Source organism: Amycolatopsis balhimycina FH 1894 (genome assembly GCF_000384295.1).
GTDB lineage: Bacteria > Actinomycetota > Actinomycetes > Mycobacteriales > Pseudonocardiaceae > Amycolatopsis > Amycolatopsis balhimycina.
Genome location: NZ_KB913037.1, coordinates 9735820 through 9965102, shown reverse-complemented (window position 1 = coordinate 9965102; position 229283 = coordinate 9735820). Strand labels below are relative to the sequence as shown.

Genomic DNA, 229283 nt, shown 5'->3' with positions numbered 1-229283 from the left:
CAGCCAGCGCCCGGTCGAGTCGTTGTCGAAGTTGGTCTGCAGTGTCCCGTCCGAGGCGAGCTGGGCGGGGTACTTCACCCGGGCGATGGTGCGGAGGCTGGGTCCCCACGCACCGGTGTCGTTGAAGTACTGGCTGACGAACGCGGTGTCGTTCGTCTTCGCCAGGTACGTCGCCCAGGCGCCCATCGTCTTCCAGACGCCGTCCCAGTACCAGTTGGCGCCGACCTCGTCCCAGTTGTCCTGCTGGGAGATCCGCGCGGTGAGCAGCAGGTTCCGCGCGTCGTGGAAGTCGCCGGTCTCGAACTTGGCGGTCAGCTCGCCGGGGACGTCGTGGTTGAGGATCCAGTTGTAGTTGTCGGCGCCGGAGAACTGCGCCTTGCCGACCTGCATGATCAGGTTGTAGATCGTGCCCGCCTTGTAGGCGTTCGCCATCGCGGTGCCCGGGTTCGCCAGGCCGCCGGTGTTGGGCAGGGCCGTGTTCGGCAGGCTGAAGGTGTTCGTCTCGGCCAGCCGCGAGTTCCAGTACGCCGTCATCTGGCCGTACGCGGTGTCGTAGTTCGGCGCGTTCGAGGACAATGTCGAGCCGGTCGGCAGCGCGACGCCGCTGCCGAAGTTGTCCACGGCCACCACGAAGTCGTGGTTGCTGGTCTGCCCGGCCGCGACCGGGTCCAATGTGGACGCGGTCAGCCGGACGAGGCCCGGGCCCGAACCACCCGGCGGGACCGTCACCGGCGAGGAGCCGTTGTTCTTGATCGATACCCGCGTGTAGACGAGCATGACCGCGAAGCCGTTGATGGTGACCTTGTCGGCGAAGTTCTTGAGGGTGATCCCGACGTTCCCGGCGGTCCGGGACGTCGTCATCGCCGGCAGGTAGCCGTTGTCCTCGGTCCACTGCACCGACTGCGCGCCCGGGTTCCCGCCGTAGGTGTAGGCGCTGAACGAGTACATCCCGCCGCAGAGGCCGTTGTACGTCGTGTTCACGCCCCGGGCGAAGAACGAGCCGGACAGATAGCTGAAGACCGGCCAGTAGTTGCCGTCCCAGCCGATCGCGGTGGTGTTCTGGAACCCCTGGCCGTAGGGGTCGTTCGGCGTCTGGAAGTTCGTGCCGTACGACCGCGGCAGCCCGGAGTTCTTGCACGCGTTCGGCGCGAGGTTCGGGATGCCCTGGTAGGTGTCGGACGTGCCGGGGTCGTAGCCGGGCACGCGCCAGGCGCTCGCGCTCGAACACGGCAGCTGGACGAGCGCGTTGTTCGCCGGGGTGACGCACTTGCCCGAGCTGACCGCCACGACGTCGAACGTGTTCGTCCCGACCGATTGCAGCCGGAACTGCTGGTTGGTCTCCCCGTGGCAGGCGTACTGGATCACCGCCGCGTTGTCCGCGGTCGACGCGCCGTAGATGTCGACGCAGCTGCCGGAGGTGAAGGTGCCGATGGTGTAGGCGTCACCCGAGATCGGGGTGAACGTGAACGACTGGCCGGCACCGGAGGCGCAGGCCGTCTGGGTCAGCTGGACGGCACTGGTGCCGTTGGGCACGGTGGCGCAGCTGCCACTCGCCTGGTTGACCATCGTGCTGCTGAACGTGGCCGCGGCGTTCGCCGGGACCACCACGGCGAAGCCGGCCACCAGGAGGGCGGCGGTGAGTAATACCGGACGTCTCATCGGGGTCTCCGATCCGGAAGATTCAGAAGAGGAACGAGCCGTACGGGCCGGTGAAGATCGCGGTCTTCTGGCTCTGGCTGAAGTGCGTGTTCGGGTAGTCGTAGAACGACGCCGACATCGGCGTCCCGTCGGTCGAGGTGGAGTCCGGCAGGCCGAAGGCGTGGCCCAGCTCGTGCACCATGCCGCCGTACCAGCGGTTCATCGGGCCGTTGATCCCGGCCGCGCCGTCGGCGTCGTGCCGGCAGAGGATCACCCAGCCGTTGCCGCCACCGCCGCCCGCGCCCTGGCCCTCGGCGATGACTTCGCCGACGTTGATCCACCGGCTGTCCCCGTCCCGGACGTCGAACCGGCGCACCAGCTCCTGCTGCATGTTGAACACGGCCCACCAGTAGCGGTCGCCGCCGTTGGGCGTGTTCTCATACCAGCTCTTCACGTGCTCGCCGGTGACGACCTGGACGACGGGCTCGTTCAGCCGGAACGTCTTGCCCAGCTCCTGCCCGTAGTACCGCTGGGCCTCCCGCATCACGTTCGCGATGCCGTCCGGGTAGCGCTGGTCGAAGGACACGTCGGACGGCCGCAGCAGCCACACCCGCACGGTCTTCTCCGGCGGGACCTGCGGATCGCCACCGGACTGGTAGCCGGGCAGCCGCCAAGCGCTCGCGGTGGTGCAGGCCAGCTGGACGAGCGCGTTGTTCACCGGAGTGACGCACTTGCCCGAGCTGACCGCGACCAGGTTGAAAGCGCTTCCTGCGGGCTGAAGGCGGAACTGCTGGTTCGTCCCGGAGTGACAAGCGTACTGGATCACTGCGGCATTGTCCGAAGTGGACGCGCCGTAGATGTCCACGCAGTTGCCGGCGGTGAAAGTGCCGACGGCGTAGACGTCACCGGACACCGGGGTGAACCGGAACGACTGCCCGGCGCCGGAAGTGCAGCCCGTCTGGGTCAGCTGTACCGCGCTGTTCCCGTTGGGCACGGTCGCGCAGTTTCCGTTGCCCTGGTTGACCACCGTGCTGGTGAAGGCGGTCGCGGCCTGCGCGGTACCCACGGAGAGCAGACCGGCCACCAAACACAGCACCACGGCAGCGGCCAGCCTGAGCACGCCACGGTCGGGCCGAGATACCACAGGACACGTCATCGGGTCCTCGCAATCTTCGGTTGTGAGCGTTAACAGTTGACGGCCGGGTGCGCTCCCCAGTGCCGATCAGGGTGGGTGAAAGGGCTATTCGACGGTGGCGACCGGGATCCAGACCCGCATCGGACCGGGTTCCCGGTTGCCCCACAGGAAGTACGGGACGGCGGTCAGTTCGACCGGCTCGCCGGGCACACTGGTCCCGGCGCCGTAAAGCTCATCGGACGCCGGTGCCCGGACGCGGCCGAGCGCGGTGAGCGTCACCGGCACGTCCGGCAGCTGCCCGGCGGAAAGCTCGACGGCGGCGTCGATCCGCACGTCCTCCAGGACCACCCCGGACGGCAGGTCGGCCTGCTCCAGGCAGTAGACGAGCGGCCCGCGCGTCACCGCGACGCAGCCACGCACGGCGTCGATCCGCGGGTGCGGCCGGACGACCCGGGCGGGCATCGGCAGTTCGAGCGTCACCGTGGCCCCGGCCGCCCAGTCCCGCCGCACTTCCGCGTAGCCGTCGCGGACTTCGGCGGGGGCACCGTCGATCAGGGCGCCCTCGGCCCAGCCGGGGATGCGCAGGGAAAGCATGAGCGGCACCGGTGTGGTCACGGTCAGCTCGATCCGGCCGTCCCACGGGTATCCGGTGCGCGTCCCGACGCGGACGTCCACACCGTCCACAGTGGTCTGGATCGACCCGGCGGCGTACAGGTGCACCTGGAGCCCGCCGGGGTCGGTGGTCGCCACGTACCCGGACAGCGACGCGACGAGCCGGGCGAGGTTGGGCGGGCAGCACGCGCACGAATACCACGGCAGGCGCCGCGACGGCGCGTCCTCGTGCGAGCCGTCGTGGCCGGTCCGCAGGTGCAGCGGGTTGGCGTAGAAGAAGTGCGTGCCGTCCAGCGCGGTCGAGCCGGCGATCGCGTTGTACAGCGCGCGTTCCATCTCGTCGGCGTACCGGCCTTCGCCGGTCGCCAGCAGCAGCCGCCAGTTCCACTGGAAACTCGCGATCGCGGCGCAGGTCTCGCCGTACGCGCGGTCGGGCGGCAGCTCGTACGGGTCGCCGAAAGCTTCGTCGCGGTGGCGCGAGCCCTGGGCGCCGGTCAGGTACGTCTTCGCGCCGAACGCGTCGGCCCACAGCCGGCGGGCGGCGTCGAGCAGCGGCTCGTCGCGGGTCTCGACGGCGACGTCCACCACGCCGGCGAGCAGGTAGAGCTGCCGCACGACGTGCCCGGCGACCTCGTCTGCGTCCCGGACCGGCACGTGGTCCTGCAGGTACCGCGAGCCGAACCGCTCGCCGTCGAGCAGGCCGCGTCCCCGCAGGTCGAGGAAGCGCAGCGCCAGGTCGAGGTACGGCCGGTGCCCGGTCACCCGGTACAGCTCGACCAGCGCGGTTTCGATCTCCGGGTGCCCGTCGACGTCGTCCACGACCGCGAACCGCTCGACGATCAGGTCCGCGAAGCGCCGGGCGACCGTGACGAGCTGGGCACCGACCCCGGCCCGCGCGGCCGCGACGGCGGCCTGGATCAGGTGGCCCGCGCAGTACAGCTCGTGGCTCCAGTGCAGCTCCCGCCATTTCAGCTCGGGCCTGTCGACGGTGAAGTACGAGTTCAGGTAGCCGTCGTCCTCCTGGGCCTTGGCCACCAGCGCGGCGGTGGTGTCGAGGAACGCGCGCAGCTCGGCGTCATCGGGATTCCGGCCGAGCTGCCAGGCGGCGGCTTCCAGGGTCTTGTAGACATCGGAGTCGGCGAACCACATGTTGCGGCGGTCGCCGTCGACCTCGCCGGTGACGCGCCGGAGGTTGTCCAGCGCACCCGCGGCGTCGAGTTGCTCGACGCAGTGCTGCAGGGTCCGGCTCGCGTTGCGCTCCTGCCAGCCGCCCAGGAGACTTTCCGGCGCGAAGGTGACAGCACCGAGGAAGAGCGGACGCAGCGCCGACGTCGCGGCGGACGTGGGGTGGACGGGCCCGAGGATGCGTTCGGTCATCGAGTGCTCCTTCTCAGCCCTTGAGGGCTCCCGAGGTGAAGCCGCGGACGTAATATCGCTGCAGGACGAGGAAGACCGCCACGCACGGCAGGGCGGAGACCACCACGCCCGCTTGCAGGGCCCCGAAGTCGACCGAGCCGAGGCTGCCCGACTGGAGGTTGAACAGCGCGACCGGCAGGGTGAACTTCTCCCCGTCGGTGAGGAAGATCAGCGGCGCCACGAACTCGTTCCAGGCCGCGAGGAACGAGAACAGCGCGATGGTGACGACGCCGGGGAGCACGCCGCGCAGCAGTACCCGGCGCAGCGCGCCGCCGACCGAGCACCCGTCGATCAGCGCCGCCTCCTCGAGCTCGACCGGCAGCGCTTCGAAGGAGTTGCGCATCATGAACAGGCCGAACGGCAGCTGGAGCACGGCCATCACCAGGCCGAGACCGACCAGGGAGTTCTGCAGGCCCAGCCAGCCGAGCAGGATGTACAGCGGCACCAGGATCGTCGTGTACGGCACCATCAGGATGGCGAGGGTGACCAGGAACAGCAGGGTGCGCCCGGGGAAGGCCAGCCGGGCCATCGCGTAGCCGCCGAGCGTGGTCGCCACGACGGTGACGCTCACCGCGATCAGCGCGACCACGGTCGTGTTGACCAGGTAGGTGCCGAGGCCGCTGCCGTAGCCGGCGAGCCGCCGGTAGCTGTCGGTCCCGGAGTCGCCTGCCTCCCGTCCGGTCAGCGACGAATACAGCGTCCACAGCAACGGAAGCAGGAACAACACGGCCAGCGCCGCACTCGTCACGTGCAGGCCCGCGGCCCGGAGCCGGTTCACTTCCCCTCCCGGCGGATCAGCCGCAGCTGGGCGATGTTCAGGACGATCAGCACGGCGAGCGTGGCCACCGAGACGGCGGCCGCCCGGCCGAGGTCCTGGGACAGGAAGGCCTCGCGGTAGATGTCGATGACGACCGTGGCGGTGTCGTGCCGGCCGCCGGTGAGGATGAAGAACTGGTCGAACGCCAGCAGCGAGCCGGTCAGCGAAAGCACCATCGCGAGCGCGAGCGTGGGCCGCAGCAGCGGCAGCGTCACCCGCCAGAGGATCTGCCACCGGCCCGCGCCGTCGATGCGCGCGGCCTCGTACAGCGCGGGGTCGATGCCTTGCAGGCCGGTCATCAGGATGAGCGTGTAGAACCCGGCGAACCGCCAGGTGATCATCCCGACGGTCGAGCCGAGCGCGCTGCCGCCCGAACCGAGCCAGTCCACCCGGCCCAGCCCGAGGAAGTCCACGAGGTGGTTCAGCGCCGAGGAGTCGGTGTTGAACAGGCCGTAGAACAGCAGGCTGGTCGATGCGAGCCCGACCGCGCTGGGGAGGAAGAAGACGGTGCGGACGAACCCGGTGCCCGGGCGGTCGTGCTGCACCAGCAACGCCAGCCCGAAGGCCACGAGGCTGAGCACGACCGTGGTCACCAGCGTGTACTTGACCGTGAACCACACCGCGCGCAGGAACAGCGGGTCGCTCAGCGCGTCGTAGTTCTTGACGCCGTGGGGATAGGACGCGCCGACCAGTGGCCAGTGGCTGACCGACATCCACAGCATCAGCCCCAGCGGGACGACGAAGAAGACGGCGACCAGCACGGCCATCGGCGCGGCGTAGGCCATCCCGAGCCGCCGGCGACCCCGGGCGATCGAGCCGCGGCGGCGGGGTGCCGGCGCCCGTGTCACCGTCGGCGCCGGCGTCCGGGAGGGCAGCACAGACACCATGGTCAGCTGCCGCTGGAAAGCGACTCGGTGACCGCGGCGTTGTGCTGCTTCAGGATCGAGCCGACGTCGCCGCCGCCGAACACCGCGTCGATCACCGTCGCCGTCCAGGGACCGTTGGTGTCGTTGAACGTCTTGCCGAAGTTGACCGAGATCGGCGTCCGGCCCTGGCTCGCGAGCCGGTTGAACACGCCGAGCCGCGGATCCTGCTTGGCGTAGGTGTTGTCGGCCAGATCGGACCGGACGGTGATGTTCTTGCTCTTCGCCACGACGTCGACCTGGGCCTGGTCGGACAGCGTCCAGGAGATGAAGTCCCACGCGGCCGCCGTGTGCTGGCTGTTGCTGCCGATGCCCAGCACGTCCCCGCCGACGAACGACGAGCTGCCACCGGCCAGTCCCGGGATCGGAGCCACGCCGACCTGCAGGTCCGGCCCTTCCTTCATACCCTGCAGCGCGGTCGCGCCCATCGGCTGGATGCCGATCTTGCCGTCGAGGAACGACTGCGTCCAGGTGGGCCCGGACTCGTTCTTCGCCGACGCCGGCACGGCGCCGCCGGTGTAGAGCTGCCGCAGCAGGGAGTAGACCTGGGCGGCCTTGGGGTCGTCGAGCGTGGCCGCCGTGCCCTGCTCGTTGAGCACGGTGCCGCCGGAGGCCCAGATCATCGGCCAGCTGGTGAACAGCTGGCAGCCCGGGCAGGCGCCGCCGAAGAAGTAGCCCTTGACGTCGCCGCCGAGCGCGGCGATCTTGCGGGCGGCGTCGGCCATCTCGGACAGGGTGGCCGGTGGCTTGGCCGGGTCGAGACCGGCGCGGGTGAACAGGACCTTGTTGTAGAACATCGCCGACAGGTCGATGTCGTGCGGGACCGCGTAGTGCTTGCCATCGTGGGTGGCGGCCTTCATGTGCGCCGGGGCGAGGGCGCCGGTGAACGGCAGCTTGGTCACCCGCGCGGTCAGGTCCAGGAACAGGCCTTTGGCCGCGTAGTTGGGCGCGTAGACGACGTCGGCCGCCAGGAGGTCCGGGAGCTGCTTCGCGCCCGCGGCCGTGCCGACCTTCTGCTGGTAGGAGTCGGCCGGGAAGACCGTCAGCTTCACCTTGTTCCGGTGGCTCGCGTTGTAGGCGTCGATCAGCGTCTGGCTGAAGGTGGCCGTCGGCGACCGGGTCCACATGGTGATCGTGGTGCCGTCGTCCACGCTCGCGGTGTCCCCCGCCGCCGACGTGGCCGGGCCGCTCTGGCAGGCGGCGAGCACGAGCGCGCCGGCGACGGCGGCCGCGGCACGCCCCCACCGTGCCCTGGATCGGATGCGCGAAGTCATCGACTCTCCTCTCGGGAGGCCGCCTGCGGGGTGTCGAGGAACGCAACCCGGGGAAATTAGGAAACCGGTTGCCGACTCAAGCTAGGCGCTCGCTCACCAGCGAGTCAAGGGCTGTTTGCCGTAGTCCTACGGGGTTACGTTGGGTTGCCGACGACCACGGAGGTACTGTGCCAACCATGCCCCCGCGGAAACTTTCGGAAACTCCCGGAAACCTCGCCAAGCCGGCCACGATCAGCGAGGTCGCGCTGCTGGCCGGCGTCTCCGTCGGCACCGCGTCGAAGGCGCTCAACGGCCGCGGGTCGCTCCGCACGGAGACGCGGCAGCGGGTGCTGTCCGCCGCCGAGCAGCTGGGCTTCCAGCCCAACCGCGCCGCCGTGACACTGAACTCGGGCCGCACCTACACGGTCGGCATGATCACCACCGACACGATCGGCCGGTTCAGCATCCCGCTGATGATGGGCGCGGAGGACGCGCTGGGCGCCGGCGAGATGTCGGTCTTCCTCTGCGACGCCCGGGACGACCCGATCCGCGAGCAGTACTACCTGCGCACGCTGCTGTCCCGCCGGGTCGACGGGATCATCGTCACCGGCCGCCGGACCCAGGCGCGTCCGCCGATCGGCGCGGCGCTGCCGATCCCGGTGGTGTACGCGTTCATCAGCTCCGCCGACCCGCACGACTGTTCCGTCGTGCCGGACGAGGCGGGTGGCGCGCGCAAGGCCGTCGAGCACCTCCTGGCGACCGGACGCCGCCGCGTCGCCCACATCACCGGCCCCGAACATCACCACTCGGCGACGGTGCGCTCCTCAGCCGCCACCGAACGGCTCGCCGAGGACGGGCTCGGCCTGGCCGGCGCGCCGATGTTCGGCGAGTGGAGCGAGGCGTGGGGCCGGCAGGCGGTGCGGATGCTGCTGGGTGCCGGCGACCCCTTCGACGCGGTGTTCTGCGGCAGCGACCAGATAGCGCGCGGCGCGGCGGACGCGCTGCAGGCGGCCGGCCGTCGCGTCCCCGGCGACGTCGCCCTGGTGGGCTTCGACAACTGGGACGTGATGGCGCCGGCCTGTCAGCCGCCGCTGACGAGCGTCGACATGGAACTCGAGGCGCTCGGGCGGACGGCCGCCGACCTGCTGCTCGCCGCGATCAACGGCGAGCCCTCCCCCGGCAGGCACACCCGGCCGTGCCGGCTGGTGATCCGGGACTCGACCGCGTGAGTCAGCGCTGGGTCACCGCCGGGGCCACTGCTGGTTGGCACCGCCGCCGCAGGTCCAGAGGATGATCTTCGTGCCGTTCGCGGTGGCCGCGCCGCTCGCGTCCAGGCACAGCCCGGACACCGCGTTCGTGATGGTCCCGTCGGTGTTCGGCGTCCACTGCTGGTTGCGCTGGCCGTTGCAGTCCCAGACGACCACCGAGGTGCCGTTCGTGGTCCCGCTGTCGTAGGCGTCAAGGCACTTGGTGCCGTTGACGACGAGCTGCCCGCGCACCGGCACCCAGGTCTGGTTCGGGCCCGCCGCGCAGTCCCACAGCTGCGCCTGGATCCCGTTGGTGATGCCGTTGTCGTCGACGTCGACGCACCGTCCTGATTGGACACCGGCGAGCTGCACGCCGGTGCTGCCGGGCAGCGGCAGGACGGCGACGGCGGACAGCTGCGGCGGGGTACCGGAGAACGCCAGGGTGTTGGCGTTGCCCTTGCCGAGCGAGACGACGGCCGAGACGGTTTTCGTCGTCCCGCCGGTCGCCGGGAAGGTGAGGACGGTCGGCTGCTGGCCGTTGACGGCGAGGGTGGCCGTCTGCGCGGTGGTGGCGCTGTAGGAGAAGGTCGCGACCGCCAGACCGGTTGCGGCGGCGGTGATCCCGGTGAACCGGGAGCCGTTGGCCGGGTAGCTCGCCGACGCGGCGTCGGTGCCCTGGACGGTCAGCAGCACCGAGTCGCCGGCCGGGACGTTCACGCTGTAGCCGGTGGCGAAGTCACCGGCGTCGGTGGCGCCCCAGACGTTCCGGACGTGCGCCGAGGCCGGGGTCAGGCCGAGGTCGGCCCATCGCACGGTCATCGCCGCCGCCGACGACGTCCGGTTGAGCAGCACCACCGCGCGCTTCCCGGTTCCACTGAGGACCTTCGAGTAGACCTGGAGCCCGGTGGCGTCCTCGGCGACCTTGACGCCCTGCAGACCACGCGGGTCCTGGTCGACGGCGATGACTTCCCGGTTCGCCAGGATCGCCTTCGTCGCCGCGCTCATCGTCGCGAGGTTGTTGCCCGCGAGCAGCGGCGCGCCCGACACGGACCACAGGCTCATCTCGGTCCTGGCCTGCGCGTCGGTGAGACCGGGCATGCCGACGGTGAGCATGTCCGGGTCGTTGACGTACCCCGTGTGCTGCGAAACGGGGTGCTGCGCCTGGTCGAAGTTGGTCAGCACCTGGCCCAGGTTCGCCGTCTGCCCGAAGAAGATGATGTCGTTGCTGGTCCGCCACATCGCGCCGGTGCCGGCACCCCAGTTCCACGGGTTCTTCCTGCCCCAGTCGCAGATCGACAGGGTGAGCGCGCGCCCGGTCTGCGCGGTCGCGGCCTTGTTGGCGTCACTGATCGCCTGGTAGGTGCTCTTCGGGTCGAGGCCCTCGGCGTCGCCGCCGCACCAGTCGACCTTGACGAAGTCGAAGCCCCAGCGCTGGAACTGCAGCATGTCCTGCAGGTAGTGGCCTTCGCTGCCGCTCCCGGGGGCCGCGGGCCGCCCGGTCGGGAAGTAGTAGCCGCAGCCGTCGCGCCCGGCGTCGGTGTAGATGCCGGCCTTCAAGCCCTTACTGTGCAGGTAGTCCGCGATCGCCGACATCCCGCCGGGCCATTCGGCGGTGTCCACGGTGATGTTTCCGGAGCTGTCGCGAGTGCCCTGCCACCAGCCTTCGTCGATGTTGACGTAGCTGTACCCGGCGTCCTTGAGGCCGGCGGACACGAGCGCGTCGGCCTGCGCCTTGATCGTGGGGTAGTCGATCTTGGCGGCGAAGGTGTTCCACGACGCCCAGCCCATCGCCGGCGCCGGAACCGCCACGTCCGCGGCGGCCGTGCTCGCCGCGGCGACACCCACCCCCGGGACGATTCCGGCGATCAGCAGGAGCGCGGACAACCCGTGGCGCAGCTTCATGACATCGCTCCGACTTCGTCGTCGAAAATGTTAGCGCTAACATTCTGTGGTACGCCTGAATTGTTGACCCCACCGGCCCGGCCGTCAAGAGGCGAACGGCGGGACTTGCGGACTTAGCTTACTAGCATGCTAGCATCGGTTCGTGGGCGATGAAGACGTCAAGCAGTTCAACGTGTACCTGCCGATCGGGTTGATCCGGCAGGTCAAGCACCGAGCCATCGAGACGGAGCAGTCGCTCTCGGCGCTCGTCGCCGACGCGCTGCGCGTCTACCTCGCCGAAACGACCGCCGAAGAGGAGCACTGACATGACGACCGAGGGCATCGAGGCGCTGTACCTGGAGACCCACAACTGGGGCAAGGCGGCCAAGTTCTTCCAGGCGCTGGGGTACGAGCTCGAGTTCGCGACCGACCACAACTCCGGGCAGCTGCGCAACGGCGACGGCCCCTGGCTGTTCATCGCCGAGGTGCCGGAAAGCCAGGAGCCCCGCACGCAGATCGTGTTCAAGGTCCCCGACGCGGAGGCGTTCCAGGCCGGCGAAATCGTCGAGGTGGTCACCCCGTTCGAGGAAACCCATTACGGGACCAGGGAAATGACCGTCCGCGACCCGGACGGGCGGACGTGGACGCTGTCGGCGCCGGGGAAGCCCTGACGTGGCCGCGCCGGACAGCACGGCGGTGCGGACCGCCCTGTGGCGGGCCCTGCACGTCGAGGTCGATCCGCCGCCCCACGTGTTCGCCGACGAGTTCGGCCTGCGGCTGGCCGACCCGGGCGACGGCTGGCGGGACCGCGCCGACATGGACCCGGCCACCGCCGGCCGCTACCGGGCCGGCATGGTGGCCCGGGCCCGGTTCGTCGAGGACCTCGTCACCGAGCAGGCCGCTGATGGCGTCGGCCAGTACGTGATCCTCGGGGCCGGGCTGGACACTTTCGCCCAGCGCCGCCCGGAAATCGCCGCCCGCCTGCGGGTGTTCGAAGTGGACCAGCCGGGCCCGCAGGCCTGGAAACGCGCCCGCCTGGCCGAACTCGGCTGGGGGGTGCCGGACTGGCTGCACCTGGTCCCGGTCGACTTCGAGACGGCGTCGTGGTGGGACCGGCTCGCGGCCGCGGGCTTCGCCCCGGACGAACCGGCGGTCGTCGCCTCCACCGGCGTCAGCATGTATCTCACGAAGGAAGCGAACGCGGCCACCCTGCGCCGGATCGCCGGGTTCGCCCCGGGTTCCACACTGGCGATGACGTTCATGCTGCCGGCCGAGCTCCTCGACGAGGACGAACGCGCGCGGCACCGCGCCACCGCGAGCCGGGCGAAGGCGGCCGGGACGCCGTTCGTCAGCTCCTTCTCCTCCGGGGAAATGCTGGCCATGGCTCGCGAAGCCGGGTTCCGGAACGCCACGCACGTTTCCGGCGCGGAACTGAACGAGCGTTACTTCGCGGGTCGCGCCGACGGGCTCCGCGTCATCCCGGGTGAGGAATTCCTCGTCGCTACGGCTTAGGCAGCTGTCCGAGGTAGGCCCGCAGCATCGTCTTGACCGGCTCCAGGAGTTCGGGGGCGCCGTCGCCGCGGAACACCTCCTGGATCACCGCGTCCGCGGCGAGGAACGCCGTGCGGCACGCCACCGCGGCCGCGTAATCGTCGCGCAGGAGGTGCTGCGCGACGAGGACGCGGTGCACCCCGGTGGCCATCACGCGCTTGTGCGCGCGGTCGGCTTCCCGGGTTCCGTCGGTGAGCCCGCGGCCGAACCAGAGTGCGCGGAACCCGGGTTCCGCGCGGTAGAGCCCGGCGAAGGCGTCGACGAGCAGGCCGACGGGATCCGCCCACGCCTCCCCCGCCGCCTGCTCGGCGAACGAGTCCATGAGCTCTTCCAGGCGAGTGAGGTAGAGCTCGCCGAGTGCTTCGGTGATGGCGTCGCGGTCCGGCAGATATTGGTACAGCGCGCCCACCGAGACGCCGGCCTCGGCGGCGACGCGGGTCGTCGTCAGCGCTTCGACGCCGTCCTCGGCGAGCAGCCGGTCGGCGGCCGCGAGCACCTTGGCCAGCTTCTCCCGCGAACGCGCCTGGCGTGGCACCCGGCGCAGCCGGCTCTCCGTCATCCGCTCCCCAAACCTGAACGTGACTTTGATTCTGGTTTATTCTAGCCTCGGCGCATGACAGTCGCGAGTTCAACGCTCGACGAGGCACGGCGGTCGGTGGCGAGGGCCTGTCACGGCCTCGCGGGCGAAGGCCTGCTCATCGGCAGCGCGGGCAACGTGAGCGTCCGGGTGGGCGAGCACGTGGCGGTGACCGCGACCGGGGTCGTGCTGGGCCAGGCCACGGCCGACGACGTCATCGTCGTCGACCTGGACGGCGAAGTGGTCGCCGGCGAGCGGGTCCCGACCTCGGAACTCGAGCTGCACCTGGGGATCTACCGGCGCTACGGCGCGGGCGCGGTGGTGCACACCCACTCGCCGCAGGCGACCGCGGTGTCCCTGGTGCTCGACGAGCTGCCGTGCGTGCACTACCAGCAGCTGGCCCTCGGCGGTGCGATCCGGGTCGCGCCGTTCGCCGTCTTCGGGTCCTCCGAGCTGGCCGCGGAAACCCTCACGGCGCTCGAAGGCAAAGCCGCGGCACTGCTGGCCAACCACGGCGCGGTCACCCACGGCCCGACCCTCGAAGCCGCGGTCGACAACGCGCTGCTGCTGGAGTGGGCGTGCGGGCTGTACGTGCGGGCCGCGACGCTCGGCGCGCCGCGGGTCCTGGACCACGAGCAGCAGGACGCCGTCGTCGCCGCGGCCGTGCGCCGGGGGTACGGCCGATGACGCAGACGGTCGTCACCCTCGGGGCGCACGTGTTCGACGTGCAGGTCCGGCCGGTCGAAGCCATCCCGGAGGGCCAGGGCGCAGCCCTGGTCGAGCAGATCCGGTTCGGACCGGCGGGCACGGCCGCGGGCACCGCGGTCACGCTGGCCAAGCTGGGGGCGACGGTCCGCACCGCGGGCGCCGTCGGCGCCGACCCGATCGGCGACCTGCTGCTGGCGATGCTCGCCCGCCACGGCGTCGACACGACCCTGGTGCTGCGCCGCGAGGGCGTCCAGACGTCGGCTTCGGTGCTGCCGATCCGCCCCGACGGCAGCCGGCCCGCCTTCCACGTGCCGGGCGCGAACCTGACGTACGAGCCTTCGGACGCGCCCCTCGACGAGATCGCCGGCGCGACCCACTTGCACCTGGGCGGCCCCGAGCTGATGGGCGGCGAGAAAGCGGCGAAGATCCTCGCCCCGGCGCGCGCGGCCGGCGTGGTGACGTCGGCCGACCTCCTCGCCCCCGGAAACCCCGGGGTACTCGCCTGGCTCGCCCCGGCACTGTCCTTTCTGGACTATTTGCTGCCCAACGAAGACCAGGTGCTCGGACTGACCGGCGCCACCACGCTCGAAGACGGCGCCCGCGCGCTGCTGGAGCGGGGCGTCGGCTGCGTCGCGGTCACGCGGGAAGCGCGCGGCGCGTTGGTGGTGACGGCGGAGGAGACGATCGCGGTGCCCGCGTTCGCGGTCCCGGTGGTGGACACAACCGGCTGCGGGGACGCGTTTTCGGCGGGCTTCCTCCGCGGCATCGGGCTGGGCCGGTCCCTCCGGGACGCCGCCGTGCTCGGCTGCGCGGCCGCCGCCCTGGTGGCCCAGGGCCTCGGCAGCGACCACGGCGAGTTCGACCTCGCGGCGGCGGACGCCTTCGCCGCCGCCACGCCGGTCCTCGAGGTGACCTGAGCCGCCCGCAGCGTCATGAACGACTCTTTCCTGTCGTCCGGTGACAGGAAAGAGTCGTTCACGACATCAGGTGATCGGGTCGGGCGAGTCAGGCGCGGCCGAGGAGTTTCGAAGTCAGGCCCTTGCGGCGCAACGGCAACCGCCCGGCGACCGCGTCTTCCAGCAACGCCCCCACCGTCTCGCGGGCACACGTCTTGTTCGCGCCGATGCCGCCGGTCGGGCCGCGCTTGATCCAGCCCGCCACGTACGTCCCCGGGGCGACCCGGCCGGCCACGTTCGGGACCGTTCCCGTGTCCTCGTCGAACGGCAGGCCCGGCACCGGTGCCCCGCGGAAACCCGCCGCCCGGACGACCCGGCTCGCCGCGATCTCGACGTCACCCGCCGGCCCCGAAGCGGCCACTCCACGAACCTCGGTGTCGCCGCGGAAGGCGATCGGCGCCGAGTGGAAACGCAGGACCACGCGGCGGCGGCCGTCCGGGGGTGGAGCGGACCAGTCCACGCGCTCGCGCGGTACTCCCCGCAGCCACGCTGCCTTCTCCCCCGTCCAGTCGATCGCCGAGGCGATGCGCGGGTCGTGCGCGTCCACCACCAGGTCGCCGCGGGCGGCCAGCGCCAGCAGCTCCGGACGGGTGTAGGCCGCCGTCTCCGGACCGCGCCGGGCCAGCAGGACCACCTCGCGCACCTTGCTCGAGCGCAGCCGGGCCAGCGCACCCGGCGCGATCGGTGTCCCCGCCAAGGAATCCGGGTCGGCGGTGAGGATGCGGGCGATGTCGAGGGCGACGTTGCCGGCACCCACGACGACCACCCGCTCCGCCGAGAGGTCGACGGCGGCGACGTCCGGGTGGCCGTTGTACCAGCCGACGACGGTGGCGGCCGGGAGGCTGCCGGGCAGGTCCTCGCCCGGCAGTCCGAGCCGCCGGGCCTCCGTCGCCCCGACCGCGTGGATCACCGCGTCGTGCCGGTCGGCCAGTCCGGGACCGGCCGCAACGCCGAGCCGCAGCCGCAGCCGCGGGTGGTCGTGGAACCGGGCGAACGTCTCGGCGATCTTCTTCGTCGCCGGGTGATCGGGTGCGACGCCGTAGCGGATCAGGCCGCCGGCCACCGGCAGGCGGTCGATCAGCGTGACGCGCGCATTGGTGTGCAGCAACAGGTCTTCGACCGCGTACATGCCCGCCGGCCCGCTGCCGACGACGGCGACGTCCAGTGGCGCGAAGTCGCTCGGGAGGACCCGGGTGAACGACGGCGGCGCCCACTGGTGGAAGTTCGGCCCGACCGAAGCCAACACGTCCCGGCCCGCGTAGTACTCCGCGTTGATGTCCTCGTAGGCCCGCATCGGCCCGGTCAGGGCACCGGCCGGGAAGATCGCGTCGACCGGGCAGGCGTCGGCGCAGGCACCGCAGTCGATGCACGCGTCCGGGTCGACGTACAGCAGGTCGGTGTGCCCGAAGTCCGGCTCGTCCGGCGTCGGGTGGATGCAGTTGACCGGGCAGACGGACACACACGACGCGTCGGCGCAGCAGGTCTGGGTGATCGCGAAAGCCATCTCAGATCAGGTTCGCGCGCTGGTAGAACCACAGCGACGGCTTGGTGAGCAGCCCCGCGGAGTGCAGGAACTCCATCAGCCCGGAGCAGCTCGAGCGCAGCATCGACTTGTGGTGCTCGTTGGCCTTCGCCTCGCGCCGCGCCCGCTTGCCGTCGAGCCCGGCGTTCTCGTAGACCTCGGCGTTCACCATGCTCGTGACGATGAAGTACGACGCGATCGCGACGACCAGTGCGGTGAGCTGCCGCCGCAACCACCCGGCGCCGTCGAGCCGCGCGCGGGTCTCCTCGCGGGCGAACTTCATGTGCCGGGACTCCTCGACGACGTGGATGTTGTTGATGGTGCGCACGAACGGCACCACGCGCTCGTCGCGCATCCAGTCCCGCTGCATGACGTCGAGGACCTCTTCGGCGACGAGGATCGCCGCGTAGGCGGCCTCGCCGCTCGCGGTCGCCTTGAAGACCCGGCCCAGCTCGACGACGAACCGGCGCGGCCGGTACGCGGGCGCGCGCAGCTTCGCCGCGCCGCGGGCGAACATGATCGAGTGCCGGCATTCGTCGGCGATTTCGGTCAGCGCCCACTGGAACGCCGGGTCGGTGGGGTCCTTGGCGTAGAAGTCGCGCAGCACCATCTGCTGCAGGATCATTTCGAACCAGATCCCGGTGCTGGCCACCGACGCCGCCTCTTGGCGGGTCAGCTCTCGCTGCTGCTCGGGTGTCATGTCCGCCCAGTAGGCGGTGCCGTAGAGCGTGCTCCACTCCGGGCTCGCGCCGTGGTAACCGGTGTCGAGCGGCGTCTCCCAGTCGACCTCTTTGACCGGGTCGTAGGACAGCTGCTCCGAAGAGTCGAGCAGGCGCCGCGCCACCGTCTCCCGGTCCGCCACGCCCGGTTCGCCGATGCTCGTCATGACCGACCTCCGTGTCAGGTGTTACCGCAGTTCACTGTTACCAACCGTAACACATACTTGGTGACCCGTCCCGGGGCGATCGCCGCGTCCTGTCGTACCGTCCGGAGTGGACACGGCGAACAGGGGAGACGAATGCTCACGCACCGGACCGTCGAGGTCGGCGGGCTCCGCATGCACATCGCCGAGCAGGGCACCGGCCCGCTGGTGCTGCTGCTGCACGGCTGGCCGGAGACTTCGCACTCGTGGCGGCACCAGCTGGGCCCGCTGGCCGACGCCGGCTACCACGTCGTGGCGCCGGACCAGCGCGGCTACGGCCGCACCGGCAGTCCCGCCGACGCCGGCCAGTACACGCTGCTGCACCTCGTCGGCGACGTCGTCGGGCTGATCCACGCCCTCGGCGAACGGGAGGCGATCGTGGTCGGCCACGACTGGGGTGCCCCCGTCGCGTGGCACACCGCGCTGCTGCGCCCGGACGTGGTGCGCGGCGTCGCCGGCATCAGCGTGCCGCCGTCGGTCCGCGCGCCCGAACCGCCGCTGAGCCTGCTGCGCCGTCAGCTCGGCGACGGCTTCTACCAGATCTACTTCCAGCGGCCCGGCGTCGCCGAAGCGGAGTTCGGCGCCGACCTGCGCACGACGTTCCGCAAGCTGCTCGGCGGCACCGGCGGCGCTCCGGTCGTCCGGGACGGCGAAGGCTTCCTCGACCGGTTCACGGACCCGGAGCCGCTGCCGTCCTGGCTGAGCGACGAGGACATCGACGTCGCCGTGGAGTCGTTCGGCCGCTCCGGGTTCACCGGCGGGCTGAACTGGTACCGCAACATCGACCGCAACTGGGAGCTGCTGGCGGCGTGGCAGGGCAAGCCGATCACCCCGCCCGCCTTCTACCTCTGCGGCGACGGGGACATCACCCGCGCGTTCACCGACCCGAGCCGCATCCCGGAAGCGCGACCGACCTGCGTGGCGTCGTCGACGTCCCGGACGCCGGCCACTGGGTCCAGATGGAACGCCCCGATGAGGTCAACACCGCGCTGCTGGAGTTCTTCAAGCAGCTCTGAGTGTCAGCGCCGGGGGTCGATGTGGATCTTCGGTCCCGGGCCGCCGGCCCGCTCCCCGGCGAGCACGGCACCGACCTGGTCCAGGCCGACGGTCGCGGCGACGAGCGGGCGCGGGTCGACGGCCCCGCTGCCGTAGGCGGTGATGGTGTCGGCCAGCCCCGGGGACGCCGAGAGGACACCGACCGCGGTGACGTCCTTCAGCACCAGTTCGCGGCTGTCGAGGAGGCTGGGCCGGCCGGACAGTCCGATGTAGACGACCCGGCCGGCCGGTTCCACGAGGTCCACGGCGAGCGCGGGCAGGTCGGCGGCCCCGCCGGCGTCGACGACGGCGTCGAAGGGCAGGTCCGGGAGCGTCTCCCGGGTCCAGGCACCGGGGAAACCGAGGCCGCCGGCGAAGGCGAGAGAGCCGTCGTCGAGGCCCATCAGGTGCACTTCAGCACCCGCCGCGCGCAGGAAGAGGGCCGTCAGCAGCCCGATCGTCCCCGGCCCGAGGACGAGGGCGCGGTCTCCGGCGCCGACGCCGGCCGCCCGCGCCGCGCGCAACGCGTTGCCGCCCGGTTCGACCAGGGCGCCGAGCACGGCGTCGACCGCGTCGGGGAGCGCGTGCAGTGACCACGCGGGCACCGCGAGCCGCTCGGCCAGCGCGCCGTGCCGGCCGCCGCGGATCCCGACCTCCTGGCGTTGTTCGCAGGTGTGCTGGTGGCCCTTCCGGCACCGGCGGCACGTCCGGTCGCCGAGCATGGTGTCGCCCATGACCCGGCGGCCGAGCCAGCCGGGGTCCACGCCGTCGCCGACGGCGGAGACCGTGCCCGCCCATTCGTGGCCGAGCCGCATCGGGTACGCGGCGTGTCCCTGGTGCAGGTAGGTCATCGCGCCGGTGAAGAACTCGACGTCGGTGCCGCACACGCCGGCCCGCTCGACGTCGACGACGACCTCACCCGGGGCGGCCTCCGGCACGGGGACTTCCTGCACCGCGCCTTCCCGCGGCCCGGTGAGGACGAAGGCCCGCATCGTCGAAGACATGCTCGCATCCTCGCATCCCGCTGCTTTCCGAACAGTTGCTATTTTCTTGACACCTGTTCATCATCGACCGGATGGACGCCGACTGGACGACCGAGGCCCCCGCCAAGGACCGGCGGGTGCGCCGCTCGCGTGCCGCGCTGATGCGGGCCGCCGTCGGCCTCGTCGGCGACCGGGGCACCGCCGCCGTCCCCGTCTCCGACATCGCCGAGACCGCGGACGTCAGCCGGCAGGTGCTCTACCAGCAGTTCGGCGACCGCGACGCGCTGCTCCTCGAGGCCGCGCTGGACCTCGTGCGGCGGGAGCTGCTCAAGGGGCCGCTCGACGGGCTGTCCGGGGCGGGCCCCGGCGACGAACGGGCCTCGATGCTGGCACTCGCCCGGCACTTCGCGGCCCACCGGCGGTTCTACCGGGCCCTGCTCACCAGTTCGTCCGCGTTCGCGCTCAACCAGGCACTGACCGGCGTGTTCCTGCCGCACAACCGGGAGAGCATCGTCCGCCTGCTCGGCGACCGGCTCGGGCGCCAGGGCGTCGAGGACCTCGCCACCTTCCTGACCGGCGGGGCCGGCGCGCTCGTCAACACCTGGGTGATCGAAGGGCCCGAGCCCCTGGACCCGGAGGAGTTCACCGATCGGCTGATGGAGATCCGGTCGGTCGTCACGGACATGATCACGAAGGAGTCCCGCCGGTGAACCCGATCAGTCACCTCCTCGAACGCCTGCTGAAGCTGCCTACGCCGGGTACCCGGCACCTCGTCGTCCAGCGAGACCTGCGCGTCGCGATGCCCGACGGCGCCGAACTGCTCGCCGACCGGTGGGTGCCGCGCGCGGGCGGGGACGGGCTTCCGACGGCGCTGATGCGCAGTCCGTACGGCCGCAAGGGCCTGTTCGGCGCGCTCCTGGCCCGGCCACTGGCGGAACGCGGCTTCCAGGTGCTGGTGCAGAGCACCCGCGGCGGCTTCGGGTCCGGTGGCGTCTTCGACCCGCTGCGGCAGGAGCGGGAGGACGGCCTCGCGACGCTGGACTGGGTCGTGAAGCAGCCGTGGTTCGGCGACGCGATGGTGCTCCTCGGCCCCAGCTACCTCGGTTACGTGCAGTGGGCGGTGGCCGATCGCCTGCCACCGCAGGTGAAGGCGATCGTCCCGCAGGTCACGGAGTCCGGGCTGACGCTGGAGTTCCTGCGGGAGGACGGCCTTTCGCTGGAGACGCCGTTCGGCTGGGGCGTCCAGGTCGCGGTCCAGGAGCGGCGCTTCGCCCTTCTGCGCCAGCGCGGCCAGGCGAAGAAGCTGATCCAGGCGCTGAACACGCTGCCGCTCGCGCAGGCCGACGTCGTCGCCATCGGGCACCGCTCGGACTACATCCAGGACGTCCTCGCCCACCCGGCGGACCACCCGCGCTGGGCCGACATCGACCACCGCAAGCGGGTCGCCGACGTCACCGTCCCGGTCAGCTCGATCGCCGGCTGGTACGACATCTTCCTGCCCGGGCAGCTGCGCGACTTCCGGACGCTGCAGGACGCGGGACGGCGGCCGCGGCTCACGGTCGGGCCGTGGACCCACGCCGGCCGCTCCGACCTGCTCGAGAGCACGGGCCAGACGCTCCGGGAAACCCTCGAGTTCGGGCTCGCGCACGCCCGCGGCGAGGAACCGCCGGAGCGGGCGCCGGTCCGGCTGTTCGTCATGGGCGAGGAAGCCTGGCGCGACTTCGCTTCGTGGCCTCCGGAAGGCTATGCGCCGCAACGCTTTCACCTGCGTTCCGGCGGCACGCTGTCCCCTGACGCGCCCGGTGAGTCCGCGCCCGACCGCTATCGCTACGACCCGGCGGACCCGACCCCGGCGGCCGGTGGCGTGCGCATGGCCCCCGACGCCGGCCGGGCGGACAACGCGGCGCTGGAAGCCCGCGCCGACGTCCTCACCTACACCACGGCCGTGCTCGACGACGACGTGGAAGTCATCGGCGACGTGAGCGCGGAGATCTTCTTCCGCTCGAGCCTGCGGTTCGCCGACGTCTTCGTCCGGCTCTGCGACGTCGACCCGGAGGGCCGTTCGGTCAACGTCTGCGACGGCCTCACCAGCCTGCGGAACGCGGACGAGCCGGCCGCCGTCGCCGTGCGGCTTTGGCCGACCGCGCACCGGTTCCGGCGCGGCCACCGCATCCGGGTCCAGGTCTCCAGCGGCGCTTTCCCGCGCTACGCCCGCAACCCCGGCACCGGCGAACCCCACGCCACCGCGGTCACGCTGCGCGCCGCGGACCAGGAGGTGCACCACGACCCGGACCGACCGTCGGCAATCACCCTCCCGGTGCGCCGCTCCCCGGCCTGACCCGCGCGGCCAAAGCCGTGAATGGCACATTGAGGGACTCTACGTCTCTCAATGTGCCATTCACGGACTTGCGATGTCCGCGGGGTCCGGGAAGAGCAGGGCCGTTCCGTGGGCGCGCTTGAAGTAGAGGTGCGCGTCGTGTTCCCAGGTGATCGCGATGCCGCCGTGGAGCTGGATCATCTCCGCCACCGTGTGGGCGAACGCCTCGCCGCACACCACCTTTGCCGCCGAGACGGCCTCCGGGTCGCCGTCCACCAAAGCCGCGTACAGGGCGGAGCGGGCCGCTTCGACGTGGACGTGCACGTCGGCCATCCGATGCTTCAGTGCCTGGAACGACCCGATCGGGCGACCGAACTGACGGCGTTGTTTCGTGTACTCCACTGTCAGTTCCAGCGCGCGGGCCGCCGCGCCGACCTGTTCGGCGGCGACGGCGATCACCGCCGTGGCGCGCAGCTGCCGCAGCTGCTCGGTGAACCCGCCGAGGTCGAGCCGCCGCGCCGGCGTCGACGCGAAGTCCACGACGGCGAGCCGCCGCGTCGGGTCGAGGCTGGTGACGCGCTCCCGGCGGAGGCCTTCGACGGGCACTTCGTACAGGCCCGTCCCGTCCGGGGTGCGGGCCACGGCCAGGAGGACGTCCGCGATGTCGCCGTCCAGGACGTAGTGGGCGCATCCGTCGAGGCCCGCGGCCGACGCCGTCAAAGAAACCTGACCGTCCACATCGGACCAGGCCAGCGCGGCGAGCGTCGTTCCCGCGGCGATGCCCGGCAGCAGCCGCTCGCAGGCTTCGTCGTTCCCGGTGCGGAGCAAGGCTTCGCCGCAGAGGACCGCCGAACCCAGCATCGGCGCGGGGGTGAGGGTCCGGCCGAGCTCCGCGAGCACGACGCACACCTCGGCCAGACCGGCGCCCGCGCCGCCGTAGTGGTCCGGGATCGCGAGGGCGGCGACGCCGATCTGCTCGCACAGCGTCGACCACAGCTTGTCGTCGTACCCCAGGGGCGAGTCCATCGCCGCCCGCACCGCCTCGGGCCCGGACCGGCGCGTCAGCAGGGCCCGGACGGCGTCCCGCAGCGCCCGGCTTTCCTCGGTGTCCATCGGGTCCGTCATCGCAGGACCCGTGCCCGGTGGAACGAACCGGTCCCCCAGGCCCCGGCCAGGGCCCGCACCTTCGTCAGCCGCAGCCCGAGGTCGTGCTCGGCGGTGTAGCCGATGGCGCCGTGCACCTGCAGGGCGGTCCGCGCGGCGAGAGAGGCGGCGTCCCCGGCCATGACCTTCGCCGCCGAGACGTCGCGGGCGAAGGTCTCCCCGGCCAGTGCCGCGCCGTAGAGCAGCGGGCGGGCGAGTTCGAGCTGGGTGACGACGTCGGCGAGGAGGTGCTTGACCGCCTGGTACTCGCCGATGGCCCGGCCGTACTGGTGGCGCTGTTTCGCGTACGCCACCGAGGTGTCGAGGAGCCATTGCCCCGCGCCGAGGAGCTGGGCCGCGACGGCGAGGACACCGCGGTCGAACGCGGCCGGCGCCGCGGGCGGGCGGGCCGTGCCGGTGACCCGGAACAGCCGCCGCGCGGGGTCGATCGAGCGGACAGGCTCGGTCTCGGGGTCGGTGATCTCCCCGGCGGTCAGGTCGAAGACCACGCCGGCGACGTCGGCGTCCAGGGCGAGGGGCACTTCCGGTGGTGCGACGACCGTGGCGAGGAGGTCACCCTCGGCGAGCGCGGCCAGCCGGTCGCCGGTGAGCACCGAAGGCGCGACGACGGCCGTCTCGACCAGCGGTCCGGGCACGGCGTGGTAGCCGAGGGCTTCGAACGCGACCACGGCGTCGACCGGCGAACCGCCGAGGCCGCCGTGCTCCTCGGCGACCAGCAGGGCCGGGACGCCGAGTTCGGCGAGCCCGCGCCAGAGCTTGAGCCCGCGGCCGTGGTCCCCGGCCGCCCAGGCCCTGGCGGCCGCCGCGGTGTCCGCGCCGGCGAGGAAGTCGTGCAGGGACGCGGAGAACTGGCGCTGTTCCGGGGACAGCTGGAACTTCATCGGCGCTCCCTCGGGAGTTTCAGCAGCCGTTCGGCGATGGTGTTGCGCTGGATCTGGTCGGTGCCGCCGTAGATCGGGCCGGCGAGGGAGAACAGGTAGCCGTCCACCCAGCCGCGATCGGTCTCGCCTTCCGGACCGAGCACGTCCAGGGCGGTCTCGTGAAGTTCGACGTCCAGCTGCGACCAGAACAGCTTGTTGACACTCGACTCCGGGCCCAGCTCGCCGCCGTCGGCGAGGCGGCTCACCGTCCCGAACGTGTAGAGCTGGTAGGCCCGGGCCCCGATCCAGGCGTCCGCCACCCGGTCCTGTGTGGACAGTGGTTCGCCGTGCGAACGCCAGAGGCCGACCAGGCGGCCGGCCGCGGCGAGGAACCGGCCGGGACTGCGCAGCGACAGGCCACGCTCGTTGTTGGCGGTCGTCATCGCGACCCGCCAGCCTTGGCCGACCTCCCCGATCACGTCCGCGTCGGGCACGAACACGTCGTCGAAGAAGATCTCCGCGAACCCGGGTTCGCCGTCCAGCTGCGGGATCGGCCGGACGGTGACTCCCTCGGCCTTCAGATCGGCCATGAAGTACGTCAGGCCGTGGTGCCGTTGCGCGGAAGGGTCGGTGCGGAACAGGCCGAACGCGCGATCGGCGAAGGTCGCCCGCGAACTCCACGTCTTCTGCCCCGACAGCAGCCACCCGCCGTCGGTGCGGACCGCCGTGCTGCGCAACGCGGCGATGTCGCTGCCCGCCTCCGGCTCCGACCACGCCTGCGCCCACACCTGCTCACCGGTCGCCATCGGCGGCAGAATCCGGTCACGTTGCTCCTGCGTGCCGTGCGCGAACAACGTCGGCCCGAGCATGAAGATCCCGTTCTGGCTCACCCGGCCCGGCGCACCCGCCGCGTAGTACTCCTCTTCGAACAGCAGCCACTGCAGCATCGACGCGTCCCGGCCGTGGTACTCGCGCGGCCAGGAGACCACCGACCAGCGCGCTTTCGCCAGTTCGGCTTCCCACTCGCGGTGCGCCGCGAACCCCTCGGCGGTGTCCATCGACGGCAACGACCGGACATGCGAAGCGAGCCATTCCCGGGCCTCGTCACGGAAGGCGGCGGACGCCTCGTCGATGTCGAGGTCCATCACGCCCCCTTGTTCGCGTCACGCATCGACCGCGCCGACTGCCCACCCAGCGAGTCCGCCGAGGTCTCCGCGTTGTGCGCGTGCGCCAGATGGTGCAATCCGAACACCGAGTCCATCCCGGACCGCATCCCCATCAGGTCTTCGGCCTGGTTGACGGCCTTCTTCGCCAGCGCCAGCCCGAACGACGGCATCCCGCTGATCTTCCCGGCCAGTTCCAGGGTGTGCTGTTCCAGCTCGGCCCGGGGCACGATCCGGTTGATCATCCCCCATTCCTTCGCCTGCTGAACCGTGAACCGCTCCCCGGTGAACAGGACCTCCTTGGCCGCGCGCGGCCCGAGCACCCACGGGTGCGCGAAGTACTCCACCCCCGGGATCCCCATCCGCACCACCGGATCGGCGAAGAACGCGTCTTCCGAAGCGACGACGAGATCGCAGACCCAGGCGAGCATCAACCCGCCCGCGATGCAGGCACCCTGAATGCTCGCGATCATCGGCTTCGGGATCTCCCGCCAGCGGCGGCACATGCCCAGATACACTTCGGACTCGCGGGCGAACCGCTGATCACCACCCGCGCGGTCGGTGTGGTCCCACCACATCACCGCGCGCCGGTCGAAGGTGACGTCCACATCGCGCCCCGGCGTGCCGATGTCGTGCCCGGCGGAAAAGTGCTTGCCCGCCCCGGCCAGCACGATGACCTTGACCTCGGGATCGTTCACCGCGTCCGTGAAAGCGTCATCCAGGGCATAGGTCATCGCCGAGTTCTGGGCGTTGCGGTAGTCCGGGCGGTTCATCGTCACCACCGCGACCGGCCCGCGCCGCTCCGACCGGACCACCGGTTCACTCATGCCTTCTCCTCACTGAGCACGCGCTTCAGCACCTTGCCGGAAGCGTTGCGGGGCAGCTCGTCCAGGAACTCGACGTACCGCGGGGTCTTGTAGTTGGCGAGCCGCTCGCGGCAGAAGGCGAGAACCGTCTCTTCGGTCAGCCCCGCGCCGACGACGAAGGCCTTGCCGACCTCGCCGAGCCGCTCGTCCGGGACGCCGATGACGGCGGCGTCGCGGACGCCGTCCAGCTCGACGAGGGCGTGTTCGACCTCGGCCGGGTAGACGTTGAAGCCGCCGCTGATGTACATGTCCTTGAGCCGGTCGGTGATCGTCAGGTTGCCTTCGGCGTCGAGCTCGCCGACGTCGCCGGTGTGCAGCCAGCCGTCCTCGTCCACGGCCTTCGCGGTGGCTTCCGGGTCGTCGAGGTAGCCGAGCATCACGTTCGGCCCGCGGACCACGATCTCCCCCGGCGAGCCCTGGATCGCCACTTCGAAGCCCGCGGTCGCCCGGCCGGACGTCCGGGCCACCAGCTCGGCGTCGTCGCCCGGGCGGCACATCGTCACCACCACCGCTTCGGTGAGGCCGTAGCCGGTGAGGACGATTTCGAAGCCCAGCTCGGACCGCATCCGGCGCACGAGTGAGGCGGGCACCGTGGCCGCTCCCGTGACGGCCAGCCGCAACGACGAGAGGTCGCCCTTGCGCGGCTCGTGCAGCAGGGACTGGAAGACCGCCGGCGCGCCCGGCAGCACGGAGATCCGCTCCCGCTCGATCGTCTTCAGCGCCGCGCGGACGTCGAACACCGCCTGCGGGACGAGCGTCGCGCCGGTCAGCAAGCCCACCACGATGCCGGCCTTGTAGCCGAAGCTGTGGAAGAACGGGTTGATCACCAGATACCGGTCGTCGGCGGTGACCTGCCCGCAGTCCGCCCACGCCGTGGCGACGTCGACCACCTGGCGGTGGGCCGACAGTACGCCTTTGGAGCGGCCCGACGTCCCGGAGGTGAACAGGATGTCGCTCACGTCGTCCGGCCCGACTGCGTCCGCCCGCGCTTCGGCCTCCGCTTCCGGGACCTGCGTGGCCAGGGCCAGGAACTCGTCCCAGCCCAGGGTGCCCTCGACCGGCCGGTGGGGCTGTTCGAGGGACACCCGGACGACGATGCCGAGGTCCGGCAGCTCGGCCCCGGTCTCCCGGATCGCGGCGTGGCGGTCGGCACCGAGGAAGTCCGCGGCCACGACGAGGGCTCTGGCCCGGCCGCGGACCAGCAGGTCCACGGTCTCGGCGGCGGTGAACCGCGTGTTGACCGGGATCAGCGTCGCGCCCGCGTAAAGCGCGCCGAGCGCGGAGAGGACCCAGTGGTGGGTGTTGGGGAGGGTGATCGCGACCCGGTCACCCGGCCGGACGCCGCCCGCGGCGAACGCGCGGGCGACCGTCCGAACACGTTCCAGAAGCTGGTCGTACCCGAGTCGCACGGCGCCGTCGACCAGGGCTTCCGCGGAGCCGAACTTCGCGGCGGCATCCCGGACGACGGCCGGGATCGTGGTTTGTCCCACCATACCCTCCTCTGGACCGGCAAACTAGAACGTGTTCTCATTACCCTAGGTGCCGGACCGGCCCGGCAGCAAGGAGGCGTGCGTGGAACCGACGGGATTCCGCCGCGAGGTCGCGGACTGGCTCGCCGCCAACCTGACCGGCGAGTTCGCCCGCCTGCGCGGCCTGGGCGGCCCGGGGCGGGAACACGAGGAGTTCGACCTGCGCCTGGCCTGGGAACGCCACCTCGCCGCCGCGGGCTGGACCTGCGTCGGCTGGCCCCGCGAACACGGCGGCCGGGGACTGTCCCTGGACGACCAAGTTGTGTTCCACGAGGAGTACGCCGCCTCCGGCGCGCCCGCGCGGGTCAACCACATCGGCGAGCAGCTGCTCGGCCCCACGCTGATCGCCTTCGGCACGCCTGAGCAGCAGAAACGGTTCCTGCCGAAGATCGTCGACGTCGAGGAACTGTGGTGCCAGGGCTACTCCGAACCCGGCGCCGGCTCCGACCTCGCCGCCGTCTCCACGTCCGCGGTCCTGCGCGACGGCGAGTGGGTCGTCAACGGCCAGAAAATCTGGACCTCCCTCGCGCACGTCGCCGGCTGGTGCTTCGTGGTGGCCCGCACCGAACCCGGCTCGCAGCGCCACCACGGCCTGTCCTACCTGCTGGTGCCCCTGCGCCAGGACGGCGTCACCATCCGGCCCATCCAGCAGCTCACCGGCACCTCGGAGTTCAACGAAGTCTTCTTCGACGACGCCCGCACCCCCGCCGACCTGGTCGTCGGAGCACCCGGCGAGGGCTGGAAGATCGCGATGGCCACCCTGGGCTTCGAACGCGGCGTCTCCACCCTCGGCCAGCAGATCGGGTTCCGCCGCGAACTCGATGCCATCACCGCCGAAGCGAAACGGCTCGGCACCTACGACGACCCGCTGCTCCGGGCGGACCTCACCCGCGCCCGCATCGGCCTGCGCGTGTTGCGCGCCCACGCGTTACGCACTCTCGGCCGCCCCGCCGGACCAGAGGTCGCCGTCGGGAAGCTGCTGTGGGCCCAGTGGCATCGCGGACTCGGCGAACTCGCCATGCGCGCCCGCGGCGCCCGGTCGATGGTCGCCGACGGCGCCGAACTCGACGAATGGCAGCGGCTGTTCCTGTTCACCCGCGCCGACACCATCTACGGCGGCTCCGACGAAATCGAACGCAACATCATCGCCGAGCGCGTCCTCGGCCTACCCCGGGAGGCCCGCCCGTGATCCCGACCTACCCACCCGGCCATAACCTGCTCGCCGGCAAGGTCGTCGTGGTGACCGCCGCCGCGGGCACCGGAATCGGCTCCGCGGTGGCGAAACGCTGCCTCGAAGAAGGCGCCGATGTGGTCATCAGCGACTGGCACGAACGCCGCCTCACCGAGAAAGCGGCCGAACTGGCCGAGCTGGGCAAAGTCCACGCGCTGCCCTGCGACGTCACAAAGGAAGACCAGGTCCGAGCCCTCGTCGACGGCACGATCGAGCACTTCGGCCACCTCGACGTGATGATCAACAACGCCGGGCTCGGCGGCACCAAGTCCGTTCTCGACATGACCGACGACGAATGGTCACGCGTCCTCGACATCACCCTCACCGGCACATTCCGCTGCACCCGCGCGGCACTCAAGCAGTTCGTCGCCCAAGGCGGCGGCGGGGTGATCGTCAACAACGCCTCGGTGATCGGCTGGCGCGCCCAAGCCGGGCAAGCCCACTACGCCGCCGCGAAGGCCGGAGTCATGGCCCTGACGCGGTGTTCGGCGCTGGACGCGGCCGAGCACGGCGTCCGGATCAACGCCGTCGCCCCCAGCCTGGCGATGCATCCGTTCCTCGCCAAAGTCACCAGCGACGAACTCCTCGAAGACCTCACCAAGAGAGAAGCCTTCGGCCGCGCCGCCGAACCCTGGGAAGTCGCCAACGTCATGGTCTTCCTCGCCAGCGACTACTCCAGCTACCTCACCGGCGAAGTCGTCTCCGTCAGCAGCCAGCACCCCTAGGAGCCCTCGTGCCCGAAGCCTTCCTCCTCGACGCCGTCCGCACGCCCGTGGGACGGCGGGGCGGCGCGCTGTCCGGGTGGCACTCCGCCGACCTGGGCGCGCACGTCATCAAGGCGGTCGTCGAGCGCGCCGGCGTCGACCCGGACCTCGTCGACGACGTCATCTTCGGCTGCACCGACACCCTGGGTCCGCAGTCGGGCAACATCGCGCGCACCGCCTGGCTCGCCGCGGGGTTCCCCGACCACGTGCCCGGGGTGACCATCGACCGGCAGTGCGGCTCCAGCCAGCAAGCCGTCCACTTCGCCGCCCAGGCCGTGCTGTCCGGCACGCAGGACCTGGTGCTGGCCGGGGGCGTGCAGAACATGAGCCGCATCCCGATCAGCGCGGCGATGCTCGCCGGGCGCGAATACGGCTTCGACGACCCGTTCTCCGGGTCGAAAGGCTGGCAGGAGCGCTACGGCAGCGTCGAGGTCTCGCAGTTCCGCAGTGCGGACATGATCGCCGAGCACTGGGACATCAGCCGCGAAGCCATGGAGGAGTACGCGCTGCGCAGTCACCAGCGGGCCCTGTCCGCGATCGACGAAGGCCGGTTCGACGCGGAAATCGTGCCGGTCGAACAGTTCCGGCACGACGAGGGACCGCGCCGGGACACCAGCCTGGAGCGGATGCGGGGGCTCAAGCCGTTGAGCGAGGGCTCACGCCTGACGGCGGCGGTGGCCAGCCAGATCTCCGACGGCGCGAGCGCGGCCTTGCTGGCCTCGGAGGCGTTCGTGGACGAGCACGATCTCATCCCGCGGGCCCGTATCCACCACCTGTCGGTGCGTGCCGCGGACCCGGTGTGGATGCTGACCGGCCCGATCCCGGCGACCGCGCACGCGCTGCGGAACGCCGGCCTCACGATCGAGGACATCGACCTGTTCGAGGTCAACGAGGCGTTCGCCAGCGTCGTGCTCGCCTGGCTGGACGAAACCGGTGCGGACCCCGGCCGGGTCAACGTGAACGGGGGCGGAATCGCCCTCGGCCACCCGATCGGGGCCACCGGCACCAAGCTGCTGGCGACGCTCCTGCACGAACTGGAGCGCCGAGGCGGGCGTTACGGCCTGCAGACGATGTGCGAAGGCGGCGGGACCGCCAACGTCACCATCATCGAACGGCTCTGAACCGAACGGCCCTGATCAGCCGAGGGCACGCAGCTTCGGCAGGACGTCCTCGGAGAACTGGGCCAGGAAGCGTTCCTGGTCGTGGCCGGGACCGTGGAAGACCAGGTGGTTCAGGCCCGCGTCCAGGTACGGCTTGATCTGCGCCACGGCCTCGTCCGGGTCGGAGGCGACGATCCAGCGCTTGGCGACCTGCTCGATCGGCAGCTCGTCGGCCAGCCGCTCCATCTCCTCGGCCGAAGACACGGTGTGCTTCTGCTCCGCCGTCAGCGACAGCGGCGCCCAGAAGCGCGTGTTCTCCAGCGCCTTCTCGTGGTCGCGGTCGTAGGACATCTTGATCTCGATCGTCCGGTCGACGTCTTCGGCGTCACGCTCGGCCGCCGCCGCGCCCTCCTTGACCGCGGGCATCAGCTTCTCGGTGTAGAGGTCCATGCCCTTGCCCGAGGTGCAGATGAAACCCTCGCCCGAGCGTCCCGCGTACTTGGCGACCACCGGGCCGCCCGCCGCGATGTACACCGGCACCGGCTGCTCCGGCCGGTCGTAGATGCTCGCGTTGACCAGCTTGTAGTAGTCGCCCTCGAAGTCGACCTTGTCCTTGGTCCACAGCTCACGCATCAGCTTGATCGACTCACGCAGCCGCGCGAACCGCTCCTTGAACTCCGGCCACTCCCGCCCGGAGACGGCGATCTCGTTCAGCGCCTCCCCCGTGCCGACACCGAGGATCACCCGGCCGTTCGACAGCAGCGACATCGTCGCGAACGCCTGCGCGATCACCGCCGGGTTGTACCGGAACGTCGGCGTCAGCACGCTCGTGCCGATCTGCACCCGGCTGGTCCGCTCGGCCACCGCCGGCATCCAGGCCAGCGCCCACGGCGCGTGCCCGCCCTCGTGCCGCCACGGCAGGAAGTGATCCGACACCCACACCGAGTCGAGACCGGCCTCTTCCGCACGCACGGCGTACTCGACCAGGTCCCGCGGCCCGAACTGCTCCGCCGACGCCTTGTAACCGACCTTCAGCCGCACCCGCTCATCCTCCCGTTTCCGAGCCGAGGCGGCGAAGGATTTCACCTGCCTCGGCCACTGTGCCCGCGACGATCTCGGCCACCGTGGGCAGGTCGTGGATCATGCCCACCACCTGTCCCGACGCTAGCACTCCCGCGTCGGTGCGGCCTTCGACGAGCCCGGCGCGCAACAACATGGGAGTGTTGGCCGCCATGACCAGCTGACTCCACGTCAGGTCTTGGCCGTGTTTCATCGCCAGGCCTTCCCTGACCATCGCAACCGGGGACAGTCCGGTGATATTCCGGAACCGGAGCGCGTTGCGCGCGGCCTGCGCCAGGCCGCGGAGGCGGCCGGTGCGTTCGAGCTTCTCGACCAGGTCGGTGCGCAGGACGCGGTGGGGCAGGCCGTCCACCCGCTTGGTGACGACGGTGCCCGCCAGTCCCTGCTCGAGGTAGAGGCGCTTGACGTCGTCCGGGACCGTGCTCTCCTTGCTGAGCAGGAACCGGGTGCCCATCGCGACGCCTGCGGCACCGTAGGCCAGCGCGGCGGCGAGACCGCGGCCGTCGAAGAACCCACCGGCGGCGACGACCGGGATGTCGACGGCGTCCAGCACCGACGGGAGCAGCAGCGTGGTGGCCACTCCCCCGGTGTGCCCGCCGCCTTCGCCGCCCTGGACGATCACGGCGTCCGCGCCCCAGCCGGCGACCTTTTCCGCGTGCCGCGCGGCACCGACCGACGGGATCACGACGATGCCGTGGTCACGCAGTTTCGCGATCATCTCCTTGCGCGGCGCCAGCGCGAACGACGCCACCTTGACGCCTTCGCGGATCAGCAGGTCGACGCGGTCCCCGGCGTCGACGGCGTCCGCACGCAGGTTGACGCCGAACGGCTTCTCCGTGCGTTTCCTGACCTCGGCGATCGCGGCTTCCAGCTCACCGAACGTCATCGTCGCCGACGCGAGGATGCCGAGGGCGCCCGCTTCGGCGGTCGCCGAAACGAGCCGCGGGCCGGCGACCCAGCCCATCCCGGTCTGCACGACCGGGTGCTCGACGCCGGCGAGCCGGGTCAACGCCGTCTTCACGCCGGGACTTCCTTGTCCCGCAGGCTCTTCGGGTCGAGGACCTCCCGGATGAGCCGCAGCTCGTCCTCGTCCGGCTCACGGCTGGTTCCCACGGCCGACATGTCGACTTCGAAGGTGGTCGCGGCCGTGACCTCGCCGGGCGTGACGCCCGGGTGCAGCGACACCGCCCGCATCGCGTGGTCGGGCGTCGCGAAGTCGAACACGCCCAGGTTGGTGACGACCCGGTGGACGTCGTGGTACTTCTCCGCCGAGGGCCCGGCCTTGGCGGCGTTGTCGTAGCCGACCCCGGACACGACGTCCACGGTGTCCACGAACACGCGGGTGCTGTGCCGGGGGACCCAGTAGCTGGTGCGGTGGTTGATCGTGTTGCCCGGCGCGCCGCGGACGCCCAGGAGCTGCTTGGCCGGACGGCTGTGGTCGCCGATGGCCGAGATGTTCTGGTTGCCGTAGCGGTCGATCTGGTTGGCACCCATCACGACGTGCCGGCGTCCGTGCGGGACGATCGTGTCGAGCATCTTGCGGAACGGCTGCCAGCCCTCGACCACGCCGTCGGTGGTCATCAGGTACGCCTCGCCGTTGGACATCAGCAGGTCCGGCTCGAACGTCAGCCGCGCGAGCTTCGCGCCCAGCTGCGGGATGAGGCCCATCGGGCTGGCCACGATCTCGCCGTCGCCGCGGAACAGCTCGGCCACCGCCACCACGGCGATCTCGGCCCGGGTCGCACTCATGCGCACACCTCGCTGACGCTCGGTGCGCCCTGAGCGGAGAGCGCAGTGTTGAATGATTCGTTCGCAGGCTCACTCATGCCGCCTCCGCCTCGAACTTGTCCACTTCGGACAGATACTGCTCGTCGCCGCCGGACAGGAACCGGTCCACGAACCCCGGCCAGGCGTCCGGATCCTTCGCGCACGCCGCGTAGTGCCGCTGGAACCGCTCGTCCCGGCCATAATCCGGCACGGCCGTCGTGAAATGCGCACCCCGGGGCGCCGCCACGACTCCGTCCACATTGGCCCGGTTGAGCAGCAACGACTGCACCGGCCCACCCGCCGTCAGCTCCGCCGTCTCCACGACCTTCTCCACCGACACGAACCGTTTTGCCGCGGCGAGGCAGAACAGCTCGTCGAAGTACGGGTCCGGGCCGAGGTACTGGGCGTTGCCGCGGGCGTCGGCGCGGTTGAGGTGCACCAACGCGACGTCGAGGTGCTGGGCCGGGACCGCGACCAGCTCCTCGCCGTCGGCATAGGGCGAGCGGACGGTCCGCAGGTCCGGATTGGCGCGCATCACCTCCGAGCCCAGCCCGGCCCGTGTCGGGAGGAACGGAAGGCGTTGCGCCGCCGCGGAAAGCGCTGTGCCGAACATGCCTTCGTCATATTCGGTGACCTTGATGGCGCCGGTTTCGCGGGCGCGGCCGAACCACGGGTCGAACGGAATCGAATCCAGGGTGACGAACCCGAACACGACCCGGGACACCTTGCCCGCCGCGCACAGCAGGCCGACGTCGGGGCCGCCGTAGGAGACGATGGTGAGGTCCTTGACCGGGGTGCGCAGGATCGCCCGGACCAGGGCCATCGGCTTGCGCCGGGACCCCCAGCCGCCGATCCCGACGGTCATGCCGTCCCGGATCTCGGCCGCGACCTCGTCGGCGGTCGTGCGCTTATCGGCCATTCAAGAACTCCTCGCGGGCTTCGTCGGACGCGCCGAGCAGGTTCAGCTCGAAGGTGAACCCCTGCTCGAAGCGGTAGCTGCGGTGCACCGGCTGGATGTCGATGCCGTTCAAGGCCTCTTTCGCGGCCCGGATGACCCGCGGGTCCTTCGCCGCGATGTCCCGCGCGACGGCCATCGCCGCCTCGTCCAGCTCCGCGCGCGGCACCACCTGATACACCGAACCATGCGCGTGCAACTCGGCGGCGGTGATCTTCCGCGCGGTGAAGTACAAGGTGCGCATCAGATGCTGCGGCACCAACCGCGCCAGGTGCGTCGCCGCCCCGAGCGCACCCCGCTCCACCTCCGGGACACCGAAGGTGGCGTCGTCGGAGGCGATGATCACGTCGGCGTTGCCGACCAAACCGATCCCGCCACCGAGGCAGAAGCCGTGCACCGCCGCGACCACCGGCACTTCGCAGTCGTACACCGCGCCGAAAGCCGCGTAACAGCCCTTGTTCGCGCCGACCAAGGCGTCATAACCGGCGCTGCGCTGGATTTCCTTGATGTCCACCCCGGCGTTGAAACCCCGGCCTTCCGCGCGCAGCACCACCACGTGGACTTCCGGGGTGCGCCCGGCCTGCGTGATCGCCTCGGCCAGGTCGAACCAGCCCTGCACCGGCAGCGCGTTCACCGGCGGGAAGTCGACCGTGACGACCTCGACGTGCCCGTCGCGCTTGGTGAGAATGCCCATCAGCTCGCTCCGTAGACGGGTTCGGGCTCGGGCGCACGCTCGAGCAGCTCCTTGATCACCGGACCGAGTTCCGCCGGCGCCCACCGATCGCCCTTGTCTGCTTCCGGACCGTGCCGCCACGCCTGGGCCAGCGACACCTTCCCGCCCTCGACCTCGAACACCCGGCCGGTCACCTCCGCGGACTCTTCGCTGCCCAGCCAGACGACCAGCGGCGAGACGTTCTCCGGCGCCATCGCGTCGAACCCCTCGACCGGCCGGGCCATGGCCTCGGCGAACACGCCTTCGGTCATCCGGGTCCGCGCGGCCGGGGCGATCGCGTTGACCGTGACGCCGTAGCGGGCGAGTTCCGCCGCCGCCACCACGGTCAGCCCGGCGATCCCCGCCTTGGCGGCCGAATAGTTCCCCTGACCCACGCTGCCCAGCAACCCGGCACCCGAACTGGTGTTGATCACCCGCGCGCTCGGCGTCCGGCCCGCTTTGGCCTCGCCCCGCCAGTGCCCGGCCGCGTGCCGCAGGGGCGCGAAGTGGCCCTTCAAGTGCACGCGCACGACCGCGTCCCATTCGTCCTCGGCGAGGTTGACCAGCATCCGGTCCCGCACGAATCCCGCGTTGTTGACCAGCACGTCGAGCCGGCCGAAGTTCTCCAGCGCGGTGTCGATCAGAGTCTTGGCGCCGGCCCAGTCGGCGACGTCGGAGGTGTCCGCCACCGCTTTCCCGCCGAGCGCCTCGATCTCCGCGACGACCTGCGCGGCCGGACCATCGCCGGTCGCCGACCCGTCGAGGGCCACCCCGACGTCGTTGACCACGATCTGCGCGCCCTCCGCGGCGAAGGCCAGCGCGTGCGCCCGCCCGATACCCCGCCCGGCACCGGTCACCACGACCACCCGGCCCTGGCACAACCCGCTCATGACTGCTCCCGATGATTGACGTCCGCCGCCGCCAAGAACGCCGGCACCTCTCCCCCGCCGTGCACCCGCAAAGTCGCTCCCGAAACGTAAGAAGCCAGACCCGAGGCCAGGAACGCGGCACACGCCCCGACTTCTTCGGGCTCGGCCAACCGCCCCAGCGGGACGGTCTTCCCGACCGCCTCGACCGCGGCCTCACTCCCGTAGTGCAGCTGCGACTGCTCGGTCCGCACCATCCCGACGTCCAGGGCGTTGACCCGGACCTTGGGTGCCCACTCGACCGCAAGACTGGCGGTGAGATTGTCCAAGCCGGCCTTCGCCGCACCATAAGCCGCGGTTCCCGGTGAGGGACGCGTCCCGCTGACGCTCGAAATCATCACGATCGACCCGCCGGAGTCCTGACGCTGCATCACCGCGTTGGCGTGCTGCGCGACCAGCAAGGGCGCCAGCAGATTCAGCTGCACGATCTTCTCGTGCAACCGCGGCGATGCCTCTGCCGCCGACACGTACGGCGACCCACCGGCGTTGTTGACCACCACGTCGAGGCGCCCATGCCGCTCGACGATCCCCTCGACCAGAGCGGCCACCTGCGTCTCGTCGCGGACATCACACGCGACGAACTCCGCCTCCGTGGGCACCTCACGCCGCGCGCAGACCACGACCTGGGCACCCTGGGCGAGGAACACGTCGCTGATACCCCGGCCCACCCCGCGGACACCGCCGGTGACCAGCACCACGGCCCCGGACAGGCCCAGATCCGTCTTCACCAGCACACCACCTTCCCCGTCCAAAACTAGAACATGTTCTCGCTTTGGACAAGGTGGGGCCGCAAAGCGGCTACGGCTCGGTGGCGGGGAGCTCGTTCCGGGTGATGCGCAGGCCCGACGCGCGCAGCGCGGCCTGCATGGCGAACCGCGCGTCCGGGTTGTCGAGGCGGTCGCCGAAAGCCTGCTTCAGCTGGCGCACGCGGTAGCGGACCGTCTGCGGGTGCACCGAAAGGTCCACCGCGATCTTCTCGGAGTTGCCGCCGTTCTGCAGCCAGGACAGCAGGGTTTCGCCCAGCCGGCTGCGCGTCCGGTCCGGGAACTGCGCGAGCGGCGCCAGCTCTTGGCGGGCGACCTGCTCGGCCAGCGGCGAGTCGGACAGCAGCCACAGCTCGGTCAGGTGGTCCGTGCACCACGTGACCGGGGTGTCCGGGAGCGCGCCGTCCGCCACCAGCCGCAGGGCGGTTCTCGCCCAGCGCAACGAGTGCGCCGCTGCCCCGAGGTCCGTCGGCGGCCCGACCGCGACGCGCGTGCCGAGCCGGGTGAGGCTCCGCGCGTCCACCGGGGCGGGCAGCAGCAGGTGCGGTTGCGGCAGGTCGAGATCGGCCAGTACTTCGGGGCCCCACGAGGTGCTCACCGTCGCTTCGGCGGCGACCGCCACCACTTCGCGGGGCACGGGCCAGCCGGCCGCCGCCGCGAGCTCGGCGAGCACGGCTTCCGGGACCGTGCCCGGGCCGGTGAGCAGCCGGAGCAGCCGCCGCCGTAGTCCCGCCTTGGTGCCGTCGATCTCCGCGCGCGCTTCCCGGTAGCCCCGGCTCGACATCCGGGCGAGCTCGTCGGCGTAGCCGAACAACATTTCGGCCAGCTGGGCCATGACCGCGGACGAAAGCCGCTGCCGCCTTCCCAGCCGCATGATCCAGCGCCAGCCGACGCGGGTGCCGACCCGGTAGGCCAGTTGGAGGTCGTCGAGGGTCCGGCCCTCCCGCGCCTCGCCGGCCCCGAGCCGGCGGCACGTCTCGTACAGCCGGTCGCGCGAGGCCAGCGGATCCTCCACGAGGTCCACGAAAAGCTCGACAGCGCACTCGACGCCGCGCTTGGTCACCCGACCGTAGTCACCGGGCCGGGCATACACCGGGACCGCCCGCCACACCTCCTGGACGATCCCGTTCACCAGCGCCGGCAGGGCCGGGCGCATGAGCGTGGCCAGGTCTCTTCTCCGGAGTACTTCTTCACCGGCGTCCCGAGGAGCCGGGACGGCTTGCCGAGCACTTTCGCGGGACACCAGGGTTCCTCCATCGGGGGACGGCGACGGAGCGTGCTTTACCCGTCAGTAAAGCAACGGAGACCGTAGAGTACACCGCCATGAGCCGGCAGAGTCTTCCTGATCGATCCAGCGCTCGCCGCAGCCCGGCCGCCCGGCCCACCGACGACGACCTGCTCGACGCCGCACGGGCCGTGTTCGCCGAGAGGGGGTTCGCGCAGGCCACCATGGGGCTGATCGCGGACCGCGCCGATTCCACCAAGCCCACCCTCTACGCGCATTTCGGCGACAAGGCGGCCCTTTTCCGCGCCACCGTGAGCCGGGAGGTCGGGGCCTTGCGGGACTGGGTGATCCGCGCCCACGAATCGGCGGGCGGGCGCCCGCTGGAGGACCGCGTCCGGATCTCGGTGATGGCGATGTTCGGCTACGCCGGCGCCCACCCGGAGAGTTTCCGGCTGCTGTTCGACTCGGCCGTCGACGAGATGTCGAACGAGCGCCGCGCGCTGGCCGACACCATCGCGACGCACGTGGTCGCCCAGGTCCGGGACTACCTGCACACCCACGGCCGTCCGGCCGGGTCCGGTGCGGACCTGCTCGGGGCAATGATGGTGGGCCTGGTGGGGCGCGCGGCGATGCACGTCTCGCACTCCCCCGGCGTCGACCCGATCGCGGCGGGCGAACTGGCCACCGGGTTCGTCATGGCCGCGTTGCGCGGCCTCGACCCCGCACTGCTGGCCCGGCTCGAGGAAACGCAGCCGGCCGGGCAGTCGGCCACCTGAGCGTCCACACCGGACTGTTTGTCACCGCCTGAACAATTCCCGGCACGAATCGGAATCACCTCTTGCCGGGGATCGGCAAGCGCTGCGACGCTGCGATCACGACCAGCGGCGCTCCCGTTTCCGCCTCCGCGGAAAGCGCTTGCCGATGCCCGTTGTCATCACAAAGAGGTGTTGATCAACCATGATTCGCGTCCCCAGGAATCGTTTTCTTTCCGCCGCCGCCACAGTCGGCATCGCCGTCGCCGGGCTCACCGTGGCCGCCGCGCCGGTGGCTTCGGCCGCGCCGTGCACCGACATCGACGTGCCGGTGGCCCGCGGCACCTTCGAACCCGGCACGCTGGGCCTGATCGTCGGCGACCCGGTTTACCAGGCGATCCAGAACCGGCTGCAGCCGCGCTCGCTGAGCGGCTACCGCGTCGACTACCCGGCCGACCTCGGCGAGCCCGCGTCGGTGCAGAAGGGCAACACCGACCTGGTCAACCACCTGCGGTCGCAGGCTGCTTCCTGCCCGCAGCAACGGTTCGTCCTCGTCGGCTACTCCCAGGGCGCCAACGTCGTGGACAACTCGATCGGCATCAGCAGCGACGGCGCCATCGTCGGCGGCCCGATCGTCGCGACCATCCCGGCGGACCTGGCGCCCCGGATCGCCGCCATCCTGTTGTTCGGCAACCCGATCCGCGCGATCGGCCGTCAGGTCACCGGTACCTACCAGAGCCGCACCAAGGACTACTGCGCCTCGGGCGACCCGATCTGCCAGTCCGGCGGCACCGACATCCTGGCCCACCTGAGCTACGGCGGCCAAGCCAACGACGCCGCGGCCTTCGCCGCCGGCAAGGTCTGACGCCAAGTCCGTGAATGGCACATTGAGGGACGTAGAGTCCCTCAATGTGCCATTCACGGCATTCCTCAGCAGTTCGTCGGTGCGGTTTCGCCGTTGAACCGCTTCACGATCCATTGGTGGGCGTCGGAGTTCCCGGCGAGGACGCCGGTGACGTGGTCGGCGACGTAGGTGCTCCACTGCTCGCGGACCCCGGCCGCGCAGTACGTCCGGCGCAGCGTCTCCGCCTGCGGGGTGTTGACGATCTCGTCGGTGCTCGCGTGGTACTGGAAGACCGGCACCCGCGGCGGGTTCGAGCCCAGCTTGTTCTGCGCCAGCCTCGCCTGCCACTGCGGGGTGCCCAGCGGATCGGACGTCGTGAAGTCGCTGATCTTCTTGAACGAGTAGTTCAGCAGCAGTTCCAGCATGCACGCGTTCTTCTTCGCGTCGGCCAGCTGCTGACGGCCCGTGTCGTTGAGGAAGGAATCCAGCTTCAGGTCCGGGTACGCCGCGTCGAGCCCGATCGAGGAGAAGGCCAGGAACCCGAAGCCGACGTAGCCGTCGAGACCCTTGGCGACCTCGGTCAGGTCGGCGGGCACCCCGCCGGCGACGACGCCGACGACGTTCAGCTCAGGCGCATACGCAGGCTGCTTCTCCCCGGCCCACATCGATCCGCCGCCGCCCTGGGAGTACCCCTGGAAGATCACCTTGGCGCTCTTGGCCAGCTTGGCCGACGGGAGGTTCTGCGCCGCCCGCACCGAGTCGATCACGGCCGGCCCCATGGACTGCCCGGTGATGTAGGTGGGCACGGTCGTCGGCGAGTAGCCTTCGTAATCGGTCACCGCGACGGCGTAGCCGCTGGACAGCGAGTCGTTGATGGCGGGCTGGTCGTACAGCGTGCCGCGCTCCATCGCCTTGGACGCCGTGCACTTGAACGCCGGGCCCTGCGTCCCGACGGCGTAGCCGACGATCGGCGCCTTGGCCGGGTCGACGCCCTTCGGCACCAGGACGGTCCCGGTCACCGCGTCCGGACGGCCCTGCGCGTTGGTCGAGAGGTACATGACCTGCCAGGCGTCGGCGTTGGCGGCGTTCAGCAACGGCACCGACGGCCGCCAGCGGAGGACGTCACCGGGTTTCCCGGCGGGCAGCGGGGACGGCGGGGTGTAGAAGGAGTCGTCGAACGGGCCGGGCAGGATCGGTGCCGCCGCCGCGCCCGCGACCGGGCTCGCCGCCACCACCCCCAACGCCGCCAGGGAGACGCCCAGGAGCGCCGACAGCACGCGTCGCCAACGGACAGACTTCACCGCAACCTCCATCGGAGCAGGGACTTCCGCTCAGGCCGGGAGGCCGAGCGCGCCGGACAGGACCGGCCACGAGTTGTGGAGAGCGCGCTGCCAGTACGGCCAGCTGTGGGTGCCCGGCCCGTAGTAGTCGACCGTCGCCGGGACGTTCGCCTGCCGCAGCTTGTCGGTGAAACTCTGCGACGACAGCAGGGCCGACGTTTCCAGGACGTCGCCCTGCGCCCCGGCCGGGTCGAGCGGCCCGGCCTGCCCGCTGCCACAGGAGACGTAGAGCGCCGTGCCGCGCAGGTCCTCGACGTGGTCGGCCGGGTTGTGCGCGGACCACAGCGGCTTCATGGACCAGACGTCGCCCCAGAGGCTCACGATGTTGTAGGACCCGGTGCGGATCAGGATGCCGGCGATCCAGGCCGGGATGCCCAGGTAGAGCGTGTCCGGCACGCCACTGTAGGACGCCGCGGCGCCGAACATCCCCTTGTGCTGGAACGCGTACGCGAGGGCGCCGTAGCCCCCGATCGACAGCCCGGCGATCGCCCGGCGGGTACCGCCGCGGTACCCGCGTTCGACGATCTGGCGGACTTCGGCGGTGTGGAACGTGTCCCAGTCCGGCGTGTTGCTCAGGCCGAAGTTCCACCACTTCGTGTACATCCCGGCCGGCCCGTCGGTCGGCATCACGACGAGGGCGTCCTTGTTCGCGGTGAACGCCTTCACGTCGGTGAACTGGTCCCACGAGCGGTAGTCGACCGGCTCGCAGCAGCCGTGCAGCAGGAACAGCACCGGCCAGGTCCGCGTGGGCTGCGCGGTCCAGCCCGCCGGGACGATGAGCCGCACCATCCCGGTGGTGCCCAGGGCCGGCGAGTCGATCTTCAAGTCGACGGTCCGGGCGTCCAGCCAGGTCTCCTGGACGACCTTCGCGCCGTCGTCGGCCACGGCGGCGGGGCTCGCCTGGGCGGCGGTGAGGCCGCCGCCCAGCAGGACCACGACGGCCAGCATCAGCAGGATGGCTCGCATCGAAGTCTCCTTCACAGGGGGATGTTTCCGTGTTTCCTGGCCGGCAGGACCTGCCGTTTGGTGCGGAGCGTCCGCAGGGCCCGCGCGACCTGCAGGCGGGTTTGCGACGGGGTGACGACCTGGTCGACGTAGCCACGTTCGGCGGCCAGGTACGGGCCACCGTGGTGCTTGCGGTACTCCTCGGTGAGCCGTCGGCGGGCGGCCTCCCGCTCCTCGGGCGGCAGGGCGGCCAGCTCGCGCCGGTAGAGCACCTGCACCGCGCCTTCGGCGCCCATCACCGCGATTTCGGCGGTGGGCCAGGCCATCGCGACGTCGGCGCCGAGGTGTTTGGACCCCATCACCGCGTAGCCGCCGCCGTAGGCCTTGCGGACGACCACGGTCACCTTCGGCACCGTCGCTTCGGAATAGGCGTAGATCAGCTTGGCACCACGGCGGATGATCCCGCCGCGTTCCTGCCCGGTGCCCGGCAGGTAGCCGGGGACGTCGGCCAGGGTGAGCAGCGGGACGTTGAAGGCGTCGCAGAAGCGCACGAACCGGGCGGCCTTTTCGGACGCGTCGATGTCGAGCACGCCGGCCTGGTGCCGCGGCTGGTTCGCGACGACGCCGACCGTCCGGCCCTGAACCCGGGCGAAGGCACAGATCATGTTGGCCGCGAAGGCACTGTGCACCTCGGTGAACTCGCCGTCGTCGACCAGCCGGGCGATCAGCTCGGCCATGTCGTAGGTCTGGTTCGGCGAGTCGGGCACCAGCCGGTCGAGCTCGAGGTCGGCGGCCGTGACGTCGGGGCTGGTGTCGTCGGCGTACTCGGGCGCGGGGTCGAGGTTGTTCGAGGGCAGATACGCGAGCAGGGTCTGCACCCAGTCGATCGCGTCCTCCTCGTCGGCGGCCCGGTGGTGGGCGTTGCCCGCCACCTCGCTCTGCACGGCCGCGCCGCCGAGCTCCTCGGCGGTGACGAGCTCGCCGGTGACGGCGTGCACGACGTCCGGGCCGGTGACGAACATGTGCGCCGTTTCGTCGACCATCACGGTGAAGTCGGTCATCGCCGGGGCGTAGACCGCGCCGCCGGCGCACGGGCCCATGATCAGCGAGATCTGCGGGATGACGCCGGAGGCGTGGGCGGTGCGGCGGCCGAGCTCGGCGTAGTACGCCAGCGAGACGACGCCTTCCTGGATCCGGGCGCCACCGGAGTCGTTGATCCCGACGACCGGGCAGCCGATGGTCATGGCCAGGTCCATCACCTTGAGGACCTTTTCGCCGGAGACCTCCCCCATGCTGCCGCCGAAGACGCTGAAGTCCTGGGAGAACACGCAGATCTGGCGGCCGTCGACGGTGCCGTGCCCGGTGACCACGCCGTCGCCCCACGGGCGGTGGGCGTCCATCCCGAACTCGTCGCAGCGGTGCCGCGCGAACTGGTCGAGCTCCACGAAGGACCCGGGGTCCAGCAGCAGCCCGATGCGCTCGCGGGCGGTCAGCTTCCCCTTGGCGTGCTGCCGGTCGACGGCCCGCTTCTCGGCGATCCGGACGGCTTCGTCCTGCCGGGCGGCGAGGTCGGCGATCCGGAACGCCGTGGTCGGGGTCAGCTCGTCCATCACCGCACCACCGCCCCGAGCCGCTCGGCCAGCGCCACCGCGAGCGTCCGCACATGGGGTGGATCGATCATCGACACGTGGTCGCCGGGGACCCGCACCACTTCGAGCGCGCCGCAGAACTCGTCCCAGCCGAGGGTGTCGTCGGTGCGCAGGTACCGCGGGTCGAGCGTCGTGGTCAGCGGGTGCGGCTCCCCGGCCCGCAGCAGCAGGACGCGGCCGTCGTAACGGCCCGGTGCGTACCGCTCGGCGACCCGGGCGTCCACATAGGACTCGTACTGGTGGCGCAGGACGCCGGCGCCCATGTTCGGCACGTATTCGGTCAGTTTCTCCATGACCCACCGGATCTGGGCGTCCTCGTCCAGCCGCGCCAGCTCCTCGCGCGGCACCGAGAACGGCACCCCGTACGTCCGCGACACGTGGTCGGCGAACCGGTCGAAGCGTTCCAGCAGCAGCTCTTCCGCCGGGGTTCCGGTGTCCGGCAGCGGCAGGATCGTGTCGATCAGGACGACCAGCTCGACCCGCTCCCCCGCCGCAGTCAGCAGGCGCGCCGTCTCGTGCGCCAGGCAGCCGCCGAACGACCAGCCGCCCAGCCGGTACGGGCCGTGTGGCTGGATTTCGCGGATCAGTGCGAGGTACCGAGCCCCCTTGGCCTCGACGGTGTCCTCGTCGATCCGTTCGAACCCGTACACCGGCTGGCCTTCGGGCAGCAGCCGCACGAGCTCGCGGTAGACGCTCGTCGGCCCGCCGGCCGGGTGGAAGAGGAACAACGGCTCGGCGACGCCGTCGCGCAGCAGCCGCACCGGGCCGCCGCCGTGGCCTTCGAGCTCCGCGCGCAGCAGGTCGGCGATCGCGGCGACCGTCGGCATCGCGAACAGCCGCTCGACGGCGGGTACCGCTTCGAGCTCCTCGGCGAAGACCGACCACAGCCGCTGCGCCCGCTCCGGATCGCCGCCCGCGGCGAAGAAGTCGTCGTGCACGCCCGGCTCCGGCCCGCCCAGTTCGGCCTGCCAGCGCCGGGCCACCCAGCGTTCGGCCGGGTCTCGCGGCCCGGCGGTGACGGGCTCGCGCGACGCGGCGGATCCGAAGCCGGCCTGCTCGGCGAGGTGCCCGGCCAGCTCCGCCAGGCTGGCCCCGCGCAGGAGCAGCGGGATCGGCAGCGGCAGGCCGAAGTCGCGTTCCACCGCGCCGCGGGCCCGCATCGCCGACAGCGAGTCCAGGCCGAGCTGGGTGAGCGGCACGGTCCGGTCGACCTCGGCCAGGCCGAGCAGGTCCGCGACGAGCCCGGCCAGGTGGCCGGCGATCGCGGCCTGTGCGGCGTCCGGCGGGACGGCGCGCAGCGCGTCCAGACCGTCCCAAGTGGACGATTCGGTCCGCGGCGCGAAGAGCGCGAAGAACGGGCGGTCGGCCAGCCTCGGGAACAGCTCCAGCACGGTCGCGGAGTTCACCCGGGCCACGCCGGTCGAAGCGCGGTCGCGCGCCAGGACGTCGTCCAGGGCGCCCAGTGCCTCCTCGGTGCCGAGCGGGTCGAGCACCGGGTTGGCCGAGCCGGCCGCGGCACCGACCTCGCCCCACGCGCCCCAGCCGATCGTCGCCGCCGGGAGGCCCTGGGCCCGGCGCCACGCGACCAGGGCGTCGGCCCACGCGTTCGCGGTGGCGTACGCGGTCTGACCCGGCGACCCGAACAGCGCGGCCGCCGACGAGTAGACCAGCCACCAGTCGGGTTCGTGCCCGGCGGTCGCCTGGTGCAGCCGCCAGGCCCCGAGCGCCTTCGGCCGCCAGACGGCGTCGAGCGCGTCCGCGTCGAGGGTGATCGCGGCGCCGTCGGCCAGGACACCGGCAGCGTGCAACACCCCGCGAAGCGGCACACCTCCGTCGACGGCCGCCGCGACCAGCTGCTCCGCCGTGCCCGGCTCGGCGATGTCGCCGGGCACCACCCGGACGTCGGCGCCCAGGTCGCCGAGGCCGGGGTCGGCGGCGTGCCTGCCGTTCAGCACCAGCCGCGTCGCACCCCGTCCGATCAGCCACTTCGCCGCGGCGAGGCCCAGGCCGCCGAGCCCGCCGGTGATGACGTACGCGCCTTCGCGGACCGGCTCGCGCACCGGATCACCGAGCGCGGGGCGGACCAGCTGCCGGGTGTACCGGACGCCCTCGCGCCAGGCGACTTCGTCGTCCGGCCCGTCCGCGCGGACTTCGTCCCACAGCCGGGCCGCGTCGCCGTCGAAGTCGGCCTGGCTCACCCGGAGTTCGGGGTGTTCGAAGGCGAGCACCCGCACGAGCCCGCGCAGCGCCGCCGGGCCGGGGTCGCCCCGCTCGCCGGGCAGGACGCTCTGCGCCCCGGTGCCGACCAGCCACAACCGGGGCGGCACGGGCAGCTCGGCCAGTTCGGCGACGACGCCGGTCAGCGTCTCGACCAGCCGCGCGGCGCCCATCGGATCCGGCGCCGCGTCGCGGGCGAGCATCGCGAGCACCGCGGTCACTTCGCCGTCTCGCAGCAGCTTCGCCAGCTGCCGCCGGTCGCCGAGGCGGGCTGTCCGCACGTCGTCCCCGGCGCATTCGCCGTCGGTCAGCACGATCCAGCGGTGGGCCCGCGCCGGCGCGGCGGGCAGTTCGGCCGGCTGCCAGGCCGCCTCGAACAGCAGCCTCGCCGACGCCGTGCCGCGGAGCCGGCGGCAGTAGACGTCGCGGAACTCCACGAGGACGACGTCGTCGGCGTCGACCAGCTGGACACTGCCGAGCACGCCGTCCCCGGATTCGCCGAGCACCGCGTCCACCCGCACCCCGCGGCGCGGATCGCCGGCGACCACCACTTCGGCCACCGCGAGCGGCACGTAAAGGGCATCCGCTTCGCCGACGGCCGCGGCCAGCGCGTGCAGGCAGGCGTCGGCGAGCGCGGGGTGCAGCACGTAGGCGGGGTGGTCGGCTTCGGGCAGCGCGATCGACGCCGACGCGTGGCCCGGCACGGCGGTCACCCGGCGCAGGCCGCGGAAGGCCGGGCCGTAGGACTGGCCCAGGTCGGCCAGGGCCCGGTAGAGGTCGACCGGGTCGCCGCCGGCTTCCCCGAACGGCGGTGACGGCGTCCCGCCGGTGCCGATCCGCGCGGTGGCGTGCCGGACCCAGTCGCCGCGCGCGGACTTGGCGTGCACGCTGAACTCGGTGCCGGTGAGTCCGGTCGTCACCTCGGTGTGCTCGGCCAGCGGGAGCAGCTCGCGCAGTTCGAGGTCGAGGACGCGCCCATGGGGACCGGCCGCGGCCAGCGCCAGTTCGAGGAAGCCGGTCGCCGGGAACACGGGTTCGCCGCGCACGGTGTGGTCGGCCAGCCACGGCACCGCGGCGGTGCCGGCGTCCCCGCGCCACAGGTGGCCGCCTGGGTGTTCGATGTGCACGCCCAGCAGCGGATGGGCGCCGCCGGAGCGGACCGTGCGGCGCGGCCAGAACCGCCGGTGCCGCCAGACCGGGCCGGGCAGCTCGACCGGCGGTGTCCCGGGGCGAGCGGCCAGCACCCCGGAGTGGCCGCCGACGTGCAGCCGGGCGAGGCTGGTCAGGAACGCCGTCCGCTCGTCGATGCGGCGGCTCGCCGAGGCCAGACCGGTTTCGCCGGTGGTCTGCTCGATCGCGGCCAGCGCCACTGGGTGGGGTGAGATCTCGGCGAAGACGGTGTGGCCGTCGGCGGCCGCCGCCTCGAGCGCCTGGCTGAACCGCACCGGGCGGCGCAGGTTCGCCGCCCAGTACTCGACGTCGAACGCGGGCGTTTCCCGCGGATCGTCGAGAACGCTGCTGTAGCAAGGGATTTCGGGTTGCCCGGGGACGAGCCCGGCCAGCGCGGCGCGGAACCGCCCGAGCACGGGGTCGACGGCGGCGGAGTGCCCGGCCCCGCCGACCGGCAGCCGCCGGGCCAGCCTGCCGAGGTCTTCGGCGTAGGCGACCAGCGCCTCGACCCGGTCCGCGGGCCCGCTGACCGTGCACTGGGTGGGTGACGCGTACACCGCGACGGTGACTTCGGGGAACTCCGCGACCTCGGCCGGCGAAAGCTCGACGACGGCCATGGCACCGCCGCCACCCAGGTCGAGTTCGGCGAGCAGCCGCGCCCGCGCGGCCATGATCCGCAGGCCACCGGTGACGTCGAGCGCCCCGGCGACAACGGCGGCGGCGACTTCACCCATGGAATGCCCGAGCACCGCGGCCGGAGTGACGCCGTGCGCCCGCCACAGCGCGGCGAGGGCCAGCTGCATCCCGAACAAGGCGAGCTGGGTCGCGGCCAGGCCGGGGAGTTCGCCTTCGAGCGCCTCCCGGAGGGAAAACCCGGCGCCGTCGCGGAAGACGGGATCGAGCGCGTCGATCTCCGCCCGGAAGGCGGGCTCGAAGCGCGTCAGCAGACGCCCCATCCCGCTCCACTGCGAGCCATAACCGGAGAACACGAAGACGACGCCCGAACGCCCCAATGTGGCGTTGGGTGCATCCAGCGCACCCAACGCCACATTGGGGCGCTTGGCACCATCAGCCGGGCCGCTCGTGATTCCTCGGCCCGCGGCCAGCTCGCGCAACGCCGTGACCACTTCGTCCCGGCTCTCGCCGACCACCGCGCCGCGGACCGGCAGGTGTTCGCGCCGGTGGGCGAGCGTTGCCGCGACCGCGTCGAGCGGGACTTCCCCGTCCTCGAGCCAGTCCGCCAGCTCCGCGGCCCGCGCCCGCAGCACTTCGGCCGAGCGAGCCGAAAGCGCGAACACTTCCGGGCCGTCCAAACCGCCGCGGGGCGGGAACGCCGCCGCGGGCCACTCCTCCAGCACGACGTGCGCGTTGGTGCCGCCGAACCCGAACGCCGACACCCCGGCCCGGGCGGTCCCGGAATAGCGCGGCCAGTCCGTGCCCTCCGCGACCACCTTCAACCCGGTGAAGTCGATGTGCGGGTTCGGCGCCCGGAAGTGCAGGCTCGGCGGCACCCGCCGGTGCGTCATCGCCAGCACCACCTTGAGCAGCCCGGCGATCCCCGCCGCGCCTTCGAGGTGGCCCAGGTTGCTCTTCACCGAGCCGAGCAGCAACGGACGGCCCGGTTCGCGCTCCGCCCCGAGCACCGCGGCCAGCGCGCCCGCCTCCAGCGGATCACCCAGCGGCGTCCCGGTTCCGTGCGCCTCGACGTAGTCCACAGAGGACGGATCGACGCCCGCCACCGCGTACGCGTCACGCAGCAGGGCGGCCTGGGCGTCCGGGTTGGGTGCGGTCAGGCCGTTGGAGCGGCCGTCGGAGTTCACCGCGCTGCCGCGGATCACCGCCAGCACCCGGTCCCCCGCTCGCCGCGCCGCCCGCAGCGGCTTGAGCACCACCACCCCGCAGCCCTCGCCGCGGGCGATGCCGTCGGCGCCGGCGTCGAACGGCTTGCAACGGCCGTCCGCGGCCAGCACCCCGGCGCGGTGGAACCCGGCGGTGATCCCCGGCGACAGCAGCACGTTCACCCCGGCCGCGAGCGCGGTCTCGCTCTCGCCGCGGCGCAGGCTCTGCACCGCCTGGTGCACCGCGACCAGCGACGACGAACACGCCGTGTCGAGGGTGAGGCTGGGGCCACGCAGGTCGAGCAGGTACGACAGCCGGTTCGCGGCGATGCTCGCCGCGGCCCCGGTGCCCGACCAGACGTCGACCCCCGCAACGTCGGTCATCGTCAAGGAGCCGTACTCGGTGGCCGAGAGCCCGACGAACACGCCGGTCCGGCTGCCGCGCAGGCGGCCCGGCGGGATGCCGGCGTGCTCCAGCGCCGCCCAGACGACCTCAAGGAGGAGCCGCTGCTGCGGGTCCATCGCCTCGGCCTCGCGCGGGGTGATGCCGAAGAACTCCGCGTCGAACCCGGCGACGTCCGAGAGGAAGCCTCCGCGCGCGGGCACACCGGCGAGGTCTTCGGCCGGCGCGAATGTCTCCCAGCGGCCTTCGGGGACCTCGCCGATGCCGTCGCCGCCGGCGTCGAGGAACCGCCAGAACGCCTCCGGGGATTCGATCCCGCCCGGCAGGCGGCAGCCGAGGCCGACGACCGCGATCGGTTCCCCGTCCTCCCGCAGGGGTACGTACGCCGCCTCCGACTCCACAGTGGACAGATGGTCGGCGAGCGCGGTGATCGTCGGGTACCGCCAGACCAGCGTCGGCGCGAGCGGGCGGCCGACGAACCGGCCGAGGTCGGCGGCGAGGACCGTCGCGTCCCGTGAGGACAGTCCGGTTTCGTGCAGGGGCCGGTCGAGGTCGGCCTCGCCGATCCGCGCGGTCAGCCAGGCGCGGATCGCGGCGGCGTCCGGCGCGCTCATCCGAGCCGCCGCGCGGCGAGTGAGCCGTCCAGATAGGACTCCCGGCACCGGGCCCGGCTGATCTTGCCGCTCGAGGTGCGTGGCACCTCGCCGGGCGGCAGGAAGACGACGTCGTGCAGGCGCAGGCCGTGCCCGGCCGACACCGCCGCCCGCAGCGCCGCCGTCGCCGCGACGACGTCGGCTTCGGTGTCCTTGGCCCGTTCCAGGACGACGACCGCGGCTTCCCCGTCGCCGCTGTCGATCGCGAAGGCCGCGGCGGAATGCGGCCGGACCGCCGGGTGCGCCTCCACCGTCTGCTCGATGTCCTGCGGGTAGTGGTTGCGGCCGTCGACGACGACCAGGTCCTTCAGGCGGCCGGTCACGAACAGCTCGCCGTCGAAGAGCACGCCGAGGTCGCCGGTCGCGAGCCAGCCCTCGCCGGTGCCGGGGTCGCGCGGCGGCAGGTCGAAAGTGGCCGCCGACGCTTCGGCCCGTCCCCAGTAACCACGGCCGACGTTCGGGCCGCTGACCCGGATCTCGCCCACCGCACCGGCTTCGGCGAGTTCCCCGGTCGCGGGGTCGGCGATCCGCACGAGCTGGCCGACCGGGTGTCCACACGAGACGAGCGTCGTGGCGGAGACGCCGGGCCGGGCCGGCTCGGCGTGGCCGGCGGCGAGCCGGTCCCGGTCGAACGTGACCTGCCGGGGTGGCTTCCCGGCGTCCGTGACGGAAACCAGGACGGTGGCTTCGGCCAGACCGTAGGAGGACCGATGGACCTCCGGCGGCAGCCCGCACTCGGCGAAGGCGTCGTGGAACTTCGCGATCGTGGCCGGCAGCACCGGTTCGCTGCCGTTGATCAGCGAGACGACCCGGCTCAGCTCCAGGTAGTTCTTCTCGGCTTCGGTCACGCGTGACGCGCAGTAGGCGTAGGCGAAGTTGGGCGCCGCGCTGATCCCGCCCGGGCTGGCCGAGAGCGCCTGCAACCACCGCGCGGGGCGTTCGAGGAACGCCAGCGGGTCCATCAGCACCGAAGCCAGGCCGCCGGCCATCGGCGCGCCGATGCCCAGGATGAGCCCCATGTCGTGGAACAGCGGCAGCCAGCTCACCGTCGACGTCGTCCCGCTCTCGGCACCGTAGGCGGCACACGCCTGGCGGGCGTTGGCGAGCACGTTGCGGTGCGTCAGCACGACCCCGGCCGGCGAACGCGTGGAACCCGACGTGTACTGCAGGTACGCCGGGTCACCGGGATCCGGCGTGGGCCAGTCGGGCGTCCCGGGAGCGACCAGGGGCACGGTGTCGACGGCGACCACGGCCGGTGCCACGCCCGCACCGGCGAGGAACCCGGTGACCGGACCGGTTTCCGCGGCCGTGGTCAGCACGACGCGCGGGCCGCAGTCGGCGAGCGCCGCGGCCAGGCGGCCCTCGTGCCCCGGCAGGCCCGGGGCGAACAGCGGCACGGCGACCAGCCCGGCCCGGAGCGCGCCGAGGAACGCGACGGCGTAGTCGGCGGACTGCCCGGCCAGCACCGCCGCCCGGTCACCGGGACCGGCCAGTTCGGACAGTCGCGCGGCGACCGCGTCGACCCGCTGATCGAGTTCGCGCCACGTGAGCGTGACCGCCCGGCCGTCCGTGCCGGCCCGGTGGTCCAGGTAGGTCACCGCGACGCGGTCGCCGAGGCGGCGCGCCCAGTGGCCCAGCAGGGTCGCGAACGACTCGCCGCCGTCAGCTGCTTCGCCGGTGAGGGGAACCGGCTGGGAAATGGTTTCCATGGCTCCTCGCAGAGAGCGTTTGCCGGCGCAGTGGATAACCGCGCCGGTGCGGTTGTCAACGGGGCGAACTCGGATACTCATCGGGAAACGGATCAGGGGACCGCGCGTTTGTCATGGGGCGACGAAGAAACGGGACGCCGTTCCCGCAACACGCGGACGGCCAGCAGGGCACCGGCGAGCGTCAGCCCGGCGGCGGTGAGCAGACCGGCGGTGTAGCCGCCGGCCAGGGCCGCCCCGGGCGCCGTCCCCGCGTCGAGCCGCAGCCCGCGCACCGCGGTCAGCACGGCGCCGATCAGCGCCACGCCGAGCGCGCTGGAAAGTTCCCGGGACGCGGTGAGCAGCCCGGACGCCGCGCCGGAATTGCGTTCGGCGACGACGTCCAGCGCATGCGACGTCAGCGGGACGGTGAAGGCCGAACCCGCCCCGATCAGCACCATTCCCGGGACGCGCGGAAGCAGTTCCGGGATGTGGTTCACCGCGGCCAGGGCGAGCAGCCCGGCACCGACCACCGCCAGCCCGCCCGCGACTGTCCGATGTGGACCGAAGTGGGTCACGGACGGCGCGACCAGCGGCGTCGCGGCCATGACCGCCACCGCCACGAGAACGAGCGGCAGCCCGGCACCGACCGGACCGAGCCCGAGGAACTCCTGATGCAGCAGGGGCGTGAAGAAGAAGACGCCGGAAATCCCCAGTCCCCACAGCAGTTGCACGACGAGCGCGCCGAGGAACACCGCGTTCCCGGTCAGGGCGGCGGGCACCAGCCGGTCCGCGGCCCGCCGCTCACGGAGCGCGAACCCGGCACCGAGCACGGCGGCCGCGGCGAGCGACGGCAGCTCGCTCCCGGGCCACGGCCGGACCAGGGCCGCGGTGAGCAGGACCAGGCACGCCGTCACGGCGGCCATCGCGCCGAGGGGCGGCGCGCGGGTCGCGGCCGCGGTCTCGCCGGCCCGGGTGGCCACGGGCAGCAGGGCGAGCATCGCCGCCACGAACGGGAGGTTGACGAAGAAGATCCAGCCCCAGCCGAGGGAAGCGCTCAGCATCCCGCCGAGCGCCGGGCCGAGGGCCAGCGCGGCCGCGAGGCAGGCGGTCCACACCGCGGCGCCGAGCGTCCGGCCGCGGGCGTCGAGGTTCGTCCGAAGCAGGCTCAGCAGCGCGGGCACCAGGAACGCGGCCGCCGCGCCTTGCACCGCCCGGGCAGCGACCAGCAGCCCCACCGAACCGGCCAGCCCGCCCACGGCCGCGCCGGCGCCGAAGGCGAACAGGGCGGCCGGCAGCGTCCGGCGCCGGCCCCAGCGATCGACCAGCGCGCCCGCCACCAGCAGCAACCCGGCGAACGGCAGCATGTAGCCGAGCGCGACCCACTGCAGAGCCCCGAGGCCGAGGGCGAGGTCACGGGCGATCGACGGCGCGCCCGCGGCGACGATCGTGTTGTCCAGCGTCGTGACGAACGCCCCGAGCGCGATCAGCACCAGCGTCCCGGCCCGCGCGTTCACCGCGCACTCCTCTGCGCGTCCCGGTCGAAGTCCGTGAATGGCACATCGAGGGACTTCAAGTCCGTGAATGTGCCATTCACGGACTTCGGCGACCGGCCGGGGAACCACCAGTTCGCCGCGCCGAAGCGGGCCATCACCGCCGGGACGAGCACGCACCGGACGACGACCGCGTCCAGGAGCACGGCGACGGTCAGCCCGGCCCCCGCCTCCCGCACGACTCGGGCGTCGACGAAGGCGAACGACACGAACACCAGCGCCATGATCAGCGCGGCGGCGGTGATGGTGCGGCCGGTCGCCGCGACGCCGTCGACCACCGCCGCCCGCGTGTCACCATGGCGGCGCCACGCTTCCTGGATGCGGGCGATGAGGAAGACCTCGTAGTCCATCGACAGCCCGAACAACCCGGCGAACAGGAACACCGGCAGGTACGGCTCGATCGGGCCGCCGAAGGCGAAGACGACCGCGCCGGTCGTCGCGGCCGCGGTCAGCAGGTTCATCACCGCCGCGGTCAGCGGGATCAGCACGCTGCGGAACACCCAGGCCAGCAGCAGCACCGAAATGCCGACGACACCGGCGAAGAACAGCGGCAGCCGCGCGGTGATCGCCGCCGAGAAGTCGGCCCGGGCCGCGACGGCCCCGCCGACGTGCGCGTCCGGGCTGCCGACGACGGTGGCCATCACCCGCGTCGAGGCCAGCAGTTCGCCGGTGGCCGGATCGTCGGGCGCGGTCCTCGGGACCACCGTGAGCAGCCAGCGACCGCCGGGCAGCGCGGCGGCCGGGCCGACGTCGGCGCTCGCGAGCAGCGCCTCCCGGAGCATGCCCGGCGAACCGCCGGTCCCGACCACCAGCAGCGGGGCGTCCGCGCCCGGCCCGAAGCCCGCTTCCAGCAGTTCGGCGGCGGTCCGCGTGACGCTGCCGGGCGGGTCCGACGCGGCGTCCGGCACACCGAGCCGCAGCCCGGTCATCGGCAGCGCGAGCACGGCCACGACCAGCAGCGCGGTCACCGTGTACGGCCCGGGCCGGGCGGTCACCGACCGCGCGAGCCGGGCCCAGCGGCCGCCGCCCGAGCCGGGCCGGACGCGCATCCGGCGGGCGACCGGCCGCAGCAGCGCGGGAAGCAGCGTCAGCGCGGCGAACCCGGTCAGCAGCACCGATACGGCGGCGGCGACCGCGATCCCGTTCAGGAACGGCAGGCCGACGGTCAGCATCCCGGCCAGCGACACGCACACGGTGAGCCCGGCGAAGACCACGCTGCGGCCGGAGGTCGCGGCCGCGACGGCCAGCGCCGCCGCCGGTTCGGCGCCGTCCCGGCGGCCCTGCCGGTAGCGGCTGAGCACGAACAGCGCGTAGTCGACGCCGACGCCGAGCCCCAGCAGCGCGGCGATTTCGGTGCTGATCTTCGGGACGGTCATGACGTGCGACACCAGTGTCACGGCGGCCAGCGCGCAGCCGACCGAAACCGCGGCGGTGAGGACCGGGAGCAGCACGCAGGTCAGCGAGCCGAAGGTCACCAGCAGCACCAGGGCCGCGGCGAGCAGGCCGATCCCGGCGTTGCCCAGGTCCGGCGCGGCCGCCGTCATCGCGGCGAGCTCGCCGGACGCCCCGGCGGTGAGGCCGGCGGCGTCGCGGACGACGGCCGCGAACGCGTCGGCCGTGCCCTGCCCGAGGTCCGCGGCCGGCGCGTCGAACCGCACGGTGAGCACCGCGGTGGCCCGGTCGGCGGAAACCCGGCCGGGTGGCGGGGTGACCGCGACGACGTGCGGGATCGTCGCCAGCCGGGCGGCGAGCGCGTCGAGCCGGGCGCGACCGGCGCCGCTGTCGACCGGCCCGTCCGGCGTGCGGACGACGACCTGTTCCCCGGCGCCGGCCGCGCCGCTGCCGCGCAGCAGGTTCGCCGCCGCCGTGCTGTCCGCGGCGGGCAGGTCCACCGTGTCGCGGAAGGCCGCGCCGGCGTGCAGCGCCGCGAACCCGAGCCCGCCCAGCGCCACCAGCCACAGCGCGGCGACCACGCCGGCGCGGCGGAAGCACCACGAAACGAGCGTCGTCATCCGTCTCCTCCCGCGTGCCGGGTTGATCACGCTAACTCCGGGAAGGCGGGCGAAGATACCGTCCCGGTTCACAAATCGGGGTGCGGAAACCCGTGCCGCTGTGAGTGTTCCGGAGTTTGTCGGGCGCGTGACAAATGCCGGTGCGGCCATTGACCCGGGGGTGACAGAACCCGATCTCCGCGCAGGGGTGGCGGTTGCCAAGTCCGATCCCGTGTGAGTACATGACCTCCGCGCCGACGAAGGCGCGGCCTTTCCACGAGGTGCGGCGAAGGGGTTGTGTGCCATGACCCGGACGATCACGCAGGCGGCGGTCCCGCACCCGAGGGGCACCGGCCGCGCGCGGCAGCTGTGGTGCTCGCTGCCGACGGAGCTCGCGCCGCGGTTCCGGCCGCACGCCGACCAGCTCGCCCGGCGGATCCTCGAAGAGATTCAGCGGGCCGTGCCCGAGTACGCCAAGCCCCTCGAAGGCGAGTTCGGCAGGATGATCGTGCTGGCCATCGAGCAGGCGGTGCTCAGCTGCATCGACAGCATCGAAGAGCTGGCGTCCACTCAGGACAACTGGGCGAAACTGTTCGTGGAGGTCGGAAAGCGCGTTCACCACGACGGCGGCAGCCTCAACTCGCTGCAGGCCGCCTACCGCGCGGGCGGCCGGGCTGCGTGGCGTTACATCGCCGAACTGGGCCAGGCTCACCGTTTCCCGGCGGCGGTGCTCTGCGTCGGCGCGGAAGCCATTTTCGCTTACGTGGAAGAGATTTCGTCGTACTCGGTCGAGGGATACACACTGGCGCAGGCGATGGCGACGGGCACGCTCGACCGGCGGCGGCGCCGGTTGTTCGAACTGCTGCTCGCCGGCCCGCCGTCGTCCCCCGCGACACTCGCGACGATGGCCAAGGCCGCGCAGTGGACCATGCCGGAGTGGGTCACCGTCGTCGCCCTCGACCCGCGGACCGAGCAGCAACCGCCGCCGTCGCCGCAGGTCGCCGACGACGTGCTGGTCGACGTCGACGGCCCCGAACCCTGCCTGCTGACCCCGAACCCGGACCGCGACCTGCGCGGGCTCGAAGGCCGCCTGCCGGGCTGGCGCGCGGCGGTCGGCCCCCGCGTCCACCCGGCCGACGCGGCGACGTCGCTCCTGTGGGCCCGCCGCACGCTGGACCTGGTCCGCCGCGGCCTGGCCGGCGACGACCCGGTGACGCACACGGCCGACCACCTGGCAACGCACTGGCTGCTGGCCGACCGGTTCCTGCTGGACGAGCTGTCGGCGAAGGTGCTCGCTCCCTTCGAGACCTTGACGGTGAAGCAGCAGACCCGGCTGTCGGAGACGTTGCTGAGCTGGCTGGAGCACAACGGGAACACCCCGGACATCGCGCAGGCACTCGGCATCCACCCCCAGACGGTCCGCTACCGGGTGAGCCAGCTGACCGACCTGTTCGGCGACCGGCTGGCGGACCCGGCGAAGCGGCTGGAGATCCAGATGGCGCTGCGTGCCCACCGGCTGCTGGGCACCCGCCCGCCGGCCGGCGAACGCTGACAGCGCGCTCCGTCCGCCTACGTCCTGAATGACTCATTCAGGACCTCCCACGCCCTGAATGAGTCATTCAGGACACCACTGCCGCGGCTCCCGCGCGCTCGTGCCCCGGGAGCGGGCGTCCCTTGACCGTGCGTGCCCGCGAACCTAGAGTCTTCACGGGCTGTTAGCGCTAACAGCCGCTTGGAGGACTTCCCGATGACCGGATCCCTGCCCGAACCCACCCGGGAGTTCTTCGGCCGCGCCGGCGACGCGGACGTCCACCGGTACACCCTGGGCCGGCCCGGCGGGCTGACCGTCCGCGTCCTCGACTACGGCGGCGTGCTCCAGTCGCTGGAAGCGCCGGACCGCGACGGGCGGCCGGGCAATGTCGTCCTCGGCTTCCCCACCCTCGACGGGTACGTCGCCAACAACCGGCCTGACGCGGCGCGGGTCTTCCTGGGCGCGCTGATCGGCCGGTTCGCCAACCGGATCGCCGGCGGCACCTTCACCCTCGACGGCGTCCAGCACCGGCTGCCGGTGAACAACGGCAAGAACAGCCTGCACGGCGGCCCCGAAGGGTTCGACACGCGTGTCTGGTCGGCGGCCGGGTTCGCCGACGCCGACGGCGCCGGGCTGCGGCTCACCCTGGTCAGCCCGGACGGCGACCAGGGCTACCCCGGCCGGCTCACCACCGAGGTGACCTACCGCGTCGACAGCCGCGACCGGCTGCGCATCACCTACCGTGCGACCACCGACGCGCCGACCGTCGTCAACCTGACCAACCACACCTACTGGAACCTGGCCGGCGAAGGCTCCGGGGACGTCCACGAGCACTGGCTGGCGATCAACGCGAGCCGGTTCTGCCCGGCCGACGAGGGCCTGCTGCCGGCCGGCGACCCCGCGGCGGTAGAAGGTACGCCGTTCGACTTCCGCACCGCGACACCGATCGGCGCCCGGATCGGCGAGCCCGACCCCCAGCTGGTGATCGGGCAGGGCTACGACCACAACTGGGTGCTCGACGACGGCTCGCCGTTCGCCGCCCGGGCGTGGGACCCGGCGTCCGGGCGCCTGCTCACGATGTGGACGACCGAGCCGGGCCTGCAGTTCTATTCGGGCAACTACCTCACCGCGGACCTGGTCGGCACCGGTGGCCGGCCGTACCACCGCGGCGCCGGGTTCGCGCTCGAAGCCCAGCACTTCCCGGACTCCCCGAACCGCCCGGACTTCCCCGGCACGGTGCTCCGGCCGGGCGAGGTCTACCAGCAGGAGACGGTCTTCGAGCTGGCCACGGCGGACCACCCACCGGTGGCGTGAGCGACAACCCCGGGGCGGCCACCGGGCCGAACCACTACCGTCGCCGATCATGGGAGAGCTTTCCGCCGTCGCCGCCGACCTCGCGCCCACCGGCACGCTGCGCGCCGCCATCAACCTCGGCAACCCGGTGCTCGCGCACGGGACGCCGGCGGAGCCGGGCGGCGTCACGGTCGACCTCGCCCGGGAGGTGGCCGCACGGCTGGCCGTCCCCGTGGAGTTCGCCTGCTTCGACGCGGCCCGCAAGTCGTTCGAAGCGCTGACGTCGGGCGCCGCCGACCTCGCGTTCCTGGCGGTCGAACCGGCCCGCGCGGCCGAGGTGGCCTTCACTGCGCCGTACGTCGTCATCGAAGGCGTGTACGTCGTGCCACGGGACTCGCCCTTCGCTTCGCCGGCCGAGGTGGACCGTCCGGGCGTGCGGATCGGGGTGAAGGAGGGGTCCGCCTACGACCTGTACCTCACCAGGACCCTCCGGCACGCGACGGTCGTGCGCGGCGAGGACGGCGTCACGGCGTTCGAGACCCACGGCCTGGAGGTGGCCGCCGGGATCCGCCGTCCGATGACCGGCTACGCCGCCGCGCACCCGGGGACGCGGGTGATCCCCGAACGGTTCATGGAGATCCGGCAGGCCGTCGCCACGACCCCGGACCGCCGTCCGGCGACGATCGCGTTCCTGCGCGAGCTGGTCGAGGAGCTGAAGGCGGCCGGGTTCGTCGCCGAGGCGCTATCCCGCGCGGACCAGCCGGACGCCGTCGTCGCCCCGCCCGCGACGGACGACTGACGGGACATTCGCCCACCGGACCCGAAGCTGCGCGAGCGGTGACGGGGACGACAAGGGTGACGGGCCCGCTGCCGAGGTGGGGTGGCGGTGGGCCCGTCACGTCTGCGAGGTGCCGGGGACATGCCTCCACTCTAGCCGGAGATTCGAACAGGTGTTCGCGTCTGTTCAGGTGAAATCCGACTACGAAACGTCACGGCCGAGGCGCCTTTTCCGGCGACCGCAACACTTCCGGGCGACAGACAGTCCTCAATGGACGGTCACCGAGCACCACAAACGTGCCGTCGCCGCCGCAAGACGCCCCGTCACGCACCCGCCGGCGCCGCCGCACCGGGCCGTGCGCCCCGGCCGACGACGGCGATAGAACTTCGGGCACGGCGGTGACCTGGCGCGCGAGCGTCACCCGGGCGTGCCGCGGAGGCGGTGGCCGGCGCCGGAACCCGACCCCATAAAGTCTTCGCGCAGCCATCCGGAGGTGAACGCCCGCGTGCCCGAGGTCGACTACTACGAGGTACTCGGCGTCCGCCGGGACGCCACGGCGGCCGACGTGAAGACGGCCTACCGCCGGCTGGCCAAGACCATGCACCCCGACGGCGGTGGCACGGTCGGCACGTTCCGGCTGCTTCGCGAGGCGTACGACGTCCTGAGCGACCCCGTCGCCCGTGCCCGCTACGACTCCAACGGCGCCACGGTGGTGCCCGTGCCGGTCCGGCCGCGGCCACGGCGCCGTTTCGGGGACGAGCCGGGGTTCGTCCCCGACCTGCCCGAACTCGACGCCGAAGACCTGAGCTGGTGGCACTTCGCCGGCGAGGACACCCGGATGCGGCACGGCAGGCGACGCGGGCCCGGGCATGCGCCGGCGATCGCCGCGGTGGCCGGGATGGTGCTCGTGCTGCTGCCACTGGTGACCGGGGCCGGGTTGTCGCCGCCGGTGCTCGTCGTCTGGCTGCTGCTGACCGCCGGGACCGCGCTGCTGGTCCAGCGGCTGGCCCGCGGTTACCTACGAGCGAGAAAGGCCCGCGAGGCGTACGCCGAGGAGTTCGGCGGCCGCACCGTCTTCGGCACGCCCGGCACCGAGCGCGACGAGCTGGCCGAGCGGCTCACCGCCGACCTGCTGGAGGGTTACCTGACCCGGCTGCCCGGCGCCCGCATCTTCCACGGGCTCGCCTGGCCCGGCTCGGTGTTCGCCGACGTCGACCACGCCGTGCTGTGCGGGAAGCGCCTGGTGCTCATCGAGTCGAAGCTGTGGCTGCCCGGGCACTACGAGACCGCCGAGGACGGCAGGCTGCTGCGCAACGGAAGGCCCTTCCGCGGCGGCGGCAGCCGGCTCACCGAGAGCCTCGCCGCCTACCGCGACCTCCTGCCGGGCGTGGCCCTGCGCGGCGCGATGATCGTGTACCCGAGCCGCAGCGGCGACCTGACCACGGCGGATCCCGGCGACCTGCCGGTCGCGCCGATGACGCCGGAGGAGTTCCTGCACGAGATCGGCGAGTGGCTCGCCGCCGATCCGTCCACAGTGGACCACGGGGCACTGCGCGCCCTGCGCGACCAGGTCGTCGGCGGGGGCGGCCGCGCGGCGTGAGCCGGATCCTGGTTCCGTGACCAGCAACCGGCTGCGACACTCACGAGTCATGCGCGCGCTGATCTTCGACTTCGACGGGCTGCTGGTGGACACCGAGGCCTCGGCCTTCCGCGCCTGGCGGCAGGTGCTGGCCGGGTACGGCGCCGACCTGCCGCTGCCGGTGTGGCAGGCGGTGATCGGCGGGCAGTCGAGCGTCGCCGCCGTGCTCTCCCACCTGGAACACGCGGTCGGGACGGTCGATCGCGAGGCCGTGGTCGCGCGGTGGCGGGACACGAACCGGGCCTTCGCCGCCCGGATGCCGCTGCGGGACGGCGTCGGCGAGTTCCTCTCGGCCGCGCGGGCCGACGGGCTGCGGCTCGCCGTCGCGTCGGGCGCGACGCGCGACTGGGTGAGCGAGCATCTGGACCGGGTTGGGGTGAGCGGCCACTTCGCGGTCGTTTCCGCCTTGGACGGGCACCGGCCCAAGCCCGCGCCGGACGTCTACCTGGCCGCACTCGACGCGCTCGGGGTGCCCGCCTCCGACGCCATGGCCTTCGAGGACAGTCCGACCGGCGTCGCCGCCGCGGTCGCGGCCGGGCTGCGCTGCGTCGCCGTGCCGAACGAGGTGACGTCCGGGCTGGCCTTCCCGGGCGCAGAGCGGGTGCTGCCGTCCTTCGTCGCGGTCACTCCGGGCGATATCGCCCATGATCGATCAAAATGCCACAGACATTGACAGGCCGATGGCCGTGATGTGAAGCTCATCAACCAGGATCGAACAGACTGCGACACTGGGGGCCAGATGTCGGTGATGCTGGGGCACTACGCCTATGCGGATCGCGCTTTCCTGTCGTGACCTCGCCGTCGACCGGCTGCTCGGTGACGGCGCACGGGTCTTCGCGCGAGCCCGCGAAGCGGCCGGCGCCGGCCATCAGGTCTTCCTGGTCGCCGAGGAGCTGCCACCGTCGAGGAACGACGATCGCGTCGGGTGGGTCCCGACCGCGCCCGCGCGGCCGGACCACCGCTACTTCACCGAGGCGCACCGCTATGCCGACCGCGTCCTCGACACCCTCCGCACGCTCGGCGACCTCGACGTCGTCGAGTTCCTCGACGCCGGGGCCGAGGGCCTGAGCACGATCCGGGCGAAACGGCTGCTCGGCGAGTTCCCGGGCACCACGCTCTGCGTCGTCCGCTGCCCGTGGTCGACCGCCGCCGACGGCCCCGCCGCGCACCGGCCGCTCACCGCGGAGCACCAGTTCACCGCGTTCGCCGAGCGCTACTGCGCCGAGCACGCCGACGTCACCACCGCGGTCGCGACGTCCGTGGCGCCCGCCGCGAGCCGGACCGGACCCGAGGTGTGGCGGCTCGGCGCGTACCGGCCGGACGCCGGGATCGAGACGTTCCTCGACGCCGCCGCGCTCGTGCTCGACCTCCACCCGGAAACCCGGTTCGAGCTGCGCGGCGAGGACACCCCGACCGATCCGCTCGGCAAGTCCTATCGCGACCACCTGCGCCGCGGCCTGCCGGACCGCCTCAGGCACGCGGTCACCTTCGGCGGCGCGCTCCGGGACGAGGACGAGCGGCTGGGTGCCCGCTGTGTCCTCCCGGCCGGCGACGCCGAATGCCCGAGCACCGCCGCGTTCGCCCTGTCGCGCGGGTGCACCGTCGTGGCGCCGAAAGGCAGTACCGCGGCCGACGTCGTCGAGCAGCACGGCGGCGGCATCGTCGTCGCCCCGGACGACCCGGCCGCACTCGCCGAAGCTCTGTTCGCCGAGGCACCGGCGTGTACCGAGGACAGAGCGGCACTCAGCTTCCCGCAGGTCGAGGCCGTCACCACGCCGGTCGAGCCGGGGCTGGTGAGCGTCGTGATCCCGCTGTTCGACCAGGGCCGGTTCCTGTCCGGCGCGCTCGCCTCCGTGCGCGCCGCCGGGTACGACGACGTCGAGATCGTGGTGGTCGACGACGGGTCCACCGATCCCGGGACCGTCGCGGCGTTCGACGCACTGTCCGGCGTGGTCAAGGTGCGCCAGCCCAACGCCGGGCTGTCCGCCGCCCGCAACGCCGGGATCGCCGCGAGCCACGGCCGCTACATCGTGCCGCTCGACGCCGACGACGAGCTGCCGCCGGGATTCCTCGGCCCCGCCGTCACCGCGCTCGCGCGGCACCCGGAACTGTCCTATGTGGTCGGTCACCTGCGCTACACCGGGCTGCTGGACCACGTCCAGGCCCCGCTCGGGTACGCCGGCGACGTCAGCGTGGTGGTCAACACCCACGGCCGCGCGACCGGCGTGTTCCGCAGGGAAGCCCTGCACGCCGTCGGTGGTTACGACGAGAGCCTGCCCGCGTACGAGGACTGGGACCTGTACCTGCGGCTGGCCCGCGCGGGTCTCGAAGGCGATGTCGCGCCGGTCGAGGGCCAGCGGTACCGGCGGCACGCCGGCTCGATGACGTTCGGCCACACCAGCGACGACCGGCGCGAGCTGACCCAGCTGCTGCTGCGCAGGCACGCGGCGGACCTGCCGCCGGACCGGTCCCTGCCGCTGCTGCTGACGCTGGCCGAGCTGTGGAAATCCGGTTACGAGCCGAGCGCGTCGGCCCGGCTGCTGGAGGCGGGCGATGGCTGAAACCTTCCCCGGGCTGCTGCGCGACCGCGCGGCCCGCGAACCCGATCGCGTCGCGATGCGCGTCGGCGGCGAATCGCTGACCTTCGGCGCGTGGCACGACCGGGCGGCGCGGATCGCGGCCGGGCTGGACGTCCGGCGCGGCGACCGGATCGGGCTGCTCTTCGACGAGCACGACTGGCTCGGCTTCGCGGCCGCCTACGTCGGGACACAGGCGGCCGGAGCGGTCGCGATGCCGATCTCCGCACGCACACCCACCCCCGAAATCACCAGGCTGCTCGCCGACTTCGGCGCGGCGGACCTGATCCACGGCACCGGCCTCACGCCCGGCCGAGGACGGCCGCTCCCCGACGTCGTCGCGGACCGGCCGGGCGGCGTCGACGTCCGGCCCGGCGACCTCGCCCAGATCCTGTTCACCTCGGGGACGACGGGCCGGCCGAAGGGCGTCAGCGCGACCCACGCCAACCTGACCTACGGCTACCACCCGCGGATGCGGCGGCGGCCGCTCGCCCACTCGAAACTGTTCCTGCACGCTTTCCCGCTCGGCACCAACGCGGCGCAGACGATGCTGTTCAACGCCCTCACCGCCGAGCCCGCCGCGCTGGTCCTGCCCCGCTTCGACGCCGGCGAGTTCTGCGCGCTGATCGAAGAAAACCGGGTCGGAACGGCGTTCCTGGTTCCCGCCATGGCGATCGACCTCGTCGCGAGCGGCGCGCTCGACCGGTACGACCTGTCATCGGTGCTGCTGCTCGGCTCGACCGCCGCCGCGCTGCCGCCGGAGATCGCCAAGAAGCTGGCTGAGGCGTTCAAGAACGCGGACATCGTCAACTACTACAGCTCGACCGAAGCCGCGCCGGCGCAGACGGTGATGATCTTCGACCCGGACCGGCCCGCGGCGGTCGGGCAGCCTTCCGACGGCGACCTGAGGATCACCGACGCCGCCGGCCGCCCGCTGCCGACCGGCGAAACCGGCGAGGTCTGGCTGCGCTCGCCGACCACCGCGCGGACCTACTTCGGCGACGCGAACGCGACTTCGGCGGTGTTCCGCGACGGCTGGATCCGCATGGGCGACCTCGGCCGGCTCGACGACGAGGGGTACCTCTACCTCGTCGACCGCGAGAGCGACGTGATCAAGTCCGGCGCGTTCAAGATCTCGACCCTGCGGATCGAGGCGGAGCTGTACGCGCATCCGGACGTCCGCGCGGCCGCCGTGCTCGGACTGCCGCATCCCGTGCTCGGCTCGGTGCCCGCTGCGGCCGTCGTCCTGCGCCGACCCGTCGACGACCTCCGGACCTTCGCCGCGGCCCGGCTGGCGCGGCACGAGGTCCCGGCGCACTGGCTGATCGTCGACGCCCTGCCGCGCAATGACGCCGGGAAGGTACTCAAACGCGAGCTGCGCGACCTCTTCGACGCGCCCTCCGAGCCCGCCGCCCCGGCCTCCGATGCCGAGGCGCGGCTCGCCCGGCTCTGGGCGCGAGCGCTCGGCCGCGACGTCCCGGCGGGCGCGGACTTCTTCGCGGCGGGCGGCGATTCGTTCGCCGCCGCCCGGTTCGCCGCGCTCGCGGCCGAGGAGTTCGGCGTCGAAGTACCGGTGTCCTTCGTGTTCGACTTCCCCGATCTCGCCGCACAGGCCGCGCATCTCGCCGACCAGCGCCCCGCCGCCGGAGTGCCGGTCGACGTGCCGGACGGGGTCCCGCTCAGCTCCCTGCAGGAGTACTTCCTGCGGTGGCTCGGCGAGACGGCCGAGCCGCGGGCGGTGTCGGCGGTCGCGGTGGCGATCCGGATCACCGACCTCCTCGACGTCCCGGCGCTGCGCCGCGCGCTGGACGACGTCGTCGCCCGGCACGACGCGCTGCGCACGGTGTTCCCCGGCAAAGCCGTGGTGCTGGACCGCTGCGAGCCGGACTTCGACGTGGTCCTCGCCGGCGACCCGGTGCGGCAGGCGTGTTCCGAGCTGGAGCGGCCGTTCGACCTCGCGCACGGCCCGCTCGTCCGGGCGCTGGTGATCGAGGAAGGCCCGGAGGAGTTCGTCCTGGTGCTCGGTGTGCACCACCTCGTCTTCGACGGGCACTCGATGGGCGTGCTGCTGCGCGAACTCGGCGAGTGCTACGCGGGCCAGGGCCACCGGCTGCCGCCGGCCGGTCGCGCAGCCGACGTCTCGGCCTGGGCGCGGACCCGCTGGCCGGAGGCACGCGAGTTCTGGCGGCGCACCCTCGATGGCGCCCCGGCCACCCTCTCCGGCGCACCGCGCTCGGCCGAAGTCGCGGCGTTCGATGGACATTCCGTGCCCTTCGAGATTCCCGTAGCGCTGGTCGAGCGGCTGCGCGCGAAGGTCGCCGAGCAGCGCGCGACCGTCTACATGGGACTCCTGTCCGTGTGGGCCAAGGCGATGGCGGAGTGGGCGGGCAGCGACGAGGTCGTCGTGATGTCGCCGCTGCCCGGGCGCACCAAGCCGGAGTTCGACACCGTCGTCGGCTGCCTCGTCCAATCACTGCTGCTGCGCATCGACGTCTCCGACGATCCGCCGTTCGAGAAGCTGCTCCCCCGCGTCCGGCAGGTCGTGCTCGACGCGACCGAGCACCAGTACTACCCGTACGAGGAGTTCAGCCGCCGGATCCCCCAGCCGGCGTGGCTGCGTTTCGAACGCTGGGGCGGGCCGGTGCACTTCCCCGGCCTCGACTCCGGACCGGTCGAGCTGCCGCGCGAGCTGATGTTCTCGTGGCCGATGCCGGGGCCGGACCTGAGCGTGCCGGAACTGGCTCTCACCGAGCATCCGGACGGCCGGATCACCGGCTGGCTCGTGCACAACCGGCTCACCTACGAGCCGACGGCGATCGACCGGCTCGCCGAGCTCGTCCTGGCCCAGCTGAGGGAGGTCCGATGAGGCAGGCATCGCTGGCCCAGAACGGGATCTGGTTCACCGAGCGCGCGGTCGGCGCGGGGTCGGCGTACCACATCCCGCTGTCCGTCGTCTTGCGCGGCGACCTCGACGCGGACGCACTGGCCGCGGCGTGCGGCGACGTCGTCACGCGCCACCCCCTGCTCGCGTGTGGACTGTCCGAAAGCGACGGTGTGCTCACGCTCGTCGAGCAGGATCCGCCGGTCCTGGAACGAGCGGCGGGTAACCGGCGCGAGCTGATCACGCGGCCGTTCGGCGACGGGCCCCTGTCCAGATTCATCCTGTTCGAGGGGCAGGAATTGCTGATCGTCGTGCACCACCTGGTGTTCGACGGCGCATCGAAGGACGTCCTGCTGCGCGACCTCGCGGCCTGCTACAACGCCCGCGTCGCCGGGACCGAGCCGCAACTCCCGGCCGCTCCCCCGGACTACCAGGAGCACGTCGAGGGCGAGACCGAACGGGTCGCCGCCGCCCTCGAGCAGGCCAAGGCGTTCTGGGCGACGCGGCCGCTCCCGGCGGACGTCGTGCTGCCCGGGCTCGACGGCCCGCCGGACACCCGTGACGGCGCGTTCGTCAAGCTGACCCTGCCCGCCGGGCTGCGGGAGTCGGCGCGCGACCTCGGGCTGTCACAGTTCGAGCTGCTGCTCGCCGCGATCCAGGCGCTGCTGTTCCGCTACGGCAATGCGCGGCCTTCGGTGGCGATCGACCTTTCGACCCGCACACCGCGGCACCGGCACGCCGTCGGCGTGTTCGTCAACGAGCTCCCGATCGCCCTGGAAGCCGACGCGGCCATGCCGTTCCGGACGTTCGGCGAAGGAGTACGGGCCGAACTCCGTGAGCTGTACCGGCACTGGGAAGTGCCACTCGCGCGGGCGGTCTCGGGCGTCCGGCCCGCGACCGCGCTCGCGCCGGTGTCGCTGAGCTACCGCGACCGGGCGACCGCGCCGGAGTTCACCGGCCTGGAGTCCACCGTGGACTGGACGGAGTTCGCGTTCGCCGCGCGCAACGCGCTGCACTTCCAGGTCGTCGCCGGGGACGGCGAGCCCACGCTGATCCTGCAGTACAGCAGCCGCCGGATCGGCCACGCCGACGTCACCCGCATCGGCGAGCACCTGCGCACGCTGCTGGACGCCGTCGTCAGCGCGCCGGACACCCCGCTCGGCGAGCTGCCGGTGCTCGGCGAGGCCGAACTGGCGAACGTCCTGACCGCGTGGAACGACACCGCCGCCGACTTCCCCGAGACCACGCTGACCGCGATGATCGAGGCGCAGGCGGCCAGGACTCCGGACGCGGTGGCGGTCACCTTCGACGGCGCCGAACTGTCCTATGCGGACCTCGACGCCCGCGCCAACGGCATCGCCCGGCTGCTGCGGGACCAGGGTGTCGGCCCCGACGACGTCGTCGCGATCTGCGCCGAACGCTCACCCGAGCTGGTCGTCGGGCTCCTCGCGGTCCTCAAGGCCGGGGCGGCCTACCTGCCGCTGGATCCCGGATACCCGGCGGAGCGGCTCGCGTTCATGCTCTCCGATGCCGCCCCGGCCGCGATCCTCACCCAGCGCCGCCTGCTCGACGAGCTGCCGCCGCTGGAACGCAAACCGATCCAGCTCGACGACGTCGTTCGCGGCGAGCGGCTGGAACCTGTTGCGGGGCCCGGCAATGCGGCCTACGTCATCTACACCTCGGGCTCGACCGGCCGGCCGAAGGGCGTGGTCACCGACCATCACGCGATCGTCAACCGGCTGCACTGGATGCAGAAGACCTACGGGCTCGGCGCCGACGACGCGGTGCTGCAGAAGACCCCGGTGAGCTTCGACGTCTCGGTGTGGGAACTGTTCTGGCCGCTGATCACCGGCGCCCGGCTGACGCTCGCCAAGCCGGACGGGCACAAGGACGCCGCCTATCTCCAAAGCCTGATCGCCGACGGCGTCACGACTGTCCACTTCGTACCGTCCATGCTGGAGGTGTTCCTCGCCGAAGAGGACACCGGCGCCCCGGCTCTGCGCCGGGTGCTCTGCAGCGGCGAGGAACTGCCCGCCGACCTCGCGCGCCGGTTCACCGGCCGCTTCCCCGGCGTCGAGCTGCACAACCTGTACGGCCCGACCGAGGCGGCCATCGACGTCAGCCACTGGCACTGCCGGCCGGACCTCCTCGAAGGGCTGACGCGGGTGCCGATCGGGCGGCCCATCGACAACATCCGGCTGTACGTCCTCGACGCGGACCGGCGGCTCGTTCCGCCGGGGACGCCCGGTGAGCTGCACATCGGCGGCGCCGGCGTCGCGCGCGGCTACCTGAACCGGCCCGAGCTGACCGCCGAGCGGTTCGTGCCAGACCCCTTCGAGCCCGACGCACGCCTCTACCGGACCGGCGACCTGGCGCGCCACCGGCCCGACGGCACCCTCGAGTTCCTCGGCCGGATCGACACGCAGGTCAAGATCCGCGGCCAGCGGGTCGAACTGGGCGAGATCGAGGCCGCCCTGCGCGGCAGTGATGTGCGCGACGCCGTCGTGGCACTGCGCGAGGACCGTCCCGGCGACCAGCGCCTGGTCGCCTACCTCGTGGGCGCGACACCACGGCCCGAGGAGCTGAAGGACCGGCTGAAGCGCATCCTGCCCGACTACATGGTGCCCAGCGCCTACGTCACGCTCGACGCGTTTCCCCTCACCCCGAACGGAAAACTCGACCGGAAGACACTTCCCGCGCCGACACCGTCCACTGCGGACTCGGGCGGCACCGAGCCGCGCACGGACGTCGAGAAGCTGATGGCGCAGCTGTGGCAGGAAGTGCTGGGCCTGGACCGGGTCGGCATCGACGACGACTTCTTCGACCTCGGCGGGCATTCCCTGATGGCCACCAAAGTAGTCTCGCGGCTGCGCCGCCGGCTGCCCGAGGGCTCGCCCGGCATCACGGTGATGGACGTCTTCGCCGAGCCGACGATCCGCGAGCTGGCCGCGATGATCGAGACACCGGACGCGCAAAACCGCGCGGGCAAACGGCTCTACGAGCTGACCCGGCCGATTCCCGGGCACGAACGACTCCTCACCTACGTCGGCGTGCCGTACGCGGGCACCAGCGCGGTCGTCTTCCAGCCCCTGGCCGACGCGCTGCCGCCCGGGTGCACGCTGTTCGCCGTGGCGTTGCCGGGTCACGACCCCGGCGTCGTCGAGGAATCGCTGCCCCTGGAGGAGATCGCGCAGGAATGCGTCGGCGAGATCCTCGAGCGGGTCACCGGTCCGCTCGTGCTCTACAGCCACTGCCTCGGCAGCGCGCTGACCACCGAGATCGCGCGACGGCTGGAAGCGGCCGGGCGGGAGATCGACGCGATCTACGTCGCCGCGAACTTCCCGTTCGCGCTGCCGGTACGGGGCGCGCTCGGCAAGCTGGGACAGCTGACCAAGGTGAAGCGGCTGCGCAGCGACCGGTCGTGGGCGAACTGGCTGCGTGGCATGGGCGCCGACCTCGAAGGCCTGCCGCCCGAAGAGATCCAGCTGATCGTCAAGCTGATGCGCGAGGACGGCGCGAACGCGGAGGACTACTTCTCCGCGCTGCTCGACACCGGCGCCGCGAAGCTGCGCGCGCCGATCATCTCGGTGGTCGGCGAGCGCGACCCGATCACCGAGTACTACCAGGAACGCTACCGGGAGTGGCAGATCGTCACCCGGAAGACGGCGCTGGTCGTGCTCGACGAGGCCGGGCACTACTTCCTGCGGTTCCGTCCCGAAGAACTCGCCGAGATCATCACCTCCGTGCACCCGGCCCTGTCCGCCGGGACCACGGACGAGCTGACGCACGAGGCCCGCGGCGAGGACGCGAGCTGGTGGTTCGCCGAAGTCTCCGAAGCACCCGACGACATGCCACCACCACGAACGCCACAGCCGAGCCTGGGCCGGTTCCTGACGGTCGCGGCCGGGCAGCTCGTGTCGATCACCGGCTCGCAGCTGACCGAGTACGCGATCCCGCTGTGGATCTACCTCACCACCGGATCGCTGACGTCGTACGCGACGTCGTGGATCTTCGGCATGCTCGGGCTCTTCCTGGCGCCGGTCGCCGGGGCGATCGTGGACCGCTGCGACCGGCGGAAGGTGATGCTGGCCGCCGACTGCGCGTCCGGCGTCATCCAGGGTGTGTTCGCGCTGGTCTACTTCACCGGCGGCCTGAAGATCTGGCAGATCTGGATCGGGCTCGGATTGTTGTCGGTGGCGCTGGTCTTCCAGCGGCTGGCGTACCAGTCCGCGGTGCCCCAGCTGGTGCCGAAGCACTTCCTCGGCCACGCCAACGGCGTCGTGCAGCTCTCGACCGGCGTCGGCCAGTTCATCGCGCCGCTGCTCGCCGCGGCTGCGATCTCGCTGTTCAGCCTCGGCGGGATCCTGGTGTTCGACCTGGTCAGCTTCGCGGTCGCGGTCGCCGTCGTCGCCGCGGTGCGGTTCCCGCGGTCGATGCCGCACAAGCACCGCGAATCGCTCGGCCGCGAGATCGTCAACGGCTGGCGCTATTCGGTCGGCAACCGCTACATCCGCGGCATGGTCGCCTACATGGGGCTGCTCAACATCTTCCTGTCCGCGGTGATCCTGCTGATCTTCCCGCTGGTGCTGTCCTTCGGTTCGCTGTCCACCGTGGCCACGGTGTCGTTCCTCGGCGGGATCGGTGCCGCGCTCGGCGGGCTGGCGATGTCGATGTGGGGCGGGCCGGGGCGGCGGCGGATGCGCGGGATGCTGACCGCCGGCGTCGCGATGGGCGCCTGCGGCGCGTTCGCCGGGCTGTACGCGGGCGTCGCCGTCGTCGCGACCGGGCTGGCCGGGATGTTCTTCTGCGTGGCGCTGGTCAACGGCATCCACGCGACGATCGTGCAGGTCAAGGTGCCGCAGCGGTACCACGGCCGGGTGTTCGCGCTGGACCAGATGATCGCGTGGTCGACCATCCCGCTCGGGTTGATCGTGGTGGCGCCGCTGGTGATCGGGTTGTTCGAGCCGCTGCTCATGCCCGGCGGCGGGCTCGCCGCGAGCGTCGGCGCGGTGCTCGGGACCGGCCCGGGCCGGGGCATCGGGTTCAGCTACGTCGTGCTCGGGCTGCTGATCATCGCGCTCGGCCTGGCGGCGCTGCGCACCCGCGTGCTCTCGCGCTTCGACCAGGACATGCCGGACGCGCTGCCCGACGACGTCGTGGGCATCCAGGCGCTGCGGGAGCGGCGGCAGAAGGAGCGCGTCGATGATTGAGCGGCTCCTGGCCGCCCGCGGCGACCTGCCGGCGTTGCTCGCGGAGGACGGCACGGTCACCACCTACCGGGAGCTGGCCGCGCAGGTCACGGCGCTTTCCGCCTGGCTGCGGGGGTTCGTGGACCGGGACCAGGTCGTCGCGGTGGCCGAAGGCAACTCGCCGTCGGCGGTCGCCACGCTGCTCGCGACCGCCTCGGTCGCCGTGTGCGCGCCGGTGCCCGCCGGGCGATCGGCCGACGTGCGCGGGCTTGGCGCGTCCGTGGTCATCGCGGACTCGGCCGAGGCCGACGTTCCGGTGATCCGGCCGTTCGAGGAGGTCGGCCGGGTGTCCGGGCCGCGGTGTTCGGTGCCGGGAACCGCTTTGCTCGTCCGGACTTCGGGCAGCACCGGCGCGGCGAAGCTCGTGCCGCTGTCCGGTGATGCGTTGCTGCACGCGGCGTCACTGGTGGCGGGGACACTGGAACTCACCCCGGCCGATCGCGGGCTGAACGTGCTGCCGCTGCACCACACGCACGGTCTCGTCGGCGTGGTGCTGTCGACCCTGACGGCCGGGGCGAGCGTCGTCTGCCTGCCGGGCTACCGCGACGACGGGATGCTCGCCGCGTTTCGCACGTTCACGCCGACCTGGTACAGCGCGGTTCCGGCGATCCACGCGCGGGTGGCCGCGTTCGCCGCCGGCGGGCGACTCGACGGGCACCGGCTGCGGTTCACGCGGTCGGCGTCCGCCCCGCTGCCGGAGACTTTGCGCCTGCGGCTCGGGGACGCGCTCGGCGTCCCGGTGCTGCAGGCCTACGCGCTGACCGAAGCGCCGGGCGAGATCTGCGCGCACAGCCCGTCCGTGCCGGTGACACCGGGCACGGTCGGGCCGCCGGTCGGCTGCGAGGTCTCCGTGCGCGCGTCGGGCGAGATCATGGTGCGCGGGCCGCACGTCTGCCCCGGCTATCTGTCCACGGTGGATGGCCCGCTGACGGAGCACCCCGGTGGCCGGCTGGCCACCGGCGACCTCGGCCGGCTCACCGGCGACGGCGACCTCGTGCTGTCCGGGCGCCGCGACGACGTGATCAACCGCGCCGGTGAGAAGGTCTTCCCGGAGGAGCTGGAGAACGTTCTGGCCGGGCATCCGGGCGTGACCGACGTGGTGGTCGCCGGCGCGGCGGACCCGGTCCTCGGCGAGGCCGTGGTCGCCGTCGTCGTCGCCTCCGAGGACACGACCGACGACGACCTCCGCCGCCACTGCGCACGGACGTCCGGCCGCGGCCCGGACCGGTTCGCGCGGGTCACGGAGATCCCGCGCTCGGCCACCGGCAAGGTGAACCGCCGCGCGCTGGTCGCCTCGCTCGGCCCGGCGCCCGAGGTCGCTGATGTGCTCGGCGCCGTCGCCGCCATCTGGGCCGAGGTGCTGTTCCTGCGTTCACCCGACCCGGACACCGGCCTGGACGAGCTGGGCGGCGAGTCGCTGCACGGCGCCCGCATCGAAGCGCTGGTCGCCGAACGCCTCGGCGTCCGGCTGCCGCCGTCGGCGATCCTGGACCGGGGGATCACGATCCGCAAGATGGCGGCCCTGGTCCAGGATGCATGAACCGGCCGCAACGCCGTGAAGGCCACCTTGAGGAACTACAAGTTCCTCAAGGTGGCCTTCACGAACGAACCGGGAACTACCGGACGCCGCCCGAAGCGCGCTGCTTCTGCGCGTGCGCGGACCGGGTGCAGACCTCGCCGACGTCGACCGTCTGGGCGCGGTCGACGAAGACGTCCGCCACGCCGACGAGCTTGCCGTTCGGCGACGAGCAGGTCAGCTGGTAGGCCTCCTTCGTCCCGTACGTCGGCGGGACCGGCGACGCGAACGACACGTCACCAGTCCAGTCGTCGGGCACGTTCGGGTCGGTCTGGTCGTAGTTGACCACCACGGCCTTGTAGTCGCCGGCCGGCGGGTCGAACAGCACGGCGTGCTCGGACGTCGTGCCGCCGTTCGCCGACGAGCTGACCAGGTTGCCCGCCGAGTCGTAGATGTACAGGTCCCAGTCGGTCGTGGTGTTCTTCCAGTTGATGTTGACGCTGAACTTCCCGTTGTCCACCTTCGGCAGGCCGTCGACGTGGAAGGTGAACGACTCGCCGGTCGCGTCCGTCGGGTAGTTCTGGTTGATCGGCGGCACGCCCGCGGGGTTGGCGACCGCGAAGCCCTGCTGAGCCGGGCCCTGCGGGGTGCGCCCGTACCGGCCGGCCACGTACGGCCGCGTCGACGGGTTGACCGACCAGGCGAACCGGCCGCCGGTCGCGGTGAACTTCGAGTTCAAGTCGTCGGTGTAGTAGATCGGCGGCTTGGTGGAGCCGTCCGGCTGCAGCACCGGCGACGTCGGCGTCTGGAACGTCTTGTGCAGCTTGAGCTGGTAGCCCTTGGGCGCCGAGCCGATCAGCGTCGAGTGCTGCTGCGGGTCGGCCGCGTTGCCCAGCATGTCCAGGAACGCCTGGCGGTTGCCGCCCTTGCCGGCGCCGGTCGCGGGCGCGAGGCCCTCGTACTCCGCCACGACGTTGTCGGCGTAGGGCCCGTGGAAGCCGTTGCCGCCCACCTCGATGGTGAAGCCCCAGCCACCGGTGGCCCAGTACGACCAGTCCTCGGTGGTGCCGGTCGTGTCGTACAGCGCCCAGCTCGGCTCGCTGGTGTAGCCGTTGCGCGAGGCCAGCTTGTCGCCGAGGGCCTTGTACTGCGGCTCCTCCAGCGGCGGGCGGACGTCCGCCACGCCCGGCGGGCGCAGCACCAGCGCGGCGACGGTGTGCATCGTGATCAGGTTGGTCACCTGGCGCGAGGACACGATCGAACGCACGTTCCGCACCTCGGGCTCGCTGAACGGCGCGGACCCGCGGAAGGTGTCGCCGCTCCAGGCCAGCTCCGCACCGTTACCGCCCCAGAACCCGGCGTAGTTGCGGTTCGGGTCGGTGCCGCGCAGGCGGCCGCCCGGGTTCGCCTTGCAGACGCCGGTGGCGTACTGCGGCGGCGAGTCGCTGACGTTGCAGTTCTTGCGCTTCATCTCGTAGTCGAACCGGGTGAAGTCACCCTTGGGCTCGGCTTCGCGGGAGATCTCGAAGCCGTCCGGGTTGATGATCGGCACGACGATGTTGCGCGTCTTGCCCACCAGCGACCGGATGGCGGCATCGTGCGAGTAGCCGTTGACCAGCTCGTACGCCCACTCCATGACGTGCTCGCCGGCCGGCCACTCCCGGGCGTGGTGCACGCCCATGGTGAAGTTCACCGGCTTGCCGTCGGTCAGGTTCTTGACATCGGTGGCGATTTCGACGCCGACGACGTCGCGGCCCTCCCACGTCGATTCCGGCATGGTGAACGCCGAAACCAGGGTGGGGTTCTTGCGGGCCAGTTCCTTCAGCTCGTAGTTGTACTCGTAGAGGTGCCGGTAGCTGGTGCGCCCGGACGGCAGCGCCGACGCGGCGGTCTTCGCGGCGTACTGGCGGTCGGCCTTCGCGTCCTGGACGGACTTGGCCGAGAGGTCGGCCTCGATCACCTTCGACTTGAAACCGCTGTTCTTGAGCGTCTGGCGGTCGGCGTCGCCGGCGAGGACGACCTCGACCCCGGTCGCGTCACCCTTCTCGGTGACGTCGAGGCCGAGGGCGGTCAGCTTGTTCTTGTCGGCGCGCGTGGGCGTCTCGACGCGGACGAGCTCCGCGCGCTGCGCCGCCGCGGCAGCGCCGGTCGGCGTGCCCTGCGGGGTCAGCGCGAGGAAGTCGACGCCGAGCTGGACCTGGCCGGCCGAGCCGCCGTAGCGGCAGCCCTGGACGACGAGCTGCTGGCCCTTTTTCACGAAGCTTTCGGCGAGTTCGTGGGAACGCAACGCCGTCGAGGCGGCGACCACGGCGCCCGTGGCCTTGTCGAACACGGCGACGTCCCAGTCGCCCTCGGCGCCCTGGGCGGCCTTGAGCCGGGCCTGGACGAGACCGTCCACGGTGGACGTGAGCTCGCGGCGGTCGGCGCCTGACGTCCCCTTGGGCAGCACTTTCGCGAAGCACGAGCGCGCGACCGACTTGTCGGCACGCAGGATGTTCTGCGCCGCGCCCGCGGTGCCGGCCGGTAACGCGACGAACGTTCCGGCCAGCGCGACGGCCGAAGCCAGCATCACTAGCCGTCTTGGTGAATTCCCCACAGGAAAAGACCTCCTTGAGCGTGGCCGGCAGGACGGACCTACCGGTTGCGAGGGACCATAATGGAGGAAATCCGGCCGGGGTAGCCGCCGTAAGTCGTACAGCGTTCAACGCGGCGGCGCCATTCACCGGGAGTTCAACCACCGGTCGGCTACTGTCGGTCCATGGCCACGATCCCTGCGCGACGAGTGTCGGTCGCGGTGTCGCTGACGGGCATCGCCGCGCTGGTGACCGGTGCCACCCTGGTGCTGCTGCTGCAGGTCATCCCGCCGACCGACGAGATCAGCGTCACCCGCCGCACGATCAGCGAGTACGGCCTCTCCGACCACAAATGGGTCTTCGACCTCGCCGTCGTCCTGGTCGCCCTCGGGTCGGCCGCGGGACTCGCGGTCCTGGGCCGTCAGCGGCGGCTCCCGGTGCCGGCGGCCATCCTGGGGACACTGTGGACGGTCGGGCTGCTGGTCATCGTCGCTTTCCCGAAGCCGGACTGGGCGACGGTCTCCCGCGCGGACTTCGGCGGCACAATGCACCGGATCGCCAGCGTGGTGGCGTTCGTCGCGCTGCCGCTGGCGGTGCTGGTGGCGGTGCGGACGGCGTTCCCCGCCTCGCCCGGCCGCCGCTGGTCGGCACGGCTGCTCGCGATCGCGTCCCTGGGCTGGTTCGCGGTCATCCTGGGCGCGGTCGTGGTGGCCGCGGTGGACGGCGGCCGCTGGTGGACGCTCATCCCGCTCGGCCTGGTGGAACGCGGGATGGCACTCACCGAGCTGATCGCGCTGGGCGTCCTGCTGGCGCCGGTCGGCGAACGGTCCGCCCGCCGGCCGTAACGCGCACGGACGCGGTCGTACAAGGGGGTGGCGTCAGCGGATGCGTTCGTGCAGCGCGGCCATCCGGGAGTCGAGGTCCGCGGCCGTCCGGGCCGCCGCCGCGAGTTCGCCGGCGAAGTCGGGCGGGACGCTGTCGCGGTACTTGTACGACAGCTTGTGCTCCACCGCCGCCCAGAAGTCCATGGCGATGGTGCGGAGCTGGACCTCCACCTTGACCTTCTCCACCCGGTCGGACAGGAACACCGGGATGCGGACGATGAGGTGCAGGCTGCGGTAGCCGTTGGCCTTGGGGTCGGCGATGTAGTCCTTGGTGCGCAGCAGCTCCACGTCGTCCTGCGCGGTGAGCATCCGGGCGACCTCGTAGACGTCGGAGACGAACGGGCAGACCACGCGGATGCCGGCGATGTCGTCGAGAGCGGCGGCCGCGGACACCCAGTCGCCGCCCAGTCCGCGACGGCGTACCTTCTCCTTGATCGCCTCAGGCCGCTTCACCCGGCTCGTGATGTGCTCGATCGGGTCGTGCTGGTGGACGAAGTCGAACTCCTCGCTGAGGATGCGCAGCTTCGTCATCAGCTCTTCGAGGACGAACTTGTACATCAGGAGGAACCGCGGGAGCTGCCCGGCGACGGCGAGCTCGTCGGCCGCCTCGCGCAGGGAAGCGTCCTGGGCCGCCGGGTCGGTGGTCACTGAAGCCTCATGCTGTCGTCGGTCGTTATGGAGCACCAGAGTACTGCGCTCCACCCGGTCAACGGACGGCGGCGGGCCGGAGTTCCCACGCCGGCCGGCCCGGCCCCGCCGGTGAGGGCGGCAGGGCCGGGCCGGCCGGCGAACGTGCGCCCGAGGGAGCCGCACGCTCGAGCACTGCCTACTTGGTGCTCGGAGCAGCGCTGGCTGTCCCCGTGGGAACTGCCGCGGCGACACACCGGGCCGCGACCGCGGCCGCGTTTTCCGCGGCCGCCGCCTGGGCGGCCTTGCCCTTCTTGTTCGCCCCGGCGGCCATACCCTGCTGATCGGCCATGCCGTTCTGCTCGGCGGCACCCTGCTGGTCGGCCATGCCGTTGGCGTCGGCCTTGCCCTTGGCCTTCTTGTTCTCGTCGGCGGCCATGCCCTGCTGACCGGCGGCCGCGGCGGGGTCGGCGGCCTGGGCCACGCAGTCGAGGATGGCCGCGCACTCCTGCGCGGAGACGGCGGCCGCCTGCTGAGCGGCCATGCCGTTGTTCCCGTCGGCGCCCTGCTGGTCCGCCATACCGTTCTGGTCGGCCTTGGCGTTCTGCTGGGCCGCGCCCTTCTGCGCAGCCATGCCGTTCTGGTTCGCCATGCCGTTCTGGTCGGCCATGCCGTTCTGGTCGGCCATGCCGTTCTGGTTCGCCATGCCGTTCTGGTCGGCCATGCCGTTCTGGTCGGCCATGCCGTTCTGGTCGGCCATGCCGTTCTGGTCGGCCATGCCGTTCTGGTCGGCCATGCCGTTCTGGTTCGCCATGCCGTTCTGGTTCGCCATCCCGTTGGCGTCGGCCAGTCCGGCAGCCTGGTCCACGCACTGCTGAACCACGGCACAGTTTTGGGCGGCGGCTGCGTCCTGGGCGGCGGCCTTCTCGGCGGCCTTGTTCTTCTTCTGGGCCTTGGCGTTCTGCTTGGCCGCGCCCTTCTGCGCAGCCACGCCGTTCTGATCGGCCATACCCTGCTGATCGGTCATGCCGTTCTGATCGGCCATACCCTGCTGATCGGCCATGCCGTTCTGATCGGCCTTGTCGTTCCGGGCGTTTTTCTCCTGCTGAGCCAGCCCGGCCACCGCCGTGCACTCGGCCGCCACGGCGTTCACCGCGACCTGCTTGTCGCAGCCCGCGGACGCGCGTCGTTGCTGGATCTGGTCGACCACCGCCTGGCGGTTGGCGATCCGGGCCGCGGACTGGGCGTCCGGTGCCAGCTGCTGGCCCTTCATGAACGTGAGATTGTTCTGCAATGCCGTGTCCAGACCACCGCAGCTCTCCGTGGCCGCGTTGCTCGCCGGACTGCTCAAAGCGATGGCCGTCGCGGTCGCTCCCGCGACTCCCAACAGCGCTGCGAGTCCGATTGTCGCAGGTTTGCGGTGTCGTCCTGCCGTGCGCGTGTGGGGCATCAGCCCCTCCTTTCCGATCGCCACCTCACCACGGCACACGGCGCGACGACCGGGGTGGTTCACCGCCCGGTACAAGGAAAAACCAGAACGTCCACAGTGGACAAAGACGAAAAAGGCGCGTGGCACCTCGAACCGGCGGCCCGCCGGTTCGGCTCATGCCTACCAAAGGCGAGGTAATCCCCGGGTTAACGCGCAGTCCGGAAGCCGCCCCTGGCCCGTCGCCCTGGGCGGCTTCCGGCGGCGTCAGCGCGCAGTCACCTGCAAGCTCCAGTCGCCGTAGTCGTACGGCGGCGCCACGACGTACACGGTCGAGTCACCGATCGTCGTCCACGACCCCACCGGCCGGATCCGGTACTCCCCGACGCCGACCTGCGGGAACGTCGCGAAGCCGTTCGCGTCGGTCAGGGCCAGCGAAAGGACGTGGGTGCCGTCCTCACTCAGCGTGACCTTGACCTTCGCCAGGCCCTCGCCTGCGTCCGGCCGCCCGTTACCGTTCTTGTCGGTCCAGACCTGCCCCTTGGCGTCGGCCTTCTTGCCCGGCACCTTGGCCTGCGCGGACGTGTACGGGCCGGAGACGTACGCCTTGCCGTCGAGGTAGCACCCGAGACCCGTGCGGCCGACGAACGCCGACGCCTCCGGCACCTTGCCGGAGACCTTGAGCACCACACGCGCCCCCGCCGCCAGCGCACCCGTCTGGCGAAGCGGGCTGAAGTCACCCCACTGGTCGTCCGGCACCTGCAGTTCGAGGCCGCTGCCCGCGGGGTCGCAACCCGCGTACAGGCCGGTCAGCGGCTCGGTTCCGGTGTTGGTGAGCGTGACCGTCGCCGTACCGGTCTGGCCGACCGCGTAGCTGGTCTTGTCGAGCGTGATGGTCTCGGTCAGGACGTCGGTGAGCGGCCGGACGGCCTTGACCTCCAGCGCGGTGTTCGCGCCGCTGCCGTCCAGCCGCAGCGGCGCGAGGCTCGACGGGGGCACCCAGCCGTCGGGGACCTTCGAGAAGTACAGCGTGAAGTCGCGCGAGACCGGCAGCCCCTCGAACATGAACCGGCCGGCGGCGTCGGTGGTGGTGACCACCTCGTGCGACATGCCGATCCCGATGGTGTGGACCTCCGCCCCGGCGAGGTCCTCACCCGGCGACGGCTTCCCGTCGCGGTCGCGGTCGCCGTAGAGGTGGCCGCCCATCCGGTCGGTGGTGCCCGCCGGCACGAGCGGCACCGTGACCCGCGCCGAGTTGTCGGTCCCGTCGACGTCCAGCTCGCCGTACGCGGTGAACTCCACCAGCGGGCCGCCCTCGGTGAGGGAATTGACGCTGCCGTGCAGGTGGTAGGTGCGGCTCTCCCCCGGCGCGAACGACGTGCCGCCGTTGGCACGCAGGTCTCCCCACTCCTTTTCCGGAACGTAGAAGTACGGCCCGGACACGGTCTCGGCCGCCCCTGACACGTGGTTCGCGGTCGCGTCACCGATGTTGGTGACCGTGAAGTCGACCGGGATGTCGTCCCCCGGCAGCCAGCGGCCCTGCTGCACGGTCGCGGTGACCTTCAGGTTCGGGCCGGGATCGGCGGAGGCGGGCGCGGCGGTGATCCCGATGATCGTCAATGCTGCGGTCAGCACGCAGGCCACGCGTGCCGGCCGGGCGAATCTGCCCATGGGCTGGGTTCCTTCCCCCTGTGTTCGGTTGTCCAGGCCAAATTAGGCGAGGCGGTGACAACCACGCAGAGCGGAACGTTCCGGCCACAGTGGAGGGCAACCGGGCGGGCTGCTCGAGCGTTTCGCCCGAGCAGCACCGCCCGGCGCTTCAGCCGAGATCGGCCAGCTGCGGCACGGCCGGGGCCATGCCCTCGATCCACGCGGCCGGGGAGCCGGTGGTCGGCGTGACGATCACGGTCTGCACCCCGAGCTTGGCGTAGTCCGCCATGGCGCGGACGAACTCGTCGCGGGTGTCCGGCGCCGGTCGCGGGTTGTTGGCCAGGATCGTCTTGCGGATCGCGTCGTAGTCGCGGCCGAGGTCGTCGCAGTGGCCGCGCAGGACGTCCAGCTTGTGCGCGACGTCCTCGGGCGAGGAGCCGAAGAGGTTGCACGCGTCGCCGTACTGCGCGACGAGCCGCAGCGTCTTGCGTTCCCCACCGCCGCCGATGAGCACCTTCGGCCGGTGGATCGGCTGCGGTGAGCAGAGCGTTTCGGCCAGCGAATAGTGCTTGCCCTCGAACGGGCCGTTGTTCTCCGGGTCCCACATCTGCCCGCAGATTTGCAGCGTTTCCTCCAGCCGCTCGAACCGCTCGGCGATCGGCGGGAACGGCACCCCCATCCCCTGGTGCTCGCGCTCGAACCAGGCGGCGCCGATGCCGAGGACGGCCCGGCCGCCGGAGAGGACGTCGAGCGTGGTGACGATCTTCGCGAGCAGCCCGGGGTGCCGGTAGGTCACGCCGGTGACGAGCAGGCCGAGGTCGATCCGGGACGTGTGCGCGGCGAGGTAGCCGAGGGTCGTGTACCCCTCCAGCATGTTCGACTCGGCGGGGAGGCCGGTCGGCTCGATCTGGAAGTAGTGGTCCATGAAGGACAACCAGGTCGCGCCGGATTCCTCCGCCGCGGCGCCCACGCGGGCGAGCTCGCCGGCGATGGCGGTGGTGCCGCCGTCGATGTCGAAGACGGGAAGGTGGAAGCCGAGTTCCATGAAGCATGCTCCTGAAATGGTTGGCGTGCCCACCACGTTAGGACCTGGAGCGCGCTCCAGGTCAAGCCCCGATCAGCGCACGGCCGTGGCCAGGAACTCCCCGACCACTCGGTCGGTCGTCGCCCCTTCGGTCACCGGGACTCCCGCGGCGCGCAGGCGGGCCGCGAACTCGGCCGACTTCCGGCCGCCGTCGCCGATGAGGAACGGGGGCGCGCCCGGACCGGCGTACGTCAGCGGGCTCGCCTCGCGAAGCGTCGCCGGCGAGCGGCCCAGTGCCATCAGCACGGACGCGCGGCTGAGCGGGTCGAGGCCCGCGAGGCCGAAGTCCGCGGGAGCCGACAGCGCCGCCACCGCCCGGACCGTGCTGTCCTGCCCCGGGTACTGGCCGGTGTCCGGACCGCGCGCGACGCCGAGCAGCGACGCCAGCGTGCCGCCCGTGCCGGTGCCCGCCACCGCGATCCGGGCCGGGTCGACGGCCAGCGCGGCCGCGTTGGCCTTGAGGAACCGGACCGCGCACCGGGCGTCGGTCAGCGGGGCCGGCCACGGCGCGGCGGGCGCGAGGCGGAAGTCGATCGAGGCGACGGCGAACCCGCGGGCCACCAGTTCGTCCCGCAGCGGCCCGGACCGCGGGCCGGCGAGCAGCGCGCCCGGGCCCGTGGGCTTGCGGTTGCCGAGAACGAGCCCGCCGCCGTGCAGGAACAGCACCACCGGCGACGGCGGCCCGCCCGTCCGCTGCCGGTAGACGTCCATGGCCAGCGGAACCCCGTCGGGACGGCAGTACTCGAAGGTGCCGGGGCCGGCGTCGAGCAACGTCGACGTGGCGGGCCCGGTGCCGCTGTCGCCGGCCGCGACGGCGCCCGCCACGCCGGTCCCGAGCACCGCCGCGAGCACCGGGAACAGCACGATCCACGCCGTCACCCGCCGCGCCGCGGAGGGCCACGGGTGCGCCCGGCGCCGGGCCACGACGAGAAAGCCCGACACCGCGACAACTTGCAGCCCGGCGGCCGCGTAGTCGGTGAAGCCGGCCACGGTGTCCGCCGGCTGCCAGGGATCGAACCGCGTCAGCAGGCCGAGCGGACGGCTGACCGTCCACAGGACGAGCGCCCCGGCCGCCGCGAGCGCGCCGAAGTGCGCCGTCTTGCGGGCCGGCCACCCGAGCACCGCGACGGCGGTGACGATCCCGACGGCGGCCACCGCGCCGAACAGCATCGCGTACAGCTGCCAGACCCGCCACAGCGCGGGCAAGGCGGCCGCCGGGATCACCGCGCCGCCGAGAGCCGCGAAGACGGCCGTGACCAGCAACGGACCGCGCCGCAGCGCCGACGGCACGGTCGACGGGGTCGTCGATGGACGGTACGCACCACGCTGCCCGTCGACGACCTTCATGCCGCCAGTGTCACCCTGGTCGCGCGAACGCGCACCTACTTGCGGGCCGCCGTGTAGTTCCGGAACAGCAGGTAGGTGTCGAGGATGTCGGACGAGGCGCTCTGGACCGAGCGGTAGATCCCCCACTTCGGGCGGACGTAGTCGCCCTGGTCGGGGATGTTCACGCTCGTCATGCTGCCCTGTGCGGCGACCGGCGCGCCGGAGCCGGCGCCGTCGCGGATGACGCAGGCGGCCTTGCCCTTCGAACCCGGCGTGAACGTCCACTCGATGGTGATCCACTTGTTCCGCAGCGGCGCGAGGTCGGTGGCCGCGATGCTCGGCGAGCCCGAGTTGGCGTAGGCGCGGGCGCTGAGCATTTCCTTGCTCCCGCTGCGGGTCAGGTCCAGGGTCACCCACGGGCCGCCGTTGGTCGACGGCGTCTTCGTCTGGAAGATGTGGGTGAACTTGCTGGTGCCGTGCAGCGAGGCCGGGATGTACATCTCGTAGGAGAGCGTCCAGGTCTCGCCGTTGTGCATCTTCAGCGTGGTGCCGTTCTGCACCATGCCTTTCGACTCGGTGCGCTGGCGGTCGCCGCCACCTGTGGTGTCGCGGTCGTCCTTCCAGATGTTGAAGCGGTAGTGGTCGCCTTCGACGACGACGTACTTGCGGTCGGGGTGGTGGTTGCCGCGGTCGGCCTCGATGCCCTCGAAGGCCTTCAGCCCGTCGGAGGCGGGGTCGGGGTGCCACAGCGGGGCCGCCTGGGCGGGACCGGCCGCACCCAGCACGACCGGGATGGCGAGTACGGAGACGGCGAGGGAACGCAGGAGGGTCCTGCGGGGGAATTTCGGCATCGTCGGTGTGTCCTTCCTGACGACGAGTTCGGCAGGGGTGCACATCGGCCGGCGGACGGACCCGGCAATCCGGGCTGGTCATCCGATGTCTTGCGTCTCGAAGTTAGAGCCGACGAGGTCTGATGTCAATGGGCACCGCACTGCCGCGATGATCTGCCAAGAATTCATCGGATGGCAGGGGCGTTCCACTCCTCGACGGTACGGTCGTCCCGAGGAGGTACGCGTGAACGACCGGATCGCGCGCCACGACCGCGTCTCGGCGGCGCTGGCGGAGGCCGGCGACGACCTGCTCGCGTCGGCGCGGCCCCTGGGCAGCGGGATCGGCGGGTCGACCTGGCTGCTGCGGGTGGCGGGCGAGCCCGTGTTCGTGAAGCGGGTCGCCCTCACCGACGTCGAGCTGCGGCACGAACACTCGACCGCCGACCTCTACGGCCTGCCACCCTGGTCCCACTACGGCGTCGGCTCGGCGGGTGGTGGCGCCTGGCGTGAGCTGGCAGCCCACCGCACGACGAGCCGATGGGTCCGCACCGGACAGCGCGAGAACTTCCTGCTCCTGCACCACTGGCGCGTCCTGGCCGGGCTGCGCCGCGAACCGCCCGGCCGGGAGGAGCTCGAGCGGGACGTCGCGTTCTGGCACGGCGACCCCGGCGTGCGGCGCCGGCTCGAAGCGCTCGCGGCGTCGTCGACCGACCTCGTGCTCTTCCTCGAATACCTGCCCTGGAACCTCGCCGACTGGCTGAGCACCCCCGACGCGCTCGGCCGGGTGGACGAGGACCTCCGCGCCATCACGGGTTTCCTGGGCGAGCAGGGCGTCCAGCACTTCGACGCGCACTTCCGCAACATCGTCACCGACGGCGAACGGCTCCACCTCACCGACTTCGGCCTCACTGTGTCGCCGGCGTTCGACCTCGCGGACGCCGAAGCGGAGTTCCTCGCCGACCACGCGGGCCACGACCGCAGCTACGTCGTCACCCAGCTGGCCAACTGGATCGTCACGCACCTGACGGACCGCGGCCGCGGCGGCTGGCCACATCCCCGCTTCCGCAACGACTTCGTCCGCGAATGCGCGGCGGGGCGCGAGGTACCGGAGCTGCCCCCGCGGGCGGCGGCGCTCCTCCATCGTTACGCCCCGGTGGCGACCGTCGTCAACGACTTCTACTTCGCCCTGCACGGCGAGAGCCGCAAGACGCCTTACCCGCGAGACGAAATCACCCAGCGGCTACTCGACGCCGGCCTGTCCGCGAGCTGACCTTGTCACCCTGGTGGAGCACACCAGACCCGGTTCACCGGCGGAAAGCGTGGGTACTTCTCTTTACCACCACCACATCCGGTCCCTCGGAGCACACTATGATGAACGACTCAGGAGCCTGGCACGACAAGCTGCAGCGAGCCCAGGAAGCGATCCAGCGCAAGCAAGCCGAACAGGCGAGCCGCACCACGACGACCGCCTCGACCACGCGGCGGTGATCGTCCGTCCACAAGAGACACGAACACGCCCGGGTGCCATGAGGGGCGCCCTCATGGCTCCGATGTCCATGAGGGCGCCCCTCATGGACTCCCGGCACCGGCCCTCCTTCTGGGGCTTGACCACCGCACACCGGGGACTTTAGAGTCAGCAACCGCGACGCATGTTAACGTTAACATGCGCTGGTCCCCTGACGCGCCCCGAAGGAACCGACAACGATGAGGTTGTTCTCCCCGCGCCGTTTCGGCGTCGTGCTGGCCGTCGCGGCCGCACTCGTCCCCCTCGGCAGCGCCGGCGCCGGTGCGGCGCCGAGCCCCGACGCCGGCGCGGGAGTCCGCGCCGCCGCGAACACGCTTTCCGTGCCCGGCATCGACGACGTCCGCGGCAATCTCACGCTGCCGACGAGCGGCTCGGACGGCACGAACGTCACCTGGACGTCGTCCGCTCCCGCCGTGATCACCCCGACCGGGGAGGTCACCCGGCCGGCGACCGGCGCCCCGCCGGCGAAGGTCGTCCTGACCGCGAAGGTCAGCCTCGGCCGCGAAAACACCACCCGGCGGTTCACCGCCACCGTGGTCCCGAAGCCGGCCCAGGAACCACTGGCCGGCTACAGCTTCTTCTACTTCACCGGCGAAGGCACCTCCAACGGCGAGCAGATCTACTCGGCGCTCAGCAAGGGCAACGACCCGCTGAACTGGAGCGAGCTGAACAACGGGCAGCCGGTGCTCAAGTCGAGCCTCGGGGAAATGGGCGTGCGCGACCCGTTCATCCTGCGCTCCCCCGACGGCGACAAGTTCTATCTGCTGGCCACCGACCTGCGGATCTACGCCGGCCGCGGCTGGGACGCCGCCCAGCGGAGCGGCAGCCGGTCGATCATGGTCTGGGAGTCCACCGACCTGGCGCACTGGTCGCGCCAGCGCAGCGTCCAGGTGTCCCCGCCGACCGCCGGCAACACGTGGGCCCCGGAAGCCTTCTGGGACGCCAAGCGCGGGACGTACGTCGTCTACTGGGCGTCGAAGCTCTACGCGGAGAACGACCCGAACCACACCGGCGACAGCTACAACCGGATGATGTACGCGACCACGCGCGACTTCGTCACCTTCAGCGCGCCGCAGGTGTGGATCGACCCGGGCTACTCGGTGATCGACTCGACGGTGATCAAGAACCAGGACACCTACTACCGGTTCACCAAGGACGAGCGCAACAACACGTCGTCGACGCCGTGCAGCAAGTTCATCACCGAGGAGAAGGCCACCGACCTGCTCGACCCGCACTACGGCTTCGTCGCCGACTGCATCGGCAAGGCCACGGCGACCAGCCCCGGCCTGTCCGCGGGTGAAGGGCCGACCGGGTTCAAGTCCAACACCGAGAACAAGTGGTACCTGTTCATCGACGAGTTCGGCGGCCGCGGCTACGTCCCGTTCGAGACAACCGACCTGAACTCCGGCAAGTGGACGATGTCGGCCGGCGCACACCTGCCCGCGTCGCCGCGGCACGGCACCGTCCTGCCGGTCACGCAGGCCGAGATGAACCGGCTCAGCGCTCCCCCGGCGCCGGTGAAGGCCGACTCGAACGGCCTGGTCGCGCACTGGCCGCTCGACGCGAAGTCGGGCACGGTCGCGGCGGACACCACCGGTCACGGCTACGACGGCGCCCTCGCCGGTGACGTCTCCTGGGCGGGCGGCGCGCTGGCCTTCGGCGGTAAGAACGGGCACGTCCAGCTGCCGAACAACCTGCTCACCGGGGCGAACGCGGCCACCGTGTCGGCCGACGTCCTGGTCGATCCGAACCAGCAGACGCCGTACTTCCTGTGGGGCCTGGGCAACACGGCGAGGGATGGCACCGGCAACGGCTACCTCTTCACCACCGGTGGGACCGCGAGCGGCGGGTTCCGCGGCGCCATCGCGACCGGGAACTGGACGACCGAGCAGGCGGCCGGCGCCGGCGGGCTTCCCCGCGGGGTGTGGAAGAACGTCACGCTCACCGTCGGCAACGGTGTCGAGGTGCTCTACCTCGACGGCGTCGAGGTGGCTCGCAACACGAACGCCACGATCAAGCCGTCGGACCTCGGCGGCGGCGTCACGGCGGCGAACTACCTCGGCCGGTCGGTGTACGCGAGCGACAAGACCCTGACCGGCAAGATGAAGGACGTGCGGCTCTACGACCGGGCGCTGTCCGGGCTCGAGGTCGCCACCCTGCCGTCGAACAGCACCGCGATCCGGTCAGTGGACCTGCCCGAACTGAAGACCCCGGCCGTCATCGACTCCGGCGCCGGGACCGTCGTGCTGCCGGTGAAGCCGGGCACCGACCTGCGCCGGCTCGCGCCGAAGTTCGGCCTGGCGCCGGGCGCGACCATCAAGCCGGACAACGGCAAGCCGGTGAACCTCGGCTCGCCGAAGAAGTTCACCGTCACCGGCGCGGGCGGCGACCGTCGCGTGTGGACGGTCGAGGCGCACGAGGTGCACAGCCCCGTCCTTCCGGGGTACAACGCCGACCCGAACATCGTCGCGTTCGGGGACACCTACTACCTGTACCCGACCACCGACGGCTTCGACGGCTGGAGCGGGACGAAGTTCTCGGCGTGGTCGTCGAAGAACCTCGTCGACTGGGAGGACGAGGGCGTCATCCTCGACCTGGGCAAGGACGTCAGCTGGGCGGACAAGAACGCCTGGGCGCCGACGATCGCCAAGCGCGACGGGAAGTACTACTTCTACTTCTGCGCCGAGGCCAAGATCGGCGTCGCGGTGAGCGACTCGCCGACCGGCCCGTTCGTCGACTCCGGCAAGCCGTTGATCGCGAAGAACCCCGGCGGCGGGCAGGCGATCGACCCGGCGGTGTTCCTCGACCACACCGGAAAGCCGTACCTGTACTGGGGCAACGGCAACGCCTACGTCGTCCCGCTGAACGACGACATGGTGTCCTACGCCCCGGCGAAGATCACCCGCCTGGACGGCCTGACCGACTTCCGCGAGGGGCTGTTCATGGTGGAGCGGAAGGGCACGTACTACCTGAGCTGGTCGATCGACGACACCCGCAGCGAGGACTACCGAGTCGGCTACGCCACCGCGCCGAGCCCGGCCGGGCCGTTCACCAACCACGGCGTGATCCTGAGCAAGGACGCCCACCTCGGCGTCCTCGGCACCGGCCACAGCTCGATGCTGCAGGTCCCGGGCACCGACGACTGGTACCTGGCCTACCACCGCTTCGGCATCCCGGGCGGCGACGGCACCCACCGCGAGACGACGATCGACAAGCTGACGTTCCGCCGCGACGGCACGATCGCCCCGGTCGTCCCGACCCTGGAAAGCGTGCGTCCGCAACGGATCCCGTGGCACTGCGGGAGCGTCCGCTTCAACTGAGCCGCCGATGTTCGTGAAGGCCACCTTGAGGAACTTGTAGTTCCTGAAGGTGGCCTTCACGGCGTTGGGGGCGTCGCCGGAAGCCGGGAGGGCTCAGCCGGCCAGTTCGGGCAGGGTCAGGGTGTGGCTCGTGTGCCGCACCTTCGCGCGCAGGTAGCGGAGGTTGTCGGGGTTGGCGTGGACGCCGGTGGGTACCGTCTCGGCGACCGTGATGCCCCGCTCGCGCAGCTGCCGGACCTTGTCCGGGTTGTTGGTGAGCAGGTCGACCTCGGTGATGCCCAGCGCGGCGAGCATCTGGGCGGCGGCGGTGTAGTCGCGGGCGTCCTCGGGCAGGCCGAGCGCGGTGTTCGCCTGGTAGGTGTCGAGACCGGCGTCCTGGAGGGCGTAGGCGTCCAGCTTGGCGTACAGCCCGATGCCGCGACCCTCCTGACGCAGGTAGAGCAGCACGCCGCCGGCACCGTCGATGCGCTGGACGGCCTCGCGCAGCTGGGGCCCGCAGTCGCAGCGGGCGGAGCCGAACACGTCCCCGGTCAGGCACTCGGAGTGCATCCGCACGAGCGGGGTCGCGGGGTCGCCGAAGACCAGGGCCAGGTGCTCACCGCCGTCGGCCAGGCCGTCGAAGGTCACGACTTCCGCCGTCGCCGAGTAGCCGTCGGCGAAACGCAGCGGGACCCGCACCCGGGTGCGGACGGTGGCGGCGGGGATCATGGTGGCTCCTGTCTCGTTCAAATTTGAACCTGAAAGCGACCGTACCCCTTGAGTTCGAATTTGAACAACGGGTACGGTTGTGACATGGGTCGTCCGCGGTGGCTGAACGCCGAGGAGAAGCGCGCTTGGAACGCGTTCCTCGGCACCTACGAGCTGCTCAACCGGCGGCTCGACCAGCAGCTCAAGCAGGACTCCGGCATCTCCCACCTGCAGTACGTGATCCTGGCCCGGCTGTCCGGGGCCCCGGACCGCGAGCTGCGGATGGCCGAGCTGGCCTGCGCGGTGTCGAACTCCAAGAGCGGGCTGACCTACCAGATCGGCCAGCTGGAACAGGCCGGGCTGGTGCGCCGCCGCGCGTGCGAGAGCGATCCCCGCGCCGTCTACGCCGGCCTCACCGACGAGGGCATGGCCCTGCTGGAACGGGCCGCGCCCGGGCACGTCGCCCTGGTGCGCGAACTGCTGATCGACGTCCTCACCCCGGGCCAGCTGAGTGCATTGGCCGACGGGCTCGGCGAGGCGAACCGCCGCATGCTGGCGGTGGACGGAGACGCCGGCGACTGCGCCGGCTGAACCTCCCCATCGACCAGCCGGTGGACGCGGACCTCCACCGGGACCGCCCCCGGTTCCGGCCGGGCGGTCGATCCGCCGCCCCCGTGCCGGGCCGCACACTTCTCCCATGGCAATGATCGAGGTGGAAAACCTCGTCAAGCGCTACGGCGACCACACCGCGGTGAACGGGGTCGGCTTCGCCGTCGAGCAGGGCGAGATCTTCGGGATCCTGGGTCCCAACGGGGCAGGCAAGACCACGACAGCCGAGTGCGTCGAGGGGCTGCGCACCCCGGACAGCGGAACCATCCGCGTCTGCGGCATCGACCCGCGGCGAAACGACGGCGAGCTGCGGCACCTGCTCGGCGCCCAGCTGCAGGAAAGCGACCTGCCCGACAAGCTCGAGGTCGGCGAGGCGATGGAGCTGTACAGCTCCTTCTACCGCGAGCCGGCCGACTGGCGGGAACTGATCGAGACCCTGAACCTCACCGGCAAGCTCCGCACGCAGTTCCGGCGGCTGTCCGGCGGGCAGAAGCAGCGGCTGTCGATCGCGCTCGCGCTCGTCGGAAACCCCAAGGTGGCCGTGCTTGACGAGCTCACCACGGGCCTCGACCCGCAAGCCCGCCGCGACACGTGGGACCTCATCGAGGCCATCCGCGACCGGGGCGTGACGATCCTGCTCGTCACGCACTTCATGGAGGAGGCGGAACGGCTCTGCGACCGGCTGGCCGTGATCGACGCGGGCCGCCTCGTCGCGCTCGACACCCCGGCCGGGCTGGTCTCGAGGGTCGACGACCGGCAGCGGATCCGGTTCCGGCCGTCGGCACCGCTGGACCACGCCGTCCTGACCGCATTGCCCGAGGTCACCTCCGTCGAGCGGGCCGGCAGCCAGCTCGTCGTGACCGGCACGGGAAACCTGCTGCTCGCCGTGACCACCGTGCTCGCCCGAGACCGGATCACCGTGGCCGGCCTGCGGGTCGAGCAGACCACGCTGGACGACGCATTCGTCGCGCTCACCGGCCGCCCGATCGACGCTTGAGGAGACCTGCCATGTCCGCCCTGCCCCGGCTCCTAGCCACCGAGACGAAACTGTTCTTCCGCGAACCGATCCTCGTGTTCTTCACCCTCGCGTTCCCGGCGATCCTGCTGGTCATCCTCGGCTCGGTCCCGTCGATGCGCGCGCCCGACCCTGGCCTCGGCGGCGCGCGGGCGATCACCCTGTACGTGCCGATCATCATCGCGATGAGCCTTGCTCTGTTCGCGCTGAACAGCCTGACGCAGCTCTTCGCCGGCTACCGCGAGAAAGGCGTGCTGCGCCGCATGCGGACCACCCCGGTGAAGCCGCGGGCCATGCTCGGCGCGCAGCTGCTGATGTCCACGATCCTGTCCCTGGTGACGATGGTGGTCGTGCTGGCCACCGGCAGGCTGGCGTTCGCCGTGAGCCTGCCCCGGCACCTGCCCGCCTACCTGCTGGGCTACCTGCTGGCCGCGGTGTCGGTCTTCACGATCGGCCTGCTCGTCGCCTCGCTCGCGCCGACGGGCAAGAGCGCCGGCGCGATCGGGTCCCTGCTGTTCTTCCCGCTCATGTTCTTCGCCGGCCTCTGGGCACCCCGCGCGAGCATGAACACCGTCCTGCGGACGATCAGCGATTTCACCCCGCTCGGCGCGGGCGTGCAATCATTGCAGGACGCCACAGCGGGCCACTGGCCGCAGCCGCTGCACTGGGCCGTCATGCTGGGCTGGACCGTCGTGGCCGGTGGGCTGGCCGCCCGATACTTCCGCTGGGAGTGAGCGTTGAGCGTCGAGGCGGAGCTGCGGGCGGAGTTCGACCGCCTGGAGCGGCGGGAAAGCAGGCTTTCCCAGGTGCTCCCGTACTTCCTCCTGGCGATCAGCACCATTGTCACGCTGCTGCAGCCGATCTGGCACCAGCCGGTGTCCGGCCTGCCGGTGTCCGGGCTCACGCTCACGGCCACGCTCTGGCTGCTCTGGTTCCACACGCTCCACCCCGAATGGCACGAGAACCGCCCGCTGATGGGGCTGTACTACACCGGGCTGATCGCGCTGGCCTTCGGCCTCGTCGCGCTCGCGCCCTGGTACGGCTTCTTCAGCTTCATCGGCTATCCCCAAGCGTTCCGGTACTTGAAGGGCCGCTGGCGATACGTCGGCGTCGCCGCCACGGCGATGGTCGCGTCGCTGTCGTACCTGGGTGGCTGGGACAACATCGAGCAGGCGGGCCTGTGGTGGGGCTGGCCGCTCCTCGGCGTCCTCATCACGCTCCTGGCCGGGGTCTTTTCCTACTTCGCCGAGGTGGCCGAACGGCGCAACGGCAAGCAGAAGCTGGCCCTCGCCGAGCTGCACGAGGCCAACGTCAAGCTGGAGGCCGCGCTGGCGGAGAACGCCGGCCTGCACGCCCGGCTGCTCGTCCAGGCGCGCCAAGCCGGCGTGCTGGACGAGCGGCAGCGGATGGCGCGGGAGCTCCACGACACGCTCGCCCAGGGCCTCGCCGGCATCCTCACCCAGCTCCAGGCCGCCGAGCAGACGCTCGACGCGCCGGCGGCGTTGCGGCAGCACCTCGGGAACGCGACGAACCTGGCCCGCGAAAGCCTCGTCGAAGCCCGCCGCACGGTCCAGGCGGTGGAGCCGTCGGTGCTCGCCGAGGCCCAGCTTCCGGAAGCGATCGGCGACGTGGCGCGGCGGTGGTCCGAGGTCAACGCCATCGACGCCGTCCTGACCACCACCGGCGATGCCAGGCCGATGCACACCGACGTCGAAGCCGCGTTGCTGCGGACCGCACAGGAGGCGCTCGCCAACGTGGCCAGGCACGCCCGCGCCGGCCGGGTCGGCTTGACCCTGTCGTACATGGCGGATCTGGTCACCCTCGACGTGCGCGACGACGGGGTGGGTTTCGAGCCCGATGCCCAGCGTGCCAACGCTTCCGTGACCGGCGGGTTCGGGCTCGCCGGGATGCGGCAACGGGTGCAGCGGCTCGCGGGACGGCTGGACATCGAGTCGGAGCCGGGCGGCGGCACGGCGATCTCGGTGGCCGTCCCGGCCATCCCGGCCGGAGGTGCGCGGTGATTTCCCTGCTGATCGTCGACGACCACCCGGTGGTGCGGGACGGGCTGCGCGGCATGTTCGGCGCCGACCCCCGCTTCGAGGTGGTCGGCGAGGCCGGTGACGGCGCGGAGGCCATCGCGGTGGCGGAGAAGCTGCGGCCGGACGTGATCCTCATGGATCTGCGGATGCCCCGGACCGACGGGGTGACGGCCATCCAGGAACTGGCGAAGCGCGGGGTGCCGGCGCGGGTGCTTGTGCTCACCACCTACGACACCGACAGCGATGTCCTGCCGGCCATCGAGGCCGGCGCCACGGGGTACCTGCTCAAGGAAGCACCGCGGGAAGAACTGTTCCGCGCGGTGGAGGCGGCCGCACAGGGACAGGCGGTGCTCTCCCCCGCGGTCGCGACGCGGCTCATGGGACAGCTGCGCCGCCCCGCGTCCGAACCGCTGTCGCAGCGCGAATGGGAAGTCCTGGAGCTGATCGCGCGGGGTTCGACGAACCGCGAAGCGGCCGAACAGCTGTTCATCAGCCAGGCGACGGTCAAGACGCACCTGCTGCACGCGTACGCGAAACTCGGCGTCAAGGACCGGGCGGCCGCCGTGGCCGCCGCCTTCTCCCAGGGTTATCTGACCCCGTAGACCGGGTCTTCCGGCGAACCGGCCGCGGCCGCCGGATGGCTCCAGAGGCCGGCCGCGCTCCCCCGGGCCACGTGCTCGCCGTAGACCCGCACCTTGTCCGAGATCACGTCGAGACACTCGTTCAGTTCCGCGATCCGCGCGACGACCTGCTCCTGGTGCTCCCTGAGCAGCTCCAGCCGCTCGGGTTCGGTCCCCGGCCCCCGGCGCACCAGGTCCGCGAACTTCCGGATCGTGGCCAGCGGCATGCCCGACGCGCGGAACTTCGCGCAGTACAGCAGCCATTCGACGTCCCACTCGGTGTACACGCGGCGGCCGCCGGCGTCACGGCGGACCGGGCCCGCCATCAGGCCTTCCCGCTCGTACAGCCGCAGCGCGTGCACGCTCATCCCGGTGCGCTCGGCCACCTGCCCGATTCCCAGCTCCACGGAACCGATGCTAGATCAGTTGACCTAGACCGCGGTCTAGCTCCTAGCTTCGCCGGCATGACCACGCACCAGCACAAGATCGGCTCCGGCTTCGGCCACCGCACCACGGCGACCGAAGTCCTGCACGGCATCGACCTCACCGGCAGGCTCGCCCTCGTCACCGGCGGGTATTCCGGCCTGGGCGCCGAAACCACCCGCGCCCTCGCCGCCGCCGGGGCACACGTGATCGTCCCGGCCCGGCGCCCCGCCGAAGCCCGTGCGGCGCTCGCGGGCACGGCCGAGGTCGCCGCGCTCGACCTCGCCGACCTCGGCAGCGTCCGCCGGTTCGCCGGACGGTTCCTCGCTTCCGGCCGCGGGCTCGACATCGTCATCGGCAACGCCGGGATCATGGCCTGCCCGGAAACCCGCGTCGGCCCGGGCTGGGAGGCCCAGTTCGCGGTCAACCACCTGGGGCACCACGCCCTGGTCAACCTGCTCTGGCCGGCCGTCAGGCCGGGCGCGCGGATCGTGACCGTGTCGTCGGCGGGCCACCAGCTTTCCGGGATCCGCTGGGCCGATCCCCACTTCGAGCGGGGCTACGACCGCTGGCTCGCCTACGCCCAGGCGAAAACGGCCAACGCCCTGTTCGCCGTCCACCTCGACACCCTCGGCCGGGCAGCCGGGGTCCGGGCGTTCTCGGTGCACCCCGGCGCGATCCTCACGCCCCTGCAGCGGCACTTGACGCACGCCGAAATGGCCGGCCGCGGCTGGGTCGGCGAGGACGGCCGGCCCGCCGACCCCACCTTCAAGACCCCGGCGCAGGGCGCGGCGACCCAGGTCTGGGCGGCGACTTCCGCGCAGCTGGCGGACCTGGGCGGGCTGTACTGCGAGGACTGCGACGTCGCCGAGCCGACCGAGAGCTCCGAGATGGTCTCCGGGGTCCGCGGACACGCCGTCGACCCCGGCGAAGCCGCCCGGCTTTGGGCGCTTTCGGCCCGGCTGACCGGTGTGGACGCGTTCCGCGTGTGAGAAAAGTCTGGATCTCGCAACCATTCCGTGCCCTCATCCGTGCAATAGGGTGTGAGGACCATTTCGGAACGACGGCGGCTCTTCCGGCTGCGGGCGACGGGGATCGGGGTGCTGGCGGGGGCCGGCCTCGCGTTCGCCCACACCGTGACCGCGGCGACGGCAGGGGGACCCGTCCTGGCCGCGTCGACGACCGGGCACAGCCTGCCGGACACCGCGGCCCCGGCACCCGCGACCACGCGAGCGGCGCAGAACCCGATCCTGCCCTTCAACGCGAAGCTGACCTCGGAGGACATTCCCGTCCTCGGCGGCGGCGTGCGCAGCGGCGCCTGCAGCGGCTCGCTGGTGGCGCCGCAGTGGGTCGTCACCGCCGGGCACTGCTTCCACGACGTGCACGACGTCCGGGTCGGCGGGCCGTCGCCGTACACGATGACGGTGACCGTCGGCCGGCTGAAGGACAGCGATCCCGGCGGGCACACGGCCGAGGTCGTGGACGTCCGGCAGTCGCCGGTCAACGACCTGGCCGTGGTGAAGCTCAGCAGCCCGGTCACCGGCATCGCCCCGGTGAAGCTGGCCGAGACGCGGCCCGCGGTCGGCGAGCAGCTCCAGTTCGCCGGCTGGGGTTCGCACTCGGCGACCGTGCTCGGCCCGTCCGACCACCTCAAACGCGGGAAGTTCCGGGTGTCGGGCGTCGACAAGGTGACCCTGGAGGCCCAGCCGGTGGGCACGCGCACGGTCGAGAACGGCCCGTGCCCGCAGGACTCGGGCGGCCCGTTCTTCCTCTCCGAGGACGACCACGGCGGGACGCTGGTGGCCATCGTCAACACCGGCCCGCCGTGCCCCCAGCCCGGCGCCGAGACGATCGCCCGCGTCGACGTCGTGGCGGATTGGATCCGCGAACAGACCGGGTGAGGTGCCCGCGGCTCACCGCGGGCGCAGTGCGGCCACTTCTTCGTCGATCAGCAGGCCCGGGTCGAACTTCATGCCGGTGAAGTGGCCGGCCAGCTCGAGGGAGAGCACGCCGTGCAGGCGCGTCCAGAAGGACAGCCCGCGATGCAGGACCGACGCCGTCGCAGGGCGATCACCGGCCCACTCGCGGTGGTTTTCGAGGTGCCCGTCGAACGCCGTCGGCGGCTCACCGTCCGCCACCGCGGCGCAGACGTCGACCAGCACCGCCATCACCTCGGACGAGATCGCGGTCGTGTCGGCCGGGGCGTGGTAGCCGGGGACGGGCGTGCCGTAGATGAGGAAGTACCGCTGCGGGTCGCTGCGCGCCCAGTCCCGGATGACGTGGGCGAGGCCGGCCAGGCCGGCGCCTGAGTCGCCGGCGGCCCGGACGGTGTCGGCGAGGCTGCGGTAGGCGTCGCGGATCAGTGCGGTGATCAGCTCGTCCCGGCTCGCGAAGTACCGGTACAGCGCGGGACCGCTCATGCCCACCTGCTTGGCGATCGCGTTGAGCGACAGCGCCGGCACGCCCGCCGCGGCGATCTGCTCCCACGCGTGCCGCTTGATCTCCGCGCGCACCTGGGCTCGGTAGCGCTCTCGCGGGCTCTCGTTCACGGTTAGAGGCTATCACTTTTCCTATTGACTCTCAGGTCCGAGTTGTTATAGGTTCTAACTAACACGACGGACACTAACTACGGAGAGAGTCATGAACCCCTTCCGGTTGCGCACCGCGCTCCTCGCCCTCCCCCTCGCCGCCGGGCTCGCCGGCTTCGCGGCACCGGCCCAGGCCGCCACCCCGGCGCCGGTCACGTGCCAGGGCACCGGCATCGACCCCGCCGCCCGGATCCACTACCGGACCCAGACACTGGTCAAGGCGCCGCTGAGCACGGTCTGGAAGCTGCACACCGACGTGGCGGACTGGCCTTCGTGGCAGCCGGCCGTCACCAGCGCGAAGCGGCTCGACACCGGGCCCCTGCGACCGGGCTCGCGGTTCCGGTGGACCACACCGGCCCCCGCCACGCCCACCACGCCGGAAACCACGCTGGTCGTCACCTCCACCGTCGGGCAGGTCCAGCCCGGCCGGTGCGTCCGCTGGACCGGGCCGGCGATCGGCGACGGGCTGCGCATCGACCGCGGCGTGCACGTCTGGACCTTCACGCCGGTGCGGGACGGCGTCCTCGTCGACACCGAAGAGAGCTGGACCGGCGAGCAGATCGAGGCCGACCCCGCCACCGCCATCCGCTACCTGGCCGCCGGCCTCGACGCCTGGCTCGCCGACCTCAAGACCACCGCCGAAGCCCGCCCCTGCGGCCGGTGAAGGAGCCGACGATGACCACCACCCGCCACCCCGGCACCTCGACGAACGTGCTCGTCGCGGCCTGGACCGTCCCCGTCATGGTGGCCGGCCAGTTCGCCTTGCTGGCCGGCCTGCCCATTGCCGTCGTCCTGATCGGCGCCCTGCGCGAGCGCCGCCTGCGTTGGTGGGCCGGCGCGCTGACCGCGTTGTACGTAGTCCTGCTGACGCTGTGGCTCTCCGGGCCCGGCAGCGCGCCCAGCCTGTCGAAGTACCTGAGTCCCGTCGCCACCGCGCTCTTCGCCGTGGCCGGGATCGCGGTCGCGATCGCCGCGGTGGTCAGCCGCCGGCGTGCTCGATGACGAACGCCGTCAGGAACCCGATGGTGGCGAGCAGGCCGGTGTAGAGCTCGGTGCGTTCGAACGCCTCGGGGATCATCGTGTCGGCGATCATGGCCAGGATCGCCCCCGCGGCCACCGCCGTGATCGCGGCGACCGTCGCGGGGGACGCTGTCCGCAGCAGGAGGTTGCCGAAGAGGGCCGCGGCCCCGCTGGCGACCGCGATAGCGCTCCACACCCCGAAGACGTAGCGGGCACTGCGCCCGGCCGCCTTCATGCCCGCGGCGCTGGAGAGTCCTTCCGGGACGTTCGAGATGAACACCGCCGCCAGCACCGTGATCCCGATCCCCCCGCCACCGAGCAGCGACACGCCGAGCACGACCGATTCCGGGATCCCGTCGAGCAAGGCGCCGACGGCGATCGCGGCCCCGCTGCCCGCGGCGTCCTGTTCGGACGGTTGCTGGCCGCCGGAGCGCTTGCGGTGCCGGGCACCCCGCCGGGCCAGCAGCACGTTGATGGCGACGTAGACGGCCGCCCCGGCGAGAAACCCGCCCGCGGTCGGGCCGAGCCCGCCGGTGTGCTGGGCCTCGTCGACCAGGTCGAAGGCGAGCGCGGAGATCAGCACGCCGGCCCCGAAGGCCATGATCCCCGCGACGACCCGGCGGGACACGCGCACCCACCACGCGACCGCGGCGCCGAGGACCAGCGCGATCCCGCCGACGAGGCCCCACAGCCCCGCCTCTGCCCATTGCGGCACGAGAGCCACCCTTCGCCGGCACGTGAACGTCCGGAAAGGGACTACCCACACACGCCGCCGGGGACACCTCACGCCCGCGGAACATTGTCCTGATGTGCGAAGACATTCCCTGCCTTCCCCCGAGACCCCGATCGCGACCGTAACGCAGCTTCGGCGCCCTCGCTGCCGGCGGGGACGGCCGTTCCGAAGATCACCTGGCCGGGGCGCCGGCCGCCGCTTCTTCACCGACGGGCAGCGGATTCCGCCCCTTCGGCCCGATTTCGTCGCCGATCTCGGGAAGCCGTCCCGAACCCGGAGTCACGTGTGGCGCGCGTCACGGAATGCCTGTCGATCTTCGGCGCTACACACGGGTAGAAATCGTTCGTCCTCGAGGGAGTGCCATGTCCGCCACCACCACCCCTGAAGAAACCGCCACCGCCGTGCCCGAGCTGGAGGACTTCGACTTCCCGCTCACCGACGGGGCCGCCTGCCGCATCGACGACCCGGACTGCGAAGCCTGCCAGTGATCTCCCGGGTGCCGGCCGGGCTCCCCGGCCGGCACCCGCGTCAGGCACGGGAAATCAGACGTGCATGGCCAGCCACAACGCCATCCAGGCGAGGCACGCCAGCGCCCCGCCGACCCCGAACGCCAGCAGTACGCGGCGCAGCCCCGCGACGACCCCGGCCCGGCCCGACATTTCGGTGATTCCCGCTTCAGCCATGGCCAGGAGTTGCCCTCCAGGAGAGCGGGCAAACCTCGGTTCCGCCGATTCACCCGGCATGGGGTGCAGCCGGAACTGCTCAGAGACCGGCGAGGGCCACCCGGTCGCGGCCGGCTTTCTTGCCCGCGTACAGCGCGTCGTCGGCCGCCCGGATCACGCCGTCGAGATCGGCCTCCGGCATCGCCGGGTGCAGGGCCGCGCCGATCGTCGCCGACAACGTCACCGGCTCGCCCCGGGGCGTGGAAACGCGCAACGCGCGGATCCGGAGCCGGATCCGCTCGGCGATGGCGCGGACTTCGGCCTCGTCGACTTCGGGCAGCAGGACGGCGAACTCCTCGCCGCCGTACCGGCCGACCGTGTCGCCGCGCCGGACGGCCCTGGTCAGGACGGTGGCCACCGCGGCGAGGACGTCGTCGCCGACCGGGTGGCCGTGGGTGTCGTTGATGCGCTTGAACCAGTCGAGGTCGATCATCAGCACCCCGACCAGGCCGCGGGTGCGCTGGAGCGCGCGCTCGGCCTGCTCGTGCCAGGCGATCGCGTTGAGCAGCCCGGTGCGCTGGTCGGTGCGGGCGGCGAGCTTGAGCTGGTCGAGCTGGACGCACTGGTGCAGCGCGAACGTCGGGATGATCATCAGCAGCGTGGCAGGCGGCCACCACAGCAGCGCGAGCGCGACGAACACGCCGAGCGCCAGCTGGCCCATCTCCAGCAGGTTGTCCGAGGCGCTGCCCAGGAGCAGGCGGGGGTGCTCGACGGTGACCGTCCAGGCGATGACCGTACCGACGAGCACGGTGTTGACCACCCACTGCACCGCGGCCGCCACGACCACGGCGGCCAGGTCGACCCAGCCTGGCCGGGCGCCGCCGGCGAGGTGATCCTGGACGTCGCTGAGGCGCAGCACGGTGGCCGCGGCGGCCGCGGACAGCGCGAGCGTCGCGGCGGTGAACACAGTGCGGTGCGGCGGCCGGACCGCGTCGAACCGGTTGACCAGCGCCCAGCGGTGGGCATAGAGCACCGCAACCAGCGCCAGTTCGAGCACCAGTGGCAGCACGATCGCCCCGGCGAAGATCCAGACGCTGCAGAGGTCGACATACGGCGTGCCCGCCCGGTCGCGGCGACAGCGTTGGATCCAGTGCGAGGCGTGCAGGTGCGGCAGCGCCGCCGCCGCGAGCCAGCCCGCCGCCATCCACTCCCCCAGCGCCGGAGCCGTCCTGGCCGCGAGCGCCACCAGGACGAAGACCGCCAGGACCACGCCGAGGACGAGCACGCGCACCCGTCCGGGCAACGCCCACAGGGTCCATCTCGACAGTGCCCAACCCGCGTTTTGCCCCATCGCAGCGCCTCCCCACGCGCCGACGTTCCCCTGCTTGCCCACGGTAGTCGCGCCGCGGCCGGATGTCAGCCGGTCCCGCCCGGGCGGCGGAGAGCTGCAAAGGCTGGTGGCCTGCCGGCCCCCGGCCGGGAGCGCGTCCGGCGGAGCGTGACAGCCGTCGTTCCGGTGCTCAGGCCACCGGCGGGGTGCCGTGGGTGTGGAACGACTCGATCGTCTTCAGCCCCCACGCCTGCCCTTTCGCCCGCTCGGCCTCGGTCCAGGTGACCGGTTCCCAGTCCGGCGCGAAGATCAGCCGCCCGGTCGGGTTGCACAGCTCGACGCGGTTGCCGCGCCCCGGGTACGCCTGCGCCTGGTTCTTCAGCGCGGGCCGCAGGTGCTCGGGCGGTGTGTAGCGCTCGGTTTCCCAGTAGATCTCGAGTTCGTGGCCGTCCGGATCGCGGAACAGGTACGTGGGACCGATCCCGGTGTCGCCGTCGATCCAGCCGACCCCGAGCCCGCGTTCCTCCAGCGCGGCCACGCGCCGCTCGAGGGCGTCCTCGCTCGAGGCACGCACCGCCGTCCGCCCGGCCCCGGACGTCTTCGCCGCGGTGAGCTTCAGGCTGTGGTGCTCGTAGTCGTCCCAGGTGCGCAGGTAGACCGAGTCCCCGTCGGTGCCGTTCTCGGTCAACCCCAGCACCCGGACGAAGAAGTCCAGGCTCCGCTCCGGTTCCGGGGTGCGCAGCTCGACGTGACCGAGGTGCGCGACCTCGTGGCGCGGCGAAGGATCGGGCATGTCGGCACTCCTCAGGGACGGGGGAAAACGGTGCCGTCGAACAGTTTCCGCGCCGTGCGGAACACCGTCGACCGGCGGACCCGGGGCGGGGTGACCGTGGTGTCGAGCTCGATGCGGACCGCGAGCTTCCCGCTCGCGTGCTCGACTTCGAAGGGCTCTCCCGCCGGCGGAGCGACCAGCAGATCCTGGCCGGCGGCGCCGTCGAGCAGGAGCGCCGTCACGACGCTGACGGCGCCGAGGACGCCGATCGAGGGGTGCGGCTCGACCGGGATGAACGTGCGGGTGCAGATCGCGCCGCCGTCACGCGGCGCGGCGACGAGGGTGGTCTTGGGCACGGAGCTCGCGCCGACGTCGCCGAGCCCCATCAGCTTGCCGGCTTCGGTGCGCAGCGCGTCGATCCGGCCGGCGAGCGCGGTGTCGGCGGCCAGCTCCGCGGCCGGTTCGTGGCCGGTGACTCCGAGATCGGCCGCACGGGCCACGACGACCGGCATCCCGTTGTCCACACAGGACACCGCGATGCCGCCGACGTCGTCGCGGACGTGACCGGTGGGCAGGAGACTGCCGCACACCGAGCCCGCCGTCCCGGTGAATTCGAGCTCGACCGGGGCGGCGGTCCCGGGCACGCCGGAGACGGCCGTGCCGCCGCGGTAGTCCACCTCGCCGCCGGGGGTGGGGAAGGTCGCGACCGCGACCGTGCCGGTGTTGAGCAGCCGCACGCGCACGGTGGTGCGCTCGCCCCCGGCGGGCACGAGCCCCCGCTCGACGGCGAACTGCCCGACCCCGGCCAGCAGGTTGCCGCACGTCTGCCGGGCGGAGACGGTCGCCTCCGCCACGCCGAGCTGCAGGAACAGGTAGTCGACGTCGTGGCCGGGCTCGCTCGCCGCGGACACGACCGCCACCTTGCTGGTGACCGGGTGCGCGCCGCCGAGCCCGTCGAGCTGGCGCGGGTCGGGGGTGCCCATGATCCGCAGCAGCAGGTCGTCGCGGGCGGCCGGATCGGCGGGCAGGTCCCCGGCGAGGAAGTAGGCGCCCTTCGACGTCCCGCCGCGCATGAGCATGCAGGGCACGCCGGTCATGCCCGCTCCTTCGCGTACTCCTCGGCGGTCAGGTACCGGACGCCGAGGGCTTCGAGCTTCGCGCGCAGCCCGTACCGGTCCAGGCCCAGCTGCCCGTTCGCGAACGCTTCCCGCGCCGCGGCTTCCTTTTCCAGCCTGGCCCGGGCGGCTTCGAGTCCACTTCGGACGTCTTCGCGGCGGACGCGCAGGACGCCGTCGTCGTCGGCCAGGACGGCGTCGCCCGGGCGGATCACCTGCCCGCCGAGGACCACCGGGACGTTCACCGCGCCCGCGGTCGCCTTGACGGTCCCCTGCGCGCTCACCGCCGCCGACCACACGGGGAAGCCGAGCGCGCGCAGCTCGGCGACGTCACGGACGCCGGTGCCGGTGACCAGGCCGCGCACGCCGCGGTGCCGCAGCGCGGTGGCGAACAGCTCGCCGAAGAGGCCGTCGTGGCACGGCGAAGTCGTGGTGACGACCAGGAAGTCGCCCTCGCGGCACTGCTCGACGGCCGCGTGGATCATCAGGTTGTCCCCCGGCCAGCACAGCGCGGTGACGGCGGTGCCGCCGACGCGGGCGCCGTCCTGGATCGGCCGCAGGTCCGGGCCGAGCAGTCCGGAGCGGCCGAGCGCCTCGTGGACGGTCGCGACGCCGTAGCCCGCCAGGCGCGTCACCTGCGCCAGGTCGGCACGCGGCGGATCGGTGACGATGACGGGCTTCATGCCGCCACGGTACGGTCTGGTCGACGAAATTGTCAACAATCTTGGCGAGCAAGTCGGCGGCATCTTGGGCAACCGGAGTGTGTGCGGTTCACCGACAAAACCGGTTCACAAGCTCGGCTCGCCGACAGTCGACCGCGGGGCGCGAGCCCCGCGGTCACCGGAGATGCCGCCGGAAGTCCGGCGTCATTCCTCCACAATGGATTCCAGCAGTTCGGCGGCGAGCTTGTCGGCCGGCTGGACCCACTGGTGGCGCAGGCTGCGGAACAGGGCCGCGGCGCGCGTCCCCGGCCAGCCTTCGGGCAGCAGCTCCGGCGGCAGGACCGGGTCGCGGCGGATGAGCAGCAGCCATTCCGCGCCCAGCCGGATTCGCTGGGAGAGGTCGTCCAGGTCGCCGTAGGCGCGGTCGGTCCACCGGCGGAGGAACTCGTCGTAGCCGGTCGCGATCTGCGGCAGGTCCCAGGCCTCCCGGGCGATCCGCGCGGGGTCGGTCCACATGAACGGTTCGGCGCGGAACACCTCGGCGTGGTCGAGCAGGTCGAGCTCGGCCAGGGCCGGCGCGATGTCCGCGGCCGCCGTCGAGACCCACAGGCCGCTGCGCAGCAAGCCGAAACCGAACCAGCCCAGCCGGGTGCGCAGGGCGTGCCGGTCCGCGCGGCGGGTCTCCGGTACCGAGAAGCTCAGCAGGGTCCACCGGCCGTCCCAGTGCCGGTCGACGATGTCGCCGTCGAGCTTGCGCTGGCCGTCGCGCAGCACGGCCGTTCCGTGCTCGGTCAGCCCCAGGAACGCCTGGCGGCCCCGGCGGACGGTCCGGAGCAGGCCGCGGCGGCTCATCCGGCTCAGCGTCGCCCGGGTCGCGTGCTCGCCGACGCCGAGGCGGCCGAGCACGGCGAGGACACCGCCGGTCGACACGGCGATCCCGCGGTCCAGGACGTGGTCGCCGAGCAAGGCCAGCAGCAGTGCTTCCGGCCGCACGACCAGCGTGGCCCCGTCTCCCGTGGGGTCGACGGCTTCCGGCATGCGCCACCTCCTCGCCCGATCCACCGGAGCTCAACCTACCGGGCGGCGCTTGTTCGTCATCCCGGTCGCGACCGCCAGCCTTTTGTCAGGCTTTTTTGCCCATTCTCGGGAATTCGAAAGTTTCGGAGGATGCGTATACTTGATGAATCGTTGACGGTCGTCGTTAATTTGCCTACTCTCGCTCGGCGAGGGGGATCGCCGACCGGAGGTCACCGATGAGTGGATTCAGAACGGCGTTCGTGACATTCGTCAGCACCCTGCTGATCACCATTGCCACCGCCGTGGTCCCGGCCCCGGCGTCGGCCGCGTCGCTGGTGGAGGTGACGGGCTTCGGCGCCAACCCGGGCGGGATGCGCATGCACGTCTACGTGCCGGACTCCCATCCGGCCCACCCGGCGATCGTGGTCGCCATGCACGGCTGCGGCGGCTCTGGCCCGGGCTTCTACTCCGGCAGCGAGTTCGGCTCACTCGCCGCCCGGTACGGGTTCATCGTCATCTACCCCAGCGCCCAGCAGCAGGCCGGGTTCGGGAACTGCTTCGACACGTGGTCGGACGCCGCGAAGCACCGTGGCGGCGGCAGCGACCCGGTCTCGATCGCGTCGATGGTGACCTACGCCGAGCAGCACTACGGCGGCGATCCGAACCGCGTCTTCGCCACCGGCTCGTCCTCCGGCGGCATGATGACCAACGAAATGCTCGCGCTCTACCCCGACGTGTTCAAGGCGGGCGCGGCGTTCATGGGCGTGCCGTTCACCTGCTTCGCGAACGCCGCGGACTTCCCGCCGTGGTCCAGCAAGTGCACCGGCAGCGGCGGCGCGAACCGGACGCCCCAGCAGTGGGGCGACGCGGTCCGCCAGGCCTACCCCGGCTACACCGGCCCCCGCCCGCGCGTCCAGCTGTGGCACGGCACCGCCGACACCCTCGTGCCGTACTCGCTGCTGCAGGAAGAAATCGAGCAGTGGACCACCGTGTTCGGGCTGAGCCAGAACCCGACTTCCACGGACACGCCGCAGGCCGGCTGGAACCGCCGCCGCTACGCCGACACCTCCGGCACCGTCCGGGTGGAGGCCTACAGCATCCAGGGCGCCGGGCACAGCCTGCCCGCGGGCGGCATGGCCGCCGTCGCGATCGCCTTCTTCGGCCTGAGTTCCTGACGGAGGCAGCACCGCGATGTCATGAACGACTCTTTCCTGTCGTCCGGCGACAGGAAAGAGTCGTTCATGACACCCGGAAGGGGTCAGGGGTGCAGCGGGACGGCCTCGGCGGCGTCGGCCGCCTTCAGCGCTTCGATCACGCCGGCCAGGTGGACCCGCGCGGCCTCGGCCGCCTCGGCGGGGTGGTGGGCGCAGATCGCGTCGATGATCGCCAGGTGCTCCGGCAGGGAGACCTGCGGCCGCCCGGCCCGCATCGCCAGGCGGAACTGGTGCCGGACGCTCTGGCCGCGCAGCCGTTCGAGGACCTGCGCGGCCGTGCGCTGCCCGCTGATCTCCCGGACCCGGCGGTGCAGCCGCTGGTTGAGCCCCGAATACCCGACGACGTCGCCGCCCGCCACGGCCATCTGCATCCGTTCGCCGAGTTCCCGCAGCTCGCCGACCTCGGCGTCGGAGATGCGCTCCGCCGCCTTCGCCGCGCAGAGCGACTCGAGCATCATCCGGACCTCGGAGATCTCGACGGCCTCCTCCAGTGACACCGCGCGCACCCGGGCACCCCGGTTCTGCACCCGCTCGACGAGCCCCTCGTTGGTGAGCTCGATCAGCGCGGCGCGCACCGTCGCGCGGCTCGCGGCGAACTGGTCGGAGAGGTCCGCTTCCACCAGCCGCTGGTTGGGCACGAACTCGCCGCGGACGATCGCGTCGCGGATCGCCGCCACCACGGAACGCTCCCCCGGCCGCCGGCCCACAACACTCTCGCTCATCCCTCGGCTCCGTTTGTTGACAATTTTGTCGAGCACATCGTGTACTCGATCGTATCCTGCCGAGAGGATTCTGCTGTGACCGGAGTCATCGCACTACTGGGACTGGGCGAGGCCGGCGGCGCGCTCGCCCGCGACCTGACCGCCGCGGGGGCCGTCGTGCGCGGGTACGACCCTGTCGTTTCCGCACCCGAGGGCGTCGTCGCCACCCGTTCCGAGGCCGAAGCCGCCGACGGCGCCGATCTGGTGCTCAGCGTGAACAGCGCGTCGGCGGCCGTCGACGCGCTCGAAGCCGGGCTCGCCGGGGTGCGGGCGGGAGCGGTCTGGGCCGATCTGAACACGGCGTCCCCCGGCACCAAGCGACGGCTGGCAACCATCGCCGCCGCGCACGGCGTGCCGTTCGCCGACGTCGCGATCATGGCGCCGGTCCCGGGCCGCGGCCTGCGGGTGCCGATGCTCGCGACCGGGGACGCCGCCGGCACCGTCGCCGCCGCGTTGAACCAGTTCGGTGCGGCGGTCGAGGTCATGGACGGCGAACCGGGGCTCGCCGCCGAACGCAAGCTGCTGCGCAGCGTGTTCTTCAAGGGAATGTCGGCCGCCGTGGTCGAAGCCCTGCGTGCCGCGCGCGCCGCGGGCTGCGAGGACTGGCTGCGGAAGGTCGTCACCGACGAGCTCACCGCCGCGAGCGCGTCCACAGTGGACAGACTGGTCGACGGCTCGCACCGGCACGCCGCGCGCCGCACCGCGGAAATGGCGGCGGCCGCGGAGATGCTCGGCGAACTCGGCGTCCGGGCCGATGTCGCGAGCGCGGCGCGCGATCAGCTTGCGCACCTGGCTTCACACAGGATTGTCACCAATCATGAGTGAACTGCCGCCCGGCCCGCGTCACCGATGAGCGGCCAGCACTGCCGCGAGGCCGTCTCGCAGGTCCTTGACGAAGTACCCGGGCACCTCCAGCGACGGGAAATGTCCCCCGGCTTCGGGCGCCCTCCACCGGACGATCTGCCGGTACCGCTCCTGCGCCAGGGGACGCGGGCACTTCTCGATGTCACGGGGGTACATGCTGATCGCCGACGGGACGTCGACCCGGAGTTCGGGGTCGAGCGAGTTGTGGCTTTCGTAGTAGATCCGGGCCGCCGACGCGCCGGTCCGCGTCAGCCAATACAGGGTGACGTCGTCGAGGACGCGGTCCCGGGAAATCGTCTCGAACGGGCTGTCCCCGGTGTCCGACCACTCGGCGAACTTGTCGAGGATCCAGGCGAGCAGCCCGACCGGTGAGTCGACGAGCGAGTAGCCGATGGTCTGCGGCCGGGTCGCCTGCTGCTTCGCGTACGCCGCCCGGTGGCGCCAGAAATGGCGGGTTTCTTCGGTCCACTGGCGCTCGACCGCCGTCAGCCCCTCCGTGGCCGCCCCGGGCACTCCCTCGGCGAACGTGGTGTGGATACCGAGGACGTGCGCCGGGAACCGGCCGGCGAGAACCGTGGTGATATTGCCGCCCCAGTCGCCGCCGTGGGCGGCGAACCTGTCGTAGCCGAGCCGTCCCATCAGTTCCACCCACGCGGCCGCGATCTTTTCGGTCCCCCACCCGGTGGTGGCCGGCTTGTCGCTGTAACCGAAGCCGGGCAGCGACGGAACCACGACGTGGAACGCCGGCGCGTCCCCGTCTTCCGGATCCGCCAGCTCGTCCACCACGTCGACGAACTCGGCGATGCTGCCCGGCCAGCCGTGCGTCAGGATCAGCGGAGTGGCATCCGCGCGCGGGGATCGGCGGTGCAGGAAGTGGATGCCCAGCCCGTCGATGGTCGTGCGGAACTGGCCGATCCGGTCGAGGCGCTCTTCGAACGACCGCCAGTCGTAGCCGGTGCGCCAGTAGTTCACGACATCGACGAGGTCGGCGAGCGGAACGCCCTGGTCCCATCGGCGAGGGCCGGGCGCGGCGCGATGGACCGTCTCGGCCTCCGGCAGCCGCGCCGCGGCCAGCCGGGCGCGCAGCTCGTCGAGGTCGGCGTCGGTCGCGTGGGCTTCGAATGCTTGCACGTCGCTGGTGGGACGGGGCATGAGTCCTCCTGGTCGTCGTGGAACCGGCTAAGGCGGTTCTAACACGTCGCCGGGCCGGCGTGCAACCGGCTAAGGTGGTTCCATGCGCGGTGGGTTCCCCGAATTTCGCCTGGGTAGCGTGCTGGCGACCAGCTTCACGGCGACCCTGACGGAGCGTCAGGGCGACGCCGTCGAGCGCATCCCCACGCCGCAGCGACTCGTCGACTGGCTGGCCGTGAACGGTCTCGCCGTGGACTCCTGCACCACCGCCCAGCTCGGCCTCGCCCGGGAACTGAGGGAGTCGATCCACGCCGCCGCGACGGCGGCCGCGATCCAGGACGCGCTCCCCGCGTCCGCCGTCCAAGTCATCAACGACCGCAGTGTCCAGGGACGGGCCGCGGCCGTCCTGACACCCGAGGGCAAGCGGCGGTGGCAGCTCAGCTCGGCTTCCCGTGTGGAAGACGCCCTCGGCGTGATCGCCGCCGACGCGATCAGCATCATCGCGGGCGAACGAGACGGAAAACTGGCCTTGTGCGCGTCGCCGACCTGCCGGGCCGCCTTCTTCGACACGAGCCAAAGCCGCACCCGCAAATGGTGTGACATGAACACGTGCGGGAATCGCCAGAAGAAGGCGCGCTTCACGGCCAACCAGCGCAAGAACTCCAGGCCGGCGGAGTTGCCGGAAAGCTGACGGCCCGGACCGGCGAGGGTCCGGCGAGGCGCGCTACGGCTTGAGGATCGCCGTGGGCAGGCCGAGCACCTCGACGATCCGCTCGACCGCGTCGCCGAGCCGCACGAAGTCCTCCCCCAGCGGCTCGACCACCAGCCGGCGCACGGTGGCGACGTGACTGGGCGCCGCGGCCTCGAGGTGCGCGCGGCCCGCGTCGGTCATGGTCGCCAGGGTGAAGCGCCGCCCCTGGCCGGTACACACCGTCCGGGTCACCCACCCCCGGTCTTCCAGCCGGGCGACCGCGTGCGAAATCCGCGGGAGCGACCCGTTCGCCATTTCCGCGATCTCGCTCATCCGCAGCGTCTCGTCGGGTACCGCCGACAGGCGCGCGAGGATCATGTAGCCCAGCAGCGTCAGGTCGGCGTCGCGCAGGAGCTGCCCCTCGAGCGCCCCGGGCAGGGCCAGCAGCACCTTGACCAGGTTGACCCACGCACGCCGCTGGTCGGCGTCGAGCCAGCGGACCGGCTCCTCTTCATGCTTTTCCACGCTGCGCTCCTCCACGCTTGACTTTAACACGCAACTCAACCTACCGTTGGGTTTAACACGCAACTCAAGGAGGAACGATGACTACCACCACGACCCCGACCGCGACCCTCGCGCTCCGGCTCGGCCTGGCCGCCGTCGCCGCGTTCGCCGTGAACACGGCCATCGCGCTGGTGGCTTCCGCGCTCGACGACGGCGGCCTCGGCGTCGGCCTCGTCCCCGTCGTCTACCTGTCGATGACCCTCGTCGGGCTCCTCGCCGGCGCGGCCGGCTGGACGCTGATCGTCCGGCGGGCACCGCACGCGCTGCGCGTGGTCGTTCCCGCGGTGCTCGTGCTCACCTGGATCCCGGACCTGGTGCTCCTGATCACGGGCGCGACCGTGGCGAACGTCGTCGGCCTGATGCTCATGCACCTGGTCGTCACCACGGCCGTCGTCACCGCGATGCGCCCGACCCTGCCCCGGGCGTGAGCCGGTTCGTCAGCGCGGCGGGTAGCCGGCGAATCCCGGTTCGGGGCGGCCGCACCAGCGCGCGGTCGGCTTGACGATCGCGAGGACCAGCGTCGCTCCGGCCGGGACCAGGACCATCAGCAGCCCGACGTACGCGGCACCGGCGTACATCCCGCCGAAGCCGCCGCTGTAGTACCAGACGCCGGCCGCGCTCAGCGCGACCGACACCACCGACAGCAGGATGGCGAGCCCGCTGCCGACGATCGTGAGCACCCGGCCCATCGGCTTGCGCAGGAACAGGAGGATGCCGCCGGGGAGCAGCGTCCCCGCGAGCACGATGTTCTGGACCAGCAGGAGAATGCCCATCCACAGCGGGCCGAGACCGGCCAGCGTGGCGATGCCGCCGATCAGGCCGACGAGGTAGAGCAGCCCGCCGAGGACGGCGAGCACGCCCGCGATGATCGCCGTGGCCCCGTTCGGCTGGGGTGGCTGCATCCCGTAGCCCGGTGCGGGGTAAGGCGCCGGCGGGTACGGCTGGCCGGCGCCGGGGTACGGCTGCGCGGGGAACCCGCCCGAAGGCGCCGGATAGGGCGGCTGCCCCGGGTGGGGCGGTCGTCCCGGATACGGCTGCTGGGGATCCGGGTGCGGCGGATGCCCCGGATAGGGCTGTTGGGGCCCCGAGTACGGCTGTTGTGGCCCCGGCTGCCCGGAATACTGCGGATACGTCATGGCGTCCTCGGTCTCGGCTGACCGCCCCGACGGTGCGCCACCCGGCCTTCCGGCGGCTACGGCCCTGATCGAGTCTCTCATGCGCGACGGACCGGACGCCGAGGGTCCGGTGTGGACGGTGCCACGTCTTCCGTCCGGCTCACCGGCACTGCTGCTTCAGCAAGGCGTCCAGGCGCGGATAGACCGCACGGGCGTTGTGCTCCCGGATCGCCGCCCAGTCCTCTTCGGACAGTCCCGCCGCTTCGGCGTACCGGCGGGTGTCGTCGAAGTGGTGGCCGGTGCGCGGGTCGACGCCGCGGACGGCGCCGATCATCTCGGACGCGAACAGGATGTTGCGCGCCGGCACCACCTCGAACAGCAGGTTCGCCCCCGGCTGGTGGTAGACGCACGTGTCGAAGTAGACGTTGCCCAGCACGTGCTCCGCGAGCTCCGGCTTGCCCAGCGCCGCCGCGAGGCCGCGGAACCGGCCCCAGTGGTAGGGCACCGCGCCGCCGCCGTGCGGGATGACCAGCCGCAGCGCCGGGAAGTCGGTGAACAGGTCGCCCTGCACGAGCTGCATGAACGCGGTCGTGCCGGCGTTGAGGTAGTGCGCGCCGGTCGTGTGGAACGCGGGGTTGACGCTGGTGCTGACGTGCACCATCGCCGGGATGTCGTACTCCACCATCTTCTCGTAGACCGGGTACCAGGACCGGTCGGTGAGCGGCGGGGCCGTCCAGTGACCACCCGAGGGATCCGGGTTGAGGTTGAGCGCGACGGCGCCGTACTCCGCCACGCAGCGGGTCAATTCGGGGACACAGGTGGCCGGGTCGGCGCCCGGGGACTGCGGCAGCATCGCCGCGGGGACGAACCGGCGGGGGTAGAGCGCGCTGACGCGGTGGCACAGCTCGTTGCAGACCGCCGCCCACTGCGCCGAGGTCTCGAAGCCGCCGACGTGGTGGGCCATGAACGACGCGCGGGGCGAGAAGATCGTCAGGTCGATCCCGCGCTCGTCCATCAGCCGGAGCTGGTTCGGCTCGAGCGTCTCGCGCAGTTCGTCGTCGCTGATGCGCAGGTCGGCACGGACGGGCGCGGCGACGGGGTCATCCAGCGCGGCGATCTGCCGGTCGCGCCACGCCGCGAGGGCGGGTGGCGCGGTCGTGTAGTGGCCGTGGCAGTCGATGATCAAGGGGATTCCCCATCGCTTCGGCAGACTTGACCTCCGCACCCTAATCGTCGATCAGATTGTTAACAATATCTACAACGAGGATGTTCTTAGAACGTCGCCAGCATCCCCGCCGATCTACACTCACCCGCATGCACGCCCGTTCCCGCCGAAGCGTGGGCAACCTGCCGGCCGAGCTGACCAGCTTCGTCGGCAGGCGGCATGAGCTGGTGGAAGTGAAACGCCTGCTGTCCGCGGCCAGGCTGGTGACGCTGACCGGCGCCGGCGGTGTCGGCAAGACGCGGCTCGCGCTGCGCGTCGCGGCCGACGTGCGCAGGGCCTTCCCCGATGGCGTCTGGCTGGTCGAGCTGGCCGACCTGGGAGACCCGCACCTGCTGCCGAGCACCGTGGCGACGGCGCTCGGCCTGCGCGGCACCGGCGACCAGGCGGCCGCGCTCGCCGAGTACCTGGAGGACAAGCAGCTGCTCCTGGTGCTGGACAACTGCGAGCACGTCGCCGACGAATGCGCGACGCTGGTGGCGAAGCTGCTCGCGATCTCCGGGGGGCTCCGGGTGCTCGCCACCAGCCGGCACACGCTGCACGGGGAGGGCGAGCACATCCTGCACGTCGAGCCGCTGCCCGTCCCGGAGGCCGAAGACACCGGCGCGAGCCCGGTCGAGGCGGTGACGCTGTTCACCGAACGGGCGGCCGCCGTCTCGCCGGGCTTCGAGCTGACCCCGGAGAACCGGGCGGCGGTGGTCCGGATCTGCCGGCGGCTGGAGGGCATCCCGCTCGCCATCGAGCTGGCCGCCGTCCGCCTCCGCGTCCTGTCGGTCGACCAGCTCGTCGAGCGGCTCGACGACCGGCTCGGCCTGCTCACGTCGCGCCCGCTCGGCGCGCGGCCCCGGCCGCGGACCCTAGAAGCGGCGATCGGCTGGAGCTTCGAGCTGTGCACGCCCGCGGAACAGCGGATGTGGACGCAGGCGTCGGTGTTTCCCGGCGGGTTCGACCTCGACGCGGCCGAGCACGTCTGCGCGCCCCACGAAACCGACGGCGACAGCGCACTGGACGTCGTCGCGGGGCTGCTGGACAAGTCGGTCATCAGCCGCCGGAATGGCACCTTCGGACGGCAGGCCTGGTACCGCATGCTGGAGACCGTCCGCGAATACGGTGGCGCCAAGCTGGCCGAGGCGGGTGACGAGACCGGCGTGCGGGCCCGGCAGGCCCGGTACTACGCCGGCCTCGCCCGGCGCTACCGGACCGAAGGCTTCGGTCCGCGCCAGGTGGAGTGGCTCGACCGGCTCCGGCGCGAGCACGCCAACCTCCGGACCGTGCTGGAGCAGTGCCTCGCCACCCCCGAGCGGGCGAGCCACGCGCTCGACATCGCGGCCTCGCTGTGGAACTTCTGGTACGGCGGCGGCCTCGTCCCGGAGGGGTGCCGGTACCTGCGGCGCGGGCTCGAGCTGTGCGGCGAGCGCACGATCACCCGGGCGCGGGCGTTGTACGGCATGGCGTTCCTCGCGATCCAGACCGGTGCGCCGCACACCGAACTGCTGGCCGAGCTCGCCGAGCTGGCCGAAGAGTTCGACGACGAACGGCTCCGCGCGGGCCGGGCGGAGTGTGCCGGCATGGCCGCGTTCTTCACCGGCGACCTGCGGGGCGGTGCCGAGCTCCTGGAGCGCGCGCTGGCCGGGTACCGCCTGGCCGGCGACGCGCTGCTCGTGTTCGACACGCTGATCCTGCTCGCCGCCGCGCGGTTCTTCCTCGGCGACCCGCGTGGCACGGCCGCCGCGGAGGAGGCGCTCGCCCTCACCGAGCGCCACGAGGCGCGCTGGTCACGGGGCTACGCCTTGTGGGCCGTCGCGATCCACCGCTGGCGGGCCGGCGAGCACCGGCAGGCAGCGGATCTGCTGCGCGAGGCCATCGCTCTCCGGCTGACCGACCGCACGCTGCTCGCGTTCCTCGTCGAGGCCCTCGCGTGGTGCCACTCGTCCGAAGGCGCGCACGACCGGACCGCCCGGCTGCTCGGTGGGTCCCAGGCGGTCTGGCGGCTCAGCGGCGCGCGGGTCGGCGAGATGAGTCCTTACCAGAGCTTCGACGAGCAATGCGCCACGCTGGCCCGCAACGCGCTCGGGGACGAGGAGTTCGACGCGGCTTTCGCCGCGTCGGCCGGCTTCGGTCTCGACGAAGTCGTCCGGTACGCACTGGGCGAGAAACCCGCCCCGGCGCGGGCGAGCGGGCCGGCGCGGACCGGCGAGCCCGGCGGGCTGACCCGGCGGCAGCGGGAGATCGCCGAGCTGGTGGCGCGGGGGATGACCAACAAGGAGATCGCCGCCGACCTCGTCCTCAGCGGACGGACCGTGGAGGGGCACGTCGAGAACATCCTGGTGAAGCTCGGGCTCACCTCCCGCGCCCAGGTGGCTTCGTGGCTGGCGGGTCAGCCACGGCGACCCGCGTAGTCCTTCGGGTAGTTTCCCCGGTCCTCCCCGGGCGGTTCCCGGCGATCCTTCTCTCACGACCACAAACGGTGTGGAGGAGGACGAGGTGTCCATCGACTCGGCGCCGCAGGCCTGTCCCCAGTGCCAGCGGCCGACGGTGCTGATGTCCCACGCGTGGGGACGCCAGTGGGTGCACGTCGGCACCTGGCGCCCGCAGTGCGGCGCCCCGCCCTGGACCGCCCGTGCTTCGGGGACCGGACCCCGGCCGGGAGCCCGGGGTTAGGTCACCGAACCGGCCGGGCGCGCGGACGCCACCCCTCGTGGCCCGGCAGAGCGTGGTGGGGGCGCCGATCTTCGCCCCCCTGGATCGTGCGACCCCGCCACGCTCGCCCTCCCGGACGCCTTCACCGCGACCGCGCACGGCCGAAGGCGTCCGTGATGGCCCATCGGGGAACTTGACGCCTTCCCCGATGGGCCATTCAGCGTGGTACATCAAACCGGTTTGATGTATTTTCCGGAGATGGCTCCCGAGCCGCCCGCCTTCGTCCGGCTGGCCGCGCACCCGCTGCGCTGGTCATTGCTGAGCGCGCTCGCCGGTGGCGACCTCCGCGTCCGGGAGCTGGTGGAGCGCGTCGGCGAGCCGCAGAACCTGGTCTCCTACCACCTGCGGCTGCTGCGCGGCGGCGGGCTCGTGACCGCCACGCGCAGCAGCTTCGACGGCCGGGACAGCTACTACCACCTGGACCTCGGCCGCTGCGCGGGCGCGCTGGCCGAAACCGGCGCGGCCCTGCACCCCGCGCTGCGCCCGGAGACCCCGCCCCTCCCGGAGGGGGTCGCCGTGCTGTTCGTGTGCACCGGCAACAGCGCCCGCTCCCCCGTCGCCGAAGCGCTGCTGCGACGGCGAACCGCCGGGAAGGTGACCGTGACCAGCGCGGGCAGCCACCCGAAGGCCGCACTGCACCCCGGCGCGGTCCGGGTGCTGAGCGACGAGTTCGGCATCGACGTCGCCGGGCAGCGGCCGCGGCACCTGGACACGGTCGCCGGCCACCGGTTCGACCACGTGATCACCTTGTGCGACAAGGTCCGCGAGACCTGCCCCGAATTCCCGCACCACCCGCGCCGCCGCCACTGGAGCATCCCCGACCCGGCAGGGGCGCGGGAGCCCGGTTCGTTCGCCCGGACCGCGGCGGAGATCGACACGCGCGTCCGGCACCTGCTGCCGGATCTCCCGGCGCCCCAAGACTCGGTCCCCCAAGACCAGGAGGCCCGGCCGTGACCGACCAGTACGCGAGTGTCCGGTACGTCGTCGACGACGTCCCGGCGGCCATCGAGTTCTACACCACCCAGCTGGGCTTCACGGTGCGCATGAGCGCCGCGCCGGCGTTCGCCGACGTCGTCCGCGGCCCGCTGCGGCTGCTGCTGTCCGGCCCCGCCAGCTCCGGCGCCCGCGCCACTCCCGCGGGCTCCTCGGCCGCCGGCCGCAACCGCATCCACCTCGTGGTCGCCGACCTGGACGCCGAGATCGCGCGGCTGGCCGGCGCCGGCGTGGCCTTCCGCACCGACGTGGTCTCCGGCCCCGGCGGACGGCAGATCCTCCTCGCGGATCCCGCCGGCAACCTCGTCGAGCTCTTCCAGCCCGCCCATCGGGACTCCGCCCACCGGGACTCCGCCCACCGGGACTCCACCCACCGGGACTCTTAGCCACTGCTCCGAACGCGGGACGGAGCCGGCCGCCTTCGCCGATCGTGTTGTGGCCGCCCGCGACGCGGTTCTAGGCTGGTCACCATTCCTGGTTCAACCCCGAGCCATCCCCCGGCCGTCGCCTCAGCGGGAGGGTGGGTTTCACCATGCCTTCGGCCGATCGGTCCCGTCCGGACCGGCTGACCACGTCCCGGTCCCACGGCGACCCCGCCGTCGTGACGCTGGCCGGGCAGCTCGACAGCGGGACCGTCCTGATCATGGCGCGCGCCGTCGCGCAGTGCCTCGCGCAGGACCCCGCTCCGGAGGTCCTCGTGCTCGACCTCACCGACGTCACGCGGCTGGCCACCTCCGCGATCCGGGTGCTGCTGCACGCCCGTGACCACGCCGCGCGCTGCCGGACCACGCTGCGCATCACCGCGCCCCGCCACCCCGGGCCGGTGCGCGCCCTGCGGATATCCGGCGCCCACGCCATCTTCGACGTCTACGCCGATCGCCGCGCCGCCCTGGCCGCCGGTGATCGGAGCTCCTTCCTGGAACTGGCGCACCGGCTGTGGACCGCCGGGCACTGAACCGCACATCCGGAAAATAATTCTTCACCACAACCCGGGAATATTCTTTTTCGCGACTACCCATTACCCGATCGAGTGACGTCCTGGCGGCATCCGGGTGACCACCCACCGAAACAGCCCTCGTCACAGCAGGTGGCGACCCGCTCGGCCACCCCGGAATTGCGCTGTTGGTTTCGCCTTTTCGGCGCCCGGGTGAGAGCGCTTCAACGCACTGCCGGTTCGGCATAGGATTTTCCTTCGGCCAGGAAAACGTTTCCTGGAACCTCCGGAAGAATCGAGGACCATTCATGCGAAGACGCATGCGTGCGCGCCGCCTGGGGGCGGTCCTGCCCCTCGTGCTCGTGGCGGCCACCGCCGTCCCGCTGCCCGCGGCCGCCGATCCCGCGCCGGCCGCGGTCTCGGCGCTGACGAAGTCCGTGCAGGGCACCGGTTCCCCGGCCGCCCACGGCGCCACGGCGAACTGGGTGATCGGCTACGAAGACCACGCCGGCACGACCGGCGCCGCCACCATCACCGACGCCGTCGGCGCCGGCCAGGCCTTCCAGCCCGGCTCGCTGCACTCCCCACCCGGCTGGACACCGCAGTGGTCCACCGACGGCACCACGTTCGCCGGCACCGAACCGGCCTCCGGGGTGACCGCCGTCCGCGCGACGAACGCCACCGCCGGTCCCGACGCGACCCAGCTGTCCGGCGCCCTCACCCCGCCCGTTCAGGCGGTCACCACCGCGACGGGCGGCGACGGCTTCTCGCCGATCCTGTACCGCACCCCCGGCGGGGTGCTGCAGGCCTGGAACATCTACCACCACCTGGGGGCCACGTCGCCGAAGGTGGTCTGCACCGACCTCGCCACCGGGACGCGGTGCCCGGGCGGCCCCTGGCCGAAGGTGCTCAACACCGCGCCCGGCCCGCTCGGCACCCTGGGGGCCGGGGACATCACCAGCACCATGGTCGAGCAGTACGTGCGCGACCCCGCGGCGCCCGCGAAGGTCTACTACCCCGCCCTCACGGCGACATCGGCCGGGGTCGGCTGTCTCGACCTGGCCGCCGCGGCCAACTGCGGGTACTGGCCGCTGGCCACCCTCGGCGGGTCGCCGCCGGTGAACAGCCTCACCGGGCTCGTGGAGAGCGCCGGCAACCTCTACGGCGTCGTCAGCTCGGGCGCGGTGGTCTGCTGGACCATCGCGACGCAGAGCCCGTGCGGCGGCCAGCCGTACGCACCGATCCTGCCGGCCGCCAACCAGCCGTACGTCTACGGCGCGGTGACCGTGGTGGCGGGCAAGGTGTTCGCGTCGACGGCGGGCCCGGGCACCGCGCTGCAGCCCGCGTTGGGCTGCTTCGACCCGGCGACCGCCACGCCGTGCGCCGGCTGGGCTTCGTCACGACCCACCGGACCGGCGGGCAACGTCACCTACAACGCCTACACGGCGTTCAGCACCACCGGCGCCCCGGTGGGCGCGTGCTCGTCGACGTCCGGCGCAGACGACGTCACGACGTGCTACGCGCTCGACGGGTCGGTGTTGCCGCCACCGCCCGGCGCGGCCGCGCTGGCGGCCGGGGTGATCGTCTTCAACCCCGAGGTCGTCACCGATCCGAACGGCCACATCCGCAGCTACCTTCCGGTCTGGAGCGGCGGGATCGCGGGTGCGGCACTGTGCCACGACTGGACGACGGCGTCGGCGTGCGCGGGCCTGCCGGGCCTGATCACCCACCCGAACGCGGCCGGCGGCAACACCCGGGACTACGGGTACGCCTACGACCCGCCGTCGGGCTGCCTGATCGGCCTCGGCGACGCCGGGGTGCTGTTCTCGATGGACCCGGCCACCGGCGCCACGCCGTGTGTCCGCTCCGGCGGGCAGGTGAAACTGCGTCCGGGTGACTTCTATTGCGACGGCGGTTCGCACGTCCAGGGTTACACGGCCGCGCGGCTGACGGGCGTCGACCCGGCGAACGTCGACTTCGCGGCGTCGCGGGTGACGGTCGTCGACCAGGACAACGCGGTGGTGCCGACGCCGGGCTTCGCCCCGGACGGCTCGGTCGACCTGACCGGCGTCTCGGTGGCGGCGCACCCGTCGATCACCGTGACGACCACGCTGGTCCTGCACAGCGCGGCGGGCTTCAGCGGTTCGCTGGTGGTCGACTTCGCGGGTGACGCACCCCAGCTGTGCTTCCGCACGACGATCTCGGCGGACTGCCTGGTGACGTCGGTGGCGAACACGGCGACGGGCACGGACTCGACGGGTTCGTTCACGTCCAACACGGTGACGCTCCCGGTCGCCCCCGGCGCGTCGTGCACCCCGAAGGTGACCGTGAACAAGGAGATCTGCACGGCGGTCCACCCGGCCCAGTGCGGCCCGGGCGGCGCCGGACCGTGGGCGAAACAGGCCCCGGTGGGCCTGCTCGGCGTGCTCGCGGCGTCGGCGTACTGGCGGATCACGGTGACGAACGAGGGTCCGGTGGGGATCACGGCCGCGCAGGTGGTGGACACCGTGGAGCCGTCGTGCCAGACGGGTCCGTTCACGCTGGCGGCGGGTCAGTCGAAGCAGGTGTACTGCGCCACGTACGCGCTGCTGAACCTGTTCCCGATCACCAACAAGGCGAAGGTGAGCTACGTGCCGGTGAACGTCCCGCCGGGGACACCGCCGTCCACAACGGACTGGTCGTCGGCCAAGGCGTGTTCACTGCTGTGCATCCTGTAGGGAGGTGAGATCGCCGGCCCGCGAGAGGTTCCCGCGGGCCGGCTCACACCACGACGACGTCGCCCTCGGCCGGCTCGGTCTCGGTGGCCTTCGGCGAAACCGCCGGCGCCATCAGGACCGCGCACAGCGGCACGGCCATCGCGATCGCCGCCAGCACGAACACCGGGAACAGGAAGGAGAAAACCTCCGCGCCCGCCGGGTCCGGCGCGTTCATGTCCATCGTCATCCGGACCGCCGCCATGCCCGTGTAGTGCATGCCGGTCACCGCTGCGCCCATCACGAAGCCCGCCAGCAGCCGCAACGGGAGACTGTCGAGGAAGACCGCGAACCACAGCGCCGCCGTCGCCGCCACCACCGCGATCACCACCGACAGCGCCACCAAGCCGCCGTTGTAGCCGAAGTCGCCCTTCACCCGCAGCGCCGACATCCCCGTGTAGTGCATGACATTCACCGCCAGGCCGGTGATCACGCCGCCGAGGGCGAGGCGCCACCAGCCGAACTTCGCGCGGCCGCCCACCACCACGAGCCCCGCGAACACCGCCGTCACCGAGAGGATCGCCGAGAGGACCGTGCGGAAGATGTCGTAGCGGACCGGCATGCCCGGGGTGCTGAAGCCGAGCATCGCCACGAAGTGCATCAGCCAGATGCCGACGCCGCCGATCGAGATCGCCGCCAGCACCAGCCAGCGCACGCGGTGCCGGGGATCGGCCGCGTAGCGGGCTTGGACCGCGCACGCCAGCCCGAGCGCGCAGCCGACCACCGACGTCAGGTACGCGAGCACGAGCAGCCAGTGCCCCAGCGCGAAATGCTCCATGGCGAAGTCCTCTCTACAGGTCGCGCAGCCCGTGCAGCACGCGTTCCATCAGGTCGTGGCGCTCGTCCCAGGTGGCGGTGTCCGACAGCGTGTCGCGGACGATCACCAGGTAGTCCTCCATCAGGTCCGACACGAGCACGCGGACCACGCCGAGCGGCAGGGCCAGCAGCGCGGCGATCTCCATCAGCGACCGCGGCCGGACGCACAGCTCGAGGACCTCCGCCAGCGCGCTCGACGTCTGGTAGACGGCTTCGGCCCGGCCATCGGCGGTGGTTTCGACCAGTGCTTCGATGGCGATCTCGACCGACGGCGCCGTCCGGCCTTCCGTCCACGCGTAGGGCCGGGCCAGCGCCGGGCTGCGGCGCGGCTCGTCCCCGTGCGGACCGGGCGGCGGGTCGTCGATCACCGGTGGTCCTGGGCCACCGGTATCTCGCGTGCGGGCACGTCGACCTTCTGCCCCACCCGCTCGACAAGCATCGTCATCTCGTAGCCGACCAGCCCGATGTCGCAGCCGGTCGAGGCGAGCACGACGAGGTTCGAGCCGTCGCCGACGCTCATCAGCAGCAGGAACCCCTGCTCCATCTCGATCACCGACTGCACGACGCGGCCGGCGGTGAACAGCTCGGCGGTGCCCAGCGACAGGCTGGACAGGCCGGCCGCGATGGCCGCGAGCTGGTCGCCGCGTTCCCGGGGCAGGTTTTCGTCGGCGGCGACGAGCAGCCCGTCGGCGGAGACGAGCACGGCGTGCGCGACGCCCGAGACGTCCTGGACGAACCCGTTGACCAGCCAGTTCAGCGTCGCGGACCGTACGGGCGGCGCGGGGAGCGCCCCGCTGAAGGCTCGGGCCGCCGGCTCGGTGGCCGAGCGCCGGGGGTGCAGTTCCGTCATCGCGGATCCACTTCGTCCTTTCCGGATTGTTCGGCACGCGCGGCGGTCTCCGACCGCGCGGCACGCATGCCCTGGTAGTGCCGCGAGAGACTGCTGCGCACGGCGGCGGCGTCGCGGAAGGCGCCCCCGGTTTGTTCGCGACCGCGAGGAACGACGGCACCGGGGGCGAGCTGCGCACCGGGCCGCCGCGTGGGCAGGCCGGCATCGGTGAGCCGCTGGGCGGGAGCGGACTTGAGAGCGCTTTCGGCGGCTTGCCGCGTGCGGTCGGCCGGGGTGTCCCAGTCGCCGACGGCGGTTGGTTCCAGGCGGGTCGCGAGGTCGGCGGCGTGCGCCGGCGCGGCGGATTGCCCGGCCAGCGGATCCCTGGCGGTTGCCGCCGAGATCGCCCGGTGTGCTCCGGAAGTCTCGCTCGCCGGCTCTGCTTCGGCGACCCGGTCGGCCGGCACCGCAGGGGTCTCGACAGGGGTCTCGACAGGGGTCTCGACCGCGGGAGGCCGGTTCGCGGGCTCGGCCACCGATGCTCGGTGCGCCGCGGGAGACCCGCTCACGGGTTTTCCCTCCGGCGCTGAGGCCGCAGGCAGCTCGGCCGCTACCCTCTCGCCCACCGTCGGCCACTTCACCGGGCCCGTCGCACTGTTGCGCCGCACCACCGGCTTGGCCGCCGGCTCGGTGAACCAGCTCGTCACCACCTGCTCGAAGATCGGCGTCGAAGCCTGGGCCGGCACCACCGGTGGCCGCGGGTGGCCATTGCGGCCCGCGCCCGTCGAGACCCGCCGGCCCGCACCGATCGGGCGGGCCAGGTCCGCCAGCACCAGTGCGCCCGGGACGTGGACGCTCGCCGTCACCCCCGCGTGGCGGGCCGCCGCTCCCGTTGCCCGCAACCGGACCGTCACCCCGTGCAGGGCCGCCAGCCTGCCGACCACGAACAGCCCCATCCGGCGGGTCGTCTCCGGGCCGACCGTCCCGGCCGCCGCCAGCCGGTCGTTCACCGTGGCCAGCTCCTCAGGGGTCATGCCCAGCCCCTGGTCGACCACCTCGATGAGCAGCCCGCCGTCGGCGCCGCGGTCGGCCGTCAGGGCGACCTTGTGCTCCGGCGGCGAAAAGCGCGTCGCGTTCTCCAGCAGCTCCGCGAGGATGTGCACCACGTCCGCCGCCGCCTCGGGCTGGACCGAACCGCGCGGCGCGTTGCCCAGCGCCACCCGGCGGTAGTCCTTGACCTCCGACGTCGCCGCGCGCAGCAGGTCGCGCGTCGGCACCGGTTCGCGGCCGTGGCGGACCGGGCGGCCGCCCGCCAGGACGTGCAGGTTCTCGCCGTTGCGGCGCAGCCGGGTGGCGATGTGGTCGATGCGGAACAGCTCGTCGAGCCGGCGCGGGTTCTGCTCCCCCGACTCGAGGTCTTCGATGATCGACAGCTGCTGCTCGACCAGCGACTGGCTCCGCCGCGACAGCGTCATGAACATCTCGCTGACCTGCTTGCGCAGCTCGGCCTGCTCGACGGCGAGCCGGACCGCCTGGCGGTGCATGTCGTCGAACGCGCGCGCCAGCTGCCCGATCTCCTCGTCGGTCCGGACACCGCTGCCGGGCACCGCGCGCCAGTCGACGTCGTGGCCCTCGCGGATCTGCCGGACCGTCGCCGGGAGCTGGTCGTTCGCCGCGCGCAGGGCGGCCGCGCGCAGCCGGCGCACCGGCGTGACCAGCGACCGCACCACCAGCAGCGCGATCGCGAGCGCGCCGAGCAGCGATCCGAGCACCAGGGCCGCGTCGCGCAGCGAGTCCGCGCGAGCCCGGTCCGCCGCGGCCGAGACGTCGCCCGCCAGCTTCGCCGCGACGTCGTTCAGCACGGCCGTCACGCCGGTGATCTCTCCGGCGATCGAAGGGGCGACCGACGCAAGCGGCGCGCCGGACCCCTGCAGCGCGTCGAGGCGGCCGTCGGCGGAACTCGTCGCCGTCTTGAACCGGGCCAGGAGAGCACCCGAGAGCTGGTGTTCGGCCTGCTCGCCGAGCACCTCCTGCTCGGCCGCGGCCTGCACGATCGCCGGGCGCAGCGAAGCGTCGTCCGGGCTCTTCTGCGCCGCCCGCGCGTAGGTCTGCTCGGTGGCCAGCTCGCCCCGCAGGTGCACCAGCAGCCGGGCGGTTTCCGCGCCGGCCGTGGTTTCGGCGCCGGCGTCGGCCGGGACGAACGCGGGCACGAGGTCGCCGAGGGTGGCGATGATGTCGTTGTAGCCGGCGGCTTTCGTGCGGACGTCGCCCCCGCCGGCCGCGCGGATCCCGGCGAGCTTGCCCAGCGCGGTGTTCAGCGCCCGGCCGGTGTCGGCGGGCAACGGCGAGAAGCCGGCGTCGCGCTGGACCGCGGCCACCTTCGCGTCGACGGTCGCGGTCAGCGTGTCCGGCGCACCCGCCGGGACCGTGACGGCGGCGACCATTTCGTCGCCCAGCGACGCGGTCAGGTCGATCGTGTCGCGCAGCACGGGCAACCGGTCGCGGGCCGCGGTGAGTGCGGTCGCCCGGTCGAGTTCGCCCTGGATCCGGACTTCCGCGAGTGCCACCGCGACCAGGACCGGGAGCAGCAGGACGACGCTGATCTTGGTGCGGACGCTCCAGTGCGCCGGCCACCACGCGGCATCCGCCGGGCGGCGGAGCGTGGATGTGCTTTCGTGCATGGCGGAATCGCTCGATTCCCAGCCGCGCGCACGGCTGACGTCGAACTCGGACAGGTCGAGGGGTGCCCCAGGGCCGATCACGGACGCCGGAGAAGGACTCCGCACCCCGGCTCCCGGACCGGGCACGACGTGGCGTTGATCGGCCGATCAGCAGAGAACATCACCCCCGGCGTGCTTGTCAACCCTGCGCAGCGGCGTTTCGGAACGCCGAGATCGAATTATTTCGAAGGCACTCCGGCAGTTCACGCATTGTGTTCCCGCGGTCGCAGCTTGTACATCGTTCAAGCACATTCGCGCAGCTCTGCAGGCTACTTGGCAGTAGATGAAACATTCCGAAGCACTGGCGGCAGAATTACCGACAGCAGCCACCGGGGCGAATTCGGCCGTCGTTCGAATGGTGGTTATCAATTCCCGTGGTGCGCCCAGGTGGAGGTCCCGGCTCACGACGCGGCAGAATCGCCGCTGTGACCGAAGTGGACGAACGCGGCGGCAAGCGGGTCGGGTGGGTCGAGCTGTACTTCGACCTGGTCTTCGTGTTCGCGGTAGGACAGGTGGCGCACGGCATCGTCGCGGACCCGCACTGGGCGCGCGCCGCCGCGGCACTCGGCCTGTTCGCGACGCTCTGGTGGACGTGGATCGGCTTCGCCGTGCTGTACAACCGCCGCGGCGACGACAGCCGCGTCGCCGACCGGCTGTTCGTGCTCGTCGGCACGATCCCCTGCGGGATCGCCGCGACGCAGGCGCACCACGTCTTCGAAGGACACCCGGCGATCTTCGCCGCGGCCATGGCCGCGGTCCGCGTGATCCTGGCGGCCGCGCACCGCTGGCCGCGCGACGGGATCGACCAGCGGCGGATCAGCGCGGGCTACGCGGTTTCGGCCGTCCTGTTCGGCGTGTCGGCGGTCCTCCCGCACTCGTGGGCGCTGTGGGCGTTCGCGCTCCTGCAGGAGGCCGGGTTCCTGCTGCTCGGCGACCGCCACGAACGGCGCCGCGGCGAGCGGCCCACCCGGGAGGCCCGGTGGCGGATCATGCTGGCGCCACCGCGCGACCCGAACCTGGCGATCGATTCGGCGCACCTCGCGGAACGGTTCGGGCTGTTCATGATCCTGCTGCTCGGCGAGCTGGTGATCACGGTCGGCACGGCGGCGCTCGAGCGCCCGGCCGACGACCTCGGGTACTGGCTGGCGCTGGCCGGCGGGCTCGTCCTGGCGGGAGCGCTGTGGTGGGTGTACTTCTCCTCGGCGGTGGAGATCTACGAGCGCATGCTCGGCTTTTCGGGCGGCAACCCGGCGCTGGCGTATTCGCTGTACGCGGGCGGGCACCTGATGCCGGCCTTCGCGCTGCTGCTGATGGCGGCGGGGGTGAACCTGTCCCTGCACGAGTCCCCACCCCACGCGGCGGCCTGGTTCACGACGGCGGGCCTGGCGATCTACCTGGCCGGGACGCGGGTCTTCGCGGCGGGGTCGCACCGCTGGTACTTCGCGCTGGCCCGCGTGGCGGCCTTGGCGGCGACGGTGAACCTCGCGTTCCTGGACCGGCTGCTGCCGGCACCGGCGGTGGTCCTGGTGATCGCCGTATGGGCGGTGGGCACGGCCGCGGTGACGGCGGTGATCCGCCATCGCAGCCTCACCCGCCTCGACGACGACCCGGTGGCCTTCTTGCGGCAGGTCGCCGACCGGCGCCGGACGGACGGCGCGAGCGAGTCCGACGCCTGACGAACGTGCGGCGATCCACTTCGCCCGCAGCCGGGTACCCGCGATCCCCGCGGGCAAACTTCTTTCCCCGGCTTTTAGTTTGCGTGACGCAAAAGTGAGCGCGGATCCGGCCCGTCCGCTTCGACCGCTCCGGCGAACCGCTCGAACGCGGCGATCGCGGCCGCCCGCGTCACCGGGTCGAGGCGGCCCAGGACGCCCGCCAGCACCCGGCGGCGGTCGCGGTCGACACGGTCCACGAGCTGTCGCCCCGGCCTGGCCGGGGCGAGCAGCGTCTCGCGCCGGTTCAGCGGGTTGGGGGCCTTTTCCAGCAGGTTCAGCGCGACCAGCCGGTCACACGCCCGGGTGACCGACGACGGGTTCATCGCCAGCTCGCGCGCCACCCGGCCCATGGTGACCGGGGTCCGGTCGACCACCACCCGCAGGGCGCGGAACTGGGTCAGCGTCAGCTGGCCGGCGTTCCGCTCGACGGTCGATTCGGCGATCAGCACCATCGCCCGCAACGCTGCCAAGGCCGCGTCGGCGCCGTCTTGCTCCTGCCACGTTTGCGTCACGCAAGAATGATAGGCGGCGAAAGCGGGTACAGCGATTCGTGAGCGCCGAAGGCGACCGCAAAAGAAGGCGTCCGCACCGGTGAAACCGGACAGTGCGGAAGAGCCCGCGGTCCCGGCCCGGCGGCCCGAACCGGCGCGGCCGCCGCCCGCCGGGTCCCTGAGGCGCTCACCGAAGCGGCATCGCACGCCAAAGGGAGTACTCATGAGCCAGACCGTCGGTGACTACCTGCTCCAGCGCCTGCGCGAGTGGGATGTGGACCAGGTCTTCGCCTATCCGGGCGACGGCATCAACGGCCTCGTCGCCGCGTTCGGCAAGGCGGACAACCAGCCGCGGTTCGTGCAGGCGCGGCACGAGGAGATGGCCGCCCTCTCGGCGGTCGGCTACGCGAAGTTCAGCGGCAAGGTCGGCGTCTGCCTGGCCACCTCGGGCCCCGGTGCGATCCACCTGCTGAACGGGCTCTACGACGCCAAGCTCGACCACGTCCCGGTGGTCGCGATCGTCGGGCAGACCGCGCGCAGCGCGATGGGCGGCAGCTACCAGCAGGAGGTCGATCTCCAGGCGCTCTACAAGGACGTCGCGAGCGAATACCTCGTCGAGGTCAACGTCGCCGAGCAGTTGCCGAACGCGCTCGACCGGGCCATCCGGACGGCCGGGTCGTCCCGCTGCCCCACCGCCCTGATCATCCCCGCGGACCTGCAGGAGGAGGAGTACTCCCCGCCGCAGCACGCGTTCAAGCAGGTGCCGTCCAGCCCGCCGGGCACGGCGTGGCCGCGGCCGGTCCCGCCCGAGCCGGACATCGACGCGGCGGCCGAGGTGCTCAACGCCGGCGAGAAGGTCGCCATCCTGATCGGGCAGGGCGCGCGCGGCGCGGCCGGGGAGGTCCGGCAGATCGCCGAGGTCACCGGCGCGGGTGTCGCGAAAGCCTTGCTGGGCAAGGACGTCCTGCCCGACGACCTGCCGTGGGTGACCGGCTCGATCGGATTGCTCGGCACCCGGCCGAGCTACGAGATGATGCGCGACTGCGACACGCTGCTGATCGTCGGCTCGAACTTCCCGTACAGCCAGTTCCTGCCGGACTTCGGCCAGGCGCGCGCGGTGCAGATCGACCTGGACGGCCGGTTCATCGGGATGCGCTACCCGACCGAGGTCAACCTCGTCGGGGACAGCGCGGCCACCCTGCGTGCCCTGCTGCCGCGCCTGAAGAGCAAGCCGGACCGCTCGTGGCGCGAGACGATCGAGAAGAACGTCGCGTCCTGGTGGGACACCGTCGACAGGGAAGCCGCCGTCGACGCCGATCCGGTGAACCCGATGGCCATCGTCAACGAGCTGTCGAAACGGATCCCGGAGAACGCCATCGTCACCGCGGATTCCGGCTCCTCCACCAACTGGTACGCGCGCAACCTCCGCATGCGCGGCGACATGCGCGGGTCGCTGTCGGGCACCCTGGCCACGATGGGCCCGGGCGTGCCGTACGCCATCGGCGCCAAGTTCGCCCACCCCGACCGGCCGGTGATCGCGCTCGTCGGCGACGGCGCCATGCAGATGAACGGCCTCGCCGAGCTGATCACCATCGCCCGCTACCACACGCTGTGGAGCGACCCGTGCTGCGTGATCTGCGTCTTCCACAACAACGACCTGAACCAGGTCACCTGGGAGCTGCGCGCGATGGGCGGCGCGCCGAAGTTCGAGGAGTCGCAGAGCCTCCCGGACGTCGACTACGCCGGTTTCGCTCTGTCCCTCGGGCTCGCGGCCGTCACGGTCGACAGGCCGGACCAGCTGGCCTCGGCCTGGGACACCGTGCTCAGCGCGGGCAAGCCGGCGGTGCTGGACGTCCGCTGCGACCCGGACGTGCCGCCGATCCCGCCGCACGCCACCTTCGAGCAGGTGAAGTCGGCGACCGAGGCCGTCCTCAAGGGCGACCCCGACGCGTTCCACCTCGTCGTCCAGGGCGTCAAGACGAAGCTGCAGGAGTTCCTGCCGGGCGGGAAGCACTGATGACCCGGCGACCGCCCGGAGAACGGAGGCAATCATGACCGGAACGGACAACCAGGTCGTCGTCGTGACCGGCGCCAGCGGGGGCATCGGGCGCGCGGTCGCCCGGGCCTTCGGCGCGCGGCATGCCCGCGTCGCCCTGCTCGCCCGCGGCGAAGAGGGGCTCGAAGCCGCCGCCGGCGACGTCAGCCGTGAGGGCGGGACCGCCCTCGCGATTCCCACCGACGTCGCCGACTTCGCGCAGGTCGAAGCCGCTGCCGAACGCGCCGAGAAGGAGCTCGGGCCGATCGACGTGTGGGTGAACGTCGCGTTCACCTCGGTGTTCGCGCCGTTCAGCGAGATCGAGCCGGACGAGTTCCGCCGCGTCACCGAGGTCAGCTACCTCGGCTACGTGCACGGCACCATGGCCGCGCTGAAGCGGATGAAGCCGCGCGACCGGGGCACGATCGTGCAGGTCGGCTCCGCCCTCGCCTACCGCGGAATCCCGCTGCAGAGCGCGTATTGCGGCGCGAAGCACGCCATCCAGGGCTTCAACGAGTCCCTGCGCTGCGAGCTGCTGCACGGTGGCAGCCACGTCCGCACCACGATGGTCCAGCTGCCCGCCGTCAACACGCCGCAGTTCTCCTGGGTCCGGTCCAAGCTGCCGCACCAGGCGCAGCCGGTGCCCCCGATCTACCAGCCGGAGGTCGCCGCGCGCGCCGTGCTGTACGCCGCCGGCCACCCGCGCCGCCGCGAATACTGGGTCGGCGGCAGCACCGTCGGCACCCTCCTCGCGAACGCCGTCGCCCCCGGGATCCTCGACCGCTACCTGGCCAGGACCGGGTACGAATCCCAGCAGACCGACGCGGACAAGCCGGCCGGCCGGCCCGAAAACCTCTGGGCACCGGCCGACCGCTCGCGGGACTACGGCGCGCACGGCGAGTTCGACCGCAAGTCCACCCCGCGCAGCTTCCAGCTGTGGGCCGGCCGGCACCACGGCCTCCTCGCCGCCGGCGGGAGCGCACTTGCCACGACGGCGCTGGCGGTGTGGCGCCGGGCCCGGTCATCGTGACGCCGCGTGCCCTGGGTGTCCCCCGGTCCGGCGACGCGGACGCGCATACTGGAGTCGTCCCGTTGTGAGGAGGAGACGGCTTGAGCGCGACCGCGGATGCCTGTGCGGCCGGCCCGTTCGTGCACCCGGCGTTGTTCTACCGCGGTGACACCGAGTACCTCGCGGGAACCGTGCCGTTCGTCTGGGGCGGCCTCGCCGCCGACGAGCCGGTCGCGGTCGCGGTGCCCGGGGACAACCTCGCCCTGCTGCGGCGGGAGCTCGGCGCGGACGCGGAGCGGGTCCGCCTGCTGGACATGACCGAGGCCGGGCGCAACCCCGGGCGGATCATCCCCGGGGTGCTGCGCGCGTTCGCCGACACCCATCCGGGCCGGCCGGTGCGGATCATCGGCGAGCCGATCTGGGCGGCGCGGTCGGCCGTCGAGTACCCCGCGTGCGTCCAGCACGAGGCCCTCATCAACCTCGCCTTCACCGGCCGGGACGTGACGATCCTCTGCCCCTACGACGTCGAGACGCTCGATCCGGACGTCCTCGCCGACGCCGAAGCCACGCACCCGGTCCTGATCGACGGCGAGGGGCGGCGGCCCAGCACCGTGTACGCCCCGGCGGCGGTGATCGACCGGTACAACCAGGCCCTGCCGGTGCCGGACGGGGCCTTCGAGCTGGCCGCCACCACCGACCTCGCGGCGGCCCGGGCGCTGGCCCACGTCCGCGCGGCCGCCTGCGGGCTGAGCGCCGACCGGCTCGCCGACGTCGAAGTGGTCGTCACCGAACTGCTCTCCAACAGCATCGAGCACGGCAGCGGATCCGGCACCGTCCGGTTGTGGGGCGGCGACGGCGAGTTCGTCTGCGAAGTCCACGACCGCGGCCGGCTCGGCGACCCGCTCGCCGGCCGCCACCCCGCGACGCCCTACCAGCCGCGCGGCCGCGGGCTCCTGCTCGTCAACCACCTCGCCGACCTCGTCCGCCTGTACACCGGCGACGACGGCACTACTTTCCGGGCGTACTTCCGCGGGTGAACCGGCGGTGCACCCAGCCGCCCACGACGGCACCCAGCGCGGCACCGCCGTAGACGTCGGTCGGCCAGTGCGCCCGGGTCCGGAGCCTGCTGTAGCACACCGCGGCGGCCAGCGGCGCGATCACGGCGCCCGCCGCCGGCGCCGTGAGTGCGACGGCGACCGTGAACGCGGCCGCCGTCGTCGCGTGCGTGGAGGGGAACGACGAAGACTTCGGCTGCTCGGGCAGCGCCTGGCGGGCCGGCAGCCGCTGCGCCGGTGGCCGCCGGCGCCGGACCACGGCCTTCACGGCGTGCCCGGACGCCATGCCGGCCGCGCCCGCCACGAGACCGCGGCCGGCGGCCCGGCGCCGGGAACCAGGCCGCCACGCCAGCACCGCCGCCACGAAGACCCAGAGCACGCCGCCCTGCGCGACGGTGCTGAGCGCCGTGACCGGCCACGCGGGACGGCTGACCGGAAGGTCGTTTTCGTCCGGTCCGTCTTCGTCACGAAAGGGCGATTCGCTCCGCATGGCGACGAATTTCCCCGCTCGCGGCCGGTTCAATCACCCGTTCTGTCCACGGTGGAGTCTCCAGACCGGCGTTTGCCCGCGCGAAGATCGGGTATTCCCGGGTCGTGTTTCCGCCGTGGCCGACTCGACTGCGCACGACGGCCGCGGTGCTCGCGGCCGCTGCCCTGGCGGCGGGCTGCGGAGCGGACCCGCAAGCCGACATCGTGCACGCCGGCCGGGAGATCCGGGGCCAGCTCGAACTCCTGCGGCTCGTGGTGACCGCCGACCGCGACTCGGTGCCGCCCGTCCCCAGCCTCTCGATCACCGTCCGCGACGCCGCCGACGAACTCGGCTCGGCGGGCCAGGACGTCGGCAAGCTGACCGACGACCGCGCCCGGGCGGCACTGGCGTCGATCACCGACCGCGGGGTCGCGCTGGCCCACCGGCTCGACGACGGCCTCGGCGACGGCACGGACGACGGCCTGGACCGGATCGACGCCGAACTGCGGGGCCTGATCGGTGAGCTCGCCCGCTGGGGCGTGACGTCGTGAACAAGAAGCTCTTGGCCGTCACCCTCGGCATCCTCACCGCGGTCGGCGGGTTCGTCGACATCGGCGACCTCGTCGAAAGCGGGGTCGTCGGCGCCCGCTACGGGATGGCCCTGGTCTGGGTGACCCTGCTCGGCGTGCTCGGGATCTGCGTCTACGCCGACATGTCCGGCCGGATCGTCGCGGTGTCCGGGCGCCCGGTGTTCGACCTGATCCGCGAGCGCCTCGGCCCGCGCATGGCGCTGCTCAACCTGGCCGGGTCGTTCCTGATCACGCTGCTGACCGTCAGTGCCGAGATCGGTGGCGTCGCGCTCACGATCGAGCTCGCCTCCGGAGTCGGCCGGCTGGTCTGGGTGCTCCCCATCGGCGTGCTCGTCTGGCTGGTGATCTGGCGGGTCGGCTTCGAGCGGATGGAGACCGGTTTCGGCCTCGCCGGCCTCGCGATCGGCGTGTTCGCCGTCGCGATCTTCTTCCTGCACCCCGACTGGTCCTCGCTCGGCGCGCAGATCGCCGGGGTCGCGCCGCCCGCCGACCAGGCGCTGCCGACCTACGCCTACCACGCGGTCGCGCTGTTCGCGTCGGCGATGACGCCGTACGAGGTGTTCTTCTTCTCCTCCGGCGGCGTCGAAGAGGGCTGGAAGGTGAAGGACCTGCCGGTGCAGCGCGCCAACGTGCTGCTCGGCTTCCCCCTCGGCGGCCTGCTCGCGCTCGCCGTGATGGCCTGCGCCGCGACGGTGCTGTTCCCGGCCGGCGTCGACGTCGGCCAGCTCAGCCAGATCGTGCTGCCGGTGACGCTCGCGCTCGGGACCGCCGGCCTGGTGATCGTGCTGATCGGCATCTTCGCCGCCACCTTCGGCGCCGCGCTGGAGACCGGGCTGTCGTCGGGGTACATGCTGGCGCAGTACTTCGGCTGGGACTGGGGCAAGCGCCGCGCTCCGCGCAAGGCCGCTCGCTTCCACGTGGCCGTCGCCGCCGGCCTGCTGATCGCGGTGCTGGTCGTGCAGACCGGGCTCGACCCGGTCGGCCTGACCGAGATCTCGCTGATCTTCTCCGCGGTGGCGCTGCCGCTGACCTACCTGCCCGTGCTCATCGTCGCCAACGACCGCGAGTACCTCGGCAAGCACGCCAACGGCCACTTCAGCAACATCGTCGGCTTCGCCATGCTCGTCGTCATCGCCGTCGCGGCGGTGGTGGCGATCCCCCTGATGATCTTCACCGGAGCGGGCCAATGAACCCCTTCACCGACCACGGCCCGATCGACCTGGCCGACGCCCTGCTCGACCGGCAGATCACCGGCGAGGACGGCACGGTCGTCGGCAAGGTCGACGACCTCGAGCTCCGCGAGGAGAACGGCACCTACGTCGTCGACGCGCTGCTCGTCGGCCCGGAAGCCCTTTCCGACCGGATCGACGGGCCGATCGGGAAGCTGCTGCGGCAGCTCGGCCGCGGCTTCCGCGCCGGAGCCCCGCAGCGGATCCCGCTCAACGCGGTCCGCCGGATTGAGCCCACCGTCGTCGTGACCACGGCGATCGCCCACGCCACGGGCAGCCCGTCGGAAGACTGGCTGCGGCGCCGGATCGTCGACCGGATCCCGGGAGCGGGCCGTGCGAGCCGGTGAGCTGCTCGGCCGCCGGGTCCGCGACGCGGCCGGCCGGGACGTCGGGGCCATCCGCGAGATCCGGGCCGAGGCGACGCCGCGGAGCGACGGGCTGCCCGAACTCGTCGTGCGCGGGGTGATCGTCGGCCGGACCCGGGTGCGCCTCTTCGGCTACCAGCGCCACGACCAGCGCGGCCCGACACCGCTCGTGGCCCTCATCCGCCTGGTCCACCGGCACACCCGCTACGTCGAGTGGGCGGACGTCGACCTCTCGGGCGCCGAGGTCACCTTGCGCCGGCCGTTCGCCGAGCTGGCGCCGATCATCGAATCCTGACCGCCGTCAAGGCAGGCCGGCAAAGTCGGCCAGCAGGTTCATGTGGTGCTCGAAGTATTCGGCGCGTGCCTCGATCATGGCGTCGAGGCGGTGGAAGACCTCGAAGTTGACCTGGCCGAACAGGTGCGTCCACGCGAAGAGGACCCGGTCCAGGTGCTGCTCCGGCAGGGTGGCGCTTTGCTCGTCGAGCAGGCGGCGCAGATCGGCGCGCACGGGCCCGGGTACCGGCGGAAGTGCGCCCGGGGCGTCCTGGACGACGGCGGCGAGCACGAGGATCACCTTCGACGCCGGCGCCACGGTTTCCGGCGGAGCGGCGTACCCGGGCACGGGATTTCCGTAGAGCAGGCCGTATTCGGCCGGGTGCGCGAGCGCCCACGACCGCACCGCGCGGCAGACGGCGAGCCACCGGCCGCGCGGATCGTCACGCGGAACCGCGGCTTCGGCGTCGGCCGCCGCCGTGCCCAGCGCGTCGTAGGCGTCGATGATCAGCGCGGTCAGCAGGGCGTCACGGCTAGGGAAGTACCGGTACAGCGCCGAAGCGACGATCCCCATGTCCCTCGCCACGGCACGCAGGGACAGGTTCGCGCCTTCGGCGGCCAGCCGGCGCCGGGCGGCTTCCTTGATCTCCTGGTGCATCTCCGAGCGGACCCGGGCGCGCAGCGACGAGGCGGACACGACCCCAGTGTCGCACACGCGAGAACACCCGAACTCGACGAGAACAGTGTTCTTGACGGCGTCGCGACCACGGCAGTACGGTGTTCTTGTCCGAGAACAGTGTTCTCTCCCCTGGGGGTTTCTCATGGCTCTGCACGTCATCGTCGGTGCCGGCCCGGTCGGCGCCGCCACCGCTCGCCTGCTCTCCGCCCGAGGCGAAGAGGTCCGGCTGCTCAGCCGGCGCGGCGGTGGCCCGGAGGTCGACGGCGTCGAACTGGTGGCCGCGGACGCCACCCGTGATCTTTCCCGGCACACCGAAGGAGCGGTCGCGCTGTACAGCTGCGCCGGCCCCGCCTACCACCGCTGGACCACCGGCTGGCCGCCGCTCGGCGCGGCGCTCCTGCGGGCCGCGGAGACCAGCGGTGCCGTGCTCGTGACGACCGGCAACCTCTACGCCTACGGCGCCGTCGAGGGGCCGATGACCGAGCAGCTGCCGATGCGGCCCAACTCCGTGAAGGGCGAGGTGCGGGCCAAGCTGTGGACGGACGCGCTGGCCGCGCACGAAGCCGGCCGGATCCGCACGGCCGAGGTGCGCGGGTCCGATTACCTCGGCGCGGGCACGCTTTCGGCGTTCACCGCCCTGGTCCTGCCGAAGGTGCTGGCCGGCCGGCGCGCGTCGGCACCGGCCGACCTCGACGCCCCGCACAGCTGGACGCACACCGGCGACGTCGCCCGCACCCTGGTGGCGGTCGCGGCGGACGAGCGGGCCTGGGGCCGGCCGTGGCACGTGCCGACCGCACCGGCGATGTCGCTGCGCCGGCTCGCCGGGCGCGCCGCGGAACTGGCGGGCGCACCGGCGGCCCGCGTCACCACGATGCCGGCCTTGGCGCTCCGCCTCGCCGGGCTCTTCAACCCGGCGGCGCGGGAGATGGCCGAGATGCAGTACCAGCTACGGCACCCGTTCGTCCTCGACTCCTCGGCCGCGACGGCCGCGTTCGGCATCGAGCCGACACCGACCGACGAAGCGCTGCGGGAGACGATCGGAGGCGTGCGCGAACCCGCCGCACCCCGGTGAGGAGAACCCGGCCGTCAGCTCTGGCCGGAGAACTCCGTCGCGCGCTCCCAGCCCGACGGCAGGCGGCTGACGTTGAGCGCGTGGTCGAGCCCGCTGTCCGCCAAAGCCCGGCGCACCACGCGGTTGTCACCGGTGATGATCCGGAGGGTGGTGTGCTCCTTGAGCGTCCGGGCCTGGATGCCGCCGAGGGCGGCGAGCCCGGCGGTGTCGAGGAAGTCGACCTCGGACAGGTCGAGCACCAGGACCGGGAACCGGCGGTGCGCCCACGTGCTCACCGCCGAGCGGAGCTGGGGAGCGCTGTCCGCGTCGAGGGCGCCGTGGATCCGGACCATGACCGCGCCGAAGTACGGGCGGATCACCTGGATGTCGAAGACACGGCGCTGTTCGCGCGCCGACGGCACCACCGGGATCGCCGTCGCTGGGGGCTGGACGACTAACATCTTCACACGCCTTCATTCGCAGATGACGTGCCGAACGGGCCTCGCTCTACCGGCCCGCCCGAGCGCTGGCAAAGTCAAAGTCGGAGGAGGCGGCTGTCGCTGCACAACCGCACTTCGCAGCGTAGCCCTTGATCCGAACGGCGCAACCCCGCCAACGGCCGAACCCGGCACACCCGCACGCGACGCGCACACGGCGATCCCGAACCACCCCTCCGGGTGAGTGATCTCCGCTTTCCGCGGCCGGGAACGGTGACCGGGCCCCGCGCCCGGCCACCGTTCCCCGGTTCCCGCGTCAACCGGCGTGGTTGGCGAAGATGTCCGACACGCCACTGGTGGCCACCGGCAGTGCCATGCCGAAGCAGGCGTTCAGCGTCGGTCCCGTTCCGGCGAGACCGCTGTAGTCGCCGAGGAAGTAGCCGCCGGCGTCCGGCGCGGTGGTGTAGTCGAACGACGTGGTGGTGAGCCGGGCCTGCCCGTTGACGGCCCAGTTCGCCGGGTTGCCGCAGTCGCTCGTGGCGGCGTGACAGTGGGCGATGAACGCGTCGGTGAGCCCGGGCTGCGCCGGGGTCGCGTTCTGCAGGTCGTAGTACGTCAGGCCGATCGTGCCGTCGGAGGCGGCGTGGATCTGCGGCACGAACGCGGGCGCGTCGCCCGGCGACTGGTCGACGCGGATGGTCGGACCCCACGTCAGCCCGCCGTCGGCGGACTGGGCGAAGGCGATCTTGGACGTGCCGGCGGAGCTGAACCGGCTGTCCTGCCAGACCGCGTACACGAAGCCGTTGACCGGGTTGACGGCGAACTCGGGCAGTTCGTCGCTGGAGCGGACCGGGTGCCCGGCGATCGTCACCGACGCCACCTGCTGGGTGTCGATGCCGATGGCGCCGGACCACGTGGTCCCGCCGTCGGTGGACCGGATCACCGCCGCGGTCGACGTCGACGAGCCGCGGCAGTGCTGCCCGCCGTGGGTGTACAGGCACGCCCCGCCCTTGTTGGTGATCAGGTCGAAGCCGTCGATCAGCACCCCGCGCCCCGGACCCGTCGCAGGCACGACGATCTGGTTGCCGATCGTCTGGTCGTTCTGCCCGGGATCGAAGACGATCCGGCCGGTGCTCCAGGTCAGCCCCCGGTCGGTGGTGCGGGAGAAGTAGCTCGGGCCGCGGTAGGTGAACGCGTGGTTGTACGCGCTGGGGTTGGCGTGGCTCTGCGGCGAGACCAGCTGGTCCCACACCGCGTAGGCCCGGTCGGCGAGCAGCGGGTCGGCGGTCACCGACTCCTTGTCGTTGAGCACCTGCGTCGAGGTGTCCAGCCGCGCGGTGACGGGGGTTTCCCAGTGGTCGCCGCCGTCGAGCGAGCGGCTGATCAGGATCGCGCTGGCCCCGCCGAACGCCGGGCCGTCGGCGTTGAACGAGTCCGCGATCGAGTAGACGACCCGGCCGTCGGCGGAGAAGCTGACCCACGGGTCGGTGCTGCGCTGGAAGTAGCCGGGCGAGCCGGGCGTCGCGCCCGCGCAGATGCTGAACGCCGGCTGCGCGGCGGCCGGGGCCCAGGTCGCCCCGCCGTCACGGGAGACGACGTTGGTCAGGCCGTTGGACCCGCCGTCGTTCCAGCGGTCCTGCTGCGCCGAGCCGACGAGGTGGTTCGGGTCCGCCGGGTCGGCGGCGACGTACGGCTCGACCTCCGAGGCGGGGTAGTTGACGCTGCCCAGCGCCTGCTGCCGGGCGACGAGCGCGGCACACACCGCCCCGCCGCCCAGCGGGTGGTCGGGCACCCGGACCGGAACCCCGGCGGAGAAGGTGGTGGCGACGGCGACCCCGGCGCCGGCCAGCAGGGCGAACACCGCGGCGCCGGGCGGCAGCGAGCGGCGGGCGAACCGCGGGAAGATCTTCGCGTTCACGGGCGACCTCTTTTCCGACACGCCCGGCAGGCCGCGAGGAAAGGACGTGGCCTTTTCCAGGGCACGCCGGAGTCGGCCTTCCGCTCGAGACCGTTACGCGTGTCCGGCGCCGAGGGTGAGGAATCCGTTCTCCCGGTGAAAAACTCGTCTGTCCACAGTGGAGTTGGTTAACACTCGGCCAAACCGGCGTCCCCTTGACAGGTCCGGGTCCCCCAAGCATCCTGGCTTATCTCAGGGTTCCTGATATACACTCTCGACCAGCTCAGTGAGGAGTCGGACGAATGACCGCAGTAGAGGAGCGGCCGGGCACCCGGCCACGCCCGGACGTCGAACCGGGCCGGCTGTTCATCGGCGGCCGCTGGACGGAGGCCGCGGACCGCTTCGACGCCGTGGACCCGGCCACCGGGAAGACCCTCACCTCGCTCGCCCGCGCGTCGGCCGCCGACGTGGACGCCGCGGTGGCGGCGGCCCGGCAGGCGTTCGACGGCTGGGCCGCGACGCCGGGCCGGGAGCGGGCGCGGGTGCTGCACCGGGTCGCGGACCTCGTGCGCGAGCGCGCGGACGAGATCGCCGCGGTCGAGAGCGCCGACGTCGGCAAGCCGATCTCGCTGTGCCGGGCGGTCGACGTCGAGACCGTCGCCGAACAGTACGAGTACTACTCGGCCCTGGCGCAGGGCGTGGACGGCGCGACGCGGCAGATCCCGATCCCCTCGCACGCCTACACCCGCCGCGAACCGCTCGGGGTGGTCGCCGCGATCACGCCGTTCAACTTCCCGCTGATCCTGTCCACCTCGAAGATCGCGCCCGCGCTCGCGGCCGGGAACACCGTGGTGCACAAACCGGCCGAGGACACCTCCCTCAGCGCGCTGCTGATGGCCGGACTCCTCGCCGAGGCCGGCGTGCCCGACGGTGCGCTGAACGTGGTCACCGGGTTCGGCTCGGAGATCGGCGACACCCTGCTGAGCCACCCCGGGGTCGACAAGATCGCGTTCACCGGCTCGACCGCGGTGGGGCGGCACGCGGCGACCGTGGCCGGGGAGCACCTCAAGCCGGTCACCCTGGAACTGGGCGGCAACGCGGCGCACATCGTGTTCGAGGACGCCGACGTCGAGCAGGCGATCGCCGCGGTGATCAAGGCGTTCGTCTTCAACACCGGCCAGTTCTGCATGGGCGGGCCCCGGCTGCTGGTCGCCGACGCGCTGTACGACACGGTCCTGGGCGCGCTCGCCGAAGCCGTGCCGCACGTGCCGGTCGGCGACCCGTTCGACCCGGCGACGGTGGTCGGGCCGATGGCGGGCGAGCGGCACCGGGCGAAGGTGGAGCAGTACGTCGAACAGGCGCTCGCCGACGGCGGCCGGATCGTCGCCGGCGGCGGCCGGGGTGACATCGAGGGCGGGTTCTTCTTCCAGCCGACGGTGATCGCGGACCTGCCGGAGGACTCCCGCGTGATCCAGGAGGAGATCTTCGGTCCGGTGCTGACGGTCCAGCGCTTCACCACCGAAGACGAAGCGATCGCCCTGGCCAACGGCACGCCCTACGGCCTCGCGGCCGGGCTGCAGACCACGAACCTCGCCCGCGCCCACCGCGTCGCCGCGCGGCTGCAGGCCGGGATCGTCTGGGTCAACGACTGGGCGATGCTCGACCCCGCGATCCCCTTCGGCGGCGTGAAGGACTCCGGTTTCGGCCGCGAATACGGCCCCGAATCCCTCGACGCCTACACCAGGACCAAGTCCATCGTCATCTCCCTCGCCTGAGCCCAGGAGCATCCCCATGACCACCACCACCGCGGCCGTCGTGGAGTGCGCCGGCGCCGGCTTCACCCTCGGCGAAGTCGCGCTCGACGAGCTGCGTGACAACGAGGTCCGCGTCCGGATCGTCGCCACCGGCGTCTGCCACACCGACCTCGGCGTCGCCGCCGGCGCCCTGCCCTTCCCGCTACCCGGCGTGCTCGGCCACGAAGGCGCCGGGATCGTCGAGGAGACCGGCGCCGCGGTCACGCGCGTCGCGCCCGGCGACGGGGTCCTGCTCAGCTACACCTCCTGCGGCGGCTGCGCGAACTGCCTGGACGGCCACCCCGCCTACTGCGAAACCTGGCTGCCGGCCAACCTGCTCGGCGGGCGGCGCCCGGACGGCACGTCCCCGATCTCCCGCGACGGCACCCCGCTCGGCGGGCACTTCTTCGGCCAGTCCAGCTTCGCCGGGCACGCCGTCGCCGACGAACGCAGCGTCGTCAAGCTCCCCGCCGACGCGCCGCTGGACCTGCTGGCGCCGCTCGGCTGCGGCATCATGACCGGCGCCGGCGCGGTGTGGAACGTCCTGGCCCCGCGGCCGGGCGCCACGCTGCTGGTCACCGGCGCCGGCGCGGTCGGCCTGTCCGCGGTCATGGCCGCCCGCCTGACGCCGTCGGCCCGGATCATCGCCGTCGACCGCGTGCCCCACCGGCTCGAACTGGCCCGGGAGCTCGGCGCCACCGACACGATCGACACTTCCGGCGAGGACCTGGCCGAGACCGTCGGCAAGCTGACCGGCGGCCGCGGCGTCGACGGCGTCGTGGAGACCACCGGCAACGCCGATGTCCTGCGGACGGCGATCGGCACGCTCGCCGCGCGCGGCACCGCGGTCGTCGTCGGCGCGCCCGCGTTCGGCACCGAGGTGCCGGTGGACGTCAACTTCCTGCTGCCCGGCCGGCACGTCGTCGGCCTCACGATGGGCGACGCCGAGACGCAGGCCCTGGTGCCGACGCTGGCCGGACTCGTCGCCGCGGGGCGGTTCCCGGTCGAAAAGCTGGTCACCCACTACGAGTTCGGGCAGATTCAAGAGGCAGTCGACGACATGCTTTCCGGCAAGACGATCAAACCGGTGCTTCGCTTGTGAGAGAGGCAGCAGTGAACCTCCCCGATTTCGGCCTCGGCAGCTGGCCCGCCCGCCGGGCGCGGATCAACCCGGCCCGCACCGCGCTCGTGCAGGCGGACCGGACGCTGACCTACGCCGGGCTCGCCGACCGGGTCGCCCGCCTCGCCGGCGCGCTGACCCGGCTCGGCGTGCGCCCGGGCGACCGCGTGGCCTATCTCGGCGTCAACGACATCACCGTGTTCGAGACGCTCTTCGCCACCGCGCGCTGCGGCGCGATCTTCGTCCCGCTCAACTACCGGCTCTCGCCCACCGAGATCCGGTACATGCTCGACGACAGCGGGGCCACGGCCCTGGTGCACAGCGCGGACACCGGTGACCTGGTGGCGGAGGCCGGGTCGCTGCCGGACGGCGTCGTCATCGCTACGGACCCGGCCGAGGGCGAACTGGACTTCGAGGCGGAGGCAGCCGAGGCCGGGCCGGCGCCGGACGTCGCGATCCAGCTGGAAGACCCGTGCCTGCTGCTCTACACCTCCGGCACCACCGGACGGCCGAAGGCGGCGGTCCTCACCCACGGCAACCTCACCTGGAACACCGTCAACCAGCTGGCGCACCTGGACGTCCTGGGCACCGACAAGGCGCTGTGCATCGCGCCGCTGTTCCACTGCGTCGGGCTCGGCCAGATCACGCTGCCGACGCTGTTCAAGGGCGGCAGCGTCGAGCCGGTGGCGAAGTTCGACCCGGGCACCATCCTCGCCCGGATCGGCGAAGCCGGGATCACGAGCTTCTCCGCGGTCCCCACCATGCTCGAGATGATGTGCCGCCACGAGGACTGGGACCGCACCGACCTGAGCTCGCTGACCTGCGTGCTCTACGGCGGGTCGCCGGTGGCCGAGCGCGTCGCGCGCGCGTGGCTCGACCGCGGCGTGAAGCTTCTCCAGGGCTACGGCATGACCGAGGCCTCCCCGGGGGTCTCGATGGCCACCCACGAAGGCACGCTCGACCACCCGGTCGCCGCCGGGGTGCCGCACTTCTTCACCGACGTGGCGGCCGTCGGCCCGGACCTCACCCCCGAACCGCTCGGCGGCACCCCCGCCGAGCTGCTCGTGCGTGGCCCGCACGTCTTCGGCGGCTACTGGAACCGGCCCGACGAATCGAAGGCGAGCTTCGTCTCCGGCGACTGGTTCCGCACCGGCGACGTCGTCCGGGTCGACGACGACGGCTGGGCCCACGTCGTCGACCGGGTCAAGGACATGATCATTTCCGGCGGCGAGAACGTCTATCCTGCCGAGGTGGAAGCGGTCGCCGTGCGGCTCGACGAGGTCGACGCCTGCGCCGTGGTCGGCGTGCCCGACGACCGCTGGGGCGAGGTCGGCGCTGCCTTCGTCGTCGTCCGGCCCGGTGCCGAACTGGACGAGACGGCGTTCCGCGCCCACCTCGAACAGCACCTCGCACGCTACAAGGTGCCGAAACACGTGTGGTTCACCGACGCCTTGCCGCGCAACGCCACCGGCAAGATCCGCCGCGTCGAACTGCGCGCCCTCGCCGCCGAAACCTTCACGAACGGAACCGCATGACCGCCCCTCTGCTGCCCCCGTCGCTGCGTCTGGAGCTGCTCGGTGACATCGCCGTGCTGCGGCTGGCGCGCCCGGAGAAGCGCAACGCCCTCGACGACGCGACCGTGCTCGGCATCGAAACGTTCTTCGGCGCTCCGCCGCAGGGAGTCAAGGCGGTCGTGCTCGACGCCGTGGGTGACCACTTCTCCGCCGGGCTCGACCTTTCGGAGCTCACCGAGCGCGACGCGTTCGAAGGCCTGGAGCACTCGATGATGTGGCACCGCGCCTTCGAGCGGCTCGAACGCGGCCGCGTCCCGGTGGTCGCCGTGCTCAAGGGCGCGGTCGTCGGCGGCGGCCTCGAACTGGCGTCCGCCGCGCACATCCGCGTCGCCGAGCCGTCGGCGTTCTACGCGCTGCCGGAGGGCCAGCGCGGCCTGTTCGTCGGCGGCGGCGCGTCGGTGCGGGTGCCGCGGCTGATCGGCGTGCACCGGATGGCCGACATGATGCTCACCGGCCGCGTGCTCGACGCCGACGAGGGCCACGCCGCCGGGCTGTCGCACTACCGCGTCGAGAACGGCCTGGAGCACGCGCTCGAACTGGCCGGCAAGATCGCGGCGAACTCCCCGATGACGAACTTCGCCGTCCTGCAGGCCCTGCCCCGCATCGCCGAGGCCAACCCGGCCGAGGGCTACCTGATGGAGGCGCTGATGGCCGCGGTCGCCGGCGGCAGCTCCGAGGCGAAGGAGCGGATGCAGGCGTTCCTCGAGAAGCGGGCCGGGAAGGTCGGCCGATGATCCTCCGCCCGGTCGCGCCGGACGTCCGCGAAACCACCGAGATCGGCCGGTACCTGCGGTGGCTGGCGGACCGCGGCCACGCGTTCGACGGCTACCCGGCCCTGCACCGCTGGTCGGTGACCGACCTCGACGGCTTCTGGTCGTCGGTCAAGGACTTCTTCGGCGTCCGCTTCCACACCCCGGCCACGGCGGTCGTGCCCGACCGGCGGATGCCGGGCACCGAATGGTTCCCCGGCGCGACCCTCAACTACGCCGAGCACGCCCTCGGCCACGGGCCCGACGACGAGGTCGCGATCATCGCGTACTCCCAGACGCGGGACCGCGGTGAGCTGACCTGGGGGCAGCTGCGCGACCAGGTCGCGCGCGCCCGGGCGGGCCTGGCCCGGCTCGGCGTCGGGCGCGGCGACCGCGTCGTGGCGTACCTGCCCAACATCCCGGAAGCCGTCGTCGCTTACCTCGCGGTCGCGAGCCTGGGCGCGATCTGGGCCTCCTGCGCGCCCGAGTTCGGCGCGCGCTCGGTCGTCGACCGGTTCGGCCAGATCGAGCCGCGGGTGCTGCTGACGGTGTCCGGCTACCGCTACGGCGCCAAGGACGTCGACCGCCGCGCCGAGGTCGGCGCGATCCGCGCGGGCCTGCCCACCGTGGAGCACGTCGTCCACGTCCCCTACGGCGGCCACGACCTGCCCGGCACGCTCACCTGGGCCGATCTGCTCACCGAGAGCGCGCCCGGGTTCGAGCCGGTCGGCTTCGCGCATCCCCTGTGTGTGCTGTTCTCCTCCGGCACCACCGGAAAGCCGAAGGCGATCGTGCACGGTCACGGCGGAATCCTGCTCGAACACCTCAAGAACCACGGCCTCAGCTGGGACCTGCGCCCGGGCGACCGGATCCTGTGGTTTTCCACCACCGCCTGGATGATGTGGAACGCGCTCGTGTCGGGGTTGCTCACCGGCGCGTCGATCGTGCTGGTCGACGGCAATCCGCTGCACCCGGACCTGGCTTGGCAGTGGCGGCTGGCCGGCGAAACCCGGGCGACGCTGATGGGCGCGAGCCCGGGTTTCCTGATGGCGTGCCGGAAAGCGGGGCTCGACCCGGCCGCCGAGTACGACCTGTCCGCGCTGCGGCAGCTCGGCGCGGCGGGCAGCCCGCTGCCCGCCGAAGGGTTCCACTGGGTGCACGAGCGGTTTCCGGGCGTCCTGCTCAACGTCGGTAGCGGCGGCACCGACGTCTGCAGCGGGATCGTCCAGGGCGGCCCGCTGCAGCCCGTCCGCGCCGGTGAGATCTCCGGGCCCTGCCTCGGCGTCGACGCGAAGGCGTTCGACGAGCACGGCGCCGAGGTCGTCGGCGAACTGGGCGAGCTGGTGATCACCGCCCCGATGCCGTCGATGCCGGTCGGGTTCTGGGGCGACTCCGGTGAGCGTTACCGCGAGACGTACTTCTCGACCTACCCCGGCGTCTGGCGGCACGGCGACTGGATCCGGTTCACCGCCGAAGGAAGCTGCGTCATCGCCGGCCGCTCGGACGCCACCCTCAACCGCGGCGGCGTCCGGCTGGGCACGGCCGAGTTCTACGCCGTCGTCGAGGAGCTGCCGGAGATCGAGGACTCCCTCGTCGTGCACCTCGAAGACCCCGCGGGCGGCAACGGCGACCTGCAGCTCTTCGTGGTGCTGCGCGACGGCGCCGAACTCGACGACGCCGTGCGCGGCAGGATCGCGGCCGCCCTGCGCGGCGCGCTTTCGCCACGGCACGTGCCGGACGCGATCACCGCCGTCCCGGCGATCCCCCGCAACCGCACCGGGAAGAAACTGGAGCTGCCGGTGAAGAAACTCCTGCGCGGCGCCCCGGTCGACGAGGTCGTCGGCCGGGACGTGCTGGCCGATTCCGCGTCGCTGGACCCGTTCGTCGCGCTCGCCGGCGGGCCGGCATGACCGTCCGGATCACCACGTCCCCCGCCGGCCGCGCGGCGAAGCCCGGCCCGATCACCACCGTCGCGGTCGTCGGGACCGGCGTGATCGGGGCCGGCTGGGCCGCGCACTTCCTCGCCCGCGGCCTCGACGTCGTCGCCACCGACCCGGCACCGGGCGCCGAGGACCGCCTCCGCGCCGACGTCGCGGCGCACTGGCCCACGCTCGTCCGGCTCGGCCTCGTCGAGGGTGCTTCGCAGGATCGGCTGAGCTTCGCCACCGACGCCGGCTCGGCCGTGGCGGACGCGGATTTCGTGCAGGAGAACGGTCCCGAGCGCGAAGACGTCAAGCACCGCCTGTTCGGCCTGCTCGACGAGGCCGCACGGCCGGAGGTGATCCTGGCGAGCAGCTCGTCCGGCCTGCTGCCGAGCGTCATCGCACGCGGCTGCCCGAAACACCCCGAGCGAGTGGTCATCGGGCACCCGTTCAACCCGCCGCACGTGATCCCGCTCGTCGAGGTCGTCCCCGGCCGGGAAACGGCGCCCGGAGTCGTCGACCGGGCGGTCGCGTTCTACACCGCCGTCGGCAAGCGGCCGATCCGGCTGAGCCGGGAGGTGCCCGGCCACGTCGCGAACCGGCTGCAGGCGGCGCTGTGGCAGGAGGCGTACTCCCTCGTCGATCGCGGCATCGCCACGGTCGCCGACATCGACGCCGCCATCGCGCACGGCCCCGGGCTGCGCTGGGCCGTGCTCGGCCCGTTCGCGAACCAGCACCTCTCCGGCGGCGCGGGCGGCCTCGCGCACATCCTGCGCCACCTCGGGCCGCCCACCGAAGAGTGGTGGCGCGACCTCGGCCGCGTCCACCTGACGCCGGAGCTCGCCGAAAAGCTCGTCGCCGGGATCGGCGCGGAGCTCGACGGCACCGACCACGACCGGCTCGTCGCCGCCCGCGACGACGTCCTCGACCGCCTGCTGGCCGCCAAGGCCGCCCAGCCCGACCTGCCCTGACCTGGAGCTCCTCGTGGACCTTTCCTCCCTGACCGCCATCGACGTGCACACCCACGTCGAACAAGACGGCCACGGCTGCTTCGCCCTCGACCAGGAACTGCTGGACGCGTCCGAGAAGTACTTCCGCGCCGGCCAGGACCGCACGCCGACGGTGACCGCGATCGCCGAGCACTACCGGGCGCGGAACATGGCCGCCGTCGTCTTCACCGTCGACGCGCCGGCCGCGACCGGGCACCCGGCGCTGTCGAGCGAGGAGATCGCCGACGCGGCCGCCGAGCACGCGGACGTGCTCATCCCGTTCGGTTCGGTCGACCCGCACGCCGGCAAGGCCGCCGTGCTGCGCGCGCGGCGGCTGGTGGGCGAGCACGGCGTGCGCGGGTTCAAGTTCCACCCGAGCCTGCAGGCGTTCGAGCCCAACGACGTCCGGTACTACCCGCTCTACGAAGCGATCGCCGAGCTGGGCGTCCCGGCCCTGTTCCACACCGGGCAGACCGGCATCGGCGCCGGCCTGCCGGGCGGGCACGGCATCAAGCTGCGCTACTCGAACCCGATGCTGCTCGACGACGTCGCCGCGGATTTCCCCGCCCTCACAGTGATCCTGGCGCACCCGTCGGTGCCGTGGCAGGACGAAGCGATCTCGGTCGCGACGCACAAGGCGAACGTGTACATCGACCTGTCCGGCTGGTCGCCGAAGTACTTCCCGCCGCAGCTGGTCCGCGCGGCCAACTCGCTGCTGAAGCGGAAGGTCCTGTTCGGCTCCGACTTCCCCGTGATCACCCCGGACCGCTGGCTCGCCGACTTCGCCGAACTGGAGATCAAGGACGAGGTGCGGCCGCTGATCCTCAAGGACAACGCAGCCCGGGTACTCGGGCTGGCCTGACGTTTGTCCGGTCCGTCCCCGGGCATCCGCCCCTCCGAAGTCTCACGATCGGAGGCGGTGTCGTGGCGGAGGGTGACGTGCACACCTACTACGAAGACGGGTTGTGGAAGAACCGGGTCGAAGGCGGCAGCCGGGCGTCCAACACCTCCCCCCGGCGCGTCGACGCGGTGCTCGCCGGACGGCAGATCGCGAAGAAACGGCGCGTCGGGCACGTGGTCCACACCCCGGAGGGCGGCGTCGAGACGGAGCGCGACTACCGGGCCGGCCGGTCCGCGCGCTGACCCGCCGGGATGACGTGGGTCACCGCGGGCCCGCGGATGTAACGGACCGCACTGACCCGCGATAGCCCGTTCGTGTCCGGGGATGCCCCGGCCTTCATGAACGGACTGTCCATGCCTCGCCTGCACCTGGCCGCGCTGCTCGCGGCCGGCACCCTCGTCCTCGCCTGCACCGCGTGCTCCGGCACGCCGGGCACGCCGGCGCCGGCCGCCGCCGGAACCACCTCCTCAGCCGCGGAGTCCACGCCTCCGGCCGCCCCGGCCCTCGACGCCGCCAAGGTCGGGACCGCCGTCGCCGACGCCGCCAAGCAGGCGTCGGCCGTGCACGTCAAGGGCACGATGGTGCAGGAAGGCAGCACCGTCAACGTGGACCTGCAGCTCAACCCGGACAGCGCGAACGGCACGGTGGTCAAGGACGGCCTCGAGATCCCGGTCCTGCGCGTCGGGGACAAGTACTACTTCCGCTTCACGAGCTCGCTGGTGAAGCAGGCGGGCGTCCCGGCCTCGGCCGCCAAGCAGCTCACCGGCAAATGGGTCTCGTCCACCGCGAAGATCGGCGCGGGGCTGGGCGAAGCCTTCAAGACCTTCCTCGACTACGGGGCGTTCACCAACGGCACCATCGGCGAGCTGGGGAAGTCGACCTTCACCCTCGGCGAACCCACCACGCTCGCCGGCACGCCGGCGCTGAGCTTCAAGAGCGTCGACGGCACCGCCACCGTGGCTGCCGCCGAACCGCACTACCTGCTGCGCATGTCGGACCCGAAGGACGGCGCCATGGAGTTCAGCGACTGGAACAAGCCGACCACGATCAACGCGCCCGCGGCGTCGGAGCTGTACACCGGCCCCGGCGCCTGACCCTCCCCAGCTCCAAAGCCGTGAAGGCCACCTTGAGGAACTTGAAGTTCCTCAAGGTGGCCTTCACGAACTTGCCGGGGAGCGGGTCAGGACCGCCCAGACGGTCTTGCCGCCGGAACCGGATCGGCTGCAGCCCCAGTTCTTCGCGATCTTCGTGACCATCCGCAGGCCGAGCCCCGTCTCGGCCAGGTCGAGCCCCTCGCGCAGCACCGCCGGGCACGCGCTGTCGTCGGCGACCTCGACCGTCAGCATCCCGCGGCGCAGCTCGAGCCGCAGCCGGGGCGCCGAATCCGTGTGGCGCAACACGTTTTCGACGAGTTCGGTGGCGACGAGCTCGGCGTCCTCGGCCAGCTCGGGCACCATCCACTCCGCGCACGTGCCGCGCACGAACCCGCGGGCGCGTGCCGAGGTGCGTGCCGACCGGTCGAGCAGCCGCCCGTCGCGCCGGCGCTCCGGGCGGGTCAGCGCGGCTTCCGCCGTGTCGTGGTCGGGGTAGACGGGCACGTGCCGCCCGGCCGCTCCCGCGGTCAGCGCCGCCCGCTGTTCCGGCCGGCTCGTCACGAGCGCGAAGGGGATCGCCGGCCATTGCCCGATTCGCAGGGCGACGAGGGCGAACACCCTGGTCAGCGCCCGGTCGCGCAGCTCGAGGCGTTCGATGTCGACAAGCACGCCGTCCTCGGAATCCGCCGCGAACTCCAGCAGCCGGTCGCGCAGCCGCGGGTAGGTCGTCCGGTCGAGCACCCCGACCACCGACGCTCTCGCCAACGCGCCGCGCCGGGGGACGAGCCACACCGAATTGTGCCGGGCGAGCATGGGAGACCACCTCCTCGAACTTCGGTCACCGATCGGATATCCGGTCCCGAACCCGTCAAACACGGCGGTTTTCCCGTTTAGGCGGCCGATTGGGGGGAATCCGTGGGCCCGGAAAAACCGGGCTCGAAAACAATGGCTCGCCACCGTCGAAGAAACTCGAATCCGATGGCCAATACCGCCGTTCGGGCGAAACCGGCGCACACCGGCGCACCGGCGGGCGAACCGCGTTTGTGCGCCGCGCCGCCGGGCATGCCGCCCGGCGGGTCCCCCGGCCGAGGGGCTCGTCCACCCGAATCGGAGGAAGCGTCCATGTCATCGATGGAGACCGAGGTCCGGCGAACCCCGCGCCAGGTTCTCGCCGCGATCGTGGGAGTGGTTTTCCTGCTGGTCGGCGTGCTGGGGTTCATTCCCGGCGTGACCACGCACTACGACATGCTCACCCTGGCCGGGCACCACTCCGGCGCCCTGCTCCTGGGCATCTTCAGCGTTTCGATCCTGCACAACCTCGTCCACCTCGTGTTCGGCGTCGCCGGGGTCGCCCTGGCGAGGACCGTGAGCGGCGCCCGGGCCTTCCTCGTCGGCGGCGGCGTGATCTACCTGGTCCTGTGGCTCTACGGCCTGGTGATCGACCAGGGCAGCGCCGCCAACTTCGTCCCGGTGAACACCGCCGACAACTGGCTGCACTTCGGCCTGGGCATCGGGATGATCGCGCTGGGCCTGATCCCGCTCGGCGCCACGCGCGGCCCCGTCGCCGACTCGCGATGACCGGACGCCGGGCCGGACGGCCGGTTCACGACGGCCGCCCGGCCCGGCTTCCCGCGTACGCCCGCTCCCGAACCCGCACCAGCCATTCCGGGGCGAACCCCAGCCCTTCGGGACGGTTCAGCATGGGGTCGAACGACGGCGCGTCCCCGGCGGCTTCCGTCAACGTCAGCACCGCGCTGTCGCACCAGCGCCCGTCTTCGCGGCCGGTCCGGAGCACGAACCGCAAGGGTGCCGCCGCCCGCACCGCGTCGAGCGACGCTTCGACCCGCGGCGTGCCCGTTTCCGCCCACGCTCCCAGCCAGACCAGCCGGTCGGCCCGGCGGTAGGGCACGAGGCTGCTGTACGCGCCGCGCGTCCACGCGGCCGCCGGCCGGGGCAGCAGCCGCCCGAGGTGGCCGCCGCCCGCCGTCGTCAGCGTGATGTCCCACGGCCCGCCGTCGCGGCCCGCGCCCGGGATCCGCACCGCCAACCCGAGCGCGTCCGGCAGCCGCCCCGGCGTCCCAGCGCCCTTGGACAGCCGCGCGACGACGGGTGCCGTCTCCGGCGGCCACGGCAGATCGTCCGCGACGCGCCGGAGTTCGCCGCGCAGCACGACACCGCCGGGGTGGAAGGCCGGCGCGCGCCGCAGCGCCGCCAGACCGCGGAAGCCCGTCGAGACGAGGCCGGCCATGTGTAGCTCGCTTTCGGCTGGGGTACTCGGATCACCCTCCCGTTACCCGCGCGGAGCACGGAGAAACCGCACTCACCCAAGGAGCACACCATCGCCACCGCGGTCCTGTTCGACGTCGACGGCACGCTCGTCGACTCCAACTACCTCCACGTCCACGCCTGGCGCCGGGCGTTCCACGCGCTGGACCGGAACGTCGACTCCTGGCGCGTCCACCGGGCGATCGGGAAGGGGTCCGGCAAGCTGCTGGCCACCCTGCTGGGCGACGAAGACGCCGAGCGCGTCGGCGACGAGGCGAAGGACCTGCACAGCCGCTTCTACCTGGAGACGGCCGAGCTGCTGCGGCCGTTCGACCGGGCGCCCGAGCTCGTGCGCACCCTCGCGGGGCGCGGCGTGCAGGTCGTGCTGGCGACGTCGGCGGGGCCGGACGAGCTGGCCGCGCTGCGGAAGGTCCTCGACGTCGACGACGTGGTCGCCGGCATCGTGTCCGGGGCGGACGTCGAAGCGACGAAACCCGACCCGGAACCGGTGTTCGCCGCCCTCGAAAAGGCCGGGACGGCAGCGGAGGACACGATCTTCGTCGGCGACGCGGTCTGGGACGTCCACGCCGCCACCAAGGCCGGCGTCCGCACGGTCTCGGTGCGCTCCGGCGGGGTCGGCGCGGCGGAACTGACCGACGCGGGCGCCGTCGCGGTCTACGACGACGTCGCGGCCCTGCTCGACGACCTCGACGACAGCGTGCTGTTCAACTGACCTTCCGGGCGACCAGGCGTTCCACCAGCCCCAGCTTGAACCGCTCCCGCCGTTCCACCGGCACCCCCAGCGCCTTGACGAGGACCAGCGGCCGCCGCCGGAAGTGCTCGCCCGCCAGCGGGACGCTCGCCAGCTCGAGCAGCCACTGCATGCCACGCACCACCCGCGACGACGACGCGACGTGGTCGACCAGGATCAGCCGCCCGCCCGGGCGCAGCACCCGCACCATCTCCCCGACCGCGGCCGCGGGGTCTCCGATCGCGCAGAGGCCGAACGTGCACAGCACGGTGTCGAAGGAGGCCTCGGCGAAGGGCAGCTGCTGGGCGCTGCCCTGGCGCAGCGTCACCGGGCGATCGAGCCGGCGGGCGCGGTCGCGGGCGATGGCGAGCATCCCCTCGCTGAGGTCGAGGCCGGTGAGCGTCACCTCCGCGGGGTAGCACGGGAGGTTCAGCCCGGTCCCGACCGCGACCTCCAGGACGTCGCCCGTGGCCTGGCCGCAAGCCCACTCCCGCGAGTCGCCGAAGAGACGGCGGTCCCAGACGCCCATCTCCGCGTCGTAGGTCGCGGACTTGCGGTCCCAGTACCGACGCCACCGCTCCGCCTTCGTCATATCCCCAGCGAAGCACGAACCGGCGTCGTGGCGGAAGCGACCGCGCTGCGGCGCCGACTCACTCGGTGCCGGTCGCCGCGGCCACGATCACCTCGGCCACGACCTCCGGCTGGGACACCGCGACGGCGTGCGAAGCGTCGATCCGGCGGACGGTCGACGACGCGCGCTCGGCCATGAACTCCTGCGCCGCGGCCGGGATCGCGTTGTCCTGGTTGGCGACCAGCGTCCACGAAGGCAGCTTCGTCCACGCCGGGGTGCCGTCGAACGGCGCGGCCAGCGCCTGCTCCGCGACCGGCCGCTGGGTGACCGCCATGATCGCCGCGGTGGCGGCGGGCACGTCGGCGGCGAAGACCTCGGCGAAGTCTTCCGGCTTGATCGACAGCTCCGGCTGCCCGTCGTGCACCAGGACGTTCGTGGTCTCCGGGCCGAGCTTGGCGCCCGGGTGGCGGCCGGACAGCTCGAACACGCTCTCGCCCGCGTCGGGCTGGAACGCGGCGATGTAGACCAGGGCGCGGACGTTCGGCGTCGAAGTGGCCGCCCGGCTGATCAGGGCGCCGCCGTAGGAGTGGCCGGCCAGCACCACGGGACCGGACACGCCGTTGACGACGTCGGCGACGTAGGCCGCGTCGGACTCGACGCCCCGCAGCGGGTTCGCGACCGCCACCACCGGATAGCCGAGCTCCTGCAGCTTGGCGGCGACGCCCGTCCAGCTGGACGAGTCGGCGAACGCGCCGTGGACCAGGACGACGGTGGGCTTGCTCATGACTGGCTCCTTCAGAGAGAACGATCGGTCTTTCTGCTTCGCCTACTCTGGCGTGCCGGAACCGCGTTGGCAAGGTGACGAAGCCGACCTGGCAGAACGATCGGTCTTTCTCTACACTGCGGGAATGAAGACTGTCGACGCGCACCCGAAGGACCGGCTGCTCGCGACCGCCTCGCGGCTGTTCTACGCCGAGGGCATCCACGCCGTCGGGGTCGAACGCCTGGTCTCCGAGGCGTCCGTGACCCGGGCGACCTTCTACCGGCACTACCCCGCCAAGGACGACCTCGTCACCGCCTACCTCACCGAGACCAGCCGGCAGATCCGCGCGGCCGTCGAAGCGGCCCGGGCCGGCAAACCCCCGCGCGAAGGTTTGGCCGACACGATGGCCGTGGTCGGCGACGCGACCCGCGGCGAGGACTTCCGCGGCTGCCAGTTCCTCAACGCCGCCGCCGAATACCCCGACCCACGGCACCCGGTGCGCGCGGTCATCGACGACCACCGGAACTGGTTCTTCGAAGTCCTGCGCGAGCAGGCGGCCGCACTCGGCCACCCCGAACCGGACCACGCGGCGCGCGTGCTCGTCCTGCTGCGCGACGGTGCACTGCACGGCGGCGAACTCGACGACGCCGGCAAGGTGCGCGCGACGCTCCGGCGGGCCGTCGAGGACCTCTTCCCCGCCTGAGTGGACCGGGGCCCTCTTCACCTGGGCAAACCCGGCAAATCTAGGCCGAACGGGTTACCTTGGGCACGTAAGGTGACGGAGGTGGGGATGACGGCAGACGACGCGTCGCACGTCCCGGCCTGGATCGAGCCGATGCTCGCCAAGGCCGACGGCGGACGGCTGCGCAGCGGCCCCGAGTGGGCCTACGAGTACAAACTGGACGGTTACCGCGCGGCCATGCGGATCGGCCCGGCCGGCACCACCGTGCTGACCAGCCGCAACAACATCGACTTCACCGCCGAGTTCGCCGGCCTCGCCGGGGTGCTCGCCCCCGCCCTCGACGGCCGGGCCGCCTACCTGGACGGCGAGATCGTCGTCTACGGCGAGGACGGCCGGATCGACTTCGAGCTGATGCAGGAACGCCGTGGCCGGTACGTCCGGCACCAGAGCGGGCCGAAGGGCCTCGAGTTCACCGACGTCCCGGTCCGGTTCCTGGCCTTCGACCTGCTCCGGCTCGGCGACCGAAGCCTGCTCGCCACGCCGTACGAGGAACGCCGTCGCCTGCTGGCGGCGCTGCCGATGCCCGATCCCTACCGCGTCTCGGTGGTCCGCGCGGTCACCTTCGACGAACTCGCCGCCGACCGCCGCACCCCCGAAGACTTCCTCGCCAACGCCGCGTCCGCCGGGTACGAGGGCGTCGTCGCGAAGCTGCGCTCCTCCGCCTACGTCCCCGGCCAGCGGCCGGATTCCTGGCTCAAGCACCCGCTGATCCGGACGCAGGAGGTCGTCGTCTGCGGCTGGCGGCCCGGCCAGCACAGCTTCACCGGCACCCTCGGCGGGCTGCTGCTCGGCGCGCACGATCCGGCGACCGGCGACCTCGTCTACATCGGCGACGTCGGGACCGGCTTCAGCCAAGCCGCCCGGGCCGACCTGATGGCGCAGTTGCAGCCGTTCGAGCGTCGCGCACATCCGTTCGTGACGACGCCGCCGAGGGAGGACACCGTCCGCGCCCGCTGGGTCGAACCGCGCCTGGTGGGCGAGATCGTCTACCGGCAGTTCACCCGCGGCGGCCGCGTCCGCCACACCGCGTGGCGCGGCCTGCGCCACGACAAGGAGCCCCGCGACGTCATCGCCCCGCGTGCGGTCCCGCACGAACCCGCCGCCCCGCCGCCCCCGGCCGAGCCGGCCGGTCAGCGGATCATCGTCCAGGCGGGGAACCGGCGGCTCACACTGTCCAATTTGGACAAGGTGCTGTACCCGGCGGACGGGTTCACGAAGGGCGAGGTGATCAACTACTATTCCCGCGTCGCCGCGGTGCTGCTGCCGCACCTCGCGGGCCGGCCGGTCACGTTCATCCGCTACCCGAACGGCGTCGACGGCGAGAAGTGGTTCGAGAAGAACGTCCCGAACGGCGCCCCGGCCTGGCTGCGCACGGTGCGGCTGCCGAGCAGCGGCTCACGCGGCAACGGCGGCACGATCGACTACCCGCTGCTGGACGACCTCCCGGGCCTGGTGTGGGCGGCGAACATGGCGGCGCTCGAGCTCCACATTCCCCAGTGGACAGTGGCGGCGGGCACGCGGCGGCCCCCGGACCGGCTGGTGTTCGACCTCGACCCCGGGCCGGGCACCACGATCGTCGACTGCTGCCGGGTGGCCGCCCGCCTCCACGACGTCCTCGTCGCCGACGGGCTCACCCCGTACGCGAAAACGTCGGGCTCCAAGGGAATGCAGCTGTACTGCGGCATCGACACCGGCGACCCGGCGGCGCCGGCGGCCTACGCCAAGCGGCTGGCACAGCGGCTCGCCCGGGAGACACCGGAGTCGGTGACGGCGGTGATGGCGAAGGCCCAGCGCACCGGCCGGGTGTTCATCGACTGGAGCCAGAACAACCCGGCCAAGACGACGGTGGCGCCGTACTCACTGCGCGGCCGCGACCACCCGACCGCGTCGACCCCGGTCACGTGGGACGAGGTCCGCGCCTGCCGCCACGTCAATCACCTCACGTTCACCGCGGACGAGGTCCTCGACCGCCTCGAAGACCACGGCGACCTCCTCGCCGGCTTGGCCGAGACCCGCACACCACTCCCCTGAGCGAATCCGGCCCGAACGCCCCAATCCGCTTCACGAACACCGGTTTCAATGCCGCCCTCGCGGCCTGCACGGCCGGCTGAACGCCTCCGCCGCACGTGACCAAAGGGTCGACACCCGTGATCAGGAGGTCGACACACGTGATTGAAGGGTCGACACGTGTTCTGGCCGTGTCGACTCCCTAATCACGCGAGTTGACCCCTCAATCACGCGAGTCGACCCCCGAATCACGCGGGTCGTCAGCGCCAGGCGGTGATGGTGACCTCGTCGCCGACGGCGATGCCGCCGGGGGCGAGCACCGCCGCCTTCATGCCGAAGCTGACGCCATCGGGTTCGCGGCGGTAGCCGGCCAGGGTGCGCAACGGTTCCGGGCCGGCGCGCACCCCGGCCGCCTGGTCGACGAGGGTGACCGCGCAGCGGATCGCCAGTTCGCCGAAGCCGATTTCGGTGCCGCCGACCCTCATCCGGTCCACCCGGTCCTCGGTGTGCGGGTCGGGCCAGCCGCCGATCACGATGTTGGGCCGGAACCGGGTCATCGGGACCGGTTCCGCGCCCCGCTCGGCGATTCGCGCGTTCAGACCGTCCAAAGAGGACAGTGAGAGGATCAGGAGCGCCGTGGTGTCGCCGCCGCGGACCCGGCTCGCCCGGTCCGGCTCGCGGACCAGGCGGACCGGCCTGCCGAGCGCTCCGGACAGCCACTCCGCCGTCTGGTCACCCTGGTCGATCCCGGCCCCGGGCCACTTGTCCACGTCGACCGGCCGGGCCGGGCCGTCCACCGCCACGTCCAGCACGAACTCGCCGGCACCGGGGGCGCTCAGCGCCAGTTTCCCGCCGTCATCGGACAACCGGCCCCGGATCGTCGCGAGCCGCGGCGTCTCGCCCTGCCAGGCGGTTTCCCCGTCCGGGCCGACCACCGCGAACAGCCGATCGTGGGTCAGCCCGGCCGGACCGACGTCGGCCTGCTCGTGGACGACCCCGGCACATTCCTTGATCGGATACGACGTCAGCGCGTGAACGGTCCCCATACCGCCAAAGTACCGCCCGCGGCGGCCGGACTACAGGACGAAACCTGCCGGGAACGGATCGGACGGGTCGAGCAGGTACGTGGCGGTGCCGGTGATCCAGGCGCGGCCGGAGAACTCCGGGATCACGGCGGGCACTCCGCCCACCTCCGTTTCCCCGGCCAGCTCGCCCGTGAACGTGGTGCCGATGAACGAGCTGTTCTCGAACGGCGTGTGCAGCGGCAGCTCGCCGCGGGCGTGCAGCTGGGCCATCCGGGCGGACGTGCCGGTGCCGCAGGGTGACCGGTCGAACCAGCCCGGGTGGATGGCCATCGCGTTCCGCGACGCCCGCGCGTCCGAGCCCGGCGCGAGGAACTGGACGTGCTTGCAGCCGCCGATCAGCTGGTCGGCCGGGTGCTTCGGCGGCCGCTGCTCGTTGATCGCGCCCATGATCGCCAGGCCCGCCGAAAGGATCCGGTCCTTCTCCGTCCGCTCGAACGGAATGTCCACTTGGGACAGTTCGAGAATGGCGTAGAAGTTGCCGCCGTAGGCGAGGTCGTAGCGGACCTCGCCGAAACCGGGCACGTCCACCACGGCGTCGCGCTCGGCGAGGAACGACGCGACGTTGCGCAGCTTGACGCGTTCGGCCCGCCCGTCCCGGACGGAGACCTCGGCGCGCACCAGCCCGGCCGGGGTGTCCAGGCGCACCACCGTCACCGGCTCGGTCACCTCGACCATGCCGGTCTCCACCAGCACCGTGGCCACGCCGATCGTGCCGTGGCCGCACATCGGCAGGCAGCCGGACACCTCGATGTAGACGACACCCCAGTCGGCGTCCTCCCGGCAGGGCGGCTGCAGGATCGCGCCGCTCATCGCCGAGTGGCCGCGGGGCTCGTTCATCAGGAACTGCCGGAGGTGGTCGAGGTTTTCGATGAAGTAGCGGCGGCGCTCGGCCATCGTGGCGCCGGGGATCGTGCCCACCCCGCCGGTCACCACCCGGGTCGGCATGCCTTCGGTGTGCGAATCGACCGCCGTGATCGCGCGTGAGGACCGCACCTACGCCACCCCCAGCGCCGCGAGCGCGCGGCCCATGTCGGCGCGGACCTGCTCGCGTTGGGCGTCCGAAAGCGGGCCTCGCGGCGGGCGGCACGGGCCGCCGTGGCGGCCGACCATGTCCATGCCGAGCTTGATGGCCTGGACGAACTCGGTGCGCGAGTCCCAGCGGAACGCGGCCACCAGCGGCTCGTACAGCGCACGGGCTTCGTCGAGCTTGCCCGCCGTGGCCAGCTCGAACAGGCGCGCCGACTCGGCCGGGAACACGTTGGGGAACCCGGCGAACCAGCCGGTGGCGCCCATCAGCAGGCTTTCCAGGACGACGTCGTCGGCGCCGCCGATCACGGCCAGCCCGGGTGCCCGCTCGCAGATCTCCAGCACGCGCCGGACGTCGCCGGAGAACTCCTTGACGGCCACGACGTTGTCGATCTGCGCGATCTCGGCCAGCAGGTCCGGCGTGAGGTCGACCTTGGTGTCGAAGGGGTTGTTGTAGACCATCACCGGCAGCCCGACGGACGCGACGGCTTCGAAGTGGGCGAGGACTTCGCCGCGGTTGGCGCGGTAGAGCGTCGGCGGGAGGCAGAGCACGCCGTGCGCGCCGTCCTCGGCCGCCGCTTCGGCCCAGTACCGGGCCTGGTGCGCGCCGGGGCCGTGGACGCCGACGACGACGATCCCGTCGGCCCCGACGGCCTCGATCGCGGTGCGGGCGACGCGGCGGCGCTCGTCGTCGGTGAGCGAGGAGTACTCGCCGAGGGAACCGTTCGGGCCGACCCCGCGGCAGCCGTTGTCGACGAGCCACCGGCAGTGCTCGGCGTAGGTGTCGTAGTCGACGGCCAGCCCGGCGGGCGCGGCGTCGTCGGCCCGGTAGGGCAAAGCGGCGGCGACGACCACGCCGCCGAGGTCGCGGGTGCTCATGCGTCGGTCTCCTTCGGATCGGCGAGCTCGCCCAGCCGGATCGGCTGGGCGATCGGACGGTGGTGCCGCTCGGCACCCCCGCAGAGGTCGGCGACGGCCGGCCCGCACATCCGGCCCTGGCAGGGGCCGAGCCCGGCGCGGGTGCCGAGCTTGAGCGCGTGCGGGCCCGGCGCGGCCGGGCCGGCGGCGGCGTTCTTCAGGTCGCCGTAGGTGGTTTCCTCGCAGCGGCAGACGATCGTGTCCGCGCGCAGCCAGCCGGGCCAGGCCGCGCCGATCGGATGGGCGGCGGCGAGCCGTCCGGCGAACGCGCGGGCCCGATCGCGCGTTCGGAGCAGGGCGGGGGCCGGTCGGCCGCCGGCCGCGACGCAGCCGGCGACGGCGCCTTCCGCCGCCGCGGTCACCGCGCCGCCGATGCCGGTGATCTCGCCGGCGGCGAACACGCCGGGGACGCTGGTGCGCTGGTCGCCGTCGACCCGGACGAACCCGCCGTCGAGCGCGCAGCCCGCCGCGACGGCGAGTTCGGGCTGCGGCACGAAGCCGTGCCCGACGCAGACGGCGTCGACTGCGTAGGTCCGTTCGGTGCCGGGGACGACCGACCAGTCCGCGCGGACGCGGGCGGTGACGACTTCGCGGACCCGGTCGTCCCCGCGGGCTTCGACGACGGCGCGGCCCATGCGGTAGGGCACGCGGTGCCGGGCCAGCGTGCCGGCGTAACGGACCAGTTCGCCCGTCTTGCCGACGTGCGCGGCCGCGCGCCACGACCATCCTTTGAGGACAGTCGAGGCCGGGTTTGCCTCCAGGACGGCGAGCACCTCGGCGCCGACGTCCAGCAGCGATTCGGCGACCGGCAGCAGGAACGGCCCGGCCCCGGCGACGAGCACCCGCCGTCCGGCGGCCACCCACTCCCCCTTGGCCAGCGCCTGCGCGGCGCCCGCGGTGAAGACGCCGGGCAGCTGCCAGCCGGGGAACGGCAGGACCCGGTCGTGGGCGCCGGTGGCGAGGACCAGCGCGTCGGGCTCGAGAACGTGCCGCCGCCGCCCGGTGCCGTCGGCCGGGCCGCGCAGGACGTGGACCCGCCTGCCGTCCAGCGCCCAGACCGTGCTCTCGGGCCACCACTCGCACCGGCTCAGCAGCGCCTCGAAGCCGTGCCGCGCCCCCGCCTGCGTCCGGTGGTACTGGCCGCCCGGCGCGTCCGCCTGGTCCAGGACGGCGACTTCGGCCCCGGCACGCAACGCTTGCTCGGCGGCGGCGAGTCCCGCGGGCCCGGCCCCGATGACGACCACCCGCGTCACGCGCCCTCCTCCCGGGACTGGGTCCGGACCTCGTCGCCGTCGGCGGCGCGGCGGCGGCAGGCGCGGACGTCCGGCACGCCGTTCACGGTGAGCAGGCAGTCGAAACAGGCGCCGATCCCGCAGAACACGCCCCGCGGCGCGCCGGACCGCGTGGTGCGCCACGACGTCCGCCCGGACGCCAGCAGCACGCCGGCGATCGTCCGGCCCGCGACACCCGCCACGGTTTCGCCGTCGACGGTGATCTCGATCGGCCGGTCGCTCACGCCACCACCGCCGGACGGTCCACAGTGAACTCCCCGACCGGCATCGACGGTTCTTCCCCGGTGAGCAGCTCACGCAGCAGCCGCGCGGTGCCGACGCTCAGGCCGATCCCCGCGCCTTCGTGGCCGGTCGCGTGCCAGAGGTTGCCCAGCCGCGGGTCCTCGCCCAGCACCGGGAGGTGGTCGTCGACGTACGGCCGGAAGCCGCCGTAGGCCCGCATCACTGCGGCGTCGGCCAGGGCCGGGAACAGCCGCACGGCCTTGGCCGCGATGGCGCCCAGCACGTCGGGCCGGATCGCGTCGTCGAAGCCTGCCTGGCGGCGCGACGAGCCGATCAGCACGGTGCCGCCCCGTGTCGACTCCACCACCGCGGACGTCTGCAGCTCGCCGCTGCCGGTCCCGACCGCCCCGACGTAGTCGGCGTCGTAGACCTTGTGGCGCACCACGCCGGGCATCGGCGTGGTCACCAGCACCTCGCCGCGCCGGGGCCGGACGGCGATCGGGGCGCCCAGCCGGGCCGAAACGAGCCCGGACCACGGGCCCGCCGCGTTCACGACGATGTCCGCCTCGACCACTTCGCCGGGTACGCGGACCCCGGCGAGCCGGCCGCCGTGGACGACCGCGCCGGTCACTTCGGTGTCCGTGCGCAGCCGGGCGCCGTGGGCGAGCGCCGAGCCCAGCAGGGCCAGCGTCGCGCCGGCCGGCTGCACCTGCGCGTCTTCCGGGTAGCGGACGGCCGCGGTCACCTCCCGGGTCAGCGCGGGTTCGGCCGCCGCGACCTCCGCCGCGGACAGCCGCTCGGTGCGGACGCCCGCCGCGGCCTGCTCGGCGGCGAACGCGGTGAGCGCGCGGGCCCCGGCTTCCGTGGTGGCGACGACGATGCCGCCCTTGGGGTCGTACTCCGTCGCGGCCGCCGCCCGCGGGTCGGCGCCGGCGATCTCGGCCAGCAGCCGCGGCCACAGCCGGGCCGACAGTTGAGCGAGCGCGAGCTCGGCGCCCGGTCCCTTGTCCGAAACCAGGACGTTGCCCTCACCGTGCGAGGTGGTGCCGCCCGCCGGCCGGCCGCGGTCGAGGACCACGACGTCGAAGCCGGCCGAGGCGAGCTCACGCGCGCACGCGGCGCCGACGATGCCGGCGCCGATCACCACCACCCGCGTTCGGTTCATCGCGCCTCCAGCGTTCGGTATAGCGAACGATAGGTCTCGGTCGCGAAGGGTGTCAATCCGCCACCGGGACCGGGTGCGGCCTGCCGTCGAGCCGCTCGTCCGCGCGGTACTGCAACAGCAGCACCGAGTGCACGGGAGCGGCCAGCGCGGTGTAGCTGTGCGGCTCGCGGGCGTCGAACGCGACGTAGTCGCCGGGCCCGAGGTCCACGGTCCGGCCCGCCACCTCGACCCGCAGGCCGCCGGTCTGCACGACGGTGTGCTCGACGCCGACGTGGCCCTGAGACCGCTGCGGCGAGTCCCCGCGGACCACCTGGTCGTACACCTCGAAGACGCTGTTCTCGGCTTCGATCCGGCGCAGCGGCCGCAGGTCGACGCCTTCGCCGCGGAGCACCTCGACGTCCGCCGCGCGCACGACGGTCAGGCCGCCGCGGGGCCGGTGGTCGAGCAGGTCGGAGATGGCCACCTCGAGGACCCTGGACAGGCTGAACACGGTCTCGATCGTCGGGTTGCCGGTGCCCGCTTCCAGCTGGGACAGGGTCGCCTTGCCGATCCCCGACCGCCGCGCCAGCTCGGAGAGCGACAGGCCCCGGGCGGAGCGGGCGGCCCGCAGGTTCACCGCCAGCATGTCCCGGATCGACGGGTGGCCGTCTTCGGCGTCGTTCGGTAAAGCGTCCATCGGTCCCCCCTTCTGTTCGGTTTACCGATCGAGCCAGCGTAGTGAAAAGCGCTACGAGGAACCAGCCTTCCTCGTTAGCCTGGGCCCGGTGACCCCGTCGATCCTCGCCATGGCCGGCCTGGCCACCCCGATGGCCATCCGGGTGGCCGCGACGCTCGATCTCGTCGAACACGCGGGCCCCGCGGGCGCGACCGCGGAGCAGCTCGCCACCGCGACCGGCAGCTCCGCGCCGGCCCTGCGGTGCCTGCTCGACCACCTGGTGGCGATCGGCGTCTTCGCCGCCGAGTCCGGCCGCTACCGGCCCACCGACCTCGGCGCCCAGCTCGCGGAAGACGCCCCGGAGGGGATCAAGCCGCTGCTCGACATCCGGTGCGCGGGCGGGCGGGCCGAGCTGGCCTTCGCCGACCTGCTGGAGACGATCACCACCGGCGCGCCCGCCTACGAGCGGCGGTACGGACGCGAATTCTGGACGGACATCGACGCCGAACCGGCGCTGCGGCGCTCGTTCGACGCCCAGATGCGCTGGCGCTTCCAAGCACAGGCCCCGCAGATCGCCGAGCGGTTCGGCTGGGGCCGTTTCCCCCGGATCCTCGACGTCGGCGGCGGCAACGGGACGCTGCTCGAAGCGATCCTGCTCGCCCACCCCGAACTACGCGGCGACGTGCTGGACCTGGCGCCGTCGGCCGCCGAAGCCACCGAGCGGTTCGCGGCCGCCGGGCTCGCGGACCGGGCCGGCGCCGTGGCGGGCAGCTTCTTCGACCCGCTGCCGGCCGGGGCGGACGCCTACCTGGTGTCGGACATCCTGCACGACTGGGACGACGACCACGCCCGCCGGATCCTGGTGAGGTGCCGCGAGGCCGCGGCGCCGGACGGCACGGTCGTGGTGGTCGAGCCCGTGCGGAACCAGGGCTCCGACACGGCGATCGACCTGTTCATGCTGATGTGCTTCGCGGGCCGCGAACGGACCGTCGACGAGCTGACCGCCCTCGCGGCCGGCAGCGGTCTCACCCTCCGCACCACAACGCCAGTCTCGAACGGCCGCACGGCTTTGGAATTCGGCGTCGCCTGATTCGAGGCCGTGAATGGCACATTGAGGGACATAGAGTCTCTCAATGTGCCATTCACGGCCTTACGGGAAGACTGCCCCGGCCGGGTGAGCGGCTCAGTCCGTCAGGATCGCCGGGTCGCTCGTGCTCGGCCGGCCGGTCTCCCCGTGTCCCGCGAGGCGGCGCAGGAACTTCGGGTCGTGGTCGGAGGAGACCGAGACGTCGTACCAGTTGCCGCTCCGCCGGGTCTCCACGACCTCGACGACCCGCGCACCCGGTCGCAGCGAGCGCGTCACCGAGCGCCGCCCATAAGCGTCCGTCAAGGTCAGCTTCACGGTGGTGGTCCCGGAGTTCGTCAGCACCAGTTCGAGGCCGGAGCCGGAGCAGCGCACGCTCACCTCGGGCCCGGCGCCGCTCCCCCGGAACTGCCGCACGAAACCGTTCGGGCCGTAGGCGGTGTAGTCGTATCCACCGGACGCCGGCAGCGCGGCGGCCAGCGAACGGCCGGCACCCGCCGTGTACGTCCGCGGCTCACCCGACGGCGTGACGACGTAGAACGTGGCCCCCGCCCGGCCGTGGTTCGCGAACGTCACCGTGAGGTGGTCACCGGCGAGCCGGGCGTCGGCGGCCAGGTCGTACGGCAGTGCCCGGGCCGGCCGCAGCCCGTGTTCCTGCTTCGGCAGCACGCCGTGGGCCGGGACCGCGGGCACGTAGTCCGGGTGCCGCTCGCGGTCCGGTGGGAGGTAGCCGGCGGTGTCCGGCAGCTTCGGCACGGCGGTGTCGGTCCGCGCGAAGTCGAACGCCGACGTCAGGTCGCCGCACACCGACCGGCGCCAGGCCGAGATGTTCGGCTCCCGCACGCCGAAGCGGCGCTCGATGAACCGGATGATCGACGTGTGGTCGAACGTCTCGGAGCACACCCAGCCGCCCTTGCTCCACGGCGACACCACGAGCATCGGGACGCGCTGGCCGAGCCCGTACGGGCCGGCCGGGTGTGACGCCGACCCCGCGAAGATCTCGCCCGAGGTGTCCACAGTGGACTGACCGGCCGACGCGTACGGCGGGACGACGTGGTCGAAGAAGCCGTCGTTCTCGTCGTAGGTGATGAGCAGCGCGGTCTTGCTCCACACGTCCGGGTTGGCGGTCAGCGCGTCGAGCACCTGCGCGATGTACCAGGCGCCGTAGTTCACCGGCCAGTTCGGGTGCTCGCAGAACGCCTCCGGGGCGGTGATCCACGAGACCTGCGGCAGCTTCCCGGCCTTGACGTCCGCGCGGAGCTGGTCGAAGTAGCCTTCGCCGGCCTTGGCGTTCGTGCCCGTGCGGGCCTTGTCGTATAAGGGATCGCCGGGCTTGGCGTTGCGGTAGGAGTCGAAGTACAGCAGCGAGTTGTCGCCGTAGTTGCCGCGGTAGGCGTCGTCGATCCAGCCCCAGCCGCCGGCGGCGTCGAGGCCGTCGCCGACGTCCTGGTAGATCTTCCACGACACCCCGGCCTTTTCGAGCCGCTCGGGGTAGGTCGTCCAGGAATAGCCCTTCTCGTCGTTGCCGAGGACCGGGCCACCGCCCTTGCCGTCGTTGCCCGTGTACCCGGTCCACATGTAGTAGCGGTTCGGGTCGGTCGAGCCCATGAACGAGCAGTGGTAGGCGTCGCAGATCGTGAACGTGTCGGCCAGCGCGTAGTGGAACGGGATGTCCTCGCGCGTCAGGTACGCCATCGTGGTCGAGCCCTTCGCGGGCACCCACTTGTCGTACTTCCCGCCGTTCCACGCCGCGTGCGTGTCGTTCCAGCTGTGCGGCAGGTCCTGGATGAACTGCAGGCCCAGGTTGTCCGCTTCGGGGCGGAACGGCAGGATGTCGCGCTTGCCGTCCGACTGCTCCCACACCACCTTCCCGGAGGGCAGGGTGGCCGGCCGCGGGTCGCCGAAGCCGCGGACCCCGCGCAGCGTGCCGAAGTAGTGGTCGAACGACCGGTTCTCCTGCATGAGGACCACGACGTGCTCGACGTCGGCGAGCGTGCCGGTGCGCCGGAAGGCGGGGATCTCCGCCGCGCGGGCGATGCTCGTGGACAGCGCGGTAAGGGCGGCGGTGCCGCCGGCCAGCTGCAGGAACCGCCGTCGGTTGACGTCCGTCATGAAGACTCCGGGGGTGTCGGGGTGGAGAGCCGGGCCAGTATGTGCGGGGCTTCGAGAACCTTTGCCGGGCCCGAGGCTAACTCCGGGCGAAACCCTGGTAAACGACTCCGGCCGGACAGGCCTTGACGGAAGTACGGAAGCATGTACTAATGTAGTGCTTCACTATGAATGACGTACCCAACCTCGCCCGGGACGCGGAGGACCTGCTCTACTCCCCCGGCGTCCGGACCGCACTGGCCGGGTTCACCCTCGGCGACGACACCACCGTGCTGGAGACGGCCGCGGCCGTCCGAGCCGCCGCGCGCGGCCTGGACCAGCTGCGCTCCCATGGGACGGACAGCCGCGGCCTCAGCCCCGGCGCGCTCGACATCCTCATCCGGCTCGCCGGCCTCGGCTCCGGCTCGGACATCCCCGGCGCAGAGACCGCCGGCTCGAACATCAAGGACCTCGCCGCCGCCGCCGGGGTCAGCTCCCGGAACGTCACCGGCCTGGTCGACACCCTGGAGCGGGCCGGGCACGCGGTGCGCGTCCCCGACCCCCGCGACCGGCGGTCCGTGCTGGTCCGGATCACCGAGGACGGGCGGACGTGGCTGGCGGAGTTCCGGCGGCCTTCGCAGCTGGCGATGGCCGCTCTCTTCCGCGGGTTCACCGCCGCCGAAACCGCCCGGCTGCGGCACCTGTGCCTGCGGCTCGTCGAAAACCAGCAGCACCTCGCCCGTCACCTGGAGGACCGATGACCGAAACCACGCGCGAAACCGTCCGGCCCGGTTCGACGGCGACGTGACACCCCTGATAGCGCGCGGGAACAGCGGTGACCGCCCGGGTGCCCGGGTTTGTGGAGACCACGGGCTGAACTCGACCACCGGGCGGCCATCGCCGCGCAGGGCGTACCCGGGGCGGTGGGCGGCAAACACGTCAGGACGCGCGAAAAAGTCCCGCTTCCGCCCAGCGGAGGTCCGAGGGGGGTCGACCTGCGAGCGGAAGCGGGAGTTCGAGGCCGGTACGGGGGTCGCCTCGCGGCGAAAGGCACAACACGGCTCCTGCATTACCGCCTTCTTTGAAAAGGCAGAGCCGTGAAGGCAAGGGGTGAGGCCCGGGGACACCGCCGTACCGACACTCTCTACAACGTCGCGCCCGCGCCGATGTTCCGGCCGACGGACGTGACGTGCGTCGCTCGCGCGCCCTCTGCCACTGAACCGCCCTCAGGCCAACGTGAACCGCTCGGCGAACGCCGCCATCTCCTCGTGCGCCCGGCCGGGCTCGGCCGTGGTGGGCGTGACGACGATCCGGGTCACTCCCTGCGCTGCCAGTACCTCGACGTCCTTTGTGGACATACCGAGCGAGCCCCACCGGGTGTACTGGACGGCATCGGGGTCGCGGCCCGCTTCGGCCGCCGTGGTCCGGACGAGCTCGAGCTGGCGGCGCCGCTCGTCCGGCGGCAGCATGCCGCCCGGGAACCAGCCGTTGCCGCGTCGCCCGGCACGCCGGGCCGCGGCCGCGCTCGAACCGCCGACGTGGACGGGCAGTTCCCGGACGCCCACCGGCTTCGGGAACACGCAAGCGTCGTCGAAGGCGTAGAACTCGCCGTCGAAGCTGACGCCCTCCTCCCCGCCCGCCCACAGCAGCCGCAGGACGTCGATCGCCTCGTCCGCCCGGCGGCCGCGGGTCGCGAAGTCGACGCCGGCCGCCTTCGCTTCGCCGGGCAGCGCGCCGACGCCGACCGTGAGCAGCCGCATGCGGCCGCCGGACAGCACGTCGACGGTCGCCAGCCGCTTGGCCAGCACCACGGGGTGGTGGTACGGCAGCAGCAGGACACCGGTGCCGAGCAGGATGCGCCGCGTGACGGCGGCGGCGAAGCTCAGGCACTCCAGCGGATCCGCGTAGGGCAGCGACGGCGGCAGCTCCATCGGCCCGATCCTGACGCCCGGATACAGCGCGACGTGTTCCGGCAGGTACAACGACTCGAACCCGCACTCCTCCGCGTGCCGCGCGAACGCCGCGAGCCGCTCCGGGTCGGCGCCGAACGACGGGGTGCTGTAAGTGATCCCGAACTTCACACCGCCGAAGCTAGACCTTGACGCCGACGTCAAGGCAACACCGGGGTCAGCGGGCCGAGGTCCGCAGATGCGCCCGCTCGCCGTACCGCCCGAAGAGGATGAGCAGCTCGACCGCCTTCCCGTCGGCGCTGCCGAGCCAGTGCGGGACGGTCGTGTCGAACTCCGCCGCCTCGCCCGGCGGCAGCACCAGGTCGTGCTCACCGAGGACCAGCCGCAGCCGCCCGTGGAGCACGTAGAGCCACTCGTGGCCTTCGTGGGTCTTGTGGTCCGGGTCGAGGCGCTCGCCACTGCCCGGGATGATCATCTTGTACGCCTGCATGCCACCCGGACGGCGGGACAGCGGCACGAACGTCATGCCGTGGCGGTGGATCGGCGTCAGGTGGATGCGGGGGTCGCCGGTGCGGGGCGCGCCGACGAGGTCGTCCAGCGGGACGTCGTACGCGCGGGCCAGCGGCAGGAGCAGCTCCAGGCTGGCCCGCCGCAGCCCGCTTTCCAGCCGCGACAGCGTGCTCTCCGACACCCCGGTCGTGGCGGCGAGCTCGGCCAGCGTCATCCCGCGGTGCCGCCGCAGCGCCCGCAGCCGGGGGCCGACGGCGTGCAGCACGTCCTCGAAGTCGTCGCTCACCCCGCCATCTTGCCGGAACGGCAAGAAAGCATGCCGGAACCGCGAGTGCCGGGCGAAGGTGGCGGGCACCGACCCCAGGAGGACTCGCATGCCCGTCACCCACCGACGCCGTGACACCCCGCCCCCGCGCACCGGCGCGGACGAGAAGGCCGTGTTGCGCGGGTTCCTCGACTACCTGCGGGAGGCGGTGGCCGCCAAGGCCGAGGGCGTCCCGGAACCGCGGGTACGCACCCCCGGCGTGCCGTCCGGGACGTCGCTGCTGGGCCTGGTCCGGCACCTGACCGCGGTGGAGCGGTTCACCTTCCTCGGCGAGGCCCCGGCCGGCTGGCCCGGCACGTTCCGGCCCCGGCCGGACGAGACCGCCGCCTCGATCCTCGCCGGCTACCGGACCGCGTGCGCCGAGGCGGACGCGGTCATCGACGCCTGCACCGACCTCACGCAACCGGTGCGGCGCGGCCGCGCGCCGTCGATGCGCTGGGCCCTGGTCCACCTGATCGAAGAGACCGGCAGGCACGCCGGACACGCCGACATCCTCCGTGAGCTGGTCGACGGCACCACCGGCCGCTGACCTGCGGCGCATTTCGCCTCCTGGGCGGGATTCGCCGGCGAATCCACTGTGGAACGACGGTGGGAAGCGGAATCCCGGCGCGCGGACAAGAGCGGGGAAAGACTCCGCCAAGACCGTCCGCGGCCCCGAGCGTGTTTCGCCAGGCGACGGAGGGGGAAGTCACGCGAGGCGGTTGGCTCTCAAGGAGGTTGTCATGGCGGCAACACCCGTACCGGCGTCGTCCGGGGTGCGGACGCTGATCCCGGCACGCATCGACCGGTTGCCCTGGTCCCGGTTCCACACGCGGATGGTGGTCGCGCTCGGCGTGGCCTGGATCCTGGACGGCTTGGAAATCACGGTGGCCAGCGCGGTCGCCGACACGCTCACCAAACCCGAGACGCTGAACATGTCGTCGGCGGCGGTCGGGTTGCTCGCGACGATCTACCTCGCCGGCGAAGTGGTCGGCGCGCTGTTCTTCGGCAGCCTGTCCGACAAACTGGGGCGCCGGAACCTGTTCATGCTCACCCTGGCCGTCTACCTCGTCGGCAGCGGGCTGACCGCGCTGACCCTCGGCAACGGCGCCGGCTGGGTGATCTTCCTGTACGCGACCCGGTTCGTCGCCGGCATGGGCATCGGCGGCGAGTACGCCGCGATCAACTCCGCGATCGACGAGCTGATCCCGGCCCGCTTCCGGGGCCGCGTCGACATCGCGGTCAACGGCACCTACTGGGCCGGGGCCGTGCTGGGCACGATCGGCACGTACATCCTGCTCAACCGGATGGACCTGTCGCTGGGCTGGCGGCTGGGCTTCCTGATCGGCCCGGTGCTCGGGCTGGTGATCCTGCTGGTGCGGCGGCACCTGCCGGAGAGCCCGCGGTGGCAGATCATGCACGGCAAGGCCGACGCCGCCGAAGAGTCGATCGCCCAGATCGAGCACGAGGTGGCGGAGTCGGGCCGCGAGCTGCCGCCGGTCGACGAGAAGAAGGCGATCGAGGTGACGCCGGCCGAGCGGATCGGGTACGTCGCCTTGGCCAGGGTGCTGTTCCGCGACTACCCGTCACGGGCGATCCTGGGCGCCTCGCTGATGATCAGCCAGTCGTTCCTGTACAACGCGATCTTCTTCACCTACACGCTGGTGCTGGGCAAGTTCTACGGGGTTTCGTCGGCGGCCACGCCGATCTACCTGATCGCGTTCGCGGTGGGCAACCTGGTCGGCCCGTTCACGATCGGCCACCTCTTCGACACCATCGGGCGGCGGAAGATGATCTCGGGCACGTACGTCGTGTCCGGGCTCCTGCTCGCCGTGACCGCGGGGCTGTTCTACGCCGGGTGGCTCAACGCGGTCACGCAGACCATCGCGTGGTGCGTGATCTTCTTCTTCGCCTCCGCGGGCGCCAGTGCGGGCTACCTGACGGTGAGCGAGATCTTCCCGCTGGAGGTGCGGGCGAAGGCGATCGCGGTGTTCTTCGCGATCGCGCAGTGCTTCGGCGCGCTGGGACCGGTGATCTACGGCGCGCTCATCGGCACCGGCGACCACCCGGTCCGCCTGTTCGTCGGCTACCTGATCGGCGCGGCCGTCATGATCGCCGGCGGCCTGGTCGCGCGGTTCCTCGCCGTGGACGCGGAAGGCAAGTCCCTGGAGGACATCGCCCAGCCCCTGGCCGTGGCCGGCCGCCGTGGCCGCACCCGCGCGGAAGGCGCGTCCTCACCGTTCTCCACCTGACCCCTGGACCTGACCCCTGGACGAAGTGTCATGAACGACTCTTTCCTGTCGCCGGATGACAGGAAAGAGTCGTTCATGACGTCCGGCGGTTTAGGCTCGAGGAGACCCGGGTAGCCGCCCGTTCGGAAGCGGCCGCCGGGTCGCGGTCGGGAGGTGGGCGTGGGACCACGGAAGTGGCTCGAGTCCTGGCCCGTGTACCGCCAGCTGACCGGAACCGACCCGCTCGGGCGGGGCAAGGCGGCGGAGTCCCCGCGGTCGGCGGCCCTCACCCCGCGCACGGCGAGCGCCGACCGGGTGGCCCGGTCGGTTTGCCCGTATTGCGCCGTCGGGTGCGGCCAGCAGGTCTTCGTCAAGGACGAGCGGGTCGTGCAGATCGAAGGCGACCCGCACAGCCCGATCTCCCGCGGGCGCCTGTGCCCCAAGGGTTCGGCGAGCCTGCAGCTGGTCACCGGGCCGCAGCGCGAGCAGAAGGTCCGCTACCGCGCCCCCTACGCGACCGAGTGGACCGACCTGGACCTCGGCACGGCGATGGCCATGGTCGCCGACCGTGTGCTGGACGCCCGGCGCAAGGGCTGGCAGGAGACCGACTCTCGCGGCGCGCCGCTGCGGCGCACCATGGGCATCGCGAGCCTCGGCGGTGCCACCCTCGACAACGAAGAGAACTACCTGATCAAGAAGCTCTTCACCGCGCTCGGCGCGATCCAGATCGAGAACCAGGCCCGGATTTGACACTCCGCCACGGTTCCCGGTCTGGGGACCTCCTTCGGTCGCGGCGGTGCGACGGACTACCAGCAGGACCTGCAGAACTCCGACTGCGTGGTCATCATGGGCTCGAACATGGCCGAGGCGCACCCGGTGGGGTTCCAGTGGGTGATGGAGGCGAAGGCCCGCGGGGCCGAGGTCTTCCACATCGACCCGCGCTTCACCCGGACGAGCGCGCTCGCCGACGCCCACGTCCCGCTGCGCGCCGGCACGGACATCGCGTTCCTCGGCGGGGTGATCCACCACATCCTGAGCAACGACCTGGACTTCCGGGAGTACGTCGTCGCCTACACCAACGCCTCGTTCCTGGTACGCGAGGACTTCCGGGACACCGAGGACCTCGACGGCCTCTTCAGCGGCTACGACGAGGCCAAGGCCGCGTACGACCCGTCGACCTGGCACTACGAGAGCGTCCGGCCGCCGGACGGGACGGGCCACGGCAAGGAGACGTCGCCGGCCGACCAGCACGGCTCCGGCGGCCCGGTGCTCGAAGGCGGCAGCGAAGAGATCGCCGCCGACCCGACGCTGCAGCACCCGCGGTGCGTGTTCCAGATCCTCAAGCGCCACTTCGCCCGCTACACGCCGGAGATGGTCGAGGCCACCTGCGGGACGCCGAAGGAGCTCTTCCAGCGGGTCTGTGACGCGTGGACGCGCAACTCGGGCCGCGAACGCACCGCCGCGCTGGTCTACAGCGTGGGCTGGACCCAGCACAGTGTCGGTGCGCAGTACATCCGCGCGGGCTCGATCATCCAGCTGCTGCTGGGCAACATCGGCCGGCCCGGCGGCGGGGTGTTCGCCCTGCGCGGGCACGCCAGCATCCAGGGCTCGACCGACATCCCGACGCTGTTCAACCTGCTGCCCGGCTACCTGCCGATGCCGACCCCGGAGCACACGACACTCGACGAGTACATCGACAGCATCCGCGGCGACAAGCAGAAGGGCTTCTGGCGCAACGCCGACGCCTACACCGTGTCGCTGCTGAAGGAGTACTGGGGCGAGAAAGCCACGCCTGACAACGACTTCTGCTTCGATTACCTGCCGCGGATCAACGGCGACCACGGCACCTACCGCACCGTGATGGACATGGTCGACGGCAAGGTGTCCGGCTACTTCCTGCTCGGGCAGAACCCGGCCGTCGGCTCCGCGCACGGCCGCCTGCAGCGGCTCGGCATGGCCAACCTCGACTGGCTGGTCGTCCGGGACCTGACGATGATCGAGAGCGCCACCTTCTGGAAGGACGCGCCCGAGATCGAGACCGGCGAAATCGCGCCGGAGCGGTGCCGCACCGAGGTGTTCTTCTTCCCCGCCGCCTCGCACGTGGAGAAGGAAGGGACGTTCACCCAGACCCAGCGCATGCTGCAGTGGCGCGAAAAGGCCGTCGAGCCGTCCGGCGACCAGCGGTCGGAGCTGTGGTTCTTCCACCACCTCGGGCGGCTGGTCCGGGAGCGGCTGGCCGGCTCCGCCGACGAGCGCGACCGCCCGGTGCTCGACCTCGCCTGGGACCACGAGGTGCACGGCGACGAGCCGTCGGCCGAGGACGTCCTGCGGCGGATCAACGGCCTCGACCTCACCACCGGCAAGGAGCTGTCCGGCTACCTCGATCTCAAGGCGGACGGCAGTACGTCGTGCGGCTGCTGGATCTACAGCGGCGTCTACGCCGGCGGCGTCAACCAGGCCGCCCGCCGGAAGTCCCGGTTCGAGCAGGACTTCACCGCCCTCGAGTGGGGCTGGGTCTGGCCGCTGAACCGGCGGGTGCTCTACAACCGCGCGTCCGCCGACCCCCGGGGACGGCCGTGGAGCGAGCGCAAAGCCCTCGTGTGGTGGGACGCCGGCCGTCGCGAATGGACCGGGCACGACGTCCCCGACTTCGAGAAGACCAAGCCGCCGGACCACGTGCCGCCGCCGGGTGCCGTGGGGCCGGCCGCGCTGCGCGGCGACGACCCGTTCGTCATGCAGTCGGACGGCAAGGCGTGGCTGTTCGCCCCGTCGGGGCTGGCCGACGGCCCGCTGCCGACACACTACGAGCCGCACGAATCGCCGTTCCGCAACCCGTTCTACACCCAGCAGGGCAACCCGGCGCGGAAGGTCTACGGCCGCCGGGACAACCCGTCCCACCCGTCGCCGCCCGAGGAAGGCGGCGAGGTGTTCCCGTTCGTGTTCACCGCCGCACGGCTGACCGAGCACCACACCGCCGGCGGGATGAGCCGGACGCTGCCGTACCTGTCGGAGCTGCAGCCGGACCTGTTCGTCGAGGTCTCCCCCGAGCTGGCGGAACTGCGCGGGCTGGCGCACCTGGGCTGGGCGCACGTGATCACCGCGCGGGCGGCCGTCGAGGCGCGGGTCATGGTGACCGACCGGATGGCGCCGCTGCGGGTGCAGGACCGGGTCGTGCACCAGGTGTGGCTGCCCTACCACTGGGGTTCGGCCGGGCTGGTCTCGCGGGACGTCGTCAACGACCTGCTCGGCGTGGTCGTGGACCCGAACGTGTTCATCCAGGAGAGCAAGGTCGCCACCTGCGACGTCCGGCCCGGACGGCGGCCGCGCGGTGCCGCGCTGACCGCGTTGCTGGCGCAGTACCGCGCCCGGGCGGGCATCACCCCGGAGACGGGAACCCGGGTGGCGACGGTCCACCAGGTCCCGCACGTCGAACCCGGCCACACGACGGAGGACCCATCATGAGCGCCGAGAACCGGCTGTCCGGGCCGCTGCCGGACGTCGCCGCCGAGGCCGGGCACACCGGGCACCCGCCGCGTGCCGGGTTCTTCACCGACACGTCGGTGTGCATCGGCTGCAAGGCCTGCGAAGTCGCCTGCAAGGAGTGGAACCACGTGCCCGAGGACGGGCTCGACCTGCTCGGGATGTCGTTCGACAACACCGGCGCGCTGGGCGCGAACTCGTGGCGGCACGTCGCGTTCATCGAGCAGCGGCGCCCGCTCGGCGAGCAGTCGGCCGGGCTCGAGGGGCTGCCGACCGGGCCGTCCGCGATCGATGTCACCACCGCGTTCGTCGCCGACGAGCTGCGAGACGCCCCACGCGGCGGCGGCGAGCTGGGCACTTCTCCGCTGCCGCGGGCGCCGGAAGACCTCGGGATGCCGTCGTTCGACCTGCCGGGCGCGAAGACCGGCGCCGAGGGGCGCACCGACTTCCGCTGGCTGATGGCGTCGGACGTCTGCAAGCACTGCACGCACGCGGGCTGCCTCGACGTCTGCCCGACCGGCGCGCTGTTCCGCACCGAGTTCGGCACGGTCGTGGTGCAGCAGGACATCTGCAACGGCTGCGGCTACTGCGTTTCCGGCTGCCCGTACGGGGTCATCGACCGCCGTCCGGGCGACGGGCGGGCGCAGAAGTGCACGCTCTGTTACGACCGGCTGCACGACGGCCTGGAACCGGCGTGTGCCAAGGCCTGCCCGACGGACTCGATCCAGTTCGGCGAGCTCGACGAGCTGCGCGAGCGGGCGGCCCGCCGCGTCGAGGAACTGCACGAGCGCGGGGTCACCGAGGCCCGGCTCTACGGCCACGACCCCGAAGACGGCGTCGGCGGCAACGGCGCGTTCTTCCTGCTGCTCGACGAACCCGAGGTCTACGGGCTGCCGCCGGACCCGGTGGTACCGACCCGGGAGCTGCCCGCCATGTGGAAGTACGCCGGGATGGCCGCCTCGGCGCTGCTCGCGGCCGCGGTCGCGGCGTTCGGGGGACGGCGCCGATGAGCGACGCCCAGGCCGCCGGCCGGCCCTTCGGCCGCCGCAAGCGCCGCTCCCGGGAAGAGCTGATGGTGCCCCCGGCCGAGTTCCGGTCGTACTACGGCCGTCCGGTGCTCAAGCCGCCGGTGTGGGAGTGGAAGGTGCCGGCGTACCTGTTCACCGGCGGGCTGTCGGCGGGCACCGCGCTGCTGGCCGCCGGCGCGGACCTGACGGGGCGGCCGGCCCTGCGCCGGGCCGGGCGGACCGGTTCCCTCGCGGCGCTGCTGGCGAGTGCGTACCTGCTCGTCGCCGACCTCGGGCGGCCGGAGCGGTTCCACCACATGCTGCGCGTGGCGAAACCGACGTCGCCGATGAGCGTGGGCACCTGGATCCTCACCGCCTATGGGCCCGGGGTGGGCCTCGCCGCGGCCGCCGAGGTGCTGCCGTCCGGGCTGCGCCGCACCTTGCCCGGCAGGCTGCTGCGCGCGGCGGCCCGGCCCGCGGGGCTCTCCTCCGCGGTCGTCGCCCCGGCGGTCGCGTCCTATACGGCCGTGCTGCTGTCGCAGACCGCGGTCCCGGCCTGGCACGAAGCGCACGCGCAGCTGCCATTCGTCTTCGTCGGCTCGGCGGCCGCGAGTTCCGGCGGCTTCGCGATGGCCCTGGTGCCGGTGGCGGAAGCGGGTCCCGCCCGCGCGCTTGCCGCCTTCGGCGCGGCGACCGAGCTGGTGGCGTCGAAGGTGCTGGAAAAGCGGCTCGGGCTCGTAGCGGAGGCTTACACCACCGGCAAAGCGCACCGCTTGCGGAAGTGGTCCGAACGGCTGACCGCCGCCGGTTTGGCCGGCACGCTGCTCGGGCACCGCGGCCGCGCGGTCTCCGTGGCCGCGGGAACGGCGCTGGTCGCCGGGAGCGTGCTGCAGCGGTTCGGGGTGTTCGAGGCGGGCGTCGCGTCCACAAAGGACCCCAAGTACGTCGTGGCGCCGCAGCGGGAGCGGCTGGAGAACCGGTGACGGGTCTGGGACGCCGGAGGTCCTGGCGCTAGGAGTGGTGGCGCACCGGTCCCGCACGCAGGTCCGGCGCGTCCGCGGTCCGGCCGGGGTGACGGCGGACCGCCACTGGGACCCCGCGCGTGCGGCGACGGTCGAACTCGGCGCGCCGGCGGGGGTCACGCAGCAGTTCGTAGGCCGCCACCACCGCGGCGAGGCGGTCGCCGTCGCCGCCCGGGGCGTCGGGGTGCGCCTCCCGGACCCGGCGGCGGAAGGCGGCGGCGAGCTCGCGGTCCGTCGCGGTCGCGGCGACGCCCAGCACGACGTACGGGTCACGGCGCTCGGGCACGGCGGCTCACCTCCTCCGGGGGTCAGGGGCGGCGGAGCCGGGGCAGCACGGCCAGCCAGTCCAGGGCGGCGGGAACACTGTGGTGGATCGGCAGCGCCTGCTCCAGCCGCAGGACCCGGACCGGGCGCAGCACGGCCCGCCGATCCGTGGCGATGGCGAACGACACCCCGCTGACGTGGGCTTCCGAAGCGGCGACCAGCAGCTCAGTGATCCCGCCGGCGCCGCAGAAGACGACCTCCATGAGGTCCAGCACGAGCGCCCGCGGCGCGAGGTCGATCTCGTCCCCCACCCGGCTCCTCAGCCGGCCGAGCACCGGCAGGTCGATCTCCCCGCGGACGGTGACGACCGTGGCTTCCGCCGTGGCGGTCACCCGCAGGGTCATCACGGTGGGAACGTCGACGCGGGAGCTCGGCGCGGCGATCTGGTCGAGCACAAGGACCTCCTCGGAGCGAGGGGGTGGCGCCGGGGATCCGGGCAGCGGGCCCGCCCCCGCGCCACCTGCGGGGCGGGCGCAGGGGAACGAGCGGGCGGCTACCGGTTGAACCGCGGTGTCCCACACGGTACGCCCTCACCTGCACCGGCGGCTGCTCCCACGCCGCCTGCCGATCACCCGGCCGCCGGCCGGCCTACGACCCGTCAACCACACCACCGCGCCTCCCCGCCGGAATCCGGACACGGCGAATCCGTCGATCCCGGACACCGGTACCCCCAATGTTCGGAATACAAAACGACCGTCGAACGCATCGATTCCGATAACGGTTGCCGCCGAAGCCCCACCCGAAGCCGATCATCTGCTAAAAAGCAGAGCGTTTTGGCAATCGTCGACCGGCGCAGGGGTATGGGTGGCTTTCGAGGAACAGCTCGTGAACGGGCGATACCGGCTCCTGGGACACCTCGGCCGGGGCGCGACGAGCCTCGTGTGGCGGGCCAGGGACGAGCGGCTGGACCGCGTGGTGGCGGTCAAGCAGTTCCTGCGGGAGCCGTCGACCGACCCCGGCACGGCCGCCGAAACCTGCGACCGGGCGCTGCGTGAAGCGCGGCTGGCTTCCCGGCTCCGGCACCCGAACGCCATCGCGGTTTACGACGTGTTCGAAGACGCCGGCTCGATGTACCTGGTCATGGAGTACGTGCCCGCCCGGTCGCTGACCGACCTGCTCGTCGAACGGGGACCGCTGCCGCGGTGCGACGTGCTCCGGCTCGGGCGGCAGGTCGGCGCGGCACTGGCCGCCGCGCACGGGGACTGGATCCTGCACCGGGACGTGACGCCGAACAACGTGCTCGTCACCGGCGACGGCACCGCCCGGATCACCGACTTCGGGGTGTCGCGCGCGCTCGGCGAGCACCCCGCCGCCGAGGAAGACGTCGTCGTCGGCACCCTCCCCTACGTGGCTCCGGAGGTCGCCCGCGGCGGCGAGGCCGGCCTGCCGTCGGACGTGTATTCGCTCGGCGCCACGCTCTACACCGCCCTGGAGGGCACTCCGCCGTTCGGCACCAGCGACGACCCGATCACCCTGCTCCGGCGGATCACCGAAAACCAGCTCGCCCCGCCCGCCCACGGCGGCCCGCTCACCGGGGTGCTGATGCGGATGCTCGAACGCGACCCCGCCGCGCGCCCGTCGATGCAGGAGACGGTGGAGCTGCTGGCCTCGGTGGGCCGCCCGGCCGACGCGGACGTCCCCCGCCGATCCCGGCTCCGCCGCGTCGCGGTGTCCGCCCTCGCCGTGAGCTTGACCTGCGCCGGCGTGGTGACCGGCGTCACCCTCACCGACGGGCCCGAGACCACCGCGGCGCCCATCCAGTACCCGGCGACGACCGTCACCGCGGACCACACCGTCAGCAGCACCACGACGGCGGCTCTGGCAACGCGGCTCCGGGCCGCCGAGACGCCACCGACGCCGTCGTCGTCGCCGCACCCCACCACCACCGCACCGGCCCAGGGCGGGTGCACCGCGCGCTACGAGGTGACGAGCGCCTGGCCGGACGGGGCGCAGGCGCAGGTGACCGTCCACAACGACCGGCCGGCGCGCCTGAGCGGCTGGACGGTGACGTGGGTGCTGGCCGCCGGCACCGGCATCCGGGACCTCTGGAACGGCACCCTGACCCAGGACGGCTCGTCGGTGACCGTCACGGACGCGGGCTGGAACGCGCTGCTCGAACCGGGCGCGTCGGCTTCCTTCGGGCTGAACGAAATCCGCACCGGCGGCCGCGGCGCCGTCCCGGTCGTGAGCTGCCGGACGAACTGAGCGGCGAACGATACCGTTATCGTTCCGACACAACCGGGTCGGCCTTTTTTCCGTAGCGGCTCAACACCATTCCGGGATCCGGAGCGAAATCGTCGAACGCTATTCCGTATCCCCCACCCAGGTGAGTGATTCCCGCCGGTTGGCCGAACTCGGCGCCGGAACCGGCCGTGTTCCCCGATGAGGTCACACCGGCTGAGGGGAGCTTGTTCGTGTACGAAGGGGCAGTGATCGCCGACCGCTATCGCGTACTCGGCCGGGCGGGTCACGGCGCGATGGGAGCCGTCTGGCGGGCGAAGGACGAACGGCTCGGCCGCGTGGTCGCGATCAAGCAGCTCTTCCCGGAGTCCCCCGCCGGCCCGGCGGCCGCGGAGCGCACCCGCGAGCGGACGATCCGGGAGGCCCGCGTCGCCGCCCGCCTGCGGCACCCGCACGCGGTCGTCGTGTACGACGTCGTCGAGCACGAGTCCATGTCGTACATCGCGATGGAGTACCTGCCGTCCCGCACGCTCACCGAGCTCCTCGAGGAAGAGGGCCCGCTGGTGCCGGAATACGCGGCGGAGCTGGGCGGCCAGCTCGCCTCGGCGCTGGCCGCGGCGCACGCGGAAGGCGTGGTGCACCGCGACATCAGTCCCAACAACGTCCTCGTCACCACCGACGGCGCGGCGAAGATCACCGACTTCGGGGTCGCCCACGCGCGCGGCGAAGGCAGCGCCACCGGACGCGGGCTGGTCGTCGGCACGCCGGCCTACCTGGCCCCGGAGGTCGCGGACGGCGCCGAACCCGGCTTCCCCTCCGACGTCTACTCACTCGGCGCGACGCTCTACACCGCACTCGAAGGGCGGCCGCCGTTCGGCACCGACGACAACCAGCTGGCCCTGCTCAAACGCGTCGGCAGCGGCGACATCATCCCGCCGCGCACCGGCGGCCCGGCCACCGACGTCGTCCTCCGGCTCCTCCACTCCGATCCGGCCGCCCGGCCCACGATGGCCGAGGCCGCCCGGCTGTTCACCCGCTCCACCCTCCCGGGAGCGGCCCTGCCGAGCACACCGCAACCGCCCGAGCCCGGGCCGGCCCGCCCCCGCCGCTCCCGTCGCTCCCGGGTGGTTTTCGCCGGCACCGCGCTGGTCCTGACCACGGCCGCGATCGTGGTGGCGATGTCGATCCCGCCGCGCCGGGAACCCGCGAGCGCCCCGGCCCAGCTCGCTTCGGCGCCGTCTTCCACGGCGGTCACGTCCGTCGTGGCCGGTCCGCCGGCCTGCGCCGCGCGCTACCAGGTCGTGAAGTCCTGGGACGGCGGCTTCCAGGGCCTGGTGACCGTCCGCAACAGCGGGCGCGCCGGTCTCGCCGGCTGGACGGTCAGCTGGGCGAACCCGGCCGGGACGAGCATCGACGACCTGTGGAACGGCACGCTGGTGCGGACCGGGAGCACCTCGGCGATCACGAGCGCCGAGTGGAACGCGGTGCTGCGCCCCGGCGAAACGACCACCTTCGGCTTCGTCGCCCTGGCCCGCGGCGGCCGCCGCGGGATACCCGTGACCGACTGCCGCCCGGCGGGATGAATCGCGATGGGGACGTTCTTCCGCAATCCGACGATGGTGGCTTGACCAGCGCCGTTGCCGGGCATTATGGTCAGCCTTCCCTTGATCGTGTTAACGCTAACTCCCGGCCGGACAACGGACCGGACAATGGGCTCCGAGAAAGTGCTCCACAATGACGAACTCCCGCGACGCGGCGGACGAGCCGTCCGGCGCCGGCCGTGGCGCGGTGACGATCACCGACGTGGCGAACGCCGCCGGTGTCTCGGCGAGCACGGTGTCCTACGTGATCACCGGGAAGCGGACGATCTCCGCGGCGACGAGGCGGCGGGTCGAGGAGACCATCCGGACCCTCGGCTACCGGCGCCGCGCCGGCTTCCCCACGACCCGCGCCGGTGTCCTCGCGGTCGCGGTGCCGCTGCACGGCGACCGGCACCCGGGGGTGGAGATGGAGTTCTTCGCCGCGGCCGCGGGCGCGGCCCGCGAGCTCGGGTTCGACCTGCTCCTGGTCACCGACGACGAAGGCACGTCGGGCCTGCACCGGGTGACGTCGGCCGCGCTGGCCGACGCGGTGATCGTGCTGGACGCCGGTGACGACGACCCGCGCGTGCCCGTGCTGCTCGCCTCGGGCCGCCCCGCGGTGCTGGTCGGCGCACCCGGGCGGCACCACGGCCTGGCCTCGGTGACGCTCGACTGCACACCGGCCGGCCAGGCCTGCGCCACCCACCTCGCCGACCTCGGCCACCGCTCGATCGCCCACCTGGAGCCGTCGGGTCGCCGGCCGGGGTACCTGGCGGACTTCGCCGAAGGCTTCCGGATCACCGCCGTCCGGCGCGGCGTGCGCGTGGTCTCCCGGCCGTGCGCGCCGGCGGCCGAAGACGTCGGCGGCTGCCTGGACGACGTCCTCACCGCCGGCGAGGCGACCGGCCTGGTCGTCCACGACGAAGCGGCACTTCCCCTGGTCCTGGCGGCGCTGCGGGACCGCGGGCTGCGGGTCCCCGCCGACGTCTCCGTCGTGGCCGTGTGCTCGGACACCGTGGCCCGCCACCAGCGGATCCCGCCGGCCGCGGTGGTGATCCCGGCCCGTGAACTGGGCGCGCTGGCCGTCGAACTGGCCGTGCGCCGGCTCGACGGTTCGACGGCCGGGCCGGAATCGGTCACCCCGGCCTTCGTCCCCGGCGAAACCACCGCCGCCGCCGTTCGCTGAAAGCGCTTCCCGCACCGGCGGGCCGGCCGGAACAATAGGCCGATCCACCGAACCCATTGCGCCTCTCGGCCGTATTCCCCAGTGAGGCCGACGACGTGGACGGGGGAATACGGGTGGCAGCGAAAAAAGCAGACCTGGCCGGGCGGTACCGCCTGCTCGACCCCCTCGGCGACGGCGACGGGGGCACGGTGTGGCGGGCCCGCGACGAGCTGCTCGAGCGGTTCGTCACCGTCAAGCGGCTGCCGCCCGGCTGCCCGTTCGACGCGGCCCACTCGGACCGCGTCCGGGCCAAGGCGATCCGCGAAGCGCGCGTGGCCATCCGGCTGCGGCACCCGCATGCGGTCGTCGTGCACGACGTCTTCGAGCAGGACATCACCCCGTACGTCGTGACGGAGTACCTGGCGACCCGGACGCTGGCCGCCCTCCTCGAGCAGCACGGGAGCTTCCCGTCAGACCGCGTCGCGGCGCTCGGCGCCCAGCTGGCTTCGGCGCTGGCGGCCGCGCACGCCGACGGCATCCTGCACCGCGGGATCGGGCCGGGCCGGGTGCTCGTCACCGGGGACGGGACCGCGAAGATCGACGGCTTCGGGCTGGGCGACGGCCCGTTCCCCGCCCCGGAGGTAACCGCGGGCGCTCCCCCGGCGTGTCCCGCGGACGTCTTTTCCCTCGGCGCCACCCTCTACTTCGCCCTCGAAGGGCGGCCGCCGGGCACCAGCGTGCCGCCGTCGGCCGGCGGGCCGGTCCTCGACGCCGTGCTCGCACTGCTGCGGCACGAGCCGGCGGCCCGGCCGACGATGGCCGAAGCGGAACGGACGCTCACCGGCCTCGCCGTGGCCCGTCCGCTCGCCGAGCTCCCGGCCCGCGCCACCAGGGCCCGCACGCGTGTCCTGGTGACCGGCACCGTGCTCGTCGTCGCTCTCGGCACGGCGGTGACGACCCACGCCGCCCTCCGCCGCCTCGCGCTCCGATTCACTTCCTGAGATTTCCGTAGTTCGTGAAGGCCACCTTGAGGAACTCTATGTTCCTCAAGGTGGCCTTCACGAACTTTGCGGGCGCCTACTTCGCCGGCGTGTAATAGCTGCCGTAAGGCGAGCCGTACGGTAGATAAAACGTTGAAATCGGCGGCTCCACCGTTTCGGTGACCGTCCGGGTGCCGGCGAACGTGATCGGCACCGATACCGCCGGCGGACGGCCCGGCTGGGTCGCCGGTACCGGCTCCGGATCGTCGCTCACCGCGAACGAAACCAGCGCGAACGCGCTCAGCGCGGTCACCACCCCCGCGCCCACCACCAGCCACCGCGTGACGCTGTCCGGCTGTGCGCGGCCCTTTTCCCGTGCCACGACCGCCCGGACGCGCTGGTCGACGCGGTCCGCCGTGGCGGGCGCGGAATTCTCCGCGCGCACCCGCTGAATCAATTCCTGAACCGAAATCTGCTGCCTGGCCGTTGCCCCCGTCGGGCGCGTCAACCGAACCACCTCCGATTCCCCACATGCGAAGAGCCGCATGTCCCGTTCGCGGAGAGTAGGAGGTGGTCCACATCTTGTAAATCCCGAGATCGCGATCCGGTCGTTACCGCTTCGACACAACCGGATCCGCCGTTTGGCCGTACCCCCTGAAAAGGGTGCTCGAATTCGACGATTTCACTCCGCCGCGAGTTCCGGCGTGAATTCCGGCGCCCCGCCGCACGACTCGCGAACCACGAGCGTCGGCCAGAGCTGCAGCCGGTGCACGGGCCGCTCGGTCGTGTCGGCGAGCCGGGCCAGCGCGAGTTCCGCGGCCACCGCGCCGAGCCGGTGCTTCGGCGGGCACACCGCGGTCAGCGGCGGGTCCGACGCCGCGGCGACCTCGTCGTCGTAGGAGACCACCGCCAGCTCGCCGGGCACCGCGATGCCGCCGTCGCGGGCCCGTTCGATCAGGCCGATGGCCTCGCGGTCGGCGTGCACGAGCAGGGCGCCGACGCCGGCCCGGCGGCAGCGGTCCAGCAACGTGTCGTACTCGCCCGCCCAGCCCCGGGAGCCGTAGGCCGGGACGTCGAGATCCAGCGCCGCGCCGGCGTCCAGGCCCAGTGACGCGGTCGTCTCGCGCCAGCCGGTGCGCACGGCCGGGCTGTGCGGGCTGGAGCGCGAGGTGACGAGCCCGACCCCGCGGTGGCCCAGGGAAACCAGGTGGCGGACGGCCAAACCGGCGCCGAGCGCGTGGGCCGTCGTGGCGGCGTCCAGGGCCAGCGTCGGCAGCTCCGGCGGGGGCAGGCGTTCGACGAGCACCACCGGGACGTTCAGCGTGCCCAGCCAGCGCAGCAGATCCAGGGCACCGCGGCCCCTGGTGGCCGGCGCGGCCAGCAACGTCTGCACCCCGCGTTCGAGGAGCTTCGTGATCTGACGGCGGTCCTCCGCCGCGTCGTAGCTGGAGGCGCGCAGGACCAGCCGCCCGCCCGCCGTGGCCACAGTGGACTGGGCGCCCTGGATCACCGTCGGCCAGTAGTACTCCACGGACGGCGCGACCATGCCGACCAGCGCGCCGGGCACGGCCGGGCCGAACACCGAGGCGGCCCGCCCCGGCTCCGGGTGGCCACCGCGGGGCCGGGTCAGCGTGACCCCGCCGTGCACGCGCGTCAGCAGCCCGCGGTCGGCCAGCTCGGTGACGTCCCGGCGCACGGTCACCGCGGTGACGCCGAGCCGCTCGACGAGTTCGGCGAGCCGGATCGCGCCGTGCTCGCGCACCAGCGAAAGGATCAGCTGGTGCCGTTCCGACGCGAGCATCACCGGACCTGCTCCAGCCGGACCCGCGCCGGGCCGTCGCGCACCAGCAGCGTGAGCCGGCTGAGGTGATCGCCCCAGGAGGCCCGCAGCAGCGGGTCGTCCAGCGGCCGCCGCTCGAGTTCGGCGGTGGTGCACCGGGCGTCCCAGCTCAGCCGCAGAACCCGCGTGCCGGCGAGGGACACGAACGCTTCGCCGTCCCCCAGCTCGACGTCGCCCGCGAGGACGTGCCGAAGCCGGACCGGCCGGACGCTCTCGTCATCCGTCACCAGGATGTGTGCGTGGGGGCCCCGGACCAGGCGCACCGACCGGATCCAGCGCGGCACACCCGGGTAGGCGCCGGCGAGGTCCGCGGACAGCGTCGCCGAGGCCGCGGTGAGCTCGACCCGGACGTCCCGCGCCCCGAAGGTCTCCCCCGGTTCCTGCGTGACGCCCGGCTCGGGCACGTTGTGCCACTCACCACGCAACGGCCAGGCCCGGTACCGGTCCGGCCCGAAGCTGTCCGCCGTGTAGGTCGGCTGGCCGGCGTCCACCACGACCGGCACCCCGTCGACGGCCACCCAGTAGGACCCGACGTCGAGGTGGTTGTGCCGCTCGCCGTTGTGCCCGGCCTTGACCGCCACGGTCAGCCCGCGCGGCGTGCCCGCCGTCTCCCGGGCCACCAGCACCTGCACCCGCGGCAGCCACTCCTCGCGGGCCAGCCAGGTCCCGTCCGGTTCCGCCTTCCGCCAGTCCGGGTCGGCCAAGCCGGACAGAGCCCGGCCGAGACCGGCCGACGGCCACACGAGCCGCCCGCCCGCGCGCGCCCGGCTCACCGCGTGGGCCCGGACCTCGTCGTCGCCGAACCGCTCGCCCCACCGGTACAGGACGTGCCACGGCTGGGCCGGTGACAGGCGGGCCGGAGCGTCTCCGGCGTTGACGTACGCGTCGTCACCCAAGTGCATCCGGTGCGGGAAGCGGATCAGCGCGGGCAGCACGGGCAGGTCCCCCGCGTCGGCGAGCAAGTCGAGGCACTCCAGCAGCCGGCAGGCGCCGTGCCACCAATAGGCGACCCCCTCGTCGACGCCGCCGTCGTCGGGCAGGACCGCGACGTAGTGCTCGAGCCCTTCGATCACCAGCCGCACCAGCCGCCGGCGCCGCTCGTCGTCGGCCACGAGCAGGAGCGCGGCGGCGAGGACGGCGCTGTGGATCCACGGGTTCCAGTTGTGCGCGTCGCCGTCGAGGCCGAGCCAGTGCCAGTCGCGGACGCGCTCGAACGGCGTCAGGACGCGGATCTCGACCTCGCGTCGCAAACGTCTGCGCAGCCCTGGTGCGCGGAGGTCGAGGTGCGGGCCCAGCACGTGGTCGGCCCAGGCGAACAGCGACGCGACCTCGGCCGCGCCCAGGTCGAGGAACGGATCACCGGGATCGGCCAGCACTTCCTCGCGCGCGGCCGCATGCCGGTCGTGGGGTGCCCAGCACCAGGTGGTGGCCTCCGCGAGGGCGACCAGCCCGTCGATCGCGCCGTCCAGGAACGGCACCGGCCCCGGCGGCACCTCGCCGGTGAGTACCGCGGCCAGTACCAGCAGTGTCACGCGTTCGCGCAGCTCGCGGGCCGCGTCTTCGTAGTCGGTCCGGATGCCGTCGCGGAACGTCCTGGCCCATGCCGTCGCCGTCAGGACCGGTGCCGGACGCGCGAGCACGGCCTCGGCTTCGGCGAGGATCACGGCGCCGTCCACGGCGTCCCAGACCGTCCGGTCGCGCACGTCCGGGACCGGTGGCCGCGGAGCCACGGAACGATCGTCGAAGAGTCGCACCACCGCCACCCTTTCGGTTCTGATCGTTTGTGATCGTCTCTGACGCAAATTGTTGACTCGCACTATGGCACAGCCCGAAAGTGACAGCCATCACTTCGACGGAGGAGCAATGAAGCTTCAGGGGTTCACCCGCCGGACGTTCCTTTCCGCCTCGGCCGGGCTCGCGGCCGGGGGCCTGCTCGGCGCGTGCGGGTCGTCGACGACCACGGCGTCCGGCGCCACCCGCGTCAGCGTCTGGTCGTGGCTGACCGGCATGGACAAGTACGTCGCCGCCTTCAACGCCGCGCACCCGGACATCTCGGTGGAGCTCAACGTGATCGCGTCCGGTCTCAAGGGCGGCTACGCCCAGCAGACCAACGCGTTGCGCGCCCACAACGCGCCGGACATCCTGCACGCCGAGTACCAAGGCCTGCCGCAGCTGCTCACCACGGGCAGCCTGCGGGACCTGACCGACGACCTGGCCGACCTCGAGCGCGGCTACTCTCCCGCAGCTTGGCAGGGCGTCCGGCCCGGCGGGCGCACCTGGGCGGTGCCGATGGACCTGGCGCCGATGGTCCTCTACTACCGCAAGGACCTGTTCGACCGGCACGGGATCGCGGTTCCGCGCACGTGGGACGAGTTCCGCGCCGCGGCACAGGCCGTGAAGAAGGCGGACCCGGCCGCGCGCGTGACGACGTTCCCGCTCAACGACGGCTCGTTCTTCGCCGGGATGTGCTGGCAGGCAGGCGATCCGTGGTGGCGCGTCGACGGCGGGTCGTGGCGGGTGAACATCAGTGGCGAAGGCACGCTGCGCACGGCGGACTTCTGGCAGGGCATGATCCGCGACGGCCTCGTCGCCACCGCGCCCACCGGCGACCAGGACTGGATCGGGGCCATGCACACCGGCCGGTTGTGGGGCCTGCTCGGCGCTTCCTGGAGCGTCGGCACGCTGAACAAGTCCATCCCGCAGGACAAGGGCCGGTGGGCGGTCACCACCATGCCGGCCTGGGCCGGCGTGCCGGCCAACGGCGCGCAGGGCGGCAGCGCGTTCGCCGTCTCCGCCGAAAGCAAAGTGCCCGAGGCGGCCGTGAAGTTCCTGCGCTGGCTGAGCACCGACCCGGCCGTGGCGAAGATCGGCACCACGTTCACCACGCCCTTCCCCGGCTACCTGCCGAGCCGGGACGTCGCGAGGAAGGCGTACAAGGGCGGGTTCTTCCTCGGCGCCCCGGTGTACGACGTCCTCGACGAAGCCGCTCTGCGCGTCCCGGACTGGACGTGGGGCCCCAACGCCCTGCGGATCTTCTCCACCGTCGTCGACCGGATGAGCGGAGTGAAGACGGGCGGCACCACCCTGGCCACCGCCGTCCGGCAGACGCAGGCCGACGCCGTCACCGCGCTCCGCGAGCGGGGATTGACCGTGCTGGAAGGAAAAGCCTGATGACCGTCCTCACCCCCGAGCGCGCCGCGAGCGCCCCGGCGCGCGCCGGCCGCCCGGCCGGCCCGGTCCGCGAGCGGCGGAACCGCGGCCGCGCCGGTCTCGCCCTGGCGGCCCCGTTCGCGATCCTGCTGACGCTCACCGTGCTCGTGCCGATCGGGTACGCGCTCTACCTGAGCCTGTTCACCGATCGGTTGTCCGGCTTGGGGTTCTCGGGCCCGCACCAGGCCTTCGTCGCCCTCGGCAACTACCTCGACGTCCTCACCGACAGCGCGTTCCACGCCAGTCTCGGCAACGTGGCCTTGTTCGTGCTGGTGCACATCCCGATCATGCTCGGCCTGGCGCTCGGCCTCGCGCTGCTGATCGACTCCGCCGTGGTGCGCCTCAAGCGGCTGTGGTCCCTGGCGGTCTTCCTGCCCTACGCCGTGCCGACCGTGATCACCGGGCTCGTCTGGGCCTACCTGTACAGCCCGAACTCACGCCTGACCGCGCTCCTGCCGTTCGACCCGCTGGGCAAGACCGGCATCCTGCCCTCGATCGTGAACATCGCGACCTGGCAGTGGGTCGGCTACAACATGATCATCTTCTACACCGCGCTGCAGGCGGTCCCCCGCGACGTCCTCGAGGCCGCGCGGGCCGACGGGGCAGGCGGCATCCGGACGGCGTGGTCGGTCAAGGTCCCGATGATCCGGCCGACGATGTTCGTCGCCCTGGTGTTCACCGTCATCGGTTCCCTGCAGCTGTTCACCGAACCCCTGGTGCTGCGCGGGTTCACCGGTTCGGTGACGAGCACCTGGTCCCCGAGTCTCTATGTGTACGAAGCCGCGTTCATCGCCAACGACTACGGCCGCGCCGCCGCCGCGTCCGTGCTGCTGGCCGTCGTTTCCGCCCTGCTCTCGGCGCTGGTCATGCGCCTGTCCAACCGGAGGTCCCGGTGACTGCCCTGTCCCCTGCTGCGACATCCGAGGCTTCGCCTCGGGCCGGGGGCTCCGCCACCCGGAACCCCCGGAAAGCAGCGTCGCGGTGGACGTCACGCACGGTCGTGCACGTCCTGCTGGTGCTGGCCGCGCTGTACGCGGTGCTGCCGCTGGTCTGGCTGATCACCTCGGCCACCAAGTCCGTCGGCGACTTCTCCACGACCGGCGCGTTCGAGTTCGGGCAGTTCAACCTCGGCGCGAACCTCAGCGCCCTGTTCACCCAGGAGAACGGCGTCTTCCTCGCCTGGATCCGCAACTCGCTGCTGTACGCCGGCCTCGGCGCGGTGCTCGGCTCGTTCATCTGCGCGGCGTGCGGGTACGCGATCGCGAAGCTCGACTTCCCGGGACGGCGCGCGCTGTTCGCGGTGACGCTGGCCGGGGTCCTGGTGCCGACCACGGCACTGGCGTTGCCGCTGTACCTGCTGGCCTCGCAGCTCCACGTGGTCGGGACGTTCTGGGCGGTGTTCGTTCCCTTGCTGACCAACCCCTTCGGCGTCTACCTCGCCCGCGTCTACGCGGAGGCCGCGGTGCCCGGCGAAGTCCTGGAAGCCGCCAGGACCGACGGCGCGGGCGAACTGCGGACGTTCTTCACCATCGCGCTGCCGATGATGCGGCCCGGCCTGGTGACGATCTTCCTGTTCCAGTTCGTCGGGATCTGGAACAACTTCTTCCTGCCGCTGGTGATGCTCACCGACCCGAAGCTGTTCCCGATGAGCCTCGGCCTGTACCAGTGGAGCACGCGCGTGACCCAGTTCCCGCAGTACAACCCGCTCGTCATCACCGGCTCGCTGCTGGCCGTGCTGCCGCTGGTGGTCGCGTTCGTCCTGCTGCACCGGCAATGGCGGTCCGGGCTGGCGGCGGGCAGCGTCAAGTGACCCGGCGGCCGGAGACCCTGCTGGTGATGGGGCACGACACGATGCGGCTGCAGTTCGGCGAAGCGGAACTGCAGCGGCTGCGCGCCACGGCCCGGCTCGGCGAACCACTGTGCACGGACGAACTCGCTTCGGCGCGGGTCCGGGCGCGGCTGGCGGAGGTGGAGGTGCTGATCACCTCGTGGGGCTGTCCCCCGCTGGACGACGCGGTGCTGCGGGCCGCGCCGAACCTGCGGGCGGTGCTGCACGCGGCGGGCAGCGTCCGCGACCACGTCGGCGCGGCGGTCTTCGACCGGGGCGTGCGGGTCACCACCGCCGCCGACGCCAACGCCGAGCCGGTCGCCCAGTACACCCTGGGCGCGATCCTCTGGGCGTTCAAGAAGGTGCCCTTCCTGGCCGCCGACGCCCGGAAGTTCCGGGAGGACTGGCGCTACCGGGACCAGCGGGGCGAGCTGTCCGGCCGGGACCGGACGGTCGTGCTGGTCGGCTTCTCCCGCGTCGGCCGCCGGGTCGCCGCGCTGCTGCGGCAGCTGGACATCGCCCGTGTCCTCGTCGTGGACCCGGTCGTCGACGCCGGCGAGATCCTCGCGGCCGGCGCCGAGCCGGCCGGCCTGGCCGAAGCGCTGCCCCAGGCCGATGTACTGAGCCTGCACGCGCCGTCGCTGCCGGAAACCCGGCACATGATCAGTGCCGCGGAGCTGGCCGCCCTGCCGCCCGGAGCTGTGCTGATCAACACCGCGCGGGGGGCGCTCGTCGACACCGCGGCCCTCGAACGCGCCTGCGAAGCCGACGGCCTCCACGCTGTCCTCGACGTCACCGAGCCGGAGCCGCTACCCGCGGGCTCCCCGCTCTACGACCTGCCGAACGTGGTGCTGACGCCGCACATCGCGGGGTCGCTGGGTTCGGAGACCCGCCGCATGAGCGCGGAGGCGATCGGCGAGCTCGAGCGCTACGCCGCCGGCCTGCCGCCCCGGGCCCCGGTGACCCGGCATTCCCTGGCCGTGCAGGCATGACCGCCGTCGAGGACCGGCGGCTCTCGCCGTACACCGGCTGGACGCGCGGGCACTGGACCGCGCTGGCGGACCGGCTGCTCGCGGCGGCCGGCCGGTACCGCTCGCCGGGCGGCGCCCGGATCGACCTGCCCGGCCCGGCCAGCCGCAACGGCCGCGGCTCCGACGGGCTGGAAGGGTTCGCCCGGACCTTCCTGCTCGCCGGCTTCCGCGTCGCCGGGGAGGGCGGCGCGGACCCCGGCGGCCTGCTCGAGCACTACGCGCGCGGGCTGGCCGCCGGGACCGACCCGGCCTCGCCCGAGGCGTGGGCCCGGCCCGACGAGCTCGGCCAGTCCAAAGTGGAGGCCGCGTCGATCGCGCTGGTGCTCCAGCTGACCCGGCCGTGGCTGTGGGACCGCCTGGACGACGCCGTCCGCGACCGGGTCGTCGCCTGGCTCGCGACGGTGATCGGGCAGCCCTACCCGCCGATCAACTGGGTGTGGTTCCGGATCGTCGTGGAGTCGTTCCTGCGCGAGGCAGGCGGCCCGTGGTCGGCGTCGGACGTCGAGGAGGACCTCGCCGTGCACGCGTCGCTGCGGCGTCCGGGCGGCTGGCTCAGCGACGGCGCAGAACGCGCCTACGACCACTACACGGGCTGGGCCCTGCACCTGTACCCGTTGCTGTGGACGCACTTGTTCGACGTCACCGGCACGCTGTGCCCCGGCTCCCTCCGCCAGCAATGGGCTTCGGATCTCCGGGATTATCTCGACGACGCGGTGCGGCTGGTGGGCACCGACGGCTCGCCGCTGTTGCAGGGCCGCAGCCTGGTGTACCGCTTCGCCGCCGCCGCGCCGTTCTGGGTCGGCGCGTTCACCGGGACGTCAAGCCTGTCCCCCGGCCTGACGCGCCGGGTGGCCGGCGGGATGGTGCGGCACTTCGCCGACCGGGGCGCGCCCGACGGCCTGCTGACCCTCGGCTGGCAGCACGCCTGGCCCGCCATGCGCCAGGCGTACTCCGGGCCCGGGTCGCCGTATTGGGCGGCCAAAGGGATGCTGGGACTCGCACTGCCCGCGCACCATCCCGTGTGGACGGACGTCGAGGAGCCGCTCCCGATCGAGACCGGCGACGTCGCCCGGGTCGTCGTCGCGCCCGGCTGGCTGGTGTCGGGACGGCGCCGCGACGGCATCGCCCTGGTGGTCAACCACGGCACGGACCACGCCCACCCCGGCGACCAGCGGGCCGATTCCCCGCTCTACGCCCGGCTCGGGTACTCGACGGCCACGGTCCCGCCGCTCGGTTCCGTCCCCGACAACACGGTGGTCGTGCTGGACGCGGACGGCCGGGCGAGCCACCGCGCGGGCTTCGAAACGTGCTACACGACGGAATTGCCGGGCGGCGTGCTGGCCGCGGCGTCAACGGGCCGGGTCCGCTGGGTCGACACCGACGGCGACGACTCCCCGGACCACGGCTCCGGCCGCAGCGGACCGGTGGTGCCGGGGCCGGTGCTGACGGTGGTTTCCGTGGTGCGGGACGGGATCGAGGTGAGACTCGCCCGGCTCGGCACCGCCGACGTCCCGGTCCGGTCGCTGCGGCTCAGCGGCTGGCCGGTGTCGGACGCGACCCGGCCGGTGACCGAGCCGGGGGCAGCCGCCGCGCGGACACCGGCCCTGCGGTCGGAGGTGCGTTCCTTGCGCGGCTTCACCACGGCGGACGTGGCCGTCGAAGCCGGCATCTCGCCCTTGGGCGAGTGGACCGCGATCCCGTTCGTCGCCACGGACGGACCCCCGGCACCGGGAGCCGTGTTCGCCGCCGTGGTGGTCCTGGACCGTGGTGGCCCGGATGAGGCCGATCCGTCCCTGGCGATCACCGCGGACGGCCGCCACGTCACGTTGACGTGGCCCGACGGTGTCTCCGCCGAAGTCCCCTTGCCCGCATGACCGAGGGATGCGTGCGAAGATCCCGGGGTGTCACGAATTTCCTCCCGCCCGCGCTCGTTCTGGGACGACGCGGTCGTCTACCAGCTGTACGTCCGCTCGTTCGCCGACAGTGACGGCGACGGCGTCGGCGACCTCGGCGGGGTGATCCGGCGGCTCGACCACATCGCCGGGCTCGGCGCCGACGCCGTCTGGCTCAACCCCTGCTACCCCTCGCCGCAGGCGGACCACGGCTACGACATCGCCGACTACCGCGCCGTCAACCCCGAGTACGGCAGCCTCGAGACGTTCGACCGGCTGGTCGCCGACGCGCACGCCCGTGGGCTGCGGATCCTCATGGACCTCGTCCCGAACCACTGCTCGGATCGGCACCCGTGGTTCACCGCGGCGCTCGCCGCCGGCCCCGGCACGCCCGAACGCGCGAAGTTCCTCTTCCGCGACGGCCTCGGCGACCAGCCGCCGAACAACTGGCAGTCGGTCTTCGGCGGGCCCGCCTGGACCCGCGTCACCGAACCCGACGGCACGCCCGGGCAGTGGTACCTGCACCTGTTCACCCGCGAGCAGCCGGACTTCGACTGGCGCAACCCGGAGGTCCTCGCCTACTTCGACGACGTCCTGCGGTTCTGGTTCGACCGCGGGGTCGACGGGTTCCGCATCGACGTGTGCCACGGGATGATCAAGGACGCGGCCCTGCGGGACTGGGACGGCGGCGGCTACAACGCCCGCAGCTGGAACCAGCCGGAGGTCCACGAGATCTTCCGCCGCTGGCGCGCGCTCGCGGCGGGCTACGGCCCCGAGCGCGACCTGCTGCTCGTCGGCGAGGTGTGGGTCCCCGACCCGGCCGACCTCGACCACTACCTGCGCCCGGACGAGCTGCACCAGGCCTTTTCCTTCGACCTGCTGGTCCAGCCGTGGGCAGCGCCGGCGCTGCGCGGTGCCGTCGACCGCGCCGCGGCCCGCACCGCCGCCCACGGCGCCCCGGCGGCGTGGACGCTGGCCAACCACGACGTGCACCGGGCCGTCACCCGCTACGGCATCGTCCGTCCCGAGCCGGCGCCGGCCAGCAACGACGCGTTCGCCGCCCTGATGCGCCCGCGCGGCGAGGTCGACACCGCGCTGGGCGAACGACGCGCCCGCGCCGCGCTGCTCCTGCTGCTCGCCCTGCCGGGCTCGGTGTTCCTTTACCAGGGCGAGGAACTCGGCCTGCCGGAGGTGCTCGACCTGCCTGACGAAGCCCGCCAGGACCCGGTGTTCCACCGCACCGGCGGGCAGGAAAAGGGCCGCGACGGCTGCCGTGTCCCGCTGCCCTGGACCGCGGCGGCCCCGGCTTTCGGGTTCGGCACGGGGGTGCCGTGGCTGCCGCAACCGGAGTGGTTCGCGGGGTACGCCGCCGACGTGCAGGAGAAGGACGACGCGTCGACGCTGCACCTCTACCGCCGGGCCCTGCGCGCTCGGCGGGACCGCGGCCTCGGCGAGCCGGGAGCGGTGGAGTGGCTCGGCACCGGGGAGGACGCCGTGCTCGCTTTCCGGCGCGGGGAACTGGTGTGCGTGGTCAACACCGGCAGCGCGCCGTTCACGCCGCCCGCCGGATGGGGCGAGGTCGTGCTCGGGAGCACGCGGTTCGAGGGGGATCTGCCGGGTGATTCCGCGGCGTGGTACTCGACGTCTTCCCCCGAAGCCTGAGCGGCTTCCCTATCCCGCGCTACCGGCTTTCGCTTCGTCGTAACGAGCTTGAGCCGCCATGGCGGCCGGAACACCGGCCTCCAGGAACTCGATCAGCCCCAGCAGCCGCCCCGCGACCTCCCGGCCCGCCGGCGTGAGGCTGTATTCGACGTGCGGCGGGATGGTCGGGCGGGCTTCCCGGTGCACGAAGCCGTCGCGCTCGAGCGCCTGCAGCGTCTGGGCGAGCATCTTCTCGCTGACCCCCTGCACGCGGCGGCGCAGCGCGTTGAACCGGAAGACACCGTCGTTGAGCGCGACGAGCGCCAGGACGCCCCATCTGCCGGTGACGTGTTCCAGCAACGTGCGCGAAGCACACGCGGCGCTGAACACGTCCGCGACCAGGGCATCGTGCTCGAAGTCGGGCATCCCGTCACCTCCTTCGCCGAGTTCCGTCCGCTGTGCGTCCACAGTCTGATACTACCCAGCTGATACTACCCAGGAGTTTGCACTGCGGATGTGACTACACTAACAATCAGTTTGTACTTTCGAAAAGTTAGTACATCCTCCAAGGGACACGGTAGTTGAAACTTCAAGGAGCCATCATGATCGTCGTCACCGGCGCCACCGGCCACCTCGGCAAGCTCGTCGTGGAAGGCCTGCTCGAGAAGCTGCCCGCAGACCAGGTCGCCGCCGCGGTGCGCAGCCCGGAAAAGGCCGCCGACCTCGCCGAGCGCGGCGTCGAGATCCGGCGCGCCGACTACACCGACCCCGGCAGCCTGGTCACCGCGTTCAAGGGCGCCGACAAGGTGCTGCTGGTCTCCAGCAGCGAGGTCGGCCAGCGGGCGGCGCAGCACCAGGCGGTCATCGAGGCGGCCAAGCAGGCCGGCGTCGGCCACCTCGTCTACACCAGCGCCCCGCAGGCGACGACGTCCGCGCTCGTGCTGGCCCCGGAGCACAAGGCGACCGAGGAGCTGATCCAGGCGTCCGGCCTGCCCGCCACGATCCTGCGCAACAACTGGTACAACGAGAACTACCTCGACACGATCAAGCAGGCCGTCGCCACCGGCAGCTTCGTCGGCAGCGCCGGCGAAGGCCGCGTCGCCAGCGCCGCGCGCGCGGATTACGCCGCGGCGGCGGTCGCCGTGCTCACCGGCGAAGGCCACGAAGGCAAGATCTACGAGCTCACCGGGGACGTCGCCTGGTCGAACGCGGAACTCGCCGCCGAGATCGGCAAGGCCACCGGCCGCGAGATCACCTACACCGACCTCCCGGCCGACGAGCACGCCAAGGCCCTGGCCCAGGCCGGTCTCCCGGAGCCGGTCGCCGGCTTCGTCGCCGCCCTGGACGCCAACATCAAGGACGGCCTCCTGGCCGAGACCACGCCCGACTTCCACGCCCTGACCGGACGCCCGAGCACTCCGATCGGCGTCACCGTGGCCGAGATCGTCGACGCCGGCTGAGCCCTCCGGCGCCACGGCGGGGAGCCTCCGGGTTCCCCGCCGTTTTCGCGCCCTGACTCACGAAAGGCCGGTCACGTCGGCGAACCCGCCTCGGCACCGCCCGGCGGAACGCGCTCGCCGGTGTCGAGGCCGAGCGCCTCGACCAGGTCGGCCACCCGGTGGTGGGCTTCCAGGGGGTGGCGCAGCCGGCCTTCCGGGTGGATCTTGTAGTGGTTGCGCCGCCCGACCCGCTCGCGTTCGAGGTAGCCCTCCGCGATCAGGTCAGCGAGGATGAGCTGCACCCCGCGTTCGGTGATCCCCACGTGCTCGGCGATGTCGTGCAACGTCCGGTCCGGGTCCGCGGCCACGCACAGCAGGACGTGCGCGTGGTTGCTGAGGAACGTCCACGAAGCCATACCGGCCACAGTAGACGTCCGAACTTGACAGACGAAGTCCAGTTCGTCATTCTGGAGGTACGGAGGGGAGTACCCGCCCGGTCCGGCATCGTCAGTCCGGCTGCCCCAGCGCAGCCCGGTGCCGGCGCCACACCCGTGTGGCCGGGGAGACCTCTGGTTCGTCACCGAACCGGAGGAGTCTGTCGTGACCGTCCCGATCTGGGCCTGGGCCGCCGTGCTCGGCGTCATCCTGGCCATGCTCGCGATCGACCTGCTCGCCCATCGCCGCGCGCACGTCGTCGGCGTGCGGGAAGCACTCGCGTGGTCCGCGGTGTGGGTCGCGCTCGGGCTCGCCTTCGGCGCCGTCGTCTGGTGGGCTTGGGGCGCGGAGTTCGCGGGACAGTACTTCGCCGGCTACGTCATCGAGAAGTCCCTCGCAGTCGACAACGTCTTCGTGTTCGCGATCATCTTCGGGTACTTCGCCGTCCCCCGCGAGCACCAGCACCGCATCCTGTTCTACGGCGTGCTCGGCGCCCTGGTGTTCCGGGCGGTGTTCATCGCCGCGGGTTCGGCCCTGATCGCGAGTTTCGCGTGGATCCTCTACGTCTTCGGCGCTTTCCTCGTCATCACCGGCGCGCGGATGGCGCTGCACCGGAACGAGACCGCCGACTACGAGCAGAACGTCTTCCTGCGGACGTTCCGCCGGATCGTCCCGTCCACCGACCGCTACCACGGCAAGAAGTTCCTCGTGCGCCAAGGCGGCCGCTGGGTGGCCACCCCGCTGCTCACCGTCCTGGTACTGATCGAGGTCACCGACATCGTCTTCGCGGTCGACTCGATCCCGGCGATCTTCGCCGTCACCCAAGAACCGTTCCTGGTGTTCACGTCGAACGCCTTCGCGATCCTCGGCCTGCGGGCGATGTACTTCCTGCTCGCCGACGTCATGCACCGGTTCGTCTACCTCAAGCTCGGCCTCGCCCTGGTGCTGGTCTGGGTGGGCGTGAAGATGCTGCTGCTCGACCTCTACAAGATCCCGACCGCGCTCTCGCTGGCCGTGGTCGGCGTGATCCTCGGGACGGCGTTCGCCGCCAGCCTGATCCGGACGCGCGCCACCGCGCGCTCCGGCGCCTGACCCCTCCCCCGGAAAGGTTTCACCATGCGTTCGACGAAACGACTCGCGACGGCCGTCCTCGGCGGCGGCCTCCTGCTGGCCCTCACCGGCTGCGGCGTCGCCCAGCAGGCCTCCGAAACCGCCGGCCAGGCCGGCAACGCCGCGTCGTCCGCCGCGGTCTGCGCGGACGCGGTGCGGATCACGGCGACCGTGCCGGACCTCACCGACCCGCGGGCCGCGGCCGACCGCGCCCACGCGGCCGCCGGCGAACTGTCCGAACTGGCCTCCCGAGCCGCGAACACCACGGTCGGCGGCGCGATCGACACCCTGGCCGGATCCCTGCGCCAGACCACGGTCGAGGACCTCGCCAACGCCCCGGCCGCCTGGCTGCAGAAGCGGACCGAGCAGGTGTCCGCGCTCACCAAGGCGTGCGGGCTCTGACCACGCGGCGGCGCCGGACGTCGTGAACGACTCTTTCCTGTCGTCGGACGAGAGGAAAGAGTCGTTCACGACGTCGCCACGGCGGGCCGCCTGATCTTGAACACCGGGTTCGTCGAGGCGGACAGCTAAGGTCCTCCCATGAACGAAGCCCGGACGCAGGCTCCGGCCGGTTCCGCGCCCGCGGAACGTCCGCCCCTGGTGGCCGCCCTGCGGGAACGCGTCTACGCGACACTGGTGGGCCTGTCGACCGTGGTGCTCCTGCTGAACTACGCCGACGGCACGTCCGCGGCCGAAGCCGTCGCCGACATCGCGGCCGCGATGGGCGCCCTCTGCCTGGCCGGCGGGTTCGCGGACATCAGCGCGCACCGGATCGCGCACGGCCACTTCCCGCGCGGCCAGGACCTCCGCCACATCCTCCTGGCGGCGGGCCACGTCCTGGAGACCGCCCTGCTGCCCGTCCTCAGTGTCGGCGCCGCGGCGCTCGGCTGGCTGTCGCTGAGCACGGCGCTGTGGATCGCCGCCCTCTCGCTGGTGCTCACCATCGCCGCGCTGGCCCTGTCCGCCACGCGGCGCGCCGACGTCCGGTGGGCGGTCAAGCTGCTGCTCTTCGTCGTGGAGATGGCGATCGCCCTCGCGGTGGTGGCGGTCAAGCTGCTCGCCCACTGAGCCACCCGGGGCGGCGGGCGGTCCGCGGCGGGGCTCTGGTTTGAACCGGGCCGCGAACCTGGGCCAGCGGCGCCCGGGGCCGAGGCCCTCCGTCTCCGTGACTTGGCTCCAGTGTCCTGCGACAGGCCGCGCGAGGCCAGACCTGGAAGTCCCCGCACTGTCCCGCGTTCGGGTGATCCCGGGGTCAGGCCGGGATCACCCGGACGACCACCGCGCTCGCGTTGTCCTGGCCGCCCGCCGCGTCGGCGTCGGCCAGGAGCCTGCCGACCTGCTCCGCCGGGGGCGCGGACGACGCCAGCACCTCCTGGATGCGCTGGTAGGGAACCTGCTCCGCGACGCCGTCACTGCACAGCAGCAGGACGTCGCCGGGACGCGGCGCGATGTTGAGCACGTCCGGCTCGGGCTGCGCGGGATGCCCGAGGTAGCGGGTCAGCTGGTAACGCGCGGCCCGCGCTTCGGGCGAGTCGAACGCGTACCAGCCGTTGACGGCGCCGAGCCACGCCATCGTGTGGTCGGTGGTCAGCAGCTCCAGCAGCCCGTCCCGCAGCCGGTAGGCGCGGGAGTCGCCGAGCTGGACGATCCACAGGGCGGTCCCGGCCGCCACCAGCGCCGTCAGCGTGCACCCGGTCAACCCGCCGATCCGCCGCCCGGCCGCACGGACCTCCGCCTGGGCCCGCGCGACGGCCACCCGCAGCGTCGCGGCGTCGACAGCGCCTTCGGCGGCCGACAGCTGCTCCCCGAAGACGGCGACTCCGGTCCGGCCGGCCGCGCGGCTGCCTTCGCCGTCGCCCATGCCGTCGGCGACGACGGCCAGCAACGGCTCCTCCCGCAGGTGCACCACGTCGAAGTTGTCCGCGTAGCGCCGGCCCACCACGCTTCCCCCTGCGGCGCGCAACGCGAACCCCGCCGCACTCGACACCTCCGTCATGACCGCATGATGCCAGCTCCCGGGCTCAGAGCCCGAACGCCCGGAGGTCGATCGACTCGCCGAGCAGCCGGTCGCCTTCGGCGTTGGGGTGGTAGCAGTCGGTCCGCCAGTCGGCGCGGATCACCGTCGGGTCGGCGGGGTCGCGGAGCACGGACTCGAAGTCGAGCACCGCGTCGAACGTGCCGGACGTGCGGATCCACGCGTTGACGGCGAGCCGGGCCTGTTCCTTCGCGCTGCCGGCGGCGTTGCACATCGGCAGGATGGTCGCGCCGACGATCTTGCGCCCGGCCGCGTGCACCCGCCCGGCGATGGTCCGCATGGCGTCGATGACCTGGGAAGCCGGCGCCGGGGCCGCGTTGTCGCCGCCGCCGAGGTCGTTCGTCCCCTCCAGGAGCAGGACGTACCGCACGCCCGGCAGGGAAAGCACGTCACGGTCGAGCCGCAGCGGCGCCGGCGGGCCGCAGCACTGCCCGGTCGGGTCGTACGGGTTCGGCTGGACGCTGACGGTGTTGCCGCTGATCCCGGCGTTGGCCACCGACAGCCGCCGTCCCGGCGGCCGGGTCGCGATGCGCGCGGCGAGCACGTCGGTCCAGCGCGGGCCGCCGCCGAAGGCGTTGTAGCCGTCGGTGATCGAGTCTCCGAGGGCGACGATGGTGCCGCGGGCGGCGGAGACGGCACTGATCGCGTCCACCCACCACAGCACGCCACGGGAAAACGGGCCGTAGGCGGTGCCCGGCACGTTCGCCCCGGCGTCGCCCGGGCCGGTCGAGAGGAACGATCCCGGCGTGTCGGTCTCCGGCGGCGGGAACGTGTGGTCGTCGATCGGGGAACCGGGGGCGTACACGCTGACCGCGACGTGGTCGCCGCGTCGCACGGACAACGGCAGCGGGTCGGTCCACGCGCTGCCGCCCGGCGGGATCGTCACCGCGTGCCGGAACCCGAACGTGGCACGGCGGTTCGACCCCGGCACCAGCGCCGGCGAATCCGTCGACGGCTGGAGCCCGGCCCACACCGACCGCACGGTCAGCGCGGTGGCCCCGAACGGGTTGCTCAGCCGGACCCGCAGCCCGGTCCCGCTCGCCGTCACGGTGAGCACGTTGCGGACCGTGACGTCGGGCGCGGTGCCGTGCACTCCTTCGAGCGCGGACTCCGTCACCGTGACCGAGTGCGCCCAGGCTTCCTCGGCCGGGGCGGCGTCCGCGATCGCCGGGGTCAGCAGCGACGCGGAAACAGCGAAGACAACAGCGGTTCGGCGGAGACGCATCCGGTCGTCCTTTCCTCACAACGCTCTCCCGCAGGGAGCGTTCCCAGCCGAAGGTAGCGCGGCGTCGCCCACGCTGACAAGACGCCGGCAGGAAAGCGCTTTCGCACGCCTCGCCCGGCCGGCGGGCGAGGCGTGCGAAAGCCCGGATCAGGACCAAGGAGAGCTGACGGCCCAGCTCACGTCGTCGTTGTAGGCGTTGGTGCTGTCGAAGGCGTTGGAGCCGCCGTTGGCCGCGATGTAGACGATGTTGTTGTAGTGGCGGACATACCGGTCGGGGAAGTTCACCGACCGGAGCGAGGCACCCTGCCCGCTGCGGCCGGCCTCCGGGCAGAACGTGGCGTCCTGGCCGAAGAGCGCGCTCCCGTCGTTGCCCTGCAGGTGGAGCTGGTAGTTCTGGTGCCGCAGATACTGCCCCGCGGTGTTCTTGGACTCGAACGACACACACGAGCTGTCGGCCAGCCCGGCCCGCACGGTCCAGGACGCGTTGCCCTTCTCGGTCGCGGAGCTGCCACTGGTGACGACCGCGGTGTCCACTGTGGACCCGGTGTGGTGGATGTAGCGGTCGGTGCAGCAGGCGGTGGTGGCGCGCAGCGAGACGGACGTGCCCGGCGTCAGGCCGGTCCCGGCCGAACCGGTGGCGTACCCGGCCGCGGTGATGTTGGCCTGCACCGCGTTCTCGGTGGCGTCCGACGGATACCCCGAGGTCATCACGCCTTCGTAGAAGGTGCCGCGGGCGCCGACGCTGTTGTCGCCGCCGATGCCCAGGATGATGGCGCCTTCCTTCTTCATCGGGTTGTAGCCCGAGACGTTGGGACGCACTCCGTCGTAGAACGTCGACACACCACCGGACTGGGCGTTGCCGCCGCGGATGGCCCACCGGTTCTGGCCGCCCTTGACGATGGCGGTCAGGAAGCGGTGGCTGATGCTCGGGTCGTTGGCGTTGTAGTGCTGGTTGACCCCGGAGAACAGGCCGTTCTCGAGGTCGGCCATGATCCACGGGCCGTTTCCGGCGCCGTAGCCCCAGACCTTGATGTTGCCGAAGTAGATGGCCTCCATCGTGCCGTTGCCGTTGTCCCGGCTGTTGCGCTCGGCGTTGCCGTAGTCGAAGCAGCAGCCGCCGTTGTAGTGCGTGCCGTCGAAGATCGCGTACATGCCTTCCGGCTGGTCACCGGTGGCGACGCCGTTGGTGTTGTTGTTGCGGTAGCCCGTTCCCGGCGCCACGTAGACGCCGTAAGCCTTGTGACCACCGACGGTGATCGGGGCCGAAGTGGCGTTGGCGAGGTTGTCGTACCCGCCCGCGGCCGGGCCGTTGAAGCCGCCGGGAGGTGCCTGCGTCAGCCGGTTGTTCCGGCCGGACTGGTCGTAGATGATCGTGATCAGGCAAGTCGTTCCGGCGCAGAAGGAATCCTGCGCCGCCGCGTTGGCGACGCCGCCGGCGGCCAGCGGGGCGATGTCGCGGGTGGTGTTGTCCGAGGCGCGCCGGACCTGGTACAGCGGGCCGGTGTAGGCGCCGTACAACGCCCTCGTGGTGCTGTGCGCGGCCACGCACGGCGTGCCGCCGGCCGCGTAGATGTCGCACGGCCCCTGCGTGGCCGCCTGCGAGGTGCCGACACCGGCCAGGAGGCCCGCGGCGAGCATCCCGGCCGCGATGACGGCCTGCGAAAAGTGAAATCTCGACTGTCGTGCCATTGATCTCTCCCGTTGCGTTCGGGGAAACTGCCGGATTTCCGGCGGGGCATGACTTCACCGGCACGCCGGCGCGCACACGGGAACCCGCGAGCACGGCGGTGCATGCCGTGGAGTTGCTGAACAACGAGGTGCGTGGGCCGGCGCCGTTGCCAACCTCCTCACTCGGTCCGACGCACTCGGACGGCATAAGCGGAGCGATTGTGAGCGCTAACATAACTCTCGGGCCGACGAAGTGCAACGGCCGATCGCGGGGCGCGGCAAGGCCGGAAAAGCGTTCGACACCTTCACTTCGACGCGGCCGGGCGCACCATCGGCCAGGCCGGGGGGTCGGCCCGTCTTCGACAGGAACGGGACCGTCGTCCCCCGCCGGCCACGGCGGTAGCGCAGCAGGCGGCGCAGGACTCTTCTCCCACCCGACCGCGGCACTCACCACGGCCAGGTAGCTTTCGTCACGCGCGCGGGACGGAAGCCACGGAATCCTCTGTGGACAGTGGCGTCGCCTGCCCTCGCTCAGCCGGCCGCCCTGCCGAACCGCGCCGCCAGTACCCGCACGTGCTCGACCAGCTCCGGCGGCTCGTGCACCTCGAAGTCGAACCCTTTCCCCGCCACGTAGATGGCCAGCTCGTCGAGCGAATCCGACCCCGTACGCAAGGTGCAGCTGCGCTCGTCGATCGGCTCCAGCGCCCCCGTGGCCGGTGCGATGCGTTCCGCCGCCGTCTCGGCGCTGACGTGCAGGGTGAAGCGAGCCTGGTACCGGAGGACGCCGTGGACCGGGACCTGCTGCTCACCAACGTGATGCTGTACTGGCTGACCGGCACCGCCGGGTCCTCGGCCAACTGCTACTACGAGACCGCGCACGCCGGAGCCTGGGGCGCGAGCGAGCGGTCGCCGGTGCCGACCGGCGTCGCGGTGTTCCCCCTGGACGTGTCGATCCGCGGCCCGCTCGAGCGGGAGCACACGATCGTGCACTGTTCCGAGTTCGGCCGCGGCGGTCACTTCGCCGCGATGGAGGCGCCCGACCTGCTCGTCGACGACGTCCGCGCGTTCTTCGGCAAGCTGCGCTGACGACACCCGAAGTTCGTGATGGCCACCTTGAGGAACTTGAAGTTCCTCAAGGTGGCCATCACGAACTTTCCGCCCGGCGGGTCAGGCCGACTCGGTGGGCAGGCCCGCCGCCACCCAGTCCTCGATGCCCTCGCGGTACTTGCGGACGTCGGCGTAGCCCAGGGCGGTGAGCCGGTCGGCCACCTGCCCGCTGTTGGGGCACGCGGGGTTGGCGCAGTAGGTGACGATCGGGGCGGCCCGATCGGGCAGCACGGCGGCCGCCTGCGCGCCGACGTCGGCCAGGACCAGGGCGACGGCGCCGGGCAGGTGCTGCTTGGCGTAGTACTCGCCGCCGAGCGCGTCGACCACCGTCACGGCGCCCTCGTCGATCGCGGCCTTGAGCTCGTCACGGGTGATGAGTGCGGTCATGTCGCTCCCTCGGGATAATCGGACTATAGTCCGGCTGTGCTTCCCGAAGATAGCGGACCGCAGTCCGATTTCGCAATGCCGCTCGACTTGCTTCGCGCGCCCCCGCCCAAGGAGCGCGCGGACGCCGCCCGCAACCGGGCGGCCATCCTGGACGCGGCGGCCGGGCTCTTCGCCGAACACGGCGTCGACGCGGTGTCCATGGACCAGGTGGCGGCGGCCGCGGGCGTCGGCAAGGGCACGCTCTTCCGCCGCTTCGGCGACAAGGCCGGGCTGGCCGCCGCGTTGCTGGACGCCCGGGAACGCGTGCTCCAGGAAGGGATCCTGCACGGGCCGCCGCCGCTGGGCCCCGGCGTGCCGCCTGCCGAACGCCTCGCCGCCTTCGCCGAGGCCTACCTCGACTACCTGTTCGAGCACCTGCCCGTGGTGCGGATGTCGGAGACCGCGGCCCCGGGGGCCCGGTACCGGATCGGCGCCTACCGGTTCTGGCACCGGCACCTGACGATCCTGCTCGCCGGCACGCCCGACCCCGACCACACCGCCCACGCCCTGCTCGCGCCGCTCGCCGCCGAGCACGTCACGGCGATCCTGCCCGGCCTCGGCGAACAGCGCGTCCGCGCGGGCGTCGCCCGCCTCTGCCGGCAGGCCTTTTCGTGAGACCCTTTCGTGCGACCAGGACGTCTCCTCAGGCCGGGACGTCCAGTTCCAGCCCCATGACCCGGGCGGTGCGCCGGCGGCGGAGCCACCCGCGGGCCGGGGTGCCGTCCGGGAGCTCGTCGAGGAACGCCTTGCGCTGCTCCGGCGTCGCCGACCGCCAGCGCAGCGCGAGCACCGGGCGGACCGGTGCGATGAACGGGCGCACCCGTTCGTGCGCACCGGCGAGCCGCACCTCGTGGTCGCGGTCCGGCCGGTAGGCGAGTTCCAGGTCGATCAGCGGCTCGGCGCCGCCGGCGCGGTGACGGCACCGCGAAAGCATCCGCGCGAGCTCGTCCATCGCGACCCGCACGGTGCAGGGCATCTGGTCCTGCCAGCGGCCGAGGCGCGGGGCGTTCACCGCCGCCGCGGTCACCTCCTCGGCCAGCACGACCAGGGCCCGGACCGGCGTCCCGGCGAGCTCGACGCGGATCCGCCGCCCGTCCGCGTCGACGAAGAACCGCACCACCCGGCCGGCCACGACGGTGCCCGACCGCAGCCGCACCCAGTCCTCGACGGCGTCGGGTGACGGGCACGACGACACGAACGTGAACGCCAGCTCCTCGCCGGCGAGGGTCATCGTCACCGGGAACAGCGAACCGAGGTCGTGCATCAGCGCCGAACCGATGACGAGTGCGGCTCGCGAGCCACCTCCGGCCATCGGCTCCTCCTCCCCGGGTTACACCTGCAGGTCCGCTTCGATGCGTTTCAGGTAGTGCCGGGCCAGCGCCAGGTTCGCCCGGTCGCGGTCCAGCACCAGGTACAGGAACAGCGAATTCCTCGACGAGTTCATCAACCGGATCAGGTGGTACTGGCGGTGCAGCGTGATCAGGATGTCCTCGATGGTGTCGTTGAGCGCCAGCGAAGACATCACCCGCAGTTTCGACCGCACGACCTCGGTGTTGCCCGCCGCGGCGACCTCCAGGTCGAGCCAGTCACCGCCCCCGCTGGTACCGAGCGACATACCGCTTTCGTAGTCGACCAGCGCGACGCCGACGGCACCGGCGATCGACATGGCTTCCTTGAGTGCTGTGTCGATGTTCATCATCATGCTGCATCCTTTCCGTGAATGTGGCCGGATCGCTAAGCGGCCAGGATCGCGCCGATCCGTTCGATGACCGGCCGGGATTCGAACAACAGGCGCCCGACGTTCAGCCCTTTGTCCCCGAGCACGACCATCAGCGCCAGCCGCCCGATGGCGTAGACGGCCATGTAGCCTTCGGTACCGAACACCACGGTCTGGCTCAGCGCGCCTTTCCCCGTCATTTCGGCCGCCTGGCGCGCGATCCCGAGGTCGGCCGCGGCGAGCGCGGAGATCTTCGCCGGGTCGATGTCCTCGGCCGCCTCGGCGATGATGGGTATCCCGTCGACCGCGGCCAGCACCGTGCCGGTCACCCCGGCGACACCTTCCCGGAGATTGCGCAGTTCGCCGGCCAGCGCTTCGAAGTCCACTGTGTTTCTTCCCGCCTCGGAGTTTTCTTCCCGCCTCGGAGTTTTCTTCCTACCTCGAAAATGTCCGAACGCGAGACAAAAGGGCGTTCGACAAAGAGCGTCAGCCAATCGGTCCGCTCTCCGCCGGACGAACCCTACCGTCGGCATCACTGCCCGCCAATCGATTCAGCACGACCCGGGCAAGCATTACCCGATCGAGTGAAACGGCCTGATTTACGAAACGGAAAGAAATTGACGAGCCGTGGCGTCGTTCATTGATCACGCGAGCGGCGATCCGGATTGTGGCAAAATATCGGCGCTCCGCGTGAAGTGCCGCGACACCGCCGGGCGCGGACCTCGGCCGCCGGCGGGTGCGCGTACTCGCCAGCGGGCCGGCCGTCGCGAAGGGACCGAGACGGCACGGAGGCGAGCACGCTGCGCGACGAACTCCCGGAGGCCCTTCGCCCGGTCGGCCGCACCACGCTCGGTGACCGGCCGGCCGAGTCCGCCCGGCAAGATCCACTGAGGTGGGTGACACCCGGGCCGAGCGCGTGGCGGCCGCTGCCGCGGTGTCTTGAATGACTCATTCAGGTCTTGGGAGGTCTTGAATGAGTCATTCAAGACCTCCGGCGAGCCTTCGACGTCCGCGTCCTGCGGATCCGCGTCTCCGCCTACCGGCCCCAGCGGCGCCGGGGCGGCACCCGGTTCAGCGCAACGGTTCCAGCGCCTTCGCCAGCGGCTCCAGCACGGCCGGGGTGTGCGGCGGCGGCAGGTAGACGATCGCCAGGTCCAGGCCGGCTTCGCCGAGCGCCTCCGCTTCGGCGGCCACCTGGGCGTAGTCGAGGTCCGGGCCGAGCCGGACGTGCGAGGACAGCGTGATCTCGGCCGGGTCGCGGCCGACGTCCGCGCAGTGGCGGTGCAGCACCTCACGCTTGCGGGTGAACTCTTCGGGCGAGCCGCCGACGAAGTTCCAGTGCTGGGCGTACTTCGCGGCCGTGCGCAGGGTGCGCTTCTCGCCGCTGCCGCCGATGCAGATCGGCGGATGCGGCCGCTGCACGCCCTTCGGCTCGCACCGGGCGTCGGTGAGCTGGTAGTGCTCGCCCTGGAACGTCGTGGTCTCCTGCGTCAGCAGCCCGACGAGGACCTCGCAGGCTTCCTCGAACCGGTCGCTGCGCTCCTTGACCGAACCGAGCTGCATGCCGTACGCGCCCGATTCCTCTTCGTTCCAGCCGGCGCCGATGCCGATCTCCAGCCGGCCGCCGGAGACGATGTCCAGCGTCGTGGCCATGTTCGCCAGCAGCGCGGGGTGGCGATAGTGGATGCCGCTGACCAGCGTGCCCAGCCGGAGCCGCTTGGTCGCCTGTGCCAGCGCGGTGAGCGTCACCCAGCCCTCCAGGCAGGGCCCGGTCGAATCGGAGAAAATGGGATAGAAGTGGTCGAAGGTCCAGCCGGATTCGAACAGCTCGATTTCGTCGGCGGCCTGCCACACGGCGAGCATGTCGGCCCATTCGGTGTTCTGGGGCGAGGTCTTGATGGCGAATCGCATGATCTTCATCGTAGCCCTGGAGCTCCTCCAGAACGGCCACGAACCGCGTCGCGAACGCGGCTTCGGCCCGCCAGTCGTCCCACGCCAAGGCGACGAAGGGACGGCAACCGCTTTTGTTGGTTGTCCCAGTGTCGGTGGTGCCCGGTAACGTCCTGAGGCGTGAACGCTCAGGAACGCATCCAGGAACTCGCCGACCGCATCGTGGTGCTGCGCGACGCCTACTACCGCGGTTCGCCGCTGGTGGCCGACGCGGAGTACGACGCGATCGAGGACGAGCTGCGGAGCCTGATCGGGACGCACCCGGAGCTGGCACCCGACCCGAACCCCCTCGACGAGGTCGGCGCGCCCGCGGTGCTGCACGCGCCGATCCGGCACTCGCGGCCGATGCTGTCGCTGGACAAGGCGACCACGCCGGACCAGGTCGTGGCGTTCTTCGAACGTTTCCCCGGCCAGCCGGTGGTGGTCATGCCGAAGCTCGACGGCCTGTCGCTGGCCGTCGTGTACGAAGACGGCCGCCTGGCCAGGGCGGTCACCCGCGGGGACGGCACGACCGGCGACGACGTCACGGTGCTCGTGCGGGCGCTGACCGACGGGATCCCCGAGCGCGTCGGCGCACCGGGCCGCGTCGAGGTCCGCGGCGAGGCGGTCATGCTGCGCTCTACGTTCGCCGCCTACAACGCCGCGCACCCGGACAAGCCGCTGATCAACCCGCGCAACGCGGCGGCGGGCACGCTGCGGGCCAAGGACCCCGCCACCGTCGCCGAACGGAGGCTGCGGTTCTTCGCCTTCGACCTGCTCACCGAACCCGACAGCGCGGAGACCGACCTCGGCAGCGCGCTGCACACGCTCGGCTTCACCGCGGCCGACATGCGGCGCTGCGCCGACGCGGCGTCGGCGCAGGAGGTGATCGGCGAGATCGAGCGGCAGCGCAACGACCTGGACTACGACCTCGACGGCGCGGTGCTGCGGCTGGCCGACCGCGACGCCTACGCCGCCGCCGGGACGCGGTCGAGCTCGCCCCGCGGCGCGCTGGCGTTCAAGTTCGCGGCCGAGGAGAAGACCACCGTGCTGGCCGACGTGGTCTGGGACGTGGGCAAGACCGGCAAGATCGCCCCGGTCGCCTGGCTGGAACCGGTGTTCGTGGGCGGGACGACGGTCACCCGCGCGACGCTGGCCAACCAGGAGGTGATCCGCGCCCGCGGCATCAAGATCGGCGACACCGTCCTGGTCCGCCGCGCCGGCGACGTGATCCCGTTCGTCGCCGGCGTGCTGGACGCCTCGAAACGCACCGGCGCCGAGCGGGAGATCGTCCCGCCGGACGCGTGCCCGTCGTGCGGACAGCCGCTGACCGAGCAGGGCAAGAGCCGGGAACTGTTCTGCACCAACGTTTCCTGCCCGGCCCAGACCGTCCGGCGGCTGATCCACTGGGCCTCACGGGCGGCGGCGGACATCGACGCGATCGGCGGGGTGTGGATCGAACGGCTGGCCGAGGCGGGGCTTCTCGAGCACCCGTCGGACTTCTACCGGCTGACCAAGGAAAGGCTGCTGGAGTTCGACCGCGTCGGCGAGGTTTCGGCCACGCGGATGATCGAGTCGATCGACACGAGCCGCTCGGTCGGCCTGCGCCGGGCGCTGATCGGGCTGGCGATCCCGATGGCGTCCGAAGGCACGGCCACCCGCCTGTGCCGGGCCGGGTTCGGCTCCCTGGAAGACGTCGCGGCCGCGGGCGTGGACGGGCTCGTAGCCGTGGAGGACATCGGGCCGAAGGTCGCCGCCTCGCTGATCGAGCACCTCACCCGGCTGCGGCCGGAACTCGAGCGCCTGCGCGAGGCCGGCGTCTCCCTCGACGTGCGGGAGGAAGACCTGCCGCAGGTCGTCGCGGCCGGTGCGCCGCTGGCGGGCAAGACGGTGGTGGTCACCGGCACGATCAGCGATCCGCGCTCCGGCGAGAAGGTCGCGCGCCCGACCTTCCAGCGGCTCTGCGAGAAGGCGGGCGCCACCACGGCGTCGTCGGTCTCGGCGAGCACCGACCTGCTCATCACCGGCGCCGACGTCGGGGCGAGCAAGCTGACCAAGGCCGAGAAGCACGGCGTCGAGGTCGTCGACCAGGGCGAGATCTGGCAGCAGCTGATCGCGGCCAGGATCGTCTAGCACCCGCCGTCACCCGTCACGGTCCACGGACAGGGTCACCCGTTCGTGGCACGCCCCGGGGGACGACACTGAGCGCGGGTAACCCGCCTCGTCCGAAGGGATGCACGATGACCACGCCGCCGACCGAACTGGCGCTCGCCCGTCAGCGCCGCGTGCACGAGTTCCTCACCGCGCGGGGCTGGCACCTCGACGGCGACAGCGATCCCGGCGAGGCCTGGTTCGCCGACGACCCGACCGCCGGCTGGCTCTACCCCGCCACCTTCGGCGGACAGCACATCAACGAGGTCGCCGACGCCACGCCGGTCCGGCTGCAGAGCTACTTCACCTTCGGCGACGACGGCGACGAGGTGTTCACCGTCGTCGCGGCCGGCAACCTGCGCGGCAGCGGCTGCGCCGAACACGACACCGGCGAGCGGATCTTCCCCCTGACCGCGGGCGGCACCGTCGACCTCGGCCCGATCGCCCCGCTGCTCGACACCCTCGAGCCCCGCGCGCGGTACCTCGACCCGCGGGCGCTGATCGAATGCCTGTACTTCGGGCCCTGCAAACGGTGACGCAGGGCTCAGGCGGGCCCGACGGGCGTCGCGAGGACGTCACCCGGTGCGGGCTCGGCCAGGAGCCGCCTGCCGGCCCGTTCGGGCCGGACGCCGGGGGTGGTTCGCACGTCGTCCCGCGGGAGGCTGCCGAGCGCGCGGACGGCCTCCTCGTCCACCAGGATGCCGAGTCCCGGGCCGTCGCCGAGCACGAACGCGCCGTCCTCGATCTCGTGGTCCACGGTCAGGCCGACGGGTGGACGCAGATCCTGCAGCTCGCTGACGATGTGGTTGGGCACCGCGGTCGCCGCGTGCACCAGTCCGGCGGGCGTGGTGCCGACCGGGCTGACCGGGAGGTCGTGGGCGTGGGCCAGCGCCGCGACGCGCAGGAAGTGGGTGACTCCCCAGACCGACGCGGTCTGCACGATGTCCACCGCGCCGGCCGCCAGCAGGGGGCGGAACTGCTCCAGCCCGGTGAGGTTCTCCCCGGTGGCCACCGAGGCACGGATGCCCCTCCCCACCGCCGCGAGCCCCGGCGCGTCCCAGCGGCGGACCGGCTCTTCCACCCAGGTCAGGTCGAGCGTGCGCTCGAGCTCGCCGATGTGGCGCAGGGCCTGCTTGCGCGTCCATGACTCGTTGGCATCGAGCATCAGGCCCGGACGCACTCCGCGCGAGAAGTCCGCCAGCACGTCCCGGACCAGGCTCAACCGCCGCCGGTCCTGGTCCACGTCGAGGCCGCCCTTGACCTTCGCGACGCGCAGCCCGCGTTCGGCGTACGCCCGGTAGGTGGCGGCGAGCTCCGCTTCCGGCAAGGCGATGTCGAGGCCCGACGCGTACGCCGGCACACACCGGTCACGCCCCCCGAGCAGGCGCCACAAGGGCTGCCCGGCCGCCTTCGCCTTGATGTCCCACAACGCGGAGTCGAGGGCGCCGATCGTGCCGAAGACCGCGCCGGCGTGGCCGGCCTTGAAGGTCCAGCGAAGCATCCGGTCGTACAGCGCGGCCACCCCCCGCGGATCCTCCCCTTCGATCGCCGGGAAGATCTCCTCGATCTGCGGGTGCGGCCCCAAACCGACACCGGTGATGCCCTCGTCGGTGTCGAGCAGCACGAGGGGCACCTTCACCACGCCGTTCGCGTAGATGCCGTTGGCGTCCCCGACCGGGCGGCCCCATTCCTGGACCGTCGTCAGGCTCCTGAACCCGGTGATCCGCATGTCAACCCTCCACGGAGCCGATCGTTGGGTCTCGGGCCCGCGCCTAGATCGACAACGTAAGTCGTAGTACATATGATGAAAAGTGCCAAATGATGGGGAGGTGATCGATGAGCACGGTCGCGTTTCCGCCTCCGGACGCGCCGCCACAGCGTGGCCGCCGGGCCGACGCCGTCGTCGACCACCTCGTCGAGCTGATCGCGAGCGGGGTGATCCAGCCCGACCAGCTGCTGCCCGTCGAGTCCGCGCTGTGCGAAACGTTCGGGGTCAGCCGGACCGTCGTCCGCGAAGCGATCAAGTCCCTGGAAGCCAAGGGACTCGTCAAGGCCCGGCAGGGTGTCGGCACGCTGGTGTCGGCCCAGGAGTCGTGGAACCTGCTCGATCCTGCGCTCCTGGCGGCCATCGTGCGGCACGACCAGAGGTACGACGTTCTCGATCAGCTCATCGACGTGCGCACCTCCCTCGAATCGAGCATGGCCCGGGAGGCGGCGCGCCGGGCCACCCCGGCGGACGTGGCCGAGTTGCGGGATCTCATGGCCCGGCTCGACGCGGCGGTGCGGGAACCGGACCTCCTCGACGACATCGACGTGGCGTTCCACGAGCGGATCATGCTCGTGTCCGGGAACCGGCTCGGACGCGCGATCGTGCACACGGTGCACGCCGAGGCCCGGCGCAGCCCGCGCTACGTCGGTCACTCCGCCCTCAAGCATCGCCGGCTGTCGAACCAGCAGCACCTCGCCGTGCTCGAAGCGATCGAGGCCGGAGACCCGGACGCGGCGGGTTCGCTGATGGCCGAGCACATCGCGACGTCCTGGCAGCGACGCCGTCCCACCGGCTGAGCCCCCGCCGCCGGGGATCATTCCTTCACCCCGCCGCCGACCAGCCCACGCACCAGCGCGCGCTGCGACAGCATGAACACGATCGCCACCGGGATGACCGCGAGCAGCGTGGCGAGAGCCAGTTCCGGCCGGAAGATGTTCACCTGCTGGCCGCCGCCACCGACGGCGGGGTTGAACGAAGGCGTCGACGACAGCAGGTCCGACAGGCCGACCTGGATCGGGTACTGCGTGGAATCCGCGAGAACGGTGTAGGGCAGGAAGAAGTTGTTCCAGTCGGCCACGAAGCTGAAGAACAGGACCAGCGCGACCACCGGCTTAGCCAGCGGCAGCGCGATGTGCCGGAACGTGGACCATTCGTCGCAGCCGTCGATGCGCGCCGCGTCCAGCAGTTCGCGGGGGACCGCGGTCGCGTAATAGAGATACGCGAGGTAAACCCCGAACGGGTAGAACGCGAACGGAAGAATCACCGAGAGGACGTTGCCGATCAGGTGCACGGAGTTGAGTTCGAGGAAGATCGGGAGCACCAGAGCCGCCGCCGGCATGATCATCACGACGAGTGTCAGGGTCAGCACCAGTCGCCGGCCGGGAAAGCGCCCGAACGCGAGGCCGTAGCCGGCGGGAATCCCCGTCACCAGGACGATCGCGGTCGCACTCACCGCATACAGCAGCGAGTTGCCGATCCACATGCGGTAGAGGTGATCGCTGAAGGCGTCCAGGTGCTGCCACGCGAGCGCGACCTGGCCGAAACTGCCGAAAGCCAGTGGGTCGCTGGAGACGAGGGCTTCGTCGGACTTCGTCGGCGCGAGGATCAACCAGGCCAGCGGCACCACGAAGAACGCGGCGAACACGGCGAGGATCGCGAACCGGAGGCCACGCGCGGCGAGTCGCATCAGTCGTCCGTCCTGAACAGTCCGGTACGGGTCACGATGAGCGCCGCGGCGAGCAATCCGATCGCGAGCAAGTCGACGGAGATGGCGGCGGCGGCATTGAAGTCCGCGTAGCGGAACGCCAGCTGGAAAGCGAGCTGGTTGGACGACCAGGTGTCGGGGACCAGGCCGAGGCTGGCCTGGTTCACCAGCTGCGGCTCGACGAAGAGCTGTGTTCCGGTCGCGAAGGAGAGGATCACCATGTACGCGATCCACTTGCGGATCAACGGAAGCTTGATGCGCAGCGCGATCGTCACCGGGCCGGCGCCGTCGATGCGCGCGGCGTCCTCCAGCTCCTGCGGGATCGTGTTCAGGGCGCCGTACATGATGACGACCCAGCCGCCGGCCCCGGTCCAGAACGCGATCATCGCGAAGATGAAGGGCAGCTTGCCGGGCGCGATCGACTCGACGAAGAGGTTTGCCCCGAACACATCGCGCACCAGGAACGAACCGGGGCTGACGGCCGGGTCGAGCATGAACAGCCAGACCAGCACGGACGACGCCCCGGCGAGCGCGCCGGGGATGTAGAACAGGAAGCGGAAGGCCGACGAGACCCGGTTCGCGCGGCCGTGCAGCAGCAGCGTCAGCCCGACGACGAGCACGACGAGGGAGCCGAGCCACACGCTCGTGTAGAGCAGGACGTGCCCGAACGCGGGAAGGAAGCGGTAGTCACCGAAGGTGCGGGCGAAGTTGCGGAAGCCGGCCCAGCCGCCCGCGTCGTCCGTGAAGGCGAGGCCCAGCGCGTAGAGCATCGGAAGGACGCCGAACGCGAGGAGGAACGGCAGGTAGGGCCCGACGAACACCAGGCCCGGCCACGTGTGCTTGCCCCGTTTGCGCGAAGCAGGCGCCCCCGCCGGTTTGACGGCGGGTGCGCCTGCTTCTGCGGTCTTAGTTGACCGCATATCCGGCCGCCTGTGCCGCTTGCTTGAGCGCCTTCCCGAACGGCTCCAGCAATGAGCTCAACGGCTTTCCCGCCACCAGCTCCGTGACCACGCTGGTGGACCAGACGGGCTGGTCCGGGTACGAGACCAGGTTCCAGCCCGGCCAGATCTGGTCCGCGGCGGCCTTGAGCGCCGGCGTCGGATCGGCGGCGAAGTAGGCGCTGGTGGCCTGTTGCTCCAGCCACTTGGCGGCCAGCGGCGCGTAGGCCGGATAGCCGGGCCGGGTGTCGGTGCCACTCGGGTTGAAAACGGTCGTGGCCCAGGTGACGAAGTCCGCCGCGGTCGCGAGGTTGGCGGAGTGCCTGGACATGATCCACGGCCCGCCACCGACCTGGCCGGTGGTCACCGGCGTTTCGTTCCCCCACTGCAGCGGCGGCGCGGCCGTGATCTGCTTGGCCGGGACGTGCAGCGCCTGGTCGAAGACCGCCTGGGCGTACCAGGACGGCCCCGGCATCAGCAGGACCTTGTTGTCGGCGCCGCCGTACTTCTGGGCGAAGTCCGGGGTGAACACGCTCAGCGGGGGCACCGTCCCGTTCTTGATCAGCGGGTCGAGCAGACCGGCCACGCGGGTGCAGTGCGAGTCCGTCGAATCGATGCGCACGGCGGTGCCGTTCACCTGCTCGAGCGGGCACTGGTTGCCCCACAGGTAGATCCAGTGGCCGAACGAGTCACCGATGTTCCCGACGATGTAGCCGGGGTGTTCCTTGGCGACCCTGTCACCGAGGCTCGCCCACTCCTGCCAGGTTTTCGGTACCGTGTAATGGAATTGGTCCATCAGTTTCTTGTTGACCCAGAGCACGACCTGGGCGAGGTTGTCCTGCACGCAGTACTGCGTGCCGTTGATCGTGCACTGGGCGGTCGAACTCGCCGGCCACTTGCCGAGCACGTCCTGCGGGATGAGGTCCTTGACCGGTGCGGCGAAGTCGAACGGCTTCTGCGCCATCCACACCGGGTCGTTGACCTGCTCGCTGAAGATGACGTCCGGCCAGCCTTTGCCGGTCCGGTTCCACAGCTGGATCTTCGTCTGCAACGTGGTCGCACCGTTGCCGTCGCCGTCGAAGGTGACGATGTTCGCGTGGACGCCGGGATGCGCCTTGGCATAGGCCTGTGCCACCGGCAGGCGCGCCGCGTCCACCCAGATGGTCAGGTCACCCCCGACCTTCCCCGGAGAGGTCGGCGCACTCGTCGAGGTACTCGTGGAGGTCGAACACCCCGCCATGGCCATTGCCGCCACGACGACGAGCCACAGACGTCGCTGAATCATGGCTGATCACACTCCCCCATGGGGACTGCCCAGAGGCTCCGTCGACCCTGGGATTCAAATAACGTAAGTCGTATGATGTCTTATGTCAATCGACCGAGACCTGCCGGAAAGTGACGAAATCCTGATGAACACGGAAAAACACTCCCCTGCCCGAATGGATCATCAGGCAGGGGAGCAACTGCCGACGCGCCCGGGCGCCCGGCGTCGGTGGTTCAGGCCAGCGGGAATTTCCAGACCTGCGCGAGGTTGCCGAAGCCCGTGCAGTGAATGAGCTGCAGCTGCTGACCCACGTCACCGAACACGTCGAGACAGCGCCCGCCGGTCTGCGACTTCACCTGGGCGACCCCGCCGAAGCCGGGGTTGGCTGTCCACTGCATGCTCGTGCTGCCGTTGCAGCTCCACAGCTGGATCGGCGTGTGATCGGCGTTTTTGCCGTCCGTGACATCCATGCACTTCGCGGCGCCCACGTTGAAGAACTCGTAGACACTGCCGAGCCGGGACAACACCCACTTCTGGTTGGTGTTCGCGCCGTCGCAGGGCCGCTGGACCACGGGAACGCCGTTGCCGGCCCCGATGGCCTCCGCGCACATCTCGCTACCGACGTTGTTGAAGTTGACGACGTCACCGTCACCGGCAGCGTGGGCGACTCCGCCCCCCGCCACACTCAAGGCGACAACCAACGGGACCGACGACAAGAATCCCAGTACCTTACTGCGAATCTTCATTCTTTCTCTCCCTCTTGCCACTGAAAACGCGTCCCGCCTGCCCTCCTGGAGTCCCCCGCCGGCAGGCCCCTCTCGTCCGTGCATCGACACCATGCACGTCGACGTCGACAATCCATCGACAGTCCAGAGCCATCGCCGCACGGCCCCTGCCGCAGGCGATCCCGGAGAGTCGATGACGTTGGGCAACCGGCGGTCGCGTTCGGTGTACTGACCTGTGCCGACCGCTATGATCCAGCGCATGCCTGCACCACATCGGGGGCTCCTCCCGCGTATCGTCGAGAAACCAACCGCTTAGTAGGCTGGCGGGCACGAGCCCGTTTCTCAACGACGAGGAGGTCCCCCGTGACCGATTCCCCTTCCCGTGTCGCCGTGGTCACCGGTGCCGGCCGTGGCATCGGCGCCGCCGTTGCGGCGCGGCTGGCCGAGGACGGCTTCGCCGTCGGGCTGCTGGACCTGGACGAGGCCGGCGTCAAGCAGGGCGCCGAGGCGATCGTCGCCAAGGGCGGCAAGGCCGTCGGTGTCGCGCTGAACGTCAGTGACGCCGAGCAGGTCGACGCGGCCGTCACCCGCGTCGCCGACGAGCTCGGGCCGCCCGTTGTGCTCGTCAACAACGCCGGCATCACCCGCGACAACCTGATCTTCAAGATGACCGAGCAGGAGTGGGACTCCGTGCTCGACGTGCACCTCAAGGGCTCGTTCCTGATGACCCGCGCGGTGCAGAAGTACATGACCCAGGAGAAGTACGGCCGGATCGTCAACCTGTCGAGCACCTCGGCACTGGGCAACCGCGGCCAGGTCAACTACTCCGCCGCCAAGGCCGGCATGCAGGGCTTCACCAAGACCCTCGCCATCGAGCTGGGCAAGTTCAACGTCACCGCGAACGCGATCGCGCCCGGCTTCATCGCCACCGACATGACCGCGGCGACCGCCGAACGGCTCGGCATGAGCTTCGAGGACTTCAAGGCGGCGGCCGCGTCGCAGATCCCCGTGCAGCGCGTCGGCACCCCCGACGACATCGCCCACCTGACGTCGTACCTGGTCAGCGAGGGCGCCGGGTTCGTCTCCGGCCAGGTCGTCTACGTCGCCGGCGGACCGAAGGACTGAGGCCGATGCGGGAGTTCCAGAACCTCGACGAGTTCGCCGCCGCGGCCGGCGAGCACCTCGGCTACAGCGAGTGGCTGAAGGTCACCCAGGACCGGGTGAACCAGTTCGCCGACGCCACCGACGACCACCAGTGGATCCACGTCGACGAGCCGATGGCGACCGCGGGCCCGTTCGGCGGCACCATCGCCCACGGCTTCCTGACGCTGTCGCTGCTGTCGGCGTTCGGCCCGAAGATCTACCGGGTCAACGGGATCAAGATGGGCATCAACTACGGCCTCAACAAGGTCCGCTTCCCGCAGCCGGTGAAGGTCGGCTCGAAGGTGCGCGCCGGGGCCGAGCTGGTGGAGATCACCGACATCCCGGGCGGCAAGCAGGCGGTGTCGAAGTGGACGATCGAAATCGACGGCGAGGCGAAGCCCGCTTGCGTCGCCGAATGGGTCACCCGGTTCCTGGCGTGACGTCGCCAGGGCGGCACTTTCCCGTGAAAGTGCCGCCCGCCACGCGCTCTATCCGTCATACCGACTAGTCGGTATGCTCCCGGGGTTGAAGCCTGAAGGAGGCACGATGAGCCGCACCGACCCGCCGGGTCTCGACCTGGGCCGCCTGCGCGCCCACCTGGACGCGCACCGGCCCGGGCTGGTCGCCGGGGAGCTGACCGCGGACGTCGTGGAGGGCGGCCGGTCGAACCTCACCTACGTGGTGGGCGACGGCCGGTCGCGCTGGGTGGTGCGCCGCCCGCCGCTCGGGCACGTGCTGCCCACCGCGCACGACATGAGCCGCGAGTTCCGGGTGATCTCCGGCCTGCGCGACACCGCGGTGCCGGTGCCCGAAGCGCTGCTGCTGTGCGAGGACACCGACGTCGTCGGCGCGCAGTTCTACGTGATGAGCTTCGTCGAGGGCACGCCCTACCGGACCGCCGGCGAACTCGCGGCGCTCGGCCCGGAGCGCACCGCGGCGATCGCCGACGCGCTGGTCGACACGCTCGTCGACCTGCACTCGGTGGACCCGGCCGCCGTCGGGCTGGGTGACTTCGGCCGCCCGGACGGCTTCCTGGAACGGCAGCTGCGGCGGTGGAAGAAGCAGCTCGACGCCTCCCGCAGCCGCGACCTGCCGGGCATCGAGGAGCTGCACGACCGGCTCGCGGCGGCGGTGCCGGTGTCCGGGAAGCCGTCGATCATCCACGGCGACTACCGCCTGGACAACGTGCTGGTCGACGAGACCGACAGGATCTCGGCGGTGCTCGACTGGGAGATGTCGACACTGGGCGACCCGCTGACCGACCTCGCCCTGCTGGTGGCCTACGCCGAACGCGACAAGGTGTCGCTGCAGTTCGTGTCGAACGCCAGCTCGGCGCCGGGCTACCCGGGCACCGACGAGGTCGTCGCCCGCTACGCCGAGCGCTCCGGGCGGGACGTCTCGCAGCTGAACTGGTACGTCAGCTTCGCGTTCTTCAAGCTCGCCGTGATCCTGGAAGGCATCTACTACCGCTTCAGCAAGGGCCAGACGGTCGGGGCGGGCTTCGAGGGCGTCGGCGCCGGGGTCGCGCCGCTCATCGCGCACGGCAACGAGATTCTCAAAGAGGAGAAGTAAATGGACTTCGCGTTCGACGAGAAGACCGAGGAGCTGCGCGGGCAGCTCCTCGAGTTCATGGACTCGCACATCTACCCCGCCGAGCCGGTGTTCGAGCAGCAGCTCGCCGAACGCGACGACCCGTGGGCCATCCCGCCGGTCGTCGAAGAGCTCAAGGCCGAGGCGCGCAAGCGGGGCCTGTGGAACTTCTTCCTCCCCGGCGACCACGGCGCGGGCCTGACGAACCTGCAGTACGCGCCGCTGGCGGAGATCACCGGCCGCAGCATCCGGCTCGCGCCGACCGCGCTCAACTGCGCCGCGCCGGACACCGGGAACATGGAAGTGCTGACCATGTTCGGCACCGAGCAGCAGCAGAAGCAGTGGCTGGAACCGTTGCTGAACGGCGAAATCCGCTCGGCGTTCGCGATGACCGAGCCGGACGTCGCCTCCTCCGACGCCCGCAACATCGAGACGGCCATCCGCCGCGACGGCGACGAGTACGTCGTCAACGGCCGCAAGTGGTACATCTCCGGCGCGATGAACCCCGCGTGCAAGATCTTCATCGTCATGGGCAAGACCGACCCGGACGCCGCGCCGCACAAGCAGCCTGGTCGGGGTGGGGCCCCCGCAGGGGGCCGGCAACAACACAGCATGATCCTGGTCCCCCGCGACGCGCCGGGCGTCACGGTCAAGCGCGGCATGCACGTCTTCGGCTACGACGACAGCGACCACGGCGGCCACGCCGAAGTGCTGTTCGAGGACGTCCGCGTGCCGGTCGAGAACCTCATCGCCGGCGAGGGCGACGGGTTCGCCATCGCCCAGGCCCGGCTCGGCCCGGGCCGCATCCACCACTGCATGCGCGCCATCGGCATGGCCGAGCGGGCGCTGGAGCTCATGTGCCGCCGCGCGATCTCGCGCGAGGCGTTCGGCAAGCCGATCGCTCAGCAGGGCGTGGTGCAGGACTGGATCGCCGAGTCCCGCGTCAAGATCGAGCAGCAGCGGCTGCTGGTGCTCAAGACCGCGTGGCTGATGGATACCGTCGGCAACCAGGGCGCGCACACCGAGATCCAGGCCATCAAGATCTCCACCCCGGTCGCCGTCGAGTGGATCCTCGACAAGGCCGTGCAGGTGCACGGCGCGGGCGGCGTCAGCCAGGACTTCCCGCTGGCCGCGATGTGGGCCGGGAACCGCACGTTGCGCCTGGCCGACGGGCCGGACGAGGTCCACAAGCGCTCCCTGGCCCGGCGCGAACTGAAGAAGTACCTCTCGGAGGGCGCGAAGTGACTGTCACCGCCGAAGACCTGACCCGCCAGGCGACCGAGTTCCTGGCGTCGCACGACCCCGCGTCGACCGACCGCCTGGAGTTCCTCCGGGCCCGGTTCGACGCCGGCCTCGCCTGGATCCACTTCCCCGCCGGGCTCGGCGGGCAGAACGCGCCGCGCGCGCTGCAGTCCGTTGTGGACGATGTCTTCACGGACGCGGGCGCACCGGACAACAACCCTCGGCGGATCGGTATCGGCCTCGGCATGGCCGCGCCGACCATCCTCGCCTTCGGCACGCCGGAGCAGCGCGAACGCTTCCTGCGTCCACTGTGGACCGGCGAGGAGGTGTGGTGCCAGCTGTTCAGCGAACCGGGCGCCGGCTCCGACCTCGCCGCGCTCGGCACCCGCGCCGTCCGTGACGGCGACGACTGGGTCGTCACCGGCCAGAAGGTGTGGACGTCCGGGGCGCACGAGTCGCAGTGGGCGATCCTGGTCACCCGTACCGATCCGGACGTGCCGAAGCACCAGGGCATGACGTACTTCCTGTGCGACATGACCGCGCCCGGCGTCGAGGTCCGGCCGCTGCGCCAGATCACCGGCGAGGCCGAGTTCAACGAGGTCTTCCTGACCGACGTCCGGATCCCGGACACCCAGCGCCTCGGCGCGGTCGGCGAGGGCTGGAAAGTCGCGCAGACGACGCTGATGAACGAGCGCGTCGCGATCGGCGGGTACGTCCTGCCGCGCGAAGGCGGGCTGATCGGGATCGTCGCGAAGACCTGGCGTGAGCGGCCCGAGCTGCGCACGCCGGCGCTGCGCGACCGGCTCGTCCAGCACTGGGTCGAGGCGGAAACGCTGCGGCTGGCCGGCACCCGGCTGCGTCAGCAGCTGACAGCGGGCGCGCCCGGGCCGGAAGGCTCGGCCATGAAGGTCGCGTTCTCGGAACTGAACCAGGCCCTCACCGGCCTGGAGGTCGAGCTGCTCGGCGAAGAGGGCCTGGCCTACGACGACTGGTCGTTCCGGCGCCCGGCGATCGTCGACTTCACCGGCCGCGAGGCCGGTTACCGCTACCTGCGCGCGAAGGGCAACTCCATCGAGGGCGGCACCTCGGAGGTCCTGCGCAACATCATCGCCGAGCGCGTGCTGGGGCTGCCCTCGGAGCCGCGCGTCGACAAGGACGTCGCCTGGAAGGACCTCCCCCGATGAGTGACCTGCTGTATTCCGAAGTCGAGGAGGACCTGCGGGCTTCGGTCCGGGACCTGCTTTCGGACAAGGCTTCGGCCGAGGCGCTGCTGGCCCGCGTGGAGACGGCGGAGCCGTACGACCTGAAGCTGTGGCGCACGCTGGCCGAAGAGGTCGGCGTCGCCGGGCTGGCGGTGCCGGAGGAGCTGGGCGGGCACGGCGCGTCGGCCCGCGAGGTGGCCGTGGTGGCCGAGGAGCTGGGCCGCAGTGTGGCGCCGGTGCCGTTCCTCGGCAGCGTCGTGCTGGCGACGACGGCGCTGGTTTCGGCTTCGGCCGGCGGCTTCGTCCGCCGGCTCGCGGCCGGGCAGGCGATCGGCGCGCTGGCCGTGCCGCTGTCGACGGCCCCGGGAGCGGGGTTCCCGTCGTCGGTCACCGCCTCACCCGAGGGCAAGTTGAGCGGGCGCGTGGGGACGGTCGCCGACGCGTCGGTGGCCGACCTGCTCGTGGTCCCGGCCGCGGGACCCGACGGCCCGGGCCTGTACGTGGTCGAGGCGCCGGCCGCGACGGTGTCGGAGCTGGTGTCGTTCGATTTGACCCGCCGGGTGGCCGACGTGGTGCTGTCGGACGCCCCGGCGGTGCTCGTGGCCTCGGGCCCGGCGGCGGCCGCGGCGCTGGAGAACGCCCTGCTGTTCGGGGCGGGCATCCTGGCCTCGGAGCAGACCGGGGTCGCCGAGTGGGCGCTCACGGAGACGGTGCGCTACCTGAAGGGCCGGTACCAGTTCGGCCGCCCGGTGGGCGGGTTCCAGTCGCTCAAGCACCGGCTGGCGAACCTGTACACGGACCTGGTCCTCGCCCGCGCGGCGGCCCGCAACGCGGCGGACGCGCTGGCCACGGGCACCGACGTGCCGATCGCGGTGGCGGTGGCGCAGGCCCGCAACGCGCCGATCGCGGTGAAGGCCACGGAGGAGGCCGTCCAGCTGCACGGCGGCATCGGAATGACGTGGGAGCACCCGGCGCACCTGTACCTGAAGCGGGCCAAGGCGGACGAGATCGCCCTGGGCACCCCGGGCAAGCACCGGGCCCGGCTGGCGGACCTGGTGAACCTGCCCGCCTGACCGCGGCTTTGACGTGAAGGCCACCTTCAGGAACTCTATGTTCCTCAAGGTGGCCTTCACGGCTTTGGGCCCGGCCGCGGCTGCGCGAGCCGAACGCCGTCCGTGCGCGTCCCGCTACGCTCGCGCACCCCCGGATCCGGCGATTTCATGAATACTCTTCAAGTTCTTTCGTATTTTCGCTCACCTGAGCGAAAATTCTGTGAGCCAGGCCACCTCAAGGGCAAAAGGGAGGCAAAAGTGCCCTTCCCCCCATTGGTTTCGCCTGCCTTCCGGATCTAGCCTGTGCGCCATGGAAACCGCCGTCGCGCCGACGGACGCCGGAGCTCCCGGCACGCTGGAAGAATTGACCATCACCGTCGGTGATCACCACCACAGCGCCCTCGCGGCCGGACCCGCGTCGGGTGAGCTCGTGCTCCTGCTGCACGGCTGGCCCGAGTTCGCCGACGCCTGGATCGAGCAGCTCCACGCCCTCGGCGAGGCCGGCTACCGGGCACTGGCCGTTGACCAGCGGGGTTACGCCGCCGGTGCGCGGCCGGACGGCGTCGAGCGCTACTCCCTCGACCTCCTCGTCGGCGACGCGCTCGCCTTCGCCGACAGCCAGGGCGCGGAGAAGTTCCACCTGGTCGCCCGTGATTGGGGCGGCATGGTCGCCTGGGCGCTCGCGGCCGCGCACCCCGGACGGCTGCGCTCACTGACCGTGCTCTCCACGCCGCACCCGGCGGCGCTCCAGTGCGCGACCGCCACCGACGACGGGCAGTTCCACGATCTCGGCTACATCCGCTTCTTCCGGCGCGCCGTCGGCAAAGCCGAGAAATACCTCTTACGCGACGAAGCCGCGCAATTACGGGCTGTTTACAGCCGCCGGATTCCCGCCGCATTCGTCGAACGCGCCATCGCGCGCCTTTCCGAACCGGGTGCGCTCACCGCCACGCTGAATTGGTACCGCGGCGCGACCAACGACGCTTTCGACATCCCGGCCGGCCCGATCACCGTGCCGACGCTCTACCTCTGGGGCCGCGAAGACCCCTACCTCGGCCAGGGCGCCGCCGAGCTGACCGTCCACCACATCGACGCGGAGTACCGGTTCCAGATCATCGAGGGCGCGAGCCAGTGGATGGCGATGGAAGCGCCGGACGAGGTGATCGCCCTGCTGCTCGACCACCTCCAGCGCCACTAGCGCACTTTCGATGAATCAGCCTGCTGGCGGGCGGAGGGCGTCCAGGAGCAGGTCCGCGTAGTGGTCGCCGATCTGGCGGGCCGTCAGCGAGCCGCTGCGGCGGTACCACGACCCCAGGTGGTGCACCGAGCCGAAGAAGAAGTCCACGACGACGTCGGCCGGCTTGTCCGTGCGGAACTCGCCCGAGTCCTGGCCTTCTTCGATCAGGCCGCGGAAGCGCTCGTGGTACTTGCGGCGCTCGGCGCGTACCGCCTTCTGCTTGTCCGGGGACAGCTGGTGCATCGACTGCAGGAAGATCGTGTTGTCGTCGAGGTTGTCGATACTGGACACGACGACGTCGGACGCGGCGGCGGCGAGGCGTTCCCGCAGCGGGGCGTCCGACGAGGCGACGCTCTCTAGCTGCCGGGTCTGCTCACGCAGGACGCGCGCGTAGATCTCGTAGAGCAGGTCGTCCTTCGAGCCGAAGTAGTGGTACATCGCGCCCTTGGTGACGCCCGCGGCCTCGACGATCTCCTGGACGGACGTGCGGTCGAAGCCCTTCTTGGCGAACAGCTTCGTGGCGTGCTCCAGCAGCCGCCGGGGCACGGCGGCCTGGTCGTCGCCGGCCTCGCCCGGTTTGCGGGTGCTTGCTCGGGTCACCGCAGTACCCCCTCTCAGGACGCTTCAGGATAACGGCTCAGCCACGCCAGGCCAGGAACCGCCGCGGGTTGTCGACGAGCATGGTCGTGATGTCCGTTTCGGACACCCCGCCTTCAGCTCCTTCAGGCGCCGGATCGCTTCGGGGACGTGCTCGTCCTCCCGGAATCCTTCGTGTTCGGGGTAGTTGGCGGCGAACTCGGGGCTGAGCACGAAGAGGTGCTCGTGCATCAGCACACTGCCCAGCGCTTCGGGCGCGATCGCGCCGCGGACGGTCTCGACCACCGGGCTACCCCCTGGCCCGCAGTTCGCGGCGCAGGATCTTGCCGCTCGTGGTCTTCGGCAGCTCGTCGAGGACTTCGATGGTGCGCGGGTACTTGTAGGCGGCGAGCCGCTCCTTGCACCAGGCCACCAGCTCCTGCGGGTCCGCGGTCGCGCCCGGTGCCGGGCTCACGTACGCCTTGACCGTCTCGCCGCGGTACTCGTCGGCGATCCCGACGACGGCGGCTTCGCGCACCGCCGGGTGCGTGTACAGGACGTCTTCGACTTCGCGCGGCCAGACCTTGAAGCCGGACGCGTTGATCATGTCCTTCTTGCGGTCGACGACGTAGACCCAGCCGCGTTCGTCCATGAACCCGATGTCGCCGGTGAGCAGCCGCCCGCCAGGCAGGGCTTCAGCGGTGGCATCCGGGCGGTTCCAGTAGCCCGAGACGACCATCGGGCCCTCGACGGCGATCTCGCCCGCCTGCCCGGGCGGCAGCTCTTCGCCGTTCTCGCCGAGGATCCGGACGATCGTGTCCGGCACCGGCAGCCCGACGGAGATGGTGCCGGACGCGGGGTCGATCGGGGCTTCCAGCGTGCCGGGGACGACGACGCAGCCGGCCGTGGTTTCGGTGAGGCCGTAGCCGTTGTGGATGTAGTGCCCGGTCTTCGCGCGGAAGGCCTCGACGACGGCGGGCGGCAGCGCGGCGCCGCCGGAGTAGAGCAGCGCGAACGACGCGAAGTGCTCGCGGCTGAAGTCCGGGTGGGCCATCAACGCCATGTAGGCGGTAGACGGCCCGACCGTGTACGACGGCTTGTGCTCGAGGAAGGCGTCCAGAACGACCCCGGGTTCGAAGCGGTAGGCGAGGTCCAGGGTGCCCTCGATGTCGATCGCCGAGCCGATCTCGCAGACCATGCCGGTGATGTGGAACAGCGGCGCGAGCCCGAACAGCGTCGAGCCCGCGGGCAGGCCGCTGAAGGCGCCGAGGGCGGCGGCGTTGGTGCCGACGTTGCCGTGGGTGTTGGTGGCGCCCTTCGGTGTGCCGCTCGTGCCGGAGGTATAGCTGATCAACGCGGTGTCGCCGAGGGCGAAGGCGGGTTCCGGGGGCTTCGGGCCCGGCGTGGCCGCGGCGTCGAGGAGTTCGGCGGCACCCGGGGTCTCCTCGCGGGTGACTTTGCCCAGCACGCGTTCGTCGTCGCGGGTCTGGAACTCCAGTTCGCTGGTGGTGAGCGCGATCTCGACCGGGCTGTGCCGCACGGTGTCCGCGATGTAGGCGTTCCAGCCCCGCTGCGAGCAGACGATCGCCTTGACGCCGGCGTCGGTGAGCACGTGGGTGAGCTCGCGTCCGCGGTACATCGGGTTGACCGGCACCACGATCCCGCCGGCCTTCCACGCGCCCAGCAGGGCGATGACGAACTGGGGGATGTTCTGCAGCACCAGGGCGAGCCGGTCGCCGCGGGTGAAGCCGCGTGCCGCCAGGTAGCGCGCGACGCCATCGGAGAGCTCGTCGACGACGCGATAACTCAGCCGCGCGTCGAAGTACGCGATCGCCGCCCGGTCCGGGACGTGGTCCGCGGCGCGGCGGAACGACTCGGGCAGCGTCGTCGGCTTCGCCGGTCCCGCGGCCCGCGCCCGTTCGTCGTAGCTCGCGAGCCAGGGCTTCGCGTCGTACCAGCTCATCCAGTGACCTCCTTTGGACACCGACCGGTCGGTATGTCGACGCTAGGAGGCGACGCCGGGCACGTCAAGTACCGCTTTCACGCCGGAATTGCGCGAAACAATTCCGGGCGCACCGAACAATGCGGCCAGACAACACCCTTCACCCGGTTACACGTACCCCGGTTCAAAACGGTTCAGATCTTCTTTTCTTCCGGATCACACTGGACAAACCGCTGGTCCAGAGGCCACCATGGCGTCGGCGATTCCGTAGGGACCGCCCCATCCGAAACCCCGCCGCACCCCCCGAAGGCGGCGGAGTACCCACATGTTCACGCTAACCCATTCACGAAAACGGAGTCATTCATGCCTGCTACCGGTGGACGACACCGCCTATCCAAGCGGACGAAGATCGCGACCGGCGCGCTCGCCCTCGCGATCGCGGGCGGCGCGCTGGCGTTCGCGACGACCTTCGGTGACCCCAACGCCGCGAACGCCGCGTCCAACAACCAGGCGGCGGCCGTCGGCCAGATCAGCTGCCCCGACGTGGCGAGCAAGCTCCCGGCCATCCCCGCCCAGGCCCAGGCCGAGGTGACACGCAACCTCGACCTGCTGAACACCCAGATCGCCGAAGCCAACAACCGCCTGCAGACGACCGTCGGCCAGGGCGGCCCGAACTTCGTCCAGAACGCGATCCTCGGCCCGCTGGCGGACAAGCGGAAGTCCACGATCGACCGCATCGCCATCGCGATCGGCCGCCGGGCCGAGAAGCCACAGGGTCTCGACGGCCTGGCCACCTGCGCGGTCGGCGGCAAGGCCGGCGCGGGCGCGGGCAACGCCGGGACCGCGCCGGCCCAGGGCAACGGCGGCAAGGGGAACGCGGGCCAGAACGGCAACCAGGGCAACAACAACGGGAACACCGGCAACACCGGGAACGCCGGCGTCGGGAAGATCTCGTGCCCCGACGTGGCAAGCAAGCTCCCGGCCATCCCCGCCCAGGCCCAGGCCGAGGTGACACGCAACCTCGACCTGCTGAACACCCAGATCAACGAAGCCAACAACCGCCTGCAGACGACCGTCGGCCAGGGCGGCCCGAACTTCGTCCAGAACGCCATCCTCGGCCCGCTCGAGGACAAGCGCGTGGCGACGATCAACCGGATCGCCACCGCCATCGGCCGCAACGCCGCGAAGCCGCAGGGCCTCGACGCGCTCGCTCCCTGCTCTCGATGACCCGCAGGCCCGGCGAGGGGTGCGCCTCGCCGGGCCCGTGGTCAAGGGGCCTCAGCGGGCCGTCAGCGCGCTGATCCGCAGGAACCCGCGCGCCGTCATGGTGATCCGCACTTCCGTGGTCACCACCGGATCGAACGCGAACGTCGTCGGGTCGTTCGCACCGGTCCCCCACGTGATCCGCAGGTTCCGCACCGGCTCGAAGCCCCGGGGCGTGCGGCAGGCGACCTCCACCGCGGCCGGGAGCGTCAGTGTCCCGTCCACCACGAAGTTCGCCGTGACAGCGCCGAACCGCTGGGGTGACGGCCACGCCAGGGACACCCAGTCCCGCGCCCGGGGCCGGCTCACCGCGGGCAGGGTCGCCGTCGCCTGCTTGACGTAGAAGTTCGACCAGCCGGTGGCCGGGTTGCCGTCCAGCATCGCCGAGGGCAGCGTGTCCGGGGCGCCCGAGTAGCTCGCGTCCGCCGTCGAAGGGGCCGGGACCACCGCCGTCCCGGCCGCCCGCGCGCCGGGACCGTTGCGCTGACCGAGATTCGTGCCGGACAAGGTGATCGTGCCCGGAGCCAGCCCCGGCGCGCTCGCCGTCACGGTGATCGGGCCGCGGCCGCCGGTCGCCGCGATCACCGCGACCGCCTGGCCCTTGAACGCCGGGATCGCCGGCTGCTGGTAGCTCTGGGCGAGCTCCTGCCTGCCGTTGTCCACCCCGGCGATCCGGCCCGGCCCGCGGACGGTGAACCGCAGCACCGGCTCGGTGCCGGGCACGACCACCCCGTGGGCGTCCACGACGGACGCGGTCACGAAGGTCATCGCCCCGGCCACGACACCGCCGCCCGGCGCGTCCACACTGAGCTTGATCGCGCGCGGCGGCCCGGCCGTGACGAGCTGATCGCGCGCCACCTCGCGGCCGCCCGCGCGGGCGATCGCGGTCAGCGTGCCGGGTTCGAAGGGCACGGTCCAGGTCAGGTGCAGCTTGCCGGTGCCGCCGTTCGGGCTGGTGTAGCTGCCCGAGGGGTCCTTCTTGTCGTCGCCGGCCGGCTCGCTCGTCTCCAGGTACGGCCGTCCGTCCACAGTGGTCTTGCGGTCGAACTTCTTCACCCCGAGCGACTTCCCGTTGAGCAGCAGCTCGACGGTGTCCACAGTGGAGTAGACCCACACCGCGACCGGTTCGCCGGCGCGGTGGTCCGTCCAGTCCATCGGCGTCAGGTGCACCATCGGCGCGGTGGTCCACTGGCTGCGGAACAGGTGGAAGGCGTCCTTGGGCAGGCCCGCGCTGTCGACCGCGCCGAAGAACGACGTCTTGACCGGGAAGACGTCGTACGGTGTCGGCTCGCCGAGATAGTCCTGCCCGGCCCAGAGGAACTGGCCCTGGCAGAACTTCCGGTCCCGGTCCTTCTTCAGCGAGTACTCGCCGCTGAAGGTCCACGAGGCGAGGTTGTTGTCGTAGGACGACGTCGCCCGCTTGCCCGGCGTGTGGTTCTCGCCCGTGTTCAGCAGGTCCGGGTCCTGGTAGACCCCGCGCGTCGAGGTCGCCGACGACGACTCCGACTCGAAGAAGAACTTGTCCGGGTACTTCGCGTGCAGCCCGTCGAGGGACTGAGCGGTGTTGTAGTTGACGCCGAGGCCGTCGAGCTGCTTCAGGATCAGGTCCTGCGGCGAGCCCGGCGCCGGGACACCGCGGTAGCGGTCTGAGCCCATGACGACCGGCCGGGTCGGGTCGATCCCGCGGACCACGGCGATCAGCGCCTTCGCGATCTCGGGGCCGCCCGCCATCGACGCGTCCGGCACCTCGTTGCCGATCGACCACAGCACGACGGCCGGCGAGTTCTTGGCCGCGTGGACCATCTCGGCGATGTCGCGCCCGCTCCACGCGTCGAAGTCGCGGTGGTAGTCGTATTCGAGCTTGCCGGTCCGCCAGCAGTCGAACGCCTCGACCATCATGACGATCCCGAGCCGTTCGCAGACCGTCACCAGCTGCGGGTCGGGCGGGTTGTGCGCGGTCCGCAGCGCGTTGACGCCCATCGCGAGCATCAGCCGCATCTGGTGCTCCAGGGCGGCCGGGTCGATCACCGCGCCCAGCGCGCCCTGGCTCGCGTGCAGGTTGACCCCGCGCAGCTTCGTCGGCACGCCGTTGAGCGAGAACCCGTGGTCCGGGTGGAACCCGGTGTACCGGAAGCCGAAGTCCGCGGTGGTCGTGTCGAGCACGCGCCCGGCCACGGCGATGTCGGTGCGCACCCGGTACAGCCGGGGTGCGGTGGTCGACCACAGCCGCGGCGCGGCGACGTTCTGCGTGGTGACCGCGGTCGCCGTCCGCCCGGCGGGCACGGCGACCGCGGCCGAACCGTTCGCCACGACCCGTCCCGCGGGGTCGGTGACGGTCGTGCGCACCTCGGCCGTCACCGCGGCGGCGGAGTCGTTCACGACGTCCGTCGCCACCCGCACCGTGCCGCGACCGGCGGCGATGTCCGGGGTCGTGACGAACGTGCCGTGCCGGGCGACGTGCACCGGCTCGGTCACCACCAGCCGGACGCGGCGGTAGATCCCGCTGCCGGCGTACCAGCGGCTGCTGGGCAGCGGGTTCACCGCCCGCACGGCGAGGACGTTCGGCCGCCCGCCGGTGCGCACCAGGCCGGTCAGGTCGAAGGCGAACCCGGTGTAGGCGTAGGGGTGGTTTCCGAGCAGTTCGCCGTTGAAGTACACGTGGGCGTCCGAATAGACGCCGTCGAATTCGACCGAAAGGCGCTTGCCCTCGAGCGACGGCGGCAGCGTGAACGTCTTGCGGTACCAGCCGAGCCCGCCGCGGAAGAAGCCGGACCCGCTGCTGGTGCCGCCCTTCTCGGTCGGCGGGAGCTCGATGCTCCAGTCGTGCGGGACGTCGACGACCGGCCATTTCGAGTCGTCGAAGGCGGGGTTCGCGGCGTCGGCGAACCTGCCCTCCGGATCGGTGACGCCGTCGGGGTTCGCGAGGACGAACCGCCAGCCGATGCCGAGGTCCGTCTCGCGGCCGGTGACGCCGAGGTCCGGCCGGGCGAGAGTGTCGGTGGCCCGGGCAACCGGCGCGACCGCCGCCGTGGCCACGGCGGCACCGACGCCGCCCAGGACCAGCCGTCTGCTCGGTTCGGGGGTGTTCGGCATCGGGGAGTTCCTTCCGGAGACCGGGCGTGCGGGCGGAAAGCACTATTGCACAAGGATTTCCGGGTGACCAAAGGGTTCGACAATTTCGAACTGGCCACCGTCCAAGCGACCGCTTAGTCTGGTCAGCGAACCCCGAGGAGGCGGCCTTGACCGAGTCCACTGTGGATGGTGTGCGATACGCGGCGGACGGCCCCGTCGCCACGCTGACGTTCGACAAGCCCGGCCGCAGCAACGCGATGGACGTGCCGATGCAGGCCCGCTACGGCTCGGCGCTGCGCCAAGCGGACGCCGACCCGGCGGTGCGCGCGGTCGTCGTCACCGGCGCGGGCAAGGCGTTCTGCCCGGGCGCCGACCTTGGCCTGCTCGACGACATCTCGGCCGCTCCCCCGGCGTCGGGCGGCGGCCACGAGAACTGGCGGGACGTGCTGGCGGCCGCGGCGGTCGGCGTCCCGGTCGTGGCGGCGGTCAACGGCGGCTGCGCCGGCCTGGGCTTCGTGATCGCGTGCTCGGCGGACGTCCGCTTCGCGGCGGCGGGCGCGAAGTTCACCACGGCGTTCGCCCGCCGTGGCCTCATCGCGGAGTACGGCATCGCGAAGCTGCTGCCGGAGCTGGTCGGCCAGGGCCGGGCCCGTGACCTGCTGCTCTCCGGCCGGACGTTCACCGCGGAGCAGGCCTTCGCCTACGGCCTGGTCCAGGAAGTGGTCCCGCCGGGCGAGCTGGGACTGCGCGCCCACGCCTACGCGACCGAGCTGGCCACCTACAGCGCACCCCGGTCGATGGCGGTGATGAAGGCGCAGTTCTCCCGGGAAGCCTCACTCCCCCTGCCGGAGGCGGCCCGCGAGGCGACGGCGTTGATGATCGAGTCGTTCGCCCGTCCGGAACTGGCCGAGGGCCTGGCCAGCTGGAACGAGCGCCGCCCACCACGGTTCCCGCCCCACCCGGCCCCCTGACCCACCGCGCCAAGTCCGTGAATGGCACATCGAGGGACTCTAAGTCTCTCAATGTGCCATTCACGGACTTCGGGATCAGCCGCGGGTCCAGCTTTGGGCCGCGCTTTGGTTGCAGTCGTAGAGCTGCAGCTGGGTTCCGTCGGCCGACGTGCTGTTCGGGTCGTCCAGGCACCGGCCCGACTGCGGGTTCACCAGCGCGCCCGCCGTGCCCGGCTGCCACTTCTGCGCGCCGGAGCCGTTGCACTGCCACAGCTGCACCTTCGTGCCGTTCGCCGTGCCGCTGTTGCTGACGTCCAGGCAGCCGCCCTGGGCCTGGAACGTCCCGTCGGGGCCGGAGAACCACTTCTGCGCGCCGGAGTTGTTGCAGGTGTACAGCTGCACGTGCGTCCCGTTCGCCGTGCCGCTCTGGGCCACGTCCGCGCACTTGCCCGCGATGCCCGAAGACAACGCGCCCAGGTGCGGCAGCGTGCCGGAGTACGACGGCGGCGGGTTCGAGGCCGCCCACGCCGTGTTCGCGGAAGTGCCGAGAACGAACGACAGGGTCCCGCCGGCTGCCAGAGCCGACGTCGGCACGTACGCGTTGTTCCACGCCGAGCCGTTCCAGGTCGCGCTCTGGACGTACGGCGCGTTGTCCGCCGCCGCGGGCGCGTTCACCGTCAGGGTGTTGCCGCTCGGGAGCGTCACCACCGCCTGCGTGAACAGCGGGCTGCCCAGCGCCAGGTCCGCCGTTCCCGGCGTCATCGGGTAGAAACCCAGCGCCGAGAAGACGTACCACGCGCTCATCGCGCCGAGGTCATCGTTGCCGGCCAGCCCACCGGGCGCGTCGGTCCAGATCTGGTCCTGCACCTGCCGCACGACCTTCTGCGTCTTGTACGGCTGCCCGACGTAGTCGTACTCCCACGGCAGCTCGAGGCTGGGTTCGTTGCCGAGGTCGGCCTGCTTCCCGCCACTGCCGTGGAAGCCGGCCAGCACGCTGTCGAGGTAGCTGATCAGTGAACTGTTGCCGCCGCGCGCCGCGGCGAGGCCCGCCACGTTGAACGGCACCATGCCGGTGTACTGCCACGAGGTGCCCTCGACGAAGTTCGAGCCGCTCGCCGGGTCGAACCCGCCGGTCCACGAGCCGTCCGCCTGCTTGGGCTGCATGAACCCGCTGGACGAGTTGAAGGTGTTCTTCCAGTTCTGCGCACGGCCGGCGTAGAAGGCCTGGTTCGCGGTGTCGCCCAGCGCCCCGGCGAACGCCGAGAGCGCGAAGTCCGCCGTGTCGTACTCCAGCTGCGTCGAGACCGGGCCGTAGAAGTTGCAGCACTGGTAGGTGCCGTTGGCGGGCAGGTAGCCGGGAGCGTTCGTCGCGTTGAGACCGGGCCGGACGTTGTTGAACGTGCTCGCTTCGCGCAGCATCGCCTGCAACGCCGCCCCGGTGTCGAAGTTCCGTGCCCCGAACGCGTAGTAGCTCGCGAGAATCGCCGTGCCGGGATCACCGACCATCACGTACGTCTCGCCGTTGTTCTGCGACCACTTCGGCAGCGTGCCGCCCTGGGCGTAGTCCGCGATCATCGACTGCGCGATGTCGCTCGTCTGCGCGGGGGCGACCAGCGCGGACAGCTGTGCCTGCGTGCGGTAGATGTCCCAGCCGGAGAAGTTGGCGTAGTGCGCCGAGTGTCCACTCGCGACGGTGTGCACCTGGTTGTCGAAGCCGATGTACTGGCCGTTGCGGTCGGAGAAGACGTTGGGGTGCACCAGCGAGTGGTACAGCGCGGTGTAGAAGACGCGCTGCTGCGCCGTCGTCCCGCCGGCGACCTGGATCCGGCCGAGGAGGGAGTTCCAGCTGTCGTGCGCGGCCTGCTTGGTCGCGGCGAAGTCGAACGCCGGGATGTCGGCCGCGCGGTTGGCGACGGCGTTGGCGACCGAGACGTAGGAGATGCCGACCTTGGCCTGCACGGTCGGGTTGCTCGTCGTGTCGAACCGGACGTACGCGCTGCCCGGGCCGGCCGCCGGCGCGGCTTCGGCCGTCGCGGTGCCGTGCAGCTTGCCCGGCGACGCCTTCGGGGTCACCGCCGTCGCCGCGGCGGTCCCGCTGGTGCTGAACGGCCGGTCGAAGACGATGTCGAAGTAGAGCGTGTAGGTGAACCCCGCGCCGCAGAAGTGCCCGGACGTGACCGAGCCGGACACTTCGGTGGGACTGACCACCGTCCACGTCT

202 protein-coding genes and 2 pseudogenes (2 of these 204 only partly in view) are annotated in these 229283 nt (G+C 71.9%); 102 read left to right on the top strand and 102 right to left on the bottom strand.

Annotated features, from left to right (window positions below):
* The 6 genes from A3CE_RS0145960 to A3CE_RS0145935 all read right to left on the bottom strand — a co-directional run.
* A protein-coding gene (locus tag A3CE_RS0145960) for an RICIN domain-containing protein (protein WP_043791472.1) crosses the window boundary here: on the bottom strand, nucleotides 1-1659 show its 5' portion. The gene continues 1023 nt to the left of window position 1, outside the view; 1659 of the gene's 2682 nt are visible here — the first part of the coding sequence; it begins with the start codon at nucleotides 1657-1659; its stop codon lies beyond the left edge, outside the window.
* Nucleotides 1660-1681: 22 nt separating this feature from the next.
* Nucleotides 1682-2722, bottom strand: a complete 1041-nt coding sequence (locus A3CE_RS0145955; RefSeq protein ID WP_245589721.1) for an RICIN domain-containing protein — start codon at nucleotides 2720-2722, stop codon at nucleotides 1682-1684.
* A gap of 156 nt (nucleotides 2723-2878) precedes the next feature.
* Nucleotides 2879-4762, bottom strand: a complete 1884-nt coding sequence (locus A3CE_RS0145950; protein ID WP_020646879.1) for a glycoside hydrolase family 127 protein — start codon at nucleotides 4760-4762, stop codon at nucleotides 2879-2881.
* Nucleotides 4763-4775: 13 nt separating this feature from the next.
* Entirely contained in the window at nucleotides 4776-5579 is an 804-nt protein-coding gene (locus A3CE_RS0145945) for a carbohydrate ABC transporter permease (protein ID WP_020646878.1), read from the bottom strand.
* Nucleotides 5576-6496: a carbohydrate ABC transporter permease gene (locus tag A3CE_RS0145940; protein WP_245589720.1), complete on the bottom strand. Its 921-nt coding sequence runs from the start codon at nucleotides 6494-6496 to the stop codon at nucleotides 5576-5578. Before A3CE_RS0145940 ends, A3CE_RS0145945 begins: the two co-directional genes overlap by 4 nt.
* A gap of 11 nt (nucleotides 6497-6507) precedes the next feature.
* On the bottom strand, nucleotides 6508-7815 hold the full coding sequence (locus A3CE_RS0145935; protein ID WP_020646876.1) for an ABC transporter substrate-binding protein: 1308 nt from the start codon (nucleotides 7813-7815) through the stop codon (nucleotides 6508-6510).
* A gap of 176 nt (nucleotides 7816-7991) precedes the next feature.
* Here A3CE_RS0145935 and A3CE_RS0145930 point away from each other — a divergent pair, with 176 nt between their 5' ends.
* Complete coding sequence (locus A3CE_RS0145930) at nucleotides 7992-9023, top strand: LacI family DNA-binding transcriptional regulator (RefSeq protein ID WP_020646875.1); 1032 nt, start codon at nucleotides 7992-7994, stop codon at nucleotides 9021-9023.
* A 12-nt stretch (nucleotides 9024-9035) separates the two neighbouring features.
* Here A3CE_RS0145930 and A3CE_RS0145925 read toward each other — a convergent pair whose 3' ends face one another.
* Nucleotides 9036-10943 (bottom strand): alpha-galactosidase, encoded by a 1908-nt coding sequence (locus tag A3CE_RS0145925; RefSeq protein ID WP_020646874.1) that lies wholly within the window; start codon nucleotides 10941-10943, stop codon nucleotides 9036-9038.
* 142 nt (nucleotides 10944-11085) lie between these two features.
* Here A3CE_RS0145925 and A3CE_RS0145920 point away from each other — a divergent pair, with 142 nt between their 5' ends.
* From A3CE_RS0145920 to A3CE_RS0145910, 3 genes are read left to right on the top strand one after another with little or no spacing between them, the layout of a single operon-like run.
* Nucleotides 11086-11247, top strand: coding sequence for a hypothetical protein (locus A3CE_RS0145920; protein WP_020646873.1), 162 nt, complete (start codon nucleotides 11086-11088; stop codon nucleotides 11245-11247).
* A gap of 1 nt (nucleotide 11248) precedes the next feature.
* Complete coding sequence (locus A3CE_RS0145915) at nucleotides 11249-11593, top strand: VOC family protein (protein ID WP_020646872.1); 345 nt, start codon at nucleotides 11249-11251, stop codon at nucleotides 11591-11593.
* A gap of 1 nt (nucleotide 11594) precedes the next feature.
* Nucleotides 11595-12434 carry a class I SAM-dependent methyltransferase gene (locus A3CE_RS0145910; RefSeq protein ID WP_020646871.1) on the top strand — a complete coding sequence of 280 codons (840 nt, stop codon included), beginning with the start codon at nucleotides 11595-11597 and terminating at the stop codon, nucleotides 12432-12434.
* Here A3CE_RS0145910 and A3CE_RS0145905 read toward each other — a convergent pair.
* Nucleotides 12424-13032, bottom strand: coding sequence for a TetR/AcrR family transcriptional regulator (locus tag A3CE_RS0145905; protein ID WP_020646870.1), 609 nt, complete (start codon nucleotides 13030-13032; stop codon nucleotides 12424-12426). The genes A3CE_RS0145910 and A3CE_RS0145905 overlap by 11 nt on opposite strands.
* 54 nt (nucleotides 13033-13086) lie before the next feature.
* On the opposite strand from A3CE_RS0145905, the gene A3CE_RS0145900 reads away from it, so the two are divergent.
* Together A3CE_RS0145900 and A3CE_RS0145895 are read left to right on the top strand one after the other, a co-directional pair.
* Nucleotides 13087-13737: a class II aldolase/adducin family protein gene (locus A3CE_RS0145900; RefSeq protein ID WP_026469508.1), complete on the top strand. Its 651-nt coding sequence runs from the start codon at nucleotides 13087-13089 to the stop codon at nucleotides 13735-13737.
* Nucleotides 13734-14675, top strand: a complete 942-nt coding sequence (locus A3CE_RS0145895; RefSeq protein WP_020646868.1) for a carbohydrate kinase family protein — start codon at nucleotides 13734-13736, stop codon at nucleotides 14673-14675. The genes A3CE_RS0145900 and A3CE_RS0145895 overlap by 4 nt, the downstream gene beginning before the upstream one ends.
* Nucleotides 14676-14763: 88 nt before the next feature.
* On the opposite strand, the gene A3CE_RS0145890 is transcribed toward A3CE_RS0145895, so the two are convergent.
* Both A3CE_RS0145890 and A3CE_RS0145885 read right to left on the bottom strand, forming a co-directional pair.
* Entirely contained in the window at nucleotides 14764-16218 is a 1455-nt protein-coding gene (locus tag A3CE_RS0145890) for an FAD-dependent oxidoreductase (RefSeq protein WP_020646867.1), read from the bottom strand.
* A 1-nt stretch (nucleotide 16219) separates the two neighbouring features.
* Entirely contained in the window at nucleotides 16220-17122 is a 903-nt protein-coding gene (locus A3CE_RS0145885; protein ID WP_020646866.1) for an AurF N-oxygenase family protein, read from the bottom strand.
* Between the two features lie 132 nt (nucleotides 17123-17254).
* Here A3CE_RS0145885 and A3CE_RS52865 point away from each other — a divergent pair.
* Nucleotides 17255-17971 (top strand): annotated as a pseudogene (locus A3CE_RS52865) (alpha/beta fold hydrolase); the annotation flags it as partial.
* A gap of 206 nt (nucleotides 17972-18177) precedes the next feature.
* Here A3CE_RS52865 and A3CE_RS0145875 read toward each other — a convergent pair.
* A complete protein-coding gene (locus A3CE_RS0145875) occupies nucleotides 18178-19197 on the bottom strand; it encodes a zinc-dependent alcohol dehydrogenase (protein WP_026469507.1) in 1020 nt (339 codons plus the stop codon).
* A 71-nt stretch (nucleotides 19198-19268) separates the two neighbouring features.
* Here A3CE_RS0145875 and A3CE_RS0145870 point away from each other — a divergent pair, with 71 nt between their 5' ends.
* Both A3CE_RS0145870 and A3CE_RS0145865 read left to right on the top strand, forming a co-directional pair.
* Complete coding sequence (locus A3CE_RS0145870; RefSeq protein ID WP_020646864.1) at nucleotides 19269-19886, top strand: TetR/AcrR family transcriptional regulator; 618 nt, start codon at nucleotides 19269-19271, stop codon at nucleotides 19884-19886.
* Nucleotides 19883-21514 carry a CocE/NonD family hydrolase gene (locus A3CE_RS0145865; protein WP_020646863.1) on the top strand — a complete coding sequence of 544 codons (1632 nt, stop codon included), beginning with the start codon at nucleotides 19883-19885 and terminating at the stop codon, nucleotides 21512-21514. Before A3CE_RS0145870 ends, A3CE_RS0145865 begins: the two co-directional genes overlap by 4 nt.
* 60 nt (nucleotides 21515-21574) lie before the next feature.
* On the opposite strand, the gene A3CE_RS0145860 is transcribed toward A3CE_RS0145865, so the two are convergent.
* The 5 genes from A3CE_RS0145860 to A3CE_RS0145840 are packed head-to-tail and all read right to left on the bottom strand — an operon-like array spanning nucleotide 21575 to nucleotide 27036.
* The gene (locus A3CE_RS0145860) at nucleotides 21575-22618 is read right to left on the bottom strand and encodes an acyl-CoA dehydrogenase family protein (RefSeq protein ID WP_020646862.1); all 1044 of its coding nucleotides are present in this window, start codon (nucleotides 22616-22618) and stop codon (nucleotides 21575-21577) included.
* A complete protein-coding gene (locus tag A3CE_RS0145855) occupies nucleotides 22615-23538 on the bottom strand; it encodes an acyl-CoA dehydrogenase family protein (RefSeq protein WP_020646861.1) in 924 nt (307 codons plus the stop codon). Before A3CE_RS0145855 ends, A3CE_RS0145860 begins: the two co-directional genes overlap by 4 nt.
* Nucleotides 23535-24662 (bottom strand): acyl-CoA dehydrogenase family protein, encoded by a 1128-nt coding sequence (locus A3CE_RS0145850; RefSeq protein ID WP_020646860.1) that lies wholly within the window; start codon nucleotides 24660-24662, stop codon nucleotides 23535-23537. The genes A3CE_RS0145855 and A3CE_RS0145850 overlap by 4 nt, the downstream gene beginning before the upstream one ends.
* Complete coding sequence (locus A3CE_RS0145845; protein ID WP_020646859.1) at nucleotides 24662-25507, bottom strand: enoyl-CoA hydratase; 846 nt, start codon at nucleotides 25505-25507, stop codon at nucleotides 24662-24664. The genes A3CE_RS0145850 and A3CE_RS0145845 overlap by 1 nt, the downstream gene beginning before the upstream one ends.
* Nucleotides 25504-27036 (bottom strand): FadD3 family acyl-CoA ligase, encoded by a 1533-nt coding sequence (locus A3CE_RS0145840; protein ID WP_051183988.1) that lies wholly within the window; start codon nucleotides 27034-27036, stop codon nucleotides 25504-25506. The genes A3CE_RS0145845 and A3CE_RS0145840 overlap by 4 nt, the downstream gene beginning before the upstream one ends.
* An 82-nt stretch (nucleotides 27037-27118) precedes the next feature.
* On the opposite strand from A3CE_RS0145840, the gene A3CE_RS0145835 reads away from it, so the two are divergent.
* The 3 genes from A3CE_RS0145835 to A3CE_RS0145825 are packed head-to-tail and all read left to right on the top strand — an operon-like array spanning nucleotide 27119 to nucleotide 30191.
* Nucleotides 27119-28264, top strand: a complete 1146-nt coding sequence (locus A3CE_RS0145835) for an acyl-CoA dehydrogenase family protein (protein WP_020646857.1) — start codon at nucleotides 27119-27121, stop codon at nucleotides 28262-28264.
* Entirely contained in the window at nucleotides 28261-29031 is a 771-nt protein-coding gene (locus tag A3CE_RS0145830) for an SDR family oxidoreductase (RefSeq protein ID WP_020646856.1), read from the top strand. The genes A3CE_RS0145835 and A3CE_RS0145830 overlap by 4 nt, the downstream gene beginning before the upstream one ends.
* An 8-nt stretch (nucleotides 29032-29039) precedes the next feature.
* Nucleotides 29040-30191, top strand: coding sequence for an acetyl-CoA C-acetyltransferase (locus A3CE_RS0145825; RefSeq protein ID WP_020646855.1), 1152 nt, complete (start codon nucleotides 29040-29042; stop codon nucleotides 30189-30191).
* 15 nt (nucleotides 30192-30206) lie between these two features.
* Here A3CE_RS0145825 and fgd read toward each other — a convergent pair whose 3' ends face one another.
* The 8 genes from fgd to A3CE_RS0145785 form a co-directional block, all read right to left on the bottom strand.
* Nucleotides 30207-31211 carry a glucose-6-phosphate dehydrogenase (coenzyme-F420) gene (fgd, locus tag A3CE_RS0145820; protein WP_020646854.1) on the bottom strand — a complete coding sequence of 335 codons (1005 nt, stop codon included), beginning with the start codon at nucleotides 31209-31211 and terminating at the stop codon, nucleotides 30207-30209.
* Between the two features lie 4 nt (nucleotides 31212-31215).
* The gene (locus A3CE_RS0145815) at nucleotides 31216-32271 is read right to left on the bottom strand and encodes an NAD(P)H-dependent flavin oxidoreductase (RefSeq protein ID WP_020646853.1); all 1056 of its coding nucleotides are present in this window, start codon (nucleotides 32269-32271) and stop codon (nucleotides 31216-31218) included.
* Nucleotides 32268-32999 (bottom strand): CoA-transferase subunit beta, encoded by a 732-nt coding sequence (locus A3CE_RS0145810; protein WP_020646852.1) that lies wholly within the window; start codon nucleotides 32997-32999, stop codon nucleotides 32268-32270. Before A3CE_RS0145810 ends, A3CE_RS0145815 begins: the two co-directional genes overlap by 4 nt.
* Before the next feature lie 73 nt (nucleotides 33000-33072).
* The gene (locus tag A3CE_RS0145805) at nucleotides 33073-33936 is read right to left on the bottom strand and encodes a CoA transferase subunit A (RefSeq protein ID WP_020646851.1); all 864 of its coding nucleotides are present in this window, start codon (nucleotides 33934-33936) and stop codon (nucleotides 33073-33075) included.
* Nucleotides 33926-34666, bottom strand: coding sequence for an enoyl-CoA hydratase family protein (locus A3CE_RS0145800; protein ID WP_020646850.1), 741 nt, complete (start codon nucleotides 34664-34666; stop codon nucleotides 33926-33928). Before A3CE_RS0145800 ends, A3CE_RS0145805 begins: the two co-directional genes overlap by 11 nt.
* On the bottom strand, nucleotides 34666-35574 hold the full coding sequence (locus tag A3CE_RS0145795; protein WP_026469506.1) for an SDR family oxidoreductase: 909 nt from the start codon (nucleotides 35572-35574) through the stop codon (nucleotides 34666-34668). Before A3CE_RS0145795 ends, A3CE_RS0145800 begins: the two co-directional genes overlap by 1 nt.
* Nucleotides 35571-36338: an SDR family oxidoreductase gene (locus tag A3CE_RS0145790; protein ID WP_026469505.1), complete on the bottom strand. Its 768-nt coding sequence runs from the start codon at nucleotides 36336-36338 to the stop codon at nucleotides 35571-35573. Before A3CE_RS0145790 ends, A3CE_RS0145795 begins: the two co-directional genes overlap by 4 nt.
* A gap of 70 nt (nucleotides 36339-36408) precedes the next feature.
* Nucleotides 36409-37617 (bottom strand): PucR family transcriptional regulator, encoded by a 1209-nt coding sequence (locus tag A3CE_RS0145785; RefSeq protein ID WP_245589719.1) that lies wholly within the window; start codon nucleotides 37615-37617, stop codon nucleotides 36409-36411.
* 80 nt (nucleotides 37618-37697) lie between these two features.
* Between A3CE_RS0145785 and A3CE_RS0145780 the strand changes: the two genes are divergently transcribed.
* Nucleotides 37698-38375, top strand: coding sequence for a TetR/AcrR family transcriptional regulator (locus A3CE_RS0145780; RefSeq protein WP_020646846.1), 678 nt, complete (start codon nucleotides 37698-37700; stop codon nucleotides 38373-38375).
* A gap of 181 nt (nucleotides 38376-38556) precedes the next feature.
* The gene (locus tag A3CE_RS0145775) at nucleotides 38557-39216 is read left to right on the top strand and encodes a cutinase family protein (protein ID WP_020646845.1); all 660 of its coding nucleotides are present in this window, start codon (nucleotides 38557-38559) and stop codon (nucleotides 39214-39216) included.
* Between the two features lie 65 nt (nucleotides 39217-39281).
* Here the strand turns inward: A3CE_RS0145775 and A3CE_RS0145770 are convergent, their stop codons facing one another.
* The 7 genes from A3CE_RS0145770 to A3CE_RS0145740 all read right to left on the bottom strand — a co-directional run bounded on the left by A3CE_RS0145770 (nucleotide 39282) and on the right by A3CE_RS0145740 (nucleotide 54660).
* Entirely contained in the window at nucleotides 39282-40496 is a 1215-nt protein-coding gene (locus tag A3CE_RS0145770; RefSeq protein WP_125591392.1) for a lipase family protein, read from the bottom strand.
* Between the two features lie 30 nt (nucleotides 40497-40526).
* Entirely contained in the window at nucleotides 40527-41501 is a 975-nt protein-coding gene (locus A3CE_RS0145765; protein ID WP_043793214.1) for an alpha/beta hydrolase, read from the bottom strand.
* Between the two features lie 11 nt (nucleotides 41502-41512).
* The gene (locus A3CE_RS0145760; protein WP_020646842.1) at nucleotides 41513-43090 is read right to left on the bottom strand and encodes an acyl-CoA carboxylase subunit beta; all 1578 of its coding nucleotides are present in this window, start codon (nucleotides 43088-43090) and stop codon (nucleotides 41513-41515) included.
* The gene (locus A3CE_RS0145755) at nucleotides 43090-49371 is read right to left on the bottom strand and encodes a type I polyketide synthase (RefSeq protein ID WP_020646841.1); all 6282 of its coding nucleotides are present in this window, start codon (nucleotides 49369-49371) and stop codon (nucleotides 43090-43092) included. The genes A3CE_RS0145760 and A3CE_RS0145755 overlap by 1 nt, the downstream gene beginning before the upstream one ends.
* Nucleotides 49368-51119: a fatty acyl-AMP ligase gene (locus A3CE_RS0145750; protein WP_020646840.1), complete on the bottom strand. Its 1752-nt coding sequence runs from the start codon at nucleotides 51117-51119 to the stop codon at nucleotides 49368-49370. The genes A3CE_RS0145755 and A3CE_RS0145750 overlap by 4 nt, the downstream gene beginning before the upstream one ends.
* Nucleotides 51120-51211: 92 nt before the next feature.
* Nucleotides 51212-52612, bottom strand: a complete 1401-nt coding sequence (locus A3CE_RS0145745) for an MFS transporter (protein ID WP_020646839.1) — start codon at nucleotides 52610-52612, stop codon at nucleotides 51212-51214.
* Nucleotides 52609-54660, bottom strand: coding sequence for an MMPL family transporter (locus A3CE_RS0145740; RefSeq protein ID WP_020646838.1), 2052 nt, complete (start codon nucleotides 54658-54660; stop codon nucleotides 52609-52611). The genes A3CE_RS0145745 and A3CE_RS0145740 overlap by 4 nt, the downstream gene beginning before the upstream one ends.
* Nucleotides 54661-54943: 283 nt before the next feature.
* On the opposite strand from A3CE_RS0145740, the gene A3CE_RS0145735 reads away from it, so the two are divergent.
* From A3CE_RS0145735 to A3CE_RS53825, 9 genes are all read left to right on the top strand, one after another.
* Nucleotides 54944-56191, top strand: coding sequence for a PucR-like N-terminal domain-containing protein (locus A3CE_RS0145735; RefSeq protein WP_020646837.1), 1248 nt, complete (start codon nucleotides 54944-54946; stop codon nucleotides 56189-56191).
* A gap of 195 nt (nucleotides 56192-56386) precedes the next feature.
* Nucleotides 56387-57484 carry an aldose epimerase family protein gene (locus tag A3CE_RS0145730; protein WP_020646836.1) on the top strand — a complete coding sequence of 366 codons (1098 nt, stop codon included), beginning with the start codon at nucleotides 56387-56389 and terminating at the stop codon, nucleotides 57482-57484.
* A 49-nt stretch (nucleotides 57485-57533) separates the two neighbouring features.
* Nucleotides 57534-58262: a transporter substrate-binding domain-containing protein gene (locus A3CE_RS0145725; RefSeq protein ID WP_020646835.1), complete on the top strand. Its 729-nt coding sequence runs from the start codon at nucleotides 57534-57536 to the stop codon at nucleotides 58260-58262.
* Nucleotides 58263-58746: 484 nt separating this feature from the next.
* A complete protein-coding gene (locus A3CE_RS0145720; protein ID WP_026469503.1) occupies nucleotides 58747-59841 on the top strand; it encodes a J domain-containing protein in 1095 nt (364 codons plus the stop codon).
* A gap of 49 nt (nucleotides 59842-59890) precedes the next feature.
* Entirely contained in the window at nucleotides 59891-60553 is a 663-nt protein-coding gene (locus A3CE_RS52860; RefSeq protein WP_020646833.1) for an HAD family hydrolase, read from the top strand.
* Between the two features lie 94 nt (nucleotides 60554-60647).
* Entirely contained in the window at nucleotides 60648-62441 is a 1794-nt protein-coding gene (locus A3CE_RS53835; protein WP_020646832.1) for a glycosyltransferase, read from the top strand.
* Entirely contained in the window at nucleotides 62434-65322 is a 2889-nt protein-coding gene (locus tag A3CE_RS54130; protein ID WP_020646831.1) for a class I adenylate-forming enzyme family protein, read from the top strand. Before A3CE_RS53835 ends, A3CE_RS54130 begins: the two co-directional genes overlap by 8 nt.
* Entirely contained in the window at nucleotides 65319-70547 is a 5229-nt protein-coding gene (locus A3CE_RS52845; RefSeq protein WP_020646830.1) for a non-ribosomal peptide synthetase/MFS transporter, read from the top strand. The genes A3CE_RS54130 and A3CE_RS52845 overlap by 4 nt, the downstream gene beginning before the upstream one ends.
* Nucleotides 70540-72126, top strand: coding sequence for a non-ribosomal peptide synthetase (locus A3CE_RS53825; RefSeq protein ID WP_020646829.1), 1587 nt, complete (start codon nucleotides 70540-70542; stop codon nucleotides 72124-72126). Before A3CE_RS52845 ends, A3CE_RS53825 begins: the two co-directional genes overlap by 8 nt.
* Nucleotides 72127-72202: 76 nt before the next feature.
* On the opposite strand, the gene A3CE_RS0145690 is transcribed toward A3CE_RS53825, so the two are convergent.
* Nucleotides 72203-74671, bottom strand: coding sequence for a M14 family zinc carboxypeptidase (locus tag A3CE_RS0145690; protein WP_185839768.1), 2469 nt, complete (start codon nucleotides 74669-74671; stop codon nucleotides 72203-72205).
* Between the two features lie 189 nt (nucleotides 74672-74860).
* On the opposite strand from A3CE_RS0145690, the gene A3CE_RS0145685 reads away from it, so the two are divergent.
* Complete coding sequence (locus A3CE_RS0145685) at nucleotides 74861-75520, top strand: DUF998 domain-containing protein (RefSeq protein ID WP_043791468.1); 660 nt, start codon at nucleotides 74861-74863, stop codon at nucleotides 75518-75520.
* A gap of 33 nt (nucleotides 75521-75553) precedes the next feature.
* On the opposite strand, the gene A3CE_RS0145680 is transcribed toward A3CE_RS0145685, so the two are convergent.
* The 6 genes from A3CE_RS0145680 to A3CE_RS0145655 all read right to left on the bottom strand — a co-directional run bounded on the left by A3CE_RS0145680 (nucleotide 75554) and on the right by A3CE_RS0145655 (nucleotide 82523).
* Nucleotides 75554-76207, bottom strand: a complete 654-nt coding sequence (locus A3CE_RS0145680) for a GTP pyrophosphokinase (RefSeq protein WP_020646826.1) — start codon at nucleotides 76205-76207, stop codon at nucleotides 75554-75556.
* A 178-nt stretch (nucleotides 76208-76385) separates the two neighbouring features.
* Entirely contained in the window at nucleotides 76386-77636 is a 1251-nt protein-coding gene (locus A3CE_RS53820) for a hypothetical protein (protein WP_051183840.1), read from the bottom strand.
* A 243-nt stretch (nucleotides 77637-77879) separates the two neighbouring features.
* A complete protein-coding gene (locus A3CE_RS0145670; RefSeq protein ID WP_020646824.1) occupies nucleotides 77880-79283 on the bottom strand; it encodes an SdrD B-like domain-containing protein in 1404 nt (467 codons plus the stop codon).
* Nucleotides 79284-79431: 148 nt separating this feature from the next.
* Nucleotides 79432-80307 carry an LLM class F420-dependent oxidoreductase gene (locus A3CE_RS0145665; RefSeq protein ID WP_020646823.1) on the bottom strand — a complete coding sequence of 292 codons (876 nt, stop codon included), beginning with the start codon at nucleotides 80305-80307 and terminating at the stop codon, nucleotides 79432-79434.
* A gap of 72 nt (nucleotides 80308-80379) precedes the next feature.
* Complete coding sequence (locus A3CE_RS0145660) at nucleotides 80380-81693, bottom strand: alpha/beta hydrolase (protein WP_020646822.1); 1314 nt, start codon at nucleotides 81691-81693, stop codon at nucleotides 80380-80382.
* A 35-nt stretch (nucleotides 81694-81728) separates the two neighbouring features.
* Entirely contained in the window at nucleotides 81729-82523 is a 795-nt protein-coding gene (locus A3CE_RS0145655) for a hypothetical protein (protein WP_026469502.1), read from the bottom strand.
* Nucleotides 82524-82746: 223 nt separating this feature from the next.
* Here A3CE_RS0145655 and A3CE_RS0145650 point away from each other — a divergent pair, with 223 nt between their 5' ends.
* Together A3CE_RS0145650 and A3CE_RS0145640 are read left to right on the top strand one after the other, a co-directional pair.
* Nucleotides 82747-83772 (top strand): hypothetical protein, encoded by a 1026-nt coding sequence (locus A3CE_RS0145650; protein WP_020646820.1) that lies wholly within the window; start codon nucleotides 82747-82749, stop codon nucleotides 83770-83772.
* Nucleotides 83773-84206: 434 nt separating this feature from the next.
* On the top strand, nucleotides 84207-87347 hold the full coding sequence (locus A3CE_RS0145640; protein ID WP_020646818.1) for a family 43 glycosylhydrolase: 3141 nt from the start codon (nucleotides 84207-84209) through the stop codon (nucleotides 87345-87347).
* Between the two features lie 93 nt (nucleotides 87348-87440).
* Here A3CE_RS0145640 and A3CE_RS0145635 read toward each other — a convergent pair whose 3' ends face one another.
* Entirely contained in the window at nucleotides 87441-88055 is a 615-nt protein-coding gene (locus A3CE_RS0145635; RefSeq protein WP_020646817.1) for a GTP cyclohydrolase II, read from the bottom strand.
* A gap of 84 nt (nucleotides 88056-88139) precedes the next feature.
* Here A3CE_RS0145635 and A3CE_RS0145630 point away from each other — a divergent pair, with 84 nt between their 5' ends.
* The 5 genes from A3CE_RS0145630 (at nucleotide 88140) to A3CE_RS0145610 (ending at nucleotide 92299) form a co-directional block, all read left to right on the top strand.
* Nucleotides 88140-88625, top strand: a complete 486-nt coding sequence (locus A3CE_RS0145630; RefSeq protein WP_020646816.1) for a MarR family winged helix-turn-helix transcriptional regulator — start codon at nucleotides 88140-88142, stop codon at nucleotides 88623-88625.
* Nucleotides 88626-88731: 106 nt separating this feature from the next.
* Complete coding sequence (locus tag A3CE_RS0145625; RefSeq protein WP_026469501.1) at nucleotides 88732-89640, top strand: ABC transporter ATP-binding protein; 909 nt, start codon at nucleotides 88732-88734, stop codon at nucleotides 89638-89640.
* A gap of 11 nt (nucleotides 89641-89651) precedes the next feature.
* Nucleotides 89652-90392, top strand: coding sequence for an ABC transporter permease (locus A3CE_RS0145620; protein WP_020646814.1), 741 nt, complete (start codon nucleotides 89652-89654; stop codon nucleotides 90390-90392).
* A 3-nt stretch (nucleotides 90393-90395) separates the two neighbouring features.
* Nucleotides 90396-91679 (top strand): sensor histidine kinase, encoded by a 1284-nt coding sequence (locus tag A3CE_RS0145615; protein ID WP_020646813.1) that lies wholly within the window; start codon nucleotides 90396-90398, stop codon nucleotides 91677-91679.
* Entirely contained in the window at nucleotides 91676-92299 is a 624-nt protein-coding gene (locus tag A3CE_RS0145610) for a response regulator (RefSeq protein ID WP_020646812.1), read from the top strand. Before A3CE_RS0145615 ends, A3CE_RS0145610 begins: the two co-directional genes overlap by 4 nt.
* Here the strand turns inward: A3CE_RS0145610 and A3CE_RS52830 are convergent.
* Entirely contained in the window at nucleotides 92284-92724 is a 441-nt protein-coding gene (locus A3CE_RS52830) for a MerR family transcriptional regulator (protein ID WP_020646811.1), read from the bottom strand. The two genes, A3CE_RS0145610 and A3CE_RS52830, sit on opposite strands and share 16 nt — an antisense overlap.
* 57 nt (nucleotides 92725-92781) lie before the next feature.
* On the opposite strand from A3CE_RS52830, the gene A3CE_RS0145600 reads away from it, so the two are divergent.
* Both A3CE_RS0145600 and A3CE_RS0145595 read left to right on the top strand, forming a co-directional pair.
* Nucleotides 92782-93732, top strand: coding sequence for an SDR family NAD(P)-dependent oxidoreductase (locus A3CE_RS0145600; RefSeq protein ID WP_020646810.1), 951 nt, complete (start codon nucleotides 92782-92784; stop codon nucleotides 93730-93732).
* 51 nt (nucleotides 93733-93783) lie between these two features.
* Nucleotides 93784-94641 (top strand): S1 family peptidase, encoded by an 858-nt coding sequence (locus A3CE_RS0145595; RefSeq protein WP_245589718.1) that lies wholly within the window; start codon nucleotides 93784-93786, stop codon nucleotides 94639-94641.
* Between the two features lie 12 nt (nucleotides 94642-94653).
* Here A3CE_RS0145595 and A3CE_RS0145590 read toward each other — a convergent pair whose 3' ends face one another.
* Nucleotides 94654-95289: a TetR/AcrR family transcriptional regulator gene (locus A3CE_RS0145590; RefSeq protein WP_026469500.1), complete on the bottom strand. Its 636-nt coding sequence runs from the start codon at nucleotides 95287-95289 to the stop codon at nucleotides 94654-94656.
* Between the two features lie 91 nt (nucleotides 95290-95380).
* On the opposite strand from A3CE_RS0145590, the gene A3CE_RS0145585 reads away from it, so the two are divergent.
* Both A3CE_RS0145585 and A3CE_RS0145580 read left to right on the top strand, forming a co-directional pair.
* Nucleotides 95381-95992, top strand: a complete 612-nt coding sequence (locus A3CE_RS0145585; protein ID WP_020646807.1) for an SRPBCC family protein — start codon at nucleotides 95381-95383, stop codon at nucleotides 95990-95992.
* 11 nt (nucleotides 95993-96003) lie between these two features.
* A complete protein-coding gene (locus A3CE_RS0145580) occupies nucleotides 96004-96330 on the top strand; it encodes a hypothetical protein (protein WP_020646806.1) in 327 nt (108 codons plus the stop codon).
* Here A3CE_RS0145580 and A3CE_RS0145575 read toward each other — a convergent pair.
* Nucleotides 96308-97063 carry a ZIP family metal transporter gene (locus A3CE_RS0145575; RefSeq protein ID WP_020646805.1) on the bottom strand — a complete coding sequence of 252 codons (756 nt, stop codon included), beginning with the start codon at nucleotides 97061-97063 and terminating at the stop codon, nucleotides 96308-96310. The two genes, A3CE_RS0145580 and A3CE_RS0145575, sit on opposite strands and share 23 nt — an antisense overlap.
* A 380-nt stretch (nucleotides 97064-97443) precedes the next feature.
* Here A3CE_RS0145575 and A3CE_RS59480 point away from each other — a divergent pair, with 380 nt between their 5' ends.
* Complete coding sequence (locus tag A3CE_RS59480) at nucleotides 97444-97569, top strand: hypothetical protein (RefSeq protein WP_020646804.1); 126 nt, start codon at nucleotides 97444-97446, stop codon at nucleotides 97567-97569.
* A 54-nt stretch (nucleotides 97570-97623) separates the two neighbouring features.
* On the opposite strand, the gene A3CE_RS57600 is transcribed toward A3CE_RS59480, so the two are convergent.
* The 6 genes from A3CE_RS57600 to A3CE_RS0145540 form a co-directional block, all read right to left on the bottom strand.
* Nucleotides 97624-97764, bottom strand: a complete 141-nt coding sequence (locus A3CE_RS57600; RefSeq protein ID WP_020646803.1) for a hypothetical protein — start codon at nucleotides 97762-97764, stop codon at nucleotides 97624-97626.
* A gap of 79 nt (nucleotides 97765-97843) precedes the next feature.
* The gene (locus tag A3CE_RS0145560; RefSeq protein ID WP_245589717.1) at nucleotides 97844-99046 is read right to left on the bottom strand and encodes a GGDEF domain-containing protein; all 1203 of its coding nucleotides are present in this window, start codon (nucleotides 99044-99046) and stop codon (nucleotides 97844-97846) included.
* A 217-nt stretch (nucleotides 99047-99263) separates the two neighbouring features.
* Nucleotides 99264-99866 carry a VOC family protein gene (locus tag A3CE_RS0145555; RefSeq protein ID WP_020646801.1) on the bottom strand — a complete coding sequence of 201 codons (603 nt, stop codon included), beginning with the start codon at nucleotides 99864-99866 and terminating at the stop codon, nucleotides 99264-99266.
* 11 nt (nucleotides 99867-99877) lie between these two features.
* On the bottom strand, nucleotides 99878-100942 hold the full coding sequence (locus A3CE_RS0145550) for a 4-oxalomesaconate tautomerase (RefSeq protein WP_020646800.1): 1065 nt from the start codon (nucleotides 100940-100942) through the stop codon (nucleotides 99878-99880).
* Nucleotides 100939-101643, bottom strand: a complete 705-nt coding sequence (locus A3CE_RS0145545) for a 4-carboxy-4-hydroxy-2-oxoadipate aldolase/oxaloacetate decarboxylase (RefSeq protein WP_020646799.1) — start codon at nucleotides 101641-101643, stop codon at nucleotides 100939-100941. Before A3CE_RS0145545 ends, A3CE_RS0145550 begins: the two co-directional genes overlap by 4 nt.
* A gap of 183 nt (nucleotides 101644-101826) precedes the next feature.
* The gene (locus A3CE_RS0145540; protein WP_020646798.1) at nucleotides 101827-102660 is read right to left on the bottom strand and encodes a PaaX family transcriptional regulator; all 834 of its coding nucleotides are present in this window, start codon (nucleotides 102658-102660) and stop codon (nucleotides 101827-101829) included.
* 215 nt (nucleotides 102661-102875) lie between these two features.
* Between A3CE_RS0145540 and A3CE_RS0145535 the strand changes: the two genes are divergently transcribed.
* Nucleotides 102876-103814: an extracellular catalytic domain type 1 short-chain-length polyhydroxyalkanoate depolymerase gene (locus A3CE_RS0145535; RefSeq protein WP_245589716.1), complete on the top strand. Its 939-nt coding sequence runs from the start codon at nucleotides 102876-102878 to the stop codon at nucleotides 103812-103814.
* An 83-nt stretch (nucleotides 103815-103897) separates the two neighbouring features.
* Here A3CE_RS0145535 and A3CE_RS0145530 read toward each other — a convergent pair whose 3' ends face one another.
* The gene (locus tag A3CE_RS0145530) at nucleotides 103898-104575 is read right to left on the bottom strand and encodes a GntR family transcriptional regulator (RefSeq protein WP_125591389.1); all 678 of its coding nucleotides are present in this window, start codon (nucleotides 104573-104575) and stop codon (nucleotides 103898-103900) included.
* 75 nt (nucleotides 104576-104650) lie between these two features.
* Between A3CE_RS0145530 and A3CE_RS0145525 the strand changes: the two genes are divergently transcribed.
* Nucleotides 104651-105439, top strand: a complete 789-nt coding sequence (locus A3CE_RS0145525; RefSeq protein ID WP_020646795.1) for a DUF1932 domain-containing protein — start codon at nucleotides 104651-104653, stop codon at nucleotides 105437-105439.
* 18 nt (nucleotides 105440-105457) lie between these two features.
* On the opposite strand, the gene A3CE_RS0145520 is transcribed toward A3CE_RS0145525, so the two are convergent.
* A complete protein-coding gene (locus A3CE_RS0145520) occupies nucleotides 105458-106630 on the bottom strand; it encodes an epoxide hydrolase family protein (protein WP_020646794.1) in 1173 nt (390 codons plus the stop codon).
* A gap of 82 nt (nucleotides 106631-106712) precedes the next feature.
* Here A3CE_RS0145520 and A3CE_RS0145515 point away from each other — a divergent pair, with 82 nt between their 5' ends.
* A complete protein-coding gene (locus A3CE_RS0145515; protein ID WP_026469498.1) occupies nucleotides 106713-107300 on the top strand; it encodes a CGNR zinc finger domain-containing protein in 588 nt (195 codons plus the stop codon).
* Between the two features lie 33 nt (nucleotides 107301-107333).
* Here A3CE_RS0145515 and A3CE_RS0145510 read toward each other — a convergent pair whose 3' ends face one another.
* Entirely contained in the window at nucleotides 107334-107825 is a 492-nt protein-coding gene (locus A3CE_RS0145510) for a MarR family winged helix-turn-helix transcriptional regulator (RefSeq protein ID WP_020646792.1), read from the bottom strand.
* Nucleotides 107826-107902: 77 nt separating this feature from the next.
* Here A3CE_RS0145510 and A3CE_RS0145505 point away from each other — a divergent pair, with 77 nt between their 5' ends.
* On the top strand, nucleotides 107903-108292 hold the full coding sequence (locus A3CE_RS0145505; protein WP_020646791.1) for a DUF6069 family protein: 390 nt from the start codon (nucleotides 107903-107905) through the stop codon (nucleotides 108290-108292).
* Nucleotides 108293-108301: 9 nt separating this feature from the next.
* Here A3CE_RS0145505 and A3CE_RS52825 read toward each other — a convergent pair whose 3' ends face one another.
* The gene (locus A3CE_RS52825) at nucleotides 108302-109000 is read right to left on the bottom strand and encodes a hypothetical protein (protein WP_125591388.1); all 699 of its coding nucleotides are present in this window, start codon (nucleotides 108998-109000) and stop codon (nucleotides 108302-108304) included.
* A gap of 139 nt (nucleotides 109001-109139) precedes the next feature.
* Nucleotides 109140-110165: an amidohydrolase family protein gene (locus A3CE_RS0145495; RefSeq protein WP_020646789.1), complete on the bottom strand. Its 1026-nt coding sequence runs from the start codon at nucleotides 110163-110165 to the stop codon at nucleotides 109140-109142.
* 128 nt (nucleotides 110166-110293) lie between these two features.
* Between A3CE_RS0145495 and A3CE_RS0145490 the strand changes: the two genes are divergently transcribed.
* The 5 genes from A3CE_RS0145490 to A3CE_RS0145470 all read left to right on the top strand — a co-directional run bounded on the left by A3CE_RS0145490 (nucleotide 110294) and on the right by A3CE_RS0145470 (nucleotide 117545).
* Complete coding sequence (locus A3CE_RS0145490) at nucleotides 110294-112600, top strand: ATP-binding protein (protein ID WP_026469497.1); 2307 nt, start codon at nucleotides 110294-110296, stop codon at nucleotides 112598-112600.
* Between the two features lie 499 nt (nucleotides 112601-113099).
* Nucleotides 113100-113855 (top strand): arsenate reductase/protein-tyrosine-phosphatase family protein, encoded by a 756-nt coding sequence (locus A3CE_RS59475; protein WP_020646787.1) that lies wholly within the window; start codon nucleotides 113100-113102, stop codon nucleotides 113853-113855.
* Nucleotides 113852-114280 carry a VOC family protein gene (locus tag A3CE_RS0145480; RefSeq protein WP_020646786.1) on the top strand — a complete coding sequence of 143 codons (429 nt, stop codon included), beginning with the start codon at nucleotides 113852-113854 and terminating at the stop codon, nucleotides 114278-114280. Before A3CE_RS59475 ends, A3CE_RS0145480 begins: the two co-directional genes overlap by 4 nt.
* Before the next feature lie 146 nt (nucleotides 114281-114426).
* Nucleotides 114427-114849 (top strand): STAS domain-containing protein, encoded by a 423-nt coding sequence (locus tag A3CE_RS0145475; RefSeq protein WP_125591387.1) that lies wholly within the window; start codon nucleotides 114427-114429, stop codon nucleotides 114847-114849.
* Nucleotides 114850-115136: 287 nt separating this feature from the next.
* Nucleotides 115137-117545, top strand: coding sequence for a DUF7617 domain-containing protein (locus A3CE_RS0145470; RefSeq protein WP_245589715.1), 2409 nt, complete (start codon nucleotides 115137-115139; stop codon nucleotides 117543-117545).
* A 43-nt stretch (nucleotides 117546-117588) separates the two neighbouring features.
* Here A3CE_RS0145470 and A3CE_RS0145465 read toward each other — a convergent pair whose 3' ends face one another.
* From A3CE_RS0145465 to A3CE_RS0145450, 4 genes are read right to left on the bottom strand one after another with little or no spacing between them, the layout of a single operon-like run.
* Complete coding sequence (locus tag A3CE_RS0145465) at nucleotides 117589-118359, bottom strand: MHYT domain-containing protein (RefSeq protein WP_020646784.1); 771 nt, start codon at nucleotides 118357-118359, stop codon at nucleotides 117589-117591.
* A gap of 13 nt (nucleotides 118360-118372) precedes the next feature.
* Nucleotides 118373-118765 (bottom strand): DUF742 domain-containing protein, encoded by a 393-nt coding sequence (locus A3CE_RS0145460; protein WP_020646783.1) that lies wholly within the window; start codon nucleotides 118763-118765, stop codon nucleotides 118373-118375.
* A complete protein-coding gene (locus A3CE_RS0145455) occupies nucleotides 118762-119247 on the bottom strand; it encodes a roadblock/LC7 domain-containing protein (protein WP_020646782.1) in 486 nt (161 codons plus the stop codon). Before A3CE_RS0145455 ends, A3CE_RS0145460 begins: the two co-directional genes overlap by 4 nt.
* Nucleotides 119244-121907, bottom strand: coding sequence for a sensor histidine kinase (locus tag A3CE_RS0145450; RefSeq protein ID WP_026469494.1), 2664 nt, complete (start codon nucleotides 121905-121907; stop codon nucleotides 119244-119246). The genes A3CE_RS0145455 and A3CE_RS0145450 overlap by 4 nt, the downstream gene beginning before the upstream one ends.
* A gap of 464 nt (nucleotides 121908-122371) precedes the next feature.
* Between A3CE_RS0145450 and A3CE_RS0145445 the strand changes: the two genes are divergently transcribed.
* Nucleotides 122372-123622: a low temperature requirement protein A gene (locus tag A3CE_RS0145445; RefSeq protein WP_020646780.1), complete on the top strand. Its 1251-nt coding sequence runs from the start codon at nucleotides 122372-122374 to the stop codon at nucleotides 123620-123622.
* A 74-nt stretch (nucleotides 123623-123696) separates the two neighbouring features.
* Here the strand turns inward: A3CE_RS0145445 and A3CE_RS0145440 are convergent, their stop codons facing one another.
* A complete protein-coding gene (locus A3CE_RS0145440) occupies nucleotides 123697-124173 on the bottom strand; it encodes a MarR family winged helix-turn-helix transcriptional regulator (RefSeq protein ID WP_026469493.1) in 477 nt (158 codons plus the stop codon).
* A gap of 202 nt (nucleotides 124174-124375) precedes the next feature.
* Between A3CE_RS0145440 and A3CE_RS0145435 the strand changes: the two genes are divergently transcribed.
* The 3 genes from A3CE_RS0145435 (at nucleotide 124376) to A3CE_RS0145425 (ending at nucleotide 128233) form a co-directional block, all read left to right on the top strand.
* Nucleotides 124376-126169: a thiamine pyrophosphate-requiring protein gene (locus tag A3CE_RS0145435; protein WP_020646778.1), complete on the top strand. Its 1794-nt coding sequence runs from the start codon at nucleotides 124376-124378 to the stop codon at nucleotides 126167-126169.
* A gap of 34 nt (nucleotides 126170-126203) precedes the next feature.
* Nucleotides 126204-127217 carry an SDR family oxidoreductase gene (locus A3CE_RS0145430; RefSeq protein ID WP_020646777.1) on the top strand — a complete coding sequence of 338 codons (1014 nt, stop codon included), beginning with the start codon at nucleotides 126204-126206 and terminating at the stop codon, nucleotides 127215-127217.
* Between the two features lie 80 nt (nucleotides 127218-127297).
* Complete coding sequence (locus A3CE_RS0145425) at nucleotides 127298-128233, top strand: anti-sigma factor RsbA family regulatory protein (RefSeq protein WP_020646776.1); 936 nt, start codon at nucleotides 127298-127300, stop codon at nucleotides 128231-128233.
* Here A3CE_RS0145425 and A3CE_RS0145420 read toward each other — a convergent pair.
* On the bottom strand, nucleotides 128205-128741 hold the full coding sequence (locus tag A3CE_RS0145420) for a phosphatase PAP2 family protein (RefSeq protein ID WP_020646775.1): 537 nt from the start codon (nucleotides 128739-128741) through the stop codon (nucleotides 128205-128207). The two genes, A3CE_RS0145425 and A3CE_RS0145420, sit on opposite strands and share 29 nt — an antisense overlap.
* 104 nt (nucleotides 128742-128845) lie before the next feature.
* Between A3CE_RS0145420 and A3CE_RS0145415 the strand changes: the two genes are divergently transcribed.
* The 4 genes from A3CE_RS0145415 to A3CE_RS0145400 are packed head-to-tail and all read left to right on the top strand — an operon-like array spanning nucleotide 128846 to nucleotide 131199.
* The gene (locus A3CE_RS0145415) at nucleotides 128846-129271 is read left to right on the top strand and encodes a hypothetical protein (RefSeq protein ID WP_245589714.1); all 426 of its coding nucleotides are present in this window, start codon (nucleotides 128846-128848) and stop codon (nucleotides 129269-129271) included.
* Nucleotides 129268-130500: an NRAMP family divalent metal transporter gene (locus tag A3CE_RS0145410; protein WP_020646773.1), complete on the top strand. Its 1233-nt coding sequence runs from the start codon at nucleotides 129268-129270 to the stop codon at nucleotides 130498-130500. Before A3CE_RS0145415 ends, A3CE_RS0145410 begins: the two co-directional genes overlap by 4 nt.
* A complete protein-coding gene (locus A3CE_RS0145405; RefSeq protein ID WP_020646772.1) occupies nucleotides 130497-130886 on the top strand; it encodes a PRC-barrel domain-containing protein in 390 nt (129 codons plus the stop codon). The genes A3CE_RS0145410 and A3CE_RS0145405 overlap by 4 nt, the downstream gene beginning before the upstream one ends.
* On the top strand, nucleotides 130873-131199 hold the full coding sequence (locus tag A3CE_RS0145400; protein WP_020646771.1) for a hypothetical protein: 327 nt from the start codon (nucleotides 130873-130875) through the stop codon (nucleotides 131197-131199). The genes A3CE_RS0145405 and A3CE_RS0145400 overlap by 14 nt, the downstream gene beginning before the upstream one ends.
* A 6-nt stretch (nucleotides 131200-131205) precedes the next feature.
* Here the strand turns inward: A3CE_RS0145400 and A3CE_RS0145395 are convergent, their stop codons facing one another.
* A complete protein-coding gene (locus A3CE_RS0145395) occupies nucleotides 131206-131874 on the bottom strand; it encodes a TetR/AcrR family transcriptional regulator (protein WP_020646770.1) in 669 nt (222 codons plus the stop codon).
* 124 nt (nucleotides 131875-131998) lie between these two features.
* Here A3CE_RS0145395 and A3CE_RS0145390 point away from each other — a divergent pair, with 124 nt between their 5' ends.
* Nucleotides 131999-132928, top strand: coding sequence for an NAD-dependent epimerase/dehydratase family protein (locus A3CE_RS0145390; protein ID WP_020646769.1), 930 nt, complete (start codon nucleotides 131999-132001; stop codon nucleotides 132926-132928).
* Nucleotides 132929-132942: 14 nt separating this feature from the next.
* Here the strand turns inward: A3CE_RS0145390 and A3CE_RS0145385 are convergent, their stop codons facing one another.
* On the bottom strand, nucleotides 132943-133368 hold the full coding sequence (locus A3CE_RS0145385) for an STAS domain-containing protein (protein ID WP_026469492.1): 426 nt from the start codon (nucleotides 133366-133368) through the stop codon (nucleotides 132943-132945).
* Between the two features lie 292 nt (nucleotides 133369-133660).
* The gene (locus A3CE_RS0145380; protein ID WP_020646767.1) at nucleotides 133661-135262 is read right to left on the bottom strand and encodes a sialidase family protein; all 1602 of its coding nucleotides are present in this window, start codon (nucleotides 135260-135262) and stop codon (nucleotides 133661-133663) included.
* A 281-nt stretch (nucleotides 135263-135543) separates the two neighbouring features.
* Between A3CE_RS0145380 and A3CE_RS0145375 the strand changes: the two genes are divergently transcribed.
* The 9 genes from A3CE_RS0145375 to A3CE_RS0145335 all read left to right on the top strand — a co-directional run bounded on the left by A3CE_RS0145375 (nucleotide 135544) and on the right by A3CE_RS0145335 (nucleotide 145383).
* On the top strand, nucleotides 135544-137016 hold the full coding sequence (locus A3CE_RS0145375; RefSeq protein ID WP_020646766.1) for an aldehyde dehydrogenase family protein: 1473 nt from the start codon (nucleotides 135544-135546) through the stop codon (nucleotides 137014-137016).
* A 16-nt stretch (nucleotides 137017-137032) separates the two neighbouring features.
* The gene (locus A3CE_RS0145370; protein WP_020646765.1) at nucleotides 137033-138136 is read left to right on the top strand and encodes an NAD(P)-dependent alcohol dehydrogenase; all 1104 of its coding nucleotides are present in this window, start codon (nucleotides 137033-137035) and stop codon (nucleotides 138134-138136) included.
* Nucleotides 138137-138147: 11 nt separating this feature from the next.
* Nucleotides 138148-139689, top strand: a complete 1542-nt coding sequence (locus A3CE_RS0145365) for an acyl-CoA synthetase (RefSeq protein ID WP_020646764.1) — start codon at nucleotides 138148-138150, stop codon at nucleotides 139687-139689.
* Nucleotides 139686-140462: a crotonase/enoyl-CoA hydratase family protein gene (locus tag A3CE_RS0145360; RefSeq protein WP_020646763.1), complete on the top strand. Its 777-nt coding sequence runs from the start codon at nucleotides 139686-139688 to the stop codon at nucleotides 140460-140462. The genes A3CE_RS0145365 and A3CE_RS0145360 overlap by 4 nt, the downstream gene beginning before the upstream one ends.
* Nucleotides 140459-142387 carry an acetoacetate--CoA ligase gene (locus A3CE_RS0145355; protein ID WP_020646762.1) on the top strand — a complete coding sequence of 643 codons (1929 nt, stop codon included), beginning with the start codon at nucleotides 140459-140461 and terminating at the stop codon, nucleotides 142385-142387. Before A3CE_RS0145360 ends, A3CE_RS0145355 begins: the two co-directional genes overlap by 4 nt.
* A complete protein-coding gene (locus tag A3CE_RS0145350; RefSeq protein WP_020646761.1) occupies nucleotides 142384-143370 on the top strand; it encodes a 3-hydroxyacyl-CoA dehydrogenase NAD-binding domain-containing protein in 987 nt (328 codons plus the stop codon). The genes A3CE_RS0145355 and A3CE_RS0145350 overlap by 4 nt, the downstream gene beginning before the upstream one ends.
* Nucleotides 143371-143383: 13 nt before the next feature.
* The gene (gene couO, locus A3CE_RS0145345; protein ID WP_020646760.1) at nucleotides 143384-144250 is read left to right on the top strand and encodes a 4-hydroxyphenyl-beta-ketoacyl-CoA hydrolase; all 867 of its coding nucleotides are present in this window, start codon (nucleotides 143384-143386) and stop codon (nucleotides 144248-144250) included.
* A gap of 62 nt (nucleotides 144251-144312) precedes the next feature.
* A complete protein-coding gene (locus A3CE_RS0145340) occupies nucleotides 144313-144531 on the top strand; it encodes a DUF2188 domain-containing protein (RefSeq protein ID WP_020646759.1) in 219 nt (72 codons plus the stop codon).
* A gap of 111 nt (nucleotides 144532-144642) precedes the next feature.
* Entirely contained in the window at nucleotides 144643-145383 is a 741-nt protein-coding gene (locus A3CE_RS0145335) for a hypothetical protein (protein WP_026469491.1), read from the top strand.
* A 63-nt stretch (nucleotides 145384-145446) separates the two neighbouring features.
* On the opposite strand, the gene A3CE_RS0145330 is transcribed toward A3CE_RS0145335, so the two are convergent.
* Nucleotides 145447-146196 (bottom strand): ATP-binding protein, encoded by a 750-nt coding sequence (locus A3CE_RS0145330; RefSeq protein ID WP_020646757.1) that lies wholly within the window; start codon nucleotides 146194-146196, stop codon nucleotides 145447-145449.
* A gap of 309 nt (nucleotides 146197-146505) precedes the next feature.
* Between A3CE_RS0145330 and A3CE_RS0145325 the strand changes: the two genes are divergently transcribed.
* Nucleotides 146506-146961: a DUF4383 domain-containing protein gene (locus A3CE_RS0145325; protein ID WP_026469490.1), complete on the top strand. Its 456-nt coding sequence runs from the start codon at nucleotides 146506-146508 to the stop codon at nucleotides 146959-146961.
* A gap of 25 nt (nucleotides 146962-146986) precedes the next feature.
* On the opposite strand, the gene A3CE_RS0145320 is transcribed toward A3CE_RS0145325, so the two are convergent.
* Entirely contained in the window at nucleotides 146987-147631 is a 645-nt protein-coding gene (locus A3CE_RS0145320; RefSeq protein ID WP_020646755.1) for a hypothetical protein, read from the bottom strand.
* 30 nt (nucleotides 147632-147661) lie between these two features.
* Here A3CE_RS0145320 and A3CE_RS0145310 point away from each other — a divergent pair, with 30 nt between their 5' ends.
* A complete protein-coding gene (locus A3CE_RS0145310) occupies nucleotides 147662-148381 on the top strand; it encodes an HAD family hydrolase (protein ID WP_125591386.1) in 720 nt (239 codons plus the stop codon).
* Here A3CE_RS0145310 and A3CE_RS0145305 read toward each other — a convergent pair.
* Nucleotides 148374-148991, bottom strand: a complete 618-nt coding sequence (locus A3CE_RS0145305) for a class I SAM-dependent methyltransferase (RefSeq protein WP_020646752.1) — start codon at nucleotides 148989-148991, stop codon at nucleotides 148374-148376. The genes A3CE_RS0145310 and A3CE_RS0145305 overlap by 8 nt on opposite strands.
* Nucleotides 148992-149049: 58 nt before the next feature.
* Nucleotides 149050-149754 carry an alpha/beta fold hydrolase gene (locus tag A3CE_RS0145300; protein WP_020646751.1) on the bottom strand — a complete coding sequence of 235 codons (705 nt, stop codon included), beginning with the start codon at nucleotides 149752-149754 and terminating at the stop codon, nucleotides 149050-149052.
* A gap of 124 nt (nucleotides 149755-149878) precedes the next feature.
* Here A3CE_RS0145300 and A3CE_RS0145295 point away from each other — a divergent pair, with 124 nt between their 5' ends.
* Both A3CE_RS0145295 and ligD read left to right on the top strand, forming a co-directional pair.
* Nucleotides 149879-150436, top strand: coding sequence for a TetR/AcrR family transcriptional regulator (locus A3CE_RS0145295; protein WP_020646750.1), 558 nt, complete (start codon nucleotides 149879-149881; stop codon nucleotides 150434-150436).
* Nucleotides 150437-150523: 87 nt separating this feature from the next.
* Nucleotides 150524-152506 (top strand): DNA ligase D, encoded by a 1983-nt coding sequence (gene ligD / locus A3CE_RS0145290; protein WP_020646749.1) that lies wholly within the window; start codon nucleotides 150524-150526, stop codon nucleotides 152504-152506.
* 236 nt (nucleotides 152507-152742) lie between these two features.
* Here the strand turns inward: ligD and A3CE_RS0145285 are convergent, their stop codons facing one another.
* From A3CE_RS0145285 to A3CE_RS0145255, 7 genes are read right to left on the bottom strand one after another with little or no spacing between them, the layout of a single operon-like run.
* Nucleotides 152743-153528: an MOSC domain-containing protein gene (locus A3CE_RS0145285; RefSeq protein ID WP_020646748.1), complete on the bottom strand. Its 786-nt coding sequence runs from the start codon at nucleotides 153526-153528 to the stop codon at nucleotides 152743-152745.
* A 30-nt stretch (nucleotides 153529-153558) separates the two neighbouring features.
* Nucleotides 153559-154560, bottom strand: a complete 1002-nt coding sequence (locus tag A3CE_RS0145280; protein ID WP_020646747.1) for a proline racemase family protein — start codon at nucleotides 154558-154560, stop codon at nucleotides 153559-153561.
* Nucleotides 154561-155472 (bottom strand): dihydrodipicolinate synthase family protein, encoded by a 912-nt coding sequence (locus A3CE_RS0145275; RefSeq protein ID WP_020646746.1) that lies wholly within the window; start codon nucleotides 155470-155472, stop codon nucleotides 154561-154563.
* Nucleotides 155469-156764 carry an FAD/NAD(P)-dependent oxidoreductase gene (locus A3CE_RS0145270; protein ID WP_020646745.1) on the bottom strand — a complete coding sequence of 432 codons (1296 nt, stop codon included), beginning with the start codon at nucleotides 156762-156764 and terminating at the stop codon, nucleotides 155469-155471. The genes A3CE_RS0145275 and A3CE_RS0145270 overlap by 4 nt, the downstream gene beginning before the upstream one ends.
* Complete coding sequence (locus tag A3CE_RS0145265; protein WP_020646744.1) at nucleotides 156761-157027, bottom strand: (2Fe-2S)-binding protein; 267 nt, start codon at nucleotides 157025-157027, stop codon at nucleotides 156761-156763. The genes A3CE_RS0145270 and A3CE_RS0145265 overlap by 4 nt, the downstream gene beginning before the upstream one ends.
* Nucleotides 157024-158190, bottom strand: coding sequence for an NAD(P)/FAD-dependent oxidoreductase (locus A3CE_RS0145260; RefSeq protein ID WP_020646743.1), 1167 nt, complete (start codon nucleotides 158188-158190; stop codon nucleotides 157024-157026). Before A3CE_RS0145260 ends, A3CE_RS0145265 begins: the two co-directional genes overlap by 4 nt.
* A gap of 52 nt (nucleotides 158191-158242) precedes the next feature.
* Nucleotides 158243-158866 carry a helix-turn-helix domain-containing protein gene (locus A3CE_RS0145255; protein ID WP_020646742.1) on the bottom strand — a complete coding sequence of 208 codons (624 nt, stop codon included), beginning with the start codon at nucleotides 158864-158866 and terminating at the stop codon, nucleotides 158243-158245.
* Nucleotides 158867-158954: 88 nt separating this feature from the next.
* Here A3CE_RS0145255 and A3CE_RS55755 point away from each other — a divergent pair, with 88 nt between their 5' ends.
* A complete protein-coding gene (locus A3CE_RS55755) occupies nucleotides 158955-159935 on the top strand; it encodes a methyltransferase (RefSeq protein ID WP_020646741.1) in 981 nt (326 codons plus the stop codon).
* 93 nt (nucleotides 159936-160028) lie between these two features.
* Here A3CE_RS55755 and A3CE_RS0145245 read toward each other — a convergent pair whose 3' ends face one another.
* Nucleotides 160029-162041, bottom strand: coding sequence for a phosphocholine-specific phospholipase C (locus tag A3CE_RS0145245; protein WP_020646740.1), 2013 nt, complete (start codon nucleotides 162039-162041; stop codon nucleotides 160029-160031).
* 164 nt (nucleotides 162042-162205) lie between these two features.
* Here A3CE_RS0145245 and A3CE_RS0145240 point away from each other — a divergent pair, with 164 nt between their 5' ends.
* Complete coding sequence (locus A3CE_RS0145240) at nucleotides 162206-162778, top strand: MarR family winged helix-turn-helix transcriptional regulator (RefSeq protein ID WP_020646739.1); 573 nt, start codon at nucleotides 162206-162208, stop codon at nucleotides 162776-162778.
* Between the two features lie 465 nt (nucleotides 162779-163243).
* Here the strand turns inward: A3CE_RS0145240 and A3CE_RS0145235 are convergent, their stop codons facing one another.
* Both A3CE_RS0145235 and A3CE_RS0145230 read right to left on the bottom strand, forming a co-directional pair.
* Nucleotides 163244-164098 (bottom strand): LLM class F420-dependent oxidoreductase, encoded by an 855-nt coding sequence (locus A3CE_RS0145235; RefSeq protein WP_020646738.1) that lies wholly within the window; start codon nucleotides 164096-164098, stop codon nucleotides 163244-163246.
* A gap of 46 nt (nucleotides 164099-164144) precedes the next feature.
* Nucleotides 164145-164723, bottom strand: coding sequence for a helix-turn-helix domain-containing protein (locus A3CE_RS0145230; protein WP_020646737.1), 579 nt, complete (start codon nucleotides 164721-164723; stop codon nucleotides 164145-164147).
* A gap of 88 nt (nucleotides 164724-164811) precedes the next feature.
* On the opposite strand from A3CE_RS0145230, the gene A3CE_RS0145225 reads away from it, so the two are divergent.
* The 5 genes from A3CE_RS0145225 to nrfD all read left to right on the top strand — a co-directional run bounded on the left by A3CE_RS0145225 (nucleotide 164812) and on the right by nrfD (nucleotide 172442).
* Nucleotides 164812-165291 (top strand): DinB family protein, encoded by a 480-nt coding sequence (locus A3CE_RS0145225; protein WP_020646736.1) that lies wholly within the window; start codon nucleotides 164812-164814, stop codon nucleotides 165289-165291.
* Nucleotides 165292-165484: 193 nt separating this feature from the next.
* Nucleotides 165485-166993 (top strand): MFS transporter, encoded by a 1509-nt coding sequence (locus A3CE_RS0145220; RefSeq protein ID WP_020646735.1) that lies wholly within the window; start codon nucleotides 165485-165487, stop codon nucleotides 166991-166993.
* A gap of 159 nt (nucleotides 166994-167152) precedes the next feature.
* Entirely contained in the window at nucleotides 167153-170434 is a 3282-nt protein-coding gene (fdh, locus tag A3CE_RS0145210; protein ID WP_084641992.1) for a formate dehydrogenase, read from the top strand.
* The gene (locus A3CE_RS0145205; protein WP_020646732.1) at nucleotides 170431-171462 is read left to right on the top strand and encodes a 4Fe-4S dicluster domain-containing protein; all 1032 of its coding nucleotides are present in this window, start codon (nucleotides 170431-170433) and stop codon (nucleotides 171460-171462) included. Before fdh ends, A3CE_RS0145205 begins: the two co-directional genes overlap by 4 nt.
* The gene (gene nrfD / locus A3CE_RS0145200; protein ID WP_020646731.1) at nucleotides 171459-172442 is read left to right on the top strand and encodes an NrfD/PsrC family molybdoenzyme membrane anchor subunit; all 984 of its coding nucleotides are present in this window, start codon (nucleotides 171459-171461) and stop codon (nucleotides 172440-172442) included. Before A3CE_RS0145205 ends, nrfD begins: the two co-directional genes overlap by 4 nt.
* 28 nt (nucleotides 172443-172470) lie before the next feature.
* On the opposite strand, the gene A3CE_RS0145195 is transcribed toward nrfD, so the two are convergent.
* A complete protein-coding gene (locus A3CE_RS0145195; RefSeq protein ID WP_020646730.1) occupies nucleotides 172471-172767 on the bottom strand; it encodes a DnaJ domain-containing protein in 297 nt (98 codons plus the stop codon).
* Nucleotides 172768-172789: 22 nt separating this feature from the next.
* Complete coding sequence (locus tag A3CE_RS0145190; protein ID WP_020646729.1) at nucleotides 172790-173200, bottom strand: STAS domain-containing protein; 411 nt, start codon at nucleotides 173198-173200, stop codon at nucleotides 172790-172792.
* Nucleotides 173201-173630: 430 nt separating this feature from the next.
* On the opposite strand from A3CE_RS0145190, the gene A3CE_RS0145185 reads away from it, so the two are divergent.
* The 4 genes from A3CE_RS0145185 (at nucleotide 173631) to A3CE_RS0145170 (ending at nucleotide 178732) form a co-directional block, all read left to right on the top strand.
* The gene (locus A3CE_RS0145185; protein WP_245589713.1) at nucleotides 173631-175010 is read left to right on the top strand and encodes a serine/threonine-protein kinase; all 1380 of its coding nucleotides are present in this window, start codon (nucleotides 173631-173633) and stop codon (nucleotides 175008-175010) included.
* A 209-nt stretch (nucleotides 175011-175219) separates the two neighbouring features.
* Nucleotides 175220-176569 (top strand): serine/threonine-protein kinase, encoded by a 1350-nt coding sequence (locus A3CE_RS0145180; RefSeq protein WP_169524074.1) that lies wholly within the window; start codon nucleotides 175220-175222, stop codon nucleotides 176567-176569.
* Nucleotides 176570-176720: 151 nt separating this feature from the next.
* Complete coding sequence (locus A3CE_RS0145175) at nucleotides 176721-177752, top strand: LacI family DNA-binding transcriptional regulator (RefSeq protein WP_020646726.1); 1032 nt, start codon at nucleotides 176721-176723, stop codon at nucleotides 177750-177752.
* A gap of 113 nt (nucleotides 177753-177865) precedes the next feature.
* Entirely contained in the window at nucleotides 177866-178732 is an 867-nt protein-coding gene (locus tag A3CE_RS0145170) for a serine/threonine-protein kinase (RefSeq protein ID WP_020646725.1), read from the top strand.
* Between the two features lie 76 nt (nucleotides 178733-178808).
* Here the strand turns inward: A3CE_RS0145170 and A3CE_RS0145165 are convergent, their stop codons facing one another.
* The 3 genes from A3CE_RS0145165 to A3CE_RS0145155 form a co-directional block, all read right to left on the bottom strand.
* Nucleotides 178809-179219 (bottom strand): hypothetical protein, encoded by a 411-nt coding sequence (locus A3CE_RS0145165; protein ID WP_125591971.1) that lies wholly within the window; start codon nucleotides 179217-179219, stop codon nucleotides 178809-178811.
* Nucleotides 179220-179393: 174 nt separating this feature from the next.
* On the bottom strand, nucleotides 179394-180512 hold the full coding sequence (locus A3CE_RS0145160) for a substrate-binding domain-containing protein (RefSeq protein WP_020646723.1): 1119 nt from the start codon (nucleotides 180510-180512) through the stop codon (nucleotides 179394-179396).
* Nucleotides 180512-182281 carry a heparinase II/III family protein gene (locus A3CE_RS0145155; protein WP_245589712.1) on the bottom strand — a complete coding sequence of 590 codons (1770 nt, stop codon included), beginning with the start codon at nucleotides 182279-182281 and terminating at the stop codon, nucleotides 180512-180514. Before A3CE_RS0145155 ends, A3CE_RS0145160 begins: the two co-directional genes overlap by 1 nt.
* A gap of 133 nt (nucleotides 182282-182414) precedes the next feature.
* On the opposite strand from A3CE_RS0145155, the gene A3CE_RS0145150 reads away from it, so the two are divergent.
* The 6 genes from A3CE_RS0145150 (at nucleotide 182415) to A3CE_RS0145125 (ending at nucleotide 190174) form a co-directional block, all read left to right on the top strand.
* On the top strand, nucleotides 182415-183722 hold the full coding sequence (locus A3CE_RS0145150; protein WP_020646721.1) for an ABC transporter substrate-binding protein: 1308 nt from the start codon (nucleotides 182415-182417) through the stop codon (nucleotides 183720-183722).
* Nucleotides 183722-184657 (top strand): carbohydrate ABC transporter permease, encoded by a 936-nt coding sequence (locus tag A3CE_RS0145145; protein ID WP_020646720.1) that lies wholly within the window; start codon nucleotides 183722-183724, stop codon nucleotides 184655-184657. The genes A3CE_RS0145150 and A3CE_RS0145145 overlap by 1 nt, the downstream gene beginning before the upstream one ends.
* A gap of 104 nt (nucleotides 184658-184761) precedes the next feature.
* A complete protein-coding gene (locus tag A3CE_RS0145140) occupies nucleotides 184762-185571 on the top strand; it encodes a carbohydrate ABC transporter permease (protein WP_020646719.1) in 810 nt (269 codons plus the stop codon).
* Nucleotides 185568-186581: a hydroxyacid dehydrogenase gene (locus A3CE_RS0145135; protein ID WP_026469483.1), complete on the top strand. Its 1014-nt coding sequence runs from the start codon at nucleotides 185568-185570 to the stop codon at nucleotides 186579-186581. The genes A3CE_RS0145140 and A3CE_RS0145135 overlap by 4 nt, the downstream gene beginning before the upstream one ends.
* Nucleotides 186578-188494, top strand: a complete 1917-nt coding sequence (locus A3CE_RS0145130) for a DUF2264 domain-containing protein (RefSeq protein ID WP_020646717.1) — start codon at nucleotides 186578-186580, stop codon at nucleotides 188492-188494. The genes A3CE_RS0145135 and A3CE_RS0145130 overlap by 4 nt, the downstream gene beginning before the upstream one ends.
* A 27-nt stretch (nucleotides 188495-188521) precedes the next feature.
* The gene (locus A3CE_RS0145125) at nucleotides 188522-190174 is read left to right on the top strand and encodes a glycoside hydrolase family 13 protein (protein WP_020646716.1); all 1653 of its coding nucleotides are present in this window, start codon (nucleotides 188522-188524) and stop codon (nucleotides 190172-190174) included.
* A 9-nt stretch (nucleotides 190175-190183) separates the two neighbouring features.
* Here the strand turns inward: A3CE_RS0145125 and A3CE_RS0145120 are convergent, their stop codons facing one another.
* Nucleotides 190184-190579 carry a winged helix-turn-helix transcriptional regulator gene (locus tag A3CE_RS0145120; RefSeq protein ID WP_020646715.1) on the bottom strand — a complete coding sequence of 132 codons (396 nt, stop codon included), beginning with the start codon at nucleotides 190577-190579 and terminating at the stop codon, nucleotides 190184-190186.
* A 176-nt stretch (nucleotides 190580-190755) separates the two neighbouring features.
* Here A3CE_RS0145120 and A3CE_RS0145115 point away from each other — a divergent pair, with 176 nt between their 5' ends.
* On the top strand, nucleotides 190756-191613 hold the full coding sequence (locus tag A3CE_RS0145115) for an SDR family oxidoreductase (RefSeq protein WP_020646714.1): 858 nt from the start codon (nucleotides 190756-190758) through the stop codon (nucleotides 191611-191613).
* Between the two features lie 71 nt (nucleotides 191614-191684).
* On the opposite strand, the gene A3CE_RS0145110 is transcribed toward A3CE_RS0145115, so the two are convergent.
* The gene (locus tag A3CE_RS0145110; protein WP_020646713.1) at nucleotides 191685-192008 is read right to left on the bottom strand and encodes a helix-turn-helix transcriptional regulator; all 324 of its coding nucleotides are present in this window, start codon (nucleotides 192006-192008) and stop codon (nucleotides 191685-191687) included.
* Between the two features lie 184 nt (nucleotides 192009-192192).
* Between A3CE_RS0145110 and A3CE_RS0145105 the strand changes: the two genes are divergently transcribed.
* The 3 genes from A3CE_RS0145105 to A3CE_RS0145095 all read left to right on the top strand — a co-directional run bounded on the left by A3CE_RS0145105 (nucleotide 192193) and on the right by A3CE_RS0145095 (nucleotide 194205).
* Nucleotides 192193-193119 carry a TerC family protein gene (locus A3CE_RS0145105; RefSeq protein ID WP_020646712.1) on the top strand — a complete coding sequence of 309 codons (927 nt, stop codon included), beginning with the start codon at nucleotides 192193-192195 and terminating at the stop codon, nucleotides 193117-193119.
* A 24-nt stretch (nucleotides 193120-193143) separates the two neighbouring features.
* On the top strand, nucleotides 193144-193539 hold the full coding sequence (locus A3CE_RS0145100) for a bacteriophage spanin2 family protein (protein WP_020646711.1): 396 nt from the start codon (nucleotides 193144-193146) through the stop codon (nucleotides 193537-193539).
* A gap of 138 nt (nucleotides 193540-193677) precedes the next feature.
* Entirely contained in the window at nucleotides 193678-194205 is a 528-nt protein-coding gene (locus A3CE_RS0145095; protein ID WP_020646710.1) for a hypothetical protein, read from the top strand.
* Between the two features lie 184 nt (nucleotides 194206-194389).
* On the opposite strand, the gene A3CE_RS0145090 is transcribed toward A3CE_RS0145095, so the two are convergent.
* The 4 genes and pseudogenes from A3CE_RS0145090 to A3CE_RS55750 all read right to left on the bottom strand — a co-directional run.
* Nucleotides 194390-195133: a PP2C family protein-serine/threonine phosphatase gene (locus A3CE_RS0145090; protein ID WP_043791456.1), complete on the bottom strand. Its 744-nt coding sequence runs from the start codon at nucleotides 195131-195133 to the stop codon at nucleotides 194390-194392.
* A gap of 25 nt (nucleotides 195134-195158) precedes the next feature.
* A complete protein-coding gene (locus A3CE_RS0145085) occupies nucleotides 195159-196397 on the bottom strand; it encodes a GDSL-type esterase/lipase family protein (protein WP_020646708.1) in 1239 nt (412 codons plus the stop codon).
* Between the two features lie 147 nt (nucleotides 196398-196544).
* Nucleotides 196545-198086, bottom strand: coding sequence for an alpha-L-arabinofuranosidase B (locus A3CE_RS0145080; RefSeq protein ID WP_026469480.1), 1542 nt, complete (start codon nucleotides 198084-198086; stop codon nucleotides 196545-196547).
* 510 nt (nucleotides 198087-198596) lie between these two features.
* A pseudogene (locus tag A3CE_RS55750) lies at nucleotides 198597-198842 on the bottom strand (WYL domain-containing protein); the annotation flags it as partial.
* 9 nt (nucleotides 198843-198851) lie between these two features.
* Between A3CE_RS55750 and A3CE_RS0145070 the strand changes: the two are divergent.
* Complete coding sequence (locus tag A3CE_RS0145070) at nucleotides 198852-199151, top strand: hypothetical protein (RefSeq protein WP_245589857.1); 300 nt, start codon at nucleotides 198852-198854, stop codon at nucleotides 199149-199151.
* 81 nt (nucleotides 199152-199232) lie between these two features.
* Here the strand turns inward: A3CE_RS0145070 and A3CE_RS0145065 are convergent, their stop codons facing one another.
* Nucleotides 199233-199559 carry a rhodanese-like domain-containing protein gene (locus A3CE_RS0145065; protein WP_020646704.1) on the bottom strand — a complete coding sequence of 109 codons (327 nt, stop codon included), beginning with the start codon at nucleotides 199557-199559 and terminating at the stop codon, nucleotides 199233-199235.
* Nucleotides 199560-199634: 75 nt separating this feature from the next.
* Here A3CE_RS0145065 and A3CE_RS0145060 point away from each other — a divergent pair, with 75 nt between their 5' ends.
* Complete coding sequence (locus A3CE_RS0145060; RefSeq protein ID WP_020646703.1) at nucleotides 199635-200213, top strand: TetR/AcrR family transcriptional regulator; 579 nt, start codon at nucleotides 199635-199637, stop codon at nucleotides 200211-200213.
* Between the two features lie 28 nt (nucleotides 200214-200241).
* On the opposite strand, the gene A3CE_RS0145055 is transcribed toward A3CE_RS0145060, so the two are convergent.
* The 4 genes from A3CE_RS0145055 to A3CE_RS0145040 form a co-directional block, all read right to left on the bottom strand.
* Nucleotides 200242-200910 (bottom strand): hypothetical protein, encoded by a 669-nt coding sequence (locus A3CE_RS0145055; RefSeq protein ID WP_020646702.1) that lies wholly within the window; start codon nucleotides 200908-200910, stop codon nucleotides 200242-200244.
* 18 nt (nucleotides 200911-200928) lie between these two features.
* Complete coding sequence (locus tag A3CE_RS0145050; protein WP_026469478.1) at nucleotides 200929-201294, bottom strand: hypothetical protein; 366 nt, start codon at nucleotides 201292-201294, stop codon at nucleotides 200929-200931.
* A gap of 38 nt (nucleotides 201295-201332) precedes the next feature.
* Nucleotides 201333-201701 (bottom strand): roadblock/LC7 domain-containing protein, encoded by a 369-nt coding sequence (locus A3CE_RS0145045; protein ID WP_020646700.1) that lies wholly within the window; start codon nucleotides 201699-201701, stop codon nucleotides 201333-201335.
* 685 nt (nucleotides 201702-202386) lie between these two features.
* Nucleotides 202387-203226, bottom strand: a complete 840-nt coding sequence (locus A3CE_RS0145040) for an LLM class F420-dependent oxidoreductase (protein ID WP_026469477.1) — start codon at nucleotides 203224-203226, stop codon at nucleotides 202387-202389.
* 159 nt (nucleotides 203227-203385) lie between these two features.
* Between A3CE_RS0145040 and ligA the strand changes: the two genes are divergently transcribed.
* Both ligA and A3CE_RS0145030 read left to right on the top strand, forming a co-directional pair.
* Complete coding sequence (gene ligA, locus A3CE_RS0145035; RefSeq protein WP_020646698.1) at nucleotides 203386-205377, top strand: NAD-dependent DNA ligase LigA; 1992 nt, start codon at nucleotides 203386-203388, stop codon at nucleotides 205375-205377.
* 107 nt (nucleotides 205378-205484) lie between these two features.
* Nucleotides 205485-205931 carry a hypothetical protein gene (locus A3CE_RS0145030; protein WP_020646697.1) on the top strand — a complete coding sequence of 149 codons (447 nt, stop codon included), beginning with the start codon at nucleotides 205485-205487 and terminating at the stop codon, nucleotides 205929-205931.
* A gap of 8 nt (nucleotides 205932-205939) precedes the next feature.
* Here the strand turns inward: A3CE_RS0145030 and A3CE_RS0145025 are convergent, their stop codons facing one another.
* On the bottom strand, nucleotides 205940-207124 hold the full coding sequence (locus tag A3CE_RS0145025; RefSeq protein ID WP_020646696.1) for a mandelate racemase/muconate lactonizing enzyme family protein: 1185 nt from the start codon (nucleotides 207122-207124) through the stop codon (nucleotides 205940-205942).
* 107 nt (nucleotides 207125-207231) lie between these two features.
* On the opposite strand from A3CE_RS0145025, the gene A3CE_RS0145020 reads away from it, so the two are divergent.
* A complete protein-coding gene (locus A3CE_RS0145020; RefSeq protein WP_020646695.1) occupies nucleotides 207232-207960 on the top strand; it encodes a FadR/GntR family transcriptional regulator in 729 nt (242 codons plus the stop codon).
* Nucleotides 207961-207977: 17 nt separating this feature from the next.
* Here the strand turns inward: A3CE_RS0145020 and A3CE_RS0145015 are convergent, their stop codons facing one another.
* The 4 genes from A3CE_RS0145015 to A3CE_RS0145000 all read right to left on the bottom strand — a co-directional run bounded on the left by A3CE_RS0145015 (nucleotide 207978) and on the right by A3CE_RS0145000 (nucleotide 211753).
* Nucleotides 207978-208850 (bottom strand): carbohydrate ABC transporter permease, encoded by an 873-nt coding sequence (locus A3CE_RS0145015; RefSeq protein ID WP_020646694.1) that lies wholly within the window; start codon nucleotides 208848-208850, stop codon nucleotides 207978-207980.
* Nucleotides 208850-209788, bottom strand: a complete 939-nt coding sequence (locus A3CE_RS0145010; RefSeq protein ID WP_051183839.1) for a carbohydrate ABC transporter permease — start codon at nucleotides 209786-209788, stop codon at nucleotides 208850-208852. The genes A3CE_RS0145015 and A3CE_RS0145010 overlap by 1 nt, the downstream gene beginning before the upstream one ends.
* The gene (locus A3CE_RS0145005) at nucleotides 209775-211091 is read right to left on the bottom strand and encodes an ABC transporter substrate-binding protein (protein ID WP_245589710.1); all 1317 of its coding nucleotides are present in this window, start codon (nucleotides 211089-211091) and stop codon (nucleotides 209775-209777) included. The genes A3CE_RS0145010 and A3CE_RS0145005 overlap by 14 nt, the downstream gene beginning before the upstream one ends.
* Nucleotides 211092-211303: 212 nt before the next feature.
* A complete protein-coding gene (locus A3CE_RS0145000; RefSeq protein WP_020646691.1) occupies nucleotides 211304-211753 on the bottom strand; it encodes an RICIN domain-containing protein in 450 nt (149 codons plus the stop codon).
* A 405-nt stretch (nucleotides 211754-212158) separates the two neighbouring features.
* Between A3CE_RS0145000 and fabG the strand changes: the two genes are divergently transcribed.
* The 7 genes from fabG to A3CE_RS0144965 all read left to right on the top strand — a co-directional run bounded on the left by fabG (nucleotide 212159) and on the right by A3CE_RS0144965 (nucleotide 219222).
* The gene (gene fabG, locus A3CE_RS0144995) at nucleotides 212159-212920 is read left to right on the top strand and encodes a 3-oxoacyl-ACP reductase FabG (protein ID WP_020646690.1); all 762 of its coding nucleotides are present in this window, start codon (nucleotides 212159-212161) and stop codon (nucleotides 212918-212920) included.
* Between the two features lie 5 nt (nucleotides 212921-212925).
* On the top strand, nucleotides 212926-213378 hold the full coding sequence (locus A3CE_RS0144990; protein WP_020646689.1) for a MaoC family dehydratase: 453 nt from the start codon (nucleotides 212926-212928) through the stop codon (nucleotides 213376-213378).
* Nucleotides 213379-213484: 106 nt separating this feature from the next.
* The gene (locus A3CE_RS0144985) at nucleotides 213485-214510 is read left to right on the top strand and encodes a phosphotransferase family protein (protein ID WP_020646688.1); all 1026 of its coding nucleotides are present in this window, start codon (nucleotides 213485-213487) and stop codon (nucleotides 214508-214510) included.
* On the top strand, nucleotides 214511-215773 hold the full coding sequence (locus tag A3CE_RS0144980) for an acyl-CoA dehydrogenase family protein (RefSeq protein ID WP_020646687.1): 1263 nt from the start codon (nucleotides 214511-214513) through the stop codon (nucleotides 215771-215773). It begins immediately after the preceding gene.
* Nucleotides 215770-216954, top strand: coding sequence for an acyl-CoA dehydrogenase family protein (locus tag A3CE_RS0144975; RefSeq protein ID WP_020646686.1), 1185 nt, complete (start codon nucleotides 215770-215772; stop codon nucleotides 216952-216954). Before A3CE_RS0144980 ends, A3CE_RS0144975 begins: the two co-directional genes overlap by 4 nt.
* On the top strand, nucleotides 216951-218045 hold the full coding sequence (locus A3CE_RS0144970) for an acyl-CoA dehydrogenase family protein (RefSeq protein WP_020646685.1): 1095 nt from the start codon (nucleotides 216951-216953) through the stop codon (nucleotides 218043-218045). The genes A3CE_RS0144975 and A3CE_RS0144970 overlap by 4 nt, the downstream gene beginning before the upstream one ends.
* 289 nt (nucleotides 218046-218334) lie before the next feature.
* Entirely contained in the window at nucleotides 218335-219222 is an 888-nt protein-coding gene (locus tag A3CE_RS0144965; protein WP_020646684.1) for an alpha/beta fold hydrolase, read from the top strand.
* Between the two features lie 15 nt (nucleotides 219223-219237).
* Here A3CE_RS0144965 and A3CE_RS0144960 read toward each other — a convergent pair whose 3' ends face one another.
* Genes A3CE_RS0144960 through A3CE_RS0144950 form a run of 3 tightly spaced genes read right to left on the bottom strand, consistent with a single transcriptional unit; the run spans nucleotide 219238 to nucleotide 221800 of the window.
* On the bottom strand, nucleotides 219238-219861 hold the full coding sequence (locus A3CE_RS0144960; RefSeq protein WP_020646683.1) for a TetR/AcrR family transcriptional regulator: 624 nt from the start codon (nucleotides 219859-219861) through the stop codon (nucleotides 219238-219240).
* A gap of 24 nt (nucleotides 219862-219885) precedes the next feature.
* On the bottom strand, nucleotides 219886-220143 hold the full coding sequence (locus tag A3CE_RS0144955; RefSeq protein ID WP_020646682.1) for a phosphotriesterase family protein: 258 nt from the start codon (nucleotides 220141-220143) through the stop codon (nucleotides 219886-219888).
* 4 nt (nucleotides 220144-220147) lie between these two features.
* A complete protein-coding gene (locus tag A3CE_RS0144950) occupies nucleotides 220148-221800 on the bottom strand; it encodes an AMP-binding protein (RefSeq protein ID WP_020646681.1) in 1653 nt (550 codons plus the stop codon).
* 342 nt (nucleotides 221801-222142) lie between these two features.
* Between A3CE_RS0144950 and A3CE_RS0144945 the strand changes: the two genes are divergently transcribed.
* On the top strand, nucleotides 222143-223006 hold the full coding sequence (locus A3CE_RS0144945; protein ID WP_020646680.1) for a hypothetical protein: 864 nt from the start codon (nucleotides 222143-222145) through the stop codon (nucleotides 223004-223006).
* A gap of 51 nt (nucleotides 223007-223057) precedes the next feature.
* Here A3CE_RS0144945 and A3CE_RS0144940 read toward each other — a convergent pair whose 3' ends face one another.
* Nucleotides 223058-226135: a glycoside hydrolase family 2 TIM barrel-domain containing protein gene (locus A3CE_RS0144940; RefSeq protein WP_020646679.1), complete on the bottom strand. Its 3078-nt coding sequence runs from the start codon at nucleotides 226133-226135 to the stop codon at nucleotides 223058-223060.
* Nucleotides 226136-226281: 146 nt separating this feature from the next.
* Here A3CE_RS0144940 and A3CE_RS0144935 point away from each other — a divergent pair, with 146 nt between their 5' ends.
* Complete coding sequence (locus tag A3CE_RS0144935) at nucleotides 226282-227085, top strand: enoyl-CoA hydratase-related protein (protein ID WP_043791450.1); 804 nt, start codon at nucleotides 226282-226284, stop codon at nucleotides 227083-227085.
* A 75-nt stretch (nucleotides 227086-227160) separates the two neighbouring features.
* Here the strand turns inward: A3CE_RS0144935 and A3CE_RS0144930 are convergent, their stop codons facing one another.
* A protein-coding gene (locus A3CE_RS0144930) for a lectin (RefSeq protein WP_020646677.1) crosses the window boundary here: on the bottom strand, nucleotides 227161-229283 show its 3' portion. Its footprint extends 475 nt past the window's final position; only the last 2123 of its 2598 coding nucleotides appear in the window; its start codon lies off the right edge, out of view; it ends in the stop codon at nucleotides 227161-227163.

Coding starts and splice junctions, on each gene's coding strand:
- A3CE_RS0144940 (WP_020646679.1), bottom strand. CDS start 226,135: ATGCCGAACACCCCCGAACCGAGCAGACGGCTGGTCCTGGGCGGCGTC.
- A3CE_RS0145935 (WP_020646876.1), bottom strand. CDS start 7,815: ATGACTTCGCGCATCCGATCCAGGGCACGGTGGGGGCGTGCCGCGGCC.
- A3CE_RS0145295 (WP_020646750.1), top strand. CDS start 149,879: ATGAAGACTGTCGACGCGCACCCGAAGGACCGGCTGCTCGCGACCGCC.
- A3CE_RS0145670 (WP_020646824.1), bottom strand. CDS start 79,283: ATGGGCAGATTCGCCCGGCCGGCACGCGTGGCCTGCGTGCTGACCGCA.
- A3CE_RS0144985 (WP_020646688.1), top strand. CDS start 213,485: ATGAGCCGCACCGACCCGCCGGGTCTCGACCTGGGCCGCCTGCGCGCC.
- A3CE_RS0145750 (WP_020646840.1), bottom strand. CDS start 51,119: ATGGAAACCATTTCCCAGCCGGTTCCCCTCACCGGCGAAGCAGCTGAC.
- A3CE_RS0145255 (WP_020646742.1), bottom strand. CDS start 158,866: ATGGACGCTTTACCGAACGACGCCGAAGACGGCCACCCGTCGATCCGG.
- A3CE_RS0145390 (WP_020646769.1), top strand. CDS start 131,999: ATGGCTCTGCACGTCATCGTCGGTGCCGGCCCGGTCGGCGCCGCCACC.
- A3CE_RS0145435 (WP_020646778.1), top strand. CDS start 124,376: ATGAGCCAGACCGTCGGTGACTACCTGCTCCAGCGCCTGCGCGAGTGG.
- A3CE_RS0144950 (WP_020646681.1), bottom strand. CDS start 221,800: ATGAGCTGGTACGACGCGAAGCCCTGGCTCGCGAGCTACGACGAACGG.
- A3CE_RS59475 (WP_020646787.1), top strand. CDS start 113,100: ATGGCTCCCGAGCCGCCCGCCTTCGTCCGGCTGGCCGCGCACCCGCTG.
- A3CE_RS0145275 (WP_020646746.1), bottom strand. CDS start 155,472: ATGAGCACCCGCGACCTCGGCGGCGTGGTCGTCGCCGCCGCTTTGCCC.
- A3CE_RS0144945 (WP_020646680.1), top strand. CDS start 222,143: ATGCCTGCTACCGGTGGACGACACCGCCTATCCAAGCGGACGAAGATC.
- A3CE_RS0145475 (WP_125591387.1), top strand. CDS start 114,427: ATGCCTTCGGCCGATCGGTCCCGTCCGGACCGGCTGACCACGTCCCGG.
- A3CE_RS54130 (WP_020646831.1), top strand. CDS start 62,434: ATGGCTGAAACCTTCCCCGGGCTGCTGCGCGACCGCGCGGCCCGCGAA.
- A3CE_RS0145540 (WP_020646798.1), bottom strand. CDS start 102,660: ATGCCGGAAGCCGTCGACCCCACGGGAGACGGGGCCACGCTGGTCGTG.
- A3CE_RS0145740 (WP_020646838.1), bottom strand. CDS start 54,660: ATGACGACGCTCGTTTCGTGGTGCTTCCGCCGCGCCGGCGTGGTCGCC.
- A3CE_RS0145875 (WP_026469507.1), bottom strand. CDS start 19,197: ATGTCTTCGACGATGCGGGCCTTCGTCCTCACCGGGCCGCGGGAAGGC.
- A3CE_RS0145800 (WP_020646850.1), bottom strand. CDS start 34,666: ATGGGCATTCTCACCAAGCGCGACGGGCACGTCGAGGTCGTCACGGTC.
- A3CE_RS53825 (WP_020646829.1), top strand. CDS start 70,540: ATGATTGAGCGGCTCCTGGCCGCCCGCGGCGACCTGCCGGCGTTGCTC.
- A3CE_RS0145915 (WP_020646872.1), top strand. CDS start 11,249: ATGACGACCGAGGGCATCGAGGCGCTGTACCTGGAGACCCACAACTGG.
- A3CE_RS0145805 (WP_020646851.1), bottom strand. CDS start 33,936: ATGGCCGATAAGCGCACGACCGCCGACGAGGTCGCGGCCGAGATCCGG.
- A3CE_RS0145515 (WP_026469498.1), top strand. CDS start 106,713: ATGCGCGGTGGGTTCCCCGAATTTCGCCTGGGTAGCGTGCTGGCGACC.
- A3CE_RS0144970 (WP_020646685.1), top strand. CDS start 216,951: ATGAGTGACCTGCTGTATTCCGAAGTCGAGGAGGACCTGCGGGCTTCG.
- A3CE_RS0145850 (WP_020646860.1), bottom strand. CDS start 24,662: ATGGACCTCGACATCGACGAGGCGTCCGCCGCCTTCCGTGACGAGGCC.
- A3CE_RS0145220 (WP_020646735.1), top strand. CDS start 165,485: ATGGCGGCAACACCCGTACCGGCGTCGTCCGGGGTGCGGACGCTGATC.
- A3CE_RS0145585 (WP_020646807.1), top strand. CDS start 95,381: ATGAACCCCTTCCGGTTGCGCACCGCGCTCCTCGCCCTCCCCCTCGCC.
- A3CE_RS0145095 (WP_020646710.1), top strand. CDS start 193,678: ATGAACGAAGCCCGGACGCAGGCTCCGGCCGGTTCCGCGCCCGCGGAA.
- A3CE_RS0145175 (WP_020646726.1), top strand. CDS start 176,721: ATGACGAACTCCCGCGACGCGGCGGACGAGCCGTCCGGCGCCGGCCGT.
- A3CE_RS0145325 (WP_026469490.1), top strand. CDS start 146,506: ATGTCATCGATGGAGACCGAGGTCCGGCGAACCCCGCGCCAGGTTCTC.
- A3CE_RS0145530 (WP_125591389.1), bottom strand. CDS start 104,575: ATGAGCGAGAGTGTTGTGGGCCGGCGGCCGGGGGAGCGTTCCGTGGTG.
- A3CE_RS0145600 (WP_020646810.1), top strand. CDS start 92,782: ATGACCACGCACCAGCACAAGATCGGCTCCGGCTTCGGCCACCGCACC.
- A3CE_RS0145350 (WP_020646761.1), top strand. CDS start 142,384: ATGACCGTCCGGATCACCACGTCCCCCGCCGGCCGCGCGGCGAAGCCC.
- A3CE_RS0145505 (WP_020646791.1), top strand. CDS start 107,903: ATGACTACCACCACGACCCCGACCGCGACCCTCGCGCTCCGGCTCGGC.
- nrfD (WP_020646731.1), top strand. CDS start 171,459: ATGAGCGACGCCCAGGCCGCCGGCCGGCCCTTCGGCCGCCGCAAGCGC.
- A3CE_RS0145030 (WP_020646697.1), top strand. CDS start 205,485: ATGACCACGCCGCCGACCGAACTGGCGCTCGCCCGTCAGCGCCGCGTG.
- A3CE_RS0145925 (WP_020646874.1), bottom strand. CDS start 10,943: ATGAAGCTGCGCCACGGGTTGTCCGCGCTCCTGCTGATCGCCGGAATC.
- A3CE_RS0145375 (WP_020646766.1), top strand. CDS start 135,544: ATGACCGCAGTAGAGGAGCGGCCGGGCACCCGGCCACGCCCGGACGTC.
- A3CE_RS53835 (WP_020646832.1), top strand. CDS start 60,648: ATGCGGATCGCGCTTTCCTGTCGTGACCTCGCCGTCGACCGGCTGCTC.
- A3CE_RS0145205 (WP_020646732.1), top strand. CDS start 170,431: ATGAGCGCCGAGAACCGGCTGTCCGGGCCGCTGCCGGACGTCGCCGCC.
- A3CE_RS0145655 (WP_026469502.1), bottom strand. CDS start 82,523: ATGCCGAAATTCCCCCGCAGGACCCTCCTGCGTTCCCTCGCCGTCTCC.
- A3CE_RS0145150 (WP_020646721.1), top strand. CDS start 182,415: ATGAAGCTTCAGGGGTTCACCCGCCGGACGTTCCTTTCCGCCTCGGCC.
- A3CE_RS0145260 (WP_020646743.1), bottom strand. CDS start 158,190: ATGAACCGAACGCGGGTGGTGGTGATCGGCGCCGGCATCGTCGGCGCC.
- A3CE_RS0145300 (WP_020646751.1), bottom strand. CDS start 149,754: ATGAGCAAGCCCACCGTCGTCCTGGTCCACGGCGCGTTCGCCGACTCG.
- A3CE_RS0145285 (WP_020646748.1), bottom strand. CDS start 153,528: ATGGGGACCGTTCACGCGCTGACGTCGTATCCGATCAAGGAATGTGCC.
- A3CE_RS0145370 (WP_020646765.1), top strand. CDS start 137,033: ATGACCACCACCACCGCGGCCGTCGTGGAGTGCGCCGGCGCCGGCTTC.
- A3CE_RS0145555 (WP_020646801.1), bottom strand. CDS start 99,866: ATGCCCGATCCTTCGCCGCGCCACGAGGTCGCGCACCTCGGTCACGTC.
- A3CE_RS0145305 (WP_020646752.1), bottom strand. CDS start 148,991: ATGACGAAGGCGGAGCGGTGGCGTCGGTACTGGGACCGCAAGTCCGCG.
- A3CE_RS0145090 (WP_043791456.1), bottom strand. CDS start 195,133: ATGACGGAGGTGTCGAGTGCGGCGGGGTTCGCGTTGCGCGCCGCAGGG.
- A3CE_RS0145630 (WP_020646816.1), top strand. CDS start 88,140: ATGGGTCGTCCGCGGTGGCTGAACGCCGAGGAGAAGCGCGCTTGGAAC.
- A3CE_RS0145010 (WP_051183839.1), bottom strand. CDS start 209,788: ATGCGGTCAACTAAGACCGCAGAAGCAGGCGCACCCGCCGTCAAACCG.
- A3CE_RS0145080 (WP_026469480.1), bottom strand. CDS start 198,086: ATGGCACGACAGTCGAGATTTCACTTTTCGCAGGCCGTCATCGCGGCC.
- A3CE_RS59480 (WP_020646804.1), top strand. CDS start 97,444: ATGTCCGCCACCACCACCCCTGAAGAAACCGCCACCGCCGTGCCCGAG.
- A3CE_RS0145930 (WP_020646875.1), top strand. CDS start 7,992: ATGCCCCCGCGGAAACTTTCGGAAACTCCCGGAAACCTCGCCAAGCCG.
- A3CE_RS0145085 (WP_020646708.1), bottom strand. CDS start 196,397: ATGCGTCTCCGCCGAACCGCTGTTGTCTTCGCTGTTTCCGCGTCGCTG.
- A3CE_RS0145730 (WP_020646836.1), top strand. CDS start 56,387: ATGACCGGATCCCTGCCCGAACCCACCCGGGAGTTCTTCGGCCGCGCC.
- A3CE_RS0145120 (WP_020646715.1), bottom strand. CDS start 190,579: ATGCCCGACTTCGAGCACGATGCCCTGGTCGCGGACGTGTTCAGCGCC.
- A3CE_RS0145115 (WP_020646714.1), top strand. CDS start 190,756: ATGATCGTCGTCACCGGCGCCACCGGCCACCTCGGCAAGCTCGTCGTG.
- A3CE_RS0145725 (WP_020646835.1), top strand. CDS start 57,534: ATGGGAGAGCTTTCCGCCGTCGCCGCCGACCTCGCGCCCACCGGCACG.
- A3CE_RS0145160 (WP_020646723.1), bottom strand. CDS start 180,512: ATGCTCGCGTCGGAACGGCACCAGCTGATCCTTTCGCTGGTGCGCGAG.
- A3CE_RS0145015 (WP_020646694.1), bottom strand. CDS start 208,850: ATGCGACTCGCCGCGCGTGGCCTCCGGTTCGCGATCCTCGCCGTGTTC.
- A3CE_RS0145690 (WP_185839768.1), bottom strand. CDS start 74,671: ATGCTGGCTTCGGCCGTCGCGCTGGCCGGAACGTTCGTCGCGTTACCG.
- A3CE_RS0145060 (WP_020646703.1), top strand. CDS start 199,635: ATGCCGCTCGACTTGCTTCGCGCGCCCCCGCCCAAGGAGCGCGCGGAC.
- A3CE_RS0145735 (WP_020646837.1), top strand. CDS start 54,944: ATGACCCGGACGATCACGCAGGCGGCGGTCCCGCACCCGAGGGGCACC.
- A3CE_RS0145005 (WP_245589710.1), bottom strand. CDS start 211,091: ATGATTCAGCGACGTCTGTGGCTCGTCGTCGTGGCGGCAATGGCCATG.
- A3CE_RS0145860 (WP_020646862.1), bottom strand. CDS start 22,618: ATGACGGACCCGATGGACACCGAGGAAAGCCGGGCGCTGCGGGACGCC.
- A3CE_RS0144980 (WP_020646687.1), top strand. CDS start 214,511: ATGGACTTCGCGTTCGACGAGAAGACCGAGGAGCTGCGCGGGCAGCTC.
- A3CE_RS0145640 (WP_020646818.1), top strand. CDS start 84,207: ATGAGGTTGTTCTCCCCGCGCCGTTTCGGCGTCGTGCTGGCCGTCGCG.
- A3CE_RS0145775 (WP_020646845.1), top strand. CDS start 38,557: ATGATTCGCGTCCCCAGGAATCGTTTTCTTTCCGCCGCCGCCACAGTC.
- A3CE_RS0145360 (WP_020646763.1), top strand. CDS start 139,686: ATGACCGCCCCTCTGCTGCCCCCGTCGCTGCGTCTGGAGCTGCTCGGT.
- A3CE_RS0145405 (WP_020646772.1), top strand. CDS start 130,497: ATGAACCCCTTCACCGACCACGGCCCGATCGACCTGGCCGACGCCCTG.
- A3CE_RS0145455 (WP_020646782.1), bottom strand. CDS start 119,247: ATGACGGAACTGCACCCCCGGCGCTCGGCCACCGAGCCGGCGGCCCGA.
- A3CE_RS0145665 (WP_020646823.1), bottom strand. CDS start 80,307: ATGGAACTCGGCTTCCACCTTCCCGTCTTCGACATCGACGGCGGCACC.
- A3CE_RS0145385 (WP_026469492.1), bottom strand. CDS start 133,368: ATGTTAGTCGTCCAGCCCCCAGCGACGGCGATCCCGGTGGTGCCGTCG.
- A3CE_RS0145870 (WP_020646864.1), top strand. CDS start 19,269: ATGGACGCCGACTGGACGACCGAGGCCCCCGCCAAGGACCGGCGGGTG.
- A3CE_RS0145660 (WP_020646822.1), bottom strand. CDS start 81,693: ATGAAGGTCGTCGACGGGCAGCGTGGTGCGTACCGTCCATCGACGACC.
- A3CE_RS52825 (WP_125591388.1), bottom strand. CDS start 109,000: ATGACGTATCCGCAGTATTCCGGGCAGCCGGGGCCACAACAGCCGTAC.
- A3CE_RS52860 (WP_020646833.1), top strand. CDS start 59,891: ATGCGCGCGCTGATCTTCGACTTCGACGGGCTGCTGGTGGACACCGAG.
- A3CE_RS0145050 (WP_026469478.1), bottom strand. CDS start 201,294: ATGAACATCGACACAGCACTCAAGGAAGCCATGTCGATCGCCGGTGCC.
- A3CE_RS0145765 (WP_043793214.1), bottom strand. CDS start 41,501: ATGCGAGCCATCCTGCTGATGCTGGCCGTCGTGGTCCTGCTGGGCGGC.
- A3CE_RS0145760 (WP_020646842.1), bottom strand. CDS start 43,090: ATGGACGAGCTGACCCCGACCACGGCGTTCCGGATCGCCGACCTCGCC.
- A3CE_RS0145320 (WP_020646755.1), bottom strand. CDS start 147,631: ATGGCCGGCCTCGTCTCGACGGGCTTCCGCGGTCTGGCGGCGCTGCGG.
- A3CE_RS0144965 (WP_020646684.1), top strand. CDS start 218,335: ATGGAAACCGCCGTCGCGCCGACGGACGCCGGAGCTCCCGGCACGCTG.
- A3CE_RS0145245 (WP_020646740.1), bottom strand. CDS start 162,041: ATGACGGACGTCAACCGACGGCGGTTCCTGCAGCTGGCCGGCGGCACC.
- A3CE_RS0145845 (WP_020646859.1), bottom strand. CDS start 25,507: ATGAGTGAACCGGTGGTCCGGTCGGAGCGGCGCGGGCCGGTCGCGGTG.
- A3CE_RS0145950 (WP_020646879.1), bottom strand. CDS start 4,762: ATGACCGAACGCATCCTCGGGCCCGTCCACCCCACGTCCGCCGCGACG.
- A3CE_RS0145810 (WP_020646852.1), bottom strand. CDS start 32,999: ATGAGTGCGACCCGGGCCGAGATCGCCGTGGTGGCGGTGGCCGAGCTG.
- A3CE_RS0145490 (WP_026469497.1), top strand. CDS start 110,294: ATGCACGCCCGTTCCCGCCGAAGCGTGGGCAACCTGCCGGCCGAGCTG.
- A3CE_RS0145620 (WP_020646814.1), top strand. CDS start 89,652: ATGTCCGCCCTGCCCCGGCTCCTAGCCACCGAGACGAAACTGTTCTTC.
- A3CE_RS0145535 (WP_245589716.1), top strand. CDS start 102,876: ATGAGTGGATTCAGAACGGCGTTCGTGACATTCGTCAGCACCCTGCTG.
- A3CE_RS0145040 (WP_026469477.1), bottom strand. CDS start 203,226: ATGCGATTCGCCATCAAGACCTCGCCCCAGAACACCGAATGGGCCGAC.
- A3CE_RS0144990 (WP_020646689.1), top strand. CDS start 212,926: ATGCGGGAGTTCCAGAACCTCGACGAGTTCGCCGCCGCGGCCGGCGAG.
- A3CE_RS0145465 (WP_020646784.1), bottom strand. CDS start 118,359: ATGGAGCATTTCGCGCTGGGGCACTGGCTGCTCGTGCTCGCGTACCTG.
- A3CE_RS0145065 (WP_020646704.1), bottom strand. CDS start 199,559: ATGACCGCACTCATCACCCGTGACGAGCTCAAGGCCGCGATCGACGAG.
- A3CE_RS53820 (WP_051183840.1), bottom strand. CDS start 77,636: ATGCCCCACACGCGCACGGCAGGACGACACCGCAAACCTGCGACAATC.
- A3CE_RS0145225 (WP_020646736.1), top strand. CDS start 164,812: ATGCCCGTCACCCACCGACGCCGTGACACCCCGCCCCCGCGCACCGGC.
- A3CE_RS0145545 (WP_020646799.1), bottom strand. CDS start 101,643: ATGAAGCCCGTCATCGTCACCGATCCGCCGCGTGCCGACCTGGCGCAG.
- A3CE_RS0145130 (WP_020646717.1), top strand. CDS start 186,578: ATGACCGCCGTCGAGGACCGGCGGCTCTCGCCGTACACCGGCTGGACG.
- A3CE_RS52845 (WP_020646830.1), top strand. CDS start 65,319: ATGAGGCAGGCATCGCTGGCCCAGAACGGGATCTGGTTCACCGAGCGC.
- A3CE_RS0145330 (WP_020646757.1), bottom strand. CDS start 146,196: ATGCTCGCCCGGCACAATTCGGTGTGGCTCGTCCCCCGGCGCGGCGCG.
- A3CE_RS0145755 (WP_020646841.1), bottom strand. CDS start 49,371: ATGAGCGCGCCGGACGCCGCCGCGATCCGCGCCTGGCTGACCGCGCGG.
- A3CE_RS0145905 (WP_020646870.1), bottom strand. CDS start 13,032: ATGACGGAGAGCCGGCTGCGCCGGGTGCCACGCCAGGCGCGTTCGCGG.
- A3CE_RS0145900 (WP_026469508.1), top strand. CDS start 13,087: ATGACAGTCGCGAGTTCAACGCTCGACGAGGCACGGCGGTCGGTGGCG.
- A3CE_RS0145895 (WP_020646868.1), top strand. CDS start 13,734: ATGACGCAGACGGTCGTCACCCTCGGGGCGCACGTGTTCGACGTGCAG.
- A3CE_RS0145470 (WP_245589715.1), top strand. CDS start 115,137: ATGCGAAGACGCATGCGTGCGCGCCGCCTGGGGGCGGTCCTGCCCCTC.
- A3CE_RS0145335 (WP_026469491.1), top strand. CDS start 144,643: ATGCCTCGCCTGCACCTGGCCGCGCTGCTCGCGGCCGGCACCCTCGTC.
- A3CE_RS0145110 (WP_020646713.1), bottom strand. CDS start 192,008: ATGGCTTCGTGGACGTTCCTCAGCAACCACGCGCACGTCCTGCTGTGC.
- ligD (WP_020646749.1), top strand. CDS start 150,524: ATGACGGCAGACGACGCGTCGCACGTCCCGGCCTGGATCGAGCCGATG.
- A3CE_RS0145355 (WP_020646762.1), top strand. CDS start 140,459: ATGATCCTCCGCCCGGTCGCGCCGGACGTCCGCGAAACCACCGAGATC.
- A3CE_RS0145625 (WP_026469501.1), top strand. CDS start 88,732: ATGGCAATGATCGAGGTGGAAAACCTCGTCAAGCGCTACGGCGACCAC.
- A3CE_RS0145885 (WP_020646866.1), bottom strand. CDS start 17,122: ATGACGAGCATCGGCGAACCGGGCGTGGCGGACCGGGAGACGGTGGCG.
- A3CE_RS0145020 (WP_020646695.1), top strand. CDS start 207,232: ATGAGCACGGTCGCGTTTCCGCCTCCGGACGCGCCGCCACAGCGTGGC.
- A3CE_RS0145430 (WP_020646777.1), top strand. CDS start 126,204: ATGACCGGAACGGACAACCAGGTCGTCGTCGTGACCGGCGCCAGCGGG.
- A3CE_RS0145550 (WP_020646800.1), bottom strand. CDS start 100,942: ATGACCGGCGTGCCCTGCATGCTCATGCGCGGCGGGACGTCGAAGGGC.
- A3CE_RS0145890 (WP_020646867.1), bottom strand. CDS start 16,218: ATGGCTTTCGCGATCACCCAGACCTGCTGCGCCGACGCGTCGTGTGTG.
- A3CE_RS0145145 (WP_020646720.1), top strand. CDS start 183,722: ATGACCGTCCTCACCCCCGAGCGCGCCGCGAGCGCCCCGGCGCGCGCC.
- A3CE_RS0145520 (WP_020646794.1), bottom strand. CDS start 106,630: ATGCCCCGTCCCACCAGCGACGTGCAAGCATTCGAAGCCCACGCGACC.
- A3CE_RS0145420 (WP_020646775.1), bottom strand. CDS start 128,741: ATGCGGAGCGAATCGCCCTTTCGTGACGAAGACGGACCGGACGAAAAC.
- A3CE_RS0145025 (WP_020646696.1), bottom strand. CDS start 207,124: ATGCGGATCACCGGGTTCAGGAGCCTGACGACGGTCCAGGAATGGGGC.
- A3CE_RS0145685 (WP_043791468.1), top strand. CDS start 74,861: ATGGCCACGATCCCTGCGCGACGAGTGTCGGTCGCGGTGTCGCTGACG.
- A3CE_RS0145795 (WP_026469506.1), bottom strand. CDS start 35,574: ATGAGCGGGTTGTGCCAGGGCCGGGTGGTCGTGGTGACCGGTGCCGGG.
- A3CE_RS57600 (WP_020646803.1), bottom strand. CDS start 97,764: ATGGCTGAAGCGGGAATCACCGAAATGTCGGGCCGGGCCGGGGTCGTC.
- A3CE_RS0145240 (WP_020646739.1), top strand. CDS start 162,206: ATGAATGACGTACCCAACCTCGCCCGGGACGCGGAGGACCTGCTCTAC.
- A3CE_RS0145100 (WP_020646711.1), top strand. CDS start 193,144: ATGCGTTCGACGAAACGACTCGCGACGGCCGTCCTCGGCGGCGGCCTC.
- A3CE_RS0145450 (WP_026469494.1), bottom strand. CDS start 121,907: ATGCACGAAAGCACATCCACGCTCCGCCGCCCGGCGGATGCCGCGTGG.
- A3CE_RS0145055 (WP_020646702.1), bottom strand. CDS start 200,910: ATGGCCGGAGGTGGCTCGCGAGCCGCACTCGTCATCGGTTCGGCGCTG.
- A3CE_RS0145855 (WP_020646861.1), bottom strand. CDS start 23,538: ATGAAGTTCCAGCTGTCCCCGGAACAGCGCCAGTTCTCCGCGTCCCTG.
- A3CE_RS0145580 (WP_020646806.1), top strand. CDS start 96,004: ATGACCACCACCCGCCACCCCGGCACCTCGACGAACGTGCTCGTCGCG.
- A3CE_RS0145780 (WP_020646846.1), top strand. CDS start 37,698: ATGAGCCGGCAGAGTCTTCCTGATCGATCCAGCGCTCGCCGCAGCCCG.
- A3CE_RS0145635 (WP_020646817.1), bottom strand. CDS start 88,055: ATGATCCCCGCCGCCACCGTCCGCACCCGGGTGCGGGTCCCGCTGCGT.